Genomic DNA, 228199 nt, shown 5'->3' on the forward strand with positions numbered 1-228199 from the left:
GCTGCCTGCAGCGCCTGACCTATGGCGCCTCGCCCTCGGCGGCGGCGACGATCGAGCAACTGCTTGCAAGGCTCCCCGAGCTCGAGCTCATCCACTCCTATGGCCTGACCGAGGCCTGCCCGATCGTTTCGACCAATCCGCCCGCAAACCATAGCGAAGCGGCGCGCAAGAGCGGCCTGTCGCGCTCGGTCGGGCGGGGCGGATTCGGGGTCAATGTGAAGATCGTCGATCCGGCGGGCCGCGAAGTCCCGCGCGGCACCGTGGGCGAGATCATCGTGCGCGGCCCCAACATCATGCTCGGCTATTGGAACAAGCCCGAGGAAACCGCGCAGACGCTGCGCGACGGCTGGCTCTACACCGGCGACGGCGCGTGGATGGACGATCAAGGCTATATCTTCATCGTCGACCGGTTGAAGGACATGATCGTGAGCGGCGGCGAGAATATCTATTCGGCCGAGGTCGAGAATGTCATCGCACGCCATCCCGACATCGCGATGTGCGCCGTCATCGGGATTCCACATGAACAATGGGGCGAGGCGGTCCACGCCGTGATCGTGAAAACGCCCGGTTCGAACCTCGATGCGGAGGCTGTCCGCAGCCACTGCCGCAGTTCCATTGCGGGCTATAAATGCCCCAAGTCCGTCGAGTTTCGTGACGCGCTGCCGCTGTCGGGCGCTGGCAAGATCCTCAAGCGCGACCTGCGCGAACCCTATTGGGCTGGCTGCGCGCGGGCGGTGAACTGACGCACCACCCGACGCGGGTGGAGATAGCGCACCGCCCGCTTCGCATAAGGTGATCGTCGTCGCCCTGACGTGGGCGACCGTCCAGGAGAAGCCAATGCATATCGACCGCGCGGTCTATCGCGACGACCATGAGATGCTGCGCGAGACCGCGCGGCGCTTTTTCGAGCGCGAATGCGTGCCGCACCAGGCCGAATGGGACGAGGCGGGCCATGTCGATCGCGAGACGTGGCTGAAGGCGGGGCGCGAAGGGCTGCTCTGCCTGACCGTGCCCGTCGAATATGGCGGCGGCGGCGGCGATTTCGGCCACGCGGCGGTTCTCGCCGAGGAATATCAGCGCGCGGGCCTGTCCGGTTGGAGCATGTCGGTCCATTCGGACATCGTTGCCCCCTATATCGTCCGCCTTGGCAGCGAGGAGCAAAAGCGCCGCTGGTTGCCCAAGATATGCTCGGGCGAGACGGTGATGGCGGTAGCGATGACCGAGCCGGGAACAGGCTCCGATCTCAAGGCCATCCGGACGACCGCGGTGCGCGACGGCGACGATTTCGTCATCAACGGCAGCAAAACCTTCATCAGCAATGGCCTGTATGCCGACATGATCGTCGTCGTCTGCAAGACCGATCCGGCGGCGGGCGCCAAGGGTGTCAGCCTGATCATGGTCGAGGCCGATCGCGTCGGCTTCCGTCGTGGCCGAAAGTTGGAGAAGATCGGCCAGCCGGCCGCCGACACCGCCGAACTTTTCTTCGATGATGTCCGGGTGCCCGCAAGCAATCTGATTGGCGTCGAGAACCAGGGTTTCATCCATCTGATGGAGGAATTGCCGCAGGAGCGACTGGTGATCGCGGTTTACAGCGCGGCCAAGCTTGAACGCCTGCTCGAACACACGCTCGACTATGTGAAGGGGCGCAAGGCCTTCAACCAGACCGTGTGGGATTTCCAGAACAGCAAGTTCAAGCTCGCCGACATCAAGGTGCAGGCAACCGCGGTCCGCACGCTGGTCGATTACTATATCGGTGAGCATATGCGCCGCCGGCTGACGGTGCAGGAGGCGGCGATCGCCAAGCTCTTCGCCACCGAAACGATGTGCAAATGCATCGACGAGATGGTCCAGCTCCATGGCGGCTATGGTTATATGCGCGAATATCCGGTCGCCCGCGCCTTTGTCGACATGCGCGTCACCCGGATCTTCGGCGGCACGAGCGAAGTGCTGCGCGAACTGATCGCGCGCAAACTATGATTCCCCGTCCTGTCGCATGGGAGGCACTATGAACGAGAATGTTTTCGTTGCCGGGGTCGGGATGATCCCCTTCAGCAAGCCCGGCCAAAGCCCGAGCTATACCCAGATGGGCGCGGACGCCACGCGACGCGCGCTCGCCGATGCCGGCATCGGCTACGACCTCATTGAAGAGGCCTATGCGGGTTACGTCTATGGCGACTCCACCTCGGGGCAGACCGCGCTCTACGAAGTCGGACTGACCGGCATCCCGATCGTCAACGTCAACAACAACTGCTCGACCGGATCGACCGCGCTCTTTCTGGCGCGCAAGGCAATCGCGTCGGGCGATGCGGACTGCGTGCTTGCGCTGGGCTTCGAGCAGATGCAGGCCGGTGCGCTGAAATCGCACTGGGACGACCGTCCGCCAACGCGCGAACGCTTCCTGCCGATCCTGCGCGAACTGACCGCGGATGCCGGGGATATGCCGCAGGCGCTGCGCACCTTCGGCGGTGCGGGGCGCGAATTGATGGAGCGCTACGGCATCCGCCTCGAGACTTTCGCCGCAGTGCGCGCGAAGGCGAGCCGCCATGCGGCGAACAACCCGCTGGCATTGTTCCGCACCATCCTCACCACCGAAGATGTGATGGCGGACAAGATACTCTGGCCGGGCGTGATGACGCGGCTGATGGCCTGCCCGCCGACCTGCGGCGGCGCGGCGGCGGTGCTGGTCTCCGAGCGCTTCGCGAAAAAGCATGGGCTCAGAACCGATGTCCAGATTCTCGCCCAGTCGCTGACCACCGATACCCCCGAAACCTTCTCGACCGAGGCACCCTCGATGCTCAACTGGGTCGGCACGCACATGACACGCAGCGCCGCCGGCCAGGTCTATGAAAAGGCTGGCATTGGCCCCGACGACATCGATGTGTGCGAGCTCCACGACTGTTTCGCGCAGAACGAGGTGATTTGCTACGAGACGCTCGGCTTTTGCCCTGAGGGAGGCGCCGAGCAGTTCGTGATGGACGGCGCCAACACCTATGGCGGCACGGTCGTCACCAATCCTTCGGGCGGGCTTCTCTCCAAGGGCCACCCGCTGGGCGCGACGGGCCTCGCCCAATGCTACGAGCTGACCCACCAGTTGCGCGGAACCGCCGACCAGCGCCAGGTCGCGGGTGCAAGGCTGGCGCTGCAGCATAATCTGGGACTGGGCGGCGCGTGCGTCGTCACCCTCTATGGACGCAGCTGAACCGATGACCGGAACAATGCCTTGAGCAGCCTTCTCGATTCCTTCCACTGCGCAGCGCTGCCCGATGAGGCCGAGCGCTTCCGCGCCGAGGTGAAGGATTTTCTGGCGATCGATCTGCCGTCTGCATCAGCCGATGTCCGCGCGCGGAGCTGGACCGGCTTCGACGCGGATTTCAGCCGGCGGCTGGCGAAGCGCGGCTGGGTCGGGCTGACCCTGCCTGCGACCTATGGCGGTGCGGGCCTCGATGCCTTTCGGCGGTTTGTGCTGGTCGAGGAACTGCTTGCCGTCGGCGCACCCGTCGCGGCGCACTGGATCGCCGACCGGCAGAGCGGGCCCCTGATCCTGCGATACGGAACCGAGGCTCAGAAGGACTTCTATCTTCCACGCATCTGCGCCGCCGAAGCGTTCTTCTGTATCGGCATGAGCGAGCCCAATTCGGGATCCGACTTAGCCAGCGTCCGCAGTCGCGCGAAACGGGTCGACGGCGGCTGGCGGTTGAACGGTCGCAAGATCTGGACGACCAATGCCCACCGCGCGCACTATATGATCGCGCTGGTGCGCACCTCCGGCGTGCCCGAGGACCGTCAGTGTGGCTTGTCGCAGCTCATCGTCGATCTTTCGCTGCCGGGGGTGGGCATCCGGCCGATCGTCGATCTGACTGGCGACGCGCATTTTTCGGAAGTGACCTTCGACGATGTCCTGCTGCCCGATGATGCCCTGGTGGGTGCGGAAGGAAGCGGATGGGAACAGGTCAATGCCGAACTGGCATTCGAGCGCAGCGGCCCCGAGCGCTTCTATTCGAGCGTCGTGCTGCTGGATCAATGGGTGGCTCAGCTCAGGCGATCGGGTTTCTCCAGCGCCGACGCCAGCCTCGTCGGGAGTTTCGCGAGCCAGCTTGCCGCGCTGCGCAGCCTGTCGCTGGCGGTCACAGCCAAGCTCGCCCGCGGCGAGAGCCCGGTCGTCGAAGCCGCGCTCGTCAAGGATCTCGGGACCGAGTTCGAGCAGAGCATTCCCGCGATGATCGAAGCCGCGCTTGCTTCCGATCCCGGCAAGGCGGTCGATGCGGAGCTTTACCGCGCCGCGGCTTATCTCAGCCAGATTTCACCGACCTTCTCGCTGAGGGGCGGCACGCGCGAGATCCTGCGCGGCATGATCGCGCGCGGACTCGGACTGCGTTGAACCGCAAGAGACAGGAAGCACCGCATGTTCACCGAAGCGATCGAAAAGATACTCAAGGATCACTGCACGCCCGCCGTGGTCCGGTCTATCGAGAATGGCGGCTCCGCGACGACGCTCTGGCGCGCGCTGGAAGAGGCGGGGTTCCTTGCGCTGCTGACCCCGGAAGCAAAGGGCGGCGCGGGCCTCGCGCTCAATGACCTGTTCCCGATCCTCGTCGCCTTCGGGCGCTGCGCGATGCCGCTGCCCGTTGCGCAGAGCATCGCGGCACGGGCGCTGATCGAGGACGCTCCGCAGGGCATGGTGACACTGTCGGGCAACTGTATCCGCGAGGCGGATGGATCGGTCTGCGCACCCCATGCGCCATTCGGTATGCTCGCCGACTTCCTGGTCGGCAATCTCGACGGCGACCTGGTGTTGCTGGACTGCACCAGAGGGCAGTGCACCCCAACCGGGGTGCGGGGTAGTGCCTGCGCAACGCTCCGATGGACTCCGGAGGTCGTCGTGGACCCCGTTTCCCCGGAAGGCGAGAATGTCCGCCTGTTCAGCGCCGCCATCCATGCCGCCGCTATTGCCGGCGCGATGGACCGGGTGTTCGAAAATACGCTCGCATATTGCAATGATCGCACGCAGTTCGGCAAGGCCATCGGCAAATTCCAGGCGGTCCAGCACCAGCTGAGTGTCATGGCCGAGCATGTCGCCGCCGCGAGCGCGGCCGCGCAACTGGCTTTCGCAGGTTCGGGCCATATCCCCGCACGGCTGCCAACCGCGATCGCCAAGGCGCGCACGAGCATGGCGGTTCCGCTCGTCGCCGGCACGGCGCACGCGCTTCACGGCGCGATCGGTGTGACCGAGGAGTATGACCTGCAGCTCTATAGCCGCCGCCTGCACGAATGGCGCAGGGCAGAAGGATCGGAGATCTACTGGAACAGGCAGGTGGGCGAGGCTTTGCTGCGGGACGGAGATTGCACGATGGTCGATTTCGTCCGCGCCGCGACGGGCGCGCCAGGCGCCATGGAGCAGGTCGGATGAGCGCGTTTCTGAAATATGAGCAGGGCGGCGCCATCGTCACGCTGACGATGAACGATCCCGAACGCCGCAACCCGCTGACCGGCAACAGCGCGGTTCCCGAATTTCTTGAAGCGATCGATCGCATCCACCGCGATACCGGCGTGCGCGCGGTGATCCTGACCGGCGCGGGCACCGCTTTTTCGGCGGGCGGCAATATTCGCGACATGGCACGCTATGGCGAAATGTCGGGAATCGAGCTGCGACAGGAATACCGGCTCGGCATCCAGCGGCTCCCGCTCGCGCTGTTCAATCTCGAAGTCCCGGTGATCGCCGCGGTCAACGGCCCGGCGATTGGCGCGGGGCTCGACCTTGCCTGCATGTGCGATATCCGGGTCGCGTCCGACACGGCCCGGTTTGCCGAGAGCTTCGTCAAGCTGGGCATCATACCCGGCGACGGCGGCGCATGGCTGCTGCCGCGCATCATCGGCCTGTCGCGCGCGACCGAGTTGACCCTGACCGGCCAGATGATCGATGCCCGACAGGCGGAGGCTTGGAATCTCGTGTCGCGTGTCGTCCCTGGGGACCGGTTGCTCGATCTGGCCGGTGAGATTGCGCGCGCTATCGCGGCCAATCCGCCACACGCGGTTCGCCTCGCCAAGCGCTTGCTGCGCGAATCGTTGCATACCCGCCTCGACACGCTGCTCGAGATGTCGGCGGCCTATCAGGCGCTGTCGCACCAGACCGCCGACCACAAGGAAGCCGTTCAGGCCTTCATCGAGAAGCGATCGCCGTCCTTTTCCGGCTGAGCCGTCCACGGCGATGACCGCAGCCACCTGATCCGGGTGGCGCGAATAATTTCGCGCGGCTCGATGATGACCGCTTTGCTTCTACCGAAAGGATCATCATGAAAGCCGCCGTCTTCCATCAGGTCGGAACCCCTGTCACGATCGAAGATGTGGAGGTCAGCAAACCTGGCCCGCACGAGGTCCTGATCCGCACGATGGCGGTGGGCGTCTGCCATTCGGACCTGCACGTCGTCGACGGTCATTTCCCCATTCCCGGTCCCATGGTGCTTGGCCATGAGGCGGCAGGGGTCGTCGAACAGGTCGGCTCCGAGGTGCGAACGGTCAAGCCGGGCGACCATGTCGTGACCTGCCTCTCCGTCTATTGCGGGCATTGCGAACATTGCGTGACCGGGCATCTTTCGCTTTGCGCATCGCCCGACACGAAACGCGGCGCCGACGACGAGCCGCGCCTGACGCTGAGGCAGCAGCCGATCCCGCAATTCGTCAATCTCTCGGCCTTCGCCGAACAGATGCTGGTCCACGACCACGCCTGCGTTGCCATCCGCCGCGACATGCCGTTCGACCGTGCCGCGCTGCTCGGTTGTGCGGTCACGACCGGCACGGGTGCGGTGTTCAACACCGCGCAGGTCCGTCCGGGCGAGACCGTCGCCGTTCTCGGCTGCGGCGGGATCGGGCTCTCGGCCATCAACGGCGCCGCACTCGCGGGCGCCGGACGGATCATCGCGATCGACATGCTCGATTCAAAGCTCGCGTTGGCAAGGGAGTTCGGCGCCACCGACGTCGTCAACGCGCGCGATGATGACCCCGTGAAGGCGGTGCTGGAGATTACGCGCGGGGGCGTTCATCATGCGTTCGAATGCATCGGACTCAAAAAGACCGCTGAACAGGCATTCGCCATGGTGTGTCGTGGCGGTTCGGCCACGATCATCGGCCTGATCAAGCCGGGCGTGAAGCTCGAACTCGATGCCTATTCGCTTTTCCATGAGCGGCGAATCCAGGGCTCGATCATGGGGTCCAATCGTTTTCCCGTCGACATGCCGCGGCTCGCGGATTTCTATATGGCGGGCAAGCTCAAGCTCGACGAAATGATTTCCCAGCGAATCCGGCTCGATCAGATCAACGAGGCCTTCGACGAGCTCCGGCGCGGCGAATTGGCCCGTTCGGTGATCCTGTTCGATCAATGACATCCGCGGCCCGGGCGTTTTTGGTTTTGCGTCGAGCCGTGTTACCCTAGACCAGCCCTGAGCCGTGCACCGCAGGGCCGGGGAAGGGTCGTGATCGGCAGCAATCATCAAAAGTCGGGCCAGGCCGAAAGCGCGATAGTGAGTCTCGTCGACAACACCAAGCTGGTTCCTCCCCGCAGCGCCGGCGGCATCGTCGAGCGCGAGCGCCTGCTCGCCTGCATGCTCGACGCGCGCAGGCACCGGTGCATCATTCTCAAGGGCCCCGCGGGAAGCGGAAAGACCACGGCACTCACATCCTGGCGCAAGCAATTGCTGCCGCTGGGCTTCGACATGGCATGGCTTTCGCTCGCGGCCAACGACAATGATTTGATGCGCTTTCTGGACTATCTGCTGTCCAGCCTGGCGCAGGTCGATCCGGCGATCGTCCGCGAAGCAACCTTGATGGAGGGGCGTGGCCTCGACCGCGAGGCCGTCGAACGCACGATCATCGCGCTGGTGCGCGGTATTGCCGAGCATCGGCGCGATCTGGTGCTGGTGCTCGACGATGTTCATCATCTGGGCGACGTCGGCATTCTCGAAGCGGTGCAATGGCTGATCGACTACGCGCCCGCCAATCTTCATCTCGCGCTGCTGACGCGCAGCGAAGTGCCGCTGTCGCTGGCGCGGCTGCGCGCCGCGGGCCAGTTGCTCGAACTGGATTTCAAGGATCTGCGCTTTACGCCCGCGGAGTCGCGTGATTTTTTGACCATGCACCTCGGCACCGTCGATCGTAGTGAGGCGCAACGGATATACGAACTCACCGACGGCTGGGTCGCGGGTCTGCAACTGCTGTCGGTCAGCCAGAAACGCAGGCGGAAACATCCGAGAGACAAGGCTGTCGGGGCTGGCGAAGAATATCTGATCGGGACCGAGGCGTTCGCGCGCTTTTTCGAGGCCGAGGTGCTTTCGCGGCTTTCGGCCGGCGATCTCGAGATGCTGTTCAACATGGCGATGTGCAACCGTTTCTGTGTGACGCTGTGCGCCGCAATGGCCGGGAATGCGGGGGCCGAGCGCGCGGCGGCGTCGCTCGTCAGCCAGCTCGAAAGCGACAACCTGTTTCTGATCCCGATAGAGAGCACCGATCGCGAGATATGGTATCGACTCCATCCCCTGTTGCGCGAGACACTGCTGAAGCAGTTCGACACGCGCGGCGATGCCACACAATCCGCTGCACATGCGCGCGCCTGGACATGGTTCCGCGATCATGACCATCTCGATGAAGCCGTTCGTCACGCGGTATTGGGCGGCGAAGCCTCGGCCGCCGCTCGCCTTGTCGAGCAGCGAGCCGATGCGTTCTACGCTCGCGGTGACATCCGCGTGCTGGTCGATCTCGTCCGCCAGTTGCCCGCTGACGAGGTTCAGGCCAGTTTCGAATTGCGCATCTGGCAGGCGCGGATTCAGCTTTACGCCCGCGACTTCGATGCCTGTGCGGAAACGCTGCAGCGTCTGCTGCAGGAGGTTCCGGAAACCGACGCGCCCAACCAGTCGCGGCTGGCCCTGCTCCGCGCCACGCTGGCCGTGCAACGCGACGATGCCGGCGGTGCCATGGCGGTCTTGCCCCAGTTGCTGGATCCCGCGGAAGATGCCGGCCCGGTCATAATCGGCGGATGCCGCAATGTGCTGTCCTGGCTGTACATGCATCGCGGCGATTATGAAGCGGCGCGACGGGTCCAGCTCGAACGGCCGCCCTTGTTGGTCGATGGCTCGCCATTTCTGGGAACCGCCGCGGGCAGCCTACAGGGGCGTTGCCTGCTCGGACTAAGCCTCGCATTGGAAGGCGACATGATCCAGGCGGAACGTATCTATCAGGACGTTCTCTATACCGCCGAAAAGGGCGGCAAGGCCTGTGCTGATGCCCGATATCTGGCGGCGGCGCTGCTTGGCGACGCCCTATATGAAATGGGCGAGGTCGAGGCGGCTCATGCGCTGTTGTCGGACCTGGTGGATGTGCTGGAACGCGTGTCGATTCCCGACTCGGTCTGCCGCGTGATGGTGGTGCTCGGGAGCGCGCAATGGCTTGCGGGCAATCATCAGGAGGCATTCGCCTATCTCGAACGGCTTGAGGATTATGCGGCGAATCTGGGGCTGGACAGGCTGCTGGCCTATAGCCTGACCTGGCGCATCCACTGGCATCTCCTGCGCCGCGAATGGAGCGCTGCCAAGGTCAAGCTGGCCCGGCTCGATGCGATCGATGCGCGCAATCCGCATCTGGACGACAGCGTCCAGAAGGAAATCCGCATCCTCACGCAGAACGCGCATCTGCGCTGGGCGGTGGCGAGCGGCGATCTGGACGGGGCCGCGGACATATTGGGCCCGCTCGTCCAGCTTTGCGAACTGATCGGTCGGCAGGCGGCGGTCGCGCGGCTTCACATGCTGGGCGCTGTCATCGACGCGCAACGCGGCGGGAAGAAGTCCGCGCGCGATCAGGCCATAATGGCGCTGCGCTGCGGCCAGAGGCTCGGTCTCGTCCGCAGCCTCCTCGACGCGCATCCGCAAGCCCTCGATCTGATCAATAGCGTCATGCGCGAGGCGCCGCTCGATCCCGTGCTCGCATTCTATGTCGAACGCCTCCAGTCCAAGCACCGCGCCGACGCCGTTGATGCCAAAGGCCCTGTCACAACGGCCCGGCCTGCGAATGATTCGACGATTCTGAGCGAGCGGGAAATCGAGGTCGTCCGACTGCTCGGCCAGGCATTGCCGAACAAAAAGATCGCCCGCGCGCTTGGCCTGTCGCCCGAAACCGTGAAGTGGCACCTCAGCCATATCTATGGAAAGCTCGGCGTGAACAGCCGCGACGAGGCTGTGGCGCGGATGCGCGATCTCGGAACGCTTGTATCCGACGCCGCCCAACGGCCTCACTGAACCCTCGCCACCCGCCGCGGGTGGCTCCCTGCCGGATCGCATTGGGTAGGACGGGATTGTGGCGATCACCCGCCCCAACCGTCACCGATCCCGGGGAGCTGCTGTGCATATCGAACGTACCGTCTTTCGCGATGATCATGAGATGTTTCGGAGCACCGTGCGCCGCTTTTTCGAACGCGAATGCGTGCCGCGTCAGGCGGCATGGGACAAGGCGGGCGTGGTCGACCGCGAGACCTGGCTGAAGGCGGGACGCGAAGGGCTGCTGTGCGCCACGCTCCCGACCGAATATGGCGGCGGCGGCGGCGATTTCGGCCACAATGCCATCCTCTGCGAGGAATATGTGCGCAATGGGGTCAGTGGTCCCGGCTTCAACGTCCATTCGAGCGTCATCGCGCCCTATATCGCGCGCCTCGGCACCGAGGAGCAGAAGCGCAAATGGTTGCCCGGCGCGTGCTCGGGCGAGACGATCCTCGCGATCGGCATGACCGAACCGGGAACGGGCAGCGACCTCAAGGCGGTGCGCACGACGGCCGTCCGGGATGGCGACGATTATGTCATCAACGGCAGCAAGACCTTCATCTCCAACGGCCTGCTTGCCGACCTCATCATCGTCGTGTGCAAGACCGATCCGGCCGCGGGTGCCAGGGGCGTCAGCCTGATTGCCGTCGAAGCGGATCGCGCGGGTTTCCGCCGCGGCCGAAAGCTGGAAAAGCTCGGCCAATATGCGCAGGACACCGCCGAGCTGTTTTTTGACGATGTGCGCGTGCCCGTCGGCAATCTGCTGGGCGAGGAAGGCAAGGGCTTCATTCACCTGATGGAGGAATTGCCGCAGGAGCGCTTCGCGATCGCGGTCCAGGCTGCTGCGTGCCTCGAAGCCACGCTCGAGCATACGATCAATTATGTGAAGGACCGGAAGGCCTTCAACCAGACCGTGTGGGACTTCCAGAACACCAAGTTCAAGCTCGCCGACATCAAGACGCAGGCGACCGCCGTCCGGCTTATGGTGGACCATTATCTCACCGAGCATATGCGCCGCGGACTGACGCTCGAGGAGTCGGCAATCGCCAAGCTGTTCGCCACCGAGACGCTCGGCAAGGCGCTCGACGAGATGGTCCAGCTCCACGGCGGCTATGGCTATATGCTCGAATATCCGGTGGCCCGCGCTTACGTCGATATGCGCGTGACCCGCATCTACGGCGGCACGAGCGAAGTGATGCGCGACCTGATCGCGCGCAAGCTCTGACCTTGTTCCGCGACAGCCGAAGGGAAAGCAGATGACACGCAACGTCTATGTCGCCGGGGTCGGGATGATCCCCTTCATGAAACCCGGCACGAGTGCGCCCTATGACGAGATGGGCGCGCAGGCCGTTCATCAGGCGCTGATCGACGCCGGCCTGAGCTATGCCGATGTCCAGCAGGCCTATGCCGGATATGTCTATGGCGATTCCACCAGCGGGCAGAAGGCGGCCTACCGCGTCGGCATGACGGGCATTCCCGTCATCAACGTCAACAACAACTGCGCCACCGGATCCTCGGCGCTGTTCCTGGCCCGCCAGGCGGTGCAGAGCGGCGCGGTCGAATGCGCGCTCGCCTTCGGCTTCGAGCAGATGAATCCGGGGGCGCTCAAGTCGCAGTGGAGCGACCGCGCGCCGGCGCTGGAGCGCGCGCAGAAGCTGGTCGATGAGTTGGTCGGTCAGCCCGACATGCCGAGCGCGATCCGCCAGTTCGGCGGCGCCGGGCTCGCGCACATGCAGAAATATGGCACCGGCCTCGAAACCTTCGCGAAGATCCGCGCCAAGGCGAGCCGGCACGCCGCGCGCAACCCGCTCGCCGTCTTCCGCAATATCGTGTCGGCCGACGAGGTGCTCGCCGCCCCGATGATCTGGGACGGTGTCATGACCCGCCTGATGGCGTGCCCGCCCACTTGCGGCGCGGCCGCGGCGATCGTCGTGTCCGAAGATTTCGCGCGCAAGCATGGCCTCCGCACCGATGTCGTGATCGCCGGTCAGTCGCTGACCACCGACCTGCCGAGCACCTATGACGCGCGCGACATGATCCGCGTCGTCGGCTTCGACATGACGCGGCAAGCCGCCAACCAGGCCTATGAGCAGGCCGGCATCGGCCCCGAGGACATCGACGTCATCGAGCTGCACGACTGCTTCGCGCAGAACGAACTGCTGACCTATGAGGGCCTGGGGCTATGCGGCGAGGGCGAAGGCCCGCGGCTGGTTGACGATGGCGACAACAGCTATGGCGGGCGCTGGGTGACAAACCCATCGGGCGGCCTGCTTTCGAAGGGGCACCCGCTCGGCGCCACGGGCCTCGCCCAATGCTACGAGTTGACGCATCAGTTGCGCGGCACCGCAGAGAAGCGACAGGTCGAAGGCGCGCGCGCCGCGCTCCAGCACAATCTCGGGCTTGGCGGCGCCTGCGTCGTCACCGTCTTCAAGCGGGCGGCGGCATGATCGACAAGAAGTTCATCGCCAAGGTGCTGCCGCCCTTTCACGCGACGGCGGAGGCGGGACAATTGCGCTTCTTCGCCAAGGCGACGGGCGAGACCAATCCGCTCTATTGCGACGAACAGGCCGCACGCGATGCCGGGCACCCCGCGCTGCCGCTGCCGCCGACCTTCCTGTTCTCGCTCGAGTTTCAGCAGCCCGATAATAGCTGGCGCACCGAGCTCGGCATCGATCCCTCGCGCATCCTGCATGGCGAGCAGTCCTTCGCCTATCACCGCATGGCCTATGCGGGCGACGTCCTGCTCTATGAGGGGCGGATCGCCGACATCTACGACAAGAAGGGCGGCGCGCTCGATTTCGTCGTGCGCGACACCCGCGTGACCAACCAGCGCGGCGAGCATGTGGCGGATCTCCGCAGCATCCTCGTGCACCGCAACGGCTGAGGTGGAGGACGATATGAACCTGCCAGACCTGAGCGCCATCAAGCCCGGCGACACGCTGCCGTCGCTGACGCTCCCGCCGATCAACCGCACCACGCTCGCGCTGTTCGCGGGCGCCTCGGGCGATCATAATGCGGTCCACATCGACATCGACTTTGCGCGGCGCGCGGGCATGCCCGACGTGTTCGCGCACGGGATGCTCTCGATGGCCTATCTCGGTCGCCTGCTCACGCAATGGGTCGACCAGCGCCAGCTTCGCACCTTCGGCGTCCGCTTCGTCGGCATCACCCAGCTCGAAGAAGAGATCAGCTGCGCCGGCGAGGTCGTCGAGACCTTTGAGGCCGACGGCGAGAGGCGTGCGCGGATCGAGCTACGCACGCTCAACCAACATGGCGAGATGCGCATCGTCGGCGATGCCGTGGTCGCGCTTTGAACACACTGACTCAGGAGAAGAATATGGGCAAATTGGAAGGCAAAATCGCACTCGTCACGGGCGGCGGTCGCGGCATCGGTCAGGCGATCGCGCTCAAGCTCGCCAGCGAAGGCGCGCGGCTCGTCATCAACGATCTCGACGCCGATCCGGCCAATGAAGTCGTCGAGATAATCCGCCACCGCGGCGGAGAGGCGGTCGCCTGTGCGGGCAATGTCTCCGCGCCCGACTTTGCCGATCGCTTCATCGCGACCGCTGTCGATTCCTTCGGCGGCATCGACATCATCGTCAACAATGCGGGTTATACCTGGGACGACGTCATCCAGAAGATGACCGACGAGCAGTGGCAGGCGATCATCGATTGCCACCTGACCGCGCCCTTCCGCATCCTGCGCGCCGCCTATCCCGTCATCAAGGCCAGCGCCCAGGCCGAGGCGGCCGAGGGTCGCGAAGTCTTCCGCAAGGTCGTCAACATCTCCTCGACCTCGGCGCTCAACGGCAATCCGGGTCAGATGAACTATTCCTCGGCCAAGGCAGGCGTCATCGGCATGACGCGCGCGCTCAGCCGCGAATGGGGCCGCTTCAAGGTCAATGTGAACGCGGTCGCCTTCGGCTATATCCTGACGCGGATGACCGAGGCCGATGCGCACGAGGGGGCAACGGTGAATATCGAGGGCCGCGACATCCGCGTCGGGGTCAGCCCCGAAGCGAAGAAGTCGCACGCGCAGCGTTGCCCGCTGGGCCGCCCCGGCACGCCCGAGGAAGCCGCGGACGCAGTCTACCTCTTCTGCTCCCCCGAATCGAACTACATCACCGGCCAGGTCGTCGCGGCGGCCGGCGGTCCGCAGTAATCCGAGCAGAATGGAGAGTGAAATGAGCGCAACTGCAGCATTCGTCAGGCGGTACCAGACCAGCGCGCTCATTTCACTGGCGCTCCTTGGCACCGCCTTTGGCGCCGGTGCGACGCATGCGGGCGAGCCGGCTGGCCCCGCGCCCAACCCCTTCCTCGCGCAGTCGTACAACAACCAGACGCACTGGAACGACGCCGCCACCGACAGCGTCGACACGCGGGTATCGCGCGGCTTCTTCGCGGTCACGCCGGAGGCGGTCGAGGTCATCCCCAACGAGAGCGCGGGATTGCCCATCGTCACCGATCGGGTCGGGGGCAAGGACATCTATTGGTGGTGGGCGGGCTTTTCGCTGCGCAAGCTGGCGATCGAGCGCGGCAGGCTGGTCGAGCTGGCGCGCGTCGACGTGCCGGTGACCTTGCCGAACTATACCCCAATCACGCCCGAGCAGCGCATTGGCCAGGCGAAGGAAGTGCAGAAATATCTCGACGCAGGCGATGAGAAAGGCCTGCTCGACTATATGTCGGCGCAGCCCAACCGGATGCTGAGCGCCGCCGCCGATCAGGTAGCGGGCGGTTCGGTCTATGCGCTGCTGACGCGCGATGACGCCTTCATCGGTTGCAGCGGGCGGCGGATGTTCCGCATCGATCAGGACAATGCGGCCGATCCCGCCTCCGGCATGAAGGCGCCCCGGACATCGGTGCTGCCGGCGTCGCTCTTCGACGACGAAAAGGCGAAGCGCGTCCTGCATCGCCCCGACATGTTGTTCGGCATGGGCATGACCTATAATGGCTATCTCGTTGTCAACACGCTGGGCGGAAAAGTGGCGACGCTGAACCGCGACACTCTGGAGGTGATCGACACTTTCGACGTCGGGGGCAGCGACGAGCTCTTCCTGAACAGCTTTGCCACCGGCGCCGAGGCCGAAGGGGGTGCGGTCTATGTTGCATCGAACACGACGATGTACCGGCTTGTCGTCGACAAGGATGGACGGATCCGCAGCGACGAGGCCAGCGGTGCCTGGAAGGCCGGATATGACCGCGGCGTCACCATGCCCGCCCCGAAGATCGGCGACGGGACCGGATCGACGCCGACGCTGATGGGCTTCGGTCCGAAAGACGACAAGCTCGTCGTCATTACCGATGGCGCGAAGAAGATGCGGCTGGTAGCCTTCTGGCGCGACAAGCTGCCGGCGCATCTGCGGCCGAAGCCCGGCGCGCTGTCGCCGCGGATCGCCGACCAGATCGAGGTGGATATCGGCCCCGACGTCGAGATCGTGCAATCCGAACAGTCGGTCGCGATCCACGGCGACTATGCCTTTGTCGTCAACAATATCGTGACGAAGGAAACGCCGCTGCCGAGTGCGCAGAGCTTTTATGTGAACCTGATAAATGGCGCCACACGTCCGGGGCCGGTGGGTGCCGCGACCTTCAAATGGGATCACAAGAAGGATGCCTGGACCAGGCAATGGGTGCGAAGCGACGTGTCATCGATCTCGGTGGTGCCGATGATTAGCGGCGCTGGCCACATGGCGATCATCGATGGCTATTATGCGGGCAAGCTCAACGCGCGTCACCATATCGGCATGGATCTCGACACCGGACAGACGGTGATGGATATCGACACCGGCAGCGATCCGCGCTTCAACGGCATGTATGCCCCGGTGAAGATCGATACGAAGGGCAACATCTTCTATGGCGGCGCCTTCGGGCTGATGCGGCTCGACACGACAAGAATGAAGCGGGTCGAACGTTGAGCCCAGTGGCTGACCTCCATGGCTCGTGGTCGCTTGCTCCGGCCCGATCCAGTCTGGTTTAAAACGACGCACGAATTCGCCGGCGCGTGCTGAGGATCGGTGGTCATGGCACAGTGGCCATGGCCCAACAGTCGCCGAGAGAGCTGGAGGAACCAGTGAATGGCGGGCTGCCATTTGGCGCGGCAGCATGATGTGGCTACAGTTTGCGAACTCCCCAACGGACCCGCAGCATGGGCTGTATCATGAAGCCGGACAGGCACACCCGGCTACGTCCAATCTGAATTTACCTGTGCTTCCTTTGGGGCGTCCACGGATGCCGCTATTCACCGCGGGCATGTTATCCGTCGGGGCCATCCGCTCGGACTTGCGCTTTGCCCGAGAGCAAAGCTTTGGCTCGGGAGAGCGATGAGGTCCGGTAATTGAATCTAGGTCGGCAGATCGGGGAACAATGTCGGCGCCATCTGCACGGCAAATTCCTTGAACAGGCGGACCGCACGCGAAATGTGACGGTTGCCGAGATGGACGATCGACATATCCAGCGTTCGGAACCGCCAGTCCGGCATGACTTCGACCAGCCGTCCCTCGGTGAACAGCGATGGCGCGACGATGGCCGGCAGCTCGCCGATTCCGCCACCATTCAGTAGCGCTGCGGCAAGCCCGGTATAATCGTTCATCGCCAGGCTGGGCCGGAAGTCGATCCTTTCTTTCAGCGCGCCCTTTTCGAAGGTCCAGCTGTTCGCCAGCGACCAGGCGGAGAAGGCCAGCAGCCGGTGGCGATGAAGATCGGCAGGTTGCATTGGCGGGCCCCGGCCTCGCAGATACTCCGGGCTAGCTGCGAGGCGATGCCGATATCGCAATACCGGGCGAGCAACGAGGGTGGAGTCGTTCAGCGGCCCGAGCCGCAACGCCAGATCGATCCCTTCGGCAATATGATCGACATATCGGTCGGTCACCATCACATGCACCTCGACCGCGGGATAGGCCGACTGGAACGCGCCGATCAAGGGCGCCAAGAGGCTGTCGGAGATGCTCGGCGGGGCGGACAGGCGCAGCACGCCGCGCACGTCCGATATCCGGTTGGAAGCAATGCTGTCGACCGCCTCGCTGATCTCGGCGCCCCGCTGCGCCTGCTCGAGGATTTCCGTTCCGACATCGGTCAGCCGCAGGTTGCGCGTCGAGCGTTCGAGCAGCCGCACGCCAAGCTGGTCTTCCAGTTCGGCGATCCGGCGGCTGACCGTCGAGATCGGCATTCCCGTCCGCCGTGCGGCCTCCGAAAAGCTCCCGGCTTCGGCGACGCGGGCAAAAATCAGCAGGGCGTTCAGGTCGGACATTCATTTTTCCATATATGGGAAGATTATTGCCAATAATGCCATCTAATCCCGAATGCGGAAATACTCCATATCGTCGGCATGGCAATCACGCCGATCGACAGGGAGACTTCCCATGACAAGCAAATTGACTTCTGTCCTTGCCGCCGCGGCCATGCTGGCCATGCCCGGCGGAGCTCTGGCGGCCGAACGCAATGGTGATACGGCTGCGATCGAACGCGTTCTGCGCAGCTATGAGCAGGCGCTCAACGCAAGCGATACAGACCGCGTGATGACGCTCTATGACGCTGACGGCGTGTTCATGCCGCAGCACAGCCCGTCACAGCTTGGTGCACAGGCCGTGCGCGTCGCCTATGATAATGTGTTCAAGGCGATCAAGCTCAATGTCGTTTTCGACATCGTCGAAATCGTCCAGGTTGCCCCGGAATGGGCGTTCGCCCGCACCAATTCGGCTGGCACGGTCACCGTCCATGCCACAGGCGCCAGCGGCCCCGAGGCCAATCAGGAACTGTTCGTCTTCCACAAGGTTGCAGGCGGCGACTGGAAGATCGCCCGCTACAGCTTTTCCACGACCAATCCGCCGCGTTCATAGGGGGCCGACGACCATGATCGATACCATCACACGCCATGCCGACGCGCCCGCACGGGCGCTGATGGCGGCTATCTTCGTCCTGTCCGGTCTCGGCAAGATCGGTGCCTTTGCCGCGACGCAGGGGTATATGCAGGCCTATGGGCTGCCCGGCTTTCTGCTCGTACCGACCATATTGTTCGAACTCGGCGCTGGCTTTATGCTGTTGCTCGGCCTTGGGACGCGGACGATCGCGTTGGCGCTCGCGGGCTTTTGTGTGGTCTCCGCCATCGTGTTTCACCGTGATTTTGCCGACCAGATGCAGATGATCATGTTCTTGAAAAATCTGGCGATGACAGGCGGCCTGCTGTTGCTTGCCAAGCAGGGCGCACCGGGCTTCAGCCTCGACCGGCTGATCGCCGCACGGCGGGGGGCATAGCCATGGGCAAGACAATGCGCGCAGCCGTCATCCATGCGGCGGGCGGACCAGACGCACTCGTCCTGGAAACCCGGCCCGTGCCGGTGCCGGATGCCGACCAGGTGCTGATCCGGGTCAAGGCGTTCGGCCTCAACCGGTCGGAGCTGTTCACCCGCCAGGGTCATTCGCCCAATGTCGCCTTCCCCCGCATTCTCGGGATCGAGGCAGTCGGCGTGATCGAGCATGCCCCCGGCGGGCAGTTCGCCAAAGGCGAGGTGGTGGCCACCGCAATGGGCGGAATGGGGCGGGTGTTCGATGGTGGTTATGCCGAATTTACCTGTGTTCCCGCGCGCCAGGTGCAGCGACTGGAAACCGGTCTGCCCTGGGACACGCTCGGGGCGTTGCCGGAGATGCTGCAGACGGCCTGGGGATCGCTGTTCAAGGCGCTGCAGCTGAAGTCCGGCGACCGCCTGCTCGTGCGTGGGGGCACAACGTCGGTCGGCCTCGCGGCGGCGGCGATAGCCAAAAAACATGGTGCTTGCGTTGCGGCGACCACCCGCAATCCATCGCGCGAGCGATTGCTGCGTGAGAATGGCGCGGATCAGGTGTTTATCGATACGGGCCAGATCGCGGCGCAAGTGCGCGAGGTCTTCCCGGGCGGCGTTGACAAGGTGCTCGAACTGGTCGGCACGACGACGCTGCGCGACTCACTCCAGACAGCGAGGAGTCAGGGCATTGTCTGCATGACAGGCATGGTCGGCAATCAATGGTCATTCGACGAGTTCAGCCCGATGGACGCAATCCCGACTGCCGTGGCGTTGACGACCTATGCCGGCGACGCCGACGATTTTCTGCGTACCCCTCTGCAGACTCTGGTCGATCAGATCGCGGCGGGCGACTTGCGCGTACAGGTCGGGCGCACCTTTCGGCTGGACGAGATCGTCGAGGCGCACAAGTGTCTGGAGGAGAATGGGGCAGGCGGAAAGATCGTGATATTGGTCTGACCGATTGTCGCGGCACGGTCCGCGGAGTTGCGGTAGATCCGGTCTGCATCGTTCGTTCTGCAGAAGGGCAGAGGGGCCGATATCGCCCCTCGAACGCGGCGGGCCGCACAACGCTGTCGACGCTTATTTCGACCATCGCACTGGAACAACCGCCGGTTGCGCCGCCGAGGTCGACCTACAATATTTTGTCCACTTGATATTCAAGGATGCATAACATGAACGACAAACCTGCCATCATTCTGGTTCACGGTTTCTGGGGCGGGGCCGCCCACTGGAGCAAGGTCATTGTTGAACTAACCAGGCTTGGTTATCCGTCAATCCAGGCCGTCGAGATACCGCTCACATCGCTTGCCGATGACGCCGAGCGAACCCGCAAGATGGTCGCGCAACAGAAAGGCCCGGTATTGCTCGTCGGGCATTCCTATGGCGGCGCTGTCATTACGGAGGCGGGCGATCTGCCAAATGTCGTCGGTCTGGTCTATGTCGCCGCTTTCGCGCCCGACGCGGGAGAGAGCCCGGGTGGCATCAGCCAGGCGAAACCTCCGGCGGCCATCGCCAATCTTGTGCCCGACAGTGACGGCTATCTTTGGATCCAACCGGACAAATTCCACGAAAGCTTCTGCCAGGATCTGACGGCCGACGAGGCGCTGGTGATGAGCGTGACCCAAAAGGCGCCCTTGGCGAGCACCTTTGGCGATACGGTGACCGCGCCCGCGTGGAAGAACAAGCCCTGCTGGTATCAGGTGTCGAGCGCGGATCGTATGATCGACCCCGACAATGAAGCGATGATGGCCGCGCGGATGACGCCGCGCAAGACGATCACGCTCGATGCCAGCCATGCGTCGCTCGCGTCGCATCCGTCGGAGATATCCGCTCTCATCGACGAGGCCGCCAAAGAGAGTGTGAGGGGCTGATCCTTTACCCGCTTTCTCGCCTATTCGATCGATCCAGCAGTTCTGGCGCCGGTCACGCCATCGGACCTTTGTCCAATGGTCCCATCCGCTAACCGCCGCAGCGGCAGCAAGGCGGTGCAGATCCGCCGCGCTGGCCGGGCGGGGACCCGGCGAACTGCCGTTGCCCGCGGCTTCCCGCTTTCGCAGGGACGGCAGCTGGCCACCCCCTGTTCCCCGACGAAATGCGCCCACGCGGCTAGTCGAACCAGGGCCCTGCGAGCGGCTCGGCCAGATATCGCTCCGCTGCTTTTACCAGGCGCTGCACCCGAAGCCGGTAAGAGGCGCTTTCCACCCGCCAGCGCGATGGCGCGATCGCGCCGCCGAAAAATTCCCGCGCGATGGCCTGCTGATTGGCGCCCGCCAGCAATGCGTCGCCGACGCGTAGCTCCATGATCCAATGTGCTGCCTTGCGTTCCTTCGGCATCATCGAGCCGGGAAGCTGGCCCTTCCCGGCAAGAACGACGAATTGCCTCAACGATTCGAGTTTCGGCCTGGCCGACCGGAGGCCCGTTATCCTGTGCTCGACGAGAACCGGCCCGCCCAGCAGCGTGCCGTCGTGAAGGTCGAGACGGATGGCCCAATGACCGTCGCTGAGCAACCAGTGCTCATTTCCTGACGCGTCAATTTCGACGGACACAAATGCAGCGACGTCGCGGATATCGAACAGATCATCGGCCGGGCTGTCATTCGCCGCGGGTCTGCCGCGCAGCACCCGCGGGTCGCGGTGGATGCTCCAGATCGGCCGCGCGGCCGGGGTCGCAACAGCCGGATCGATCCAGCCCAGGAGCCCGATCTCGGCAAGGGTGCCGGTCGAAGCGACGGCGCGCCTCTCCCATAGCCGCCGATAGTGGCTGCTTCGTCGAAGCCATTCCCATGCGAAAGCGCGGCGGTCCGAGATCAGGAGCTCCGCATAGGCTTCGGGCGAGCGCCAGTCGGCGGCGGGCCCGCCCGTCATGTCACAGACTCCGGACAGCGTTGGAATATTTTCATGCGCCTTCGACCGGGCTGGGATTGCCGACTTCAGCGGCCGGCCACAAATGAGGCGGATCGACGCGTCAGAGCGTTGGAAGGCAACCGGATAGCGGCATGGTCTCCATGGAGGCGGATGCCCCTGGCGGGCCGCGATCGCGTGCCGTGCTTGCTATTCCGTTCCTTCGGCAAAATAGGCGCGCAGGCGGTGAGCCACCTCCGGCGTGAGCCTCACGAGGCTGCGCCGTCCGTCAAAGGCGTCAGGCGATCGCTCCAATATGCCGGCGTCGCAGAGGCGCTGGATGAGCTTCATTGCGCTGCTCATGGGGATCGCGGCGGTGACGCAGAGCGCGGACATCGAAAGCGGTTGTCCCCGGGACTGGTGGATGAAGAGGTCGATGAGCATATCCCACGCCGGCTCGCCGAACAGTTCGGCGTTTCCGAGAAGCTGCTTGCGCAACAGTCTGCGCCGCATCGCGGTCTCGGCGTTTTGCAGCGCGGGCCGGTCGGCGGCAGCCGGACCTGCATTGCTCCGCAGGAAGAAGGGGAAGAATTTGCCGCGCGGTCGCACTTCGCCCACGCCCTCGATGAGATTGCAGCTTCCCGTTCCGGTCACGATGATGTGCTCGAGAATGTCGATATCGAGCGCCCGGCCGACGTCTGCCAGACGCCGGGTCGCGCGGATATCCTCCTCGCTCGGCGCCGGGTCGCCGCTCGGGTGATTGTGGACGAGAAGGATCGAGGCGGCGTCATGCTCGAGCGCGCGCCGGAAGATGGTCCGCGGATAGATCGCCAGCTGCGCGAGCGTGCCGCGCTGGACCTCCTCGTCGGCGATGAGGCCGCGCCCCGGATCGAGAAACAGGATGCGCAGCCGCTCTTCGGACAGGCTGCCCATCGATGCGATCAGATATTGATGCAGTTGCGGATCGAGCGGATCGATCCGGACCGACCGGAGCTCGGAGCGCATCCCCTCGAGCATGGCATCGCGAACGGCCGCCAGGAACGGGGCCAGGTCGGGATAGCCATCCAGAAAGCGGGTCAGCCGTTCGGGTGATTGCGACCAGAGCCGGCCGAGGCTCGTGAACTCGTCGAGAAGCTTGTGGGCTATGGAATCGCAATGGTCGGGCGCGATCGCCGCGACCAACCTTGCCAGGACCGATCGTTCACGTTCGCGCGCAGCCGTCGCTGATGCCGCCAGGTTGCGAGGACGAGAAGGGGGGGCAGAAGCCAGGATGCAGCAACCTGCATCGTCTGATAAGCGATCGGATGCACCGATATCTCCATCGCCTTGCCGACATGGGCCATCAGCGGAAAGATCTGGATCACGGCTGCCGGCATCGGCCAGAAGCGGTGGGCCGTCAGGGCCAGCAGCAGCGTCGCGGTCGCCGCGACGAGATCGATCGCCAGATGGCCCGTGTCGATCGAGGTGAAGCGCGGCGGGACGAACAGATGCAGGATCTGGTCCGCGAGCGCCATCGCAATGATGATCATGGCCATTGTCCGCTCGGGACCGCCGCCCTTCTTCAGGGCATAGGCGAGGGCCGCCAGCAAGATCGTCACGAAGATTGCGATCCGAACCATCGCGATCAAAAACCATGCGGGCGGTCCCAGGTCAATATTCAGGATGCGGCCGCGACGTGGCTCTGCCCGGCGGCGGCAATCGCGGGGCACTCGTGAAGATCGAGCCCGGCGCTTTCCCGCGCGATGTCGGCGAGCTCGCCGTGAATGCGCAGAACGTCGCCGCTCGCACCGACGAGCGCGGTCTGGACTTTTGCAAGGCGCTGGATCGTTGCATGGCCCCGCGCGGCGGGAACGCCTTGCGTATCCCGGCGCGCGGTGACGATGCTCGTCATCAGCGACGCGACGGCAATGAGCGCATCGTCGATGCGCGTTTCTGCGGCGGGGACCTGTTGCCGAAGTCTCGCAACGGCGAAATCGATATTCTCGGACATGACGTCTCCTCTGCCGGAAGCCCATGCTCCGGCTGATGCTGTGCAGGTTGAGAAGGCTCAGCCGGAGATGAGGCGCGACAGCGACTCTGCGATGCCCAGACTGCCGAGCAGGAAGACGATCAGCGCCACGAGCAATGTCGCGATGATCGTCAGCCTCGTGCCCGGCGTGTGGTCATGCCTCCAGATCTTCCCGGACGGCGGGCGTGATCCCGAAAGGCGATCCCGTAGCGAGCTCCTGTCATCGAGCTCGAAGAAGCCGGAAACGCCACCGTCTGAATAGTCGGATGGCACCAGGGCGGGCTGTTCGGGAAGCTCCACCGGATCGTATGCGATCCGGTGGTATAATTTCCGCAACCGGGCGTAGCGCATCGCCGCGTCGGCCCGGTCGGTCGCACCGAGCGCGGTCCGTGCATTGGTGATACGCTGATCGACCGTGTATTTCGACACACCGAGCTGGCGCGCGATCTGCTTCGACGTCCTGTGCTCCAGCACAAGATCGAGGCAAGCCCGCTGCTTGTCGGTCAATCGGTTCCAACGCAGTCGATCGGCATCGGGGGAAGGTTGCGACCCGTCCATCGTACCAGTTTCGTCACATCCCTTTCAGCCATCATGTTTCCGTCACGCGCCGAGTTTGACATTGAAGTCATTGTTAAATCAACTTTCCTTACGGCTGCTGCCCGGGTTACCCCCGGACCCGGGCGTTGAGGCGCGGGCTTCGCGCCTCGCGCATGGGGTCGCTCCATGGGGCCCGGCGGCGAAACATCGCGGTGCCACTGCAGCATGCGGCGGTCTTCTGCCCGGAACAACAATTCTCAAATTGAGACTAACTCACGAAAATATTTGAAATATATTTGTCACATTGTAGCTTGGACTCCTCGGCATCGTGTTTGACCAGCGAACGATGCTCCACCGCGGTGACCCAGCCATTTGAGAGGGCGAGGGGATCGGCACCGGACAGGGAGCAATGCCGGAGAGGCTGGTTCGAGAACGGCCCCGGCGTTGCCATGGGTCGTCATGCCAACGCTCGACACCGCGCAGCGACTCGCGGCTGAAGTTTTGAAGGTCGCGAGTGAAGAGGCGCCGATCGATATCCTCGACGAGGCCTGCGCGAGGCCCGGATGCTCGTGGTTCGCGCCCAGCCATCACGTCGACGTTCTCGCCGCTCCCGGCAAGGGATTGCGCATCCACAAACATCCCGAAGATCGGGCGAGATGGTTCGATGAACAGCGGCTCGGCATCTGCGACCCGGTCCATCGTGTCCGCCGGCGCCGCGCAGCGGGCTTTCTCCGGCGCGAAATGCAGGCATTTTCGCGGCCTCGACCCGGAGACGGGGGGATATGGGAGCGCGCGCGCAGGCAGGACATTCATGACGGCCTCACCGTCCCGGCCCATGTTCCCGGCGACGCGCACGGATCGCTATCCTTCGCCTGGCAGAAAGGGGCATATGCCACGCCCGAGGCCCTTTTTCCGGTTCCATTGGTCCGTTTCTTTCCATCAGGGAGACACGCCGATGATCATCGCGGTTAATCGGGACAACAGGGCGCGCGAACATGTCGCGCTCCGCGCGATGTTCGAAGCGCGCAAGCGCGTCTTTGTCGATTTGCTCAAGCAGGATCTGCCGGTGCTGGCCGAGCGGTTCGAAGTCGACCATTTCGACGATCCGCATGCCACCTATCTGATCGTCACCGACCGGCGCGGAGAGCATCTCGCCTCCGTGCGGCTCCTGCCGACCACGCGACCGGCGATTCTCGACGGGATTTTTCCTCATCTTGTCGCCGGTCCCGTTCCGAACGGCGCGGCGATCTACGAGATTACCCGCTTCTGCCTGTCGCCGGGAATTGGCGCGCGTCCGCGCCGCGCCGCGCGCGATACGCTGATCGTCGGGCTCACCGAATATGCGCTGGCAAATGGAATTTCTACCTATACCGGTGTCGCCGCGCTTTCGTGGTTCCGCCAGGTCCGGGAATTCGGATGGGACTGCCGCTTGCTTGGCGAGACGGCCATCCATGATGGCCGCGCGCTCGTAGCCCTGGCGATCTCGATCGACGCCAACACGCTCGCGAAACTCGCGGACGCCGGCATCGCGGCAGCCGCGTCAGACCCGCAAGCCCTGCTTGATGGCCATGTGGCCGCGCAGCGCGGAGCGAAAGACGGAGCGCGCGTGCCATGAACGCCGGATCGACAATGGAGCGCGTCTATCTCGATCTCAAGACGCGGGTGCTCGACGGGCACTATGCGCCGGGGACCCGGCTCGATCCGGTCCATCTGGCAAGGTCGCTGCGCGCGAGCGCCACGCCGGTCCGCGAGGCGCTGCACCGCCTCGCCGGCGAACGGATCATCGACAGCTGGCATCAGGAGGGGTTCCGGCCGCCGATCCTCGCGGAGGCCGATCTCCATGATCTTTACAGCTGGGCCTCCCATTTGCTCGCACTGGCGCTCCGGAGCGAGGTGCCCGAGCCCGACCCGCCCGCGGGCCTCGTCAGGCTGGAACCGCACAAGGACTATGCCGACGCGCTCGACTCGCTCTTTCGGGCCATCGCCATGGGGAGCGCCAACCGCGAGATTCGCCTCGCGATTTTCAACCTGATCGAGCGAAGCCATGTGTTTCGCGAGGCCGAGGCCCGCGTCGATGGCGCGGCGCGCGATATGCTGGCCGCGATGGAAGCCGATTATCGCTTCGCGCGCTGGAGCGCGCTTCGGGCCAAAATCACGCGCTTTCACCGGCGCCGCATGCTGTTCGCGGGCCGCGTCGTCGCCGCGATCAGGCCCCGCGACGAGCGGCTCGGATGATATTCGAAGGATATTCAAACTATATAAATTCTATTCTGTCCGGCCGGCGTAGCTTCCGAGGTGCCGCAATTCCGCGGCATATCGAAGGAGGTTCTCATGAACCGCAATGACAATGACGCGATCGAGGAAATCGGCATTGCGAGCGTGGAAACGCTCGGCGACGAATTCCCGATCCCCGAGCAGGTCGGTCATGATCTGCCGCTCGGCGGCGGCATCAGCGCCGACTGATGGTCGACGGGGCGCGGCCGCCGCGTGCGACCGCGCCCACTGCGCGATATGCCCTATCGGCTCCCATCGACAATCAGCTACGGCTTCATCGACGCCGGCGCGGTCGTGCTCGACCTGGCTTCGGATCGCTATCTGCGCCTGGGACGCCCGCAGGCGGCGGCACTCCGCGCCCTCGGCGAAGCGGGAGGCGACAGCTATCATCAGGCCGCTATTGATACCCTGCTGGCGCGCGGCCTGCTCGTGGAGGGGCAGGGATATGTCGGACCGGTCGCGGCGGCCGCGGTTCGGTCGAGCGCCCTTGAGGGCCGCCGCGAGCCAAAGCTTCCCGCCGCTGCGGTTCGGGGCCCGCCGTCCGCCGAAATTCTGGTCGCGCGATTTGCGGCGGCACGGTCGATGGCGTGGGCGGGACTGGCCTCGACGATCGGGCGTTGGCGCCGGATCCGCGCGCAGTGCGTGGATCGGGACCGCGCGGCCGGCTCACTCGCCGATCTCGCGAAGCGCTATCGCCATGGCCTGCTTTACTATCCGGCCAGGCGTCGCTGCGTTCCGGACTCGCTCGGGCTGATGCGCTGCCTCTGGCGCCGGGGCCATGACGCCGAGCTTTATTTCGGCGTCCGGCTCGATCCGTTCGCCGCGCATTGCTGGGTCCAGGCGGGCGAGCTTCTGCTGACCGATCCGGTCGACAGCGTCGCCGAATTTACCCCGGTGTTCCGGCTATGAATCTCCGGATCGCCCTGCAAACCGGCCGCCCCGGGACCCCGCTGCGCGCAGACCTGATCGACTATGGTCGTCTCGGACCGGCGCGGGTCGTGGGCGTGCGCCGCCAGCCGGTCCGTATCGAGGGCCGCATCCTGCTCGCCGGATATGCGTTCCGGCGCGGCGATTTTGGCGTCTGCGACCGGCTTGGACCCGATCAGGCGGCGGCGGTGGTGGCGAGCCGGGGCAGGTGGGCAATTGACAATCTCTGGGGAAATTATCTGCTCGGATGGGCCGGCGAGGACGGCGATGTCCATCTTCTCCGCTCGCCCGTGACCGGGCCCGCCATCTATCATTTCGTGCCCCCCGATGACGCGGCGGCCAGTGGTGCCTGCCTCTTCTCGGACCTTGGCGTCGCCCGTGCGCTGGGGTTCATGCTCGATCGGGCCGACGCCGCGGCCCTCGACGCCCATCTTCGCTTTCCGCTTCTGCGCGCGCCTTCGACCGGCCTCGAGCATGTCACCGAGATATTGCCGGGCGACGTCGCGACGCTCGGAAAACGCGCATCGTCGGACATTGCCTGGTGCCCCTGGGATCATGTCGGCCGCCGACCGCGGCGGATCGAACCCGGGGACCTTCGCGCGGCGGTGTTTTCGGTGGTCGAGGCATGGTCGGGCCGCTTCGACCGGATCCAGCTCGAACTCTCGGGCGGTCTCGACAGCTCGATCGTCGCAGCCTGCCTCGCGGGACGCGGCGGCTGGCGCGCCGTCAATCTCGCGACGCCCGGCGTGTCGGGCGACGAGCGCCCCTATGCCCGCGCCGCCGCGGCGCGAGCCGGGGCCCCCTTGCTCGAAATCATGCTGCCCGCCGAAGCCGGCGATCCGCTGGCGCCGGTCGCCCAGCTTCGCGCGCGGCCGGCCGGCTTCGGCCTGCTCGCCTCGAGCAATGCCGCCCTGCTCGGCGCGGCGCAGGACTTCGGCGCCGATGCAATCTTCAGCGGCGCGGGCGGGGATAATATCTTCGGCTTCATTCGCCGGATCGGTCCCGTCGTCGATGCCTTTCGCTTTGCGGGGCCGCGTACCGGATTTCGGGCGGCGGGCGATCTTGCCGATCTGACCGGCGACAGCATCTGGCGCGCCCTTCGCCTGACGGCACGGCGCTTTCTCGCGCGCCCTGCCGACTGGCCTTCCGACGCGATGTTCCTCACGCCGCGCTTCGCCGCACCGGCGCCGCCACATCCCTGGCTGGAGGCCGGGCATCGCGTCAGCGCCGGCCAGTTCGGCTATGGCCGCGCGCTGCTGCCGATCCAGCCCTTTCTCGATGGCTACGACCGGGCGATCGCGCTCCCGATGATCTCGCCGCTGCTGTCGCAACCGCTCGTCGAGTTCGGCCTGTCGATCGCGACCTGGCAATGGTGCGAGGGTGGGCAGGACCGGGCGCTTGCCCGCCGCGCCTTCGCGGCAGAGCTTCCGGATATCGTGCGCGAACGGCGGACCAAGGGGCGGGTCGACTCGCTGTTCGCGCCGGCTTTCGATGCGAACCGGGCGCGGCTTCGCGGCTTTCTGCTCGACGGCTGGCTGGCAGGCGCCGGTCTTCTCGACCGGGATGCCGTCGACAAGGCGCTGCGCCGGCCGGCGAACGCGCTCGACGCCGTCTACATCCGCTTGTTGCAGATTGCCGACGTCGAGCGCTGGGTCCGCTCCCTCAGAGCCCGCACGGGGACCGGGCAAGGAGGGGGCGGCGCCGGGGAGCAATCAGGGAGAGGGTTCCGTCGCGGGCATCGCGGTGCGATAGCTGCGCCAGCGCAGATACTGGTCCGCCTTGGCGGGGTCCTTATCCTCTTCGCGCTTGAGCCAGAAGCGGTACCAGTCGAGGTTGCGTTCATAGACCGCCCGCTTGTGGGCCGGCTGCTTCTTGATGTGCGGCTCGTCGGCGAAAGCGAAGAGCTCGGCGGGCTTTCCGGCGAGCTTGAGCCTGGTGTGGAGCTCGAGCACATAGCGTGCCTCGGACTCGGGAAGCTGCATCAGCAAGGGCGTCCGGATCGAGCCGATATCATGGATTGCCGACAATTGCCGCCATCGTTCGGGGTCGCTGTCGGGATCGCCGATCTTCCAATATTCGTCGAGCATCGCCGCGAAACCGCGACCGGGAAGGGCGTTCGCCCAATAATAGGCGGGCGACATCTGGCTCGACGACAAGGTCGCCGCGGCAAAGAGGTCCGATTTTCTCACCGCATGGAGTGCCACCTCCGACCCGAAGCTCAATCCGCCGATGCCGACGCGCGCGCGATCGACCAGCCCTTCCTTCGCGAGGGCCGCGATCGCCCCTTCGATGTCGGAGAGCGCGGCGGCATAGCTTGCATCGGTCCCGGCCGCCTTCGGCGCGCGAACCCGGTCCATGCACAATATGGCGAACCCGTTTTCGACGAGCGGCAACATCGGTATCTCGTCGCCAATGCCGCCCTTGAGAAAGCCCGGGCAGCGATAATATTGGATCACGAGCGGCAAGGGGCCCGCTGTTTTCTCGGGCAGCAGCAGCACGCCGGTCACGCCGCGATCCCATGCCATCGGTCTGGCTTTGGCGGCGATGCGCGCGCGGAGCGCCGCGTTGGGATCGTCGATGACGCGTCTTGCGGCGTCGGCATAGGCGATCGCGACGATGCGGGGCGGACTGACCGGCCCGGCTTCGGCGCAAATGAGCGACGCCGCCGCGGCAACGCATCGGGGCGGATGGCTCGGCGAACGCGTTGCGCCATCGGTCGTCGCGAGACGCCGGGCGCCGGATGCGCCGACGCGCCAGAGCCACACATGCTCGCGGGTGCCGCCGGCGCGCTCGAAGAGCAGCAGCATGTCATGGCCGGGCCGCCAGCTTAGCGCCGCCAGCCGCGCGCTCCGGCATGGCGCCGCGCGGCAGGCGATCTGCTTGCCGCGCGGCCGTGTGACGAGGACCATGCGCGCTTCGGGCGCCGCGACGATCTCGGCGCGGCTGCCGTCGTCGGCCTCGGCCCTTTCGGCTTGCGCGGCGAGGACGGCCTCGGCCCGGTCGGCAACCGGGACGGTGACGCTTCGGTGCGGCGTCTCCGAGAGAATGCGCGCGCGCGTGAACCAGGCCCCCGGGAACCGCATCATGACGCGCTTCCCATCCTCGATCGTTCCGCCCGCGAGCGCTTCCATGGGATCGAGGCGATGGTCGACGAGCGTCCCCTCGGTATAGGCGTTTCGCTCGGCGGCGGCGATCCGGGCGCGGGTGGCTCCGATCGTGTAGCGGATCGCCGTGCCGCCTTCGGCGGGAGCGAAATCGAGAATATCGGCGTCGTCCGCGATGTCCAGCGCCGGACGGGTCCGCTCGCGCCAGTGCCAGATGCCGACCGCCCCCGCGACGCGGGCAAGAAAACGTATCCCTTTCGAATCCGCGTCCCAGAGGGGGAGCGTCTCGATCAGCGCGCCGGATCCGCCATGGCGGGCGGCGCCGCCGCTTCCGATCCGCACCGGCGCGCCGCCCGCGACCGGCGCAACATACCAGTCCAGCGCAACGTCGTTCGCGGCAACCGACGGGCGGCTGACGCGGTAGGCGACGCGCCGCCCGTCGGGCGAAAGACTGACGCCCGACAGGTCGGCGGCTTCGACAAGATCGGTCGCCGTGACCGGCGCGCGGGCGTGGCGGACCCCGGGCATCGGGCTTTGCGCCGTCGCCAGCATCAAGGCGAGGGTCACCATGTAATCACCGCCTGAAGCGCGATCATCCGGCCAATGGCGCTCGCCTGCTCGGGATCATAGCCGAAGGCCGACGTGCTGGTCAGGAAGCGGACATAGGGCGGATCCGTGTCGAAGAGATTGTTGACGCTCAGCGCAAGCCGGAGCGCGCGGCCGTCGTCGCCGGTCGCGATCCTCGTCCCGAGCTGCAGGTCGAACGTCGTCCAGCTCCTGACGGTCTCGGCGGGCGTGACGGTGCGGTTGCGATAACCCGCCACATGCTGGACCGCGATGCCGCCGTCGAAGGCGCCGAAGGTGAATCCCGCGCGTCCGCGCAGGCGCAGCTTGACCGGATTGCCGAGCGTGCCGAGGACCTCCTGCGCGGGCGCCGTGTCGGTGACCTGGCTGTCGATCTTCAGCATGCGCGTGCCGCCAAGCGTCAGGCTGACACGTCCGGCCCCCACCGGCCGGGTCCAGGCGAGATCGAAGTCGATGCCCCGGACCGTCGCGCGCGACAGGTTGAGCGTGCGTCCGTCGATGATCGCGGCGACCTGGCCAGGCGTCACGCCGATCGGGTTCGAGAAATTCGGGCCGGCGAAATAGGCCGCGACAGCTGCGGGGTCGGGCGTGTCGTCGACGATCGACCCGTAGATGTCGCGCCGGACCAGGAAATTCTGGAGGTCGAAATTGGCGCTTGCGATCCGGTCGCGATAGGCGATGTCGAACCAGGTCGCCGAGAGCTTGAACCCGGGCGCGAAACCCGGCTCGAGATCGACGCCCGCGGTCCAGCTCGTCGCCTTTTCCGGCCCGAGATCGGGACGAAAGCCGAACAGTCCGAGCACGACGCTCTGACCCGTCGGCGCGCGCGGATCGGGAAGGCGGAGCGTCTGGTAGGTCGCGTTGGCGGTGCCGACCAGCTCGGTGAAATAGGGCGCGCGGAACGAGCGCCCGTACGACCCGCGGATCGACAGGCCCTTCACCGGCGTCCAGCGGAGCCCGACCTTGGGATTGGCGGTATCGCCGACGTCCGAATAATCCTCATAGCGGCCCGCGGCCGAGAGAAGGAGCGCGCCCGGCAGCGCCTCGCCGGCGTCGAATATCGGCGCGACGATCTCGCCATAGAGGGATTTGACGATGCGCCGGTCGGGCAGCCCGGGAATGCCCACGGCGAGCGGCGCGTCGGCGGTCACGTCGAGCAGCGAGCTGTAGCGAAGCCGGTCGCGCCGATATTCGGCGCCGACCGCCGCCTTGACGTCACCCGCCGGCAGCGAAAACAGCCTGCCGTCCGCGCGGAGCGCCGCCGAGAGCACCGCATAGCGCACGTCGCGCGTCTGGCCGCCGCGCAGGCTGTCGATGAGCGCGCGGTCGTTGACCGCGCCGTCGCCGAAGAGGTTGATCGCGGTGGCGCGGTTGGTCGAGGCGACCGCGCGCTGGAGCCTGAGCCGGTGCACGACATTGACCCCCTCGTCATGCTCGCGCTGGAGCCCGTAGCCGCCCGACAGCTCGACCGACCAGCCGCCGAGCGCGGCGCGCGCGCCGAAGCTGCTGTTGAGCGCACGGACGCGGCCGCGCGTGCCCTCGGGGCCGAAATCGGCGCTCGGGTCGTAATAGACGGTGACCGGCTGCCCGATGCCGATCGGGTCGACATAATAGGGATTGGCGCTGGTGACCCGCTGGGTCTGGATCCCGAACAGCCGCCGGCGCGCTTCGAACCGGCGCTCGGCATAGAGGAGCCGCGCGAACAGTATCATATCGGGGCTCAGCTCCTGCTCGCCGGACACATAGAGGCTCCCGCTTTGCTGGCGTGGCAGGATGTCGATGTTGCGCCGCGTGTCGCCGCGATTGAAGCCGCCGGCGACGAGCTGCGCGCGTGTCAGCTGCGTCCCGTCCTGGCCGCGGGGAACTGCGAAGACCTGACCGTTGGCGGCGACGATCGAGCCTGGATTGTTGAAGTTCGAACGGAGGTCGGGACCGCCAAAGGGGCGGAGATCCTCGCTTGCGAAGCCGCGCTTCGACGAAGGCAGGTTGCCGCGGCGATAGACTTCGGCGGCGATCGTCAGATGCCCGCCGGTCCAGCCCGCGCCCGCGATCTGGCTCGCCTGGACTTCGCCGAAGTCGCCATCGGCGGTGCCGGCGCGCAGGCGCGTCTCATAGCCCTTGAAGCGATTGCGGAGGCGGATGTTGACGACCCCGGCGATCGCATCCGAGCCATAGATGGCCGATGCCCCGTCGGTCAGTATCTCGATGCGTTCGACCGCAACCGACGGGACGAGCGACAGATCGGTAAAGGCCCCGGCGCCGCCGCCGAGCGCGGGCCGGCTGTTGTCGAAGAGGGTGAGCGTCGAGCCGCTGCCGAGCCCGCGCAGGTTGATCCCCGACCCGAAGCCGAGGTTCGTCCCCGCATTGCCGCGCGCGGTCGAGCCCGAGACCGCCTCGGTCGGCCCGCCCGAGAAATTCTGCGGGATCGTCTGGATGAACTCGCTGATCGTCGCGCGGCCGCTGCGATCGAGCGCCTCGCGATCGATGCTCGTGACGGGCGACCCGACGGGGCCGGCGCCCCGGATCCGCGTGCCGGTGACAATGATCGCCTCGCTCGCCGCGCCGGACGATCGCGCGTCCGTCGATTCTGCGCGTGCCGCATCGCCGTTTCCCGGGCGGATCACGAGCGCGCCGTCGACGAGATCGGCGACGAGGCCGGTGCCGGCGAGCAGACGCGCGAGCGCGGCGTCGGCGCTCATCGTGCCCCGTGCGGGGCCGCTGCGCTTGCCTGCGACGATATCCGATGCGGCGACGATGTTGCGGCCCGACACGCGCGAATAGGCCCGGAGCGCCGCCCCGAGATCCTGCGCTGCGATGTCGTAGCGCTGCGGCGCCGGCTGGGCCTGTGCCTGGGCCTGTGCCTGTGCGGCGGGCGCCTGAATCGCGAGCGCTGCGGTGCCCGATGCGAGCATCGCCGCCAGAAATTTCCTTGTCATCTTACCTCCCCAAGCGGCCTCCAATGGCCGTCTGGTGGGGAAGATGCCGGCGGCGGATTATCCCCCCGGTTTTTTTTGACCGAGGAAGATGACGTCGGGCCGCTCCGCGACGGCGGCAAGATCCAGGGCCGCCGCGAGCCGGCGCGCGAGCGCCGCCGGATCGCCGATGTCGAAGCGTCCGCTGACCTCGAGCCTCGCCAGGTCGGGCGAGGCGACGCGGATCTCGACCGGGTTCTCGGCGTTGGCGCGCGCGACGATCTCGCCGAGCGGCATGCGGTCGGCGTCGAGCATGATCACCCTGGTGGGCGCGGGCATCGCCGGGACGAGCCGGACGTCGGTGGTGACGATTTCGGCGGCTTCGCCCGGGCGCAAGCGGATCGCCCGGTCCGAAACGCGCGAGGCCACCTCGACCGATCCCTCGATCAGCGACACGCGCGGGCGGCTGCTGCGCAAATCGACCTCGAAGACGGTGCCGAGCGCGGTCGTCCGCGAGGTGGCTCCGAGGACGATGAACGGGCGCTCTTCATCGTGCGCAACCTCGAAGCGGGCGCGGCCGCCGAACAGGATGACGCGGCGCTGGTCGCCGTCGAACTGCTTTTCGAGCACGGCGCCGTCGGTCAGCGTGACGCGGCTGCCGTCGGCGAGCGCGAAGGTCCCGTTGGTGAGCGCGTCCGAGGCGGGCATGATTTTGTCGGTCGTGAGCGGGGTGGCGGGCTGCGGCGCCGCGCGGTCGCTGCGCATCTGCCAGAAGGCGCCGAGCGACAGGGCGGCGACAAGCGCCGCCGCGATGGCCCAGCGGCCGCCGGTCGCAAAGCTTCCGCGCTTCGCGCCCGCTTCGATCCGCGCGTCGATCCGCGCGCGCGATATGCTGGCGGCGGCGCGCCAGTCGGCTTCGGTGCGTGCATAGGCGGCCGCATTGCCGGGATCGCGATGCCAGGCCTCGAATGCGGCCTGGTCCTTCGCGGCGTCGGGCGCGCGCATCCGCGCGAACCAGTCCGTCGCCTCGCGGTCGCGGCGGCTCACGGACGCGTGTCTCGCGCCCTGCGGATGGCGGTCATCGCCTTGGCGATCTGTTTTTCGACGCCCTTCACGCTCATCCCCTCGAGTCTTGCTATCTCGTCATAGCGAAGGCCGTCGATCCTGTGCATCAGGAATATGGTGCGTGTCCTGGGCTTGAGGCGGGCAATCTGTTCTTCGACGCGCCGGATCATGTCGCGCGCCTCGAGCATCGCGTGCGGGTCGGCACCGGCGATGTCGTCGTCGGCAAAGGCATGATGATCGGCGCTAAGGCGGCGGCTGTCGGTGCGGGCCCGTTCGGCGACAAGATTGCGCGCGGTACGGAAGAGATAGGCGCCCGGCTGCTCGATCATCGCGAGCATCGACCCGCGGTTCGCGACCAGGCGGCGGAAACATTCCTGGACGAGATCGGCGGCGTCCTGCGGGCGCGCGGTGCCGCGAAAGAAGCGGGCAAGCCGCGGGGCGTGCGCGACATAGATTGCCTCGGTGCGCGCGGTCGCGCCATGACCCGCCCAGTCGTCGGGCGGCAGCGGGTCGGCATCGCTCAGCGGCGGCCTTCGGTCCTTCTCGCCATCGTCATAGTCCATCGCGTCGCGCCTACGGGGGACAGCGACGACGCACGAAAGCCGGGTGTTGAGAACAGGGTCGAGACACCCGCGCCGCCGCCTTTGGCCCGGGGGCTTGGACATGCGCAGACGGCCACCCGGCGGGATGGCAAAGGAAGATCGCTCTCGAACGGAGTTCTCACGCTCCGGCATCCGGCGCTTCGCTGCCCGATGCCGGACCAGCATAACCGGCTATTCCGTAAGGGCAAGAGTCTGCCGGGAGACCTGTCCCTTCTGGACGAGATTCGGACGGGGCCGACTGGGCTCCCCTGGTTTCGACTTCGTTCGACCGCGGCGGAAAAGGGACGGAGTTCGCTGAAGTCCTGCTGATGGGCGCGGCCCGAATGGAGCGCACACTGGCGGCGGCAGGCGCCGCCAGAGGTCGCGCGCCACACGGTTGGCCGCGCTGCGCGCTTGGGCTCGCTGGTCTTGGCGCGGCGGCGGCTAGGCCCAAAGCCCGCCCGCACGCCGCCGCGCCTGCGGCTCGCCAAGGGCGCGAGTTTGCAGGCCCTTCGGGCCGGGATCGAGGCCGATCGCATCGAAGAGGCCGGTTGGGGGCGTTGGGGGCGTTCGGGGCGACTGGACGATCGGGCGAAGAAGCGCACGCGTCGGCGGAGCCCGGCTGAGGGCGCCGCGCGGGGCGCGGCGGCGCTTTGGTGGGCCGGCACCCGGACATCGGCGCGGGCGGCGCACGGCCTGTGGGACCGCCCGGCGCCCGCGCAAGCCCGGCTTCGCCGGGCTCCTCCGCTTCGCTTCGGCCCTTTGGGTGCGCGCCCGCCTCGCTGGGCGGTCCCCTGACCGTGGGTTCGCCGCCCGCCCCGCTGTCCGGGGCCGGCTGCGGCGGATTTTGGTCCGGAGGAGACGCACCGTGAACGCTTTCCCGCAAACCTCGGCCAAGGCCGCACCCTCGCCAAGCCCCGCGCGACCGGGCGACAAAGGCGCGAGCGGCGCCGCACCGCGCGGCCGAACGCGCGGCAAGGGCCGCACCGACGACGGGGCGCGCGGTGGCGCGCCGGGCGTGTCGCTCTACGACGAGGTGACCGCGCGTATCGTGCGCGAACTCGAGGAAGGGCACATCCCATGGGTGCGGCCTTGGGACGCCGCCGCCTTTGCGCCGGGTTTGCCGCGCAACGCGGAAACGCGTCGCAGCTATTCGGGCATCAATATCCTCATCCTCTGGACCGAGGCGGTGCAGCGCGGTTTCGCCTCGCAAGACTGGCTCACCTTCCGTCAGGCGCGGCAAGCGGGCGGGCAGGTCCGCAAGGGCGAGAAGGGGACGACGATCTTCTACGCCGCGCGCTTCACGCCCCAGGAAAAGGGTGGGCGCGGCGAAGGCGGCGCAGCGATTGCACCTGCGCCCGTTTTCGACCGGCGCGGCGGCGCGGGTGACGTCAGCGGAGAGAGGGGCGAGCGCTCGATTCCCTTCCTGAAACGCTTCACCATATTCAACGTCGCACAGGTCGATGGCCTTCCCGACCGGTGCACTGCGCCCGACCCCTTGCTCCTGCCGCGCGAGACGATCCCGGTCGCCGAGGCGCTGCTCGCGGCGAGCGGCGCCGATATCCGGATCGGCGGCAACGAAGCCTATTATTCGCCGTCGGGCGATTTCGTCGAGCTGCCGCATCAGCAGGCGTTCCGCGCGCAAATCGATTTCTATCGCACCGCGCTCCACGAACTCGGCCACTGGACCGGCCATCGCTCACGGCTCGACCGCGACCAGACCGGCACCTTCGGCAGCGCCGCCTATGGCCGCGAGGAGCTTTGCGCCGAACTCGCGAGCGCCTTCCTCTGCGCATCGCTCGGTATCGCGCCCACCGTCCGCCACGCCGATTATATCGGCGCGTGGCTCGCGATCATGCGCGCCGATACGCGCGCGATCTTCAAGGCCGCGAGCCTTGCCTCGAAGGCGGCGGACTATCTGCTCGGATTTGTGCCGAATGCCGCGCAGGGCGCGGCGATGGCTCCCGCATCAGCGGGTCGCGACATCGACGGCGCGTCCGCCGCCGCGCGCGGCGCGGATGCGGCGCTCCCCGAGGCGACGGACGGGGAGGCGGGGCAATGATCCTGCTTCCCGCGCATCTGCGCTTCGCGCTCAATGCCAATGGGCTGACCGGACGCGTCCACGCCGCGCAGGATAAGCGGTTCGACCCGCGCCCCGTCGTCAAATTCTTCAATCCCGTCGGCGCGGCGACATGGCTCGCGACCGAAATCGACGAGGACGGCGATACGCTGTTCGGACTGGCCGATCTCGGGTTCGGCTGCCCCGAACTCGGCTGTTTCTCGCTCCGCGAGATCGCGGCGGTGCGCTTGCCCTTCGGCCTCGGCATCGAGCGCGACGAACATTTTGACGGTCTCGCGCCGCTGTCGGTCTGGACCGACATGGCGCGGCGCCTGGGGACGATCATTCAGGCCGAGGCCGCGCTGCGCCGCACGGCACGCGATGCGCGCGACGCATGGCCCGATCCCCGCGCCGAGGGAGGCGCAGCGTCCCCGCCATCGGCCAGCGACGACGACGAACCTTCGCCATCCGGCGACGGGCAGGACAAGCGTCCGACGCCCGAGAGCGATGGGCCGGATGGGCTTCCGCCGTCCGTTTCGGCGCCGGAAGACGAGCTTCCGCCGGGCTAGGCGGCAAGGCGAGGCGGCGCGCCTTCGCCGTCAGGCCGGTTTCCGGGGGCAATCCCCCGCCCAAGGAAGTCCCGGGCGCGGAGACCGGAAACCGGCCACCCCAAAAGGAGTGACGACATGAAACTCGATTTTATCGCTCTCGACAAGCTGACCGTCGCCAAGGTCAATATGCGCGCCAAGGGGCGCGACCCCGAGGTCGGCGACATCCAGCCGAGCATCGCCAAGCGTGGCGTGCTCATTCCGCTGCTCGTGCGCCCGCGCGCCGTGGCGGGACCCGAAGATGTCCCGTTCGAAATTCTCGCGGGACGGCGGCGCTTCACCGCCGTCAATAATATCGTGCGCGAGGGCGGCGCGGCGCGCCCGCTGCCGTGCGCCATCCTCGACGCGGGCGACGATGCCGACGCCATCGAGGCGTCGATGCTCGAAAATCTCGCGCGCGTGGCGCCCGACGAGGTCAGCCAGTGGGAGGCGTTCGTCAGGCTGGTCAAGGCGGGCCGCAAGGTCGAGGAGATCGCCGCCGACTTCGCTTTCGAGGTGCAGACGGTGAAGCGCATCCTCGCGCTCGGCAATCTCCTGCCGCGCATCCGCACCCTCTACCGGGACGGCGAGATCGACCAGACGACGGTCAAGCAGCTGACGCTCGCGAGCAAGAGCCAGCAGACAGCGTGGCTGGCCCTGTTCGACGACAAGGACGCCTATTGCCCGACCGGCTTCCGCTTGAAGGACTGGCTGTTCGGCGGCAATACGATCAAGGCCGATCATGCCTTGTTCGACGTCGAAGAAGCGAAGGTTGCGGTCATCGCCGACCTGTTCGGCGACGAAAGGCTGGTCACCGACGCCGACGCCTTCTGGACGCGCCAGATGGCCGAGGTCGAGGCCCGCCGCGCCGCCTATATCGAGGATGGCTGGAGCGACGTGGTCGTTCTCGATTGCGGCCAGCGTTTCGACCGCTACGACCATCGCCACATGTCGAAACGGCAGGGCGGGCGTATCTATGTCGAGGTCTGTAAATCGGGCGAGGTGACCTTTCACGAAGGTTTTCTGACCGGGAAGGAAGCGGCGAAGCGCGCCAAGAGCGAAGGCGGCGCCGCGCCCGAGACGGTGAAACGGCCCGAGGTCACGAGCGCGATGGGCACCTATATCGACCTGCACCGCCACGCGGCGGTGCGCGCCGAACTCGCGAAACATGGCGGGGTCGCGCTCCGCGCGATGGCCGCGCATGTCATCGCGAGCGCCGACCATTATCGCGTCGAAACCCAGTCCACTGTCTGTGCGAAGGACGAGGTGCAGGAGAGCGTCGAGACGTGCGGCGCCGAGACGATCTTCGACGAACGCCGCCGCGCGGTGCTTGGCGTTCTCGGCTTCGACGGCGAAGACCTCACGGTGACTGCGCGCCGTTCCGGTCAGCGCCAGTTCGCGCCGATCTTCGCGCGATTGCTCGAATTGCCCGATCCGGTCGTCCTCGAAATCCTTGGCATCGTCATGGGCGAAACGCTCGCGGCGGGCAGCGAGGCGATCGAGATGATCGGCCAATATCTGGACGTCGACATGGCGAAGGTCTGGACCCCCGATGCCGCGTTCTGGAACCAGATTCGCGACAAGGAGGTGCTCGGCAAGATCGTCGCCGAGGTCGCGGGCGGCGATGTCGCCGCCGCCAATGCGGGCCAGCAGGCGAAGGTCCTCAAGGCCATCGTCGCCGATCATCTGGACGGCGCGAACGGCCGTCCGAAGGTTGCGGGATGGGTGCCGCGCTGGATGCGCTTCGCGCCGTCCTCCTATACCGCGCGCGGCGGGGTCGGGAGCGTCGCGGCGCACGACCGGCTACTCCACATCATCGCGCGCGCCGCCGAGGCCGACGCCGCGCGCGAAGCCGAAGCGGCGGCGGCGAGCGAGCCCGACATGGATGCCGGGAGCGGCGCGGAGACCGATGGCGAGGCCGATACCGAACAGCCCGGTGACGGCGCGGCGGCGGACGGCGACACCGCGCTCGCGGCCTGACCATGGGAGGAAGGGCGGCGGGCGCCGCCCTTCCTCTCGCTTGGTCCTGTTGCTGCCAGGAGGCCCGGCGCGCCGCCCCTGACGGGGCGGCGCGGGGAGGGTCGAAAAGACACGCGCCGGGGCGCGCCGCGAACGATCGCAGCGCGCCCCGGCGGGTGTCCTTGCGTTGGTTTTACTGCTGCCGCGCGGCAGGCCTGCGGCGCCGCGCGATGCCTTATGTCAGGAGTGGGGCGCCCCGGGCGGCGCGATCAGGCGAGCAGGCGGCGGAGGAAATAGACGCGGAACAGGTCGAGCAGCGCCTCGGCGGCGTCATTGTCGTTCGCGTGCGCGACCACTTCGAGCCCGCCATCGGCGGCGGGTGCATATTCGAACGGGTGGAGCCCCGAAAGACGCAGCGCAGCGGGGTCGAGGCCATCGCGGCGGATCGCGGACAGCGCCTCGTCGTCGAGCGTCAGGGCGATCCAGATGCCCGCGCTGCGCGCGGCGATCATGTCGAGATCGCGCCTGTCGGCCGCGATACTGAGGCTTGCCCGTCCGTCCATTTCGGTCCCCTGTGCGGCCGTTGCCAGCCCCTGTCGATCGTTTGAAAAGCGGTCAGCCGTCCCCACGAATCCGGCGCCCGAAGCCGAAGTCCATGCATCGAAATCACCGCCTTGGCCACCGGGAATCGCATCGGATCGTCACCGCTCGCCGCATCGCAGCCTTGGCGCTCCTGTCTCTTCCGGCACCCGTCCGGGGCTCGGGAAGGCGGTCTGGTACGGGGCGGCGGCGGCGCAACGGGCGCGGCTCGCACTATTTTCCCCGCCGGCTGCGCCGGCTCCTCGCGCCGGTGCCCGGGGGCACCCAAAATAGCGCGCGCGCCCGTCCTCCGCTGCGCTGCGGCCCTCCGGGTGCGCCGCCGCCTGATGCCCCGTCCTCGTCGTCCGCCACGCCCCGGGATGGTCCCGGCGGTGCATTTCAAGGAGACGAACCATGGCAGCAATCGGCTTTGTGAACGGCAACATGTCCGACGGATATCGCGGCCAGCTCAAGACGCTTTCGATCCGCGCCGAGATCGAAATCCGGGTCAACCGGACCAAGAATGGCGACGCCCAGCCCGATTTCCGGGTCTTCTCGGACAATGTCGAGATCGGCGCCGCGTGGGTCCGCACCGGACAGGCATCGGGCGAACCCTATGTCTCGCTGAGCCTCGCCGCGCCCGAATTCGGTCCGCGCCGGCTCTACGCGAACCTCGGGCGCGCCGCCGGGCAGGACGATGAGGACAGCTACGCCCTGATCTGGAATCCCGCCGACTGACCTCCACCCCGCCTCGCCCCCGCGCCGTTTCCGGCGCGGGGGCTCGTTTTTCGCCGGGTCATTCTTCGAGCCTCTCCGGGAAGCGGCGCCGGGCGCATCCCCCGGCATGCCGCCGCATGGCTGGCGGCGCGGCATAGCTCGAAGGAGACATGAGGGTCATGGCAAATGATGATGATGAAATTGCCCGTGCGCGCGCGGCCCGAAAGGGAACGCCTTTCCTCAACACCGAGCAGGCGGCGGCCTATCTCGGCCTGTCCGCGCGCAAGCTCCAATATATGCGCAGCCGCGCCGAGGGCCCGCCCTATCGGCGACACTGCCGTTTCGTTCGCTACCATGTCGACGATCTGATCATCTGGTCGCGGTCGACCGCTTCGGACCCCGACGTGCGGTCCGCGGATGGTGCCCATGAAGCCCTGACCGATGCCGGAGGCCGCCGTGAGAAGGCGTGAAGCGCCTGTGCCGAAGGCGCTGCCGCTGCTCGAATGGGAGGTGGCGCAGCGTATCGGGCAGGGGGATCGCGCGTTCCGCAAAAGGGTCCGCAACTTTGCCGCTACGGGTTTCCTGACCGGTCTGGTCGTCGGCACTTTGATGATGCCGGGACCGATCTTCGTCTGGAATGCGAGCGCGAGCGCCCCGATCGGCCTCTATGTCATCCAGCGCAGCGGCCGGGCGGCGATCGCGGGCGATATGGTCCTCGCGCGCACCCCCGAACCATGGCGTGCACTTGCCGCGCGGCGCCACTATCTGCCGTCCAACGTGCCGCTCGTGAAGCGCGCGGTCGCCGCCGAGGGCGATATCGTCTGCGCCCATGACGAGATGATTTCGATCAACTTCATGCCTGCGGTGACGCGGCGCGCGCGCGACGGGGCGGGGCGCATATTGCCATGGTGGGAGGGATGCCGTGCGCTGCGAAAGGGCGAGCTTTTTCTGCTGATGGCGGGCGCGTCCGATTCCTTCGACGGGCGCTATTTCGGCGTCACGAGGGCGCCGGACGTCATCGGCAAGGCGCGGCTGATATGGACGCGTTAAGGGCCCTTGGCGCGGCGCTCGCATGGCTGACGTTGAGCCTGCCGTCCGGCGTTTCGGCGCAGCAGGTCGAGCGATGGCGTCCGCTCGCCGCCGAGGCGGCGGCACGCTTCGGCCTTCCCGAGGAATGGGTGCTCGCGGTGATCGCGGCGGAAAGCGCGGGGCGTACCGAGATCGGCGGCAGGCCGACCACAAGCCATGCTGGCGCAATGGGACTGATGCAGATCATGCCGGGAACCTGGTCCGATCTTCGCGCCGCCCATGGCCTCGGTGGCAATCCGCACAACCCGCGCGACAATATCTTGGCGGGCACCTCCTATCTTCGCGCGATGTACGACCGCTTCGGTTATCCCGGGCTCTTCGCTGCCTATAATGCGGGTCCCGGTCGCTATGGTGAATATGTCGCGCGCGGGCGGCCGCTGCCGCGCGAAACGCGCGACTATGTCGCCAAAATAGTCGGGCGTGCGAACGGCGCCGATAGTGTGGCGCCCGCGCGCGCGGTGGCCTCGGCGAGCGTGGCGCGCGTGATTTTCTCACCCGCGCCGGTGTCGGCGTCGGTGGGCTTCGGTCGCCCGGTTGTCACAGCCTCCGCCGCTGCCGCCCCGCGGGCCGCCGGGTCGGATGCAGAAGCGGCCATGCCGGTGGCGCCCGTCGATCCGATCTTCCTTCTGCGCCACGATAGCGCGGCGGGGCGCGAGTAAGCGGCGATGCGCGGGGCCGAAAGGGTGCGGGGGCTCGTCTCGGCAAGGCCAAGTATGACGGGCAGCGGCGCGGCTGTGCAAGGCCGGCGGCCCCTCCAATTTGCTTCGCAAATCGGTTCCTCCGCCGCCGCTTCGCGGCGCACGGGCTTCGCCCGCGCGGCCCTGACAGCCGCGCCGCCGCCCGTCCCTGGACCGTCGTTCCCGATATTGGGAACGTTCGTTTCAAGGAGGATGTCATGCTCGATCTTTCGATCAATCGCGCAGCCGAAAGCGTGTTCGAACGGCTGGTTTCCGGACTGGAAATCGCGTTGGGAAGAGACGCGGCGGAGGGGCTGGCGCGCAAGTTTGTCGAAGCCGAAGGCGCGGATTTCTACTGGGAGGCGCGCGCGAATATGCGCTGGCTGGGAAGCTGGGAGAGCCTCGATGAAGAGGCCGGCGACCTGCTCGATCGGGTCGCGGTCAGCGGTATTCTCGACGAGGTGCCCTATGTGGCGGTGGTGGTCGTGGACAGCTTGGGCGCGGTGCAGGCATTGCTCGGGGTGCGGCATTTCGAAAGCCGCAGCGAAGCCGACAGGGCGCTGGCCGCAGCGCATTGACCTTATCGCGGGTATCGATAGGAGCGGCGCCGGTGCGGCGCTGCTCCCTATTTTTTTGCTCGCCGGGGAGAGGGGAGGAACAAGCGAGAAAGGCATGGGAGGGCGCGAATGGGGGGATGGCAAGATAAAGGGACAGCCCCGCAAGGGGGGCTATCTCCTTGTCTGCACATCCTTTTTGTCCGGGGCAGCGTTGCTGTCCCCGGGATTTCCGGGCGATAATCCCCGGATTTCAGCCAATTGTTGCGGGATTTTCGCCGGACGAGGGCGATGAGCGGCGGCGAAGAGGATTTCGAGCCGCGGCTCGGCAAGATGCGCAGCACCCGCGGCAAAAGGGCGGGGAAATATCTGGGCCGCATCCTCGCTGCCGGGACGGTCGCGGTCACCGCGACATCGAAGCGCCGCGCGCGCTTCGACGGGAGCCGCATCGGGCGCGGGGCGGCGATCGGACGTTTGCTGTCGTCGCGCGGCCCCGGCGACCGCTTTTCCGCGCGGCGGGTGATCGTGAAGACGCGGCTCGTGCGGCTTGGCGGCAAAGGCGTCGGCGCGGCGCGGGCGCATCTCAAATATATCCAGCGCGACGGCGTCACGCGCGAGGGCAATCCGGGCGAATTATATAGCGCCGGGCAAGAGGTCGCCGACGGCAAATCCTTCCTCGATCGCGCGGCCGATGACCGTCACCAGTTCCGCCTGATCGTGTCGGCGGAGGAAGGCGATCTCTACCCCGACCTCAAGCCCTTCGTCCGGCGGATCATGGCGCAGATGGAGGAGGATCTCGGCACCAGCCTCGACTGGGTGGCGGTCGATCATTTCAACACTGGCCATCCGCACAGCCATATCATGCTGCGCGGCAAGGATGACCGGGGCGAGAATCTGGTCATCGCCCGCGAATATATCGCGCACGGATTGCGCGCCCGCGCGAGCGAGATTGCCACCCTTGATCTGGGGCCGAAGACGCAGCTTGAAATCGAAACCCGGATGCGGCGCGACATCGACGCCGATCGGCTCACCGAGACCGACCGGCATCTGCTGCGCGAGGCCGAACGCAGCCCGCTCGTGATGGCGAAGGATCGCGATCCGACGCTGCAGTCGCTGCGCGCCGGACGCCTGCAAAGGCTTGGCGCGATGGGGCTCGCCGACGAGATCGCGCCGGGGCAATGGCGGCTTGCGAAGGACCTGCGCGAGACGCTGACGCAAATGGGCGAGCGCGGCGACATCATCCGCACGATGCAGCGCGAATTGACCGCGCGGTCGCGCGCGGCGCCGCCGGTCGATCGCGTCGTCCACGACGGCCGCGCGCCGCTCACCGAAGCGCTCGTCGGGCGCCTCGTCGCGCGCGGCCTCGACGACGAGCTCGCCGACCGGCATTTCCTCATCGTCGACGGCGTCGACGGCCGCAGCCATTATGTCGCGATCGGCAAGGGCGACGGCGTCGAGAGCCTGGCCGAAGGCGCGATCATACGGATCGTGCCGGCGGCGGGAGCGATCCGCGCGGTCGACCGCACGATCGCCGACGTCGCCGCGGCGAACGGCGGGCGCTACGATGCCGCCGCGCACCGGCGGTTCGACAGCCGTGCGAGCCCGGCGTTTATCGAAACGCATATCCGGCGGCTCGAGGCGATGCGTCGCCAGGGCCTGGTGGAGCGGGCGGCGGACGGCAGCTGGCCGATCGCACCCGACCATGCCGACCGCGCCCAAGCCTATGCCGCGATGCTGGCGCGCGATCGGCCCGTCGCGGTCGAGCTTCTGTCGCCGGTGCCGGTCGAGCGTCTCGCGCGCGCCGAAGCGGTAACCTGGCTCGACCGCGAAGCGTCGAGCGGTCGCCCGCTGCCCGCGCGCGACAAGGGGTTCGGGCGCGAGGTCCGGACCGCGATGGCGCTTCGCCAGCAATGGCTGATCGACGAAGAACTCGCCGACGTCGCGGGCGAGGGAATCGCCTATCGCCGCGGCGCGCTTGCGGCGCTGCAGCGTCGCGAGCTGTTGCGGCTCGCGCGGAGCCTCTCGGCCGAGCTTGGCAAGGCGTTCGTAGAGACGGGCGAAGGCGATCGGGTCGAGGGGCGGCTCGCGCGGCGGATCGATACCGCCGGCGGGCGCTATGCGCTCGTCGAGAAAGCGAAGCAATTTTCGCTGGTTCCCTGGAAGCCGGTGCTCGACCGCCATGTCGGCAAGGAGGTCGGCGGTCTCGTCCGCGAGAGCGGGATCAGCTGGACGATCGGACGCGGCCGCGGCGGCCCCACGATCAGCTGATCGCGAGCCTCGGCGATCGGTTGCGGAAAGCCACGAAAGTTCAGCTTGCAAGCCGCGTCAAATCTCTTGTTTCCGTAACGGAAGTGAGGCTCCTATCGGGCCTGCATCGGCGCCGCGTTGCGCCGGTGGGGAGGGGGGCTCTCCAAGAACATATTGCCGGCCGAACATGCGACCCGTTCGGCCGTAACTCGACGGCATTGCGTGCGCGAGACACTCGGCTCGCGACCGCAATGCCGTCACTTGTGTTGTCGTGCTGCAAACAACTTGCCGACTTCCTTGCGCTCGACGAGGAGCTGGAGCGCGGCCAGCATCTCTTTGCCCACAATATGGTTCCTTACGGGGCGCTAGTCCGCCAGCGTGACCGAGACCGGGCAATGGTCCGAATGATGTTTCTCGTCCGGCGCGTAGATGGTCTCTTCGAATGGACCCATCGCCGCAGCGGCGCGGCGGTCGAGGACGATATGGTCGATGAAGCTGTCGTAGCGCGGATCGCAGCGCGGCGGTGTTCCTTCGTCGGCGAGGCGGAGGTCGGCGTTCGCCGGCTCGCTATCGTCGATCTCCTGCCAGACTGCATCGCCGGGCAGCGCGAGGCGGCGATTCCAGTCGCCGAGGACGGCAAAACGGTCGGGGCCGTTCGCGGCCGCATCGATCCAGCTTTCGAGCGCCGGGATCTGCTGCCGTAGCACGGGGCAAGCCTTGGCCTCGGCACCCGAGAAACATCCCGATTTCAGGTGGACGGAGAGGAGCCTTATGGGTGCAAGCCCGCGCGGCCGCAGCGTGATGTCGACGCCCGAGCGGAGTTGCGGGTTGCCGAGCATCAGCGAGGTCACATCGGCATGGCGGTCGAAGGCGATGTCCTTGCGGATCGCGAAGCCGACCGCCTGCCGGATGACCTGCTGCTCGGGATGCTTGCCACCGCAGGTTCCGCTCGGGTTCCCGGGCCGTGCTTCCATCACGATCGTGAAGCGCGCCGGATCGAAGATGCGTGCCGCGGCTTTCGGGTTCTCGGCTTCCTGGAACGCGATGACATCGGCGTCGAGCGCGTCGACGATCCGGCGCATCGCGGCATAATCTTCGGGCGCGCGCGGCGCACAGCCGACGCCGTCCTTCTCGGCCAGAAACTCGAGGTTCCAGCTGGCGAGTTTGAGCGGCGGCGCGGTCGTCGAGGTGGCGGCGAATGGGGCCGGTTGCGGCACGCAGGCGGCAAGCGACAGGAGGAGGGCGAGCGGAGCGGTGAGGCGGTGCGACATGCGCGGCTTGTGCCGCCATTGCATGCCGACATCAATCGCCGCGCGCGCAGCCTGTCGCATTATCGGAGGCTCCGAAATGTGACCGACCAGCGCGGTGCGTCCATCGCCGCAATGCTATGCTCCCAATCGTCGCGAACCTCGCCGCGCATATGGTAGATCGACCGCGGCGCCAGATCGGTGGTCGCGCGGTCGAACCCGCCTTCACGGCGTCGCCGGAAGCGCATCGTCGCTGGTGCCCCCAGCGAGACGCCGATCACATGGCCGAACACCGGGCGGTCCTTGTGCCAGCCGATGCCGGCGCCGGGCCCGTACTGGATGACGAGCGCCTGCGCGATGCTTGCGGGCTCGATGCCGGCGAACGCAGCGGCGCGAGCGCGGAGCGGGACGAGCCAGTCGGGCATCGGCTCCCCCGGCGCGAAGCGGCTGGTCTGGAAATCATAGGTCCAGCCGAACGAGCGCGTCAGCCTTTTTCCTTCCCACTGCTGGAACTGGAACGGGGTCAGGCCCGCGGCCTCGATATGCGCGATCAGCCCGTCCTCCTCGCTGACGTCGATCAGCGCGTCGCGGTAGGCAAGGCCCGGAAGGAGCGGCAAGCCGAACAGATCGGCGAGGGCGGCAGAGTGGCGCATCATGTAACAGGACTCGGCAGGCGGCAGATTGTTCCTTATTTGTTCTTTTCCGGATTGCCGAGTCAAGCGTTATGCCGCAGCCTGGCCCGATCGAAGTCAGATCTGTCCGGAATGAATCGAGTTTGGCTTGCCAGAGTCTTGATTGTCGGCCAGATTCACAGGCTGAAATGAAAACTGAAATCGATCATCTTCCCCAGCGGCAGCAGGGTGAACTCCAGCGCATCAAGGATGTGCTGATGGAGGAATTCGCGCGTTCGATCGAGCGCGCGACCAAGGCTGAAAAGCGCAACGGCAAGATTCTGAAGATCATCCTGTTCGGTAGCTATGCGCGCAGCGACTGGGTCGACGAGCCCGAGAACGGCTATCAGTCCGATTTCGACCTGCTCGTCATCGTCAGCCATGAGGACCTGACCGATATCTCCGACCACTGGTATATCGCCGAGGACAAGATCCTTCGCGATCCCGAGGTCGGCCGGACGCTCAACATCATCGTCCACACGCTGGCCGACGTGAACAAGGCGCTGACCCGCGGCGAATATTTCTGGGTCGATATTCTGCGCGACGGCATATTGCTGTACGATTTGCCCAATCATCCGCTGGCGGTCCCGAAGCCGCTGACGCCGGCTGATGCGTACGAGATGGCGGGGGAATATTTTGATGAGGGTTTCTCTGAGGCGGGACGCCGACTAGAGGCCTTCGCGTTTGAATTCGACAAAGCGAAACAGGACAAAGGGTGGCTTAAAGGAGCGGCATTCGCCCTGCATCAGGCGGTTGAACGCCTCTACGGATGCTACCTGCTAACGAATACCTTCTACTTTCCGCGCTCGCACAACATCAAATTCCTCCGCTCGCTCGCAGAAGACCGCGAACCTCAGCTCATCGAAGCCTGGCCCCGCGACACCAAATTGGATCGGCGCCGCTTCGAGCTGTTGAAGCGAGCCTATGTCGAGGCGCGATATTCGCCGAATTACGAAATCTCCGTAGAGGACCTCGAAGCGCTCGCGACCTCAGCGCGCAACCTGCGCGACATTATCGAGCGGCTTTGCCGGGAACAACTGGACTGGCTGCGCTCGGCTGCCGGACTGTAGCGCTACGCCCCGCGGTCAACGGGGCGTATAGGCTTTCCCGTCACCGATAAACCGCTTGCTCCGCCCCTTCGCCTCGGCTCGCTTCACAGCCATCTCGGCATTGTCGCATTCGCCGCCGCGGGCCGAGCTATCCTGGCATCCGGCATATACCTCTCCCACCTCGTCGAGATGCGCCTAGAAATACTGCTTGCGGCGCGGCTCGTCCTTCCCGCAACTCGCCAGCGCGGTTCCGAGAAGCACGATCCCAATGACTTGCGTCTTCATCAGGCTCTCCTTTGCGAGCCTACAAATTATCGCGGGGCGCCGCGACGGAGCAACAAAAGACCGCAGAAACTCTCAAATCGAGAGCGATTGTTTGCGCGCGCAGTCGCCAGATCGCCGGCCATTTGATAGAGGCATCACCGCCGGGCGGCCGTCGCATATGTGCAAGCCTCGGCTAAAAGCGGCGGCGCAAGTTCTCGAACTTGTTCTCAACGCCCGGCTTTAGAGCGTCTGTTTCGACAGGAAAGCGAAGTTCGACGCGGCCTCCTCACCGGTCAGCCAATTGGCGCCACGCGCCATGAGCAGCATCGGCTCGATTTCATCGAGAAGGGGTGAGCCCGCTAGCTTCGCGCGAACAAGGTCGGGGTCGAGGCGGCCGAGCGTTGCCATCGCCCATTTCCTTGCACGCGGCTGATGGTTTATCGCAACCAGAAGGGCATCGACCACTGCTTCGCTTCCGATCGTGCGCAGCGCTTCCGATGCCGCCGGGGCAAGGCGGGGATCGCCCCGCTCGATCATGCTGACGAGCTGCGCAATGACCGGGGGAGGGCAATCTTCGCCAAATGCGGCAATGGCATGAAAAGCGACATTCTCGTCGTCGTCGGCAAGATAGGGGACAAGCTCGCCATAGGCGCGGGCGCCCGCCTTGCCGAGACCCCATATTGCGGCTTGCCGACGTTCGTCGCCGCTTAGTGCCGGGGCAGCAGCGATCTGGATCAGCTTGGCTTGTGCAGCCTTGTCGCCAATCTCGATGAGGATGAGGACGGCTTCCATGCTGAGCTGAGGTTCGTTGCCGTGGAGGAAAGCATCGACCCTGTCCGCGCCTGCTTTCAGCCTCAACGCCATGGCGGTTCCTGCCATCTCGAGCGCGACGCGCGAATCTTGCTCGCTTGCCAGCGCGACCTCGAGAAGCGGCGTTCCCATTTTGTGAAGGTCGCGGCGGAAACGAAGCGCCTTTGCAGCCGCGTAGCGATCCGCAGCGCGACTGGATTTGAGGGCCGCGAGAGGATCGTAGCGCTGCGCCAGATAGCGCTTGAGGTCGGCCATGCGCTCCGGCGCGCCGGCGAGAAATGTCGTCCCGGCCTCGAAGCGGTCGCCCGCTTTCACATAAGCGTGACGGCCCGCGATCCTGTACGTCTGCCGCCGCTTGCTCCCGTCGATCTCGACGATAAGCTTGTCGTTGGTAACCGAGAGGACGAGGCCCGGTTTTGCCGGAACGGTCGCAGGCCAGGTACGATCGCGCTCGGCCCCTTCAGAAGCCGATTTGGCCGGGCCAAGTTTGGAGAGGTTCGCCGAACGGCGAAGCGATCCGACATCAAAATAAGCCGCGCGGGTTGCTGGCACTGGACCCGCCGAGCCCGGTGGGCACGCGATGAGGGCGACGATGTCGCTGTCGTCGGCGTCCGCGTCCCATATGCGTTCGGGATTGGCGGGTGCATCGCTCATCCGGATGGCGAGCTTCGTTTTCGCGCGCACCTCCACCTTGAGGCCGGTCTTCACACAGAAAAGGTCGGGAAGCCTGAGCCTTTTGACTTTCGTCGCCCAGATCTTGTTCGACGTACAATAGCGTTCGAGTTCGACCGGCTCAAAACCGAGAGCCGTAAGCTCGGCAATGACCTGCCGTGTGCCAAGCGCGCCCATCGTCAAAAAACGCAGGAAGCTCGTGTCGACCTTGAAACCCATCTCAGACCTCTTCGTCTTCGAGCAGTCTTGGGGCCGGAACCTGGAGCGCTTGCGCGATGCGAAAGATATTCTCGAGCGAGACGTTGCGCTCGTGGCGTTCGACCGAACTGATATAGGTACGATGAAGCTGCGCTCGGGCGGCAAGCTCCTCTTGCGAGATTCCGATCTCGTGCCTCAATCGGCGGATATTGCGTGCTAAAATGATTTTTGGATCGATCAATCCCACGCCGAGCCTCTTTGCGAACTTGCGCCAGAGCTAGGGTGATGTAAACGATGGGTCTACAGACTCTGCGTTTCCCATCTGGAGCCTTTATGCAACCCGATTTAAGCTCTCTTTCGTCGGTCGTGACCGCGCCGCGGACCGATCCCGTCTATAATTGTCATGCCTATCTGACGAAGGTCCCGATCGCGGCGATAGTGCCGTTCATCGACTGCTTCACCGAGCCGGGAGAAGTTGTCGCCGACATTTTTGCAGGCTCGGGCATGACCGGATTGGCGGCGCGCTCGCGCGGTCGGCGCGGCGCGATGAGCGATATTTCAGTCCTCGGCAAACATATCTGCGACGGCTACTTGGCACCAGTTCCGGCAGATGCGCTGCGCAAGGCGGGCGACGCCGTCATGGCCGAAGCGCGCGCCCAGATCGGTGATTTCTACCGGACCCGCCGCGCTGCGGACGGCGCCGATATCGAACTCGTCCGCACCGTCTGGTCCTTCACTTATATCTGTCCGAGCTGCGATGCGCCGCTCGTCTATTTCGAGCGGGTCGCCAAGGGCGAGGCCGCACCGACCGAATGCCCCGCATGCAAAGGACCGTTCGAGCGGCGGCGCTGGACGCGGGGCGAGGATGTTCCCGTTGAAGTGGTCGTCGATGGAATGGCGGGCAAGCAAGTCGCCCAGCCGGTTGCGGCCGCCGACGAAGCCCGCATCGCGCTTGCCGGGGCGGATCCGCGGCTCGCAGAGGTGCCCTCGCATTCGATCGAACGCGACCGCGAAATGTTCAGCCGTTCAGGGCTCGGGAAGGCAGGCCTCACGCGAACCGCCGATTTCTTCTCGGCGCGCAACGCCATCGCGCTGCTCGAGCTCTGGCGTGCGATCGAACGCATCGAAGATGCGGCGCTCGGCCAGAAGCTGCGCTTTGCGTTTACGGCCATTCTTCCGCGCGCGTCGCGGCGCTATCAATGGAGCGCGCAGCGGCCGCTCAATGCGCAGAACCAGACCTATTATATCGCGCCCGTCTATTATGAGTGGAACATCTTCGAGCTTTTCGCGCGCAAGGTCGAAGCCGCAGCTCGCGCCGATCTCGAGCTTGCGAGGCTGCGTGGCGAGGCAAAGGCCGAGCCGGTATCCTATAGCCTCGCGTCGGCCGATCGCCTCGCGCATCTCGGCGATGCATCGATCGACTATATTTTTACCGATCCGCCCTTCGGTTCGAACATCTTCTACAGCGACATGAGTCTCTTTCACGAAGCCTGGCTCGGCAGCGCCACCGACAATGCGTCGGAGGCGGTCGTGCACACCAGCGGTGCCAAGAAGGTCGGCGCCACCGAGCGTTATGAGGCATTGCTTCGAGGTGCTTTCAGCGAGGCCCATCGCGTACTGCGACCGGGGCGATTCCTGTCGGTCGTCTTTGGCAACAACAATGGGCGTATCTGGGGTCTCGTGCAGCGGGCGCTCCGCGATGCCGGTTTCGTCGATGCGCCCGTGCATGTCGCGACCCTCGACAAGGGGCAGCGCTCGGTCAAGGGTTTGAGTTCGGGAACCGAGAGCGTCGCGACCGTCGATCTCATCATCACGGTGCAAAAGCCCGACGCAACCGACGTGGCGGAGGCAGCACAACGGGACAAGGCCGACGCGGCGGCCATGATCCGTACCGCGATTGCGCGCATCGAAGACGATGCGCTCCCGACGCCAAGCCACCTCTATGCCGTCATTCTGCACCAGGCGATCGAGGCACATCTTTTGCTCGACGAACTCCATTTGAGCGATGTTCTCATCGCGCTTCGCGACGCGGGCTATGGAGTCGATCGCAAAACAGGACGTCTCGAAGCGCGCAAGATCTAGCCGAACTTATTCGGCAGCGAAGAGATTCGCTTGCGGCAGATACTGGCCGAGGTCGACGCTTTCGCCTGCAGCAACGCGGCCGTGCGCCGCGAGAAGCTCGTCGGCAGGCGTGTCCTTGGGCAGGAAGCGAAAAATGCTCGCCGCGAGATAGTCGGCGCGCTCTTCGAAAGCGAGCCAGCGCCGGCCTTCCGCCTCCGCGACGGCCCCGGTCGTGTTCGAACCTGCAAAGATGTCGAGCACTATGTCGCCGGGATCGGTCAGAAAGCGAATGAAGAATTCGGGCAGCTTCGCGGGAAAGCGGGCCGGATGGCGGTCGGCGCCGACAAGTTTGCAGCCGGCCACATAGTCGCCGTTCGATTCCGTGTTGGGAATTTGCAGGAGGTTCGAAGGGATCGCACCGCCATTATCCTTGCCGAACCCTGCACTGATATCATGGCCCGATGGGCGCATGCCCGGCGTATAGAATTTAGCGGGATCTTCGATGAGCTTCTTCATCCGGTCCGAATAGGGCGCCAGCACCTTGCGTACGTCGGCTTTCGGCCACTCGGTCTTCGAGAACCACCAGAGATTGTTCACCGAATCCTTCGTTCGGATCTTGCGTTTGTTCACCCATTCGATCGGGCTCGGAAGCTTCGCCGGGTTGAACCAGTAGAAGTCTTCAGCCAGAAAAAAGCCGATCTCGTCGCAGAAGCGGATCGGGAGCCGGAGATGATAGAGGCTGCGCGCCGGCACCCCCTTCTGATAGGCGCCGCCGACATCCATCACGAAACTGCCGGTGGGCTTGAGCTTCGCATGGACGAGCCTAGCGAAATCCATCAGCCAGTCGAGATATTCGGCCTGGTCCTTGTTGCCATAAGCCTTCTGCCGCTGGAGGGCGAAGGGCGGCGATGTCATCACGAGGTCGAGGCTCTCGTCGGGCAGCGCTGCCAGAAGCTCACGGGAATCGCCGCAATAAGCCGCACCATGTCCGACATGATAAGCGGGTTTCAAACCGGGCAACGCATCCAGGATCGGCAACAACATTCTCCATCACACCGATAGTGTGTAGACTCATAGTGGTCGCCGTTCAACGCTAACCAGCGTGACGAGCGACGAATCCCTTAGTGCACGACTTCGCCTCGCGCGCAATCTGCGAAAGCTGCGAGCCGACCGCTCATTGAGCCAGGAAGCACTCGCCGATCTTGCGGGTCTGCATCGTAACTATCTCGGCGGTATCGAGCGCGGCGAGCGCAATGTCGGCATCGACAATCTCGAAAAGCTTGCCCACGCGCTCGGCCTGACGCTTGCGGAATTGCTTTCCTGATGGCGCGTCATCCTGACTGGGAAAAGCTCGAGCGGCTGATGCCGGCGGTGCGCGAATTTCAGGCGCTCGCGAGCGAGCATGGCATCGATGATGTCTTTCAGGACAATGGCGGCAAGATTCTCCAGATGCTGCTTGCGCTCAACCTCCAAGGCATTCCGGGGCGCGAGGGCAATGATGCGGTCGATGTCGAGGGCCGCGAATATGAGCTCAAGAGCGTCAACATCTGGCTGACCTCGAGCTTCTCGACCAACCATCACATCAATATTCCGATTATCAACAAATATCGGCAGGTTTGCTGGGTCTTCGCAATCTACGAAGGCATCGAGATGCGGCGCGCCTATTTCATGCCGGCGGATAAACTCGAACCCTATTTTGCCGCATGGGAAGAAAAATGGTCACAGAGTCGAAGGGACATCAACAACCCCAAGATTCCGCTGCCATTTGTGATCCAGCACGGCGAACTCCTCTATAGCGACGAGCTCGATCTCGATCTCGCAGGAGCGTCGAGAATTCGCGCGGCGCGCACCAAGGCATCGGCCGATCGTCGGAAAGCCAAGGCGGCCGCACAGCAGGAACTGGTGGCGGATGGCGGAAAAGCCATGGATACGCCGGTTTCAATGGCACGGCGTGCGCGCGGCGATTCACCGTAGCGTCAACAGTCCGGATCGACGAGCGCTAGACCTGGCATGATCGGCGGCTTATTCCGAGCGCGCTGGTGCGCTGCGGCTTGCGGCCACCCCGGACCAAATTTCTCGCCCTGCATCGCTGAGATCGCATAAGAGCCTTGCAGCGCAAAAACCAATCCGGACCCATTCTATGATCCTTTCACAGGCCGAGGCCGATGACGAATTGAATCAGATCGAAGCTGCGGAGGTCGAAGACGCCGGGCTGCAGGCATACGCGTATCTGCGGCTCGGCGACGAGGATTTCGAGCGGTTGGCCTATGCGCTCGCCAAAAACTCAGCGCCGAGAGGCGTCTCGCGCCGCTGGGACAGTGCTACGCTGATGGTGCGCGGCGCCGATGCGGGACGCGACGTGCTGCTCACCAACGAAGGGCAGGCAGTTGGCGTGGTGCAATGCAAGCGTCTCGAGAGTCCGATGGCGCTGCCGGCGGTGTTCCGGGAAATCGCCAAGCTCATCCTGTTTGCGGCGATCAACGGCGATTTGAGTTTCGATAAGAAGCTCGTCTATTTTCTCGCCCTTGCCCGTGACCCTGCCGCGACCGTCGCGGATTTCTTTGCGCGCTACAAGGAGCTTCAACCTCTTAAGACCGAAGAGATAAAGACGGCCGCGCGTGAGGTCCGGGATAGCTATGTCACCATCGGCGGCTTCAGCGATATCGAGGCCGAGCAGAAGGTCCTCGATGCCATGAAAAGCTTCGAGTTTCATCTCCTTCGACCGAATGATTTCGACGAATGGCTCGGGCGCGAACCGTCCGTGTCGGGTCAATTCTTTCGCCAGCGCATCGTTGTCGACAACACGGAAGCTCGGAATAATCACGCGGATATTATGGCGATGCTCTCGGTTCTGAACGGGCAGGTCTCGGCGCTTGAGCCGGTAACTGACGAGGATCTGGCCATCTTGAAAGGGTGGATCGAAGAGACGCCGGAGACGCACCGGCTCAACGTCGGCGTGGCGATGCTGTTCGGTTTCCCGCGCAAGATGTTCGCTGGCCGACCCAATCTTGAGGCGCGGCTCGGAAGATTCGTCGCCCTGCAGGACGAAATCAACCAGGATTATATCAACTGGGTGTTCGAAGAGGCGCGCGCGAGCGCGCAGGAAATAAACGAGAGCCCTGAGGGGACATCGACCGCATTATTCGCTCGTCAACTGCCTTTACAATTCCTGTCTCTTGTCGCGAAGGAATGTCTTGCCGAGGCGCTTTCGGGCTCGGTAATGAACGATATTATCAACAAGATCTTCAATAGCAGGAAGTTCTCGACCGACGAGGCGCGGCTCGTTCATGTGCGCGGCGAGCTTCGGGCGCAGGGAAAGCGATATCTCGAGGGGGATTTCAGCGAGCTCGCGGGAGATGCGGAACTCGTCAATCAGAAACGCGCTCTTATCGACGATTTGATGGCGGGCCTACGGCACTGCGAAGATGTCGAGGCCGCGCTCGACCATGCGCTTGCTCTTCTCAAGCCGAAAATGCTGGTCGCGGCCAACGCATTGCGCGCGCTGTGCAAGCATAAGACTACGATCGTGCTTACCGGGAGCCGCGGGATCGATACGGACCAGGCGATGAAGCGACTGGTCGATACCGCCCTTGCGCTCGAGGGCGCTAAAGCACCGAACCAAAACGGCCAGTCATCGCCCGATGACGCGTAGCGGACGGGCGAACGAGGCTGTGCTTCAACGATCGCAGGCGCTCTAGTGCGCCGCAGGATTGACGATGTCAGCGGGGGCGCTCTCGTCGCGGATCACGACGAGCGCCACATTGTGGTAGTCGCCGCTCCGCAGCACGAGATGGGGAAGGTTCGAGCCTGCATGCACCCGCCGCACGCCATCCTTGTTCATCCGAAGATAGAAGGTCGCGACATTGGTCAATGTGACGCCAACGATCTGACGCTGCTCGTCGAGCACGAGATTTTCGACCGTGCCTTCATAACCGAGCGTGTCCGAGCCATTCTCGATCTTGGTGACGACATAGGCGTTGATGTAATTTTCCCGCGGGCTTGCCTTTTCAATGATCGGATAGAGCCAACCGAACAGGAAGCGGCCTCGCCAGTCCCACTTTCCCGCAGCGCTCAGCCGGCCGATCAGGGCGCCCACCGCACAGGAGCATAAAAGCCCGGCCATCCCTGCGGAGACCGTCGAAGCCGTGATGCGGGCCCCTGCTACCGTGAACAGCATCGAATAGGGATCGAGCGGCGGAAAGTCGAAGCAGGGCTTGAGCGAGGCGTTGAAGGCAAGCAGTGCCGCCCAGATAGCATGAGCCAGCACCGCGAACAGTCCGACGAGCGCGAGCGAGGTGACCGCGCCGAGTGGTGGGGGCGTCACTTTGACCTCGGACGTGCCGACGCTGCTGTAAAAGAGGCTGAGGCCAATGATTCCGGGAAGCAGCAATGCCGCCGTCAGGACTGCAGCGATTGTGATACCCAAAGCCGCCCCCGTCCTGACTATGGTGGCCCGCTGGCGTTAAGGGCCTCAGCCCTTGCGCTTTGGCGGGGCTGCGCGTTTCTGCTTGGCCTGCGGCGCGCCTTTCGCCTGCGCGCCCGTGCCGGCATGAACCTTGGGCTTTGCCTTGCCGCCCGCATTGGGGCGCGGGGCGTCGGGCTTCGGTTCGGCCGTTGCGCCGCCCGAGCCGCGAATTACGAGAACGCCGTCGGCGTTGACCTGACCGCGCCGGTGAACCTCGGTCCAGTTGCGGTTAAACCGGTCGAAGGTGTTGGCTGCCACACGAAGCGAAGTTTCAGAGTTCACGCGCATGACCCTAATATAGGGAATTGCCGGGGTGACCTCAAGCGACCATTGCGGCCTTCCCGACACTATACGACGTCGATCTCGATCGCATGGAGAAGGGCGGCAAATTCGGGATCGACCCGGGCGACGCGCCGTGCGCCATCAACATCGAGCGTTTCGGCGAGGCGCGGGGCGGGCATGCCTTTGGTATATGTGGGCCAGCGCCGGCGGAGCTGATCGAGCGCGATCGGGGCAGATTGCGGATCGCGGGTCTGGCAGTTTGGAAGATGGCGCAGGAGCAGTCCTTCGTGACAAGGGCGCTGCCAGACCAGATTGAGCCGCTCGCGTTCCGCAAGCTGGCGGCCGCGCTGGTCGCGCTGCCGCACCAGTTCGAGCTTGTCAGAATCGAGCAGAACGAACCGATAGGCGTATGGTTCGCCATGCCGGGCTTCCCGGCGCGCGACTTCAAGCACCGCTTTCTCGATAATCGCCAATGGGTCGCCGCCACCTGGCTGAAGAAGGACTGGGTCAAGATGGACCGACCTTTCTGCCGCATCGGCGAACCGCTGGAGGAGCGCTACATAGCTCTGCTCGCTCTCGCCTTCGCAACCGACGAACAGCCGGGCACGAAGCTGGCGTTCTCGCCGTACGACGCGAGCGCGCGGTGGTCTCATCCAATACTCGGCACCGCGCCATAGGCGCCGGCAAGATACTTCCGGTAATAATTGTCTTGGCGGCCCACGGCCTTGATGTCGCTGAGGGCGAATATCTCGGTTCGCCCATGCACATCCTTTTCGGTTAACAGGATTTCTTCCTTCTCAAGATCTTCGAGAAGTGAGGCATTGTGACACGTCATCCAGAGTTGCGCGTTATTGGGATTGCGCACGGGATCCTGAAACCAGCGGAGAACCTCTGGCAGGATCAGCGGGTGGATCGCCGTGTCGAGCTCGTCGAGAACCGCTATCCCGCCGACGTCGAGCGCTTTCAAGAGAGCCGGGTAAAGGCGCAGAAACATTCGCGTACCTTGGCTTTCGAGCATCAGAGGCATCAGTCCGTCGTGGCCGTGATGTGCGAAGAGCATGAGCGGACCGTTCGGTCCCTGCTCCACTTTGATGCCGCTGATGCCAAGGTCGATGCGCTCGATTTCGCGGTTGAGCGACTGAACGAGCATCGGATCGCTCGCATAGAGGCGGACAACCTGATCTTCGAGCCCGTCGGCGCGCTCGATCAATATGTTCGAATAGACGCGCTGCGCCGATTCCCAAATTGCGGTCGCGAAAGGATGCTTGAGCTGAGCCAGTGTAGAGATCACACTGGCATTGGACCGAAGGATCTTGTCGAGCGCTTGCGCATAACCGCTCAGGGAAAAGGTCGTGCCGCCGACAACTTTGCCTTCGATGTCGCGCTCGAACAGCCGCACCTTGCGATGGTACGGCGGCGGCCAGTAGTAGAGCGCCTCGCGTTCGACGATCGCGCGGATCGGGCCGCCGAGCTCGAGTTCATAATGATAGAGGCACTCAGGCGCATCGGGGCTATCATCCTCGGGGTCGACCAGTCCGCCGAGAGACACGGTTAGCCGCGTCGTCCGCAACCGACCGTCATTGCTGTTGAAGCGTTCGAACGGCAGTCCTCCATCTGGCGCGATTCCGAAACTGTCGCGTAGGAACCACGCGACGAAGGAGAGCGCACGAAGCACCGTGGACTTGCCCGAAGCATTCGCTCCGAAAATTGCGACAACCTTCGGCGCGCGCGTGTCCGCACCTTCCCAAAGCGGAGCGAAACGATGGGGGAGCTCGGGGGCATTTTCGGCCACGCGCAGGTCGACGGTCTGCTCGTCGAGGATCGAATAGAAGTTCTCAATGGTGATTGCGTGCAGCATGAAGGCTTCCAAATGGTAGGTTACAAGCGGATTTCAATGAAATATCCCCAAAATGTCAACTTAAGGTTGAAATATTTTCCTATCAGGGGGCTTTCTCACCCTTTTTGCGCGCTTCGAACAGCGATGCTCCATCGAGAAGCCAATTGGCAGGGGCAGGGTTGAGTCCTATGTCGTCACAGGCGATTGAGCGGTGCTGTGAATGACAGTGCCATCATCTGTTCATGCGCGTTGGATCCGGATCACCTTGGGTTCGCGGCGGCAAATTGCATAAAGCGTTATAGCAATTGCCATCCAAACCTCTCGCGCTCGGAAAATGGGCGGCTCTGCGCCCGATTTCGGTCATCGCGGATCGCCTGATGATCGCCTCAAAGCGGACATTCTTGCCGACAGGCTTCAAAGACAGGGCCTGGGACAAACCCGTCATTCGCGATCATGCGCGGGACCGACAGGTTTTGGGTTGAAGTGGACGTTCGCCGTTTTCACAGCTGTCGTCCCCGGAATGAGCAACCTTTGACGATTTTGGACCTGCCGGTTTCGGCGCAGCCGGTGCGAAAGCTGACCTTCGGCGATGGCTCGGGGAGGTCTTGTCAAAGCAACGGGGAACAGCCGCTTGGAGTTGGTTCGAGCCTTCTGACCTCCGCTTTGAAGGTCAGGCAAGAGCGGATGGACCTCTGGGCGGCCAGGCAACTGCTGACAGGAACCACGGCGCCCTAGGTCGACCCGCAAGGCCGACGCCCCGGTCAGCGGGGGTGGCCCAGCGCGACAAATGTCGTGACTATACTGGGTAATAAAGCTGCGTTACGAGATGGTGACCACCATCGGCGAGGGCGAAGGGCTCCGAAGGTCGTGGATCAGGGGGACGAACTCGCGACAATGGCAATGCAACCGATCCAGCGATGGCAGTGTCGGGTGACTTTCGACCTCAGGGTTCGGAACGCCTACGGCGTCGCGTTCCAAGACTTCTTCTCCACCATCATGGAAGCGCGATACGGCAGCGAGTTCGTTAGGGTCCGGCCCTTTGGCTCGCTCGGAGACAAGGGCTGCGACGGCTACAGAGGCGCCGGTGGCCAGGTTTTCCAGTGCTACGGGAAGCTGGAGGACGCAGCCCCCAAGGCCGCGACGATCGTTAAGAAAATCGGCGACGATTACCAGCTTGCGAGTGGCCATCTCGGGAAGATCATGAAGGAGTGGCACTTCGCCCATAATCTCGTCAGCGGGCTGCCGATCGAAGCGGTCCAGAAGATCGAGGAACTCAAGCAGGCCGGCGCTCACGTAGTCGGCGTCTTCGGGCCGGCGAGCCTCTGGACGATTGTCGATGAACTCAGCGAGACCGAACTCTTCAACCTTCTCGGACCCGCCGCGACGGCCGAGGATAGCCAGAACCTAAAGCTCGAAGAGGTTAGGCTTCTGACGGACTCGCTGATGGCTTCGATATCCTCCGGGGCCGTCCTAAACGCCCCCATCAAGCCGGTGCCGTCGGACAAGCTGGCCTTCAATCAGCTTCCAGGCCACTGGGTCCAGCTGCTCACCTTGGCGTCGACCAACGGGCCATACGTCCAGCAATATTTCGAGCAGAACTCGGACGTCGAGTTGGGAGCCCGGATCGCACAGGCGTTCGCCAGCCGTTATCTGGCGCTCAAACAGGAAGCGCTCACACCTGGACAGATCATGGATACCCTTTACGAGCAGACGACCGGCATGGGCTCAGTGACCACTGTCAGACAGGTCGCCGCGCAGGCACTCCTGGCATACCTGTTCGACGCTTGCGAGATCTTCGAGGATCACGCGGAGAAGGTCGGGGCATGATCCTGCCCTCGAAGCACATACCTGAGAGCCGTTCTCTCGCTGCGATCGGGGGTGAAATACTTGCCCAGCTTGATGAACCGCGCGCGGTATCAGAGATCTGGGAACGGGTTCTGGCTGCTCGACGCGCGACCGGACGAGGCGCCCCGCTGCCATACGACTGGTTCGTCCTGGCGCTGACGTTCCTGAACTCGATCTTCGCGGTCGAGCTGTCTCAGGGGTTAGTCGTGCGGACCGGGGGCAGCCGATGATCGTCTCGATCGAAAGCGACCTGCCCAGCTTCAAGCCAGTCCGGCTCAAGGCCGGGTTGAACGTCCTGCTGGCCGACAAGTCCCCCTCCTCGGGCGAGAAGCAGACGCGAAACAGCGCCGGCAAGTCTAGCCTGGTGGATGTCATCAATTTCCTGCTGGGAGGGAAAGCCTCCAGCGCGGTCGCCTGTCATGACGCGCTCAAGGCCTACACATTCTTCGGTGTCTTCGAGTTCGACAGTGTCCAGATCAGAGTTGGGCGATCCGGGGAGGAGCCGTCGAAGATACTGGTCGATGAGGAGAATGCGGCGTCTTTCGGGTTGACGCCCAGACTGGACAAGAAAACAGGTCGCCATTTCGTGTCGAACGAGGTGTGGAAGGAGTTCCTCGGCAACCGGCTATTCGCGCTTCCCTTTCCGACGAAGGGGACGTCGTTCGAGCAATCCTACACGCCCAGCTACCGATCGATGATCGCCTACTTCGTCCGCCGCCGCGGCGGCTTCATGCGTCCGGACAAGCACGCTGAGAAGCAGGCCACATGGGACAGCCAGGTTAACCTCTCGTATCTCCTCGGCCTAGATTGGACGATCCCATTCGAGATTGAGAAAGTACGGCAGCGCGAAAATCAGCTCAAGGAACTGAAGAAGGCAGCCGAGGGCGGCGTGGTCGGAGACATCATCGGCACCGTTGCGGAACTGCGTCCGAGGGTTGTCCTGGCGGAAGCAAACGTCGAGAAGCTACGCGCGGACCTCGCGGCTTTCCGCGTGGTCGACACCTACCGCGAGATGTCGGACCGTGCGTCGGCGATCCGCGGCGAGATGCTCGCGATCGAGCGCAACGCGGTGATCCTTAAACAGACGTTGGATCACCTCGAAGCCAACTACAGGGATGAGCAGCCGCCGGCGACGACGGATATCGATCGGCTCTACAGGGCCGTTGGCATCGAACTTCCCACCGTCGCGGTGCGGCGCTTCGAGGAGGTAAAGGCGTTCCACGAGTCAGTGGTGGCGAACCGACGGAAGCGTCTCGAGGAGCAGATCGACAGTACAAGGTCGGAACTGTCAGACGGAGAAGCGCGCTCAGCGGTGCTGGACGGTGAGCGAAGTGAGATCCTCCGGTTCCTGGAAGGCAGCGGTGCGTTCGAGGACTTCACTGCACTGCAAGAACAGCTTGCGAGACTGGCGGTCGAGGCGTCGGCGTTGCGCGAACGCTTCAAGGCGGCCGAGGTTCTGGAGGGCGAGAAGACGGAGCTGGAAGGCGATCGCATCGACCTGAAGCGGCGTCTGCAGGACGACCATCAAGCCCGGCAGGCGCAGCTGGACAAGGCGATTCTCTTCATCGGCGGGGCGATCGAGCAGCTCTACAGCGATCGGACTGGCGGTTTCGTCGTTGCGGCGAAAGATGGTGGACCAGAGTTCGAAATCTCGATCCAAGGAGACCGAGGCGGAGGCATCTCCCAAATCGAAATCTTCTGCCTCGACCTCGCGTTGCTGTCGCTCACCGCCGACACGAGGCGGGGTCCGCGCTTCCTGATCCACGACAGCCATCTCTTCGACGGCGTGGACGAGCGTCAGGTATCGAAGGCTTTGCAACTCGGAAAGGTGACCGCTGACCGGATCGGCGGCCAGTATCTGGTTACAATGAACTCGGACATCTTCGACCGACTGCCGCTGCCCGCCGCGTTCAACAAGCAAGCGCATGTGCTGTCCACGCGTCTATCGGACGACGGCGAGGAAGGCGGATTGTTCGGCTTTAGGTTCGACTGAGCCAATTCCGTCATCTTATCGAGCGCCGGTCAGACGGCCGGCGACACCACGCGGCGCATGTAGTGCAGCGCCGGCAACCTGGACTCGCTGTCGATGATCGGTGTCGGCGCGGCGTCGAAGATAGCAGCCGCGACCCGCTGTGACGCTAGGTTGTCCGGCGCGATCACCGCTTCGACATGGATCGCGGGAATCCGCGCGCCCGCGAGTCCTGCCGACAGGTCGGCCAGCGCCGCTGTCAGGGTCGCCTTGGCAACTCCGTGCCCGCGATAGGCTTCGGGCACCGCATAGCCGATGTTGAACACCGGCTCGCCATCCTCCAGCCCGTTCTGGGCGAACATCACCAACACCGTGAGCGTCGACCCGTCGGCGCGCATGTAGTTGAAGCGCGGATGCCCGTTGGGCGTGTCCGGCGCGAACAGGAGGTCCCTGTCCCGCCGTCCCGGCTGGACAGGGATCAAGCCCTGCTCGAACGCCTCTTGGAACTGCACCAGCGCGCTCATCGGATCGGTCATCTGCGCCATCGTTCAGCTTTCCGTAGGCGCTGCTGTCGCCGCGTCGGCGTCCGCAGCTTCCGCCACTGGACCTGATTCGCCGTGCGGGGGTGCGGGCCTGCGCGCATCGACAATCCTGAGCAGGTGACTTGCCAGCATTACCACCTCGATCGCCTCACCCGCATCGTTCATTTCCACCGCCCGGTGTGAATGCGGATTCTTGTAGGAGCCGATCGCGCCGGCGAAGAGATGCATGAGCGCCTCGCGCTCGCCCTCATCCTGGTTCGGATCACGCAACGGCCCGTTGTCCTTGTGGAACGCCCGACGGATCATTGCCACGCCGTGATCGCTCGCCTCGAAGCCTGCAGCCTCGCGCACCGCGATCTCGACCGCGCGCATCGCCTGGAAAACGGCCGCTGCAAAATTACCGCGCACGAATGCCAGCCACACCTCTTCGGCGATCGCCGGATGGAGCAGCTCGCGATTGAGGCGCTTCGCCATCACGAACTGCTGAAAATCTTCGGTCGTTTCGAAGGCGCGGGCGCGGCGGCTGAGCATGCGCCCAGGCGCCGTATGATCAGCGGGGAAGGGGATCAATAAGCCTTGCGCCTGCAACCACATCATCGCTTCGGTGAGCGCGAAGGCGACCGAGACGCGCGCCTCGTGCGGATAGCCCTTGCCGCCTTCCGAGGGCAGCTTCTCGGTCATCACCTCGGTGATGAAATCGCTCGTCTGGAGCTGGTTCTTGTCGCGCTCGAAACGCTCGCGCATGAGGATCAGCAGCTTGCCCGCCAGCTCTTCGGGCGCGAGCGCAAGCAGTGCCTCATGGTCGGGTATCGCATCATGGATTTCGATCATGGGCCGATCCTTATCGGATGGTGCGGGCGGCGAGAAGATGTTTGGCTCATCTGCGATGCGCCAGGGCGCCCGGGCGACTGCTACGGGCACCTCCCAAGGCAAAATCTCCGGTCTTGTGCTCCTGCGGCAGCGACCCGGTTCGGCCTAGGGCGATCTACGGTCTGCTTTTCACGATTTCTCTTCCAGAACCGGACGGGCTCCAAACGGCCACTTCCGGCTATATTGTGCTCCGTACGTCAAGGCTTGGCATCACGAGGCCAGCAGGGCGCTGCGGATCCGGTCCGCTGGCACTAAGGGCCTTCGTCCAGCCCGCTGACGCAGCATTGCCGCGTCCGTCTCCTCCGGCACGGCCCGACACCAACAGGTCTTCGAGATTATCGCACGCTCAAGCCTTGATACATGATGCTGCAGATCTGGTCGGCGAGAGACACCGGGTCGGTCGCGCCCGTGGCGGGCAGCCATTTCGGCAACCAGAAGAAAGCGCCCGCGCTCACCATCGTCACGTCGGCGACCGAGATCGGCCGGCAACTTCCATCCGCAAGACCCTCCGCCACATAATCCTGGCAAATCGACCAGATATGCTGGGCTTGCGCCATGAGGTCGGCGCGGGTTTGGTCGGGGAGGGTGAACAACCCCGGCTGGGGCATCATCGGCGGGGCCGCGCCGGCTTGCGCCTGACAATTCAGATGCATCACGATCAGCGATTTTTCGAAGCCGCTGGTGCCCGTCTCGCCTGCGGTCAAGGCGAAATGCCGGTAGCGATCGAAGGCGCGTTCGTAGCAGCGCGCGATGAAGCCGGTCTTGTCGTCGAAATAATGATAAAAGGCGCCCTTGGTCGCGCCGAGGCTCGCGCCGATGTCATCGAGCGACACGCCATCGCATCCGCGGCGGTTGAACAGCCGCGATGCCGCGTCGATGAGTTGCCGGGTCTTTTCCTCACCGGCCTGTGCCTTGTCGAACGCGTTGATCGAGCGGCGCTCCAGATTCTCGACATGGAGCGGACAGGTGAAGACGGCCTCCGGATCGGCTGCAAAACCATGGAGAAAGATATCGAGGATGGCCTGTGCGATGCGTGCCCGATCCCCCATGGCGTCGTCGAACGCGAGCCAGAGCTGCGCCAGCTGGGCCCAATTCATCATGCCCAGCAGGCATTCGGCCGCGATCCGTGCATCCACCGGTCTGAACTCGCCCGCGTCGGAACCTTCGGCGATGATTTGCGCCAGGGTTTCGACACGGCGGCGCGCGAGATCGGCGATCGTCGTGCGTTGCGGATCGGGGAGAAAGTCGAGGTCGGCGAGAACGGCAAGCGGTGGCTGCCGGTCGAATGTCCGCGCAACGAACGCGCTCAGCCGTGCGGCGGCGGAGCCATGGTCTTCGATCGCGGCGTCGAGATCCTCCTCCATCGTCTCGCAACTGCGCAGATAGCAGCGGAAGATGAGGTCGTTGGTGTCGCTGACATAATAATAGAGCGCGTTGCGCGTGAGGCCCACGGTTTCGGCGATGAGGTTCAGGTTCAGCGCCGCCGCGCCGCGTTCGTTGATCTGGCGCGCCGCTTCGTCGAGCAGCATGGCCCGGCGACCCGCGCGGCGCGGCGTCGGTCGGGGCTTGGAAGGGCCGGGTTTGGCGGAGGGAGTCATGATGTCGGTCATCACCGCCTAACTTAACGCCTTGTGAGCCCCTGTCCAGAAATCATCGATATGACATGACGGCATACCCAAGCGTAAAATTTCGCTTGTCGGGACGGACTTGTTGTGTTGATATGCCAGCATACCCAAGCGTCGAAAACTATATGGGGGAGAGATTATGCAGAATTTTCAGGCGACTTTGCGTCGTGTGGGCTTGGGACTCGTCGGGGTTTCCATGCTGGGGTTGGCGGCCCCGGCTTTGGGGCAGGTGGTTCCGGCCAGCGAGGACAGCGACGATGGGGTGATCATCGTCACCGCCCAGAAAAGGGCTCAGAACAGCCTCGACGTCGGGATCAACGTGTCGGTCATCGGCAGCGAAGCGATCGCCGAGCGTCGCCTGGAAAGCGTATCCGAACTGGCCGGCGCGGCGCCCAATGTGACGGTGAAGGAAAATGTTCCCGGGCTGCTGCCCGTCGTCACGATCCGCGGGATCGGGCTCAACGATTTCAGCGCCACCAACAACCCCAGCGCCGGCGTCTATGTCGACGAGGTGCCGCTCAGCTCGCTGGCGCTGATGAACTTCAACTTCTTTGACGTCGACCGGCTCGAGGTGCTGAAGGGGCCACAGGGTACGCTCTATGGCCGCAATTCGACAGCCGGCGCGCTCAATGTCTTTTCCGCGCGGCCTGACTTTTCGGGCTTCTCGGGCCGTGTCGCGGCATCGCTCGGCAATTATCAGGCAAAGGATTTCGAAGCAGCGCTCAACATCCCGCTCGGCGACATGATCGCGCTGCGGGCCGCCGGCAAGGTCATCGCGCAGGACAAGGGCTATTGGTTCAACCAGCGCACCCATGAGAATTTCGGCGATCGCAATCTCTTGCTCGGCCGACTCCAGCTGCGCGCGAGGCCGTCCGATGCAGTTGACATCAACCTGAAGGTTGAGGCGCAGCGCGGTCGATCCGATCTGGGGCAACCCGCCTTTTTTGGTGCGCTGCCAGCGCCGGGCGCCACTTGTCCTGGGGCGCCCGGCTGTACCGACTTCTTCGGTTACCGCGACACCGACAATAATCCCTTCACCGGTGCCTGGTCGATCGATCCCTATTATGATTATAACCAGCTCAATCTGACCGGGCGGGTCGAGGTCGACCTGGGCTTTGCAACGCTCACCTCGGTGACCTCACACATTGATTTCGATCGGCAGTGGGGGATCGACACCGACGCGACGCCGTTGCCGCAGACCGATTTCTATACCGACGACAAGGTCAAGCAATTCTCGCAGGAACTGCGCCTGTCGGGCGAGAGCGCGATCGTCGACTGGCTTGTCGGGGGCTTTTACACGCGAGACCATGTCGTCACGAGCTACGACGGCCGGCTGCAGGCGCTTTTCAATACGACCAGCCTTACCCGGTCGGACCAGGTGACCAAATCCGCCGCATTTTTCGCCAATGGCGAATGGAAGCTTGCCCCGACGCTCAGCGTCGTGACCGGCCTGCGCTATACATCGGAGAAGCGCCGCAACACCGGTTCCACCGTCGACCTCGTCTCGCTCGTACCCGGAAGTCTGCTCTCGGGCGCGCCCTTCGGGGCGCCGCCGGTGACGGTCGCATCGGTCGACGGGCGGATCAGCGACGAGAATCTGTCGTACAAAGTCGGGCTGAACTGGAAGCCGTCGCCGCTTATGCTCATCTATGCGAGCGCGTCGAAGGGGGTCAAAAGCGGCGGCTTCTTCGCGGGGGTCGCGACCAGCTCGGCGCAGCTTCAGCCCTATGGGTCGGAAACGCTCTATGCCTATGAGGCCGGCATCAAGGGGCGGCTCGCCGACGTCGGGCTGTTCTACAGCCTGAGCGGCTTCTATTATGATTATCGCGATGTCCAGACCTTCATCCGCGATGTCGCCGGTGCCCTGCCGATCCAGCGTCTGGGCAATATCGACAAGGCGAAGGTGAAGGGGATTGATGCCGACCTCATCTTCAATCCGCGTTCGTTGCCGGGGCTGACCGCGACGCTGGGGCTTGGCCTGCTCGACAGCAAGCTCGGCGCCTTCGCCTCTTCGGGCGGCGCGATAGCGGCGGGCAACCGTCTGCCCGATGCGGCCAAGACGAGCATCAACACCAGCCTCGCATACAGCTTCCCGGTCTCGGGCAGCGTCGACGCGCGGCTGGCGATCGACGGCCAATATCAGTCGCGTACCTACCGCGATGCGCTCAACGACCCGATCATCGCCTCGAACGGCTATTGGGTGTGGAATGCGCGCGCGTCGGTTTTGCGCGACAAAGGCTGGGACGTCTCGCTCTTTGCCAAGAATCTCTTCGACAAGCGCTACGTCACGCAGGGGGTGAACCAGCTGGTGCTCGGCTTTGGCTACCGCGTCTACGGCGCCCCGCGCACCTATGGCGTCAGCGCCTCGTTCCAATTCTGATCGAAAGACTTCTCATGACCGATATCTATGGCGAGGTCGCACCGGGTTACGAACCGCTGCGCGATGCTTTCGCAGCCAATTTTGCCGAGCGTTCCGAATTTGGCGCCTCGATCGCGCTGGTCAAGGACGGCGATCTGGTCGTCAGTCTTTGGGGTGGCCGCGCCGATGAGGCCGGGCGCCCGTGGGAGCGAGACACGCTCGTCAACATCTGGTCGACGACCAAAGGCGTCACGGCGATCTGCTTTGCGATGCTCGCGAGCCGCGGTCTCATCGATTACGACCAGCCGGTGGCCGATTATTGGCCGGAGTTTGCGGCGCATGGGAAGTCGAATGTCACGGTCGCGATGCTTTTGTCGCACCAGGCGGGCCTGACCGGCTTCCGCGAGCTGGCGACGCTCGCCGACCTCTACGATGCGCCGCGCGCCGCCGCGAGGCTCGCGGCGGCCGAGCCCTTTTGGACACCCGGCGCCCAGAGCGGCTATCATGCGATCAGTATCGGCCTGCTCGCCAACGAGCTGTTCCGTCGCGTCGAGGGACGTTCGCTCAGGCAATTCATTGCTGAAGAGCTTTCTTCCTTCGATATCAGTATCGGCCTGCCTGCCGGGCGTGCGGCGCGCGCCGCCGTGATGTTCGCACCCGGCGATCTTTCGTCGGCACCGCAGGCGCAGGAGCTGTCGGCTGCGCAAATCGCTGCACTCGCGAACCCGCCGCTCGATCCGGTCGTACCCAACAGTGATGATTGGCGTGCGGCCGAAATCCCCTCCGCCAATGGCTTCGCCGCGGCCGAGGGCTTGGCGCGGCTTTATGGCGCCCTCATCGGGGGCCAGATCGCGGACAAAGCCGCGGTGACGGCGGCGACCACCGTTCGCATCGAGGGCGTCGATGCGGTTCTTGGCATACCGGCGCGTTGGGCGAGTGGCTTTCTGGTCAATGTGATGGGCCTCTATGGTAGCACTCCCGATAGCTTTGGGCACTCGGGCTGGGGCGGCTCCTTCGCCTTTGCCGATCCGCAACGCAAATTTGCCTTTGCCTACACGCCCAACCGGATGGGGGCGGACCTAGCCGGCGACCCAAGGGCACTCGCGTTAATCGAAGGGCTAGAAAACGCCTTGGTTTGAAAAGTGATCTCGCAACCAAAAGCGCTCAAGGACTTTGCGCTGGCCAATCGGCTGTTCCTCATGTCCGCAATTTGCGGTTGCCATCCAAAAGCGGCCCGACCGCTATCAGCCAATTACAACCGGTTGCGCTTCCCCTGATCTCCGTCGTTGTCGGGGATATCGAGCGCGGGCTTTGCGGAACACACACTGGCGCCGCCGGGCTTTTATCGCGCGCCTCGCGCCTAGCCGCCCGAGATGATCGAGGAAGGTCGGCTTTTCGTTTAATTCGAAAGAATGCGGACTGTCCGTAACCGGCCAAAAGAGGCCACATTCAATCCAATCTTTCGGCAATTGATCCGCGGGTGTGACGCAACGTCCAGTCCTGGTTTATGCATTCGCCGCGGCGCGAAGCGTCGTGTCACACGCTTGCCGGATAAGCTGGCGCAGCCAGCGGTGCGCCGCGTCGCCATCCATGCGGGGATGCCAGAGCAGCGATATGGTGAAAGGCTCGGTCTCGACCGGAAGCGCGAACATGGCCATCCCGTCGCGCAGGCCGAAACTATGTCGTTCGGGAACGGTGGAGATAAGGTCGGAGCCTCTGGACAGCGCGAGCGCCGCGGCGAAGCCGTCGACGGTGGTAACGATCGTCCGGACGAGGCCGAGCGTTCCGAGCGTCTCGTCGATCGCGCCGAGGTCGAGGCCCTGCCGTGTTACCAGTACATGTCGGCCTTCAGCATAGCGCGCGGCGGTCATCGCACCTTTGGTCAGAGGATGGCCAGTGCGCACGACGCCGACATAGCGGTCGGCAAACAGCGACTGCGCGCGCACTTCGGGGCCGATCGTCTGCCCCACGACGCCCGTCTCGAGGTCGATGTCGCCATCGCGCAGGCCCGCGCTGTCCTTGTCGAGCTTGCGGATGAAACGGATCCGGACATGCGGTGCTTCCTCCGCGACGCGCTGGATCAAGGCCGGGCCGATCGTCTCGGCGAAGCCATCGCTCGTCCGCAGCACGAAGGTCCGCTCGAGGCGGTAGAGGTCGACCGTATCGGCGGGACGGAGAACCGCGCGCGTGTCCTCGACCAGCCGGTGAACCTCGTCGCGCATCGCTTCGGCGCGCGGCGTCGCGACCAGCCCGCGACCGGCCCGCACGAGGAGCGGGTCGCCCGTCACCGTCCGTAGCCGCGCAAGAGCTCGACTCATCGCCGAGGGGCTGAGGCCGAGCCGGCGTGCCGCGCCGGCGACGCTGCCCTGCTGAAGCAGGGCATCCAGCGTAAACAGCAGGTTGAAATCGGGGCCGCTCATGGACTTTCCGTATCACAGGCTGCGCCTCCGACATAGCGTCAAGCGCAATGATAGAATGCAAATGCTGCGTCTTCCGCCATATCTCTGCCGATCTATCTTCGGTCTCGATCACAACGAGACAGGAGTTTGCAATGACCGGAACAGCCCTCGACCTCTTCGCCGACTCTGTACGCGACAATTGGGGAGAGCTGACCTCCGGGTTGGTTGCCGATTGCAGCACGCGCCTGGCCGAACTGCTGCAGGCGCAGCGGACCGAGGCGTGGCTCGCCGATCTCTGCCACGAACGTCCCGAGAGCCGCGAACTCTACCGCGATCCGGCCCATGGCTTCGTCCTGCTCGCGCACACCGAGGCTGAAGGGCGCTATCGTGCGCCGCATGACCATGGCGAGAGCTGGGTTATCTATGGTGTGCTACAGGGCGCAATGGAGATGGCGACTTACGCGAGCGTCGAGGAGCCAGGGAAAAGACCGCGCCTCGTCAAACGCGGATCGACGCTCGTTCGGCCCGGCGATGTACAGGTCTATCTCCCGCGCGACATTCACGACACGCTTTGTGTCAGCGGACCGGCGATCCAGTTCCGTTTCACAGCGCGCGATCTCCGCCGCGAGACGACTATGATCCGCTACACCGACGCCGACGGTGTCTGGGTCCCTTCAGTCTGAGACCGTCGTCGTGCCGGGAATCTCCTCCTTGTCCGCAGTAATGCGCAGCCGTATCGCTGTTGCGAGCGTACTCTTTGCAATGGCGGCGGCGGTCCTCGATGCGTCGAGCGTTAATATTGCGCTTCCATCGATCGCGAGGGCACTTCGCGTCGACCCATCGGCCGCCGCCTGGCTCGTCATCGCCTATCAAGGGGCGCTTGTCGCCAGTCTGCTTCCGCTAGCCGCCATCGGCGAGCGCTTCGGCTACCGTCCGACCTTTGTCGCGGGCACGGCCGTGTTCGCGCTCTGCGCTGCAGCGTCTTGTTTCACGCCCGGCTTTGCCTCGCTCGTCGCCCTCCGGATTGTTCAGGGCGTCGGCGCCGCAGCAATCATGGCCCTGGGCGTTGCGCTGCTCCGCCAGACAGTCGCGGAGGAGGAGTTCGGCAAGGCGATCGGCTGGAACGCCATGACGGTCGCGCTTCTTTCGGCGGCGGGCCCGACGGTTGGCGCCTTGCTCCTGGGTCTCGGGAGTTGGGGATTCGTCTTTGCGGGCAGCCTTCTGCTGGCGTGCTTGGCGCTGGTGTGGGCCTTCGCGCTTCCGTCCCGGCGCATTAGGGGCAGGGAACTCGATGGCATTGGTCTCTTGGCATATGCTGCCGCCGTGCCGACTTTCGTGATTTCGGCCGGGGTGGCGCGCCAGTCGGCGGTTGCTGCCGCTTTGCTGTTGGTGGCAGGAGTATTTGGGCTCGGGCTCCTCGTCCGGCGCGACCTTCGGCGGGGGACGCCCTTTCTCCCGCTGCCGCTCTTTCGGTCACCCAGCTTTTCACGGTCGGTGATGGCGTCGGTTTTTTGCTTTACCGCACTGGGCCTGGCGTTGCTGATGCTACCGTTCGCCTTGCACGAGCGGCTCGGACTATCGGCCCGGGGCTCCGCCTTGATGATGACGCCCTGGCCGCTCGCCGTGCTTCTGACGACGCCGATTACCTCGCGCCTCCTGAACCGCGTTCGCCCGGCACGGCTCTGCGCCGTGGGGGCTTTCGTTCTGGCGTGCGGCCTCGCGACATTGGCGGCGGTCCCGTCCGGCTCGGGTGTGCCGATGCATGTCGTTGGCGTCATTTTCTGCGGGATCGGATTCGGACTTTTCCAGACTCCGAACAACCGCACCATGTTTCTCGCTGCGTCCGCCGACCGCGCCGCTTCGGCTGGAGGGGTGCAGGGGACCGCACGGCTTGCAGGACAGGTGACGGGCGCTCTGGTGGCCTCGATTTTGCTTTCCGCGGCCGCCGTCGAAATAGCTTCCTCATCCGCTTTTGGAATCGCCGCGATTGCCGCCTTTGCGGCTGCCGGGATTAGCTGGTCGAACAAGAGGGCGAAGGGCAGCTATTTACCTGATTGAGGCCGAAAGCCGACAGTCAGAAAACGGCCAATTTCCGCGGTTAGATCGGGCCGGTGCGGGGCATTCAGTCCGGGGGGCCGGAATGGGGAGGTGTCGAGTCGGCAGGGTCTTGCGCTGGGAGGCTGGCCCAGCTGCCGCTTCAGAAATCCGCTTGCGACCATCAACGATTGTCAGGATCTGCCGTCACATCGAATTCCGTCGCATTGCCTTCAGCATCGCTTACCGCCACCAGGATTCGGCTATTCTCTTTGGGACCGATTTTGTAGGTCGATACCCATTCTTCTCCTTCGGCGCGGCGAGAGATCAGGGAAGGGGCGGCCTTGTTCCAATCCGGCGGCAGCGTGGTTCGCAGATCGGCGATCGTCTCCTGCGTTGGCTGGTACGATCCAGGTATTGCTTGCCCGTTCATTGCGGCCTCGAAATGGCTCCAAAGTGCCTGCGATAAATCCGGTCTGTCGTCAGCGACAGGTCGCGCCGAAGGCGGCATGAGCGACGGATCGACCAGCCCCGCAACCACTTTGCCGATGATGTCCGGACGGCTATGTTCAGCATCCAGATTTGTCAGGACGGTAACGGTTATTCCCGCGCCGACATAGCGGCCAAGATATGATGTGAAGCCCTGCCAGGCACCGTCATGTTCAACGATCCACTCGGACTCTTGCCGCCGCACAAACCAGCCAAAGCCATAACCCTCTGTCGGAACAGCCCCGCCAACCGCGAACGGCGTCCACATCTGCTGCAAGGTGGAGGATTTGAGCAGCGAAGCCCCACACAAGGCGCGATCCCAAAGCTCGAGATCGCGAACGGTAAGATAGAGCGTGCCGTCGGCCGTCGAGTTGAACGTGGGAGAAACCCATTGCTGATTGTAGAGCTTCCCCCCGCGGCGCTCGTAGCCAGCCGCCCGATTTGGCACGATCTCTCGATCCGAAATGACACGAGAAGCCGTCATTCCCAGCCTGTCGAAGATATCCCGTTTCAGCATGTCGCCATAGAAAGCACCGGTGATGTGCCGGATAAGCGCGCCGAGTACGAGATAGTTCGAGTTGCGATAGGACCAGCGCTCCCCAGGCGCGAACTCGAGAGGCATTTCGGCCACTTTTCGGACCAGCTCGGCCTCGGAAAAGTCGCGCCGTATATCGAAAGGTCCGCCCGGTCCGGTTAGTTCGGATCCGTCGTAATCGGCGAGACCGGACGTATGGGAAAGCAGATGCGCTATTGTGATGGACTGCCACTCTTCCGGCAGGGTGGTGAGATGCGAACGGATGCTGTCGTTCAGTCGCACTTTGCCTTGCTCGACGAGCATCAAGACCAACGTCGCCGTGAACGTCTTGCCCACCGAGCCGGACTGCATGATGGTGTCGGGCGTGCTCGGCACAGCATGCTCGACATTGGCCAGACCATAGCCCTTCAGCAGCACAGCGTGACCGCGACGGAAAATCCCCAGCGTCAGGCCGGGGATCTGCTGCCGCGCCATTTCCGCTTCGACATATTGGTCGATGCCGCGCGCTTGCACTGTCGTGAGCGCGACGGGGTCGGTCGCCAATGGACACAAGGCTGCGGCGGCGAGAATATTCGATAACATCTTATAACTCGCTTCGTGTCAGCTTTGCGCGGTGGGTGACCGCTATCGGGATAGTCCAATACGGCTTAGGCGTCCGCGAATGGTCGATTTCGGTCATCGCGTCCAGATCGCTCTGAATTTCCAAAGGGATGGACAAGCGACGGTCCGGTTTCTGACGCGAAACGCTGGAGAGCGGTTAATTCAGCTCCATCCGCCTGACCCAATCCATGCTTGTGGCATCTGCCATTTTGGCCGTCTGAATGCCGAGACTTGCAGCGATCGTTCGATCGCAGCCGAGTGCCCCGAGTGCGTCGGCCAACGTCGCCCGCGGGTCAGCCGCCAATCCTTCATATGTCAGATGCAAGGGCTGGATGCCGCGCTCTTCGAAGAAGGAAATCCATGCTGCGTCATCGGCCCTGAGCATGTTACAGGCTTGCGTGATCTGGCCAGCATCAAATGCGGGCGCTTGTGCGGGCGCGGTTCTTTCACGCTCTGAACCATCCGCGGCGACATGCCAGAGGCCGGTCTGCTGAGCCCGGACCAGCGACACAGCCTGAGCCAGCTTGTCCTGCCTGGACAAGTGGATGAAGAGCGTCGAACCAAATAGCCGCTCGAACTGCTGTACAAAATCGGCTGCGCCGCCAAGGGCCCCGTCAAATCGCGCACCTGCCTCGCCAAGGCTTTGCCACATGAGCCGAAGCCCGAAAATGGCGGTATCGGCCTTTCCCGCGCGTGCCATCGCCGCAAGATAGGCCCGGTTGAACTTTGGATCGGTAGCCGCTGCCGGGCCGCCAACACCCCATTCCTCGGCCCATTCACTGATATCTTGGGGGCGTAGGTAGGAGTGAGGCTCCCCCGCGACGCCGCTCGCCGTCAGCAGATCGCAAAGGAGCGTGCTACCTGATCGTGGGGTGCCACAGATGATATAGGCCGAAAAAGGCATTCTTGTTCCGTCTGCTTTCGGATGTGAGCGGGCCCCGGGCCGGATATCGATCGAATGTCCGCTTCCGCAAATTCTGAACCAAAAGCCACCTCGCGGCAATCGGCCATAACCGCCTAACGGCGGCCACGATTTCTGGACCACGCGGACTTGGCAACCGGGATGGGACTTCGCGTCTTCACGTCCCGGATGATCACCAGCGTCTTGAAGCTCCGCACGCGATCGTCCGCAGCGAACAGCTCCCGAACGAGCGCGTCATAGCCTTCCATGTCTTCAGCCACCATGCGAACCGCGATGTCATGGTCGCCGGTCACGTTCCAGGCTTCAATGACCTCGGGGACTTGCTCGAGGACGGATATCATCTCGTCGACGGTATGCGGGCCTTCACGCTCGAGCGTGACCAATACAATCATGGAAAGCGGCCAGCCAAGCGCGCGGGCGCCCACGACCGCAACTTCGCGCTGGATCGCTCCCGCCGTGCGAAGTTGGCGGATCCGGCGATAACAGGCGGGGACTGAAAGTCCGACGTCCGCCGCGATTTCCGGAACCGGCCGTGCGGAATCCTCCTGAAGCAGCTGCAGCAGCTTGAGATCGAAGTCGTCCATCCGGCAATCCTTATCGCAAAGACGGATTAGGTGATAATATTTATCACATTCCCGTCAAACTCGATCACCCTTGTCAGCGTGAAAAATGTAGTTCTCGCGAAATCTGCTTTCGAGGATGCGATGACTGCTATTCCGGTGATTTCAAGCTCCCGTGCGCGCCCCGATTGGCTGGCGCTCGCCGCGCTGTTTCTGTCGCTATTGTCGGTGACCGTGGGCGCAAGCTTTGCGAAGGGCCTGTTCCCGGCCATCGGGCCTGAGGGAACGACGGCGATGCGCTTGGTGTTCGGCGCGCTACTCCTGTCGGCTGTCCTTCCGCCCTGGCGGCTGCGTCTTCGTTCCGGCGGATGGCGATCGCTTCTCGCTTATGGCGTCGTCCTTGGTGCGATGAACCTCAGCTTCTATCATGCGCTCTCGTACATCCCTCTCGGCATCGCGATCGCGATAGAGTTCATCGGGCCTTTGGGCGTGGCCGTGATCACATCTCGGCGGCGCAGCGATTTCCTCTGGATCGGAATGGCAGTGGTCGGGCTGCTCCTCCTGCTTCCGGTAAGCGGCGGCTCTGCAGCCCTCGACTGGCGAGGCGTCGCGCTCGCGTTGTTCGCGGGGCTGTGTTGGGCGTCTTATATCCTCATCGGTAAGCGGGCAGGGGGGCAACATGGTGCCGCCGCCGCAGCTGGCGGGATGATCGTTGCCGCCGTAATCGCGGCACCTGTGGGCATCGCTCATGCGGGGGCAGCCCTGCTCAAGCCCGAGATTCTGGCGCTCGGCCTTGGTGTCGGCATTCTATCGAGTGCCATACCCTATGGTCTGGAAATGATGGCCCTTCAGCGCTTGCCGGCGAACACATTCGGCACATTGCTCAGTGCCGAGCCCGCGGTCGGGGCGTTGATGGGAATGCTCATACTCGGCGAGTTGCTGTCGCCGATGCAATGGTTTGCGATAGCATTGATCGTCTGTTCATCGGTCGGCGCCGCTTCGAGTGCCAAGAGCGACTCGCCAGCAGAACCGCCCTTCGAGAGCGAGCCTGCGAAATAACCGCCGGACCAACCATCGACAGCGAAGTCAGATTGCTCGCTCCCGGCTTTCGCGCCATCAGCCTCACCGTAGAGGGCGACGGCACGACTGGCGTGCAAGACGCCGCGGTCCTGCGCGACGCTTGTCATCTCGTTCGAGCCGGCGGCCCGGACTGGGCCGATGCCCATCTTGCAAGTTGGGATCGTGTCTACGAACGGTTTGGAGCCAAGCCCGGTCGAACGCCGAATTCCGCGGCGGCCCTCAGAAAACGCGTGCTGAAAGATGGACAGATTCCCTCCATCAATCCCTTGGTCGATCTCTACAATGCGGTCAGCTTGCGGTTCGCGGTTCCGGTCGGTGGCGAAAACCTCGCGGCCTATGTCGGGCCACCACGTCTGACGATTGCCAATGGCAGCGAAGCGTTCGAGACGATGTCCAATGGCGAGCAGGTCACGGACTATCCCGCCGCAGGTGAAATTGTCTGGCGCGACGATCTCGGCGTGACCTGTCGTCGCTGGAACTGGCGCCAAGGATTACGAACTCGACTGGAGCCGGGCTGCACCGGCATGTGGTTCATTCTGGAAGCGCTCGAAACAATGCCGGAAAGCGCTTTGATTGATGCAGGCGACATGCTCACAAGCGGGTTGGAGCGGATCATGCCGGGATGCAGGATCCAGCGGGACTACCTGTCCTGAGGCCTTCCTGTCAGCTTTCGATTTCTCCTTCCGCAAGGCTGCCAGTCTCCAACCGGCCACAAGCGACTGCGCCACTATGATCCACTGGGCGGCGCGTTCGGCTGTCCTTCCATCGCGGCATCGATCATAGCTCGATAAATTCCTCCGATGTCTTCTCTCAGGCCCTTGGCCGCTCGACCAGCGCCTGCGCCGATCATCGCGGAGTCTGGCTCGCGCAGCGCCATGGTTGCGGCCCAAGCCTCGGGGAGACAATCCTGCCAAAGCGGCTTACCGTCCATCGTCGCGTCGGGTGGATTGGCATCCAGCTCGCAAAGCGCACGGGCGACTCGTTCCAAGCCAGTCTTCGTTCCGGGAGAATATCATAAAAGCTCGCTATCGTGCGGCGTGGTTGCCGAGTTGGCTGCTCATGCCCAAATAGCCTTCGGCAGACATGGAAGAGACAGAGTTTTGAAAATTGTGAATGGAGCAAGCTTGCAGCCCCGATCCGGGGGGGCGCCGAAGAAGCTCGTCCTGCTGTTGCACGGCTTCGGGTCGAGCGGGACGGACATGATTTCGCTCGCTCCGCAGTGGCAAGACGCTCTGCCCGACACCTTGTTTCTTGCCCCGCACGCGCCGCAGCGCTGCAGCATGATGGGGGCGGGATATCAATGGTGGGGACTGTCCGGCTTTGCGCCGTCCGCGCTCGCTGCCGGCGCGGCCTCGGCCGCGCCGGCGATCGACGCCTTCATCGACCGCAAGCTCGCGCAATATGGTCTGAGCGAGGCGGATCTGGCCATCGTCGGCTTCAGCCAGGGGACAATGATGGCACTGCATGTCGCGCTGCGGCGACCGCGGGCGGTCGCTGCCGTCGTTGGCTATTCCGGCATGTTGGCGGGGACGCTTGGGCTAAGTCACGGAGAACTCCCAAAACCGCCTGTGCTACTGGTGCACGGCACGGCCGATCCGGTGGTTCCGATCGCCGCGCTGCACATGTCGGAGAGCGAGCTCAAGCGGCTCGGCGTCGACGTCACGACGCACATCTCCTACGGCGTGGCGCACAGCGTCGATCCCGTCGGACTTCGCCTCGGCCGTGATTTCCTGACGGAGGCCTTCGGTCGCTAGTCCGCCCTTCGCCGTCCGGGCCTGAGACCCGATTGCCTCAGTTCGGCCGCTTTCAGTTGAACTGCGAAAGCCGGCCGGCGCTAATTGGTCCGCGCCTTCCTAGCAGTTTCCCTTCACTCCATCAGCACAGTCGCCAACGGATTCTACGTCTTTCCCTGCACCTTCAACCGTGTTGCAAGCAGACAGCGCCAGTATCGAGCTGCCAAGTACGAAAATCGTCAGAAGCCTTTTCATTCTCTTTCTCCCAAGGCGAGGTCGAACTGACCGCACCCCAGAGACTACCGCCCTTCGCAACGATCGTTCCGTTGCACCCGCACATGCTGGCCAAAGCGTTTGAAATGCCCGCTCGGCTGACGAAAATGCTTCGCGAGCCGGCAGAGCGTTCGCAATTGCCTGCCTGGGAAGCCGCGCTCATCGAGACCGTCGACGCGTTGCACGAGGATATCTTATCTCGCTGCAGGTTTCGCCTTACCCTTGGAGGACGGGACTGCAGGGTTCGCCGGCCAGGAGACTTTGGCGTGATCCAGAGTGCGATGTGGCCGTCGGCTTTTGACTGCCGGCATCCCAAGAGCCGACTGCCCCTCATCGGCCAATTTGGTCCGGTAGGTACAGGATACTCCGTTCGTCCGACAATTTTGATGAGCAAAATCAGCTTGGTGTATCGTTACCCGCTATTTCGCAGCGCCTCCAAAACCAGCGCGAAAGCAGTCGAGGGCTGTCGGCGGCTGGGGTAATAGAGATGATAGCCGGGGAAGGGCGGGCACCAGTCCTCCAGCACCCGAACGAGCGAACCATCGGCCAGCATGGGCGCCGCAATATCTTCCATGACCAATGCGATGCCCAGGCCCGCTTGCGCCGCCTTGATGATCAGCGGGGAGGCGTTGAAGGTCAGTTGGCCATCGACCCGAACGCGGACCTCACGTCCGTCCTTCTCAAACTCCCATGAGTAAAGCCCGCCCGCGGTTTGCTGGCGGATGTTGATGCAGCTATGGCGGGCAAGGTCGAATGGGGTCTTCGGCACAGGGTTGCGGTCGAAATAGGCGGGCGCTGCGACCGCCGCCATGCGCAGTTCGGGGCCGACCCGCACCGCGATCATGTCCTTGGCGACCGACTCGCCGAGGCGGACGCCGGCGTCGAAGCGATCGGCGACGATGTCGACAAAACCATTGTTCAGGCTGAGCTCGACATGGATTTCGGGATAGCTTGGAAGGAGCGTTTCGAGCGCGGGCCAGATCAGCGTTGTCGCCGCATGTTCGGAGGTCGTGATGCGGATCATGCCGGCGGGCTGGTCGCGAAGCTCGGTCAGTTCGGCCAGCCCGGCCTCGATCTCGTTCATGGCCGGGGCGAGCCGCGCCAGCAGCCGTTCACCCGCGTCGGTCACCGACACCTTGCGTGTCGTTCGGGTCAGCAACCGGATCCCCAGCCGTTCCTCGATGCGCCGCACCGTATGGCTGAGCGCCGATTGCGAGGTGCCAAGCTGAGCCGCGGCGCGGGTAAAGCTCTGTTCCTGGGCAACCGCGAGAAACGCCGTCAGATCGCCGAGTTCGTCGCGCTTCATTGATGAATCCTCAATATGACTTCATCCCGATTATATCCGCTAATCTTTCAAACGCGCATGCGGTAATTTCGGGACATTCTAGGAAGGCGCATCCGCGCATCGTGGGAAAGGAGCCAATCATGCAAAAGCGCAACCTCGGCACACTCGAAGTTTCTGCCCTCGGCTATGGCTGCATGGGCCTCGACGGCAGCTATAACGCGCCGGTTCCGCGCCCCGATGCCATCGCCCTGATCCGTGCGGCCTTCGAACGCGGGGTGACGCTGTTCGACACCGCCGAAGCCTATGGCCCCTTCACCAACGAGCAACTGCTTGGCGAAGCGGTGAAGCCGTTCCGCGATCAGGTTCAGATCGCGACCAAATTCGGCTTCGGAATCAACCCCGACGGCAGCCGCTATGGCCTCGACAGCCGCCCCGAGCATATCCGCGAGGTTGTCGACGCCAGCCTCCTCCGGCTTCAGGTCGACACAATCGACCTGCTCTATCAGCACCGCGTCGACCCGGCGGTGCCGATCGAGGATGTTGCAGGCACGATCCGGGATCTGATCGATGCCGGGAAGCTCCAGCGTTATGGGCTGTCCGAAGCGAGCGCGACGACGATCCGCCGCGCCCATGCGGTCCATCCCGTCGCCGCGGTGCAGAGCGAATATTCGCTGTGGACGCGCGACGTCGAACAGAATGGCGTGCTGGATGCGTGCGAGGTGTTGGGGATCGGTTTCGTTCCCTGGAGCCCGCTCGGCGCGGGCTTTTTGACCGGCACGATCGATGCCGCAACGCTGATCGACGCGAGCGATTTTCGCGCGATGTCGCCGCGTTTCACCCCCGAAGCCCGTGCCAGCAACTTGGCGCTGGTCGAACTGATCAAGGCCATTGCCGAACGGAAACACGCCACACCGGCCCAGATCGCCCTCGCGTGGCTGATGGCGCAGAAGCCTTGGATCGTTCCCATTCCGGGGACCACCAAGCTTCATCGGCTGGAGGAAAATCTGGGCGCAGCGGACGTCGAATTGACGGCGGCGGATCTTTGCGAAATCGAGGAGGGTATGTCGCGCATCGAGGTGGCGGGCGCGCGCCTTCCCGAAGCTGTGTTGGCGATGACGGACAAGGATTGAGCAGCATGCGCGAAGATCAGAAACTGCCGGTGGGGCGGCGCGCATTTCTGGGCGCCGCCGGATCGCTGGCCGCTGCGCCATTGCTGGGAACTGCAAGCGCCCCGGCATCGGCGCGCGAAGCCAATAGCGTGGGCACCGACCGGCGCAAATTGGGCTCGCTAGAGGTGTCCAGCATCGGACTTGGCGTCCAGAATATGACGCGAACCTACCAGACCACCATTCCCAGCCGGACGGAGATGCTCACGATCATCCGTGCCGCCTTTGACCATGGCGTCACCTTCTTCGACGCCGCCGAAGCCTATGGCGCGCATGAAGTGGAACGGCTGCTCGGCGAGGGCATCGCCTCCTTTCGCGACAAGGTCATCATCACCTCAAAATTCGGATGGAACATCGATCAGGAGACCGGGCAGCGCCGGCCGGGCCTCAACAGCCGGCCCGAGCATGTCCGGATCGTGGTCGACGGTATGCTCAAGCGGCTGCGGACCGACCGGATCGATCTGCTCTATCAGCATCGCGTCGATCCCGAGGTTCCCATCGAGGATGTCGCCGGCCTGATGAAGGATCTGATGGCAGAGGGCAAAATCCTGCACTGGGGCATGTGCGAAATGGGGCAGCAGACGCTGCGCCGGGCGCACGCCGAGCAGCCCCTTTCGGCGGTCCAGAATGAATATTCGCTTTTGTGGCGCGGACCCGAAAAATGGGTGCTGTCGGCATGCGAGGAACTCGGCATCGGGTTCGTGCCGTGGAGCCCGCTGGGCGTCGGCTTTCTGGCGGGTGCCATTGATGCCAGCACGCGTTTCGCACCCGGCGATATCCGCGGCATCGAATCGCGCTTCGCGCCTGAAAACCTGCCCTATAATCTGGCGCTCGTTCAATTGGTGACCCGCTGGGGCCAACGGAAGACCGCGGCGCCGGGACAGATCGCGCTCGCATGGCTGCTCGCCCAAAAGCCCTGGATCGTGCCCATCCCCGGCACCACCCAAATGGCGCATATGCGCGAGAATGTGGGGGCGGCCGCAGTTCGCTTTACGCCGGCCGAGCTTGCCGAATTCACCGCCGAAGCCAATGCCATCGAAATTCGCGGCGCGCGGCTGCCCGACAATGTTCTGGCCTTCTCCGAAGTCGAGGCTCGCCCGAAGAACTGACCTGTGCCACTCCTTGGGAAGGGGAGAGTGATTTGATGCGAATGTTGGTTCTGGCCTGCGCCGCCCTGATGTCGACCGCGGCTCTCGCCGAAACGCCTGCGTCGCCGCCGCCCGCCGGATATGGCGCGCCGATCGGCACGAGCGATGCGCTTGCCCTGGTCCAGCGCGCGATCGAGCGCAGCCGGGCGCTCGGTCTCAAAATGGCAATTGCAGTGGTGGAGCCGTCGGGTGAGCTGGTCGCCTTCGCCCGGATGGATGACGTACCCTATGGCTCGATCGCGCTTGCGCAGCAAAAGGCCCGTACTTCGGCCCGCCTTCGCCTGACGACTGCCAGCGCACAAGAGCGGGTCCAGAGTGGCCGTCTGTGGCTTCTCTCCGCCGAGGATTTCGTCGCGATTGGCGGGGGCGTGCCGATCGTTGTCGACAACCGCGTGGTTGGAGCACTGGGCCTCTCGGGGGCAACAGCCGCCGAAGATGCGGCGCTGGCCGCCGAACTGGTTGCTCCGCGATAGCGCCGGGTTCTGGTGCCAAGGCACTTCCTAGGCAATTATTGGCGAGAACGGGCGTCGCTGACATGCGCCTTGATTATCTCGGCCATTATTCGCCCCGAGCGTCACCACCTCACCGCGACATCATGGCGCCCAATGGATATCGACTGGCAGTTCTGTTCCCGCCAATGCGCGCCCTATTGGATAAGTCGAGGTCCGCCCCTGCTTGATAGCGCTCTCGATCACGGCGCGCTTCTCCTTGCCTGTCACGGCGATCACCAGCGCGCGCGCTGCGGTGATCGCAGCAAGGCTGAGGGTGACGCGGGGAACCGGTGCATCGAGAGGCATCGGATCCGGCATCACGCCAAGAGCCCGGGTCTCTTTCGGGCCATTTACGGCTTCGTCGAAATCGGGACCTGAAAAAATCGAGGCTGTATGCCCGTCACTTCCTACCCCGAGCAGACATAGATCGAGCGGCCAATGCAGATCCCGCATCAGGGCATCGGCAGAACGTCCAGCCGCTTTATAGTCCGCGATCGCGTCCGGAACGATGGGCATGACGCGCGCACCCTTGGGCAAAAAATATCTGGCGAGGGCGGTCACGTTGCTGAGCGGGTCGCCCAGTGGCACGATGCGTTCATCCCCGGGGATAATTGTCACGCGCTTCCACTCCAGTTTCGCGGATGAAAGCTTTTCGTAAATCGGAATGGGCGTCTTTCCACCAGCGAGCGCGATCACCGCGGCACCGCGCGCCTCGATCGCGCTTTCGATGATGAAGGCGATATCGCCCGCTACGGCCGCCGCCATCTCGGCCGCGTCATCATATTCCCACCATTCGACTTCGTCGCTCACATGATCTTCCTTGAACTTCATTGTTTTACGCCGGTGCTGCGCCGGCATTTTTTCCTGGTTTGGCGCAAAGCATAGGCGCGCCGTGCAGCCATTATCGCACACCGTGCAGCCTGTCTGCCTTCGTTCGCGACATTTGAAAGGCGGGAAGCCGGCAATCCGCCCAATGCGGCCTTCGGCCAGTCTTGATGTCCAGGTTTTCATATGCCGTGCGAACGGCGTCGAACATGCGTCTCGGTGCGGCGTGGCGACACTGTGACTTTGGTGCCTTTGCGCGGATTTTAAGGGCTCGGGCCAGGACATGTTCGTCCCGGCGGGAGCTTGATGATGACCCCCACCAAATTGCTCGTCGGTCAGATATTGATCGTCTTCGGGCTCGTGATCCTCGGCGTCTGGGCGGCGACCCAATGGGCGGCCGCGATGCTGGGCTATCAGCCCGAGCTTGGCGCGCCATGGTTCTCGTTCGCGGGCTTTCCCGTCTACCGGCCCTGGGCGCTCTTCCCCTGGTGGTATCATTATGACGCCTATGCGCCGCACGTCTTCGATCGCGCGGGCGCGCTGGCGGGGGCGAGCGGCTTTATCGGCTGTGCTGCCGCCATCGGCGGGTCTTTGTGGCGCGCGCGGCAGAAGGGGCAGGTCACCACCTATGGTTCGGCGCGCTGGGCTCGGGAGCGCGAGATCGATGCGGCGGGCCTGCGCGGCGATGCGGGTGTATTTCTGGGATCGCTTGGCGGGCGCTATCTGCGCCATGCCGGCCCCGAGCATGTCATGGCCTTCGCGCCGACGCGGAGCGGGAAGGGGGTCGGGCTCGTCGTACCAACCTTGCTCAGCTGGACCGGCTCGGTCGTGGTGCACGACATCAAGGGTGAGAATTGGCAGCTGACCGCGGCCTGTCGCGCGCGCTTTTCGCACTGCCTCTATTTCGATCCGACCGACATGCGCTCGGCGCGCTACAATCCCTTGCTCGAGGTGCGCCGCGGCATTCACGAAGTCCGCGACGTCCAGAATATCGCCGACATCCTCGTCGACCCCGAAGGCGCGCTCGAGCGGCGCAACCATTGGGAGAAAACCTCGCATTCGCTGCTCGTCGGGGCGATCCTCCATATTCTCTACGCCGAGGAGGAAAAGACGCTCGCGCGCGTCGCGACATTTCTCTCGGATCCGTCGCGCAGCTTCGCTGCCACTCTCGTCGCGATGATGCGCACCAATCATCTGGGAACCGACGATGATGTGCGGGTGCATCCCGTGGTGGCATCGGCGGCGCGCGAATTGCTCAACAAGAGCGAGAATGAGCGCTCGGGTGTGCTCTCGACCGCCATGTCGTTTTTGGGGCTGTATCGCGATCCGACCGTCGCGGCGGTCACGTCGGGATGCGACTGGCGTATTGCCGATCTTGTTACCGCCGAACGCCCGCTCTCGCTCTATCTGGTCATCCCGCCGTCGGACATCTCGCGCACCAAGCCGCTCGTCCGCCTGATCCTCAACCAGATCGGGCGCCGTCTCACCGAAAAGCTCGACGCGCAGCGTTCGGCGGTACGCCGGCACGATCTGTTGCTGATGCTCGACGAGTTTCCGGCGCTCGGACGGCTCGATTTCTTCGAGACCGCGCTCGCCTTCATGGCGGGATACGGCATTCGCGCATTCCTGATCGCTCAGTCGCTCAATCAGATTTCGAAGGCCTATGGCGAGAATAATGCGATCCTCGATAATTGCCACGTCCGTGTTGCTTTTGCGACGAACGACGAGCGGACCGCGAAGCGCATCTCGGATGCACTCGGCACCGCTACCGAGCAGCGCGCGATGCGCAACTATGCCGGCCACCGCCTCGCACCCTGGCTCGCGCATGTCATGGTCAGCCGCCAGGAGACGGCGCGCGCGCTGCTGACTCCGGGCGAAGTGATGCAGCTGCCGCCGACTGACGAGCTTGTTCTCGTCGCCGGTCTCGCCCCGATCCGCGCCAAGAAGCTGCGCTATTATGAGGACAGCAATTTCGGGACGCGGCTGGCCGCGCCGCCAGTGCTGGCTGAAACGGGCTATTCCGATTGCCCGCCGGTCTGCGGTGACGACTGGGCCGGCCTGACGGCGGCTATCGCGGACGGCGGCGATGCACAGGCGGATGGCGACGGCGCCGAGCCGATCGACGACGGCGGCGCGCAGCAGGCGCGCGAGCCCGAACTTGCCGATGCCGTCATGGAGCCGGAGGCGCCCGAACCCGCGTCCAATCCGCTGAATATCGACGATGATGTCGATCCCGCCATCGACAAGAAATTGATCGATCGCGCCCGCCCGCTTGCGCCGGTGCTGATCGGTCATGCGATGGATGAAGCCGTGTCGCAGGGCGGCGAGCAACTGGGCCTCGGGCTGTGACGGGCGTGACGATCTCGCGCGGCGGGCAGGTCCGGCACCAGCTCTTCATCCGCCGCGACCTGAGCGAGAAGCTGGCCGCGCTGTCGCGCAAGCCCGGGGTGACCAAATCATCGATCCTCGCCGAGGCGCTCGATGCCTGGCTCATGCGCAAGGGCGCGAACGAACTGCAGGCGCATTTCGGGACACGGCTCGACGGCATGGCGCGTGCGCTCGCGCGGATCGAGCGCAACAGCCAGATCGAGATCGAGATCCTCGCTTTGCTCACGCACTATCTGCTCACCTCGGTTCCGCCGGTTGCCGATGGCGACGCCGCGGCGCGGGCGCAGGGCCGCGAGCGCTTTGAATGGTTCACGATGAAGGTCGGCGAGGCTTTTCGTGAGGGCCGCGGCAGCTTCGGCTCGGGAAGCGGCGCATGAGCGCGGCGGTCTCGGCCGAACGGCGGCGCACGATGCTGCGCAGCGCGATGGGCCCGGCGATCGAGGCGGTGCTATCGAACGCGCATGTCGTCGAGGTGATGGTCAACCCCGACGGGGCGCTGCGTGTCGATGTGCTTGGCGAAGGCCGGGTCGACACCGGCGTGCGCATGGCGCCCGAGCAGGTCGAGCGGATCATCCGGCTTGTGGCGTCTTATGCGCGCACCGAAGTGCATGCGGCGGCGCCGATTGTTTCGGCCGAACTGCCGCCGCATGGGGAAGGGGCAGGCGAGCGCTTCGAGGGGCTGCTGCCGCCCGTCAGCCTTGCGCCCTGCTTCTCGATCCGCAAGCCTGCCGCGCGCGTCTACACGCTGATGGATTATGTGAGCGCGGGCATCGCGACACCCGAGACCGCGCGGCTGCTGTCGCTGGCGGTCGTCGAACGGCTCAACATCCTCGTCGCCGGCGGCACCAGCTCGGGCAAGACGACGCTCGCCAATGCGTTGCTCGCCGAAATGGCGAGTCTCGACGAGCGCGTGATCCTGATCGAGGACACGCGCGAGCTCCAGTGCCCGGCGCCCGACCGCGTCGAACTGCGCACCCGCGCCGGTGCGGTGTCGATGGGCGATCTTGTCCGTTCGACGCTGCGCCTCCGCCCCGACCGCATCATCGTCGGGGAGGTGCGCGGCGCCGAGGCGCTCGACATGCTCAAGGCCTGGAACACGGGCCATCCGGGCGGCATCGCCACGGTTCATGCGAACAGCGCGGCATCGGCGCTGACCCGGATCGAGCAGCTCGTCCAGGAGAGCGTCGTCACCGTGCCGCAGCGCCTGATCGCCGAAGCGATCGATCTCATTGTCTTCATTTCCGGACGCGGCGCCGCGCGCCGCATCGCGACGATTGCGCGCGTCGAGGGTGTCACGCCCGGCGGCGACTACGCGCTCACCGACCTTTCCATCCAAACCGAAGGAGACTTCTCATGTCCTTGATATTACAACTATCCGCGCGTTTCGAACGCATCGTCATCCTGACCTTTGCCAGCCTCGGCGTTGCCGCGACCGCAGTGGCCGCCGGATCGGGCATGCCGTGGGAAGAGCCGTTGCAGCAGGTGCTGGAATCGGTGCAGGGGCCGGTCGCAAAGATCATCGCGGTGATCATCATCATCACGACCGGGCTGACGCTCGCCTTCGGCGAAACCTCGGGCGGCTTCCGGCGGCTGATCCAGATCGTGTTCGGCCTCTCGATCGCCTTTGCCGCCTCGAGCTTCTTCCTGTCCTTTTTCAGCTTCGGCGGCGGGGCGCTCGTCGCATGAGCCACACGCAAGGCTATGAGGCGCCGATCCACCGGTCGCTCGCCGAGCCGATCCTGCTCGGCGGCGCGCCGCGCGGGCTCGCGATCGTCAATGGCACCATCGCCGCGGCGATGGGGCTCGGGCTTCAGCAATGGATCGCCGGCCTCATCCTCTGGGCGCTCGGCCACACGCTGATGGTCTTTGCCGCCAAGCGCGACCCCGATTTCGCGTCGGTGCTGGCGCGTCATCTTCGGCAGAAAGGCGAGCTCGCATGCTGAATCTCGCCGAATATCGGTCGCGCGCCGACCGTCTCGCCGATCACCTGCCATGGGCGGCGCTCGTCGCGCCAGGCATCGTCCTCAATAAGGATGGCAGCTTCCAGCGCAGCATCGCCTTTCGCGGTCCCGATCTCGACAGCGCTACCGAGGCCGAACTCGTCGCAGCCTGCGCGCGCGCGAACAATATGCTCAAACGCTTCGGCTCGGGCTGGGCGCTCTTCTTCGAGGCAGAGCGCGTTGCCGCGCCGGGCTATCCCGAGAGCGCGTTTCCCGACGCGGCGTCGTGGCTCGTCGATGCTGAACGGCGTGCCGCGTTCGACGACAGCGAGCGCCAGCATTATGAGAGCCATTTCCATCTGACGCTCGTCTGGATGCCGCCCGCCGACCAGGCCGACAGCGCCGGGCGTGCGCTCATCGAACGTCCCGGTGCGGTTGGGGGCACGCGCGACTGGCGCGAGGCGCTCGCGCGCTTCGAGGCCGAGAGCCTGCGCGCGATCGACCTGATGGCGAATTTCATGCCCGAGGTGCGCGCGCTCGACGACAGCGAGACTTTGACCTATCTCCACCGCGCGATCTCGCCGCACCGCCACCGCGTCCGCGTTCCCGCGACGCCCATGTATCTCGACGCACTGCTTGCCGACACGCCGCTCATCGGCGGGCTCGAGCCGATGCTCGACGACCAATATCTGCGGTCGCTTACGATCCTCGGTTTTCCCTCGATCAGCCGCCCCGGCATTTTCGACGCGCTCAACTCGCAGGATTTCGCCTACCGCTGGACGACGCGTTTCATCGCGCTCGACAAGGCCGACGCGACGGCGGCGCTCACCAGGCTTCGCCGGCAATGGTTCAACAAGCGCAAGTCGCTGTCCGCCCTGCTGCGCGAAGTGATGTACAACCAGCCGGCGCAATTGCTCGACAGCGACGCCGACAACAAGGTCGTCGATGCCGATGCCGCGCTCCAGGCGCTCGGCGGCGATCATGTCTCCTTCGGTTATCTGACGACGACAATCACCGTGTCGGACCGGAACCGCGCGCGCGCCGAGGAAAAGCTGCGCGCCGCCGAGCGCATCGTCCATAGTTTGGGTTTCACCGCGATCCGCGAAAGCGTCAACGCGGTCGAAGCCTGGCTGTCGTCGCTGCCGGGTCATGTCTACGCCAATATCCGCCAGCCGCTCGTCCACAGCCTCAATCTCGCGCATCTGATGCCGCTCTCGTCGGTCTGGGCCGGCCCCGACGGGAACCGCCACCTCGGGGGCCCGCCGCTGCTGATGGCCGAGACCGGCGGATCGACGCCGTTTCGCCTCTCGACGCATGTCGGCGACGTCGGGCATATGATGATCGCGGGGCCGACAGGGGCAGGGAAGTCGGTGCTGCTGGCGCTGATCGCGCTGCAGTTCCGCCGCTATGCGGACGCGCAGCTCTATATCTTCGACAAGGGCAATTCGGCGCGCGCGGCGGTGCTGGCGATGGGCGGGCGGCATCATGCGCTTGGGCTTGGCGAGGATATGCTCGCCTTTCAGCCGCTCCGCACGATCGACCGCGCCGAGGAGCGGAGCTGGGCCGCCGACTGGATCGCCTCGCTTGTCGCGCATGAGGGCGTCGCGGTGACCCCCGACATCAAGGACGCGATCTGGTCGGCGCTGACGAGCCTCGCGAGCGCCCCCGCCCCGGAACGCACGCTCACCGGTCTTTCGCTGTTGATGCAGTCGAATGCGCTGAAGACGGCGCTCCAGCCTTTCACGCTCGAAGGACCGCACGGACGGCTGCTCGATGCCGCCGAAGAAGGGCTCTCGCTCGGCTCGGTCGAATGTTTCGAGACCGAGGCGCTGATGGGGCAGGGACAAGTCGTCGAGCCGGTCCTCTCCTATCTCTTTCATCGCCTCGACGCCCGCTTTGACGGACGGCCGACTTTGCTCATTCTCGACGAGGCCTGGATATTCCTCGACAACCCGCTCTTCGCGGCGCGCATCCGCGAATGGCTCAAGGTTCTCCGCAAGAAGAATGTCGCGGTGATCTTCGCGACGCAGAGCCTCGCCGATATCTCGAACAGCAGCATCGCACCCGCGATCATCGAAAGCTGTCCGCAACGGATATTGCTCCCGAACGACCGCGCGATCGAACCGCAGAGTCGCGCCGCTTATGCCGCTTTCGGGCTCAATGAGGCGCAGATCACCCTCGTCGCGCGCGCGACGCCGAAGCGCCAATATTATCTCCAGTCGGCGCGCGGCAACCGCCTCTTTGAGCTCGGTCTCGGCCCCGTAGCGCTAGCGCTTTGCGGCGCGTCCGATCCGGCCACACAAGCGCGGATCGACGCGATCCTTGCCGAACATGGCGATGCCGATTTCGCGGCGCGCTTCCTGCGCGGCGCCGGCCTCGACTGGGCCGCCGACCTGCTCGCCGGCTTTGCCGGCCTCCCAACGACCGATCGACCCGCCACCCAAGAAGGAGACATGCCATGAAAATATTTACCCCCATACTGCTCGCCGCTGCCGCGCTCCCGGCGCTGCTGCTTGCCGCGCCGCCCGCCGCCGCGATGCCGGTGTTCGACCAGGCCAATTATTCGCAGAATCTGCTAACCGCCGCCCGGACGCTCAAGCAGATCGACCAGCAAATCAGGCAGTTGCAGAACGAAGCCCAGATGCTCTCCAATATGGACAAGCATCTAAAGCGGGTCGATTTCCCCGAGCTCGCGCGGCTCAAGGACAATCTCGCGCGTGTCGATGCGCTGATGGAGAGAGCCGAAGGCGTGGATTTCGGCGTCGACCAGCTCGACGCGCGCATGGCGGCGCTCTTCCCGAAAGATTTCTCCGGACAGACCCGGTCAGCGAGCGTCGCGCAGGCCAAGGCACGGCTAGAGGCGGCGATGGCGTCATACCGCCGTACGCTCTCGGTCCAGTCGCGCATCGCCTCCGACGTGAAGGAGGACGCGGCGGTGCTCGCCGAGGTTGCGGCGCGAAGCTCGGCCGCCGAGGGCAACCTCCAGGCGCAACAGGCAACCAATCAGCTCCTCGCGCTCGCCGCCAAACAGCAGATGCAGCTCCAGCAGATGATGGCGGCGGCCTATGAGGCCGACATGACCGACCGCGCCCGCGCGGCGCAGAGCGCCGCGGAAGCGCGCGAGCGCATGCGCCGCTTCCTCGGGGACGGCAAGGCCTACACGCCGATCCGCTGACCAGCGACACGAACGGCGCGAGGCTGCCCCTCTCCTGGCCCGCCGTTCGCCGCGGGGTCTCGAAAGCTCCCCCCGAGACCCCGCGGACCCTTCACCACTTTCGAAAGCCCGCCCGATGGACGATCTCAATGTCATCGACCGCTTCATGGAAGCCTTCATCCGCTACATCGACAGCGGGTTCGGGCTGCTCGGCGGCGATGTCGCTTTCCTCACCAGCATATTGATCGGCATCGACATCACGCTCGCGGGGCTTTTCTGGGCGATGGGCGGCGAGAATGACGTCATCGCGAAGCTGCTGAAGAAGATCCTCTACGTCGGCGTATTCGCCTTCATCATCGGCAACTTCGGGGCACTTTCCGATATTATCTTCCGCTCCTTCGCGGGGCTCGGCATCACCGCTGGCGGCGGCGCGATCTCGGCCGAAGACCTTCTGAAACCCGGACGGCTTGCCGGTGCGGGGTTCGAGGCGGCGCATCCGCTCATCGACCAGATCAAGGAGCTGCTCGGGCCGATCGGCTTCTTCGACAATTTTCTCGAAATCGTCGTGCTGCTGATCGCCTGGGTGCTCACGATCCTTGCCTTCTTCATCCTCGCGATCCAGCTCTTCATCACGCTGATCGAGTTCAAGCTGACCAGCCTCGCAGGCTTCGCACTGATGCCGTTTGCGCTGTGGAACCGGACCGCGTTCCTCGCCGAACGCGTCCTCGGCAGCATTATATCGTCGGGCGTCAAGGTGATGGTGCTCGGCGTCATCGTCGGGATCGGTTCGGGCTTCTTTCCCGATTTTCTGACGACGATGGCGGGCTCGGAGCCCGACGTCGAGGAAGCCATGTCGCTCGCGCTCGGGGCGCTCGCCTTGCTCGGGCTCGGTATTTTCGGTCCCGGTATCGCATCGGGTCTTGTCGCCGGCGCGCCGCAGCTCGGCGCGGGCGCCGCGGTCGGGACCGTCGCCGCGGCCGCGGGCACGATGATCGTCGCCGGTGGTGCCGGCATGGCCGCCGCGCGCGCAGGCGGCGGCACCGCGCTCGGCGCGGTCCGCGCCGGGACGTCGATGGGGGCTGCGGCATCGACCTCCTACAAGCTCGGGCAGGAAACCTCGGGGTCGCAAACGGTCGGCGCCGGTCTCTCGGGCGTCGCGACCGCGACCAAGGGCGCGGCGGCCAATGCCGCGCGCCGCGCAGGCAGCGCACTCGGGATCGGCGATGCGGCTGCCGCCGGACGCGATGCCGCCTGGAACGCCGGAAACCAGAGCAAGCGCCCGGCATCGTCGGCGTCGAACGAGCCGGCCGCCCCGTCGGCTGCAGCCCCCGCGTGGGCAAGTGATCTCAAGGCCGACCAGCGCCGTCGTTCGGCGCGGCAGACCGCCGCTCATGTGATTTCCGACGGGAGCCGCGGCGGCAGCGGCGCGAGCCCCGACATCGCCGAGAAGGAGGATTGATCCGATGAAATTCAAACGACCCATCCAGCGCTACGGGCGGACGCCCGAGCCCGTCACCCCCTATCAGCGCGCCGGACAGGCGTGGGACGACCGGATCGGCGCCGCGCGCGTCCAGGCCCGCAACTGGCGGATCATGGCGTTCGGCGGCCTGCTCCTCTCGACCGGCCTCGCCACCGGGCTCGTCTGGCAGTCGGTACAGAGCCGCGTGACGCCTTATGTCGTCGAGGTCGACCGGCTCGGCGAAGCGCGCAGCGTCGCGCCCGCGGCCGCCGATTATAATCCGACCGACCCGCAGATCGCCTGGTCGCTTGGCCGATTCATTGCGAATGTGCGCAGAATCTCGCTCGATCCTGTGCTGATGCGCGAGAATTGGCTCGTCGCCTATGATTTCGCCGGCGAGCGCGGCGCGCTCTTCCTCAACGAATATGCGCGGGCCTCCGATCCCTTTGCGAAGGTCGGGACGAGGTCGGTCTCGGTCGAGATCACCAGCGTCGTGCGCGCCTCGCCGCGGTCGTGGCAGGTGAAGTGGAAAGAAAGCGCCTATGAGCGCGGCAGCCTTGCTTCGACGTCGCGCTGGACCGCGATGCTAACCGTTGCGGTGAAGCCGCCGCGCTCGGCCGATGTCCTCCGCAAAAATCCGCTCGGACTCTACGTCGAGGCGATCGACTGGAGCCGCGAATATGAGCGCGAGGAGCGGAGCCCCGCCACCGCTAACGCGCCGCTGCAGCCGGCGGGCGAGCCGCCAGCCGAAACCCCTCTCGTACCCGCAACCCCCGAAGGAGCCTTGCCATGACGTGCCTCCGCCCGATCCTTGCCGCCGCCTGTGCGGTGGTCCTGACCTCTTCCGCAATCGCCGGTTCCGGGCCGGTCGAGCGCGTCCGCGCCGCAGCGGCGGCGGCCGTCAAGGAACCGCGCGCGCAGGACTATCGCGGCGCGATCCAAACCTATGCCTATGTCGAGGGCGGCGTTTATCGGCTCGTGACCGCGCCTGAGCATGTCACCGACATTGCGCTCCAGCCGGGCGAAGCGCTCGTCGCGGTCGCGGCGGGCGACACCGCGCGCTGGACGGTCGGCGACACGACGAGCGGGGCGGGGGAGGCGCGCCGCGTCCATATCATGATCAAGCCCCTGGCGCCCGGCCTCGCCACCAATTTGATCATCACGACCGACCGGCGCGTCTATCACCTCGCGCTCGCGAGCACCGCGCGCACCGCGATGGCGGCCGTATCCTGGACCTATCCGCACGACACTCTTCTCGCGATCGAGCACGCCGCGAGCGCGACGCGTGCGGTGGTCGATGCGCGTCCGGCGATCGATCTGGCCCGTCTCGATTTCGGCTACGCGATCCGCGGCGACAAGCCTGCCTGGCGACCGCTGCGCGCCTTCAACGACGGGCGTCAGACCTTCATCGAATTTCCGTCGAGCCTCGCGCAGGGCGAGGCGCCGCCGCTGTTCGTGAGCGGGGAAGGCGGCGAACCCGAACTCGTCAATTACCGTGTCTCGGGCCGCTTCTACATCGTCGACCGTTTGTTCGCGCGTGCCGAGCTCCGCCACGGTGCAAAACGCCAGATGGTGGTCCGGATTATCCGTACCGGGGAAACGCGGTGATTGCGCCGGAGAGCGTCTCGGCACGCGATGCCGTCGAAGCGGCCCCTGCCGATCGACCGGTCGAGGCGCCGGCCGTCAAGGTCGACCCCGAAACGCTGGTACTGCGTGGAGCGCCGCGCCGCGTTGCGCGTTTCCGCCGCGAAATCATCATCGGCGTCGCTGCCGTCGGCGCGCTGGCGATTGCCGCTATAACATGGTTCGCGCTGGAGCCGGCGTCGTTCAAGCTCGCGGCGAATGGCGAAGAGATGTTCGAGAAGGGGCAGGGCAAGGCGCCCGAAGCGCTCGCCGGGGCTCCGGGCCGCTACGACGAAATCCCGAAGCTCGGTCCGCCGCTGCCCGGCGATCTCGGCAGGCCCATTCTCGAACATCAGCGGAAGATGGAAAGCGAATATCCTTCGGCCGCTTCCATAGACGACCCCGCAGCGGCGGCCAAAGCCGAGCGCGAGCGACGAATTGCCGAAGAGGCAGCCGCTCGCCAGTCGGCGGTGATGATGTCGCTTGGATCGAACCGCCCGACGATGCCCGCGACAGGCGATGCTCTCGCCGCGGCGAAGGCGGCCCCCGAGGACGTTGGAGCAGCTACTCTATCGCGTCCGGTTGCGACCGCGGGCGGCGCCAACGTCAGTCCCCATCGCATCGAGGATGCGGCTTCGCCGTGGCTGGTCACGAGCGGCAGCGTCATTGCCGCCAGTCTGGTCACTGGGCTCAACAGCGAATTGCCGGGGATCGTGATCGCGCAGGTCAGCGAAAATATCTTCGATAGCATCACGGGGCGGACGCTGCTCGTTCCGCAAGGCGCGCGCCTGATCGGGCGCTACGAGAGCAATGCGGGCTATGGCCAGCAGCGCGCGTTTGTCGTCTGGCAACGCATCATATGGCCGGACGGCTCGTCCCTGACGCTCGACGATGCGCCCGCGAGCGATCCTTCGGGCTATGCCGGCGTTCGCGACCGCGTCGATGCGCATGGCTGGCAGCTGATCAAGGGCGTCGTGCTTTCGACGTTGCTCGGCGTCGGCACCGAGCTCGGTACGGGCAATGACGAGAGCGAACTGGTTCGCGCCATGCGTGAAGCCGCGCAGCAGAGCGGGGCGAGGGCGGGCGACCGTCTCGTTGAAAGGAGTCTCGATATCCGGCCGACGCTGATCGTGAGGCCGGGCTGGCCCGTTCGCGTCCTTGTTCACAAGGATATCATACTCAAACCGTGGAGAGGGTGAATGCCAGCAATCAAGCTAGCCCGGCTTCCCGATCGCCAGCCCGTCAAACGCGTCGTGCATCTCTCGCCCGATCTGGACGAGGCCCTGAAGGATTATGCTGCGGCATATGAAGCGACTTACGGGAAAGCCGAATCCGTTTCCGATCTCATTCCAGCGATGCTGTCGGCCTTCCTCGAAAGCGATCGGGAGTTCAGCCGGCGCCCGAAGTCGCGGTAGGGCCGGGGGATGCGAAGTCGATCGCGTTATAAACCGCGCTGGCGAACGCCGATTCCTCTTACCAACCGCGGGCGCATCACGCCGCGGATCGCGCCGCTTCGCCATTCTGCGGAGCTCGTCGCCGCCACGAAAGAATTGTGGCAACCCTATTATTCCGACCCGCTGACCGACGAAGACGCACGCGAAATTATCGAAAACGTCGTTTCATTCATGGGGCTGTTGTCAAACCTTCGCGAACCATCGGCCGAAGAGCCGAGATAAATTCAGACCCGATAAGATTTTTCGGGGGGAATCCTTTGCTGCGGCATTCTCCTAGCTGACCGGATCGGGGCTGCAGCGCGCGTCCCGGCAGTCCCTAAGCAAGCGAGGATAAAATGCGCAGATCCCACACCCCACGGCGAGCTGAAATTCCTTCACCGAAAACAACTCCTCGAGCAGTGCTTTACGCTCGGGTATCGTCGAAAGAGCAGGACCGCGAAGGTTTCTCGATCGACGCGCAGCTGAAGCTATTGCGGACCTATGCCGAGGCCAACGAGACCAGGATTGTCGAAGAGTTTATCGACGTCGAGACGGCGAAGGCGGCTGGCCGAACCAATTTCAATCAGATGGTGGCGTATATCCGCAGGCATCCTGCAGTCGACACGATCCTCGTCGAGAAGACCGACCGCCTCTATCGCAACCTGCGCGATTGGGTGACTCTCGATGAATTCGAGGTCGAAGTTCATCTTGTGAAAGAGGGTGTCGTGCTCTCGCCCGATTCGAAGTCTTCCGAGAAATTCATGCACGGCATCAAGGTTTTGATGGCGAAGAACTATATCGACAATCTTTCGGAAGAAGCGCGCAAGGGAATGCTCGAGAAGGCCGAGCAGGGAATCTGGCCGACGGTTGCTCCCCTCGGTTACCGCAACGTCGTCGGTCCGCATGGTAAAAAGATCATCGAGGTGGATCCCCATACGGCGCTTGGGGTGACTCGCCTGTTCGAGTGGTACGGCACCGGCCGCTATTCGCTCAAGGAAGCCGGAAAGAAAGCCCGGGAAATGGGCATGGCGTATCGAAAAAGCGGAAAGCCGCTTGGCGTGAGCTCGGTGCATCGGCTCTTGCGATCGCGTATTTACACCGGAGAATTCGAATGGCTCGGTCACCGCTACCAGGGCTTGCACCAGCCACTTGTTTCAACGGATCTATGGGAGAAGGTCCAGGAAGTCCTGGACGGCCGAAATCACCCACGCGCTCGCGAGGAGAAGGGCTTCATATTCTCCGGCCTTATCAATTGCGGTCACTGTGGCGGGAAGCTGGTAGGCGACATTAAAAAAGGGCGGTACATCTACTATCGCTGCAGCCGCTATAAAGGGAACTGCAAGGAGCCCTACGTCCGGCAGGAAAAACTGCTGGACCGATTCGCAGACATCATCGCTCAGGTTTCGATGACGCCCGAGATGTTCAAGTGGCTTGGGCAGGCGCTCAAAGAAAACAGCGATCTCGTTGCGAGCGAGCATGCAAGGGTGCTGGATCGGTTACGTCGTGATCAGGACGATGTTCGCGACCGAATGAAGCAAGCCTATGTGGATCACATTGACGGTCGGATCGACGAAGACATCTTTACTCGCATCACGGAGGATTTCCGGCAGGACCAAAAAGGTCTAGCGCGCGAGTTTGATCGGCTTTCTGTCGCTGATGACACGTATATCGACGACGGTATTGCGCTGCTTGGGATCGCGAAAGATGCAAGGCGGATGTTCGCCGACGCCGATTTCGCCGACAAACGAAACATCCTGAATCATCTGCTATCGAACTGCTTGTACAAGGGTGAGGAACTGGAAGTTACCTTCCGTAAACCCTTTGATATAATTGTGGAAAGTCTACCGCGGGCCGCGCTCGCGGCCGTCGCAAAAAGCGCAAGAATGCACGAAAGTAGAAAATGGCTCCCCGGGTAGGATTCGAACCTACGACCGATCGATTAACAGTCGATTGCTCTACCGCTGAGCTACCGAGGAGCGGTCTGCAGAAGCAGACAAGGCGGTCCCTTTGCCGCCGCTTGAAGCATTTTGCAAGGCCTCAAACGATAAATTGTTCCATTGCGATGCGTTCATCAAGGCCTTGGTCGGGATCGAACAGCAAAGTCAGTGGTCGGCTGCGGTCGGTCGTAACCAAAACCGTCTTCACATCGCGGATTTCGCGCTGATCGGCGACCGCGCTGACGGGGCGTTTCGCAGCTTCGCGGACGTTGAAACGGATGCTCGTCGATTCGGGGACTAGCGCGCCGCGCCAGCGTCGCGGGCGAAAGGGGCTGATCGGTGTCAATGCGAGCATTTCGGATGTCAGCGGCAAGATCGGTCCGTTGGCAGACAAATTATATGCGGTCGAACCCGCCGGGGTCGATACGAGTACGCCGTCGCACGCCAGTTCTTCCAGCATCATGCGTTCGTTAATCAGCACCTCAAGCTTTGCCGCCTGACGTGTTTCGCGGAGCAGCGAAATTTCGTTGATTGCGGGTAGAATGTGACGTTCGCCATTGATCGTTGTGATGTCGCCCGACAGCGGATGGATCAGGAACGGGCGCGCTTTCGCGATTCGGTCGATCAGCCCTTCGACCCGAAATTCGTTCATCAAAAAGCCGATGGTGCCGCGGTTCATCCCGAACACGGGTAGCGAGCGCCGCTCGTCGAGCAACTGGTGCAGCATGTGGAGCAGGAAGCCATCGCCGCCGAGTGCGATCAGCAAATCGGCTTCACGCAGATCGACGAAGTCATAGAGCGGACGCAATTCGGCCTCCGCCTCCATGGCCGCGGGCGCGTTCGACGCGACGAGCGCGATCTTGCGATGCATTTTGTTCCCCTTTGGGGCGGCTATCCTAGCCGCCCGTTGCACTCATATGACGCGCGACCGCCGGTCCCGACTTTCGTTCGATATGAAAGTCATGCGCGCGGGGTTTGCCAGCGAGTGCGGCGTCGATCAAGCTATCCGCGGCTGTGGCCCCACCCTCACGGAGCGCCGCGCGCAGGTCGACATGGTCGTCCTGCCCGAGGCACATATAGATGCGGCCCTCGACGGTCAGGCGGATACGGTTGCAGGTCGAACAGAAATTGTCGCTCAAGGGGGTGATAAGGCCCAGTGTTACCGGACTGCCTTCGATTGCGAAATAACGCGCCGGACCGCCGGTTTTCTGCTCGATCGGATAGATGGATCTGTCTGCGCGCAGCGGTGCGATGAAATGATGGAGCGGAATATAATGATCGCTGCGGTCGTCGCTGACTTCGCCCAGGGGCATCGTTTCGATGAGTGTGAGGTCGCAGCCGTTGGCGGCGCAATAGTCGAGCATCGGGAGCAACTGGTCTTCGTTGAGCCCGGCGAGCGCCACCATGTTGATCTTGACCTTTAGCCCGGCCTCCCGCGCCGCGGCGATGCCGCAGAGCGCGATATCGAGGTCGCCGACGCGGGTGATGTGGCGAAAGGTGGCGGGGGCGAGCGTGTCGAGGCTGACATTTATGCGCCGCACCCCAGCGGCTGCGAGCATCGGGGCATGTCCGGTCAGTCGCATTGCGTTGGTGGTCAGCGTCAGCTCGTCGAGGCCATGGCCAATCATCGCACCGAGCCGCATCGCCAGCGTGTCGATCCCGCGCCGCACCAGCGGTTCGCCGCCGGTAAGACGGATACGGCGGATGCCGCGCGCGACGAAACGCTCGGCGAGTTCGGCCATTTCCTCGATACTCAGCACCTGCGATTTGGGGAGGAAGATCATATCCTCGCCCATACAATAGCGGCAGCGCAGGTCGCAGCGATCGGTAACCGACAGCCGCAAATAGTCGATCCGGCGGCCATGGCCGTCGACCAGATTTGCCGCGGCGACGCGCGGAGAGGAGGAAATTTCCGCCATCGCCGATATTGTGATGCAAAAGGCAAGCGCTTGGCAAGCAAAGCCTGTTAGGAAGCGGCGATGAATCGCGTTTCCGAATCTTTTGCCGCCTGCGTCCGCACCCTTGAACTGTTGCAGGTGAAGCATGATGCCGACGTCGGTGTGATACTGGTTCAGGTTGACCAGATGGCGCGTATCAACAACAGCGCCGGAACCGCGGCGGGCGACGCGGTGCTCGACGAGATGGGGCGGCGTCTGGAGAGTTTCGCGGGCGATGAATTCGGCCGGGGCTCGCGCGTGGAGCGGCTCGACGGCCCGCGTTTCCTGATCATTCCGGCTGTGCCGCTGTCGCTCGGCGCATTGCGCGCACAGGAGCGGGCACTGCATGTCGCGCTCGCCGAGCCGATGGTCGGCGACCCCAATGGACGTCTTGCGATCCGCATCGCGGCGGCAATGATCACGCGCGACGAACCGGTCGGCGAGCAATTGCGCAGCGCGAGTGATCAGCTGGGGCGCCCGGCATCGGCGCGCGACGGCGCAATGGTCCATGCCGCTCTGTCGAACGACGAAGTCATCATCTATTATCAGCCGCAATATGACGTCGGCACCGGCGAGATGATAGGGGTCGAAGCGCTGCTGCGCTGGCAGCACCCCGAACTGGGGCTGCTTGGCGCGGGCGCTCTGGTCACCGCGGCACGCGCGGCGCGGCTCGAACGCGAGCTGACCGAGCATGCCCACCGCGTGGCGCTCGCCGAAATTGCGAACTGGCCGAAGTCGCTGGGCGGGCTGCGCGTGTCGCTCAACATCACCGCCGCCGACCTCGGCGATCCCGAATTTGCCGGGCGTTTTGCCGCGATGACAAAGGCTGCGGGAGTCGATCCCGATCGGCTGACGCTCGAACTCACCGAACAGGCGATGCTCAGCGATCCTGCTAGCGCCGCCGATCAACTCGCGCAGATACGTTCCTTCGGCTGTGCGGTGGCGATCGACGATTTCGGCACCGGCTATTCCAGCCTGTCGCTGCTCGCGCGGCTGCCGATCGATTATCTGAAGATCGACAGCGGCTTTACCCGCACGATCGATGGCAGCGATCGCGACCGCATCGTCGTGCGCGCGATCGTTGACCTCGCGCGTGCGTTGGGCCTGATGGTGGTGGCCGAAGGGGTCGAGAATGAGCAACAGCTGGCGCGATTGAAGGATTTGGGGGTCGCGAACTGGCAGGGTTTTTTGCGGTCGGGCCCGGTTCCGGGGGACCAGCTTCCCGATTTGCTTGCCGTCTGAGGATGTCCCGGGGCGGGACGATAAGAGCGTGGAAACAGGGATAATTAACCCGTTTTTCAGCCTTCGCCGATAGCCCGAGTGGTAGAGGGGGAAGGTTTTCCAAAACCGGTTATGACTTTTCTGGCACCATCCAGTTTGGGCAGCTTTGCCAAGGCTTACCCCTTGTCGCCAGCTATATTGCGACACGACCTCGTGCATCATCCGTTGTTGTCGCTGTCCGCGCTGGCCGAGGCTGCACGTGAACTGCCCGAACGGCATGTCGAACGGCGCGTTGCGGATGCGTCCCATGGCGGCGATTTCGCTATGGATGCGCCGGGCGGCGACGATACCGCCGACGTCATCCGGTCGATCGAGACCAGCGGTAACTGGATCATGCTGCGTTTTGTCGAGCAATTGCCGCGCTACCGTGACCTGCTGAAAAGCTTGATGGTCGAACTCGATCCGGCGCTCTCTCCGCTGACGGGGGCTTCGCGGTCGCTGAAGGGGTTCATCTTCATCTCGGCGCCGGGGACGCTGACGCCTTTTCATTTCGACGCCGAATATAATATCTTGTTCCAGATTGCCGGGGGCAAGGATTTCGTCACCTATCCACCCGAACCGCCCTTTTTGTCTCAGGACCGGCGCGAAGCCTATCACCGTGCGGGCGAGAATATGCTGCCGTGGCAGGATGATTTCGAAGCATTGGGCACGGTGCATCCGCTGGCGCCCGGCGATGCGCTTTATGTCCCCCATGCTTCGCCACATTGGGTGCGGGCAGGGGCGGCGCCGTCGGTCTCCTTGTCGATGACATGGCAGAATGACTGGAGTCTCTCCACCGGCGACGCCTTGACGGTCAATCCGCTGCTGCGCCGTTTCGGCCTGCCGACCCGCGTTCCGGTCTGGCCGAAAAAGTCCGTTTGGCGGGCGTTCGGTTGTCGCGTCGCGCGCCGGGTTCGGCTGCTGTGATGCATCAGGTTCTTGTTCGCGATGAAGATGCTCGCAGCCCGGGCAGGCTTGCAGTGCAGATGCGGCGACACGCCGATCTGACCGCCGCGGATCATGCGCGTTGGGCCGAGCTGTCGGCCGCGGCTGGCGCGGCGAACATCTTTGCGCAGCATTGGTTCATGGATGCCGCCTTGCGCCATTCGGCGTCGGCGCGCGACGTCCGGCTGGTGATCGTATCCGGCGAGGACGGGGCGTGGTTGGGGGTGTTGCCGTTGGCGCCGATGCTGCGCTTCGGGCGCTGGCCGGTGTCCAATTGGCAGACATGGTCGGCGACCAATCAGTTCCTCGGTTCGCCGCTGGTACGGCCTGATGCCGCTTCGCGCTTCTGGGATGCGCTGCTTCACTATCTCGATGACCGTCCGGGCAGCGAGATGCTGATCCATTGCCGGAAGTTCGCGCGCGACGATCCGGTCTGCGCGGAGCTGATCACCCATTGTAAAGCCAACGGAAGGGAGTTCCGTCTCTTCGGTCGGTTCGACCGTCCGGCGCAGATTCGGGGCAGCGTGGTCGTACCGGACGGCAAGAAGCTGGCGCGTCTGCGGGGCTTGCGCCGACGGCTGGAGCGCGACCATGGGCCCGTGTCGTCAGACATATTGGATAAGGGCGCCGACCCGGCGGGCTGGATCGACGGGTTTCTCGCACTCGAAAAGTCAGGCTGGAAGGGGCGGGAGGGCAGTGCGCTGGCCTGTGCCCCGGAAACCGAAGGCCTGTTCCGCGAAGTCATCATAAAGGGTCAGCATCAAGGCCAGGCCCGGTTGGCGACGCTGATGGTGGGCGGGCGAGCGGCCGCCATGTCGAGCTGGTTCGTCAACGGGGACCAGGGGGTCGGATTCAAAATGGCGTTTGACGAGGGGCTTCGCAGCTATGCGCCCGGCCTGCTCTTGATGCGCGAGGTTGCCGAACGCGTCGGCCAAAATCCGGCGATGCATTTCGATACGTGCGCGCCGACTGCCGGAGGTTGCGGCCAGCCGCTGTGGAGTGGCAGCCGAACGATCTTCGATTGCGCAGTCGCCATCGGGCCGCCGCGCCGCCGCTTGCTGTTTGAAGGCTTGATGCAGGCGCGCGCCGCCTATGCGGCCATCAGATCGGGGGTGCGGCGTTAGCCGGCCTGCCGGGCCAGCTTTCCCAAGCCCTTCGACAATTGCAGCGCGCCGTTCAAGCGTGCGCCCGTGCTTACCCAATCTCCGCTGACCGACAGCTTGTTGTCGGGGCGCAGGCGCGCGCGGCCCTTTAGTCGTTCGACATAGGCGATCAGGCCGGGGACGTTGGCGAACTGATTGTCGTGGAACGACACCAGCGCGCCCTTGGTCCCGACGTCGAGCTTGGCGATCCCGGCCAGCTTCGCATTGGCCTTGATCTCCATCAGCTGGACAAGGTTGGCGGTTTCTGGCGGCAGCGGGCCGAAGCGGTCGATCATTTCGGCCGCGAAGGCGTCGAGTGCCGGGCGGTCTTCGGCATCGTTGAGGCGGCGATAGAGCGCCATGCGCAGCGGCAGGTCGGGGACATAATCCTCGGGGATCAGGATCGGCGCATCGACGGTGATCGTGGGCGACAGCGCTTCGCGCGGCGGCAGCTTGCCGGCACCTTCGGCCTTGGCGACGAGGATCGCGTCCTCGAGCATCGATTGGTAAAGTTCGAAACCGACCTCGCGGATATGCCCTGACTGTTCGTCGCCGACGAGATTACCCGCACCGCGAATGTCGAGGTCGTGGCTCGCGAGCTGGAAACCCGCGCCCAATGTGTCGAGATCGCCGAGCAGCTTGAGGCGCTTTTCCGCCGTGTCGGTGATCCCGCCGGTTTCAGGGGTCGTAAGGTAAGCATAGGCGCGTGTCTTCGAACGCCCGACGCGGCCGCGCAGCTGATAAAGCTGGGCGAGGCCGAAGCGGTCGGCACGGTGGACGATCAGCGTGTTGGCGCTCGGGATATCGAGTCCGCTTTCGACGATCGTCGTCGAGACGAGGACATCATATTTGCGGTCGTAGAAAGCGCTCATCCGTTCTTCGACTTCGCCCGGCGCCATCTGGCCGTGGGCGACGACATATTTGATCTCGGGGACGCGGTTGCGCAGGAATTCCTCGATATCGGGGAGATCCTTGATGCGCGGGGTGACGAAGAAGCTCTGTCCGCCGCGGTCGTGCTCGCGCAGCAGGGCTTCGCGGATCACGACCGGATCCCATGGCGCCACGTAAGTGCGGACCGCGAGACGATCGACCGGCGGGGTCTGGATGACGCTGAGTTCGCGGAGGCCCGACATCGCCATTTGCAGCGTGCGCGGGATGGGCGTGGCGGTCAGCGTCAGCACATGGACGTCGGTCTTGAGCTGTTTCAGCCGTTCCTTGTGGACGACGCCGAAACGCTGTTCCTCATCGACGATGACGAGGCCGAGATTCTTGAACTCGACTGATTTGGCGATCACCGCATGGGTGCCGACGACGATGTCGATATGGCCGCTTGCGAGGCCGTCGCGCGTCTTTTGCGCTTCGGCGGCGGGGACGAGGCGCGACAGGCGGCCGATCTCGATCGGAAAGCCTTTGAAACGCTCGACGAAATTGGTGAAATGCTGGCGCGCGAGGAGGGTGGTCGGACAGACGAGCGCGACCTGTACGCCGGCCATGGCCGCGACGAAGGCGGCGCGCAGCGCGACCTCGGTTTTGCCGAAGCCGACGTCGCCGCAGACGAGCCGGTCCATCGGGCGGCCCGACGCCATGTCGGCGAGCACATCGCCGATCGCGCGGTCCTGATCGTCGGTTTCCTGATAGGGGAAGCGGTCGGCGAAGGCGGGATAGGCGGCATCGGCGGCGAGGGGTTCGCCCGAGCGCAAGGCGCGCTGGGCCGCGGTCGCGAGCAGTTCGCCCGCAATCTCGCGGATGCGGTCCTTCATCCGCGCCTTGCGGCGCTGCCATGCTTCGCCGCCGAGTTTGTCGAGCCCGACGCCGTCGCTCTCGCCGCCGTAGCGCGAGAGGACGTCGAGGTTTTCGACGGGGACGTAGAGCTTGTCGCCGCCAGCGTAAGTGAGCGCGACGCAATCATGCGGGCTGCTGCCCACAGGGATCGAGGTCAGCCCCTCATAGCGGCCGATGCCATGGTCAAGGTGGACGACGAGGTCGCCTACGCTGAGCGTCGCGAGTTCGGCGAGGAAGGCGTCAGCGCTCTTGCGGCGCTTTTGGCGGCGGACGAGGCGTTCGCCGAGAATATCCTGTTCGGTGAGCAAGCTGATCGCGTCGCTCGCGAAACCATGGTCGAGCGGGAGGACGACCATCGCGGTCGCGCCGCCTGCCTCGGCCGATGCGGTGCCGAGCGCTTCCTGCCAGCTGTCGACCGGCGCGAGCGAGGTGACGCCATGTTCGCGCAACAGGCCCGAGAGGCGTTCGCGTGCGCCGCCCGAATAGCTGGCGATGATCGTGCGGCGGGTCTTGCGGCGCTCGTCGGAGAGATGGTCGGCGACCTTCTCATAAACATTGGCGTCGGCGGCGCGTTCGGGGGTGAAGTCGCGCGCGGCGAAGGTTTCGAGGTCGATCACCTGCGGCGCGGGGGGCACGTCGAAGGGGGTGATGATGTGGATCGGGCGGCTGGCGGCGGCGCCGGACCAGTCGCTCTCGGTCAGATAGAGCGCGTCGGGTGCGAGCGGGCGATAGCTGCCCGCGCTATCCTGCGCGGCGGCGACGCGGTTGGCGTGATAATCGGTGATCGCGGCGAAGCGCGTCTCGGCGGTCGCCTCGGTGCGGTGGCCGCGCAGCACCGGCGTCGCGGCGTCGATATGGTCGAACAGCGTCGACAGCCGTTCTTCGAACAGCGGCAACCAATGGTCCATGCCCGCCTGGCGACGGCCTTCGCTGACCGCCTGATAGAGCGGATCGCCGGTCGCCTGCGCGCCGAACAGGTCGCGATAGGCCGAGCGGAAGCGCTTGATCGTCGCTTCGTCGAGCAGGGTTTCGGCGGCGGGGAGCAGGCTCAGCGCCTTGGCGGGGCCAAGGCTGCGCTGGTCGGCGGGGTCGAAGCGGCGGATGCTTTCGATCTCGTCGCCGAAGAAATCGACGCGCAGGCCGGTTTCCTCGCCTGCCGGGAAAAGATCGACGATGCCGCCGCGGATCGCGAACTCACCCTGATCGGCGACGGTGTCGACGCGGCTGAAGCCGTTGGAGACGAGCAGCTCGGCGAGCGAATCGCGGTCGATCCGCTGTCCGGCGGCGAGCGTCGTCGCGAGCTGACGGATGCGGAACGGGGTGAGAGTGCGCTGGGTAATCGCGGCGACGGTGGTGAGGATCAGCTCGCCGCGCTTCGGCGCGACCTGCAACGCCGACAGCGTCGCGAGCCGGTCGGCGCTGACGCGCATCGACGGGCCGGCGCGGTCATAGGGCAGGCAGTCCCATGCCGGAAAGCGGTGGACGACCAGATCAGGGGCAAAGAAGGGCGCGGCGTCGGCGATCGCCTGCATCGCGCTGTCGTCGGTCGCGACATAGACGAGCCGCTTGTCGCTAGCGCGGGCGAGATCGGCGAGCAGCAGCGGCAGAAAACCGTCGGCGGCGCGCGCCAGCGTCAGCGGCGCCGATGCCGACCCGATGGCGGCGAAAATGTCGGCGGCTGGAATCGTCATGGCAGCGGAATATAGTCCAGTCGGCGCATCGCGGGGATCAGCCGGGGATGCGCGAGATGCTCCGGCGGCTCGCCGGTGCCGAGGGCCCACGCCATGATATCGACGTCATCTTCCTCGACCACGATTTCGTACCAGGCGATCTCTTCCTCGCTCCATGTCGCTGCATAGCGATCGAAAAAGCCGCCGATCATATAATCGGCCTCGCGCGTGCCGCGGTGCCAGGCGCGGAATTTCAGGCGTTTGAGGCGGTCATTCATGGCGGGCCTTTTAATCTTCTTGGGCGATGTATCAACCGGCCATTCCCCCGAGGCAAAGCCGACGCTAGACAGGCCGCAATCATGCGACCCGAAATCCTCAATCCGCTCTTCGCCGCGCTCACCGACCTGAAAGGTGTCGGGCCGCAGCTTGCCAAGCCACTGACGCGGTTGGGGCTGGAGCGCATCATCGACGTGCTGTTCCATCTGCCGACCGGGCTGATCTCGCGATTCCCCGTCGACCGGCTCGATCAGGCGCTGGTGGGGCAGGCGATTATCGTCGACCTGACCGCGCAGGATTATCGTTCGGGCCGGTCCCCCCGCGCGCCCTTTGGCGTCGAGACTTTTGACAGCGCGGGCGATCATGTGCGGCTCGTTTATTTCGGGCGCGCGTCGGGACTGGCGCGCAAACTCTTCCCGCTGGGCGAGACGCGGCGCGTGTCGGGGCGGCTCGATATGTATGGCGACATGCGCCAGATCGTGCACCCGGATCATGTCGCCGAGCCGGGCGACGAGGCGGGGATCGCGATCCACGAACCCGTCTATCCGCTGACCGAGGGGCTGACCAACGCGCGGCTGTCGCAACTCGCGGCGGTGGCGCTCGAGCGGCGGCCCGAGCTCGCCGAATGGATCGACGCGCCCTTGCTCGGGGTCCGCGGCTGGCCCGCGTGGCGCGAGGCGATCGAGCGAGCGCATGCGAGCCCGCACGACGCCCCGGCGCGCGACCGGCTGGCCTATGACGAAATTTTCGCGAGCCAGGTCGCGCTGATGCTGATCCGTCAGGGGCTGCGCAACCGCAAGGGGCGCGCGGTGGTCGGCGACGGACGGCTGATCGATGCGCTGCGCCTGCCGTTCGGGCTGACCGGCGCGCAGGAGCGGGTGGGGCGCGAGATTGCCGCCGACATGGGCGGCGAGACGCCGATGCTGCGGATGCTGCAAGGCGATGTCGGGTCGGGCAAGACGCTGGTGGCGCTGCGCGCGATGCTCGCGGCGGTCGAGGCAGGAACGCAGACGGCGATGCTCGCGCCGACCGAGATACTGGCGCGCCAGCATTTCGCGACCTTGCAGAAGATGCTCGGCGGTCTGCCGGTCAATATCGCGATCCTCACCGGTCGCGACAAAGGCAAGGCACGCGAATCGACGCTGATGGGGCTCGCTGACGGCAGCATCGACATATTGGTCGGGACCCACGCGATTTTCCAGGATGCGGTGACGTATCGCGACCTGTCGCTCGTGGTCGTCGACGAACAGCACCGCTTCGGCGTCGCGCAGCGCTTGATGCTGACGCAAAAGGCGGCGCGGCCGCCGCATCTGCTGGTTATGACCGCGACCCCGATCCCGCGCACCTTGCTGCTCGCCAATCATGGCGAGATGGACGTGTCGCGGCTCGACGAAATGCCGCCGGGGCGCACCCCTGTCGACACGCGCGTCGTTTCGATCGACCGGCTCGACGAGGTGGTGGGCGGACTGGAACGCCATCTGGACGGCGGAGCGCAGGCCTATTGGGTGTGCCCGCTCGTCGCCGAAAGCGAGGCGAGCGAGCTGGCGGCGGCCGAGGAGCGCGCGGCACTGCTGCGTGAGCGACTTGGTGCCGACCGCGTCGGGCTGGTCCACGGCCGGATGAAAGGGCCCGACAAGGATGACGTCATGGCGCGCTTTCAGGCGGGCGAGATCGGCGTGCTCGTCGCGACGACGGTGATCGAGGTCGGGGTCGATGTTCCCGCCGCCAGCCTGATGATCATCGAGCATGCCGAGAATTTCGGGCTGGCGCAGCTCCACCAGCTGCGCGGGCGTGTCGGGCGCGGGACGGCGAAGTCGGTGTGCCTGTTGCTGCGATCGCAGAATCTGTCCGAAACCGCGCGCGAACGGCTGGCGCTGATGCGTGATACCAATGACGGGTTCGTGATCGCCGAGAAGGATCTGGAATTGCGTGGCGGCGGTGAGTTGCTGGGGCTCAAGCAGTCGGGCGATGCCGATTATCGGCTGGCGACGCCTGAACAGCTCGTCCGCTTGCTGCCGGTTGCGCACGACGATGCGCGGCTATTCGTCGAGCGCGACGGCGGGATGGACGGTGCGCGGGCCGAGCCGGTGCGGCTGTGCCTCTATCTGTTTGAACGCGATGCCGCAGTGCCATTGCTGCGGAGTGGGTAGGGCGTGTCCCTCCCGCTCACTGTAGGGGGGGAGATATCCTGCTTTAGTTGACGTCGCCGCGTCCGCCCATGGCGCGGATCATCGGCAGATAATCCTCGGCCGTGATCGACGTTTCGAACTGGACCCCGGTTTTGCCGGCTAGTGACCATACGACTTTCGCAGCAACGCGGCCGATGATCGGCATGCGAAAAACGATGAGGTCGCCAATCTCCAGCCCGCGTTCGAAGCGCATCAGCAGGCCATCGGCGCTGATGTTAACGCAGGTGCACATTTCCTGCCGCCCGTCGGGCATGACGAAAGGCAGACGTGCATAGACATCGCTGCGCGGAGCAATTCGCTGGTCGAGGCCGACATAGTGGGCCTTGCTGGTATCGATCTTACGCATACGTCCCGGACCTTTTATGGTTTGCAGAAAGGATCGGTTTCATTGCTGAAGAATCGGTAAACGCCTTTGGGCGGTTTAGCGAGTCACGAGCCCATGTTTCTTCGCGCCCAGACTGACCGGAATCGCTGTTTCGGCAGGCAGAATCAGGTGGTGCGGGTCGCGGATCACTTCGCCATCGACCTTCACCGCACCTTCGTCCAGCTTGCGGCGGGCCTCCTTGTTTGACGCCGCAAAGCCAAGCTCGCGCAGCGCGTTCAGGATGCCGATGCCGTCGGCCGGGGCCGCGACTTGCGGCAGGTCGCCGCCGATCTGTCCCTTTTCAAAGGTTTGCGCGGCGGTCTCCGAAGCTGTCCGCGCGGCCTCTTCGCCGCGGCACATAGCGGTCGCGGCGTCGGCGAGGATTTTCTTCGCCGTGTTGATCTCGGCGCCCTCGAGCGCTTCGAGCCGCGCAATCTCTTCGAGCGGCAGGTCGGTGAACAATTTCAGGAAGCGGCCGACGTCGCGGTCGTCGCAATTGCGCCAGAATTGCCAATAGTCAAAATGGGACAGTTGTTCGGGATTAAGCCACACCGCACCGGCGGCGGTTTTGCCCATTTTCGTCCCCGCTGCGGTGGTCAGCAGCGGAGTCGTCAGTCCGAACAACCCGGTGCCGTCCATGCGTCGACCGAGCTCCATCCCGTTGACGATATTGCCCCACTGGTCCGACCCGCCCATTTGCAGGCGGACGCCCATCGTCTGCGCCATATGCCGGAAATCATAGCCCTGCAGGATCATGTAGTTGAATTCGAGGAAGGTCATCGGCTGTTCGCGTTCGAGCCGCAGCTTGACCGAATCAAAGGTCATCATGCGGTTGATCGTGAAGTGGGTGCCGACTTCCTGCAGCAGCTGGATGTAGCCAAGCTGGCCGAGCCAGTCGGCATTGTTGACCATGATCGCGTCGGTCGGTCCGTCGCCGAAGGTCAGGAACTGTTTGAAGATGCTGAAGATCGACGCGATATTCTGCTCGATCGTCTCGTCGGTCAGCATCTTGCGGCTTTCGTCGCGCCCCGTGGGGTCGCCGATCCGCGTCGTTCCGCCACCCATCAGGACAACGGGCTTGTGCCCCGCCTGTTGCAGGCGGCGCAGCATCATGATCTGGACGAGGCTGCCGACGTGCAGGCTGGGCGCGGTTGCGTCGAAACCGATATACGCCGGGATGACCTGCTTCGCGGCGAGGTTATCGAGCCCTTCCGCGTCGGTCATCTGGTGGATATAGCCTCGTGTCTCGAGGGTGCGCAGCAGGTCGGATTTGTAACTGGTCATAACGGGCGGGCGCTTAGCATGGGGTTGGCGATTTGAATAGCATCCGAGAACAGCTGATCTGTCACCCCGACACCCCGGCGCGGTCGGTCACGGCGTTGTGGGCCGAGGTCGAATGGTCGTTCGACGATGGTTTTGTGCTGCGTTTCATCGTCGATGGTGCGATCGACCAGCTGGTGTTGCCACCGGGCGACGGGCAACTCGTCATCGCCGACAGTCCGACCGACGGGCTGTGGCAGAGCAGCTGTTTCGAAGCGTTTCTGACCGATGGCGAGGAGCCCGATTATACCGAGTTCAACTATGCCCCCGACGGCCGCTGGGCCTGTTACCAGTTCGACGATTATCGCTCGCTCCTCCACTCCGACGATCTGATGCCGTGGAGCATGACGGTCGAGCGCAGCCCGGCGCAATTTGCCCTGCGCGTCGAGCCGGGCATCTTTCCCGACAGCGGCACGCGAATGGCGCTGTCGGCGGTGATCGAGGAGCTCGACGGCACCAAAAGCTATTGGGCGCTGGCGCACCCGCCCGGGAAGCCCGACTTCCATCATCCCGATTGCTTTACACTCTCGCTTGGGGCACCCGACGCGGCATGACTGTCCAATTCGGCATCGACCGCCTGCTCGCCGACCCCGCGCTTCTGAAATCGCTGGAGGGCCGGCGCGTCGCGCTGCTCGCGCATCCCGCCTCGGTCACCGCCGACCTGACCCACAGCGTCGACGCGCTGGTTGCGGCGGGGATGAATGTCACCGCGATGTTCGGACCGCAGCATGGCGTGCGCGGCGACTTGCAGGACAATATGATGGAGTCGCCCGACTTCACCGACCCGACCTATGGCATGCCGGTGTTCAGCCTCTATGGCGAAGTGCGCCGCCCCACCGGCCAGTCGATGCACACATTCGATGTGATCCTGATCGACCTGCAGGACCTTGGCTGCCGCATCTACACCTATGTCACGACCTTGCTCTATATGCTCGAGGCCGCGGCGCAGCATGGCAAGGCGGTGTGGGTGCTCGACCGGCCGAACCCGGCGGGGCGCCCGGTCGAAGGCACGCTGCTGCGCGCCGGCTGGGAAAGCTTCGTCGGCGCGGGACCGATGGTGATGCGCCACGGGCTGACGATGGGCGAGATGGGCGCGTGGTTCATCCGTCATTTCAACCTCGACGTCGATTATCGCGTGGTCGAGATGAGCGGTTGGCAGCCCCATGCGGCGCCCGGCTACGGCTGGCCCGCGGATCGGGCGTGGGTGAATCCCAGCCCGAACGCCGCCAACATCAATATGGCGCGCGCCTATGCCGGGACGGTGATGGTCGAGGGCGCAACCCTGAGCGAAGGGCGCGGGACGACGCGCCCGCTCGAACTGTTCGGCGCGCCCGACATCGACGCGCGGGCGGTGATCGCCGAAATGCAGCGGCTGGCGCCCGAATGGCTGACGGGGTGTAAGTTGCGCGACATCTGGTTCGAGCCGACCTTCCACAAGCATGCCGGAAAGCTCAACAGCGGCGTGCATATCCACGCCGACGGGCCGTGGTACGACGATGCGGCGTTCCGGCCGTGGCGCGTACAGGCGCTGGGCTTCAAGGCGATCCGCGCGTTGTATCCCGACTATCCGATCTGGCGCGGCACCGACTTCAAATATGAGTACACCGACGACGTGCTCGCGATCGACGTGATAAACGGCGGGCCGATCCTGCGCGAGTGGGTCGACGACGCAGGCGCGGTGGCGGGCGATCTGGATGCGCTGGCGCTGCCCGACGAGGCGGCTTGGCGCGCGGAAATTGCGGATTTGCTCATTTATTGACGAAGGGGATGACGATGCACCGGAGGCAATTTCTCGGAACCGCGGCCTTCGCCGGTTTTGCTGCGACTTTGCCCGCGCCGCTATTCGCGACCGATACCGCCGGTCTCCCCAACCTCGCTGCCAATGCGGTGCAGATCGGCAAGGCCGAACGCGTCGCGCGGATCGCGAAGGCGAAGGAACTGATGCGCGCGAACGATATTGGCGCGCTGCTGATCGAGCCGGGATCGAGCCTCATTTATTTCACCGGGGTTGAATGGTGGCGCAGCGAGCGACTGACCGCAGCGGTGCTGACCCGTGAAGGCGAGGTGGCGATCGTCACGCCCTTTTTCGAAGAGCCATCGGTGCGTGAGAGCCTTGGCGTTCCGGCCGAGGTGCTGACGTGGAACGAGGATGAAAATCCGCTCGCTGCGGTCGCGGGCTGGCTGGGCAAACGCGGGCTGGCGAAGGGCCGGATCGGGGTCGAGGAAACGGTACGCTATTTCGCGGTCGATGGCCTCGAAAAGGCGATGCCGGGCGCGACGGTCGTCAACGGAGCGCCGGTGGTTCGCGGCTGTCGCATGCACAAATCGCCCGCCGAAATCGCGTTGATGCAGATCGCCGCCGACATCACGCTCGCCGCCTATCGTCACACCGCCCCGCGGGTTGAGGGGGGGATGACCCCGGCCGACATCGGCGCGATCATGAAGGGTGCGACGACTGCGCTTGGCGGGCGGAGCGAATTTGAACTCATCCTGCTCGGCGAGGCGAGTGCCTATCCGCATGGGTCGGGCAAGCCGCAGGCCGTGCGCGAAGGCGAGGTCGTGTTGATGGACTGCGGTGCCACCGTTCACGGTTATCAATCCGATATTTCGCGGACCTTTGTTCATGGCAAGGCTACGCTGCGCCAGCGGCAGGTCTGGGACCAGATGCGCAAGGGGCAGGATGTGGCTTTTGCCGCCGCGAAGATCGGGACGCCAGCGGGGCAGGTCGATGATGCGGTGCGCGCCTATTATGAAAGCCTTGGCTGGGGGCCGGGCTATAAACTCCCCGGCACCTCGCACCGTACCGGCCACGGCATCGGCCTCGACGGGCATGAACCGGTCAATCTGGTGCGCGGCGAGACGACAAAGCTCACGTCGGGCATGTGTTTTTCGAACGAGCCGGGTATCTATATCCCCGGCGAATTCGGGATCCGGCTCGAGGATTGTTTCCATATGACCGATAGTGGGCCACAGTGGTTCAGCGAACCGCCGCCGTCGATCGATCGGCCGTTCGCGTGATGGCGATCCGTCTTGTTTTCGTGCTCGCGGCTTGTCTGTTCGCGAGGGCGGCTTTGGCGGCGCCCGAGACGTGTCAGCTTGGCGCCGAGGATCAGGCGTGGATCGGCGGGGCGCTCACAAATTGGGAATATGCCACTGCGAAATTTCTGCGGTTGCCGCCGGTACCGTTGCCGCAAATTGTCGCGGTCGATGCGCGTTGCCAGGCCAATGCGCTGCCTGTCGCCGGCCAGCCGATTGTCTGGAAGGGGCGGCTGCATGGCGGGGAAATGCTGCTTCCCGATGGCGCAAAGGCACCGGTCGGCGTGGTCGCCTTTGCAGGTCCCGATGACAAGGGGCTGCGCGATGGCTTTTTCGTGATGAGCATGCCCTCGATATGGCGCGCCGCCGGGGTGACGAGTGAGCTCGGGCTCGAAACGCTTATGGACGGGGTGCTGCTTCATGAGATGATGCACACGCGGCAATTCGCCTCGCTCAATCCGCACCTTGCAGCGCTGAGCCGCCAATATGGTCTACCCGACGATATCAACGATGATTCATTGCAGCGCGCGTTCGAGGGCGATGCAGATTATGTCCGGGCCTTTCAAGCCGAGACCGGGCTGCTCTACGCCGCCGCCGCCGCGGCCGACGATGCGGAGGCGCGGCGCCTGGCGCGCGAGGCGCTGGCGGCGATGCGTGCGCGGCATGCGCGATGGTTCACCGGCGCGAACGCCAAATGGGCGCCGCTGGATGATGTCTTCCTGCAGATGGAAGGGCTTGGTCAGTGGCTCATCTATAAATGGTATGTCGACGGGCCACACCGTACCTATGCCCCCGACGTGGCGGAGCGCGCGGTGCGGCGGCGCAAGACGCAATGGTCGCAGGATCAGGGGCTGGGGTTAATGCTCGTCGTCGACCGGCTGGTTCCCGACTGGCGTGCGCGGGCGTTCGCACCCGAGCCAGCGCTTGCTGAAGAACTGCTGGCACTCGCCGCGCGGTAATCGTCAATCCACTGAGGGGGCAGACGGCGGGCTGTGCGGCCGCTGGACTAGGCTGACCAGCACGAATGAAATGATCATCAGCAGATACCAGCTGCCGAGCTTTTCCAGCCCGACCATGTGCCAGCCGTCGTTTTGGCTTGGATAGGTCCAGGCGCGGGCGAAGGTGCCGATATTCTCGGCGAACCAGATGAACAGCGCGACGAGGGCCCAGCCGACAAGCAAGGGCATGCGCCGGTGGACGTGGTGCGGACGGAACCACACCTGACAGCGCCAGAAGAGGAGGGCGGTCGCGGCGAACAGCAGCCAGCGAATGTCAGGCAGCCAGTGGTGTGCGAAGAAATTGACATAGATCGCGGCGGCGAGGGCGTAGCTTGTCCAAGCGGGCGGATAGCCCGTGTAGCGGAAGTCAAAGATACGCCAGACGCGGGCGATATAGCTGCCGACTGCAGCATACATGAAGCCCGAGAAGAGTGGGACGGCGCCGATGTGGAGCAGGCTCGCTTCGGGATATTGCCATGATCCGGCAGCGGTCTTGAACAGCTCCATCACTGTGCCGACGATGTGGAAGATCAGAATGACGACGGCTTCGCGCGGCGTTTCGAGCCGGAAGGCAAGCATGGCGAGCTGGATCAGCACCGCGCCGATGGTGATCGCGTCATAGCGGTGGATCGGCGCATCGTCAGGCCAGAAGAGATGGGTGCCGAGCAAGAGCGCGAGCATCAGCCCGCCGAACAGGCACGCCCAGCCCTGTTTGAAGCCGAAGACGAGAAATTCGAGGAACCAGCCGCGCGGCCCCGGCGTGACTGCCATCGCCTCGAGCCGCGCGCGGACGGCATGGAAGCGGCTGTGGCCGCGTTCCGGATCAGACATAGACGGCGACGTAGGCGATCAGCAGTGCGGCCGGGAGCAGCAGCAGTTGGGCGAGGATGGTGCCGGCAAGGCGGCTCAGCGAGATGAGCGTGATTGCGCGGCGGAAGTCGGCCTCGTCGACTTTGCCCTCGACCGCATCGTCGGTCATCACCGATAGCTGCGGGTCGATGAAGGCAAACAGGAGTATCGTGGCGAAGCCGTTGATCAGCGCCGAAAGCTGCGACGCGGTAACGCGGAATTCGGGGGCGAGATAGCCGGCATAGAGCGACGCGACGACCCCGACCGCGAGCAGCGACTGCGCGAGGCAATTGGCGATGAGAACGCCCCAGCCGATCCCCTTCGGCATGCGCCAGCCGCGCAGATGGGCGAGGCTGGGGAAGCGGAGCGACTGGCGGAATGTGCGTAGTCCGCTCGGGCTCGCGGCCTTGAGCGCGAGTTTCGTTGTCGAACGATTGGTCTGATACCAGCCGATGGCGACCGCGAACATGCGCTGCGCCGTGGGTACGAGCAATATGCCGATCAGGGTGGCGACGCTGGCGGCCGCGAGGACGAATTGCATGTCGATGAACAGCGAGGCGCCGCTGCCGTCGTGGATGCGCGTCTCGATCCGCTTGGCGAGGAAGGGGCCAAGGAAACTGTTCGAGGTGCGCGAGAAGAGCACGAGGATGTTGAACAGCGCGAAGGACATCGCGATCCGCCGCGTCCGCACCCCCGCGATCCGCGCGGCATAGGCGAGCGCGCCGATCAGGTTGATGAAGCCGGTGAGCAACAGGATGATGATGAGGGGGAGGTCGATCATGGCGGGCCTGATACAGCCGGATCCGGGATGATCCGTTCGTGTCGAGCGCAGTCGAGATACCCCGGAGGCGTGCACGGCCGATGGGCATCTCGACTGCGCTCGATGCGAACGGAATTAGGGGATCGCGTCGACGTCGTCACGGCCTAAATGGGCCGCCCTGCCGTCAATGTTTCCGCGTCAACTCGCGCATCGCATCGTCGAGGCCCGACAGGCTGAGCGGATACATGCGGTCGTTCATCAGCTGTTTGATCAGCTTCACCGACTGGGTGTAGCCCCAATGTGCCTCGGGCACCGGGTTCAGCCAGACGGCGGCGGGGTAAACATGGGTGATCCGCTGGAGCCAGACCGCGCCCGATTCCTCGTTGAAATGTTCGACGCTGCCGCCCGGATGGGTGATTTCATAGGCGCTCATCGACGCATCGCCGACGAATATCGCTTTATAATCATGGCCATATTTGTGGAGGATATCCCACATCTGGTGGCGTTCGGACCAGCGGCGCTTATTGTCCTTCCACACGCCCTCATAGGGGCAGTTGTGGAAATAGAAGAATTCCAGATTCTTGAATTCGGTCGTCGCGGCGCTGAACAATTCTTCGCACAGCTTGATGAACGGATCCATCGACCCGCCGACATCGAGGAACAGCAGCAGTTTGACCGCATTGCGCCGTTCGGGGCGCATTTTGATGTCGAGCCAGCCCTGCCGCGCGGTGCCGTCGATCGTACCCGGAATGTCGAGTTCGTCGGCGGCGCCCTCGCGCGCAAATTTGCGCAGGCGGCGGAGCGCGATCTTGATGTTGCGGGTGCCAAGTTCCTTGGTGTTGTCGAGATTGGCGAATTCGCGCTTTTCCCAGACCTTGAGCGCGCGCTTATGCTTGCTCTCGCCGCCGATCCGCACGCCCTCGGGGTTGTAGCCCGAATTGCCGAAGGGCGAGGTGCCGCCGGTGCCGATCCATTTGTTGCCGCCCTGATGGCGCTTTTGCTGTTCTTCGAGCCGCTCTTTCAGCGTCTCCATGATCTTGTCCCAGTCGCCCAAGGACTTGATCGCCTCCATCTCCTCGGCCGACAGATATTTTTCGGCGACGGCCTTCAGCCATTCTTCGGGAATGTCGACGGGGTTCTGGCCATAATCGGTTAGCAGGCCCTTGAAAACCTTGTTGAACACCTGATCGAACCGGTCGAGCAGGCCCTCGTCCTTCACGTAAATCGCGCGACTGAGATAATAGAATTGCTCGGGGGTGCGGTCGATCACCTCGCGGTCGAGCGCCTCCAGCAGCATCAGATGCTCTTTCAGACTGGCGGGGATACCCGCGGCACGCAGTTCGTCGAGAAAACCGAGAAGCATGGGGAGGGACTATCCTGTCGCGGCGATGCGCGCAACTGCTTTACGTAAACGGAAAGCGCGGCGCGTCCAATCGAAGCACGTGCTACTGTTTCCGCAGGATTTTTTCCATCGGACGTCCTTTGGCGAGTTCATCGATCAGCTTGTCGAGGTAACGGATTTCGCGCATGACGGGTTCTTCAATGTCTTCCACTCTGACGCCGCAGACCACGCCGGTAATCAGCGATCGTGCGGGATTCATCAGGGGCGCCTCGCCGAAAAAATCCTCGAAGCCGACATTCCTCGCCAATTGATCTTCGAGTGTCGCCTGGCTGTGGCCCGTGAGCCAGCGCAGGATTTCATCGACCTCGGCTTTCGTTCGGCCCTTTTTCTCCGCCTTGGCGATATAAAGGGGATAAACGCTCGCGACGCTCATCGAATAGATGCGATGGTTTGCCATGGTCCCTCCTGATGGGGCTTGTCGATCATGAACCTTTCTCGTCGTCATTGGCGTTGTCCTGCTTTCCCAGCGTCTCAAGGCGTCGAGTTGACCCGGCATTAACCATTGTCCGGCATAGCATCGCGATCAATCTGACGTGGGTGGCGCAATGAAATATGATCCGATCAATCCGGTGGCGCAGATACTCGACCAGTCGGTGGCGAGCGATTGCGGCGAACTGGCCGTCGGTTGTAGCGATGCCGCGGGGCGTATCAAGCGCGCGACCGATCAGATGGACCGCCAGATCGGTGATCTCGTCCGGCTGGAGGGCTATGTCGTCAGCCTCGAAGCTGACCAGCGCCAGATCGCCGATTCGACCGACGAAGCAAAGCTCCTATCGGCGCGGGCTTGCGAGCAGCTTGATGCTGGCGCCGAGCGCGTCAACACTGCGGTCAGCGAATTCCGCTCGGTCATCGACCTCGTCGCGCGGCTGGGGACGCATGTCACCAATTTTGCGTCGGTAATGGAGCAGGTACAGCAGGTCAGCCAGTCGATCGAACAGATTGCCAAGACGACCAATATGCTGGCGCTCAACGCTGCGATCGAGGCCGAGCGCGCCGGCGACGCCGGGCGCACCTTTGCGGTCGTCGCCGCCGAGGTGAAGAAGCTTGCGCAAAATACCCGCGGCGCAACCGATGAAATCCGCCGCAGCATTGGCAGTCTGGCCGCCGAAGCGGGCGGGCTGGTCACCGAAATCCAGTCGGGGGTCGAGCAGTCGAGCCGCGCCGAGGCGCAGTTCGAAACGATCACCGATGCGCTGCACGATGCGACGCATCTCGTCGCATTGCTTGACGACCAGAGCGACCGGATCGCGCAATCGAGCGCGATGGTGCATGCCAATGGCGCGAAAGTGCGGGAAGCACTCGATCGCGTCGTCGGTTCGGTACGCGACAATAGCGCGACTCTCGAGGGGACGCGCGACAGCATCGTGTCGATGGAGCATGTGTCGAGCCGCATGTTCAACGCGGTGATTTCGGCCGGCGTCAGTCCACAGGATTCGGCGGTGGTCGACCTTGCAGCGCGAGTGCGCGACGAGTTCGTCGCGATGGCCGAGCGCGCCATCGACAATGGTCAGCTGACGATGGAACAGCTGTTCGATACGGACTATGTGCGCGTGCCAGGGTCGAACCCCGAGCGTTTCCGTACATCGCTCTGCGACTGGGCCGACGCGAACTGGCGGCCGCTGTTCGACCGCATCGTCGCCGAACATCCCGAGATCAAGATGTCGTCAGCGGGCGATATGAACGGCTTTCTGCCCACGCATATCACCTATTGTTCGCGCGCACCGACCGGCGAGCTTGAGCATGACACCGCGCACTGCCGCAACGGCCGCATTCTGTTCGACGATACCGACGCGGCAGCGAAGCGCAGCACCGCGCCCTTTTTCATGACCGTCTATCGTCAGGAAGGCGACGGCATCCATTATATCACGGTGCGCAACGTCTATATGCCCGCGACGATCAATGGTCGCCGCTGGGGCGATGTCGAGGTGGCGTATCAGCTTTGAGAATTGATCCTCCCCATCGCTTTGCGACAGGGAGGATTCAGGAGATCAGCCCCCCTGACGACGCGCCATGAAGGCGAGCTTTTCGAACAGCATTACATCCTGCTCATTCTTGAGCAATGCGCCGTGGAGCGGGGGGATGGCTTTGCCTACGTCGCGGTTCTGAAGCACTTCCAGCGGCATGTCCTCGTTGAGGAGCAGCTTGAGCCAGTCGATCAACTCGCTGGTGGAGGGCTTTTTCTTGAGGCCCGGGACGTCGCGGACTTCGTAGAAAATGTCCATCGCGCGGCTGACCAGTGTCTTCTGGATGCCGGGGAAATGGACTTCGACGATGTCGGCCATCGTGTCGCGGTCGGGGAATTTGATATAGTGAAAGAAGCAGCGGCGCAGGAAGGCGTCGGGCAGTTCCTTTTCATTGTTCGAGGTGATGACGACGATCGGGCGCTCCCTGGCGCTCACTGTCTCGTCAGTTTCATAGACATGGAAGGCCATGCGATCGAGTTCCTGAAGCAGATCGTTCGGGAATTCGATGTCGGCCTTGTCGATCTCGTCGATCAGCAGGACGGGGAGCTTGGGGGCGGTGAACGCCTCCCACAATTTGCCCTTGCGGATATAGTTGCCGATGTCGTGGACGCGCTCTTCGCCGAGTTGGCCATCGCGCAGACGCGCGACCGCGTCATATTCATAGAGGCCCTGCTGGGCCTTCGTTGTCGACTTGATGTTCCAGGTGATCAGCGGCGCGTCGAATGCCTTGGAAATTTCTTCGGCCAGTACGGTCTTGCCGGTGCCGGGTTCGCCCTTCACGAGCAGCGGGCGCCGCAGCATCGTCGCGGCGTTGACCGCGACCTTCAGATCGTCGGTCGCAATATAGGCGCTGGTTCCCTCGAAACGCATGGCGGCTCGGCCTTCCCTTAACGTGAACGTCAACTGGGAATTGCATAGCGAGGGGAGGGGAAGGGTGCAAGCGAGTCTCCCCTCCCGAGGCGGGAGGGGATTTCAGGAAATCGCCCTGCTTGCCGCCCGCGCTGCCATAAGATCCCACAGGCCGCTGTGCTGGGCGATTAGCTGCTGCGCGCCGAATGTCATCGCGCGTTCGACCGCGGCGCTGTCGGCGATGGTGCCGGCGAGCCGCGCGGTGTCGCGAAGGTCGGGGAGCGTGCAAGTGGGCACGGCCATGTCGAGCCGCTGGGCGCTGATGTCGAGGAGCACGCGGATCGTGCGCCAGTCGAGCGTCAGCGCGATGGCCGCCCCGATCGCGCAGCCGTGGCGATCCGATTCGGCGAGCATGTCGAGCGCGCGGCGCTGCGCCGCGACGGCGGCCTCGCACTGCGCCTGACCCTGGGTGCTCGGCACCGGGCCGACCGCAGCGGCGATCTTCGACAGGAAGGCGCGCTCTTCGGCAAAGGCCTTGGCGGCTTCGTCGAGCCAGGGGCGCGATGCGGGATCGACCGCCTTGCGTGCAGCGCTATCGATCACGCCCGGATGGCGACCGTGTAGCAGGCAGAGGAAATGGACGGCGTCGGCGAGATTGCGCATCGCCTCTCCGCCGCTCGACAGCGCGCCCGAGCGGACATGGGCATGCGCGCCGGTGCCGTTGCTGGCAACCAGCGCATCGAGCATTTCCGCGGCGCTGCGCGTTTGCGGTCTGGGCTGGATAGACTGGCTCAACTCTTCATCCTCGCCTGCGGCGGCGGGACAGGCCCGCGCCGGTGAATTCTGGCGATCAGCGATAGAGCAACGTCGTAAACGACGCGTTTATGCGCGGCGGAAGAATCGATGAACCGTTGTTCCAGCGCGGGACGGAAACCAAAGCGACCGGCAAGCCCGGGGAAGCTTGCCGGTCGTTTCATGGCGCCAGTGGGCACCATGAAGGCGGGAGGGGCGGGCCGGGGGAGAGAGCGGCCCGTTTCCCGTCAGGCCGCGAGTGCGAATTCCTCGGCCGGGTGAGCGGCAGGCGCGGCTTCTGTCGAGGCGGAAGGAGCGGCTGCCGGGACCGGGAAGAGCAGGCGTGATGCGAGCACGATGGCACCGAGGCCGAAATAGGCGGCGAAGGTCTGCACCGGGAAGAAGAAAAGCGGTGCGATCAGCGCGAGGCGCAGCCACAGCGGGTTGAAACCGAAATCCTGGCCCACGGCCTCGCAAATGCCAAAGAAGGTATCGCGGCGGCGGAAGAGGTTGGTGGTATCGTTGTCCATTGTCTCGTCTTTCCCTTTGGCTGCGGACACGGGCCCGTGCTGATGCGGTATGCATCGCAAAGGCCGTGCCAATTTGTGCAGTCCCCAATTTTCCGGGCTTTTTCGGGTTAGTCGATCGCCGCTGCCTGCCCTGGGTCGCGGATCGTTTCCCATCAAGTGGGATTGATTGCCATTTGATGGGTAGCGCCTGAACCGATGATGAAGCGCCGCCTTTCGATGACGAGCCGCTATCTGGTGCGCAAATGTGAAGATTCAACGACCGCCGGGTAAAAAATTGTGCAGTGCAGCATTGGGGCAACACTTTGTTACAAGGCGGAAACAAAACACCCCGCCGGCGAGGGCGGGGTGTTTGATGTCCGAAAGGCCCGGAGAGCTTACTGGTCGAGGAAGCTGCGCATCTTGCGGCTGCGGCTCGGGTGCTTCAGCTTGCGGAGCGCTTTCGCCTCGATCTGGCGAATACGTTCGCGGGTCACGCTGAACTGCTGGCCCACCTCTTCGAGGGTGTGGTCGGTGTTCATCCCGATGCCGAAGCGCATGCGAAGGACGCGTTCCTCGCGCGGAGTCAGCGAGGCAAGGACGCGGGTGACCGTTTCCTTGAGGTTCGACTGCACCGCGGCGTCGACCGGGATGACGGCATTCTTGTCCTCGATGAAATCGCCGAGGTGGCTGTCTTCCTCGTCGCCGATCGGCGTTTCGAGACTGATCGGCTCCTTGGCGATCTTCATCACCTTGCGGACCTTTTCGAGCGGCATCGACAGACGCTCGGCCATTTCTTCCGGGGTCGGCTCGCGGCCGCTTTCGTGGAGGAACTGGCGGCTGCAACGGACCAGCTTGTTGATCGTTTCGATCATATGCACCGGGATGCGGATGGTGCGCGCCTGATCGGCGATCGAGCGGGTGATCGCCTGACGGATCCACCAGGTCGCATAGGTGCTGAACTTGTAGCCGCGGCGGTACTCGAACTTGTCGACCGCCTTCATCAGGCCGATATTGCCTTCCTGAATCAGGTCGAGGAACTGCAGGCCACGGTTCGTATATTTCTTCGCGATCGAGATCACGAGACGCAGGTTCGCTTCGACCATTTCCTTCTTGGCGATGCGCGCTTCGCGCTCGCCCTTCTGGACCATGTTCACGACGCGGCGGAATTCAATCAGGCTCATGCCCGCGGCTTGCGCGATTTCCGAAATTTCGACGCGGATGCGGTCGACTGCACCGGCTTCATTCTCGGCGAAGGCGGCCCATTTCTTGTCGATTGCCTTGACGCTGTCGATCCAGTTTTCCTCAAGCTCACGCCCGACATAATTGTCGAGGAACGACTTGCGCGGAACCTTGTGGCGCTCGGCGAGGCGCAGCATCTGGCCGCCAAGAGCGGTCAGGCGACGATTATAGCTGTAGAGCTGATCGACGAGATATTCGATCTTGGTGCCGTGGAACTGCACGCTTTCGACTTGCGCGGTGAGTTCCTCGCGCAGCTTGTGATATTTCTTTTCCGACGCGGCGGGGAATTCGCCGCCCGACGACAGCGCTTCGAGGCGGGTGTCCTGAAGCTTGGAGAAGGCCTTGAAGCTTTTGGTGATGGCGGCGAATTTCTCCAGCGCGTCGGGCTTGAGCAATTCTTCCATCGCCGCGAGGCTCAGGGTGTTGTCTTCTTCTTCCTCTTCGAAATTCTCGCGCTTCTTTGCGCCTTCGCCGTCCTCGTCGTCGCTGTCGGCTTCGGGCTCGTCCTCGACCTCATCTTCGTCCTTGAACGAGACGCCGGCGGTCTTTTCGCTGATCTCGCCATTGTCATCTTCGGCGGCCTCGAGGCTTTCGGGCGCCGGATCCTTGACGAGCATCGCTTCGAGATCGACGATCTCGCGCAGCTGCATGTCGCCATTGTTGAGCGCGTTCGACCATTCGATGATCGCGTTGAAGGTCAGCGGGCTTTCGCACAGGCCGAGGATCATCGTGTCGCGGCCAGCCTCGATGCGCTTCGCGATTGCGATTTCGCCTTCGCGGCTGAGCAGTTCGACCGCGCCCATTTCGCGCAGATACATGCGCACCGGGTCGTCGGTGCGGTCGACGACTTCCTTCTTCTTTTCGATCGCGGGGTTCGACACCGAACCCGTGCCGGCGCTGACATCGACTTCGTCGTCGGTCTCGGCTTCGGTCTCTTCCTGAACATCCTCGTCGCTTTCGACGATATTGATGCCCATGTCGGAGATCGCCGACATGATGTCCTCGATCTGCTCGGACGACATCTGGTCCTGCGGAAGCGCCTCGTTCAGCTCGTCATAGGTCAGGTAGCCGCGCTTTTTGCCGCGCGCGATCAGCTTTTTGACGTCGGCCTCGTTGAGGTCGATCAGCGGTGCGTCGGCATCGACATCGACGTCGGTATCGGTATCGGCTTCTTGCTTGCTTGCCATGTAATATTCCTGCCTCGGGGCGTAGAGTGGGTCAGCTCTGGCTGCTGTCGGACAGCGCGGCCAGGCGGCGGGTCAAATCCTCGTCCATCGCGCGCAGTTTTTGCTGTCGCGCCAGGCCTTCGTCATCCATCGTGCGCTGAAAATCCGCGGTGGCTTCGGCCAGCCGGGCGCGGATTTCGGGCTGGGTCACCAGCACGCCGATATATTCATCCAGATCGCGAAGCGCCGTTTCCCGCGCCGCTGCGACCTCGTCCTTGCTTTCCAGCCTGCGATTGAACGAGAAGTGCATTCCGTCGGCTCTGAGCAATGTCATCGCCCTATTATACACTTTCATTGGCTCCAATATGGCAAGCAACCCCTCGCAATCAAGCCCTTCCTGACGCATTGCGATGTCAAGCATTATGCCGAGCAGTTCGGCGTCGCCGGAATCGGGCATCGGCAGGCGCGTCAGCACTTCCTCATTGCGCCGTAACGCCTCGGGAAAGCGCAACAATCCGCCGAGCAGGGAGGCTGCATAGGGCGCCCCAATTCCTTCCTGCCCGATCGTACGCGTTTCGTCGCCGGGAGGTTGCAGGCGCGGGTCGGGGGCGAAACGGCGATTGCCGCCGCCGCCGCGCGGCGGGTTCGGCGTCCATGGCTGGCGCTGGGCGCGCTCGGGCTGCTTGCGCGCAAACAGGCCGTCGATTCGTTCGCGGAACGCCTCGCGATAATGGTGGCGGACGTCGGGGTCCTCGACCGCATCGGCGTGGGCGAGCAGCCGGGTCTTGAGCGCGGCGCGTTCCTCGGGCGTGGCGAGCGGACCCGCCGCGACCTCATGCGCCCACAGGCGCTCGACGAGGGGCTGGGCTTCGTCGAGTAGCGCGGTGAAGCCATCGGCGCCGCGCGCGCGGACGATGTCGTCGGGGTCCTGCCCCGGGGGCAGGGTGGCGAAGGCGAGGCTGAAGCCCGGGCGGAGCAGGGGGAGCGCGCGCATCGCGGCGCGCATCGCGGCCTTCTGCCCCGCGGCGTCGCCGTCGAAGCAGAGCACCGGTACCGGTACCATCCGCCAGATCAGCCCGAGCTGCGCCTCGGTCAGCGCGGTGCCGAGCGGGGCGACCGCGTCGGCGATCCCTGCCTCGGCGAGCGCAATGACGTCCATATAGCCTTCGACGACGATAATCCGGTTCGTCTGCCGCGACGCCGGGCTTGCCTTGTCGAGGTTGTAAAGGACGCGGCCCTTGTCGAAGAGCGGCGTGTCGGGCGAGTTCAGATATTTGGGCTCGCCGTCGCCCAAAATACGTCCGCCGAACGCGATCACGCGGCCGCGCGCGTCGCGGATCGGGATCATCAGGCGGCCGCGGAAACGGTCGTACGGCTCTTTGCCCTCGACCGCGATCAGCATGCCCGATTCGACGAGCATCGCGGTCGGGAATTTCTTGAGCGCATCTTTCAGCGCGCTGCGGCTGTCGGGGGCGAGGCCGAAGCCGAAGGCCCGGCGCGTCGGGTCCGAGATGCCGCGTCGGGTGAGATAGTCGCGTGCGGGGGCGCCGTTGCTGCTGTCGAGCTGTTGCGTGAACCAGTCGGCGGCGCCCTGGACGACGTCGCGCAGGCTCGCCGCTTCCTCGGCCTTTTTCGCGGCGCGCGGATCGGCGGCGGGGACTTCCATCCCGGCTTCGGCGGCGAGTTCCTTGACCGCGTCCATGAACGACAGGCCGCGCTGGTCGGTCATCCAGCGGATGGCATCGCCATGCGCCGAGCAGCCGAAACAGTGGTAGAAGCCCTTTTCGTCGTTGATCGTAAAGCTGGGCGTCTTCTCGTTATGGAAGGGGCAGCAGGCCTTGAATTCGCGGCCGGCGCGGGTGACCTTTACCGTGCGCCCGATGAGGGTCGACAGCGTGACGCGCGAGCGCAGTTCGTCCAGCCATTGCGGGGTGAGGGTCATATCTTCGATATGCCTCTGCCAGCACCCGCCCGCAAGCAGGCGGGGAGGGCATGTTTCAGGAGAGCGCCGCCTTCACCCAACCGCTTGCCTTGCTCATATCGAGCTCGGACCCGTGGCGGTCTTTCACCGCGGCCATAACCTTGCCCATATCCTTCAGGCTGGTCGCGCCGAGTTCGGTCGCGATCGCCTTGATCGCGGCTTGCGCTTCGTCGTCGCTGAGCTGTGCGGGCAGGAAGTCTTCGATCACGACGACTTCGGCCGCTTCGATGTCGGCGAGTTCCTGGCGGCCGCCCTGTTCGTACATGGCGATCGACTCGCGGCGCTGCTTGACCATCTTTTGCAAGACGTCGGTGACCATGACATTGTCGTCGGCCGGCGCGGTGCCGGTGCGCAGTTCGATGTCCTTGTCCTTGATCTTGGCCAGCATCAGCCGGATGGTGCCGAGCCGCGCCTTGTCGCCTGCCTTCATGGCGGTAACCTGCGCAGCCTTGATGTCGTCACGAATCATGCGTGTTCCCATATGCTGCAAATTTCGGAAAGGCCCTCTCTAGCGGCAAGATTCCAAATCGGATAGCTTGTGAATCATTTTTTTGAGGCCTACTTGGTCGGCCGTTTAGCCCCCCGACCGGAGCATTTTTAAATGGCACCAGCCAACCCCTCTGCCGCGCCCATTGGAGCGACCGGCGTTCTCGTCCTTGCCGACGGCACTGTCCTGTGGGGGCAGGGCTATGGCGCCGCTGGCGCCGGCGTCGGCGAGATTTGTTTTAACACCGCGATGACCGGTTATCAGGAAATCCTGACCGACCCCAGCTATGCGGGCCAGATCGTCACCTTCACCTTCCCGCACATCGGCAATGTCGGTGCGAACCCGGAAGATATGGAGCGCGACCGGCGCGGGGCGATCGGCGCCATCACGCGCGAACTGCCGACGCTGCCGAGCAATTTTCGCAGCGTCCAGACGCTGCCCGAATGGATGGTCGCCCAGGGCCTGATCGGGCTTGCCGGGATCGACACCCGTGCACTGACCCGCCGCATCCGCGACGCGGGCGCGCCGAACGGGGTGATTGCGCATAGCCCCGGCGGTCAGTTCGACATCGACGAGCTGCTCGCGATGGCACGCGGCTGGGCGGGGCTCGAGGGTATGGACCTCGCGAAAGACGTCAGCCGCACCGACACCGGCGACTGGACCGGCGGCGCATGGACGCTGGGCAAGGGCTATGCCGGCGCGGGCGAGGGCGTGCAGCCGCACGTCGTCGCGATCGATTATGGCGCGAAGGATAATATCTTCCGCAATCTGGTGCAGGCCGGCGCACGCGTCACCGTGGTTCCCGCGACCGCGAGCCTCGACGAAGTGCTGAGCCACAAGCCTGCGGGCGTCTTCCTGTCGAACGGCCCGGGCGATCCCGCCGCGACTGGCGATTATGCGGTGCCGGTGATCGCCGGGCTGCTCGAACGCAATGTGCCGATTTTCGGCATCTGCCTCGGTCACCAGATGCTCGCGCTCGCCGCGGGTGCGAAGACGGTGAAAATGCACCAGGGCCATCGCGGCGCGAACCATCCGGTGCAGCGCGCCGACGATGGCATCGTCGAGATCACCAGCATGAACCACGGCTTCGCAGTCGACGCCGCGACCCTGCCCGCGGGCGTCGTCGAGACGCACAAGAGCCTGTTCGACGGATCGAACTGCGGCATCGCGATCACGGGGAAGCAGGCGTTCAGCGTGCAATATCACCCCGAGGCGAGCCCAGGGCCGCAGGACAGCTTCTATCTGTTTGAGAAGTTTGTCGGCGGGTTGAAGTGAGCATATTTGCTCAATATCTTGCGGTGCTTATGCTCGATCAAGCTGAAAGGCTTGAGGACGAGGCGTTTTCGGGAACTTTTCTCGGCCTCTCCGAGAGGATCACTGAGCTACTTTCCGGCGTAAAAATTGAACGCGATGAAGTCGGGAATGCCTTAATCGCGATGAACGAATTCGGCGGCGCCAATCATTATCCAGACCCGTTGACGGGCGGATATTGGAAGGTGAACTATGACAATTTTCGCTACTACTTTATCCAAGAATCACCTGATTGGGAGGAGAAGGATAAAGAGGGTTATGAGACCATCAAAAACGAGGTTCGCGAAAAATATCCGATACTATTGAACTATGCTGAAAATGGCCGCCAGTATGCGGAAGATATCAAACGTCATCTGATGACGGTCCCAGAAGATCAGTGGGCTCATCTCCGATCCGAGAAAACAGCTTCTGCCGTTCCAGCCGCTGACCGTATTGTAACGCTCCAGCATAACCAGCAAGAAAAGCTTGATACGTCAGCGTCAGAGCTGGTTTCTCTCATCGAGAAGGAAAATAGCATCGATGGCAACGGGCCGCTCCGAGACATAGTTTTGGGGCAGGTTAGGGCTGGCCGCGAGCTCATTAGAGCGCAAACTTTCAGGGCTCAATTGCTCTATGTGACGCTTGTAACGTCCCTTGGAGTTCTGATTGAAAAATACGGACAAACGGCAATTGGGATTGCCGCGTCGAAATTGTTAGAACTTCTGATTGAACAGGTATTCAAATCATAATGCCCAAAAGAACCGACATTAAATCCATCCTCGTCATCGGCGCCGGCCCGATCGTTATCGGTCAGGCGTGCGAGTTCGACTATTCGGGAACGCAGGCGATCAAGGCGCTGAAGGAGGAGGGCTATCGTATCGTCCTCGTCAACTCCAACCCCGCGACGATCATGACCGATCCCGAACTGGCAGACGCCACTTATGTGGAGCCGATCACGCCCGAGATTGTCGCGAAGATCATCGCGAAGGAAACTGCCGCGCATCCGGGCGGCTGGGCGGTGCTGCCGACGATGGGCGGGCAGACCGCGCTCAACACCGCGCTGGCGCTGTTCAACGACGGCACGCTGACCAAATATGACGTCGAGATGATCGGCGCCGATGCCGAGGCGATCGACAAGGCCGAGGACCGGATCAAGTTCCGCGACGCGATGGACAAGATCGGGCTCGAAAGCGCGCGCTCGGGCATTGCCCACACGCTCGACGAAGCGCTGGCGGTGCTCGAACGCACCGGGCTTCCCTCGATCATCCGCCCCAGCTTTACGATGGGCGGCACCGGCGGCGGCATCGCGTATAACCGCGAGGAGTTCGAACATATCGTCCGCGGCGGCCTGATCGCATCGCCGACCACCGAAGTCCTGATCGAGGAATCGCTCCTCGGCTGGAAAGAATATGAGATGGAGGTTGTCCGCGACCGCAAGGACAATTGCATCATCATCTGCTCGATCGAAAATGTCGATGCGATGGGCGTGCATACGGGCGACAGCATCACCGTCGCGCCGGCGCTGACGCTGACCGACAAGGAATATCAGATCATGCGCAACGCGAGCATCGCGGTGCTGCGCGAGATCGGCGTTGAAACCGGCGGGTCGAACGTCCAGTTCGCGGTCAATCCGAAGGACGGCCGTCTGATCGTGATCGAGATGAACCCGCGCGTGTCGCGTTCGTCGGCGCTCGCGTCGAAGGCGACGGGCTTCCCGATCGCCAAGGTCGCGGCAAAGCTGGCGGTCGGTTACACGCTCGACGAGATTATGAACGACATCACCGGGGTCACCCCGGCGTCGTTCGAACCGACGATCGATTATGTCGTCACCAAAATCCCGCGCTTCGCCTTTGAAAAATTCAAGGGCGCCGAGCCGATCCTGTCGACCGCGATGAAGTCGGTCGGCGAGGTGATGGCGATCGGCCGCAACATCCATGAATCGATGCAAAAGGCGCTGCGCGGGCTGGAAACCGGCCTGTCGGGTTTCAACTTCGTCGATCATCTCGTCGGCGCGAGCCACGACCAGATTAAGAGCGAGCTGGCGCGGGCGACCCCCGACCGGCTGCTCAACGCCGCGCAGGCGATCCGCGAGGGCGTGTCGCTGGCCGAGATCAACCGCATCGCGGGTTACGACATGTGGTTCCTCGAGCGGATCGCCGAGATTGTTGCGGCCGAGAACGAGGTCATGGAAAATGGCCTGCCGCGCGATGCGGCCGGGCTGCGCAAGCTCAAGTCGATGGGTTTTTCGGACAAGCGGCTTGCCTATCTGGCGCTCCAGTCGGCGAATTTGCGTCCGGGGTCGAAGATGGCGGCTGCGCGCGGCAGCGGGCTGATCCACGAGGCGGTTAAGGCGATGACCGGCGGCGTGACCGAGGCCGAAGTGCGCGCGCTGCGCCACAAGCTGGGCGTCCGTCCGGTGTTCAAGACGATCGACACCTGCGCCGCCGAATTTGCGGCGAAAACGCCCTATCTTTATTCGACCTATGAGGCCCCGACCTTCGGCGAGCCCGAGTGCGAGGCGAACCCGTCGGAGCGGAAGAAGGTTGTCATCCTTGGCGGCGGTCCGAACCGGATCGGGCAGGGGATCGAGTTCGATTATTGCTGCTGCCACGCGTGCTTCGCGCTTGAGGAAGCAGGCTTCGAAACGATCATGATCAACTGCAACCCCGAAACGGTGTCGACCGACTATGATACGTCGGACCGGCTCTATTTCGAGCCGCTGACCGCCGAGGATGTGCTGGAAATCCTGCACGTCGAACAGTCGAAGGGTACGCTCGTCGGCGTGATCGTCCAGTTCGGCGGGCAGACCCCGCTCAAGCTGGCGCAGGCCTTGTCTGACGCCGGCATTCCGATCCTCGGCACCTCGCCCGACGCGATCGATCTTGCTGAAGACCGCGAGCGTTTCGCGGCGCTGGTCAACAAGCTCGGCCTCAAGCAGCCCGAGAACGGCATTGCGCGCAGCCGCGAGGAAGCGATCGCGGTCGCGACGCGCATCGGTTATCCGGTGCTGACGCGTCCGTCCTATGTGCTCGGCGGTCGCGCGATGGAGATCGTCGACGATCAGGCGCAGCTCGAAAATTATATCGAGACCGCGGTGAAGGTGTCGGGCGATTCCCCGGTGCTGATCGACCGTTATCTGCGTGATGCGATCGAGGTCGATGTCGATGCGCTCTGCGACGGGACCGACGTGGTCGTCGCGGGCGTGCTCCAGCATATCGAGGAAGCCGGGGTCCATTCGGGCGACAGCGCCTGCTCGATCCCGCCGTACAGCCTGCCCGCGGAGACCATCGCCGAAATCGAACGCCAGACCGAAGCGCTTGCGCGCGCTCTGGAAGTCCGCGGCCTGATGAACATCCAGTTCGCGGTCAAAGGCGAAGAGGTGTATCTGATCGAGGTCAACCCGCGCGCCAGCCGCACGGTGCCCTTCGTCGCGAAAGCGGTCGGTTCGCCGATCGCCAAGATCGCGGCGCGGGTGATGGCGGGCGAGAAGCTTGCCGACCTGCCCAAGATCAATCGCGACATCAAGCATGTCGCGGTGAAGGAAGCGGTCTTCCCCTTCGCGCGCTTCCCCGGCACCGACCCGGTGCTCAGCCCCGAGATGAAGTCCACCGGCGAAGTCATGGGAATCGACAGCGATTTCAACCTGGCTTTTGCCAAGGCGCAGCTCGGCGCGGGCGACCGCCTGCCGACCGACGGCCGGGTGTTCGTGTCGGTCAAGGACAGCGACAAGCCGCGCATCGTCGATGCCGTGCGCAAGCTGACCGGCTGGGGCTGGCAGGTCGTCGCGACCGGCGGCACCGCCGATTATCTGACCGAACAGGGCATCGCGATCGAGCGCGTCAACAAGGTCGCCGAAGGCCGGCCGCATATCGTCGACCGGATCAAGGACGGCGATGTCCAGCTGATCTTCAACACCACCGAAGGGTGGCAGAGCCTGCAGGATTCGCAGTCGATCCGCGCCTCGGCGCTGGCGGCGGACATTGCCTATTACACCACGGCAGCGGGAAGCGACGCCGCGACCCACGCGATCGGGGCGCTGCGCGCACGCTCTCTTGAAGTGAAGCCGCTTCAGGACTATTATTGAACATACCGCTCCACCCCCCGACATTGACGGACACAGCGGCATAGCCGCCCGGCGACACTTCGCTGGCGGCTTATTATTGACGAAGGACAACAGGATAATGGCAAGCGTTGAAAAGGTGCCGATGCTGGCGGAAGGCTATGAGAAGATGAGCACCCAGCTCTCTGCGCTCAAGGCCGAGCGGCCGTTGATCGTCGATGCGATCGAGGAAGCGCGTGCGCATGGCGACCTTTCGGAAAATGCCGAATATCACGCCGCGAAGGAACGCCAGGGCCAGGTCGAAGCGACGATCGGCGATCTGGAAGACAAATTGTCGCGCGCGCAGGTGATCGACCCGACGACGCTGTCGGGCGACCGCATCGTGTTCGGTGCGACCGTCACGCTCGCCGACGAAGACGAAAAGCCGGTGAAATACCAGATCGTCGGTCAGGCTGAAGCCGACGCCAAGGTCGGCAAGATCAGCTATAATTCGCCGCTCGGCCGCGCGCTGATCGGCCGCCGCGTCAATGACGAGATCGAAGTCACCGTGCCCTCGGGCGACAAATATTATCTGGTGACGAAAATCGAATTCCTCTGAGCATCGCGGGGTTCGCGCGATGAACCGGCACGGTGCGCCGATTGTCACGGGCTTTGCGCTCGTCTGCGTCGTCGTGTTCGTGCTGCTGTGGATCACCGGTCTGCAGGGCGAGGCATTCGTGCGCGCGGGCTTCATCCCCGCGCGCTTCGGCGCCGAACTGATCGCTCCGCCGGGAACGATGGTGCCGTTCATCCTGACCCCGCTGACGTCGGCCTTTTTGCACGGCGGGGTATTGCACCTCGTCTTCAACCTCGTCGTGCTGCTTTATATTGGTCGCCAGCTGGAAGCGCCCCTGGGGGCGAATGCGATGGCGGCGCTGCTCGTGGGCGGCGCCTATGCCGGTGCGTTTGCGCAATGGGTGGCCGATCCCGGATCGCCGATCGTGATGGTTGGCGCGAGCGGGGCGATTTCGGCGCTGATCGCGGTCTTTGCATTGATCTTCAGCCGCTCGCAGGCGCCCGCGATCGGACCGATCCCCAGCCATTGGGTGCGCGCGCTGTGGCTTGCTGCGGCGTGGATCGGGCTCCAGCTGCTGATCGGTTTTGCCGGCGGCGGCGGTTTTGGCGCCATTGCGATCTGGGCGCATGTCGGCGGGTTTCTCGCCGGGTTACTGCTGGCGCGCCCGCTGCTGCGCTGGCGCTTTGGGGCGCGCTGAGCTCGCTCGCACCGGAATTAGAGAGGCGAGAGCAACCCGCCCGCTAACAGCATCGCCACCCGCACATCGATCCCGCAGCCTTCGGCACGTTTCGCCGCGATGAAATCCGCGATGCCGTTGAGCGGGACGCGGTGGACGATGATATCCTCGCCATCGACCCCGCCGCCTTCGCCGACCCTGGTCAGCCCCTTGGCGACGAGCAGGGTGAAGCTCTCGCTGACCATTCCGGGCGAACTGTAGAATTCGCCCACGGTGCGCCAATGCGCGGCGCGATAGCCGGTTTCTTCCACCAGTTCGCGCTCGGCGGCGATTTCGGATGCTTCGCCTGCCATGTCGTCGCCGACAAGGCCCGCGGGCAGCTCAACGCACCGGACCTTCAACGGCACGCGATATTGTTCGACCAGAATGACATGCCGTCCGTCCGCCGCATCGTCGATCGCGAGGATCACCGCGGCATGGATGCCGCGCGCGCGGGAGACATATTCCCAGCTTCCTTGCTGCTTCACCGTGATGAAGCGGCCTTCCCACCGCGTTTCGATGGGGGTGTCGGGGCCGGGTCGGGTCATCTGCTATCCTAGATTTCGATCAGCCGGTCAGGCAGCTCATTGGGATTTTCGCTGCCACGCGGGAAATGTTCGGCGAGGACGATCCCCATCTGCCGTACCGCTTCGGCCATGCCTTCGCCGGGCTGGCCTGCGCGCACACGCTCAATCAGCGCCGCCATCGCGTCGCCCCAGACTTCGGGAGAGACTTTCGCGGCGATTGCTTCGTCGGCGACGATGTCGGCGCGATGCTCTTTCAGGCTGACGTAGAGCAGGATTCCGGTGCGGCCCATGGTCTTGCCCTCGGTGCCGACCTTGAACAGGTCGATCGCGCGGGCGCGTACGCGCTGGGCGAGGATCGCCCGCGGGGTCAGCGCGAGGCGTAGTGGCCGCCACAACAGGATCAGCCACATGCCGATCCATTTGAGCACGCCGACGGCAATCACCGTCCCGAGCCACTGGTTGGCGGTGAGTTCATGCCCCCAGCCCCCGGTCAGCCTGTCGTAAAGCCCGCGGTAAAATTCGGGGAAGAGTGCGATCACCGACATGGCGACAAAAGCGATGATGCTCGCCCAGACGAGCGCGACATCGTCATAGTCATTCGATTGCGCGGCGATGACGGTGACAATTTCGCCGCTGGTATGCGCTTCTGCCGCGGCGACCGCGTTGGTGACGATATCATGATCGGCGGTGCTGACGTGGCTGACTTTCATCGGTCCGTTCCTCTACCAGCCACCGGAGGCGCCGCCGCCCCCGAAGGAGCCGCCGCCGCCGGAAAAACCGCCGAAGCCGCCACCACCGCCCCCGAAGGAACCGCCGCCGCCCCATGAGGATCCGCCGCCGCTGCCGCCGCCCCAGTCGTCGTCGCCCCAGATGATGATCGGGGCGCCCCACGGACTATGTTTGCGCCGTTTCTTGCCGCGTCGCCCGAGGCTCGACAGCATCGGCAGGACGAAGAAGAAAAAGATGATGAAGCCGACGAAGAACAGCCCGCCGAAATCGCCGTCGTCGGCGCGATCGCGTTCCTGCGACGCCGCCGCAGCGGCCCGCGCGGCAGCTTCCTCGGGCGGCAGCTGAATCTGTTCGGCGATCGCATTGACGCCCGCCTGAATGCCGCCGGGCATGTCGCCGGTCTTGAACAGCGGGGTCACCGTGTCGCGGATGATCCGCCCCGACAGGGCGTCGGTGAGAATGGGTTCGAGGCCGAGGCCGACCGAAATATTCATCCGCCGTTCGTTGGGAGCGATCAGAAAGACGACGCCATCATCCTTCGCCTCGTCGCCAATCCCCCATGCGCGGCCGAGCTTGTAGCCATAGTCGGCGATGTCGTTGCCCGCGAGGTCGCTGACCGTCGCGACGACCAGCTGGTGCCCCGTTGTCGTCTCGAGCTGTTCGAGCTGCGCATTGAGCGCAGCTTCCTCGGCGGGCGGAATGATATCCGCCTGATCGACGACGCGGCCGGTCAGCTTGGGGAAGGTCTGTGCACCCGCGGGCGCGGCCGAAAGCAACAGCAACCCGGTAAGGGTCGCCGTTGCCAGCGGACGGAAAAAGGCGGTGAGGCCCATCTTACTGCCCGAAATCGACCTTCGGCGCGACATTGGCATTGGGGGTGATCGCCTTGTACGGGGTCATCGGCTGCGCGCCATGGACGATCTTGGCCCCGATGATGTCGGGGAAGGTGCGGATCGTCGTGTTATAATCCTGCACCGCGGCGTTATAGTCCTGAACCGACACGTTGATGCGGTTTTCGGTGCCCTCGAGCTGGGTCATCAGGTCGGCGAAACGTCCCTGGCTCTTGAGGTCGGGATAGGCTTCGACGGTCGCAAGCAGGCGACCGAGCGCGCCGGACACCTGGCCCTGCGCCTGCTGGAACGCCTGCACCTTGGCGGGATCGTCGAGGTCGTCGGTCGACAATTTGACCTGCGTTGCCGAGGCGCGCGCCTGGATGACGCCTTCGAGCGTCGATTGTTCGATCTTGGCGGCGCCCTTGGCGGTTTCGACGAGGTTGGGGATCAGGTCGGCGCGGCGCTGGTAGGCGGCTTCGACATTGGCCCATTTGGCTTTTGCGGCCTCTTCCTTGGTCGGAACGCTGTTGATGCCGCAGGCCGACAGGCTCATCGCGGCGACGGGCAGGATCATCCAGCGGGCGGAACGATAGGTCATGGTCGTGGGTCTCCCTCCGGCGGCGTTCTGCCGCAACAATACAGATGATAGGATGCCGCTTGCCTTTGCGCAATCGGCGAGGCATTTTTGGCACATAGATCAACCTTCTGGGGAACAGAAAAATGCTGGGCGAATTCAGGGAATTTATCGCGCGCGGCAATGTCATCGACCTTGCTGTCGGTGTCATTATCGGCGGCGCTTTTGCGACGATCACGGGCTCGCTGACCGAAGATCTGATCATGCCGATCGTCGGCTGGCTGTTCGGCGGGGTCGATTTCTCGAGCATGTTCATCCTGCTCGGCAATGTTCCCGACGGCGTTGCCGCGACCGATTATGTCGCGCTGAAGAAGGCCGGGGTCGCGATGATCGGCTATGGCGCCTTCATCACCGCGGTGATCAATTTCCTGATCCTCGCCTGGATCATCTTCCTGATGGTGAAGATGGTGAACCGGGTGATCCGCAAGGCGCCCGATGCGCCCGCCGGCCCGACCGAAGTCGATCTGCTCGCCGAAATCCGCGACGAATTGCGCAAGAAATAAGGGGATAGACCCCATCGGGGACAAAAAGCCCGTCTGCGCTCTTTCCATGCGCAGGCGGGCTTCCTATATAGGGGGTGCCGGTTTCGACCGGATATGAGGATAAATGGTGTCGTGGAATAGACACAGCGGACCCGGGGGCAGTACCCGGCGGCTCCACCACAAACCCGTATTTCCCTGATGGGTGTGCGGGTTTCTGACGGGGCCGAACCAGGATCGACGTGTGTTCAAAGGCGATATTTTCTTCCGGGCTGAGTAACCCGTTCAAGGCTCAAAACCAATAGGTGCTAACGATAACGAAGCACTCGCTCTGGCTGCGTAACCGTTAGGCCTCACGGCCGAAGGTTATTCAAATAGAACGCGGTTCGGACCGAACCGGGCAACAGAATCGGAAACCAGCGGCTGGGGACGAGCCGGGCAACAGAATCGTCCCACCTTTCCCAAATCACACCGAAGAAGATGCGGGCCGTCAGTGCGCGCTTTCGCACTGCGCATGGTCGCCCAGCGCCTCGATCACCCGGCAGTCGGCAGCGATACCACCGCGGCAGCGGCCGACGATGCGCGACAGCTCTTCGCGCAGGAGGGTCAGCTGCGCGATCTTTTCCTCGACCTGTTCCAGATGGCGGGTCGCGATGCGGTCGGCGTCGGCGCAATCGCGCTCGGGATGGTCGGACAGGTCGAGCAGCGAGCGGATCTCCTCGATCGTGAACCCCAACTCCCGCGAATGGCGCACGAAGGCGAGCCGCGCGCGGTGGGTGTCGCCATAGCTGCGATAATTGGCCGCGGTGCGCGACGGCGCGGGAAGCAGGCCGATCCGCTCATAATAGCGGATGGTTTCGATATTGGTGCCAGTGGCACGCGACAGCTCGCCAATTTTCATCGCTTGACCCTGTAGTTGATACAGGGTGCATATAGGGTGTCGAATCAAGGAACCAAGACGGCTTTCGCCGGAAAGCCGAAGCGAAATGTGAGGAGATACGGGCGATGGCCGATAGTTGTTGCGCGGGGGCCAGTGGCAAGACCGCACTGAACAATCCGCGCTGGAGGCGGATCCTGTGGATCGCGCTGTTGATCAATGCCGCGATGTTCGGCGTCGAGATTGTTGCGGGCGTTGCAGCGGATTCGCGCGCGCTTCAGGCCGATGCGCTCGATTTTCTGGGCGACAGCGCCAATTATGCGATTAGCCTGGGGGTCGCCGGCATGGCGCTCGCCTGGCGCGCGCGGGCGGCTTTGCTGAAGGCTGGAACGATGCTCGTCTTTGGCTTGTGGGTGTTCGGGTCGGCGGCTTGGGGCTTTTTCAGCGGATCGGCCCCGCATGCTGAAACCATGGGGCTGATCGGCGCGCTTGCGCTCGCCGCCAATGTCGTGGTCGCGCTGATGCTCTATCGCTATCGCACCGGCGACGCGAACATGCGCTCGGTGTGGATCTGTTCACGCAACGACGCGATCGGCAATGTTGCGGTTATGGGCGCTGCGCTCGGCGTGTTCGGGACGGGGCAGGGCTGGCCTGACTTGCTGGTCGCGGCGATCATGGCGGGACTCGCGATCTGGGGCAGCGTCGACGTGTTCCGCCAGGCGCGCGGCGAGCTCAGCGGCGGCGCGTCGGAGCAGGCGGCCTAAGCCAGCATTGGCGCGACCGCGAAAACCAATCGGGGAGCGCGGCACCATGCCGCGCTCCCCGATTGGTTTTGCGATTCGATTGGGCGCCGAAGCGTCAGCTGGGGATGATAGCCAGCTCGAGGCGATCGGTGTCGAACCCGTTTTCGCCGGGAATCGCGGCGATGGGGCGTTCCCGCACGCGCGGTCCCGTGGCGCGGCTGAGCACGGCCTGGCCGGAGCCATTCAGAATGATCTCGTCGCCGCCGGCAATGATCCGCGCGCCTTTCAGCGAACCTGGTGTGTAATTCACGACCAGATTATAGCCGCCGGGTGCGTTGCAATATTCGCGAAATGTACCGAGCGACACGGCTTCGCCGCTGATCGCGCCAAAACCCGTGAGCTGGTGGTTGACGATGCAATGCACCGGAACGGACGCGCGAAGATCAAAGACAGAGCTGGTTCCCAGCGCCGCGGTCGGTGCGACTATCAGCATCATGCTCGTAAGACCGAGCGAGAGTTTCCATTTCATTCGTCACCCCTTCCGCCCGACAACTCAGGCTTGAGAGGACGAATAGGATTACGAATCTAATATTCTGTTAAAAGACCGGACTGGATATGGAAACTCTATGGTTAATCACAAGTAACGATAAAACCTTAACGCGCCGTTACTGAAATCGAGATTACGTCGCTGTAAACCCCGGCCCGCCGGTCGGAAATATCGCCAATCATGAACTGGATCGGCAAGGATTCGCGGCGAAGCCCGGTACCTGCCGCGCCCGAGATGGTGCGCGCGCCGGCCAGGTTCACGGCATTGCCGCCAATTGCGACGCTATAGGGCACATACCATTCGCTCGAACCGAGGCGAAGGCGTCCGGCGTTCGCCGAGGTGACGTTGAGGTCATATGTACCGGTGGCGCTCACGCGCAGTTGCAGCGGCACCGGTGCGACACCCGGACGCAGTTCGCCAAGGTCGACGACAGCGTGGCCATCGTCCATCGTATAGGCCCCGGCCAGGCCGATGCGTGCCGAGGGTAGAACATCGATCCCAAGGACCAGCCGCGTGCCGCCGAGCGAACGGAACGCCTTGTCCTGAGCCTCCAGTGTCACGTCCTGCGTGAATGTGCCGGCTTCCCGTACATCATTGGGGTCGGCGACGAGCTTGTAGAGAAGCGTGCGCGATTCACCTGCGGAGAGTGTAATCTCGCGGTGCGAGGGCGTCCGCTGCGATCGCCCGGTACGCGGCGTCACGTCCTGCGTGTCGGTGAGATTGAGGAGCGCATAGCCTATGGACTTGCCCGATCCCTTCGACAGGCCAAACGGCGGCTGGTTCAGTTCGAAAGCGGGCGAGAAACGACATTCGGCCGTGCCGTCATTGACGAAGGTGACGCCGAAAGTTCCTTCGGGAATGGAGCCGTCGAACGGATCAAAACCCTTGATCAACCAACTGCTTGGAGTCGCGTTTGCGCGAATGAGGCATTCGGCGCCCGGAATGGCTGCCGGTGCCGGTGCCTGAGCAAGCACGGGCGGAGCCAGCAAGGCGGCAGTGAGGAAAAGAAATGGGCGCAGCATGAGAGGCCTCCTAATTTTTTGTGCCCGGCCGGACGGTGCCGAGGTTTACGAGGCCGTCGGTGTCGCCGGGGACCATGAACTCGAAGCTTTGGTCGATTGAGCCTTGCGGCCCATAGGTTTCCACCAGATAGCGGCGTCCGGGCAGCATATTGGATATCGCGAAACGTCCGACAGAGTTGGTGAAGAAGGGCATCGGTTTCAGATTTTCGCCTTCCTTGACATCGAGGAGCGTCACACGTCCGCCAATCAGCGCGACGGGTTTTTCGGGCGAAAGGGCGAGTGTGCCCATGACACTGACAAATGCGTCCGTGCCGACCCGCATCGCATAGCCGCTCTTGTACGGCGGATGCACGCGAACAACGCCAGCGCCCGTGTCATAGCCCGTGGGCGCGTCTTCGACATCATATTGAACGGACTGGGTGACATAGGAGCCAAGGAAATTGTTCACCGCCGCGCCGAGCGTGCCGCTCCGGCCGATATAGTCATTTTTGGCGAGCGACTGTCCGGCTACGACGCTGCGATCGCCCAGATTTTTGTGCGGCGCAAGCAACATGAAGCTGTCGTTGATACGGCGCCCCACACCGAACATCCCGTCGGCGAAGGCCAGCGTCGTGCCGACGCGGACCGACGTGGCGTTGATCGCGCCGAAATCGGAGAAGCTCGGCCCGAAGCTTGCGTGGCTGATGGTCGCGTCGAAACGGTTCGCCGAATAGGCGGCATAGCCTTGCGCGCGGACGTTGCCATTCTGCTGCGCGACCACGGCGCCAAAGCCGGCGTTGTTCATCTGGTTCAAGCCGCTTTGATTATAAGACAGCTCGGACAGATTATCGCGGCTTTCGTATCGCGCCTCGGCACGCCGGCGATAATCCGGCTGGAAGACGAGGCCGACATTGACGCTAACGCCGCCGCCGCTCGCAAATGCGGACGGGAACTTCGCATAATCCATGCCGGCACGGACCGACCATCGCCGGTCCAGCCGGTAGTTGCCCGAAACACCCAGCCTGTAGCTGTCGCCAACGGCACCGCGCCCCTTGAGATAGGAGGCGGTCGCCGTCGCGGTCAGGCGAAAATTGAACTGCCGCGTATATTGCGAGGACAACGTATAGGCCGTGCCATTGATGGCGCCGGGGTTTCCAAGCGACGCAAAATTCGGTGACAGATAATCTGCTCTGAGCGAGAAATTGTCGACGAGTTCGTTGCCGCGATCGACAAAATATTCATAGCTGACGCCGCCGGCAAATCCTTGTCCCGCCGTCTTTGAATTGCTCCCCGCCGCATCGAGCAGCAGGCGGCTGCCGTTGCCAAGCACGAATTGGGTTTGACCCGAGAGCGATTGGACGTTCTCGCTCAGTTGGACGCCGACGCCAATGGCCGGGCGATTGAAGAAGGCTTTGCGGAAGAAGCCGGTGAAGGCGACCGGGCCGCTATAATCGGGTGCGCTCCCGATGCGATTGCTCGTGGGCCCCAGAAACGCGCCATATTCATGCTCGCCCGGGTCGAGGTCGATGGGGTCGAGATATTGCTGGTAGGACAGATTCTGGACGCTGCCCGTATTGTCGGTGACCTGAATGTCGATGTCATTGCTGCCCGCGACAAGCGGTAGCGAACTGAAATCGTAGCGGCCGGGCTGGAGCCGCACTTCACGATAGAGCGAGCCGTTGCGCAGAAATCGGACCGTCGATTCACGCTGCAGGACCAGTTGCCGGTTTGATTGCAGAACGGCGGAGCGAAAGCTGTTGAAGCGGCGTTTCTGGCGCAGCACGCCGACGCCGCCCATTTGGGTGTAGGATTGCAAGCCACGGATTTCGGGGTCGAGATCGCCCAATAGCCAACGGCGGTAATCCTCCGGCTCGTCGTAAACCAGCCTGGCATAATTGCGTTCGAACTTGTATTTTTCGTCCGTCGTTCCGAACCGTTGGCTGAACTGCGCATCGCCTTCAAAAACGACGCGGCCGAACCGTATCGCACCGTCGAAATTGACCGTCGGAGGATCGGCGCGACCGCCTTCCCAGATATATGTCTGGCCGACGTTGAGATTCAGAAAGGCGGAAAAAGCGGCAGGTTGCAGCGTCACAATGTTGTTGTCGTCGCGCGGCGGGGAAAAGATATCTTCGATCGCTCGTTGTTCCGGGCCCACTTCCACCACGACGACCGCCAGCGAGGCAGGGTCATAGGTCAACTGCACGCCGGTCCGTTCCAGATCGTCCGGCCCGAAGGTTTCCAGTCCTTGCAGACGCGAAGACAGGCTCGCCTGCGCTTCATCGTTCAGGATGGGTTGCATCAGGCGGACGAATGTTGCGGTGTCGAGCATGAACCGGTCGTCGGCGGTCAGTCGCATCGGGATATCACCCAGACTGCGATTGAGGAACGTCAGCGGCACCGTCATCTCGATGTCGCGATTATAGGGGTTGATATCGGGCCGGCCGTGAGGCCCGACCGGCAGCGGCGGCAAGCCGGGCGTCGGCGTCAGCGTTGGCAATTGATGCCCCGGCAGGGGAATGGTCGTGGGTGCCTCGGGCGCCGGGCTGGTCTGCGGCGGTTTTCCGCCGGGTGGCAGAGGAATCGACACCTGCGCGCCCGCGGTGCCCGCCGCGAGGGCGGACAACGCCACAGAACAAAGGGCGTAGCCGATCTTCACTGGGTAAACGACAGCTTGATCGGGTTCGGCCCGAAACCGGTCACGGGTACGTTAAAGGTCCGCTCGCCCAGCGCCGGGACATAGCCTGTGCCGATCGCACGGCTTAATTCCTCGGGCGAGATATCGACGCGCAACCATTTTCCTTCGCGATCGGTGCCTTCAAGGCGCCAGCCGAAGTGCGCCATCATCGCGTGGCGACGGCCTTCGTTGCGGAGGGTGATGGCGACGCCATCCTGCAACGGCGGGAGCGCGTCCGAACCCGGGGGTGCCGGGGGCTGGTAGTTCACCTGGTGGACGGAGGCTGCGGATACGTCAGGCTTTGCCCCTGGGGGCGCCACGACGACAAGTGCGCGCATATTGTAGAGAATCTGCACCTGAGCGGCGAGTTCTTCGGTCGTGGTCGGTTCCAGCGCTACCGGCAGTTGCTGTATCGAAACATAATAGGCCTGCGATGCCGCCATGTCGGGCTCGCCGACCCATTGGAGGCGGACCACCTGACGTCCGCCGGCGGGCAGTACACCCTGAGGCGGAAAGATCAGGAATTTGTCGTCGGCCGGTGTTTCAACAATCTGGCCCTTTTCGTCGAGCGTCATCAGGAAAACGCGCGTTTCGAAAGCGAGGTTGCCCTGATTGATATTTTGCACTTCGATGCGGGCGACCGCATTGGAGCCGCGCGTCTCCATCTCCACAACCATGGGAGATACGCGCATGGCCAGGGCCGGGCTGATCAGTATGAACAGCGCCGCAATCGCGGCAAACAGCGCGCGCGCGCGCCGCTTTGACGTCGTCAATATTGTCATAATTCCCCGCCCCCAGATGCTGGGCAATGCTACCAAGCCTTGGTGAAAAAAGGGGAAAGATTGCTCTTTCCCCTTTCTTCATATTTCCTGCCGGAACCTTAGTTCGCGCGCAGCGTGACCTTGGTTTCACCGACATAGTTGCCGGCGACCAGTGCCTTGGCGGCGACCGGAGCGGTGAAGGTGATGCGCATGTCCGAACGCCATGCGCCCTGGTTGCGCAGGCCGGCATTGCTCGTGGTTCCAACCGTCAGCGTTTCGTTGGTCGGAGCGCCAGCACCCGTGGGGGCTGCACCGGTCCAGGCAGCGGCCACCGAGTAGGGGATGTTCGCCTGGAATTCGTCGCTGTTGTAGCCACCGGGGTTGTTGTTCACGAGACCACGAACGTCGTTCTTGCTGATTTCAACGGCATTGTTGGTGTTGCAGCCAGCAGTCAGCGTGCGGACGTTGGCGACAGCGGTGCCGACCATGTTGAACGCCGAACCGACATTTTCATTGTCGCCGGTGCGAACGCCGATGACGCCGAAGTCGATGTTCTGGGCGTTGCTGTTGTTGCCGGCATAGAAGGAGCAATCTTCGTTGACGCGGCCGCTCAGCTTGAACGTCACGTCAATGCGGTCTTTCGCAGTCGCGGTGTCGCCAGGCGACGTCGAAAATGCGGTGTAGCGCGTGCCGATGCCGTTGTTGAGGCCGACTTCTGCAAGGCCCGCAGCGATCGCGCCGCCCAAGCCGGTCGGGTTGGTCAGTTCGATACCGAGCGCGTTGTAGTGGACCTGGTTGGTCTGTGCTGCGGCGGGCGCTGCGGCGCCGACGAGAGCGATAGCGGCAACGGCGCCGCAAAGGATCTTCTTCATAATTTTCTTCCCTCTATTATGCCGCCCCGCCACATGGCGGGTTTCGGCCTAATACCTGCACCGACTGGTCGGATACCGGCAGAGCAGCGGTGCCTGCTCTGTCAGCTACGTCCGCGGTTCATCCGCGGACGAACTCTTCAGGTCGGAGAGACCGTGATCGTAATCGTCTCCGAATATTCGCCGGCGAGCAGCCCGGCCTCGCCCGAAGGCAGGCCAAGCTTGACTGCCAGGAGCATGCCGTCGGTTGCGATGCCGCCATTGCTCGAAATCACGCCGCCGCTTTGCAGCTGGCTGCCATCGAACGAACCGCTGATCATTTGCGTCGCCGGGTAACGAACGGGCATTTTGACAGCCAGATTATAGGATAGCTGGCCGCCATAGGGGCCTTGACCGCCCGGCTTCGTCGTATGGGTCAGGGCGCCGTGCGCGCCCTTGATCGACATGGTGAACGGCACGTTGCAATCGAGCGCGACGCGCGCTTCGAAGCCAAGGCCGCGCCGTTCAAGATTGCCGAAGTCGATGTCGGGGATGCTGCCCATCGCGCAATGCTGGCGAATGGCTCCGCTGACCGCGATGTCGAGCGAGCGGACATTTTCGATTTCGCTAGCACTCGCGGGCACAGCAAAAGCCGTGGCGGCAAGCGCAAAGAGAACGAATTTCAAACCACTACCCCCCAAGAAACCGGAAACGGTTTTAGGCTTCGCCTTGCAGCAGCCTTGGGCATCCCCATGCCCGGGGGAGTCGCGACCTCGCTCATCCCCACCCTCCGTTAAGAAAAACTTAATACAGAGATTAAGACCGATTCGCACCCCTAAATTCGGTCCCGGCAAGAAAGCCCGTCGGCGATGTCATTCAACTTCAACGATAATTGGCCGTTTAGTGCACTGCACGAGGGTTAATCGCCCCGATGGACCGGGGTGGAAAGCTGTGTGGCGTTCAGAATTGGGACAGGGCTGTCCCGCTTATTAACTTTAGACAGGCAGCAAGCTTAGCTGTCAGGGCTTCGCTGCCTCGGGCGGCCGCACCGCAAGGCGCCATATTCCGCGCCTTGCGGTGCCGGGCGGCCACTTCGCTCACCGCGCGCGGCACACGGCTCGTCCGGGCAGCGGCATCCTCGCCTTGTGGTCACCGCGGGCGCGCCGCATCGTCGGGGCATGCCGCCGGCGATCTTTACCATTCGACAACCGATGTCGGCGCATAGGCCCTAGCCATGCCCATTCACGCGACGATCGAACATCAGCAAGCCTCGGAAGGCCAGCGTGGAGCCGCGCGCGTGCGCATGCGGATCGAGGCTTTGGGCTCGGTCGACGGCAGCGAAGGCGCGGCGGTCGTGATCCACAATTTGTCGGCCACCGGCATGTTGATCGAAACGACGTCGGAACTGACGATCGGTCAGCGGATCATGGTCTCACTGCCCGAGGCGCCCGACCTGGCCGCCGCTGTCGTCTGGCGTAGCGAGGCACTCGCCGGTTGCCGCTTCGATCAGCCGTTATCGCGCGCGGTGCTCAGCGCCGCACAGCTGCGCAATCCGCTGCCGACCGACGTCGATCCGGCGGGCGAGGCGGACGCCTATGAAATGCTGCCGCAACGACTGCACCGGCTGCGGCAGGAGCGCGGCCTTAGCCGTGCGGCACTTTCGACGCGAACCGGCTTGAGTACCCCCAGCATCTGGGCGTGGGAAACGGGCAAGACGGTTCCGCGGCGCAGCAATCTGCTCGCGCTGGCCGAAGCCTTCGGCATTTCGGAGCGCGAGTTGGTGATCGGCGACACGGCTGGGCAGGCGGGTGAAGATGCCATTTCCGGCGACAAGGTCGAACAAATTCGTGCCCTGGTCGAGGCCAGCCGCGAACAGATTGCGACGCTGGCGGGCGTGATGCCCGTCAATGTGAAGATTGCTATCGAATTTTGATGCGCGCCGCGCGTTAGGGGCCCGCCAGTTCCTTGCGGATCTGGCGGGACACTATCTGCCTGCAGCATGCCTGCGGGACCGCGCTAGAATTTGGCGCGCAGTCCGATCGAATAGCGACGTTCCGACAGGGCATAGCTGTTGACCGCCAGCGGGTTGAAATCGCTGATTTCTACCGTCGCCGAATCCTTCGGGATCAGGTTCTGCGCCTGCACCGACAGTGCGAAATGATCGTTGATGTCGAAGCCGAGCTGGGCGTCGAGTTGTGATCGCGCCGCAATAACCTGCGGGCGGCCCTGAATGAATTCGAACACCGCATCGTCGCGCCAGTTATAGGCGACGCGGGCCGACAGCGGGCCTTTTTCGTAAAGCGCGACAAGATTGTAGCTGTGCTTCGACGTGGCGACGAGCGGGAAGCCATTGCTGTCCTTGCTGTCGGCGAACGTATAGTTGGCGATCACGCCGAAGCCGTCGAGCGGCGAGGGCAGGAAGTCGAGGAACTGGGTAACCCCGACCTCGAACCCCTTCACCTTCGCCGAGGCGACATTGTCGGGGCGCGAGACGCGGACGACGCCGAGGCTTTCGAAGCCCGGGATGATCGCTTCGGTCGTGCTCGTCGCGATGAAGTCCTGGACGCTCTTGTAAAAGACCGCGCCCGAAATCATCGAGCTTTTGCTGGTATAATATTCGATCGACAGATCGAGGTTGCTCGAGATCGGCGGGGTCAGGCTGGCATTGCCGCTGGTCGATGTGCGGTTGGTGGCATCGACGAAGGTCGATGGCGCGAGTTCGGCAAGGCCCGCGCGCTGCAACGTCTGCGACGCCGAAAGCCGGATCAGCAAATCGTCGGTGGCGTTCAGCGTCAGGTTCGCGCTGGGCAGGACGTTGGTATATTTGTTGGTGTCGGTGCGCGGGAGCAGCAGATTGCCCTGCTGGGTAAAGGTGTCGACCGAAAAATCGGTGTGGGTGATGCGGACGCCGGCGTTGAGGCGGATCGGGCGACCGAAGATTTCATCCTCGGCGTCGAACATCAAATAGCCCGAGAGTGTCTTTTCGCGCAGGTCATAATCGCGCGCGGCGTTGCGCCGCAACGTTCCCGCCGGATCGCCCGACTGGTTCGGTTCGACGATCAGTACCCGGTCGATGATGAACTTGGCATCGGGCACCCCGGTCAGGAACTTGCGCGGGAAATTGCCTTTGATATCCTTCAGAAAATCGGGATTTCCTGTATCGAGATAGGGCGCGAGGTCGGCCATGCTGGCGTCGGCGCGACTGCGAAATGCCTCCGATTTGCCGCTGAGGTCGACATAGCGCACCCCGGCCTTCAGCTTGATGCCATCGCCCGCGTCATAGCCGACATCGAAGCGGCCCGCCCATTCCTCGAGCGTTCCGGGCAGAGTGTTGGCGCGCAGGGTCAGAAGGTCGGTGCGCGCCGGAAAGTTGGAGACGAGCGACGGGTCATAGGCTGCGCCGCCCGCCGTTTTCAGGATCAGGTCGGGGATCGGGCCGTTGCGGAAATCGAAGCTGCCGACGACATTGTTCGCGGTCTGCAGCGTGACGACCTCGATCTTCTGCCGCAGCGTGCCGCGGCTGTAATAGCCGTCGGCTTCGATGGTGAAGGTGCCGTCGTCATATTTGCCATTGAGGCCGAAGAGCAGGCTGGTCGCCGGATCGTCGCGGCGCTGGTTACCGGTGCGGATGTTGCCGGTAGCGGTGCCGGCGACGATGTGATTGTCCTCGATCACCGGATTGGTGATGATCGCGGCGGTCGCGCTGGTCGGCATGTTGAACGCGATGAACTGGTTGGTGCGCTTGGCGTTGACCTTGGAATAGAGGCCGTCGGCGGTCAGCACGAAATCGGGCGAGGCCTGCCACTGGATCGAGCCGTTGATCCCGAGGCGCGACCGGTCGATGTCGGTATTTTCATATTGCAGCAGGCGCGGTGCGAATTTCTTGGTCGTTCCGCCGTTGAGGCTGTCGAAGAAATTATTGCGTTCGAACAATTGCAGGCTCGACGAGCGTTTCTGATATTCGCCCGAGATCAATATGCCGATATTGCCGCCGGCAAGTGTAGTCGTGAACAGGCCGGAGAAGCCGGGTTCGAACTTGTCGGCACCTTCCGAATAAGTGCCCTGCACCTGTGCCGACAAAGTGGTCTTCTTGAAATCAAAGGGCTTGGGAGTGACGAGGTTCACCGACCCGCCAAGGCCACCTTCGACCTGGCTGGCGATCGGCGACTTGCGCACTTCGAGGCGGCCGAACAGCGAGGAGGGGACAGCGTCAAGGCCCGAGGAGCGGCCGAGATTGTCATTCTCGGGCGGCGATACGCGGGCGGAGAAGCCGAGCAGGGTACGGCCATCGATTTCGACGCGGACCTGTTGCAGGCCGCGGATGTTCACCGCCTGCCCTTCGCCAAAGACGCGGGTGATCTGGACCCCGGTGACGCGTTGCAGCGCCTCGGCGACATTGGCGTCGGGCAGCTTGCCGACATCTTCGGAGGTGATGACGTCGAGAACCTGGCTGGCGTCGCGCTTGATCTCGGCCGCCTGCTCGAGCGAGCCGCGAATACCGGTGACGACGATATCGCCCTCGGCGACTTCGCTATCCTCTGCTGGTGCGGCGGCGCTCTGCGCCAGCGCCTGTCCGTGGCACATAATGCCGATCACCGACGCGCACAGAAGAAGCCTCTTCTTCATAACATCCCTCTCCCTGATTTCGATACTTATGCGTTCGACATTGCGACTTTGTATCGCTATTTCCCAGCAATGATACCGGTGTCGGTAACCGGTGTCAAGATTGTGCTCCAGATAGGGAACAGGCAGGTTATGGGATTGAAATCCGGTATATTCCCTGTCGTGACGGCCGGATTGCTGGCGGCAATCGCTGTCGCCGCATTCTCTTCGCAGGCGAGCGAGTCTCCGCCCGCTGTCCCGCCGAAGCGCCTGCTGGTGATCGCCGATCATTCGACGGGCAATCAGACTGCGCATGGGGTGTCGAGCCACGCGGTTGCGACGATCGAGCGGCTGGGGCGGCAGTCCGGTGCCTATGTGACGACGATCCGTACCGACATGATGCTGGTGACCAAAGGCGAAGTGTGGGGGAAGGGCGATTATGCGAAGGGCGGCCCGAAGGCATCGCGCGCGGCGACGCTCGATCATTATGATGCCGTGCTCTTCTACACCAATGGCGAGACCGACCTGTCGGACGATCAGAAGCGCGACCTGCTGGCCTTTGTTCATGCCGACGGGAAGGGCTTCATCGGGGTCCATTCGGCGGCGGCGACCGCCTATGGCTGGCCCGAATATGGGCGGATGCTCGGCGGGGTGTTCGACAATCACCCTTGGAAAGTGATCGCGGCGCGGATCATCGTCGAACGGCCCGATTTTCCGGCGATGAAGGGCTGGTCGACCGGAATGACGCTGGCCGACGAACATTATCAGATGCGCGCCGCGCCTTATTCGCGGCGCGATGTCGACGTGCTGGCGCGGCTCGATCCGCAGAGCGTCGATCTGGCCAGCCCCGGGGTGCATCGCGTCGACCGCGACTTTCCGGTCGCTTGGATCAAGCGCTATGGAAAGGGCCGGGTCTTTTACTCGGGTCTGGGCCACACCGATGAAAGCTGGGACGATCCGCGCGTCCAGTCGATGTACCTCGAAGGCATTCGCTGGGCGCTGGGTTCGGGAAGCGTCGCGGTTCGCCCGCATCCCATGCTCGATGCCGATCAGCGCGCGGGCGGAACCGAGAAGCGATAGATGGTCAGCGACCGGAACTCCTGCCCGGGGCGCAGCACGGTCGACGGGAAGCCGGGCTGATTGGGGCTGTCGGGCAGATGCTGGGTCTCGATCGCGAAGCCCGCGTGGCGTGAATAGGCGATGTCCTCGGCGCCGATTTCGGTTCCGTCGAAGCCGTTGCCGCTGTTGAACTGGACCGAGGGTTCGGTGGTGAAAATCTCGAGCCGCCGACCGGACGCTGGCTCATCGATCGAAGCTGCGTGTCTGGTGCCGCTAGCGGAGGTGAGGACAAGGCTGTGGTCGAAGCCGCTCGACGGTGCGAGGAGCGGATCGTGTGCCTCCAGCCATGGCGCGAGCAGGGTCGGCCGCTGCAAGTCGAGTGCAGTGCCGGCGACGGGAAGGAGGCGCCCCGTCGGTATTTTGCGGTCATCAGTTTCGGCGTAGCGGTCGGCGGCGATGGTCACGCGGTGGCCGCCGATCGATCCTGCACCGGCTCCGGCGAGGTTGAAGAAGCCGTGATTGGTCGGATTGATCACCGTCGCGGCATCGCTGCGCGCGCGATATTCGATCTGAAGTTCATTGCGCCGATGCGGGAGGCGATAGGTGACTTCAAGTCGCAAGTGGCCGGGAAAGCCCTGATCGCCGTCGCGGCTGTCGAGCCGGAAGACGATACCCGACGACCGGTCATCGTTGAAAGGCGTCGCCGCCCATATCCGGCGATCATAACCGTCGGAGCCGCCGTGAAGCGTCACACCGTTGCGCCCTGGTTCCAGCCCATAGGTCACACCGTCCAGTGTGAAGCGCGCATCGGCAATGCGCCCGGCATAACGCCCGATCACAGATGCCCAGCGCCGCTGCGTCCGTTCATAGGCGGCTATGTCGGGCAGGCTGAGGACGACATTGGCGCGCTGGCCCGCGCGGCCCGGCACTTCGACGGCGGTGAGCGTTGCGCCATAGGTGATCGCGCTCACGCGCATTCCTGTCGCGTTGGCGAAGCTGTAGCGCTCGACTGGCTGGCCCCTCGCCGTGCGGCCGAAGGCTTCGGTATGGACCCCATCGGACGGCCCGGCGCCGGTCGCGCACCCGCCGAGCGCCAGTGCCGTGACCATACAGGCGGCGCAGCGCGGGATCACAGCCACAGCAAAGGCTGGCGAACGGGATAGTTGCGGATGATCTCGCCAACCTCGGGATCACCATCGAGCCGCTGCCACAGCGCGACATAGCCGGGCTGCGCGAGCGCGAGCCCGCCGAACAGCAGGCTGGAATGACGCACCGGCCAGTCGTTCCAATATTCGACGTCATGCGCGAAGGGCCAGCGGCGCTTGTCGGCGATATAGGGCGCCATGAAGGCGAGCGCGGTGCCGAGCGAGCGCCCGTCGGCTGTAGTGAAGCGCCACAGATCGTCGTCGGCTGTGCTCAGCGAATGAGCGGCGGCGGCGAGGACGTCGAGATTGAACAGGCAATATCCGAACGGCTTGGTGCGCGCGAGTTCGAGCGGCTGGCTGCCGTCGGGGGCGATCTGGTCGGGGATCAGCCGGGTGCGGAAGCGCTCGCGCGCGTCGGCGCGTACGGCCTCGTCCCCGACCAGCCGCGCGAATTCCGCCGCCTGCAGCACCCAGCAACTGCCGTGATTATTCTTTTCGTCGCGTTCGTCTGTGCCGTTCTTCGATGTCGTGAGCCAGTTCAGATAGGCGCGGAACCAGCCCTTCACTCCGGGGTCGAGCGGATAACCCGTCTCGATCAGCCTGCTGACAGCGCGCGCGACCTCGACGATCTGGAGCGTGTCGATCACGCCGATGCCGCGTCCGGTGTTCACTCCGATGATCGCCTGCGCGTGGTCGAGGCTGGGATTCATCCGCGTCGCAGGCGTCACGAACCATGCCTCGAGATGGCGTGCCGCGGCTTTCGCATAGCGCCGGTTTCGGGTGACGATCCACGCCGCCACGAAGGCGGGCACACGCAGTCCCAGGCCGATGAGCGCCTGCCGGTGATCGTCGAAGCGCGCGGGGTTCGAAAAGCCGTCGTGCCGAACATAGGCGCCGCCGGGATTGGCAGGGTCCGGCCACCAATAATCGCCTTCCGAATAATAATCATGCGCCGAGCCCGGGCTGCGCGCGGCGCGAAAGGCCGTGATCGTCACCGGAGCATCATCCAGCCAGCGATCGGCGGCGCGCAGGATGCGGGCGCGGTCGATCGCGGCGATGTCGAGCGGCGCGGCGGCAGGCTGCACCGGCGGCCGTACCGCGCACCCTGCGAGCAGCGCTAGCACCGCGCCACTCCATGTCCGGCGTGTCAGTTGCATAGATCCTCCCGCCTGGGTTCGGTCGCGCTTATTGATATTCCAGGGTCCAGCTGATCCGGAGCGCGCCGCTTGCCGTGCGCACGCCCTGACATGATATCACGCTGTGCATCGGACCCTGCGGCGTTCGATAGGCTTCCTTGCCTTCAGTTGGTCCGGCAGTGCATCGGGATAGCCCGGTGATCGTGAAGCGGCGCACGTCGCCCGCGGCAAATGCTGTGTCGGTACCTTGCACCCGGGCGCCCGTGGAGAAGCTGGCGAATTCGATGCGCGCATCGGCGATCGTTATGCCCATTTGCGGCACGAAGACGTCGGTGCGGGTGATCCGGCCGGGCGCAAAGCTGTAACTGGTCGTCACCGAAACGCGCTTGTCGGGCACGGGCGCGGCGTTGCCCATCCGGTCGAGTTCGCTCTGGTGCCAGCTGACGAGCGTGCGGTTGCCCGCCGCTTCGACCTTCACATCGCGCTGATAAGCGAGCGGCATCACGACGCTGCCGTCGCCGAGCGTCAGTTGCGGGATCAGCAGGGGGGCATCGCCGTCGGCGACGCCCTCGAGCATGCCGGGCGAGAAGGGAATGGGGAAATAGGGGCTGTGATTATGCTGGGTCGCGCCGCCGTTGATTACCGGCAGGCTGATGAGGCGTTTGCCGTCCTGCAAGGTCAGCAGCATCCGGTCATAGGTGCCGCGCGCGAACCAGGTCGTGGTCCGCTTCGGCTTGGCGGCCTGTACCGCCGCCCAGTCGATTTTGGGCGTGCGGTCGCGATAGCCAAGCTTGTTCCATACGGCATTGGTGTAGGAAAATTGATGCGCGAGGCTGAGGTTTTCGCCGAGGATGCGGAACTTGCCGCGATAGGCGTCGGTGCGCCGTCCGTTGTCCCACAGGTTCACCGACCCGGTGCGCGGGTTTACCCAGAAATCGACATAGCGTTCGGCGACGCGCGAAGCATAGGCATAGGCGATCGTCTTTTCCGCTTCGGTCAATACGCCGGTCGCGGCTGCGGCGGTCAGCACCTCGACGATCGAGGTTTCGCCATAGGGGCCAAGGCTGCGGCCATATTCGAAACCCAGCCCGTCGCCGTTAACGCGCAGCAGCATGACGTTGGCGGCCTTGCGCAGCCAGTCGAGGGTCTCTTTGGGCGGCGTGTCGCGGGTCTGGACATAGCGCGCCGCGATTTCGCCCGCGAGCAGGATCGAATAGCGGTCGAAGCGGCCTTCGCCGTCGGTCTCGTCGGCGAAACCAAAGTCCGAATAGGTGCGATAATGTTTGGCTGCGGCGGCGTAGAGGTGCGTCGCCGCGCTATCGTCTTCCCAGCCCATCGCACCGCGCAGCCGCGCGATCGATAAGGCGACGACGATATAATTGTTCGGATGATCAATCAGCACATAGCGGTCGCGATCGACGAAGCTGCGCCAGTCGAGCCGCACACGCAACTTCGCCATGGTGAGCGGATCGACCGCCTGCTCGAGCCAGCCGCGGCGGCGCAATATGTCGAGCGCGGTCAGATAGTAATAGATGCCCCAAGTGTCGTTCGGATCGTCGATGGTCAGCTTCGCGATCTTGCGGAAATGGCCGAGATAATCGGGGAGGCGGGGATCATCGTCGGCCAGGCCATCGAGATATTCGGCGAGGCCAATGGCGATCTTGCCGGGCAAAAATTTGTCGCTGCCGTTGAACACCGCGATGCCGTCAATCTGCAACGCCTTGCCGTCCTTGACCAGCGCGAGCAGCAATTGTTCGGACTGTGGCTGGATATGCTTTTCGACAACCGTGTTGAAGGCGCGCGCCGGGGCGCCGTCAGCCGCGAGCGCGGGCGCAGCAACCATCAGACCCGCGCCGAGGCCGAGGCATCGGCCGAGCATGGAGGGCCTGTTTCTGATCATGCGTTGCGTCTCTCCCGTAGTGCCGCATTTTCCTGCGGTCGTCCGGGTCCATTTCAGACACCGGTGTCATAAGTCTTTTGGGGGGAAAGGCCGTTTCGAGTCAAGGACCGAATTTTCGATCGATCGCGGCGATACGGTGGCGGTCGGCCTCAGAGCGTGGCGGACGCCGACATGACGGCTCGACCATCGGCGGCGAAGGCGCCCAGTTCGACTAATGCGCCATCACCGCGCAGCGCCAGATGCAGCTCTTCGCTGCAGATTGCAGGGGAGAGGCCGCGGAAGGCAAAGGAGGTCAGCGCATTGTCGCCGAACTGCCGCTGGGCAAGATCAAGGAGCAAAGTCGCGGTGAGCGGGCCGTGGACGACGAGCCCGCGATAGCCTTCTTCCTGCGTCGCATAGGGCAGGTCGTAATGGATGCGATGGCTGTTGAAGGTCAGCGCCGCATAGCGGAAGAGCAGCGCTTCGTCGGGCACCAGCAGGCGGTGACTATCCCATTCGCCGGGATCGAAATGGCCCTCGCCGGGCGGCGGTGGGGATGGCGGAGCGCCTGCCGGCGCGGCATCGCGGAACACGATCGATTGCGTCTCGCGCACGGAAAGCTGGCCATCGGCGTGCGTTTCATGCCCGACTTCGACGAAGACGAGCGGTCCCGATCCACCCTGTTTGGCGGTGATGGATCGGATCGCCGAGCGGCGCTCGATTGCTGCGCCGAGGGTGATGGGTTCGAGATACTCGACTTTGCTTTCCGCCCACATGCGGCGCGGCAGCGGGATCGGCGGCATCCAGCTGTCGGGACTGTCCTCGCGCCGGGGATGCCCGTCGGCGCCCAGCGTCGCGGTCGGCGCATCAGGTGTGCAGAGGCACCAGTGGAGACCTTGCGGAACGCTATCGTCCGCTGGTGTGTCGCGGTTGAGTGTCGCGAGCCAGCGAGCTGCAAGCTCCTCGCTCACCCGGTCATGGCGGATGCTTTCGCGGCCGACCCAGTCCTGCCATTCGCCCATCAATTGCGTCCTCCGACCAGACCGCGCGCGATCACCTGTGCCTGAATTTCGGCGGCGCCTTCGAAAATATTGAGGATGCGCGCGTCGCACAGGATGCGGCTGATTTCATATTCGAGCGCATAGCCATTGCCGCCGTGGATTTGCAGACCGGCGTCGGCGTTCGACCAGGCGGCGCGCGCGCCGAGCAGCTTCGCCATCCCGGCTTCGATATCGCAGCGCTTGCCCGAGTCCTTGGCGCGCGCGGCGGCGTAGCTCAATTCGCGCGCGACGACGAAATCGACGAGGCTCATCGCGAGCTTGTCGGCGACGCGCGGGAAATGGATGATCGCCTTGCCGAACTGTTTGCGATTCAGTGCATAGTCGAGTCCGAGTTCGAGCGCGCGCCGTGCGACGCCGACCGCGCGCGCGGCGGTCTGGATGCGGGCGCCTTCGAAGGTGCGCATCAATTGCTTGAAACCTTGCCCCTCTTCGCCGCCGAGCAAGGCGTCGGCGGGTGCGCGCATCGCGTCGAACTGCAGCGCATACTCGCGCATTCCGCGATAGCCGAGCACCTCGATTTCGCTGCCCGTCATGCCGTCGGCGGGAAAGGGTGTGTCCTCGGTCCCGCGCGGCTTGGGGACGAGCAGCATCGACAGCCCGGCATAGCCCTTCGCATTGGGCAGGGTGCGGGTGAGCAAAGTCATCAGGTCGGAGCGCGCGGCGTGGGTGATCCAGTTTTTGGCGCCGTCGATCACCCATTCGCCGTTAGCGTCCGTACGTGCGCGCGTTTGTAGCGACCCGAGGTCCGATCCGACATCGGGTTCAGTGAAAACCGCGGTCGGCAGGACTTCGCCGCTAGCGATCCGGGGCAGCCACTGGCTCTTCTGTTCGTCGGTGCCGCCTAGGACGATCAGCTCGCCCGCGATTTCGGACCGTGTCCCCAGCGAGCCGGTGCCGATCCAGCCGCGCGACAATTCCTCGGTGACGATGCACATCACCAGCTTGCCGAGGCCGAGGCCGCCATATTCCTCGGGGATACAGACGCCGAAGGTGCCGAGGTCGGCCATCGCCGTCACGGTCGCGTCGGGGATCAGATCGTTGGCGAGGTGCCAGCGATGTGCGTTCGGGATGATTTCGGCATCGGTGAAGCGGCGGTACTGATCGCGGATCGTGTCGAGGTCGGCGTCGTGGAGCGTCTCGCTGGGCCAATGTCCCGCCGCCAGCGCGGTGGCGAGGTCGGCGCGGGTGGTGACATGATCGGTGTCGAGAAGATTAGCGCAAGTGTCGGCAAGCGTGCGCGCCGCTGCGCCGATCCCAAGATCGGCCGGACGGAACATCTCATTCTGGCCCATCGGCAGGCCGCCGATGAGCTGGCCGATGCCCTCGGCGAAAGCGAGGGTGGCCACTTGTGCATCGACCGGATTGGCGCCTCTGCCCGCTTCCAGCCAGTCAAGCGTCGCTTCGAGCGCAGCGACCGTCGTCGCCACCCACGCAAAGCCATGCGCTGCGCGTTGCTCGGCGTCGATCGCCCGTGACGCCAGTCGTTCGGCGAGCGCTGCCTGCGCCGCCGCGCGATAAGCCTGCGCGGCGGTCAGGGCAGGGCGCAGATCGGTCATGCTCAGGCCGCGCGCTCGAAGATCGCGGCGATACCCTGACCGCCGCCGATGCACATGGTTTCGAGGCCATAGCGGCCGTCGCGGCGAACGAGTTCGCGGGTGAGGTTGGCGAGGATGCGCCCGCCCGTCGCGCCGATCGGATGGCCGAGCGAAATGCCCGATCCGTTGACGTTCAAAATCTCGTTGCGGCTATCGTCGTCCGACCAGCCCCAGCCCTTGAGCACCGCGAGCACCTGCGGCGCAAAGGCTTCGTTGAGTTCGACAAGGTCAATGTCGTTCCAGCCGAGGCCATTGCGGGCGAACAACCGTTCGACCGCGGGAACGGGGCCGATGCCCATGCGGCTGGGGTCGCAGCCTGCCGCAGCCCAGCTGTGGAACCAGGCGATGGGTTCGAGGCCGAGTTCGTCGAGCTTGTCTTCAGCGACGACAAGACATGCGGCGGCCGCGTCATTCTGCTGGCTTGCATTGCCCGCGGTGACGACGCCGCCTTCGAGCGGGCGCAGCTTGCCGAGCGTTTCGATGGTCGCGTCGGCGCGATAGCCCTCGTCCTGCGCGAAGATGATCGGGTCGCCTTTGCGTTGCGGGACCGACACCGGCACCAGTTCGTCGGCGAAGAGGCCCTTGCCCCACGCCGCGGCGGCGCGCTGGTGGCTGCGCACCGCATAGGCATCGCACGCCTCGCGGCTGATGCCATAATCCTTGGCGAGATTTTCGGCGGTCTCGATCATGCCGGTGATGACGCCGAAGCGTTCGACCGGCTGCGACATCACGCGGCCGCGGGTCAGCCGGTCGTGGAGGGTGAGGTTTCCGGCGCGGACGCCCTTGCGAATGTCGGTGCTGTAATGTTCGACGTTCGACATGGATTCGACGCCGCCCGCGACGACGACGTCGGACATGCCGGTCTGGACCATCATCGCAGCGTTGGCGATCGCCTGCAGCCCCGACCCGCAGCGGCGGTCGAGCTGATAGCCCGGAACCTCGAGCGGCAGGCCCGCGGCGAGCCACGACCAATGCCCGATGCACGGCGCTTCGCCATTCCCATAACCTTGCGAAAAGACGACATCATCGACGCGGCCGGGATCGATCCTGGTGCGCTCGATCAGCGCCTTCAGGATCACGGCACCGAGGTCGCCGGCGGTCAGCGAAGAGAGGCTGCCGCCGAATTTGCCGACGGCGGTGCGGATGGGGGCGACGATCGCGGCGCGGCGCAGGGGCATTATTCTATTCTCCGGTTTTGCTGGTGCCGACGATGCCGGCATCGATCAGGCGGGCGATCTCGCCCGAGGAAAGCGAAAGGCGGGTGGCGAGAATTTCTTCGCTATGCTGGCCGTTGCGCGGGGCTGGGCGGGGCGTCTGCCGCTCCATCTGCGGCACGGTCGCGAAGGACCCGGCCGCAGGGTAAGCGAAACCGCTGGGGTTTTCGGCGACGCCGAAGACCGGATTATCGGCGACCAGCGCGGGGTCGTGCACCGCGTCGAGCATCGTACGATACGCCGAATGGACGATCCCGCCCGCATCGAAGGCGGCGGCGAGATCGGCATGGGTACGCGCCGCGATAGCGTGCTCGAACAGAGGATAGAGCGCGTCGCGGTGGGTGAAGCGGAGGCCATCGTCTTTGGCGAAGGATATGCCGCGTTCGGTCTCGATTGCGGCGATGGCGTCGCCGAGGTTCAGCGCGGCGATGAGGTTTGCCCATTGGCGCGGGGTGACGACGACGATCATTGTGCGCTGTCCGTCGCCGGTCACGAAATCGCGCCCGAACAGGCCGTAAACCGCATTGCCGAGGCGCGGGCGGTTTTCGCCGGAATAGAGGGTTTCGGCGATGCCGCCGAGGTTGGCGACGGTGCCGATCGCGACATCGGATAGCGGGATGCGGACCTCGCCGCCTTCGCCGGTTGTGCTGCGCCGCTGGATCGCTGCGAGCAGGGCAAAGGCTGCGTAAGCGCCGGAGAGCAAATCCCATGCAGGCAAGACATGGTTGACCGGTTCGGGGCCCGCGCCGGTGAGCATCGGGTATCCGACCATATTGTTGACGGTGTAATCGAGCGCGGGCGACCCGTCGGCCCAGCCCATCACGCGGACGGTGATCAGGTCCGCGCGCCCTTCTGCCAGCGTCTCGTGCGACAGGAATCCGCCGACCGGAAAGTTGGTGATGAACTGCCCGGTGGCGCGCACCAGTTCCTGCAACAGCTCGCGGCCTTCGGGGCGGCCGAGGTCGAGCGCGACCGACTTTTTCGCGCGGTTGAGATTTTCCCAATAGAGCGAGTCATTGTTCGCGGTCACCGGCCAGCGGCGGAAATCAGGGCCGCCGCCAATCTGGTCGACGCGGATCACCTCGGCGCCCATTTGCGCGCAATAGAGGCCGGCGGTGGGCGAGGCGACGAAGGACGACGCCTCGATCACCGACAGGCCGGAGAGGAGGTTATACATTCAGGCGCCCGCGTGAAATTCGCGCAGCATATGCTTGGCGATCTGAAGCTGAAGGATCTGCGTCGTGCCCTCGTAAATCCGATAGATGCGCGCGTCGCGGAAGAAGCGCTCGGCGTCATATTCGGCGAGATAGCCCGCGCCGCCATAGACTTGCACGCACGCATCGACGACGCGGCCGCACATTTCGGAGGCGAACACCTTGAACGCCGCCGCCTTGCGCAGGACATTTTCGCCCGCGTCGGCGCGGGCGGTGACATCGGCCATCATGCACTCGGCGGCGTAGATGTCGATTTCGCTCTGCGCGAGCATCTGCTGGATCAGCTGGAAATTGGCGATCGGCTCGCCGAAGGCCTTGCGCTCGGTCGCATAGCGGACCGCGCTGTCGAGCGCGCGGCGGGCGTAGGCGGTCGCCGCGGCGCCGACCGACATGCGGCCATTGTCGAGGCTCATCATTGCAAAGGCGAAGCCCTTGCCGACCTCGCCGCCGAGCAAGGCTTCGCCGCCGACGCGGACATCCTCGAGGATGATGTCGGAGATATGGCTACCCGACTGGCCCATCTTTTTGTCCGACTTGCCGGTCGAGACGCCGGGGGCGTCCATCGGCACGATGAAGGCCGAAACATGTGCGTTCTTGGGTAGATTCTCCTTGCTCGTCCGCGCCATGATCAGCGCGACCTTCGCGAAGGGGGCGTTGGTGATGTAGCGCTTGGTGCCATTGAGCACCCAGCCATTGTCGGTCTGGACCGCGCTGGTCTGCAACCCGGCCGAGTCCGACCCCGAACCGGGTTCGGTGAGGCCAAAGGCCGCGATCTCGCCCGCCGCGACGCGCGGCAGCCATTCGGCCTTCTGCGCTTCGGTGCCGCCATTTTTCAGCGCCGAGCAGAACATGCCGATGTTGATCGAGATGATCGAACGGAAGGCCGGCATCGCATAGCTCAGCGTGTGGATTGTCTGCACATATTGGCTGACATTCATTCCCGCGCCGCCAAATTCCTCGGGCATCGTCAGGCCGAACAGCCCCATGTCGCGCATTTCGGCGAGAATGTCGGCGGGGATTTCGTCGCTTTCGATGATGCCCTTTTCGGCCGGGATCAGCCGGTCGCGCACATAGCGTTCGAGCTGTTCGATGAACTGCTCGAAGACGTCGGTGTCCATGCCGGGGTTCGCATTGCTCATAGCTGGTTCCTCAGATCGGATCATAGGGAAAAACGTGCGCCGAAACCTCGTCAGCGCGCGCGAAGCTGGGGCGGAAGGCGGGGATGAGCTCGTCGGCGATCGCCTGCGCGGTCCAGCCCTCTACCTTGGTCATCGAGCGGATCGGGCGCGGTTTCGAAAACAGCATGATCTCGTTCTTGCGCACGCTGAAAATCTGGTTCGTCACATCTTTCGACAGGTCGGATGCCAAATAGGCCACCAGCGGTGCGATCTTGTCGGCCGACATTTCCTGCATCCGGGCGACGCGCTGCTGTTGCTCGGGGGTGTCGGCGGGGATCGACGAGGTCATGCGGCTCCACGCGAAAGGTGCGATGCAGTTCGAGCGCACCCCGGCGCGCGCCATGTCGAGCGCAATCGATTGCGACAGCGCGACGACGCCGAGCTTCGCCGCCGAATAATTGGCCTGGCCGATGTTGCCGATGAGGCCGCTGGTCGAGGTGAAGTGGACGAAGCTGCCCGATTGCTGCTCGCGAAAATAAGGCGTCGCCGCCTTCGACACGTTGAACACGCCGGTGAGATTGACCTCGATGACGCTCTTCCAGTCCTCGTAGCTCATCTTGTGCCATATGGTGTCGCGCAGGATACCGGCGTTGTTGACCACCGCATCGATGCGGCCGAACTTCGCAACTGCGTCCTCGATGATGCTCGCGGCTTCCCTGGGGTCGGCGACATTGGCGAAGTTGGCGATCGCCTTGCCGCCTGCAGCGACGATATCGTCGGCGGTAGTCTGCGCAGGCGCCGCGTCGCCGCCGTCGCCGGCCTGCGCGACGCCCGGATCATTGACCACAACCGCCGCGCCTTCGCTGGCACAGTGCAGCGCCAGTTCGCGCCCGATCCCGCGCCCGGCGCCGGTGATCGCCACGACTTTGCCGTCCAGGCTTTTGCCCATGCCGTCTTCTCCCGTTCGAGTCCTCTGCATAGCGCGATAGAGGGCGCCTGGCACGATTTCAACATTGAGAATTGAATTTCATCATGATGAAAACTAATGGATGAGCATGTCCGGTCCGGTCCGCTCGGTTTCGCAAGCCTTCGCCATATTGCGGCTGCTCGCAGAATCGCGCCCGCTGTCGTTGTCGGACGTGGGCCGGTCGATCGGGCTCAGCCCCTCGAGCTGCCTCAACCTGCTCAAGACGTTGGTCGATGAAGGCGCCGCCGAGCGCGACGCGCGGACGAAGCTCTATCGGCTGAGCCCGGTGTGGGCGACGTCGGAGGCGCTGCGTGACGGTGGAGCGCAGGCACTCGCTGACCGCGCGCAGCCGTTGATGGAGCAGTTTGCCCGGGCATCGGACGCCGCCGTCGGGCTGTGGAAAGTCGCATCACGCGACCGGCTGCAACTCATTGCACATGCCGAAAGCAATGCGGGGATGCGGCTACGCCTTGCCGATGCGCAGCGTCAGCCGCTGGGCGGCGGCGCGGTGGGGCGCGCGCTCGCCGCGGCGCAGAAGGTTGACGACGCCGAACTCGCGCGTCGTTATGCTGCGGTGCGCTGGCAGGCAGACCTGTCCTTCACCGACTATGCCGATCAAGTGGGCCGCGCCTTGCAGGCGGGCTATGCGATCGATCAGGGCTTCGCTCATCGCGGCATATCGACCGTCGCGGTCGCGCTCCCCGATATTCGGCCGGGTCTCGGCCTTTCGGCTTCGATCTTTACCGAATCGCGTGGCGCGAAAGAGGTCGATGCGCTGGGCGCCGAACTGCTCCGGATCCGGCGCGTGCTGACGTCCTAGCTTGGAAGTATGTGGAGAATCTCCGGCTGCGGGCGGGCGATGCCGCGCGTCAGCTGCGCGAGCGCGCCCTCGTTGATGCGGCTCGCGTCGGCCAGCTCGACGCGGAAGCGCCCGTGCAGCGCGTGGACCGCACGGACATTCTCGCCGCCACCCAATGCGCCCAGAACGTCTGCAGGCAGGGCGGCGCTGTCGACCTCAGCCGTCCGCTCGATCAGCGTCACCGCGGGCGCCGCGGTACCGTCGCTGGCGAGCGCGCCGCGAATTTCCTCCGCCACCAGATCGGCGATTGGACCGAGCACGACCTGCGCCGCATTCGCCGACGGCCGGATGATGCCGCGCGCGCCGAGCGCCGACAGCGCACTGTCATCGACCGCCTGTTGATCGGCGACGATCAGCCGTAGCCGCGTGGTGCAGGCGTCCACGCTGATCAGGTTCGATGCGCCGCCCAGTGCCGCGACAAAGGAGTCGCCGCGCGCGCTGCCCGCCGATGCGGTTGCGGTTTCGGCGACCTCGCCCTTTTCGCGTCCGGGCGTCGCAAGATCGAAGCGGCGGATGAAGAAGCGGAACAGCCCATAATAGAGCCCCGCATAAACCGCCCCGATCGGCAGCAACATCCACGGGCGAGTGGCAAGGCTGAAGTTCAGTACATAGTCGAACAGGCCCGCCGAGAAGCCGAAGCCGAGCTTGATATCGAGCGCGTTCATCAGCGCCATCGAGGCGCCGGTGAGCAGCGCATGGATCGCATAGAGAAGCGGCGCGACGAACATGAAGGTGAACTCGATCGGTTCGGTCACTCCGGTCAGAAAGCTGGTGAAGGCAAGGCTGAAGAACATCCCGCCGACCGCCTTGCGTCGTTCGGGCCGCGCCTCATGATACATGGCGAGGCAGGCGGCGGGCAGGCCGAACATCATCACCGGGAAGAAGCCCGACATGAAGGCGCCGGCATTGGGATCGCCCGCGAAGAAACGGCGCAGGTCGCCCGTCGCTCCTTCGAAATCGCCGACGACGAACCAGGCGGCATTGTTGATGATGTGGTGCAGCCCGGTGACGATGAGCAACCGGTTGAGCGCGCCATAGACGAACAGGCCAACGCTGCCCGATTCGACGACGACGCGGCTGGCGGTGTCGATCGCGCCGCTGATATGCGCATAGCCGTAGCCGATCACCGCTGCGAGCAGCAGCCCGGCGACACCGCTGGCGATTGGCACGAAGCGGCGGCCACCGAAAAAGGCGAGATACTCGGGTAGCGCGATGGTCGCGAAGCGGTTGTAGAAATTGCCGCCGATCAGGCCGGACAAGATGCCGATCGGCACCTCCAGCCGGTCGATCTGGCCGAGCGCCCAATTTTTTGCCGCCAGCGCGGCCACCGCTTCGGGCAGCCCGGCGCCCACATCAGGCGGGGCGGTGAGGAAGGTTTCGGCGCCCGTCGTGGTTATGAGATAGCAGGTCACGCCCGCCAGCGCCGCCGCGCCATTGCCGTCACGGGCAAAACCGACCGCGACGCCGATCGCGAAGAGAATGCCGAGATTGCTGAAAATTGCGGCGCCTGCGGCAGTGATGAACGCAATGTCCAGCAGGTCGGGCTGGCCGATGCGCAGCAACAGGCCCGCGACGGGCAGCACCGCGATCGGCAGCATCAATGCGCGGCCGAGCGGCTGGAGCGTTTCGAGAATCTTTCTCATCGCCGTGTCTCCTCGAATGCGCGGGCGAGCGCGCGAACTTCGGCCGCCGACTTGCATTGCAGCGCGAGCTCGGCATGCGCGCGCGCTTCGATCAGGGTCAGCCCGCGTATGATCTGCTTCGCTTCGGCGACGAAGCTCGGTACGGTCGATAATTCACTGGCGCCGAGCCCTACGAGGATCGGCAGCGCCGCGGGATCGGAAGCGAGCCCGCCGCACACGCCGACCCAGCGGTCGCGCGCATTGGCGAGCCGGCACGTCTCGCCGATCATGCGCAGGACCGCGGGGTGCATTGCATCGACACCGGCGGCGACCGCCGGATTGCCTCGGTCCATCGCGAGCACATATTGGGTGAGGTCGTTGGTGCCAATCGACAGAAAATCGGCCTCGACCGCAAGCAGGTCGGCGGTCATCGCGGCGGCGGGCGTTTCGACCATCACGCCGACTTCGACCGGGGTGACGATCCCCAGCTCGCCGCGCAGCCCGTCGACGATCGCGCGCACTTGCCGCAGCTCGGCGATGCTGGCGATCATCGGGATCATGATCTTGCACTGGCCAGCCGGCTGGACGCGCATGATCGCGCGGATTTGCGTTTCGAGCAGCGCGGGATGCGCGAGCGCGACGCGGATGCCGCGCTGACCGAGAGCGGGATTTTCTTCGGCATCGATCGGGATATAGGCGGCGGGCTTGTCGCCGCCGATGTCGAGCAGGCGGATGATGACGGGTTTGCCGGGGAGCGCGTCGGCGATTCCCTGATAGGCCGCGAGTTGTTCGTCCTCCGACGGTGCCTCGGCGCGATCGAGGAACAGAAATTCGCTGCGGACCAGCCCGGACCCTTCGGCGCCCTGTGCGGCGGCGGCCCTGGCATCGTCGGCGCTGCCCAGATTGGCGAAGATTTCGATGCGGACACCATCGGCGGTGTGGCAGGCGTCGGCGGCTGCAGCGCGCGCCGCCTCGCGCCGCGCATCGCGCCGGGCGATGCGTGCGGAAAAAGCCTCGGTATCGGCGAGCGCGGGCGATGGGGTGAGATGCGCCGCCTCGGCGTCGAGCAGCAGCGGCGTGCCATCGGCGATCGCACCCAGCGCATCGCCCATCGCGACCAGCGCGGGCAGCCCCATGCCGGCGCACAGGATCGCGACATGCGAGGTAGGCCCGCCGCGAACGAGCGCGATGCCCGCGGGTTGGCTGGCGGCGATCGCGACAAGCTGCGATGGCAGCAAGTCATCGGCGACGATGATAGCGCCCGGTGGCACCGTGTCGGTATCGAGCGGGGTATTGGTCAGGATCGACAGCAATTGGCGCTCGATGTCGACCAGATCGTCGACGCGTTCGATCAGATGCGCGTTGCCCGTCGCGCGGATCGCGTCGATCTGATCATGGATCGCGCCGCGCCACGCGAAGCCCGCGCTACGCCCTTCCGCGATACGGATTTCGGAGGCATTGAGCAGTTCGGGATCGTCGATCAGGGCAAGATGCGCCTGCATCACCGCCGCGACGCTGCCGTCGGCCGCGGCTGCGCGCGCCGCGATATGGTCGCGCAGGTCGGCGCGCGCGGCGATCAGCGCGATACGCTCTTCGGCCGCGCCCTTGCCCTCGCGGGCGATGGCGATCGCGGTCTGGCGGAGCCGTGCGGCCGGACCCATGGCGAGCCCGGGCGAGGCGATGACGCCGCCGATCTGGCCAGTTTTCAGCGGCGCTGCGGTGATCGCATCGACGGGGACGGGTTTCGCGGCGGGTGCACCTTCGTCCATGTCTGTCGCGAGCAAGGCGACGATTGCGGCGAGCGCCGCTTCGGCATCGTCGCCGCGCGCCTGAACGATGACTTCGTCGCCAAAGCTGGTGCCCAGCGCGAGCAGCGCGACGGTGCTACGCGCATCGCCGCGCTTTTCGCGTTTCAGCAGATGGATATCGGCCTCGAACCCGCGCGCGGTTTCGCCGATGCGTGCGGCGGGGCGCGCGTGGATGCCGTGCGGTAGTGACAGCGTCACCGCTTGTTCGATCACCGTCCCGTCGTCTGCGCGGCGGCGTGCGCCATTTTGGACGGGGGTCAGCGTCATCAGCGCCTCGCACGCGCCGATTGCACAGTCGGTCGTGCGGCGGCTGATCGTAAAGGCTTCGGCGTTGGTGACGATGACCGGGGTGATCAGGCTGGTCGCCGCGAGCGCAACGGCGTCGAGGTCGAAACGGATCAGCGGGTCGCCGCGCGACACCATCTGTCCAAATGTCACCAGCGGGGTGAAGCCCTCTCCCTTCAGGGCGACGGTGTCGAGCCCGATATGGATCAGCACCTCGGCGCCCTCGGCGCTGCGCAAGGCGATCGCGTGTCCGGCGTCGTGCAGCGTGATGACTTCGCCGTCGAACGGCGCGACCACGGTATCGCCTAGCGGCTGGATCGCGACGCCGTCGCCCATCATCCGGTCGGCGAAGACCGGGTCGGGAACGCTATCCAGTGTCACCACCCAACCTCTGAGCGGAGACGTGACAATCAGGCTCATCGACATACCCCCAAAATATTTTCTGTTTTTGTTATTATCGTTTAATCATTGTGCGGCGTGGGTCAGTGACAATGCGGGGTTCCACACCGGCACACCGCCGATCCATGTCGCACGTGGTTGCAGGTCGGTGTCGAGCCACGCCCAGTCGGCGCGCTGGCCCGGCGCAATGGCCCCATAGCTGGCCGTCAGCGAGAGGAAGCGGGCTGGCGTCGCGCTGGCCATCACTGCGACATCGGCGACGGGAAGGCCGGTGACTTCGACTGTCTTGCGCACCGCTGAGGCCATGTCGAGATGGGTGCCGGCGAGGGTGCCGTCCTCGAAAATGCAGACACCGTCCTTCACTGCGATCCGCTTGCCCTGCAGCGTGAATTCGCTGACGTCGGTGCCGACGCTCGGCATCGCATCGGTGACCAGCATGATCCGCTCGATGCCCTTGGTCTTGACCGCCAGCCGGACGACCGCGGGGTGAAGATGGACATCGTCGACGATCAGCCCGCAATAGCTGTCCGAATCAAAGGCGGCGCCGACCGCGCCCGGATTGCGGTGGTGCAGCGGCGACATTGCGTTGAACAAATGGGTAAAGCCGGAGAGGCCCGCGGCGATCGCGCGCCGTGCCTCGTCATAGGTCGCGTCGCTGTGTCCGGCGCTGACGATCACGCCGTGGCGGACGAGGGTGCGGACATCGTCTTCGTCGCAAAATTCGGGGGCGAGCGTCAGCATCACGCGCCCGCGGCGCGGGGCGGTGAGCAGCGCCAGCATGTCGGCGTCGAGGCGGCGGATGCGGTGCGCCTCGTGGATGCCGCGCTTCACCTCGTTGATGAAAGGCCCTTCGATATGGATGCCGATGACCCCCGGAATGCCCTGATCGATCGCGGCATCGACCGCGGCGAGCGCCGAGGCGATCTGCGCCGGGGTGTCGCTGATCAGCGTCGGCAGGAAGGACGTTGTGCCGAAGCGGGCATGGGCTTGGCCGATCGCGGCGATGGCCGCTACGTCGGTCTGGTCGTTGAACAACACCCCGCCGCCGCCATTCACCTGCGTATCGATGAAACCGGGGAGCAGCCAGCCGCCCGCCAGATCGACGATCGTATCGGCGGGTCCGGTGCCGACCGGCGCGACGTTGGTTACGACGCCCGCTTCCACGGTCAGGTCGGCGCCCTGCATGGTGCCCGACGGCAGGACGACCCCGCCCTTTTGGAATCGAACGATCATAGCGTCTCGGTAACCTTGTTGAGGTGCGGGGGCGAGTCGGGGTTGCATCCGCGCGCGAGCGCCAGCGCATTCGCCATCCGGTAAAAGCTCTGGATCATCAGCAGCGGTTCGATCGCCGGATGCGCAGCGATTGCGGGCAGGTCGGCGACCGCCGGGTCGGGATCGGCGAGCAGGACGGTCGCGCCGCGTTCGCGGAATTCGGTGGTGACGTCGCGCACGCTGGCCCCCGCGCGGTCGGAGCCGCCAAAGGCGAGGATGTGGAATGCTTCGCCCACGATCGCCATCGGGCCGTGGCGCACCTCGGCCGAGCTGAAGCATTCGGCGTGGAGGGCGGAGGTTTCCTTGAACTTGAGTGCAGCTTCCTGCGCGACGGCCAATCCCAGCCCGCGGCCGAGGACGAACAAGTTGGTTGCGCGCGTGTAGGCGGCAACGGCGGGCGACCAATCGAGCGCGAAGGCGCGCTCGAGGTCGCCGGGCAGGGAGGCCAGCGCGTCGGTTAGCGCTTCATCCCCGGCCCAGGCAGCCACGATCGCGGTGATCGCGGCGAGCGAGGCGATGTAGGATTTGGTTGCCGCAACCGAGCGTTCGGTCCCGGCGGACAATGCGATCACGACATCGGCGCGTTCGCCCAGAGGCGCGTTCTCGGCATTGACGAGTGCGACGACATAGGCGCCAGCGGCGCGCTGATGCTCGACCGCGGCGAGCAGGTCGGGGCTCTTGCCCGATTGCGAAATCGCGAGGCACAACCGGTTGCCGGCGACGACAGGCGCATCATAGAGGGACGCGACCGACAGTGCTGCCGATACGGTGGGCGTGCCGATCGTCGTTTCAACAAGATATTTGGCATAGGTTGCGGCATGGTCCGACGATCCGCGCGCGCAGGTGACCACCGTGGCGGGCGGAGCGGCGCGAAGCCGCGCGCCTATCGCGGCGAAGGCCTCGCGATTCGCATTGAGCATCCGGGCGACGGCTGCCCCTGCTTCGCCGGCCTCCGTCTCCATCAGTGTCTGTTTCTCGTCCCATGCGACCTTCGGCGTCATTCAATCTTGTCCCCGGTTCGGGCGGAGGCATCTGCCCATTTGATCTCATTGGTACTATATAGGTTATATATATTGCATCAAGAGGTATGTTTCGCTGATCGGATTGCGATGCGCCAGCCGGCGCCGTGCAGTCGGTGCATCGGGAGGAGGTGCAGGCATCCAAAGCCGTCGCCCCCGCGAAAGCGGGGGCGCGGGCAACCTTGCGCCGGGTCGGTAGCGGCCCCCGCCTTCGCGGGGGGCGACGTTCTGATATAAACCGTCCGCCTCGGGCCTGTCGAAGGACGGGCGGTCAGCCGTTCAGTTCTGCCACGACGTCATAGGCGTCGCCGCGATAATAGCTTTGGGTGAATTCGGCGGTGCGTCCGTCGGACAGGAAGCCGCGGCGCTCGATGAACAGCCCGGGCGTACCCGGTTCGATCCCCAGTATCTCCGCCTGTTCGGGGGTGAAGGCGACGGCGCGCAGCCGCTGGAGCGCGCGTACCGGTAAATGGCCTGCAGCCTCCAGGGCCTCGTAAAGCGAGGCGCCAACGGTTTCGACCGAAGGCAGGCAATAGGCCGGGATTGTCGCATATTCGAGCGCCATCGAGGTGTCGTCGGCGTAACGGATGCGGTGAAACCTGTAGACGAGCGACCCCGGCGACAGGCCGAGCGACAGCGCCTCTTCGGGGGTCACCGTGCCCGCGGTCTTGCTCACCCATTTGCTGTGCGGCTTGCGCCCGCGCGACACCATGTCCTGCGAAAAGGAGGTGAGCTTGGAAAAGCTTTTCTCGACGCGCGGCCGGGTGACGAAAGTGCCGGCGCCGCGACGGCGCACGACGATGCCGTCGGCGACCAGCCCGTCAATCGCCTTGCGAACGGTGATGCGCGACACGTCGAATTCCTCGGCAAGATCGCGTTCGGTCGGGATCGCCTCTTCGGGTCTGACCAGCTGGCCCTCAATCGCGTCGCGCAATATCTTCTGCAATTGCAGATAGAGCGGGGTCGGATCTTCCTTCTGGAGCAGACCCACATGTTCGATCAGCGACAAGGAACGATGCTCCATCAGATTGTGTGCCGATCATAGGACCAGCGTCCTGTCCCCATGTGTTGCATTGGTATCGTCGCGTCAATCATTCTTGCGGGCTCTTTGCCGCGCTGGTGCTGTGCGCGGCGGTCGGGTCGCGATAAGGCCAATGTGCTTTCGCGCGCCTTGCAGACTGGGCGATAGCCGGTCGCAGCGGGATCGAGCTATTGGGCCGCCCCAGATCTCATGGACAATACTAATATGAAACCAATTGGGCTGGAGTTGATGCATCCCTAAACAGGTATTTCTCAATGCATATGCGTGTCTCTTCGTCGATTTGCGATTTGGAAGACCATTGACCGGTGCAAATTGACATGACAAATTAAATACAAATTTCAAAAGGGAGCGCGATATGCGAATGACGGGCTGGGCGGCGATGGCGATGCTGGCGGCACCTGCGGCGCAGGCGAACGACGCGTCGCAGGCGGCGCTCGACGGGCTGGCCGATCGGATCGGCTATCGGCTGACGGTGGTCGACAATCATCCGGCATGTCCCGCCGGCATCGACGCCTGTTTCCTGTCGACGATCACGCTGACCCTGCCCGAAACGCTCCCCAAGGCGCAACCGGCCAAAGGGCTGTCGCTCATCTTCAGTTTCGTCAATCCCTTGCCGCTCGTCGAAAGCGACATCTTCGATCATCGCCACGTCAACGGCGATGTCCAGCAACTGACGCTGAAGCCAGGTGTCACGCTGCGTCCGGGCGCGACGCACCAGATCAAGCTGTGGGGCGTCGGGTCGAATTTCTCAAAGGCGTTCGCGATGCCCAACGCCTATCTGGTCGCCGACGGGGTGAAGCCGCGGACGATCGCGGCCACGCGGCCGGTGATCGATGCCGACACCGGGCTCGACATCGTAACTTTCACCGCGCCGATGACCGACGAAGCGCGGCTCGCGACGAAAGGCGACCCCGACAAGACGCGCTGGTTGACCGCAGAACGTGCTTTCGTACGGCAAGCCGAGCGGCAGGCGCCGAAGGCGACGGGGGTGGTCATCCTGCCCAAGCCGGCCAAAGCGACGCTGGGCAAGGGCAAGCCCATCGATCTCGGTGGCGGGGTGACGTTGGCGCTTTCGGGTGCCGAACGCGATGCGGTGACGCCCGCGCTCGCTGCGCTGGCGCGCGCCGGGGTAGCCGAGGGCGGAAAATTGCCACTGACAATCCGTATCGGCGTGTCGTCGCTGGCACCCGAGGCCTATACGCTCGACGTCACGGCGGCGGGCATTGCTATCACCGCGCACGATGCGGCGGGGGCGAGCCATGCGCTACGCTCGCTCGCCCAGCAGGCGGCGTTCGACAAGGGGCACGTCCGGCCGCTGCGCGTCGAGGATGCGCCGCGCTATGGCTTTCGCGGTCTCCACATCGATATCGGGCGCAACTTTCACGGTCGCGACGAGATATTGAAACTGATCGAGGCGATGGCGAGCTACAAGCTCAATAAACTGCACCTCCACCTCGCCGATGACGAAGGCTGGCGCGCCGAAATACCGGCGCTGCCCGAACTCGCCGAGATCGGGGGGAAACGTTGCCATGATCTGTCCGAGCAAACTTGCCTGCTGCCGCAGCTCGGCGCCGGTCCCGACGGGACGAGCGGGACCAACGGTTATCTGACCGTCGCTGACTATGTTGCGATCGTGAAGGCCGCGGCCGCGCGGCAGATCGAGGTGATTCCCTCGATCGACACGCCGGGCCACTCGCGCGCCGCGGTCAAGGCGATGGAAGTGCGCTATGCGCGGTTGATGGCCCTGGGGAGGAAAGCGGAGGCCGAGCAATATCGGCTGATCGACCCCGCCGACACGACCGCATATCGCAGCGTCCAGCATTACAGCGATAACACGCTGAACATCTGTCTGCCCGCAGCCTATCGCTTCGTCGATACGGTGGTTGATGCCTTCGCTGATATGCACCGCCAGGCGGGCGCGCCGCTCAAGACCTTCCATCTTGGTGCCGACGAGACCGCGGGTGCGTGGGTGAAATCTCCCGCCTGCGCCGCGATGATCGCCGAAAATGGCGGCGATGCGAGCAAGCTGACCCCGCGCTTCATCGAGCGCGTGGTGAAGAATCTGGCCGCCAAGGGACTACGTGCTGGCGGCTGGAGTGACGGCATGGGGCATGCCGAGGCGGCGAATATGCCGAAGCGGGTCCAGACCAATATCTGGAGCGTGCTCCACGGCGGCGCGATCCGCGAGGCGCACGACCAGATGAACCGCGGCTGGGATATCGTATTGTCGATCCCCGACCTTGGCTATTTCGACATGCCTTACGCACCGCATCCCGACGAGGGCGGTTACAATTGGGCTTCGCGTGCGGTCGACGATTATCAGGTCTTTGGTTTCATGCCCGACAATCTGCCCGCCAATGCCGCGACGATCCGCAACATCTACGCCCAGGAAAAGCCGATCGAGGATACGCCGCTGTTACAGCCAGGGCGGCGCATCGCGGGGGTTCAGGCGCAACTGTGGAGCGAGACGATCCGCACCGACATGCGTGTCGAATATATGCTCTTCCCGCGTCTGCTCGCGCTCGCTGAGCGCGCGTGGAGCCCTGCGCCGTGGACCCCCGCCTATCAGGCTGGCGCGACCTATCAATGGAGCGATCCGCGCATCGATCGCGCCAAACTCGGCGCCGGATGGCAGGATTTCGCCGGGCGCGTCGCGGCGCAATTCCCGCAGCTCGAAAGCATCGGCATCGCCTATCGTGTTGCCCCGCCGGGGGCGCGGATCGCGGACGGCAAGCTGGAGGCGAACAGCGTTTTCCCGGACACTGCGATCGAATATCGTGTCGGCGACGGCGGCTGGACGCCCTATGCCGGGCCGGTAGCGGTCGATGGTGTGGTTGAACTGCGCAGCCGATCGGCCGACGGCAAGCGCGCCAGCCGGACGGTTCGGGTCGAACCTGCCCGGTGAAGCTGACGGCGTGACCGGGCGGCGATCGCCTGCCGCAGCGGGGGTTCCTAAGGCCTATGATTAGCCCTCCTAAGGGGTGACTTGCCTCCTTCGCCCGCGCGTGCAAGGGACGCAGCGCGCAGCTGACCGTACGGCAATGCCGGGAATGGAGCGCGGGGCAGGAGGATGAGGACGATGCAGTTCGACGTGGTGATCGTGGGTGCCGGACATGGTGGTGCGCAGGTGGCGGTGATGCTGCGGACGCAGAAGTTCGAAGGCAGCATCGCGATTATCGGCGACGAACCCGAACTCCCCTATGAACGCCCGCCGTTGTCGAAGGAATATTTCGCCGGCGAGAAAGAGTTCGAACGCATCCAGCTGCGCCCGGCCAAATATTGGGAAGAACGCGAAGTGACGATGCTGCTCAACACGCGCGTTGTCGCGGTCGATTCTGTCGCCCACACCGTAACCACCGCGGCGGGCGAGACGATCGGCTATGGCAAGCTTGTCTGGGCGACCGGCGGCGCTCCGCGGATGCTGCCGATCCCCGGCGGTGACCTGCCCGGCGTACAGGGTGTGCGCACCCGCGCCGATGCCGATGCGATGAAAGCGGCGTCCGAAACCGCAGGCCAGATCGTCGTCATCGGCGGCGGTTATATCGGGCTGGAAGCAGCGGCGGTGCTGCGGAAAGCGGGCAAGAAGGTCGTGCTTCTGGAAGCGCTCGACCGGGTGCTCGCCCGCGTAGCGGGCGAGGAATTGTCGCGCTTCTATGAAAAGGAGCATCGCGATCATGGCGTCGACCTGCGGCTCGGCGTGTGCGTTGAGGCGATCGAGGGGACCGAACGCGTCACTGGCGTCCGCCTGACTGACGACGAAGTCATCCCCGCCGATCTCGTTATCGTCGGCATCGGGATCGTGCCCGCAGTCGAACCGCTGATTGCGGCGGGGGCAGAGGGCGGTAACGGCGTGCGCGTCGATCGCCTCTGCAAGACCAGCCTGCCCGACATTTACGCGATCGGCGACTGCGCCGCACACGAAAATGATTATGCCGAGGGCGCGGTGATCCGGCTGGAATCGGTACAAAATGCCAATGATCAGGCGAATGTCGTCGCCAAAGGCATTTGCGGCGCCGAAGCGCCCTATCATGCGATTCCCTGGTTCTGGTCGAACCAGTATGATTTGAAGCTCCAGACTGCGGGCCTGTCGACCGGGCACGATCAGGCGGTGCTGCGCGGTGATCCCGCGACGCGCAGCTTTTCGGTCGTCTATCTGAAAGACGACAAGGTCATCGCAATCGACTGCGTCAACGCGACCAAGGATTATGTTCAGGGCCGCATGGTCGTGACCGCAGGGATTCAGGCAACCGCCGAACAGGTCGCCGACGCCGAAACGCCATTGAAAATGCTGCTTCCCGCTTAAACGCTGCTCCCCGCTGAGGCGGGGAGCGCGCGCCTTTACCAGTTGATCGTCAGGCCGGCCGTTCCGGCGAGCCGCCGGCTGCGCGGTCCGTCGGCGTTCATGCCATAATCGCCCTTCACGTGCAGGCCGATGTTTTTGCCCAGCCAGGCGACCAGCCCCGCGCCAGCCTCGAACTCGGTGCGGCCGAGGTCGGTGCGGATCGGATTGTCGCCAAAGCGCGTCGTCTGCGTGTCGGAGAATCCGTGACGCAAACTGGCGTGAATATAGGGCTGGAACCGGCTGCCCTCGCCCGGATAATCGCCATGCAGCCGGAAGCCGAAGCGGCCGGTGAATGCATCGCCCGAGGCGAAGGACACCGCGGAGAACATATCGGCCTGATCATCGAGCGACACGCGCTGCCACACGATCTGCGCCTGCGGTTCGAGTGTCCAGCGCCCTGATAGCACGATCGGATAGCCCGCCTCGAGCGAGGCCGCGATGCCCTTTCCATCGATGTCGATGGCCAGCCCGCTGTCGGCGACCGCTTCACCGTCGAACCAGCTATACTGGACCACCGTGTCGACATACCAGCCGTTCGCACCGACCAGCGTCGCATAGCCTGCCAGATTGGTGCTTTTGGTGTTGATGCGGCCGACGGTCAGGTCGTTCCAGCCGAGTGAGCGGCCGCGCGTCGTGCCGCTCATTTCGGCGCGGCCGATGAAGATGCCGGCGCGGATGCGGGTGCCATCCTCATCGCCCATCCCGATCAAATCCTGACCGATCTGGAAACCCTGAAGGTCGCCGTCGAACGATGGCGCGACATCGCCGCGCCATTTGAGTTCGGCATCCTCGCCCAGCACCCGGCCCCAGCTTGCGGGCAGGAGGTCGCCGTCTTGACGCAGCAGCGACTGGTCGCCGCGGCGGGCGTGGAAGGTGCTCAGCGTTGCGGCCGCGAGATGATGCGCGACCGGTACCGCGACGACATAGGCCGAAACTTCGGGCCGATAGAGCGGAATGGGCTCGCCGACTTCGCCGATCTGGGGCGTGGCGCCCTCGGTCGGCGGCTCAACGGTCTCCGGGGCCGTCGGTACGGGAACCGGCGCGGGTTCGGTCGGCGGCTCGGGCGGCGGGGCCGGCGGTTCCGGGGCCGGTGCGGGCGGCGGTGCCGGCGGCGTCGGCGGGGCCGGATCGACGACCTCCACCGGCGGTGCGGGGTCGACCGGATCGGGGTTGCCGGGCGTCGGCTCGGGCGGCAGCGGCGCGGGCGGTGGGACCGGCGGCGGCGGCGGAGCCGGGGGTTCGGGCGCTTCGGGTTCGGGTGGCGGCGGCGCGGGGGTTAGCGGCGGCGGCGCCGGGGCGGGCTCGGGCGGCGTCACTGCGGGGGGCGGGGTGACGATCGTCGAGCGCAGATACCAATTGTCGGTCGTCCCTGCGGTCACGCCGCCCTTGAACAGATAATATTCGAACGCGCCGACCGCGACCCGATGGTTGAGCGCAAAGGCGCCGCTGGCGGTCGTCGCGCCGTTCAGCGCTTCGATGACCATGATCCCGTTTTGCAACGACGCAGCGCCGGTGCCGCCAGCGTTGAGGATGGTGATCCCCGTCGTGCCCGATGCCGCGCCGCCGTCGATGACGAGCCGGTCGGACGCTGAGCTGTCATCGCCCAGCACGGTGTCGAGGAGGAGCATGCCGCCGTTTCCTACATAATTGCCCCTGACCATAAAGCGGTCGCCGGTGGCGTTGCCGCCATTGGTCAGGTCGATGCGTCCGGCGTTGATCAGCGTCGCCCGCTGGCCGGCGGTGAAGGCTGCGATCCCGCTTTGCGCGCCGCCGCCAAAGATCGTACTCGATGCGTCCAGCGCAAAGGTTCCGGTGCCCGTCCCGGCATCGCCGAGAATGAGCATGGTGTTGAACAGCAATTCGGTGTCGTCGGTCGCGTCGATCCGTTCCCACCCGTCGAAGCGCGCGACATTGCCGGTCGAGACATTGTCGAAGACCAGCGCGTCGGTGCCGGTGCCGCCGCTGACCTGCGGGGTGGCACCGAGATGCGCGTTGGTGAGGCCGGCAAGCCGGGCGGTGTCATTGTCATCGCCCATGTCGATGATGCCATGGACGACGCCGCCGCGGTCCCAGACGAAATTGTCGGTGCCGACGCTCATCCGGACCTCGCCGCCGACCGAACCGCCGGTGATCGTGACGCTGTCGGTGCCGCCCGAGACGCTGATATTGCCGCCGATCGTGCCGCCCGAGATGATGATTGTATCGTTGCCGAAGCCGGTGACGAGGTTGCGGTCGATCGTCCCGCCCGACATGTCGAACAGATTGTCGGCGAGTTTCATATTGACCCGCCCGATGCGCCCGCCGGTCATCCGCGCGATGTCGCCGTCATCGAACGCGTCGACGATCCGGCCGCCCGACATGAAGAAAGTATCGAGATCGCCGCCCTGGTTGAGCGAGCCGATCTCGCCGCCGGTCATGCGGAAATCGTCGATGCCAAGGCCTTGCTGGAGGGTGCCGGTGACCTTGCCGGCGGAAATATCGAAGAAATCATCGCCATTGCCTTGATCTATCGCGCCGCTGACCTGCCCCGATCCGATCGAAATGCGATCGACTCCGGCGCCGAAGGTCACATTGCCCGCGATCGTGCCGGTGCCGCCGGTGGGCAGGGTAAGCCGATTGTTGCCGCCGGGATCGTTCAGGCCGGCAGGGGCGGTGCCGCTGTCGCACAGATGAATGTCGTCGCCCGCGGTTGGCACAAGATTGCAGTCCGCCAGCGCCGGGGTGGCGTAGCCGAAGGCCAGCAGAATCGCGGCGGTGATCAGCGGCCGGCTGGAGACAGGCCGGGGGAGGCGGGTTCCGATCAATATAGGCATTGGCTTTCCCTCTGTTTTGTGGAGGCGCAGCCTGGTCCCTGTTTTCCGCCAAAATGCCGGAAAAAGTTGCGCGGTTCCTGACCCGTAAAATAGGCTGAGAGGGTTATGCAATTGCTAATGAGACGAGGCGTTTAACCCATTATTCTACCGGTCTAAGCGGGCGGTAACTCGCCCTGCGTCGGCGGCGCATCCCCCAGCGCGGTCTTCAGCGTCGACTTGATGTTGCGGAGCAGGCGGCGCAGCGCGATGATCACCACGACCGCGGCGGCCCCCAACAGGATCGCGATGACGATGGCGATCGAGGGATAGGCGATCGCCAGCGCGAGTAGCCCCGTCGTCGCGACATCCTCGCTGGTCGAAACCGCCGCGTTGCTAAAGGGTTCGGGGCTGATATTGACGACCGCGCGCGTGGTCGCCTTGGCGCCGTGGCTGAGCAATGCGCCGCCGCCGCCGAGCAGGAAGGCGACGACCTGCCATGCCGGATCGGAGGAATCGACGAGCGCGAGCGCGAGCAGCGCGCCGCCGAGCGGGCGGATGAAGCTGTGGACCGCATCCCAGGCTGAATCGACCCACGCGATCTTGTCGGCCAGAAATTCCGCCACCGTGCCGATCGCCGCCACGCCCAGAATCCAGGGATTGGCGAGTATCTGCAGGGCTTGCAGTTGCTCGGGCAGCGGCAGCCAGCCGAAATGCATCGCGATGCCGGTCGCCAATATGGTCAGATAGAGCCGCCATCCGGCTAGCAGGCTGAGGCTGCCGGCGACGCCCAAAATCTCGACGATTCCCATGACCTGCTCCCCCTGCACATCGTTGCGATCCATCTTGCACCCGCACTCTCGTCCCCGCAATGGCCAGATGACAAGGCGCCGAAGCGCGTTTATCGCCTTGTCCATGAACGATATCACGCCGCCTTCCGCGCCGCCCCAGGATGCTATTCCCGCAGCGACATTGGTGATCATGCGATCCGCCGACAGTGGCGGGCCCGACGAGATTTTGATGGTCAAACGGTCTGCCAAAATGGCGTTTGCCGCCGGTGCGGTCGTCTTTCCGGGCGGGCGTATCGATCCCGACGATTATGTCGTCGGGCAGCGGCACGGCTATGGCGAAGGCGATGTCGAGGGTGCGGCGCGGGTCGCCGCGATACGCGAGACGCTGGAGGAGACGGGGCTGGCCGTCGGCTGGCCGGGCCTTGCGGAGCAGGACATTGCCGGAGTGCGGCAGGCGTTGCTCGCCGAAATGTTGCTGTCAGAGATACTGGAAGAGCGCGGCGACCGACTCGCGCTCGAATCGCTGGTGCCCTTTGCCCGCTGGTGCCCCAATTTTAAGGAAGCACGGACCTTCGACACCCGTTTCTATGCCGTCGCCGCGCCGCCGCACAGTCAGGAGTTGACGGTCGAGGAGGCGGAGCATAGCCATATTTTCTGGGCCAGCGCGCAGGACACGCTGGCGATGGCTGATCGCGGCGAAGTGTCTGTGATCTTTCCGACCCGTCGTAACCTTGAGCGTCTCGCCCAGGTCGCCGATTTCCCCGGCTTTTCAGGGCATGCCGAGCAGTTTCCGGTCGATTTGATCACGCCTTGGATCGAGGACCGCGATGGCGGATCGCACCTGTGCATCCCGGGGCATCTTGGCTACCCCGTGACGAGCGAGCCGCTCGACCGCATCCGCAGGGGGTGAAAAATCAATCGCGCGAGGAGTTTTTCCTGCTTTAGCAATTTCATAAGAATTCCGGGCTAGTTCAAATCGTCGTTGCATTTGCCGACGGCCTTGCCTAGACGGGCAGTGCAGAAGCAGACTGGGGACCATTTCTCTGGCCTGATTCGAAGAAACCATACCAGTGGACGGAGAATATGATGAACCTGCTTAAGAAAGCTGCGATCTCTCTCGCAGCAACCTCGATGATCGCAGCTCCCGTTGTCGCATCGGCTGCTCCCGCAGCTCGTGCAGCTTCGACGGTTGACGGTGAAAGCGAACTGGGCGGCTCGAGCTGGATCATCGCTCTCGTCGCGCTGGTCGCCATTGTCGGTGGCATCATCATCGCAACCGACAACAACGACGACGCACCGACCAGCCCGTAATTTCGGCGGTCGATACAGTTTTCGCAGGGGGCTCCAGACTATGTCTGGGGCCCTTTGTTCGTTGGGGCAGGTGCCGAGGATCGCGGGCCGGGGGATCACGGCTGGCCGCCGTACCCAATTCTAGAGCTTGATGTTACGGATCGTGCGGGACCGGGATAGTGGAATAGCCTGGCGTGCGCGACGAACCGCATCGCTGGCAATGGAGACCAGGGTCAGGTTGTAGCCCGCGGGGCTGCCCGATTCGGCTTCACCCAGTATGGCTCCCCAAGGATCGACGGCCAGGCTGTGGCCAAAGGTGGCGCGTCCATCGGCGTGGGTGCCGCCCTGCGCCGCCGCCAGGACGTGGCAACCGGTCTCGATTGCGCGCGCGCGTAGCAGAATGTGCCAATGGGCCTCACCGGTCGATACGGTGAAAGCAGCGGGAACGGCGATGATGTCGGCACCGCGATCGACCAGTGCGCGATAGAGTTCGGGGAAGCGCAGATCATAGCAAATGCTGAGGCCGAGGCGCCCGACGGGGGTATCGACGACGACCGGTTCGCCGCCGCCGGCATAGGCAGCCGACTCGGTCCAATTCTCGCCGCTGGGCAGTGTGACGTCGAACATGTGGATCTTGTCGTAACGGGCGCGGATGCTGCCGTCGGCGGCGATCACATGGCTGCGGTTCACGCGCCGCTCGCCATCGTCGGCGAGCAAGGGCATCGATCCCGAATGGAGCCACAGGCCGTGCCTCCGCGCCATATCCTGCAGCGTTGCAGGCCAGGGGCTTTCACTCTCGCGCGCGATATGCGTCGCCGACCGCTGCCGGTCGCGATCGAGAAGCAGCGACATCTCGGGCAGGAATGCCATCGCGGCACCCTGCGCCGTGGCATCGGCCAGCGCGCGGTCGATCACCGCCAGATTGACGTCGGGGTCTATGCCGCTCGTCATCTGGACGAGCGCGGCGAGCGGGGCAGGGGGCGTTTCCATCGGACCGGGCTAGGACGATGTATGGCGCAGGACAAGTGTCGCGACAGTTCAGTGGCCAGTAAGCTTTGATAGCGATAAGGTGCCCCGATGTTGATCTTTCCTGCGCCGACGCGCCGTTTCCTCCATACCCTCTTGCCAGCCTGCGCGGTCGCCGCCGCGTTACTGCTGTCGCCGGCCAATGCCATCGCGCAGGACTCCGCGACCCCGGTGAGCCCGGGCAAGAAGGACAGCTGGCTTTATGTCGGCAGCGACATTCCCCGCGATACGGCGTGGCAGTTCGGCGAACTGCCCAACGGGGTGCGCTATGCGGTGCGCAACAATGGTGTTCCGCCGGGGCAAGTGTCGATCCGGGTGCGGATGGACGTCGGTTCGATGTTCGAAACCGAGGAAGAGCGCGGCTATGCCCATCTTCTCGAACATTTGACCTTTCGCGGGTCGGAACATATCCCCGACGGCGAGGCGAAGCGTATCTGGCAACGGTTCGGGGTAACCTTCGGCAGCGATTCGAACGCGCAGACGACGCCGACCCAGACAGTATACCAGCTTGACCTGCCCAGCGTGACCGCTGCCAATCTGGACGAAAGCATGAAGCTGCTGTCGGGGATGGTGCGCGAACCGCGGATTTCGGAACTGGCAGTCGCTGCCGAGCGCGGGGTCGTCCAGTCCGAATTGCGCGAATCGGATGGGCCGCAAAAGCGCATCGCCGACGCGAGCAGCGCACACCTGTTCGCCGGCCTGCTACTGGGCGACCGGTCGCCGATCGGTACCGTCGCATCGCTGGGCAAGGCGAGCGCGACCTCGGTCGCGGCCTTTCACCAGCGCTGGTATCGTCCCGAACGCGCGCTGGTGGTGATCGTCGGCGACGGCAGCACCGCCGATTTCGCCCGGCTGGTCGAGAAATATTATGGCGACTGGCGCGGCAATGGCGCCAATCCGCCGCAGCCCGATTTCGGCAAGCCAGATCCCAAAGCGCCCGAGGCGCGGGTGATTGTCGAGCCGAACCAGCCGCCCGCGCTGACGCTGGCGATGGTGCGGCCGTGGAAAAAGCGGATCGATACCGTCGAAAATACGCGACGGCTCTATCTGGAGTTTATTGCGCAGGCCCTGGTCAACCGGCGATTGGAAAATCGTGCGCGCAGCGGCGGCAGCTATCTGGTTGCAGAGGTCGGGCAGGAATATGTCAGTCGCAGTGTCGATGTGACGACCGCGCAGATCGTCCCGCTCAGCGACTGGAAGGTCGCGCTGGCCGACGTCCGCGGCGTGATTGCCGATGCGATCAAGACGCCACCGTCGCAGGCCGACATCGACCGCGAAGCGAACGAGATCGAAGCCTTTTTGCGCAAGGATCTGGAAAATGCGCGCAATGAACCCGGCGCCCGGCTGGCCGACGACATGGTGCGTGCGGTCGATATTCAGGAAGTCGTGACCAGCCCGCAGGGGCAGGTTGATATGTTCGCCGCGATCCGCGCTTCGGCGACGCCGCAAGTGATGCTCGACACCAGTCGCGCAGTGTTCAGCGCTCCGATTACCCGCGTCGTGCTGACCTCGCCGACACCCATCGACGGCGGCGATGCCGCGCTGCTCGCCGCGCTGAAGGCGCCGGCGACGCTTCGCGACGACCGGCTGGCCGCCGGCAGCACCGATTTCAAAAAATTCCCGGTGATCGGCACCCCCGGGACGATCGCATCGACGACGCTGGTTCCGGGCCTGCGTGCCGAGCGGATCGAATTTGCCAATGGCGTGACTGCGCTCGTGTCGAACAACAAGGTCGAACCGGGCAAGGTGCGCGTCAATGTCCGCTTTGGTACCGGCAACCGCAGCGTCACCGCCGATGCGCCCAATTTGCTCTGGACTGGCGATTATGCGCTGGCTGCGAGCGGAGTTGGGCCGTGGGGACAGAATGAGATCGATCAGGTGACCAATGGGCGCCAGATCCAGCTGAATTTCGCGATCGACGACGACGCATTCGAACTGTCGGCCGAAAGCAATCCCGCCGACCTCACCGACCAGTTGCGGCTGATCGCGGGCAAGCTCGCCTTTCCGCGCTGGGATAGCGCACCTGTCGATCGCATCCGCGTCGGCTACCTGACCGGATATGACCTCAACGATGCAACGCCCAATGCTGTGCTCGACCGCAATTTGCGCGGCTGGCTGACCGGCAACGACAGTCGCTGGGCTGCGCCCGACCGCGCTGCGATCGAGGCGCTGACCCCCGCAGCGTTCCGTGCCTTTTGGGAACCGCGCCTCGCGAGCGGGCCGATCGAGGTGCAAATCTTCGGAGATCTTGCGTCGATCGATTATCGCCGCATCCTCGCCGAAACGCTGGGGGCGCTGGCGCCGCGCACGGAAATCGCACCCGCGGGGGGACGTCGCGTCGCCTTTGCCAAGCCCGCGGCGACGCCGCAACTTGCCTATCATCGCGGCGAACGCGGGCAGGCCGCGGCGATGACCGCGTGGCCGACCGGCGGCGGCATCGCCGCACCGCGCGATGCGCGCGGGCTCGAAGTATTGGCGGCTGTTTTTAACGATCGTCTCTTTGACCGTCTCCGTGCCGAACAGGGGGCGAGCTATGGCCCCGTCGTCGACAGCCATTGGCCGACGGGTTTCGACAGCGGCGGCTATCTGCTCGTCGGCAGCCTGCTGGCGCCCAAAGATGTGAACCGTTTCTATGGCATCGCCCGCGATATCGCAGCCGACCTTGTGGCCAATCCGGTTACCGCCGACGAACTGGCGCGCAACGCCGGGCCGATCCGCGAACAGGTCGCGCGCGCATCGACCGGCAATGTCTACTGGATGTTCCTGCTCGAAGGCGCGACGCGCGATCCGCGGGTCGCCGCCAATGCGCTGTCGATCGAGCAGGATATTGCCTCGGTTACCGCCGCTGACCTCCAGCGGCTGGCGAAGCAGTATCTGACACCGCGCCGCCAATGGTCGCTGGCGATCCTGCCCAAGGGGATGACGCTGGCGGAGGCCGCGGCGCTCGACGTCGCAGCGACCCCGGCGGCGGGCGCGCGCTAAGCGCTTTCGCTGCCGGTCGGGGGTGTCCGCAGTTTCTGGATGCGCGGCTCGCGCTCCAGCTGCCCCTTGGTCATGATGTCATGGCGCATCTTGGCGCGGACGTCGTGGATCGACGCGATCACGGGCCCCATGGCGACGCCGAGGTCGATCAGCACCGCCTCGGCGAGTTGCAGCGAGCTTTCGAGCGTTTCGGGCACCGCGTCGCTCGCACCCGCCTGATAGAGGGCGGCGGCATGGTCGGCGCCGCGCGCACGGCTGATGATCGGCAGTTCGGGATATTTCTGCCGCAGCTGACGCGTCATGCGCAATTGCTGGACCGGATCGTCCATCGTCAGCACCACCGCGTCGGCATGTTCGATCCCCAGCTTGTCGAGACTTCCCGGCCGCGCGACGTCGGCGAAGCGAACGAGGAAGCCGTCGCGCCGGGCCGCCGCGACGGTGTCGATATCGGCATCGACAGCAATATAGGGGCGGTTATGCTCGCGGAGCAGTTCGGCGACGACGCGCCCGACGCGGCCGAAGCCGACGATCACGGTGCGGCCCGCCGGGGTTTCGGGAATTTGCGGGCCGTCGCTGCTGCGCATCTCGATCCGCCGTGAAATATCATGGCCGACGCGCGCGAGCAGTGGGGTAATGGTGAGGCCGATGGCGGTCACAAGCTGCCAGAATTCGGCAGTGCTGCGGCCGATGATCTGTGCCTGGAGCGCGGTCGCGAGCACGATCAGCGTCGTTTCCGACGGGCTGGACATGAGCAGGCCGACCTCGGCGGCGGTGCCGCGCCGTGCGGTACCGGAAAAGCGCAGCAGCGCGGCGGTGACGACCGCCTTGATCAATATGACCCCAACGACTGCGGCGATCAGCTGCGGCCATTGCGCGGCTATCGTCTTGAGGTTCAGCCCCATGCCGACGCTGATCAGGAACACTCCGAGCGCAAGGCCCTTGAACGGCGCGGTGATCGCTTCAACCTCGCCATGATATTCGGTTTCGGCGATCATGAGCCCGGCGAGCAGTGCCCCGACGATCGGGGACAGGCCGACCGCAGCAGTCGCCAGCGCCGCGACGATGACGACGAGCAGGCTGGCAGCGAGGAACAGCTCCGGATTTTTGGCGCGCGCCGCCTGCGCGAAGATGCGCGGCAGCAGGAACCAGCCGGCGATCGCGAGCGCGGCGACGACGACGACGCCCTGCCACAACGTGGTCAGCAGCAATTCGCCGCCGTCGGCAGCGGCATTGGGTGCGAAGGCGCCGAGAATGAAGATGATCGGGACGATCGCCAGATCCTCGAACAACAGCATCGAGAAGGAAGCGCGGCCGACTGCCGACTTGGTTCCGGCGATCGGCAATACGAGGGCGGTCGAGGATAGCGCGAGCGCGATGCCGAGCCCGAAGGCGGCGGGGGTCGAATAATCGGTGAGCAGCATCAATGCGCCGCCGAGGATCATCCCGCCGAGCAGCAGTTCGGCCGCGCCGATCCCGAACACCAGTTTGCGAAGCTGCCACAGCCGGCGGAACGACAGCTCGAGCCCGATCGAAAACAGCAGCAGGATGATACCGAATTCGGCAAAAAGCGCGATATCCTCGGTCGAGGCGATGGTGACATGTTTTAGCCACGGATAGTCGCCGGTGAGCGCGCCGAGCCCCGATGGCCCGACGAGCAGGCCGACGAGGATGAAGCCGATGACGGGGGTGATGCGAAAGCGCGCGAACGCCGGAATGACGATGCCCGCGGCACCGAGGACCACCAGCGCGTTGCCGAGGGCCGATGTTTCTGTTTCTGATACCATTGGGGCCGACCTTATGCAGGCCGGCCCCGGTTGGCTAGTCGTCTATGTCAACCTTTTCGGTTGTTTCAGGCCTTCATCGCGGCTTCGAGATTTTCGACGATCGCCTCGAAAAAGCCTTCGGTGGTCAGCCAGTTCTGGTCGGGGCCGATCAGCAGCGCCAGATCCTTGGTCATCTTGCCGCTTTCGACGGTGTCGACGCAGACGCGCTCGAGCGTTTCGGCGAACTTCGTCACCTCGGGAGTGTTGTCGAGCTTGCCGCGATGCTTGAGGCCGCCGGTCCAGGCAAAGATCGACGCGATTGGGTTGGTCGAGGTCGCCTTGCCCTGCTGGTGCATGCGATAGTGGCGCGTGACAGTGCCGTGTGCGGCTTCGGATTCGACGGTCTGACCATCGGGCGTCATCAGCACGCTGGTCATCAGGCCGAGCGAGCCAAAGCCCTGTGCGACGGTGTCCGACTGGACGTCGCCGTCGTAATTCTTGCAGGCCCAGACGAACTTGCCGCTCCACTTGAGCGCCGAGGCGACCATGTCGTCGATCAGGCGGTGCTCGTAGGTGATGCCGGCTTCGGCGAACTTGTCCTTGAATTCGGCGTCGAAGACTTCCTCGAACAGATCCTTGAAGCGGCCGTCATAGGCCTTGAGGATCGTGTTCTTGGTCGACAGATACACCGGCCACTGGCGCGCGAGGCCATAGTTCAGGCTGGCGCGTGCGAAGTCGCGGATCGAATCGTCGAGGTTGTACATCGCCATCGCGACGCCCGACGAAGGGAACAGAAACACCTCTTCGTCGATCAGCGTGCCGTCTTCGCCTTCGAACACCAGGCGCAGCTTGCCGGGGCCGGGGACGCGGAAGTCGGTCGCCTTATACTGGTCGCCAAATGCATGGCGGCCGACGACGATCGGGTCGGTCCAGCCGGGAACGAGGCGGGGGACGTTCTTCATCACGATCGGTTCGCGGAAAACGACGCCGCCCAGAATGTTGCGGATCGTGCCGTTCGGCGATTTCCACATTTTCTTGAGGCCGAATTCCTCGACGCGCTGTTCGTCGGGGGTAATCGTCGCGCACTTGACGCCGACGCCATGCTTCTTGATCGCATTGGCGGCATCGACGGTGATCTTGTCGTCGGTTTCGTCGCGCTTTTCGATGCTGAGATCGTAATAATGGAGGTCGATGTCGAGATAGGGCAGGATCAACCGTTCGCGAATCCATTGCCAGATGATCCGGGTCATTTCGTCGCCGTCGAGTTCGACGACCGGGTTGGCTACCTTGATCTTGCCCATAATAGTGCCTTTTTCCTTGGGGAGTCGGATTTGCACGCGCCTTAGGCAATGCGGCGCGATTGTTCAACTGTCGTCGCGGCCCTGCCGATGCCTGATGCAGGCCGATGTTACCCATATCCCATTGTCAGTGCGGGGCGGCGGCCCTAGAAGACCGGCATGTCCACAACCATCTCCTCCAACCGCCCCGGTGGCGGTATCAAGTGGCGCTGGCCGTCGATCCATCCCGAAGGCCGCAAGTTCCTTCTGATCGCCGCGATCATCACCCTGTGCTTCTGGCTGCTCGGCTGGGAAATCCTCGGCTGGCTGATGGCCGGCGTGACGGCCTGGGTCGGCACCTTTTTTCGCGACCCGGTGCGCATCACCCCGACGGGCAGCGATCTGGTCATTGCCCCCGCCGACGGGCTGGTGACGCAGATCGCCGAAGTCCTGCCGCCGCCCGAAATCGCCGGGCTGGATGGGCTGGGCGACGCGCCAATGCTGCGCGTGTCGATTTTCATGAGCGTTTTCGACGTCCATATCAATCGCACCGCGGTTGCGGGGACGTTGCGCAAGCTCGTCTATATCCCGGGCAAGTTCCTGAACGCCGACCTCGACAAGGCGAGCGAGGAAAACGAGCGTCAACATTTCGTCGTCGAACGCGCCGATGGCGTCCGCATCGGCTTTACCCAGATCGCCGGCCTCGTCGCACGACGCATCATGCCCTTCGTCAGCATGGGCGCCGAGCTTTCGACCGGCCAGCGCGTCGGCCTGATCCGTTTCGGCAGCCGCGTCGACGTCTATCTGCCCGCGGGCACGACGTCGCAGGTCTTGCTCGGCCAGCGCACGCTCGCCGGCGAAACCATCGTCGCGCGGATCGGCAAGGCCGAAACGATCGATGGCGTCGGGCAATAATGTGCCGGATGCCAAGCTGACCGACGAAGGGCAGGGGGTGCCCGATATCGAGCGTCGCCGGATCGGCGGCATTCCGCTTCGCGCCTTTGCCCCCAATGCAATCACGATTCTCGCTCTCTGCTCCGGCCTGACCGGGGTTCGTTTCGCGATTGACGGCGAATGGGCGGCGGCGATCACGATGATCATCGTGGCCGGCGTGCTCGATGGAATGGACGGGCGCATTGCCCGGCTGCTTCGTGCGCAAAGCAAATTCGGCGCCGAACTCGATTCGCTGTCCGACGTGATCGCCTTTGGCGTCGCGCCGGCAATGATCCTTTTCTTCTGGTCGCTCGATGAGGCGCCCAAATTCGGGTGGACCGCCGCGCTGGCGCTGGCGGTCTGCTGCGCGCTCCGCCTCGCGCGGTTCAATTCGCGAATGGATGCCGATTTTCAGCCGCACAAGTCGGCGGGTTTCATGACCGGCATTCCGGCGCCTGCCGGGGCCGGGCTGTCCTTTGTTCCCGTCTATCTGTGGCTGGTGACCGACAACGACCTGTTTCGCCAATGGTATATCGTCATGCCGTGGGCGCTGGGCGTCGCAATGCTGATGATTTCCGCCATCCCGACCTATAGCTGGTCGTCGATCCGCCTGCGCCGTTCGTGGCGCATCTTTGCACTGGCCGGTGTCGGGCTGTTCGGCGCAGCGCTGGTGACGGCGCCCTGGCTGACCCTGCTCGCGGTGTGCGCGCTCTATATGATTGCGCTGCCCTTTGGCCTCGCCAGCTATGCGAAGGTCAGGCGGCGCGGCTGAACTGCGGCCGGGCGCGGGCGACATTGCGAATCGGGCGTGCGCCGGTCCGGCGCAGCGGCAGGACGCGCGGCGCGGGGCCCGATTTCGGTGCGGCCGCGACGGGGAAGGCGCCTTCGCCGAGCAGCGCCGAGAGGATCGCATCTTCATTGGATTTCAGCATTGCGACGATCACGGTGATGCCCAGACCGGCGGCGACGGCGAAAAGGAGAGCGGCTGCGACCTGAACCATGATCTTGTCCTTCCGGTTTTTTCGTGCGAAAACCCTGAATGTCGATGGGACGGCCTCGCTGGGGTTTTGTTCCATGTTCCCTTTTTGTTCTCAAGCGTTTTGCGACGAACCGAGTGCGATTGTCGTCGCGCCGCGATTCCGCGCACCCGAAGAATAGGGCGTTCGCGGGGCCAAAAGGGCAGCTCCCCCCTTGCATTTCCTGACCAGGGCGTTTAACGGCCCGGCCATTCCACATGGAAGGCGCACATAAACCGGTGCCGGGACCATCCCTAGCGGATGCCTCGGTTCTTGCTTTCCAGAGGACCAACCGGAAGGAGAAAGACTATGGCGGCCCCTGTCGTCACGATGCAGAATCTTATCGAAGCTGGCGCCCACTTCGGCCACCAGACCCACCGTTGGAACCCGCGCATGAAGCCGTACATCTTCGGCGCGCGCAACGGCATACACATTCTTGACCTGTCGCAGACCGTTCCGCTTTTCGCGCGCGCTCTCGAATTCGTCGCCTCGTCGGCGGCGTCGGGCGGCAAGGTCCTGTTCGTCGGCACCAAGCGCCAGGCACAGGGCCCGATCGCCGATGCGGCTCGCGCTTCGGGTCAGCACTTCGTCAACCATCGCTGGCTGGGCGGCATGCTCACCAACTGGAAGACGATCTCGGGTTCGATCAAGCGCCTCAAGATGCTCGAAGAGCAGCTGTCGGGTGACACTTCGGGTCTGACCAAGAAGGAAGTCCTCAACAAGACGCGCGAGCGCGACAAGCTCGAAATGTCGCTCGGCGGCATTCGCGACATGGGCGGCATTCCCGACGTGATGTTCGTGATCGACGCGAACAAGGAAGAGCTGGCGATCAAGGAAGCCAACGTCCTTGGTATTCCCGTCGTTGCGATCCTCGATTCGAACGTTTCGCCCGACGGTATCGCATTCCCGGTTCCGGCGAATGATGACGCTGCCCGTGCGATTCGCATGTACTGCGATGCAGTGGCCCAGGCGGCGACCCGTGGCGGCCAGCAGGCTCGCGCCGATCGCGGCGAGGACCTTGGCGCTGCGGTGAACCCGGTTGCCGAAGCTGTGCTGGTTGAAGAAGCTGCACCGGTCGTGACCGAAGACGAACAGGTTCCGGCCGCAGCGGCCGCTGAAACCGAGCGCCAGAGCGACGCCTAAGCGCGCCTGACGTGACCCCGGCGGCGGCTGCTTCATCGCAGTCGCCGCCCCGGTCATCGCATTGACTTATCGCGCCGCCATTTGCGCGGCGCAGCGGCAGGCCGGATTGGACCGCCTGCCCTCCACTTGGAAAGGATCACCCATGGCTGAAATTACGGCCGCTCTCGTCAAGGAACTGCGCGACCGCACCGGCGCCGGCATGATGGATTGCAAGAAAGCGCTCGCCGAAAACAACGGCGACGTCGAAGCATCGATCGATTGGCTGCGCACCAAGGGTCTCGCCGCCGCCGCCAAAAAGGCCGGCCGCGTTGCTGCTGAAGGCCTGGTTGGCGTTGCCACCGACGGCAACCGCGGCGCGATGGTCGAGGTCAACAGCGAAACCGACTTCGTTGCGAAGAACGAACAGTTCCAGGGCTTTGTCCGCGACGTGACCCAGGTCGCGCTCGCCGGCAGCATCACCGATATCGACGCGCTGGGCGCGTCGGCATACCCGGCTGGCGGCACCGTCGCCGAGGCGTTGACGCAGAATGTTGCCACGATCGGTGAGAACCAGTCGCTGCGCCGTTCGGCGATCATGTCGGTGAACTCGGGCGTCGTGACCGCCTATGTCCACAACGCTGCTGCTCCCGGTATGGGCAAGATCGGTGTGCTCATCGCGCTCGAATCAACGGCTGGTGCTGATGTTCTCGAGCCGCTGGGCAAGCAACTGGCGATGCATGTCGCTGCCGCCAACCCGCTGGCGCTGAACGGCGACGACCTCGACGCCGATCTCGTTGCACGCGAACGCGCGATCGCCGAAGAAAAGGCGGCTCAGTCGGGCAAGCCCGCCGAAATCGTCTCGAAGATGGTCGATGGCTCGATCGCGAAGTTCCGCAAGGAAAACGCGCTGCTGTCGCAGCTCTTCGTGATGGACGGCAAGACCCCGGTCGCCGAAGTCGTTGCCGCAGCCGGCAAGGATGTCGGCGCGACGATCACCCTCAAGGGCTTCACGCGCTTCCAGCTCGGCGAAGGCATTGAGAAGGAAGAAAGCGATTTCGCGGCAGAAGTCGCGGCCGTCGCTGGCGTCTGACAAATAGTGTGGGATTGCTGCGCTGCGGCGCGGCAGCCCGCTTGGCAATGGCGCGTACTCTGACTAGGGTGCGCGCCATTCGCATATTTTCCCCCTGCTAAAGGTATTATCGCAATATGGCATTGCCCGGCCTGAAACGTATTTTGCTGAAACTGTCGGGCGAGGCGTTGATGGGCTCGAGCGCCTTTGGCATCGACCCCGATACCGTCGCCAGCATGGCCGCCGAAGTGAAGGCGGCGAAGGAGCGCGGTCTCGAAATCTGCCTCGTCATTGGCGGCGGCAATATCTTTCGCGGGATGGCGGGCGCCGCCAAGGGTATGGACCGCGCGCAGGCCGACTATATGGGCATGCTCGCAACCGTGATGAACGCGCTCGCGATGCAGAATGCGCTCGAGCAGCTTGGCGTCGAAACGCGCGTCCAGTCGGCGATCGAGATGGACAAGGTGTGCGAACCCGTCATCCGCCGCCGCGCCGAGCGTCATATGGAAAAGGGCCGCGTGGTGATCTTTGCCGCTGGCGTTGGTGCCCCCTATTTCACCACCGACAGCGGTGCAGCGCTCCGCGCCGCCGAAATGAAGTGCGACGCGCTGCTCAAGGGCACCAGCGTCGATGGCGTCTATAATGCCGATCCCAAAAAGGATCCGGATGCGGTCCGTTACGACCGGCTCAGCTATGACCGCGTTCTTGCCGACAATCTGAAGGTGATGGACGCCAGTGCGGTCGCGCTGTGCCGCGACAACCATATTCCGATTGTGGTGTTCAACATCCGCGAACCCGGCAACCTGGCGCGCGTTCTGACGGGTGAGGGCGTGTCCACCATCGTCGGCGATGCCGACTGACGACATGATGTCGGCGATGCCGACTGGCGAAATCACGTCCGGCGACACGGCCGGAAACGTTTAGAATAGAGGAAAAGACGATGGCGAAATATGACAAGGCCGATCTCGAACGCCGGATGCACGGCGCGGTCGAATCGCTGAAGAGCGACCTCGCGGGCCTCCGCACCGGCCGCGCGCACACCGCGCTGCTCGATCCGGTGACGGTCGAGGTTTATGGCGCACAAATGCCGCTCAACCAGGTTGCGTCGGTCAGCGCGCCCGAAGCGCGCATGCTGACGGTGCAGGTCTGGGACAAGTCGAACGTCGGTCCGGTCGACAAGGCGATCCGTTCGGCGGGGCTCGGCCTCAACCCGATCGTCGACGGTCAGATGCTGCGTCTGCCGATCCCCGAAATGACGCAGGAGCGCCGCAAGGAGCTGTCGAAGCTCGCCGGCAAATATGCCGAAGCGGCACGCGTCGCGGTGCGCAATGTCCGCCGCGACGGCATGGACAATCTGAAGGCCGACGAGAACAAGAAGGAAATCAGCGAGGACGATCGCAAGCGCCACGAAACCGAGGTGCAAAAGCTGACCGATGCGACGATTGCCGAACTCGACGCCGCGGCGACGGCGAAGGAAAAGGAAATCCTGGGCTAGTGCTTTTTGGCGCTGTTCTTTCAGCCGTTCGGGCTGAGCCTGTCGAAGCCCCGTCCTTCTCTTCGAAAAGAAAGAACGGCCTTTCGACAAGCTCAGGGCGAACGGGGTTTTAGGTTCGAGTTGTGACCACTCCCAATCACGGCGCGCGTCATGTTGCCATCATCATGGATGGCAATGGCCGCTGGGCGAAAAAGCGCTTTCTGCCGCGTGTCGCCGGCCACCGCGCAGGGGTCGAGGCGGTGCGCAACATCGTCCGCGCTGCGGGTGATCTCGGCATCGATGCGTTGACGCTTTACGCATTTTCCTCTGAAAACTGGAAACGGCCCGAGGAAGAGGTCAGCGACCTGATGGGGCTGATGAAGCGCTTCATCCTCAGCGACCTCGACGAATTCGCCGCCAATGATGTGCGGCTGAAGGTGATCGGCGACTGGCGCGGGCTCGCTCCCGATGTCGTCGCGCTCATCGAAAATGCGCTTGAGCGCACCGCGGGAAATACGCGCACCACGCTGGCGGTTGCGCTCAATTACGGGTCGCAGGACGAACTGGTGCGCGCGGCAAAGGCGGCTGCGGCGACGGGCGAGATTACGGCGGAGGCAATCGAGGCGAACCTGGATACTGCCGATCTGCCGCCGCTCGACCTGCTCATCCGGACTTCGGGCGAAGTGCGCCTGTCGAACTTCCTTTTGTGGCAGTCGGCCTATGCCGAGCTGTATTTTACCGACCGGCTGTGGCCGGATTTCAAGCCCGCCGATCTGGCGGCGGCGCTCGACCATTTTGCGCGGCGCGAACGCCGTTACGGGGGATTATAAGCATGGCGACAGCGGCGAAGTCGGATCTGTTGGTGCGGTTCGGGTCGGCGGTCGTCTTGCTGGCGATCGCGGGCACCGCGCTGTGGTTCGGCGGACTCGCTTTCGGCCTGTTGCTGCTGATCGGCGGCGCGCTCGTCATCGTCGAATGGTTCGGACTGGTCCGCGCGATGACGGTCGGCCTTGGTTCAAGGGCCGCGCTGACCGCGCTCGGGCCACTCCTCGTCCTCGGCGCGACGGCGGGGCTGTGGTTCATCCGCGACAATCTGGGCGTGACCGCGGCGCTGTGGGTCTTCGCGATGGTCTGGGCCACCGACATTGGCGCCTATTTTGCCGGTCGCGCCTTTGGCGGTGCGCGGCTCGCGCCGAAAATCAGCCCGTCCAAGACCTGGTCGGGGCTGATCGGCGGGATGATCGCGGCGCTGATCGTCGGCGCGACGCTGGGTGATCGCGGCGAGATTGTCGGGGTTCCGCTGTGGATCGGTCTGATCATGGGGCTGATGGCGCAGCTTGGCGATCTGGCTCAAAGCTGGATGAAGCGCCGCGCCGGGGTCAAGGATTCGGGCAAGCTGATCCCTGGCCATGGCGGCGTCTTCGATCGTGTCGACGGGTTGCTGCCGGTCGCGCTCATCCTCGGCGGACTGGCCGCTGCCGGGCAGATCGCCGTGCAGGCGGGCGGCTGATATGACGCGCCGCCTTTCGCTGTTCGGTGCCACGGGGTCGGTGGGGCAATCGACCCTCGATCTCGTCCGCCGCGATGGCGAGGGCTGGCAGGTCGCGGTGCTGACCGCGAACAGCGATGTCGCCGAACTGGCCCGGCTCGCGCGCGAATTTCGTCCCGATGTCGCGGTGATCGCCGACGAAACGCATCATGGCGCGCTGCGCGAGGCGCTTGCGGGCACCGGTATCGAAACTGCGGCTGGCGCCGGTGCGCTGGTCGAAGCGGCAGAGCGTCCCACCGATCTCGTCATGGCGGCGATCGTCGGCACCGCCGGCCTCGCGCCGACGATGGCGGCGCTTGCGGCGGGGCACGACGTTGCGCTCGCCAACAAGGAATCTCTGGTATCGGCGGGTGCGCTGATGACGGCGGCCGCGCGCGCGTCAGGATCGGCGATATTGCCCGTCGACAGCGAACATAATGCGATTTTCCAATGCCTCGCGGGTGGAAAGATCGACCAGGTGCGGCGGATCATCCTGACCGCGAGCGGGGGGCCGTTCCGCACGATGAGCGCCGCCGACATGGCGCGCGTGACCCCGGCGCAGGCGGTCGCGCATCCGAACTGGTCGATGGGTGCGAAAATCAGCGTCGATTCGGCGACGATGATGAACAAGGGGCTCGAACTCATCGAGGCGCATCACCTGTTTCCGGTCGGGCTCGACCGCATTGAAATCCTCGTGCATCCGCAATCGGTGATCCACAGTCTGGTCGAATATATCGACTGCTCGACACTGGCCCAACTCGGTTCGCCCGATATGCGCATCCCGATCGCTTCGGCGCTTGCCTGGCCGCAGCGGATGGCGACGCCCTGCGCGCCGCTCGACCTCACGACAATCGCGCGGCTCGATTTCGAGGCACCCGACGAGGTGCGTTTTCCGGCAACCGCGCTGTGCCGCGCCGCGATCGCCGAGGGCGGCGCACGTCCTGCGCAGCTCAACGCAGCCAATGAGATCGCGGTCGCCGCTTTTCTCGCTGGCCGCATTTCTTTTCCGGCGATCGTCGATACGGTACGCCGGGTGATCGATGCCGATGCGCCTGCCGTGCCGACATCGCTTCACGACATATTCAGCGTTGATGCCGCATCCCGCGCGGCTGCGCAGCATTTTGTGGATCAGTTTGAACATGTCTAACGTCCCATTCTGGCTCTATTTCGTCGCATTTCTGGCGGTCCTCGGTCCGCTCGTCTTCGTTCATGAATATGGTCATTATATCGTCGGGCGCTGGTGCGGGGTGAAGGCGGACGCCTTTTCGATCGGTTTCGGGCGCAAGATTTTCGGCTGGACCGACAAGCGCGGTACCGAATGGCGGATCTGCTGGTTGCCGCTCGGCGGCTATGTCCAGTTTGCGGGCGATCGCGACGCCGCCAGCCGACCTGATGCCGAATGGCAAGGGCTGCCCGACGCTGAACGTTCGCACAGCTTTCCTGCCCAACCGGTGTGGAAGCGCGCGCTTATCGTCGCGGCGGGTCCGGTGACCAACTTCCTGTTCGCGATCGCAATCTTTGCGGCCTTCTACATGGCCTATGGCGTGCCGCAGACGCCGCCGGTGATCGCCGGGGTTGAGTCGAAAAGTGCAGCAGATCAGGCTGGTTTGCGCGTCGGCGATCGCATCGCGGCTATCGACGGCAAGGTGATGGAGAGCTTCGACGACATCCGGCTCGCGGTGGCCCTCGACCTTGGCACGCCCACAGACTTGCGCATCGAACGCGGCAGCGAGCGGTTGAATGTCACGTTGCGGCCGCGGATCATTTCGGAAACCGACCAGTTTGGGAACAAGACCGAGCGTGCGATCATCGGCATCCTGCCGGTCGCTCCGGTGCCGACGTCTGTCGGCCCGGTCGCTGCCGTGCAGGCGGGCGCAGAGCGGACCTGGGACCTCGCGCGGCTGACCGGGCATGTCCTGAGCCAGTTTCTGACCGGCCAGCGATCGATAAAGGAAATGGGCGGTCCGTTGCGGATCGCGAAACAGTCGGGTGAAGTGGCAACCATGGGGGTGCTGGCGCTGATCTCCTTCGCCGCCTTCATCTCCATCAATCTGGGGTTCATAAACCTGTTGCCATTGCCGATGCTGGATGGTGGCCATTTGCTCTTTTACGGCTATGAAGCGGTGCGGCGGCGCCCGGCACCGCCGCAGGCTCAGGAATGGGCCTTTCGTTTTGGCTTTGCGGCGATCGTCACGCTTATGCTGGTCGTGACTTTCAACGATTTGGGCTCAATCGGGGTCTGGGACGGGATCGCCCGCTTGATTGGCTAGCGAGTCTGGGGCAGGGAGAGCGCGCACTTGGCCGGAGCGGGGCCTTGCGCAGGGATTTTGTTTTTTCGGGATGAACAGCGTGGCATCACACAAATATTCGGCGCGGACGCAGCTGTCGGCAGTTCTTATGGCGGGAACGATGCTGGCATGGCCCGCCGCACCGCTGTTCGCACAGCAGGTCGCACCGCCGACCGTCCCTGCCCCGACAACGGAAGTGGCTCCGTCGGCAACGACGGTTCAGTCGATCACGGTGACCGGTAACCAGCGGCTCGAGGCGCAGACGATCCTGTCGTACCTGCGCCTGCGCGTGGGCCAGCCCTATGATCGCTCGGTTCTCGACCAGGCGCTGAAGGATCTGGCGGCGACCGAGTTGTTCAAGGACTATCAGATCAGTGACGACAAGGGCGCGCTGACGATCCAGGTGGTCGAAAACCCCGTGATCAACCGCGTGATCCTTGAAGGCAACAAGCGCCTCAAGGAAGAAAAGATCCGGCCGGAGATCAAGCTCTCGCCGCGCCAGATCTTCACCCGGTCGAAGGTTCGCGCTGACGTGGCGCGTATCATCGAGCTTTACAAGCGTCAGGGCCGCTTTGCCGCTACCGTTGAGCCGAAGATGGTTTCGCTCGACCAGAATCGCGTCGACGTCGTGTTCGAAATCAACGAAGGTCCGAAGTCCAAAGTCCGTCAGATCAGCATCATCGGGAACGAGAAGTTCAGCGATGGCGAGCTGAAGGGCGAGATGGCGACGAAGCAGTCGAGCCTGATGACGATCCTGTCTTCCAACACCAGCTATGACCCCGATCGCCTTGCCTATGACCAGCAAAAGCTGCGCCTTTTCTACCTGAAGAACGGCTATGCGGATTTCCGCGTCATTTCGGCGGTGGCGGAACTGACAAGCAACAAGCAGGACTTCATCATCACCTACGTCGTCGAAGAAGGCGAACGTTATAAGTTCGGCGACGTCAATGTAGAGAGCGAGCTTCGCGATTTCCGCCCGGAAACGCTGAAGGCGATGCTGCCGATGAAGAAGGACGACTGGTATGATGCCAAGCTGGTCGAGGATACCGTCGAAAGCCTGAGCGAAACTGCCGGCCTGTTCGGCTATGCCTTTGCCGACATCAACCCCGAATTCCGTCGCGATCCCGAAACCCGGACGATGGCGATCACCTTCAACGTCGCCGAAAGCCCGCGCACCTATGTCGAGCGGATCGACGTGAACGGCAACACGCTGACCCACGACAAGGTCGTGCGCCGCGAATTCCGTCTGAACGAAGGCGATGCCTTCAACAGCTTCGGCATCAAGCGCACCGAAAATCGTCTGAACAGCCTGGGGTATTTCCAGGAAAATCTTGCGATCGAGCGCAAAGAGGGCAGTACCCCCGACCGCATCGTCCTCGAAACCAATGTCGAGGAAAAACCGACCGGCGAATTGTCGCTGTCGGCGGGCTTCTCGTCGATCGAGAATTTTCTGCTCCAGGGTTCGATCCGTCAGCGCAACTTCCGCGGGCTTGGCCAGCAACTGCAGGCGTCGGTCAATTATTCGAGCTATTCGAAGTCGATCGAACTCGGCTTTACCGAACCCTATTTGTTCGATCGCAACATCTCGGTCGGCGGCAGCGTTTATCGCCGCGATTTGAACTCGTTCAACTTCATCAACAATGATCGCCGCACGACCTTCCAGCAGGTCACGACGGGCTTCCAGCTCAACGCCGGCGTTCCGCTGACCGAATTCATGTCCTTTTTCGGTCGCTACAGCCTGAACTTCGACGATGTGTCGCTCGACAAGTCGCTTTATTATTTCGGCGACAAGTGCGATCCGCTGATCGCCGGCCGCTATTTGTGCGATGCGATCGGCAAGCGCACGACCTCGCTCGTTGGCTTCACGCTGGCTTATGATGATCGTGACAACCGTGTGCGTCCGACGCGTGGCCAGTCGCTGTCGCTCAGTCAGGATTTCGCAGGCCTCGGCGGCAGCGTGAAATATGTCCGCACCCGTTTGTCGGGCAGCAAGCATTTCAACCTCGGTAGCCGCTTCATCCTCAATGTCTCGGCCGAGGGTGGTTATATATATCCGTTCGGCAACGCGCCCAGCCCGGGCAGTGACAAGGTTCGCCTGACCGACCGCTTCTTCCTTGGCGAACCGCAGATGCGCGGCTTCGACATTCGCGGTGTCGGTCCGCGCGTCATCCGCTATTCGGTCAATGCTCTCAATCCCGCCAACCCCATCGTTATTACGGACGACAAGAACCGCGGACAGATCGACGATGCGCTCGGCGGCCGTGCCTATTATCAGGGCCGGATCGAGATGGACATTCCGCTCGGCACCGGCGCGAAGGAACTGGGGCTGCGCCCGTCGATATTCCTCGACATCGGTTCGGTGTTCAGCGTCCGCAAGCCGGAGTTGACGACGCTGGCAAACTTCATGGACATGTCGGACGGCGGTAAGGTTAAATCGCTGTGCCGCAAGGCTGCCACGGGTGAGAAGACTTTCGCGACGCTGACGACTGGCAGCACAGCCTATTCGACATGTGACCTCGCCAATGGCTTCACGGAACTCTCGCCGTTCGAAGAGCGCTTCTTCGGCGACAGCTGGATGCCCCGCGTCGCCATCGGCGCCGGGGTCAACTGGAACTCTCCCTTCGGCCCATTCCGGATCGATTTCGCATATGCCCTTCGCAAAGAAGAGGGTGATGACGTCAAACGCTTCTCATTCAACGTAGGAACCCAATTCTGATGAAGAAAATTCTTGCCGCTTCGGCGCTCGCCGTCGCCACCCTGTCGGTTTCGCCGATCCTGTCGGCTCCTGCCATCGCGCAGGCGAAAGCCGTCGCAGTCGCCGACGTCCGCATGGCGGCCGCGCGCTCCAACGCCTTCACCGTCGCTTCGCAGCAGATCGAAACCACCTATAAGGCGCAGATCGATCAGCAGCAGTCGCGCGGCCAGACGCTGCAAGCCGAAATCAACGTGCTGATTGCGAAATTTAACGAAGAATCGAAAAAGACTCCGCAGAATCAGACTACGCTGCAGGCAGCCGCCAAGGCGGTGCAGGACAAGCGTCAGTCTGCCCAGACCGAACTTGGCCGCATTGGTGCGCCCGTCGAGCTCGCTGTCGCCTATGTCGAAGACCAGATCAGCGTTCGTATGAACGAAGCGATCAAGTCGGCGATGACTGCCAAGAAGGTCGATCTGCTGATTAATCCTGAAGCGGTGCTGGCGCGCGAAAACAACGTCGACATCACCGATGCGGTGATCGCCGAGCTCAACAAGATCCTGCCCAACGTCTCGATCGCGGTGCCTGCCGGTTATCAGCCGGGCCAGCTGGTCCAGCAGCGCAACCAGCAGTTGATGGACGCCGCCCGTGCGTCGCAGCCGGCCGCAGCTGCAGCACCCGCCGGCACCCCGCCGACGACGCGCTAAGAGCCATGGCCGACGGGGAAAATGCAGCGGGGGCCTTGGGTCCGGTGGATACGCGCCGGATCCTGAGCCTGCTTCCGCATCGTTATCCGATGCTGCTCGTTGACCGGGTGGTTTCGATGGTGAAGGACACCTCGATCCACGCGGTCAAGGCGGTGACGATCAACGAGCCCTTTTTTCAGGGGCATTTCCCCGGCCGGCCGATCATGCCAGGGGTCCTCATTGTCGAGGCGCTGGCGCAGGCTGGCGGTGTGCTTGCGATCGAATCGCTGGGCCTCGCCGGGACTGGCAAGCTCGTCTATTTTATGAGCATCGACGGGATCAAGTTCCGCAAGCCCGTCGAACCGGGGTGCCTGCTCGACCTCCACGTCACCATCCTTCAGACGAAGCGGAACATCTGCAAGTTCGAGGGTCGGGCGATGTTGGACGGCCAGCTGGCTACCGAATGCCAGTTCACCGCGATGATCGCCGATCCGCCGACGGATTGAGCGAAAGCTCTTGAGCTTCGTCACTCCGGACTTGATCCGGGGGCTATGGCTTGGGGGAGAGATGTTGCATTTTCTCCCATTGGCTACTAAAGGCCGCGACTTCGCGTCCCCGGACGCACCGACTCAACGCGGCTGGTCGGTAACCAGCGGCACAGGAGCCCAGATATGAAACAAGACATTCACCCCGCTTATCACATGATCACGGTCAAGATGACCGATGGCACCGAATATCAGACGCGCTCGACTTGGGGCAAAGAGGGCGACACGATGACGCTCGAAATCGACCCGACGGCGCACCCGGCATGGACCGGCGGTAACGGCCGCATGCTCGACGCAGCGGGCCAGGTTGCCAAGTTCAACAAGCGTTTCGGTGGTCTCACCCTCAAGCGCTAAGCGCTTGTTCCCGTGAAAGCGGGGATCAGCCCAATACTTTCGCAAGCGCGCTTTGCCACCCGGCAAGGCGCGTTTTGCGTTTGGGGGCACTCAGCGCCGGTGTGAAGCGCGTAGCGCGACCGCGCATCGCCTTGGCCGCACTCGCGAGATCGGGATAAAGGCCCGCGCCGGTCGCGGCGAGCATCGCTGCGCCGAGCGCCGTGCTTTCGACGAACTCGGGGCGCTCGACGGTCAGGTTCAGCATGTCGGCCAGATCCTGCGCCATCCAGTCGTTTGCCGCCATGCCGCCGTCGATCCGCAGATCGGCCCAATCGACCCCATCGGCGGCGAACGCCGATTTCAGGTCGTGCGCCTGATAGGCTTGCGCCTCGAGTGCGGCGCGCGCGACATGCGCCTTGCCGCTTGCAAAGCTGAGGCCGGAGATTGCGGCAAGCGCATCGGGCCGCCAGTGCGGCGCGCCGAGCCCCGTGAGGGCGGGGACCAGATAGACCCCGCCATTGTCGGCGACCGAGCGCGCGAGCCCTTCGCTCTCGCCCGCATTGGCGAGCAGGCCGAGCCCGTCGCGCAGCCATTTGATCAGGCTCCCCGCGACGAACACCGATCCTTCGAGGGCATAGCTGCGCGTGTGGCCTTCCTGCACCAGGACAGTCGCGAGCAGGCGGTTCGCGGAATGCGGCCGCACCGTGCCGCTCGCCGACAGGATGAACGCGCCGGTCCCGAAGGTCGCCTTGGTCTGCCCCGGCGAGAGGCACGCCTGTCCGATTGTCGCCGCCTGCTGGTCTCCCGCCATGCCGCAAATCGGGATCGCGCCGCCGAACAGCGCCGGGTCGGCGGTGCCGACCTGTTCGGTACAGCCGACAATCTCCGGTAACAGCGGCATCGGCACGCCGAGCAGGTCGCAGAGTTCAGCATCCCAGCCGCCTGAACCGTTGATGTCCATCAACTGCGTGCGCGATGCATTGGTCGCATCGCTGACATGCGCGCCGCCGGTCAGGCGAAAGACGATGTAGGATTCGATCGTCCCGACTACGAGCCGGTCGCCCGCCTCTTTCAATTGCGGCCAGTTTTTCAGCGCCCAGCCGATCTTGCTCCCCGAAAAATAGGGATCGAGCAGCAGCCCGCTTTTTTCCTGCACTATCGCCTCATGCCCCGCATCCTTCAGCGCGGCGCAGTCGGGGGCGGTGCGGCGGTCCTGCCACACGATCGCGCGCGCCAGCGGCTCGCCGCTGATGCGGTCCCAGAACACGACCGTTTCGCGCTGGTTGGTGATGCCGATCGCGGCGATTTCGTCGGCGCCGCCCGCCTTGTCGATCATCGCGCGGGTACAGGCGAGGGTGGCGGTCCAGATCTCTGCCGCGTCATGTTCAACGAGGCCAGCGGCGGGGTAATATTGCCTGAACTCGCGCTGCGCGCTGCCGAGCGGAGTGCCATCGGCGGAAAAGAGCATCGTGCGGGTCGAGGTGGTGCCTTCGTCGATGACGATGATTTTCCTGCTCATGCCCCGTCCTCTTTTCCAGTTTGTGTCGAGCTTGTCGAAGCACTGTTCTTTCTTGCGACGTTGATGAAGAAAATACGGCCCTTCGACAAGCTCAGGGCGAACGGGAACAGAGTGACACGCAATTATCTTGCAAAACCACGCAACCCGTGCCATATATGGTGCAGCGCAGCATGGCGGACCGATCCGCCGCAACCACCGGCAGCGTGATTTTCCCGACCGACTTCAGGCGCGGGCGAGCCGGAAATGCGCTTTGTCCCCAGAGGCACCCTTTCACGCGGGTCGTTTCGAACCCGCGGCCGTGCGCCGTCCGTTCGATGCGAACGGATGCGCCTGCGCGTCGCCCTATGTGAGTATTTTATGACGACTTTTAACGACTTTGGCCTGCACGCCGACATTAATCGCGCGCTTGCCGCCAAGGATTATACCACCCCGACGCCGATCCAGATGCAGGCGATCCCCGAACTGATGAAGGGCCGCGATCTGTGCGGCATCGCGCAGACCGGAACCGGCAAGACCGCGGCCTTCTCGCTGCCCTCGATCCATCACCTTCTCACCTATCCGCATGCGCGCCCGCCGCGCGGTTGCCGCATGCTGGTGCTGTCGCCGACGCGCGAACTCGCGGCGCAGATTGCGCAGAGCTGCCGTGACTATGGCCGCTTCACCAAGCTGACCGTTTCGACTGTGTTCGGCGGCGTACCGATCAACAAGCAGATCCGCGACCTGTCGGGCGGCGTCGATATCCTCGTCGCGACCCCGGGCCGTCTGCTCGACCTCATTGACCAGCGCGCGCTGCGTCTCGACGATGTCGAAATCTTCGTCCTCGATGAAGCTGACCAGATGATGGACATGGGCTTCATCCACTCGCTGCGCCGCGTCGCCAAGCTGCTGCCGTCGCGCCGCCAGAATTTGTTCTTCTCGGCGACGATGCCCAAGGAAATTGCGGGCCTGGCCGACCAGTTCCTGAACGATCCCGTCACCGTGTCGGTCACGCCGCAGGCGACGACCGTTGAAAAGATCCGCCAATATTCGACCTTCGTCGAACAGAAGGAAAAGCAGGCGCTGCTCCATTCGGTCGTCGCCAGCGAGGACATTGACCGCGCGCTGATCTTCACCCGCACCAAGCATGGCGCCGACCGCGTCGTGCGTCACCTCGCGGGCGCCGGGATCAAGGCGATGGCGATCCATGGCAACAAGAGCCAGTCGCAGCGCACCAATGCGTTGCAGCAGTTCCGCGCGGGCGAGATCAAGCTGCTCGTCGCGACCGACATTGCCGCGCGCGGCATCGATGTGTCGGGCGTCAGCCATGTCATCAACTTCGAGATCCCGAACGTGCCCGAACAATATGTTCACCGCATCGGCCGTACCGCGCGTGCGGGTGCAGAGGGTATGGCGATCAGCTTCATCGCGCCCGATGAGCGTCCCTATATGAAGGATATCGAGCGCGTCACCCGGTCCAAGGCCGAACCGCGGCCGTTGCCCGAGAATTTCAACGAGCTGGTGCGCAATCTGCCCAAGCCCGTTGCGGGTCCCAAGGACACCGGCAGCCAGGGGCGCGATCCGAACCGCCAGCGTCAGGATGCGAATCGTGGACGCAACGGCGGCAAGCCGAACGGCGACCGTGGTCCGCGCCGTGAAGGTGCTGGCGCCGCCGGTGCGGCTGGTGAGGGCGCAGAAGGTCAGCGCAAGCGCTTCTTCCGCCCGCGCAACAAGAGCGTCGGCGCGCATAAGGGCGCGGTGACCCGCGTCGGCGGACGCTAAGCACCTGCCTTTCTTTCCGTTCGTGCTGAGCTTGTCGAAGCACCGTTCTTTCCTCTAGCATCACGCTAGAAGAAGAACGGCCCTTCGACGGGCTCAGGGCGAACGGGGAAGAGGATGAGCGAACATATCGCGGTGGCAACCATCGAAAGCCGCCAGAGCGAGCGCAAGGTGATCCTCGCGTCATCGCTCGGCACGGTTTTCGAATGGTATGATTTCTACCTCTACGGCCTGCTCGCGACGATTATCTCGGCGCAATTTTTCTCGGGCGTCAACGAAACCACCGGCTTCATCTTCGCGCTTGCGGCCTTTGCCGCGGGCTTTGCCGTCAGGCCGTTCGGCGCGCTCGTGTTCGGGCGCATCGGCGATCTGGTCGGGCGCAAGAATACTTTTCTCGTCACCATGGGCCTGATGGGCGCCTCGACCTTCCTCGTCGGGGTGTTGCCTAGCTATGGCACGATCGGCGTCGCGGCGCCGGTGCTGCTCGTCGTGCTGCGCCTGCTTCAGGGGCTCGCGCTCGGCGGCGAATATGGCGGCGCCGCCACCTATGTTGCCGAACATGCGCCCGAGGGGAAACGCGGCCTCTTCACCAGCTTCATTCAGACGACCGCGACGCTCGGGCTGTTCGCGGCGTTGCTCGTCGTCATCGCCACCCGCTATCTGATCGGCGAGGATGCGTTCGCGAGTTGGGGCTGGCGCGTGCCGTTCCTGATCTCGGTGATTCTGCTCGGCGTCTCGCTGTGGATACGCCTTCAGCTTGAGGAAAGCCCGGTTTTTCAGAAGATGAAGGATGAAGGCACGACGTCGAAGGCGCCGCTGACCGAGGCTTTTGGCCGCTGGGCCAACCTCAAGCTGGTTCTGATTGTGCTGATGGGCGCGGTCGCGGGGCAGGCGGTGGTCTGGTACACCGGGCAATTCTACGCGCTCTTCTTCCTTGAAAAGACGCTGAAGGTTGATGGCGCGACCGCCAATATATTGATTGCCATTGCGCTCGCGCTCGGCACGCCTTTCTTTATCTTCTTTGGCTGGCTTAGCGACCGGATCGGGCGCAAGCCGATCATCCTTGCTGGCTGCGCGCTCGCGGCGCTGACCTATTTCCCCGCCTTCCACATGCTCACCGCTGCCGCCAATCCCGCAATGGCGAAAGCGCAGGACAGCGCGGCGGTGATCGTCACTGCGAACCCCGGCGCCTGTGCCTTCCAGTTTGACCCCGTGGGCAAGAACAAGTTCGAGGGTACGGGCTGTGACATCGCCAAGGCCGCGCTGGCCAAGGCGGGGGTCAGCTATACCAATGTCACGCGTGGCACCGTCACCATCCTGCCGGCAGAGGTCCGCATCGGCGACCGTGTGCTGACCGCGCCCGAACCCTGGCGAATTGCCGAGAATGAGCGGGCCAGCGCGGCTGAGGCGTTTCGCAAGGACCTCGCCGCAGCGACCGCAGCGGCGGGCTATCCGGCAAAGGCCGACCCGGCCGCGATCAACAAGCCGCTCGTCGTCGCGATCCTCTTCTACCTCGTCCTGCTCGTCACGATGGTCTACGGCCCGATCGCAGCGTTGCTGGTCGAGCTTTTCCCCAGCCGCATCCGCTATTCGGCGATGTCGCTGCCCTATCATATCGGCAACGGCTGGTTTGGCGGTTTCCTGCCGACGACAGCCTTTGCGATGGTCGCCGCGACGGGCAATATTTATTATGGGCTTTGGTATCCTGTGGTTGTCGCGGTGATCACGCTTGTTGTTGGCTTGCTGTTTTTGCCCGAAACTTTTCGTCGCAGGATCGATGAATAGTTTTCCCGCGCATTGACGGCGCGCCCCCAAGCGCTAGGGTCGCGCCGGCTCTGAGGGGGCGTGATGTTCGACGACGATGAATTTGAACCGCAACCGCCAAGGCGGTCCTTGATCCGTCGCAAACGGGTGATGATCCCGCTCGGCCTGATCGTTGCGATCCTCACCATCTTCCTGCTCCTGCGCACGTCGGATACCGATCGCGACGAGATGATCGCCAAATATGGCGGGCCGAAAGCGACCTTCGTCGATGGCCCGGCGGGGCAGCGCATCCATTATCGCGATCAGGGCAAGCCGGATGGTCCGGCGATCGTCCTGCTCCACGGATCGAACGCCAGCCTCCACACCTGGGAACCGCTCGTGAAGCGGCTCGGTGATCGCTATCGCATCGTCACGCTTGATCTGCCCGGTCATGGGCTGACCGGCGGTACCCCTGACAAGGATTATAGCGCCGACGGCATGATCGCCGCGATCGATGTCGTCGCGGCGAAGGTCGGGCTCGAACATTTTATCCTCGGCGGCAATTCGATGGGTGGCTGGGTCGCGTGGCGCTATGCGCTGGCGGAGCCCGCGCGGGTCGATGCGCTGCTGCTGCTCGACGCCGCCGGCATGCCGCTGCGCAAGGGCGAGAAGCGGCCCGAATCGAACATCGGCTTTCGCGTCCTCGAATATCCGTTCGGCCGCTGGCTCGCGACGCAGATCACCCCGCGTATGCTGGTCGAACAATCGGTGCGCGGGACGGTGGCCAAACAGGGGATCGTCGATGAGCCGATGATCGATCGTTATTGGGAGCTGCTGCGCTTCCCCGGCAACCGCGAGGCGACAGTGCTGCGGGCGCGGATGGACCGCGAACCCGCGATGGCGGACCAGATCGGAGCGATCACAGCGCCGACGCTGATCCTGTTCGGCAAAGAGGATCGGCTGATCAACGCAACCGCGGCGCAGACTTTCCATGAACGTATTGCCGGGTCGGAGGTCGTGCTGCTCGACGGGATCGGCCATCTGCCGATGGAGGAGGCGCCCGACGCGACGGCGGCTGCGATCACTGACTTCCTTACGCGGCGGCTTGCCGCTCCGCTGCCGCCGGCTGGTCCAGAAACGCGCTGATCCGTACCGAAATATCGGCGGCATGGGTGAAGGGGAAGAGGTGCGATCCGGGCACCACCTCCAGCACCGATCCATCGATCAGATCGGCGATCATCTGTCCATGGCTGGCGGGTACGACACCGTCATTCCGGCCCATCAGGATCAGCACCGGCATCGTTTTCAGCTGCGGCAGCATTGCGGCGCTCGTCCATCCCGCCATTGCCATGCTCTGCCAGGCGAGGCCGAGCGGGGTCGCGGTCGGCAGCTTCAGCCCGCTCGCCAGCATATCCGCGTCGAGTAACGCCGCCCAGCCGATTCCCGGCGCGCTGACCGCGGGCGTCGTCGCCATGAGGATGAGGTGGCGGATACGCTCCGGAAACTGCACCGCAATCTGTTGCGCCAGCGCACCGCCCCAGCTGAAACCGGCGAGGTCGACCTGTGCGTGGCCCAGACGGTCGGCAATCTCCATCACCACCGATGCCATCGCCGGCGCGGTATAGGGGAGCAGCGTATCGGGCGAACCGCCGACGCCGGGCATGTCGAGTGTCAAGACCTCCCGCCCGTCGATCCGCGCGAGCAAAGGGGCGGCGGCGGCGATGTCGGCGCCGATGCCGTTGAGGAACAGCAGAGGCACACCGCCCGCACCCTCACGCCAGCGCGCAACGCGCAGCGTCAGGCCATAGGCATGTTCGGTGCTGAGAGCGGGATTGCCGCCGATCCGTGTCATGCTGCCACCCTTGGCAGGTTTCGGTGACGGGCGAAAGTCCGGGCGGATCCTAGGCTTGTTGCTCGGCGGCCTTGGCCGCGGCCTCCGCCTGCTCATAGCGCAAGCAATCGAAAATTTTTGCCCCCGCCAGAAAGACCGATCCGCTGCACGCGGCGAGCAACAGCTGGCCGCCGATGCCGGGATATTGATCGAGATAGGCGATACCGCGCGCCATCGCCCCGGCCCCCAGCGCATAAATGATCAGGCACGCTTCGAAGCGCGTCTTGATGATGAACAGCCGTCCGATTTTTTTCAGCATCGCCATCATCCCAGCAAGAGCTGTGCCAGTGGCGCAAATCGGGGATTTTACGCGCCGGGCTTATGGTAAACTGTAAGTTAATCCGACAGGTGAGGGAAGGGAGGACGTCTGGGGGACACGGTCTCTGACCCCCGACATCCCGGACCCTTCGACAGGCTCAGGACAGGCTTGGTCCGGGATCCAGGGTAACGGAAGCCTTCTGGGTGCCGGATCAAGCCCGGGGTGACGAGGAGTGATAGGTCGCCTTTCGGTCGTCAGCGGAAATTCAGATGAGCTCGCTCAACCCCAATGCCTCCAGCAACGCCGTACGCGCGCGTTGCACATCGGCCAGCAGCGCCGCAGAGGCGAGGTCGCCGGGGGTGATTGCTTCGGGCCAATGTGCGACCACCACTTCGGCGATCCGGTCGAGCGTGGCATCGTCCGCCATAAAGCGCGGGTCGACGGTGGCGGGGTCGGCAACGACGCGCAGCCGCAGGCACGCCGGGCCGCCGCCGTTCGCCATCGACTGGCGGACATTGACGGGGAGCAGGCGGCGGATCGGGCCGTTGCCGGCGACATGTGCCTCCAGCCATTGCCACACCGACGGTGTTTCGCAAGCCTCCGACGGCAGCACCAGACCCATGCCGCCGCCATCGGGCAGGCTCACGAGCTGGGCATTGAACAGATAGGATTTGATCGCGTCGGGCAGGCTGACCGCGCTCGCGGGCACTTCGACAATCTCGACCTCGGGGAACGCCGCGCGGATTTGGGTGTGCGCGCCCGCGCGATCCTCGAACGCGGTTTCGTGGGTGAACAGCACATGTTCGTTCGCGACTGCGACGACATCATTGTGGAAAGCGCCGCCCTGGATTGCGGTGTCCGACTGGCGGATGAAGAGTGTGCGGGTCGGATCGAGCCGGTGGTGGCGTGCGATCGCCTTCGACGCGTCGAGATGCTGGCGCGCCGGGAAGCGGCCGCCGCCGACGCCATAGACGAAAATCTCGACACCCGGGCCGTCATGTCCGCTGCACAACCGCATATGGTTCGCAGCGCCCTCGTCGCCGAAGGGCGCAGGGACTGGTGCATGGACAGCAAAGGCTGGGTCGGCAAAAGCGATGCGAAGCTGCGCCAGCGTGCCCGGCCATTCGTGGCTGCGGTGGGGCATGGTGACGAGGTTGGCAATGGTCAGATGGCATTTGCCGTCGGCGCTGTCGGGGGCTGGGGAGACGGTCGCCGCATTGGCCGCCCACATCGATGACGCCGACCAGGCCTGCGCGCGCAAATGCGGCTCGGCAGTTTTGGGCGTTGTTGCCAGCGTTGCGAGCCATCGCGCATCGGGACGATCGAGCGGCATGAAGAAGCCCTGAGGCAGTCCGAGCGCGAGATTGTGGCGCATCTTGTCGATGCCCTGCAACGCTGCGGCGCGCGGCTGCGAAGCGTCGCCTGCGTGGGTGGCCGAGGCGATATTGCCCTGGCTCAGCCCGGCATAATTATGTGTCGGGCCGATAATGCCGTCGAAGTTGATTTCGGTGAGCATGGCTTTGAAAACCTCCTCGAGCGCCAGTTTGTCAAATCGTTCCCCGCCGAAAGCCGGGGCCCGGTTCTACGGTCAAGTCACCGCCAAGCCTTCGAACCCATTGCGATGCAGCATGATCGATCCGGGCTTTCGTGAGGGAGCGGATAGAATAGCCGTCGCACCGGGCTACCGCCCGATCCAGCTGATTTCGTCGCCCGCGGCGACACCCAGCAGCTTCGCCGCATGGTTGTCGAGCGTTCCGCCGTTGCTGACTTGCCCGAAACAGCAGCGGAAATCGGCGAGCTGCCCGGTCGCAACCAGCGCATCCTCGCTCCCGTCGGCAATCGCCGAAACTGCGACATGCCGCGCATCGCGAATGCTCGCCACCTGATCGGTGCGCGCGGTCATCGTCGGGCCGCCGTCGAAAATGTCGACATAATTTTCGTATGCGAAGCCCTCATTCTCCAGCATGCGCATCGCGGCGCGGCCGCTTGGGTGCGGGACGCCGATCACGCTGCGGGCATGCTCGCCCAGCATCGCGATATAGACGGGATGCTTGGGCATCAGGTCGGCGATGAACTGGTTGCCATGGACCGCGTTGAACTGGTCGGCTTCCTGAAAGCTCATTCCGAAGAACTTTCCGGCAACGCCGTCCCAGAAGGGCGATCCGCCCGCTTCGTCGATTACCCCGCGCAGTTCGGCGAGAATCCGGTCGCCAAAGCGCGCGCGGTGGCGCGCGATGAACAAATAGCGCGAGCGCGCGAGCAACAGCCCGAGCCCGCCAGCCCGCGCCGCAGGGTGCAGGAACAATCCGCCGACCTCGCTCGCGCCATTGAGGTCGTTGCTGAGCATCAACACTTGCGCATGGAAAGTCCGGTCGAGCTGTTCGCTATGCTTGCTGTCGGTGCCGATGCGGTATGAATAAAAAGGCCAGCGCTGGCCGACCTGCCCGAAAATCTGGCAGGTACCGCGCACCTCGCCGCTGTCGAGATCCTCGAGCACGAGCAGGTAGAGCTCGTCCGACGGATATTCCTTGTCGCTGGCAAAGCTTGCCTCGGTGCGATCGAGCTTTGCGCGCAGTGCTTTCTTGTCGGGGGGCAGGTTGGTAAAGCCGCCGCCGGTCAGCTTCGCCATTTCGTAAATGCTCTGCAAATCGCCCGGCTTGGCCGCCCGGATCACATAGTTCACACAGTCCCCCGTTCCGCTATTCTCAACATGGTCAGTGCCGACAACTGCGCGCGTTCGGGCAGGCTGTCGGTGATCAGAAATTCGTCCGACGAATGGATGGCGCCGCCGCGCGGGCCCATCGTGTCGACCACCGGAATGCCGCAGGCGGCAATATTATTGCCGTCGCACACGCCCCCGGTGGCGTTCCAGCCGATCGTCAGGCCGAGCGCGGCGCCGCAATCGCGGACCAGCTCGAACAAGCGCGTCGCCGCGGCATCGAGCGGTTTGGGCGGGCGGTTGAAGCCGCCGTGAAGATGGCAATGCAAATCATGATCGCGCGACACCGCAGCGACCGCATCGCGCAGGGCAGCTTCGGCTGCGGCCATGGCATCGGGGGTCGACGGGCGCATGTTCACGCGCAAAATCGCCTGATCGGGAACCACATTGTTCGGCCCGCCGCCGTCGATCTTTGCGGGATTGACCTTGAGCATGGGCGATTTCAGCGCATCGAGCCGCAGCGCAAGGTCGGCGGCGGCGACGAGCGCGTTGCGTCCTTCCTCCGGATTGCGCCCGGCATGTGCGGAACGGCCATGGATCAGCACGGAGAAATTGCCGCTCCCCGGCCGCGCGCCCGCCAGCGTTCCGTCGGGCAAGGCGGGCTCATAGGTGAGCGCGGCGGTCTTGCCCTGTGCCAGCTCGGCGATCAGCGCGGCGGAGGCGTGGCTTCCCGTCTCCTCGTCGCTGTTGATCATCACATCATAGCCGACGCGGCCCGCGAGCGGCGATGCCTCGAGCGCGGTGAGCGCCGCGAGAATCACCGAAATTCCGCCCTTCATGTCGGCGGTGCCGGGACCGTTGAGCACCCCCGGTTCGCGCCATTGCAGTGTCTGGAAGGGGTGATCGGCGGCGAACACCGTGTCCATATGGCCGGTCAGCAACAGTTGCACCGGTGCCTCGGGACGAACGCGGAGGTGGAGATGGTCACCGCGCTGGGTCGTCCGAACCGCGCCGGTGGCATCGACGCTCTCGACCGGATCGGGCGCGACGAGGCGGATCGGGCCGGGCAGCTCTGCAAAAGCATCGGCGAGCAGTCCCGCAACGGTTTTGAGGCCCGCCAGATTGCCCGTCCCGCTGTTCACCGCGGCCCATTGTTCGACCTGGCGCAGCATCGGCGCATCGGCTGCGCGTTCGAGCATTGCGCTTTCGTTTGCGGTGAGGATGGTCATCGGCACCGTATAGCGAGCGAAAAGGGCGTTTGGCACCCCCGCGCAATATTATTGTCGATACATTATCGTCGACGCTGTGCGGCAAATCACTGTAGGGGCCGCCCGCTTGGGCCAAGGCATGATCAAATGCCTTCGAATCGCAACGGATTAACCGAAATTTCGGACACGCCTCTCTAGGAGGGGCGAAACACCTATCGAGTGGATCGATGACAGCAGCTTTCGTCCTTGGCATCAACATGTTCATCGCCGGCATTTTTGCCGTGGCCTTTGGCGTGGTGGCGGCGACGAACCGCACGGAGCGCGGCGCCAAATGGGTCGCGCTGGGCTATGGTCTGGCGATCGGCAACGTTGCGCTGGAGTTTCTTCTCAGTCAGACGTCGGACCCGACCGTCGTCGGGGTCAGCATTTTCCTGATCGTCCTCCTCGCCATGACCTTTTGCCTCGTCGGCGTCGCGCATCATTATCGCGTCGCTCCGCCATGGTTCGCGGTTGCGGCGATCTGGGGCTTCAGCATCCTTGTGACGCCGGTTATCTTTACGCTTCCCTATACGTCGCCGCTGCGCGCATTCCTTTACCAATTTCCCTATTTTGCCGCGCAAGCCTTGTTTGCGTTCGTCATTCTGCGCTCAGGGCGCCGGCAGGCGCTCGATGTGCTGCTGCTCGTGCTGCAAGTCGTCACGGCGCTTATCTATCTCTCCAAGCCGCTCATCGGGGTGCTGGCGGGGACGGCGAGCACGCCACAAGGCTATATAGCGACGACCTATGCCGCCATTTCGCAAAGCCTTGCGGCGGTGACGCTCGTCATGCTTGGGCTCGTGCTGTTGCTCGTGATGATGCGTGACACCGCGGCAGAAATGATGGCGCGGTCGGAAACCGATGCCCTGTCGGGGTTGCTCAATCGCCGCGGCTTCGAAGATCGCGCTGAACGCGCCCTCGCGCAAGTGCTACGATCGGGCGGGCCGAGGGTGATGGTCACGGCTGATCTCGACCATTTCAAGATGATCAATGACAGTTTCGGCCATGCCGCGGGCGACAGCGTGATTGCCGAGTTTTCCCGGCTTCTGCGCGAAGCTGCGTCCGAACAGGCTCTGGTCGGCCGGCTGGGGGGTGAGGAATTCGCTGTGTTCATCGTCGGTGCCAATCTCGCCGACGGGCGCGTCTATGCCGAAGCCGTGCGCGCGGCCTTTGCCGCAACCTCGGTGTCCGGGATCGACCATGCGGTGACGGCGTCGTTCGGAGTGGCGCAGATGATGCCGGGCGACACATTGTTCGAACTGGCGCGCCGCGCCGACACAGCGCTTTATCGCGCCAAGGCGGGGGGGCGTAACCAGGTCCGCGTTGCGCTTAATGAAATGCCGCCGGCCCCGCCGCCCGCGATCGAGATTTCGCGTTAGCGGCCAGTTGCCAAGCCCGATCAATCGCGGCATAGGGCAGCGGCCCTTTCCTCCCCGGGTCCACTGGCGCAGCCGCGCCGACCAAAGGGTGCAACATGACTGATTTCCTCGATCGCCACGGCCTGTCCATCGATTCGCGTCTTGTCGATTTCGTTGAAGCGAAAGCGCTGACCGGGACGGGACTCGAGGGCGACAAATTCTGGGCCGATTTCGCTGCGCTGCTCTGCAAGTTCGCCCCCGAAAATGCTGCGCTGCTGGCCAAGCGTGAGGATTTGCAGGCAAAGATCGACGCTTGGCATCAGGCGCGGGCAGGGCAGGCGCATGACGCCGCTGCTTATCAGGCGTTCCTGCGCGAGATCGGTTATCTGGTTCCCGAACCCACAGGGTTTCAGGTCGGCACGCAAAATGTCGACCCCGAAATCGCGACGATGGCGGGGCCGCAGCTCGTCGTTCCCGCGCTCAACGCGCGCTTTGCGCTCAACGCCGCCAATGCGCGCTGGGGCAGTCTCTACGACGCCTTTTACGGCACCGACGCGCTTGACGCGCCGCCCGCCAAGTCCGGTGGTTATGATGCTGCACGCGGTGCGGCGGTGATTGCGCGGGCCAAGGCGTTTCTCGACGAAGCCGTACCGCTGGCGTCGGGAAGCTGGGCCGACTGGCAAGGCGGCCAGCCGCTACTCGCCAACGCCGCGCAATGGGTCGGCACCAAGCCCGGCGGCATCCTGCTCAAGCACAACGGCCTGCACATCGAACTGGTGATCGATGCCGACAGCGCGATCGGCAAAACCGATCCCGCCGGCATCGCCGACGTGCTGCTCGAAGCCGCGCTGACCACGATCATCGACCTCGAGGACAGCGTCGCCGCGGTCGATGGCGAGGACAAAACCCTCGGCTACACCAACTGGCTCGGCCTGATGCGCGGCGATCTGACCGAAAGCTTTGCCAAGGGCGGTGCGACCGTCACCCGTGCGATGGAGCCCGACCGCGCATGGACTGCGCCCGATGGCACCGCCTTCACCCTGCCGGGGCGCAGCGTGATGTTCGTGCGCAACGTCGGCCATCTGATGACGACGCCGATGGTCAAGCTGGCGGACGGTAGCGAAGCGCCCGAGGGGCTGTGCGACGCGGTGTTTACCAGCCTCTGCTCGCTCCACGACCTGAAAAATCTCGGCACGCTCAACAATAGCCGCGCGGGCAGCATCTATATCGTCAAGCCCAAGCAGCATGGTCCCGAGGAATGCGGCTTCACCGACCGCTTGTTCGACGCAGTCGAGGATCTGCTCGGCCTCGCGCGCCACACGATGAAGGTCGGCGTGATGGACGAGGAACGCCGCACCAGCGCGAACCTCGCTGCGTGCATTCATGCGGTGAAGGACCGCATCGTCTTCATCAACACCGGCTTCCTCGACCGCACCGGCGACGAAATCCACACCTCGATGCGCGCCGGACCGATGATCCCCAAGGGCGAGATGAAGGCGAGCGACTGGATCGCGTCCTACGAGGATCGCAACGTCCGTATCGGGCTCGCTTGCGGGCTCAGCGGCAAGGCGCAGATCGGCAAGGGCATGTGGGCGATGCCCGACCTGATGAAGGGGATGCTCGAAGCCAAGATCGGCCATCCCCGGTCGGGCGCGAACACCGCTTGGGTGCCGTCGCCGACCGCTGCGACCTTGCATGCACTCCATTATCATCAGGTCGACGTGTTCGCGCGGCAGAAGGAGATCGCGGGCGAGGCGGTGCCATCGCTCGACCGCCTGCTCAACATCCCCGTCGCGACCGGCCGCAACTGGAGCGAGGCCGAAATTACCCGCGAACTCGACAATAATTGCCAAGGCATCCTCGGCTATGTCGTGCGCTGGATCGATCAGGGCGTCGGCTGCTCGAAGGTTCCCGACATCGATGATGTCGGCCTGATGGAAGATCGCGCGACGCTGCGCATCGCCAGTCAGGCGCTCGCCAACTGGCTGCTCCACGGCGTCTGCACCGAGGCGCAGGTGGACGCGGCACTGGCGCGCATGGCAGCCAAGGTCGATGCGCAAAATGCGGGTGATGCGCTCTACGAAAAACTGACTCCCGACGGCATCGCTTGGCAGGCCGCGCGCGCATTGATCTTCGAGGGTGTAACGCAGCCGTCGGGCTATACCGAGCCGCTGCTGCATAAATATCGCCAGGCAAAGAAGGCGGCGGCATAAATCTGAGAGCGTCGGCCACAGGAGTCGTTCCCCGGCGAAAGCCGGGGGGCTATCGGTCGAGCTGAGGGTTCCCAGCCGCTCCCGCCCTCGCGGGGGCGGCAGGCTTTTGTCAGGCGCTCAGCGTGCGGGCTAGTGCGACCCATTCGGCGACGGTCACCGTTTCGGCGCGGCGAGTCGGGTCGATGCCCAGCGTTTCCAGCGCGGCGACCGCGCCTTCGACACCCTTCAGGCTTTGGCGCAGCATCTTGCGGCGTTGGCCGAAGCCCTTTTCGGTGAGCTTGGACAAGAGGGACGGCTTGACGCCCTCAGGCTGGTCGGCGGGCGTCACGTGGATGATCGCCGACATCACCTTGGGTGGCGGGGTAAAGGCCGACCGGTGGACGCGCATCGGAATTTTGGCGGTCGTGCGCCACTGCGAGAGGACGCTCAGGCGACCATAAGCAGAGGTGTCGGGCCTGGCGATGATCCGCTCGGCAACCTCGGCCTGGAACATCAAGGTCAGCGATTGCCAGCGCGGCGGCCAGCTTTTGGGCTCGAGCCAGCGGGTGAACAGCGCGGTGCCGACATTATAGGGCAGGTTGGCGACGATATGATAGGGCTCGCCGCCGGTCAGCGCATCGACATCGACCGCCATGGCATCGTCGGCGATGACCGTGAGCTGGCCCGGAAAGACTTCGCCGAGTTCGGCGAGTAGCGGCAGGCAGCGGTCGTCGCGTTCGACGGCGATCACCCGCGCTCCCGCACGCAGCAGCGCGCGGGTCAGCCCGCCGGGGCCGGGGCCGACCTCAAACACCGTGGCGCCGTTGAGGTCGCCGGGTAGCGCGGCGATCCGGTCGAGCAACTGTTCGTCGAACAGGAAATTCTGTCCCAGCGCCTTGCTTGCCGACAGGCCGTGCGCACGTACGGTCTCGCGCAGCGGCGGCAGGCTACGCGTCGGTTCGGTGGTCACGCGGCGGGAATGGCGTTGCGCTCGCGGCTCGCGGCGAGCGTGGCGGCGAGAGCGATGGCGGCGATCGTCGGCCGCGGGTCCGCCGTGCCGGTGCCCGCGATGTTGAACGCGGTGCCATGGTCGGGCGAGGTGCGGATGATCGGCAGGCCGAGGGTCAGATTGACCCCGTCATGAAAATGCAGCGCCTTGAATGGTGCGAGCGCCTGATCGTGATAGCAGCACAGCAGCGCGTCATAGCGGATGCGGACATGCGGTGCGAACAGGCTGTCCGATGCCAGCGGGCCGTCGATCGCAATGCCTTCGCTTTGTAATTGTTCGATCGCCGGCTGGATGATCAGCGCTTCTTCATTGCCCAGATCGCCGCTTTCGCCGGCATGGGGGTTGAGACCTGCGATCGCGAGCTGCGGTTCGGCGATGCCGAAATCGCGGCGCAGCGCGCGGGCGGTGACCCGCGCTTTCGCGACGATGAGGTCGGTGGTCAGCCGTTCGGGCACTTCGGACAGCGGAATATGAACGGTGAGCGGCACGACGCGCAGGCCGGGGCCAGCGAGCATCATCACCGCATTGGTCGCGGTGACGCCGCAGCGTTCGGCGATGAACTCGGTTTGCCCGGGGTGGGTATAGCCAATGCCGTGCAGGGCGAATTTGGACACCGGTCCAGTCACGAGTGCGCAGCTGGCCTGCGTCCGCGTCATGCCGATCCCCGTTTCGAGCGCGTGGAGCGCGCAGGTCGCGCCCGCCGCGGTCGGGGTGCCGGGGGTCAGCGGGCCGCTGTCCTCCAGATGCCAGACGGGCAGCGCATCGTCGAAGGTCCGCAGCGCCTCTTCCATGTCGCTCACGCGCGCGATCGGGCCGTCCCAGACCGCAGCGATCGCGGCGATGTCGCCGATGGCGACGAACGGCGGCAGGTCATGTTCGCGGCGCGCTGTCCACGCGCCGCCGGTCACTTCGGAGCCGACGCCGGCCGGGTCACCGATGGTGACCGCGATCGGACGTCGAGGATTGGTACCGGGCATCAGCTATATTCGATCACGGCGTCCCGGCGCAGGTCGCGCAGATAGCGTTGGGCGCGCTTGTTGACCTTTTCTTCCAACAGGCGGTTTTCGATTTCCTGCAAATTGGGCGCCGTTGCGGTCTGGGGCATGTCGCGGCCGCACAGGACGAGCACGCTGATGCCTTCGTTTGCCGCGCCGAAAGGCTGTGTCGTCTGGCCGATCTGCAGATTGATCAGCGTCTGCTGCAGCGGCGCAGGCAGCGCGCGCATCGCCATATTGTCGCGCGATACCACGCTGGCGCCCAGTTTCTGCGCGACGGCGTCGGCAGCACCGCAACCGGCGATGCTGCGCGTGGCTTCGGCGAACTGGCTTGCCAGCTCGGACGCGCGGGCAGGAGTTGTACCCGCCGGGAATGCCAGCGAAAGCTGTTTCAGGCTGAGTACCGCGTCGCGCGGATCGGCGGTCAACACCTGACGCCGGTCGATGAGCAGCATGATCGACATGCCGCCCGGAACCTCGATCGGGCCGACCATCTGGCCGGGCTGCATTTGCGCCGCGGCTTCGGCCATCGAGGCCGGGAGCTGGCCGGCCTTCACCCAGCCGAGGTCGCCGCCGACAACCGCCGTCGAGGCTTCTGAAAACTGGCGGGCATAGGCAGCAAAGCTGCCACCACCTTGCAGTGCCTCAATGATTTTCTTCGCGTTTTCATTCACCGCCGCGGCATTGTCGGGGGTTGCCGACAAATAGATTTCGCCGAGGTGGAATTCATCCTGTCCCTTGGCGTCGTTCATCCGCTGAACGACTGATTCCACCTCTTCGGTTGATACGTTGGTCGTCGACTGGATGTTGCGCGACAGCAGGCGGTCCCATGCGAATTCGCCGCGAATCTGTTGCTTCACCGCGGCGGCCGACGATCCCTTGGACGTCAGATAGGCCGTGAATTGTTCGGGGGTCTGCTTGAACCGGAGCGCGAGGCGCGCAAATTGTTCGTTGATCAGATTTTCATCGATCGTGATCTCGGCTGCCCGGGCTTCCTGGATCTGAAGCTTCTCGTCGATCAGATTGCTGAACACCTGACTGCGCAGCCTTTGTTCTTCCTCGGGCGGCAATTCGACATTGTTGTTCGCTATGCGGATCAGCGCCATGCGCTGGGCGATGTCGGTCGCCGTGATGATTTCGCCATTCACCGTCGCCGACGGGCGATAGACATTGGCCTTTGCATCGCCATAAAGCTGGACATTGCCGGGAATACCGAGGCTGGTTGTCGGGACTTCGTTATCGGCAACGGTCTGCGCCAGCACTGGGGCCGCGCCGACGCTCGCTACGGCGATCAGGCCGATGATGGTCGAAAATTTGGTCATTGCTACCCTATTCGAGAAATAACGGCTTGCTCCGTATCAGCGGAGACGCCTGATGGTCCAGCGCAATCCGCCTTTCGGACCTTTTACGGGGACCGGGTTAGGCCTGCGACGCTGAACGCAAGCTGAGCGGGGTTGGCAGAGGGGAGGTCTGCGACGGGGCACCGGACTGCTTTTGCTGAACAAAAGCAGCTATCAGAACCCCAGATTGCGAAAAGCGATGCGGAAGGAAAAGCTGTTGCCGCGCCGTGCGTCGCCGGTGTCGATATAGTCACGGCGCCAGGTCAGCGCGATTGACAGGCATTCGTCGTCATAAGCGACGCCCAGCCTGTGACGAATCGGCTCGAACCCGTCTGCCTGGCTCCCCGGGTCATCATGCTGACTGGTCAAATCTACGATCGCCGACCCGAAAATCGACCAGTTGTTCGCGACGGCGACACGGCCGCCAACGCGCGCTTCTTCGCGATCCTGCAAATCTTCGGCCAACATTGTGATATCGCGATTGAGCCGCGAATAGCCGAGCACCGCATAAGTTGACCGACTGCCGATCGTCGCGTCGAACTCGTTGCGGCGAACCGCCAGATTATCCTTGTCGAGCCGGAACCGGTGGGTCAGGCGCAGAAAATCCTGATAGGCGATCGTCGTCCGTCCGACGATGTCGGATGTACGGTCGGTCAGGCCGGTACCATCGGGGAACAGCGATGATTTTTCGGACAAGCGATAGCTCTGGCCGACGACGCTGTTGACGCTGAACCCTGGCCGCGTGAAATTCCATTCGACGCCATAGGTGATGCGCGCGCCATCCTCGAACCGGTCATGACCGTTGAAGCGGTTGATCGCGAACAAATTGCCGTCCTCGAGGTCGAAAGCACGCGAATCCTCGTTCGGGATATCGAGATTCTTGATCTGCGGGGTCGCGACGACCTGGATCCGCGGGGTCAGCGTCTGGGTGCCGCCCATGAACTCCCCGACGAACGGCCAGCGCATGTCGGCGGCGACGGCGGCGATTCCGCGCGCCTGCCAGCCCGATTTGCCGCGATAGCCGGGAACGGCGGTTAGCAGATTTTCGTCGCTGTGATAAACATCGCCACGTACCAGCGCGGTCAGCGTCACTTCCTGGCCCAGCCCGGTCAGCCCGCGCAAATCCCAGCGCGCGCCGGCAAAGGCGCGCTGCGTATCCTGTCCCGCGGTACGCCCGATCGCCAGCGTGTTGAGCTGGAGCTCGACCTGCCCGCCGAGCAACGGGTCGGGCAGCCGCTGGCGATAGTCGATGATCGGCAGCGCGATCGGCTGCTGTCCTTGCGAGTCGCCCGCGCGCAGCGTCTGCGTCGCCCAGCCGGCAATTGACAAATAGCTTTGGCCGCCGATCCGTTCGAGTTCGAAGGTCGAGCGCAGCCGGTCATCGCGGCTGATATCGTACCGGCGCATGAAGGTGCGGTCGGTCGTGATGCGGCCCGAATAGCTGAAGCTCCATCGCGGATCGAATTGGAACTTGCCGGCGCTCTCCAGATAGCCGCGGAATTGCTTGCTCTGAGTGACCCCTGATCCTGTTCCGGTCAGGGGAACGACCGAACTATAAGTCGCGTAGCCGTTCAGGCGGAACGATCCGATGTCGGTCAGGGCGCGAAACTCGCCTTCGATCATCGGCGCCGCCTCGGTGTAGACATGCGGGGTGATCGTGACATCGCGGTCGGGTGCGATGCGCAGATAGTAAGGTACCGCGATCTCGAACCCGTTGGTGCGATCAAACCGCACTTCGGGAACCAGAAGGCCGCTGCCCGCCTCGCTGTTCGCGGGATGGCTAAGTCCCGGCAGCGGGATCAGCGGCAGGCCGAAAATCTCGACGCGCGCCCCCTTGTAGCGAATCTTGTTCTTCGTGCGGTCGTAGATCACACGGACGGCGCGGATCTTCCAGCTCGGGTTCTTGACGCACCCCGCGTTATCTTCGACCGGACAGGGGGTGTAGGCAGCATTTTCCAGTTCGATATTGCCATTGTCGAAGCGGGTGCCGCGCACCGCGGCGAGGCGCGAGCCATTGTCGAGCACGACCAGAAGATTGTCGACGACGCCGTCGCGCAGCGTGTCGGTCAGCTCGATCTTGTCGCCATAGGCGGTGTCGCCTTCGGGGTTGGTGATCGCGACATTGCCCTCGGCGAAGACCTGGCCCGTCTTGCGGTTCCACGTCACCTTGTCGGCACGCATCGCAATCGCCTCGCGGTTCATCGCGACATGGCCCTCGGCAACGACGATTTCGGTATCACTGTCGTAATTCAGATTGTCGGCGGCAAAGCCGATCTGGTCTTCATCCGCGGATTTGGGGGCGTCGGAGACGGTCGATGTGACATCGGGGGTTTGCAGGTCGGGATCGCCCGAGATCGGCTGGGGAAGGGGCGAGTCGCCTCCGGTCTGCGCGTGCACGGGATTGGCGACGATCGCCAGCCCGCTGGCTGTCGCCAGCCACAACAGCCGCCTGTTCGCTGCCCACGGGAGCAAAGCCAATGTCATTGCGTTACTTTGTCCCACACCTTTGTCGCGTCCGCCCGGGCTTGGACCGGCTGCTTTGTTTTTGCAACTCGCAAGCGAAACCCCTATCGGTCCGGCACGTTCCAATCAATCATCGCATAAGAGAGTTACAGGATGGACATTCAGTTTGTCGCACAAATCGATGCGTCTGCCGACGTCATCGCCTTTCCGGTCCGCAAGGGCGAACTGGCCGGGCTCGGCGGAGCGCATGGCGCACTGCTCGCTGCGGCGGCCGGGCAGGCACGCTTCGAGGGTGCGGCGGGCACGATTGCCGAGACCGCAGCGGTCGATGGCGACCGCGCGCTGCGGCTGATTCTCGTCGGGATCGGCGAAGGCACGGGGCATGACCTCGAACGCGGCGGCGCGGCGCTGACCGCGCGGCTCCAGACCAGCGGTGTCACTGCGGTTCAGGTCGATTTCGCGGGCGCCGGAAACAGCGACGAGGATGATGTGCTGGCCTTCGCCATGGGCGCGCGACTCCGCAACTGGCGCATCGACACCTATCGCACCCGCCTGGCGGACAATGCGAAGCCCAGCCTGAAGGCCATCACCATCGCGTCGCCGCATGGTGACCTGTCGGGCCGCTGGGCCGAATCCGAAGCGATTGCCGACGGGGTCGCGCTGACTCAGGCGCTGGTCGCCGAGCCCCCGAATATTCTTTATCCCGAGACCTTCGTCGAGCGCTGCCAGCATCTCGCCGACCTGGGCGTCGAACTCGAAATCCTCGACGAGCGCCAGATGAAGGCGCTTGGCATGGGTGCGCTGCTCGGTGTCGCGCAGGGCTCGACCCGGCCGCCGCGGCTGCTCGCGATGCGCTGGAACGGCGGCAAGGCGGGCGAAGCCCCCGTTGTGTTCATCGGCAAGGGCGTGACCTTCGACACCGGCGGCATCAGCATCAAGCCTGCCGCGGGCATGGACATGATGAAATGGGATATGGGCGGTGCGGGCGCGGTCGCGGGCGCGATCAAGGCGATCGCCGGGCGCAAGGCGAAGGCGAATGTCGTCGGCGTCGTCGGCCTCGTCGAAAATATGCCTGACGGCAATGCGATGCGCCCCGGTGACATCGTCACCACCATGTCGGGCCAGACGGTCGAAGTGCTGAACACGGACGCCGAAGGGCGCCTGGTGCTGTGCGATGCGATCAGCTGGGCCCAGAAGGCCTATAGTCCGAAGGTGATCGTGGATCTGGCGACGCTGACCGGCGCGATGGTGATTTCGCTCGGCCATGAATATGCCGGCATCTTCGCCAATGACGACGGTCTTGCCGCGCAACTGCTCGCGGCTGGCGATGCCAGCAACAACAAATTGTGGCGCTTCCCGCTGTCGCCCGCATACGACAAGCTGATCGACAGCCCGATCGCCGACATGAAGAATATCGGTCCGCGCGAAGGCGGATCGATCACCGCGGCACAGTTCCTGAAGCGCTATGTCGACGAGGGCGTTCAATGGGCCCACCTCGACATCGCGGGGATGGCATGGGCCGACAAGGATGGTCCGGTGTGGGCGAAGGGTGCGACGGGTTATGGCGTACGCCTGCTCGACCGCTTCATCGCCGAAAATCACGAAGGCTGAACGGAACGGGGCAGGGGAGTATGGCGCGCGTCGACTTTTACCGGCTGACCCGCGACCCGGTTGAACGGGTACTCCCCGTCCTCGCGACGCGCATCTTGGGCGCGGGTGATCGCCTGTTGATCGTCGCCGCGCCTGCAATGCAGCGGCAGGCGATCGACGAGGCGCTGTGGACGCTGCAACCCGCAAGCTTCCTGCCGCACGGCGCCGCCGGATCGCCCGATGAGGCGATCGAACCGATATTGATTGCGGGCACGCTCGACCCCGCGCCCATCAACGGCGCGCGGCTGGTCGCGCTCGCCGACGGCGAATGGCGGGGCGAAGCGCTGGGTTTCGACCGCGTCTTCCTGCTGTTCGACAACAGCCGTATCGACGATGCGCGCGCGACATGGCGGGTGCTTGCGGGGCGCGACGATGTCGACAACCGTTTCTGGAAACAGGACGAGAATGGTCGCTGGTCGGAGGGGCCATAGGCCTTGCGCGCGCTGTGACATATATCACCGACAAGGGTGCTGGGCGCATGCCAATGGAACTTCAGATGTTTTAACCCTGACAGGAGCTCCTGCCATGACGACCCGCGTAAAATTCCCCGCTCTTGCCGCCGCCACCGTCGCAGCCGCGCTGCTCGTCGCGGGCTGCGGTTCGAAATCGGAGAAGGAGGTCGCCAGCGGCACCTATACCGACCCCGAAACCGGCAAGACCGCCGACTACAAGATCAGCGGCGACGGCGAAAACGGCAAGGTGACGATCAAGACCGAGGAGGGCGAGGTCCAGTTCGGTGGCGTCGCCAAACTGCCTGCGGGCATCACGCCCTATCCGGGATCGAAGATGACTGGCGGCTTTGCCGGTTCGGGCAAGGACGGGAAGGGCGGTCTCGCGAGCTTTGAGGTCAAGGGCAAGGCCGCCGACGTCGTCGCCCATTATCGCAAGCAGATCGAGGGCGCCGGGATGAAGGTGACGTCCGAAATCGCCGCCGAGGACACGATCATCATCGGCGCCGAAAAGCCGGGCGACGCCAAGGTGACGATCCAGATCAACGCGATGCAGAATGGCGATATGGTGGAAGGCGCGATCACCTACAGCGGCGCCTGATGCGTTCGCGCTCTGTCCTTGCGGTGCGGGCAAAGCGCCGCTAGAGGCGCGCCCATCGCAACAGACAATAAACTAGGAGCTTTCCCATGGCGGTTACCCGCACTTTTTCGATCATCAAGCCCGACGCCACGCGTCGCAACATCACCGGCGCCGTCACCAAGATGCTGGAAGAAGCCGGTCTGCGCGTCGTCGCGTCGAAGCGCATCCACATGAGCCGCGAACAGGCCGAAGGCTTTTACGCGGTCCACAAGGAACGCCCCTTCTTCGGTGAACTCGTCGAATTCATGATCAGCGGCCCCGTCGTCGTCCAGGTCCTCGAAGGCGAAAACGCCATGCAGGCCAACCGCGACATCATGGGCGCCACCAACCCCGAGAATGCCGAGCCGGGCACGATCCGCAAGGAACTCGCCGAAAGCATCGAAGCAAACACGGTTCATGGTTCGGACAGCGACGAAAATGCCGCGATCGAAATCGCGTATTTCTTCAAGCCTGAAGAAATCGTCGGCTAATCCCGACGGGACAATGCAGATAGAAAAGGCCGCCGGAGCGATCCGGCGGCCTTTTTCGTTCACTTCCCGGTTTTGCGCGCCGGGATTCTCGCCGCTTCATAGGCAGATTCATCGACTTCGATGCTGACGCCGCTGTCCGCGCGGTCAGACCATCTATTGAGGCAACTCCACGCATCATCGGTCGATCCCGGCGCTTCAAGCCGCAAGCTGGTCATGGAGGCATTGTCGAACGAGCGTCTTTTTTCGATGCGATAGACGGCGGGATTGGCGCGACATGCCGCCATGGCTTCCTCGACCGTCCATGTTTTGCAGGCTGCCTGTCGTCGTGCATCATCTATGCTGGCCCAAAGGAACAGCGGCCAGATCAGAAGGGGTGGCGCAAGAGCGATCACCAGATGCCGCATCCCGGGGTTGCGGGTGGCGACCGATAGTATCGCGCTGCCGAACAGGAATGACAGCGCAAGGACCAGTTGGATGCCGGTCCGCCAGCCATCGCTGCTACATGGCGGGAGGCCGTATGACAGAAAGATCGGTAGGGCGTATCGCCCTGCGAGGCTGATCATCCCGAGCGCGCTGACGATGTAGGTGAAGCTGAGCAGTGTTGTTCCGCTCGGACTTTCCGGGCGCCATTTCCAGAAACCAAGAAGCCCAGAACGGTTCAAAATTCCTCCGCAATCCCCATCAGTCCCGCGAGCTTCTTCGGTGCCACCGCAAGCCAGCTTTTGCGCAGCCATTCGCCGATGGCGTCCCAGTCATTGTCGCCGGCGTCGAGCCGCACGCCGACCCAGCCGTCGCCGAAATAGGCGGGGCGGTAATAGCGGTCTTCATCGAGTTCGATCAGCATCGCCTGTTCCTCGGCGCCGCTGATCTTGACCAGGATTGCGATCTTGCCGTCGCCATGATGGTCCTGCGTGAAATAGGCAAATTTCTTGCCCTTCACGATCCCGAAGCAGGGCATGCCGTGCGAAGTGACCTCGTCGGCCTCGGGCAGCGCCATCGCCAGATCGCGGACGCGGCTGAGCAGATAGTCGGGGCTGCGCTCGCGCATCACAAAGGCGGCGAGGGTAGGCGGGTAAAGCTGATGCTCGGCGAACTGAACCCGCTTCGCGAGGTTTTCGGCGGTATCACCGGGCGCGATCGCGACCGGGGTTTGCGCAACGACCGGGCCATCGTCGACCCCAAGGGTAACGATATGGACGCTGCACCCGCCGAACGCATCGCCTGCGTCGATCGCGCGCTGGTGGGTATCGAGCCCCTTGTAGAGCGGCAGCAGGCTGGGGTGGATGTTGAGCATCCGGCCGTGCCAGCGCGCGACGAAAGCGTCGCTGAGGATCCGCATATAACCCGCGAGCGCGACAAATTCAGCGCCGGCATCGCGAAGCTGCTCGTCGACCAGCGCGTCGAAGGCGTCGCGCTTCATTCCCTTGTGCGACAGTCCCCAGGTCGCGATGCCCTCAGCCTTCGCGAGCTTCAGTCCGGGGGCTTCGGGATCGTTGCTCGCAACGAGGATGATTTCATAGGGGCAATCGGCGGCCTTCGCAGCGTAGAGCAACGCGGCCATATTGGTGCCGGCGCCCGAGATCAGGACGGCGACGCGCGCCTTAGCCATTGTGCGTCGCGGTCCACGCCTCGCGCGCGCTCCACGTTTCGACGCTGCCCGTGACAGTGCAGCCCTTCGCGCCCTCGGCGATATGGCCGATGCGGTGGACCGTCTCGCCGGCCTCGGTCAGCGCCGCGGTCACCGCATCAACGTCGGCGGCCGCTACGACGACCGCCATGCCGACACCGCAGTTAAAGGTGCGCGCCATTTCCTCGGGCTCGATATTGCCCTGCGCCTGCAGGAAGGCCATCAGCCGGGGCTGTTCCCACGCGTCGGCATCGACATGCGCGTGGAGGTTTGCGGGCAGGATGCGCGGGATGTTTTCGAGCAACCCGCCGCCGGTGATGTGAGCGAGCGCGTGAATCTTGCCGGTCTTCACGAGCGGAAGCAGGCTCTTCACATAGATGCGCGTCGGCGCCATCAGCGCGTCGATCAGCAGGATGTTCTGGTCGAAGAGGGCGGGGCGGTCGAGTTTCCAGCCCTTGTCGGCGGCGAGCCGGCGCACGAGCGAAAAGCCGTTCGAATGCACCCCAGAGGAAGCGAGGCCCAAAATCACGTCGCCCGCGGCCAGCTTGTCGGCGGTCAGCACCTGGTCGCGCTCGACCGCGCCGACGCAGAAGCCCGCGAGGTCATAATCGCCTTCGCTATACATTCCCGGCATTTCGGCGGTTTCGCCGCCGATCAGCGCGCAGCCGGCCTGCTTGCAACCCTCGGCGATGCTCGCGACGACTTCGGTCGCGACGTCATTGTCGAGTTTGCCGGTGGCATAATAGTCGAGGAAAAAGAGCGGCTCGGCGCCCTGCACGATCAGGTCGTTCGCGCACATGGCGACGAGGTCGATGCCGACGCCGTCGTGCTTGCCCGACTCGATCGCGAGCTTGAGCTTCGTTCCGACGCCATCATTCGCCGCGACGAGCAGGGGGTCGTTGAACCCCGCCGCCTTCAGGTCGAAGAAGCCGCCGAATCCGCCGAGGTCGGCATCTGCGCCCGGGCGCCGCGTCGCACGGGCGAGCGGAGCGATGGCACGGACCAGCGCATTGCCAGCGTCGATGGAGACTCCGGCTTGGGCATAAGTATAAGAGGCGGGCGGGTTCTGCTTGGCATCCATGGCTCGCGCGCCTAACGACTCCAGCCGACAATTGCCATGATTTCCTTGCTTGGCACCTTGCGTTTCACCCCGGTTCGGGGGCAAAGCATAGAGAAGATATGATTTCGACCGCTTTCCCCCGCTTCATGTTTCGGCCCGCCTCGGGCTCCCTGCAACGTCGTGACTGGCGCTGGGCTGCGCTTTTTGGTCTGTTTTTCGCGATTCTCCTCGTCGGGGTGGTCGAGGGGCAGATTAGCCGCGGCGATCGCGGCATCACCCCTATCAACAGCAGCGGCGATTTTCTGGCGAGCGGCATCCTTGTCGATGTCACCGGCGATAATGCCGAGGATGCGCGGGAAAAGGGCTGGCGCGAGGCGCAGCGCAAGGGTTGGGCGCAGCTGTATCGCAAATTGAACGGCAGCGACGGTCCCGCGCTCGGCGATTCGGTCCTCGACGGTATCGTTACCGCGATCGTCGTCGAACAGGAACAGATCGGCCCGCGGCGTTATGTCGCCAAGCTCGGTGTGCAGTTCGACCGTGTTCGCGCCGGACAAATTCTTGGCGTCAGCGGCCGGACGCTGCGGTCGCCGCCCTTGCTCGTCATCCCCGTCTATTCGATCGACGGCATCCCGCAGGTGTTCGAACAGCGCAGTGCGTGGCAGCGCGCCTGGGCCGAATATAATACGGGGCAAAGCGCGATCGATTATGTCCGCACCGCGGGCACCGGCGCCGACACGCTGCTGATCAACGCCGGGCAGACCGGCCGCCGTGGCCGTGTGTGGTGGCGCGTGATCCTTGACCAATATGGCGCCGCCGACGTGCTGACCCCGATCGCGCGGGTCGAATATTCCTGGCCTGGCGGGCCGATCAAAGGTTATTTTACCGCGCGCTTCGGTCCCGACAGCAAGCTGATCTCCAGCTTCACCATGACCGGGCCGAGCCCCGCGGCGCTGCCCGACATGATGGAAAAGGCGGTCGCGCGGATGGACCGGATCTATATCGACGCGCTCGCGGCCGGAACGCTCAGGACCGACACCTATCTCGTGCTCGAAAAACCGGTCGAAAAGGCCGACTTGCCCGAGGAAGCGGCGACGACCGATACAGAGGTTATGCCCAGCGAAACCGACTCCAGCGTACCGACCGTGGCGCCGGCCGGGGCGCAGAGCTACACTGTCCAGTACAACTCGCCCGACGTCGAATCGGTCACGGCAACCGAACGTGCCGTCGGCGGCATCGCGGGGGTCCAGTCGGCATCGACGACCAGCCTCGCGCTCGGCGGAACCTCGGTGATGCGCGTGACCTTCCGCGGCGACATCGCGGCGCTCAAGGCGGCACTCACCGCGCGCGGTTACAAGGTGCAGGAAGGCGGTAACACGCTGCGGATCAGCCGCTGATGGCACGTGTGTCCGGCCAGATCGCCCTGCCGCTTGACTGGAGCGCTGGCGGGGTGAACGATGGACCGCTGATCGTCGGCACCAGCAACGCCGACGCGGTTCGTTATTTGCGTCATGTCTCGACCTGGCCCGTTCGCACCGCAGTATTGGTCGGCCCGCGCGGTTCTGGGCGCAGCCTCATCGGCCGGCTGTTCGCACTGGAGACCAGTGGCCGCGTGATCGATGGCCATGACAGTGTTGGCGAAGAAGAGATTTTCCACGCCTGGAACGCAGCGCAGGCGAGCGGCGAGCCGCTGCTGATCATCGCCGATGCGCCGCCTTCCGAATGGGGCATTGCGCTGCCTGATCTCGCCTCGCGACTGCGCGCGGTGCCGGTGTTGACGATCGGCGAGCCCGACGATTGCCTTGCCCGCGACCTGATCGAGGCGCTGTTCGCGCAGCGCGGCATGGCATTGTCGCCCGACGTTGCGTCCTATATCGTGCCGCGGATGGAGCGCAGCTATGCGATGATCCACCGCGTCGTTGCGGCGCTTGATGCGGCCTCGCTCGAACAGGGGCGGCGGCTCGGCATCCGTCTTACGCGTGAAACATTACTGTCACAGGGGCTGATCGATCCCGATCTCCTCGAACGACAGGATGTAGATATATGTCGCTAACCGGACGACCTCTGCGCGCTGACAATGACGCCAACGGGGCGGCGCAAATCCCTTTCGGTCCCGAACGTTTTTTCAATCGTGAACTCAGCTGGCTCGCCTTCAACCGGCGGGTGATGGAGGAGGCGCGCAACCCCGCGCATCCGCTGCTCGAACGGCTGCGCTTCCTGTCGATTTCGGGTAGCAACCTCGACGAATTTTTCATGGTCCGCGTCGCGGGGCTGAAGGGGCAGCAATTGCAGGGGATCGACGATCCCTCCGCCGATGGCCGTTCGCCGGG

At 64.3% G+C, this 228199-nt stretch carries 203 protein-coding genes, 1 tRNA gene, 1 other RNA gene and 1 pseudogene (2 of these 206 only partly in view); 115 read left to right on the plus strand and 91 right to left on the minus strand.

The annotated features are described in order from the left end of the window. The 14 genes from AC1RRJ_RS00440 to AC1RRJ_RS00505 form a co-directional block, all read left to right on the plus strand. Window positions 1-743 carry the 3' portion of an acyl-CoA synthetase gene (locus tag AC1RRJ_RS00440; RefSeq protein ID WP_493119729.1) on the plus strand. The gene continues 814 nt to the left of window position 1, outside the view, so 743 of the gene's 1557 nt are visible here — the last part of the coding sequence; its start codon lies off the left edge, out of view; the stop codon is at window positions 741-743. A 94-nt stretch (window positions 744-837) separates the two neighbouring features. Continuing rightward, entirely contained in the window at window positions 838-1977 is a 1140-nt protein-coding gene (locus tag AC1RRJ_RS00445) for an acyl-CoA dehydrogenase family protein (RefSeq protein ID WP_493119730.1), read from the plus strand. A gap of 28 nt (window positions 1978-2005) precedes the next feature. After that, the gene (locus AC1RRJ_RS00450; protein WP_493119731.1) at window positions 2006-3199 is read left to right on the plus strand and encodes a lipid-transfer protein; all 1194 of its coding nucleotides are present in this window, start codon (window positions 2006-2008) and stop codon (window positions 3197-3199) included. Window positions 3200-3289: 90 nt separating this feature from the next. Then, window positions 3290-4378: an acyl-CoA dehydrogenase family protein gene (locus AC1RRJ_RS00455; protein WP_493120671.1), complete on the plus strand. Its 1089-nt coding sequence runs from the start codon at window positions 3290-3292 to the stop codon at window positions 4376-4378. A 24-nt stretch (window positions 4379-4402) separates the two neighbouring features. Then, the gene (locus AC1RRJ_RS00460) at window positions 4403-5407 is read left to right on the plus strand and encodes an acyl-CoA dehydrogenase family protein (protein ID WP_493119732.1); all 1005 of its coding nucleotides are present in this window, start codon (window positions 4403-4405) and stop codon (window positions 5405-5407) included. Further along, window positions 5404-6192, plus strand: coding sequence for a crotonase/enoyl-CoA hydratase family protein (locus AC1RRJ_RS00465; protein WP_493119733.1), 789 nt, complete (start codon window positions 5404-5406; stop codon window positions 6190-6192). Before AC1RRJ_RS00460 ends, AC1RRJ_RS00465 begins: the two co-directional genes overlap by 4 nt. A 98-nt stretch (window positions 6193-6290) precedes the next feature. Continuing rightward, the gene (locus AC1RRJ_RS00470) at window positions 6291-7376 is read left to right on the plus strand and encodes a Zn-dependent alcohol dehydrogenase (protein WP_493119734.1); all 1086 of its coding nucleotides are present in this window, start codon (window positions 6291-6293) and stop codon (window positions 7374-7376) included. A gap of 90 nt (window positions 7377-7466) precedes the next feature. Further along, the gene (locus AC1RRJ_RS00475; RefSeq protein ID WP_493119735.1) at window positions 7467-10277 is read left to right on the plus strand and encodes a winged helix-turn-helix domain-containing protein; all 2811 of its coding nucleotides are present in this window, start codon (window positions 7467-7469) and stop codon (window positions 10275-10277) included. A gap of 142 nt (window positions 10278-10419) precedes the next feature. Continuing rightward, window positions 10420-11520, plus strand: a complete 1101-nt coding sequence (locus tag AC1RRJ_RS00480; RefSeq protein WP_493120672.1) for an acyl-CoA dehydrogenase family protein — start codon at window positions 10420-10422, stop codon at window positions 11518-11520. Between the two features lie 31 nt (window positions 11521-11551). After that, entirely contained in the window at window positions 11552-12742 is a 1191-nt protein-coding gene (locus AC1RRJ_RS00485; protein ID WP_493119736.1) for a lipid-transfer protein, read from the plus strand. Continuing rightward, window positions 12739-13179 (plus strand): MaoC family dehydratase N-terminal domain-containing protein, encoded by a 441-nt coding sequence (locus tag AC1RRJ_RS00490; protein WP_493119737.1) that lies wholly within the window; start codon window positions 12739-12741, stop codon window positions 13177-13179. Before AC1RRJ_RS00485 ends, AC1RRJ_RS00490 begins: the two co-directional genes overlap by 4 nt. Window positions 13180-13192: 13 nt before the next feature. Then, window positions 13193-13609 carry a MaoC family dehydratase gene (locus AC1RRJ_RS00495; protein ID WP_493119738.1) on the plus strand — a complete coding sequence of 139 codons (417 nt, stop codon included), beginning with the start codon at window positions 13193-13195 and terminating at the stop codon, window positions 13607-13609. A 23-nt stretch (window positions 13610-13632) separates the two neighbouring features. Next, window positions 13633-14457: an SDR family NAD(P)-dependent oxidoreductase gene (locus tag AC1RRJ_RS00500; protein WP_493119739.1), complete on the plus strand. Its 825-nt coding sequence runs from the start codon at window positions 13633-13635 to the stop codon at window positions 14455-14457. Window positions 14458-14479: 22 nt separating this feature from the next. After that, window positions 14480-16210: a hypothetical protein gene (locus AC1RRJ_RS00505; RefSeq protein ID WP_493119740.1), complete on the plus strand. Its 1731-nt coding sequence runs from the start codon at window positions 14480-14482 to the stop codon at window positions 16208-16210. A 425-nt stretch (window positions 16211-16635) separates the two neighbouring features. On the opposite strand, the gene AC1RRJ_RS00510 is transcribed toward AC1RRJ_RS00505, so the two are convergent. After that, window positions 16636-17541, minus strand: coding sequence for a LysR family transcriptional regulator (locus tag AC1RRJ_RS00510; RefSeq protein ID WP_493119741.1), 906 nt, complete (start codon window positions 17539-17541; stop codon window positions 16636-16638). 112 nt (window positions 17542-17653) lie between these two features. On the opposite strand from AC1RRJ_RS00510, the gene AC1RRJ_RS00515 reads away from it, so the two are divergent. From AC1RRJ_RS00515 to AC1RRJ_RS00530, 4 genes are all read left to right on the plus strand, one after another. After that, on the plus strand, window positions 17654-18130 hold the full coding sequence (locus AC1RRJ_RS00515; protein WP_493119742.1) for a YybH family protein: 477 nt from the start codon (window positions 17654-17656) through the stop codon (window positions 18128-18130). A 13-nt stretch (window positions 18131-18143) separates the two neighbouring features. Beyond that, a complete protein-coding gene (locus AC1RRJ_RS00520; RefSeq protein ID WP_493119743.1) occupies window positions 18144-18545 on the plus strand; it encodes a DoxX family protein in 402 nt (133 codons plus the stop codon). A gap of 14 nt (window positions 18546-18559) precedes the next feature. After that, window positions 18560-19528, plus strand: coding sequence for a zinc-binding alcohol dehydrogenase family protein (locus AC1RRJ_RS00525; RefSeq protein ID WP_493119744.1), 969 nt, complete (start codon window positions 18560-18562; stop codon window positions 19526-19528). Window positions 19529-19743: 215 nt separating this feature from the next. Next, on the plus strand, window positions 19744-20442 hold the full coding sequence (locus tag AC1RRJ_RS00530; protein WP_493119745.1) for an alpha/beta hydrolase: 699 nt from the start codon (window positions 19744-19746) through the stop codon (window positions 20440-20442). A 235-nt stretch (window positions 20443-20677) separates the two neighbouring features. Here the strand turns inward: AC1RRJ_RS00530 and AC1RRJ_RS00535 are convergent, their stop codons facing one another. From AC1RRJ_RS00535 to AC1RRJ_RS00555, 5 genes are all read right to left on the minus strand, one after another. Beyond that, on the minus strand, window positions 20678-21436 hold the full coding sequence (locus AC1RRJ_RS00535) for a transcriptional regulator domain-containing protein (RefSeq protein WP_493119746.1): 759 nt from the start codon (window positions 21434-21436) through the stop codon (window positions 20678-20680). 186 nt (window positions 21437-21622) lie between these two features. Then, window positions 21623-22594: a JAB domain-containing protein gene (locus tag AC1RRJ_RS00540; protein ID WP_493119747.1), complete on the minus strand. Its 972-nt coding sequence runs from the start codon at window positions 22592-22594 to the stop codon at window positions 21623-21625. Then, window positions 22555-23010, minus strand: a complete 456-nt coding sequence (locus AC1RRJ_RS00545; RefSeq protein ID WP_493119748.1) for a hypothetical protein — start codon at window positions 23008-23010, stop codon at window positions 22555-22557. Before AC1RRJ_RS00545 ends, AC1RRJ_RS00540 begins: the two co-directional genes overlap by 40 nt. Before the next feature lie 59 nt (window positions 23011-23069). Next, window positions 23070-23402: a hypothetical protein gene (locus AC1RRJ_RS00550; RefSeq protein WP_493119749.1), complete on the minus strand. Its 333-nt coding sequence runs from the start codon at window positions 23400-23402 to the stop codon at window positions 23070-23072. A gap of 57 nt (window positions 23403-23459) precedes the next feature. After that, on the minus strand, window positions 23460-23927 hold the full coding sequence (locus AC1RRJ_RS00555) for a LuxR C-terminal-related transcriptional regulator (protein ID WP_493119750.1): 468 nt from the start codon (window positions 23925-23927) through the stop codon (window positions 23460-23462). A 489-nt stretch (window positions 23928-24416) separates the two neighbouring features. Here AC1RRJ_RS00555 and AC1RRJ_RS00560 point away from each other — a divergent pair, with 489 nt between their 5' ends. The 6 genes and pseudogenes from AC1RRJ_RS00560 to AC1RRJ_RS00585 form a co-directional block, all read left to right on the plus strand. Continuing rightward, complete coding sequence (locus AC1RRJ_RS00560) at window positions 24417-24929, plus strand: autoinducer binding domain-containing protein (RefSeq protein WP_493119751.1); 513 nt, start codon at window positions 24417-24419, stop codon at window positions 24927-24929. Continuing rightward, window positions 24913-25572: an acyl-homoserine-lactone synthase gene (locus AC1RRJ_RS00565; RefSeq protein WP_493119752.1), complete on the plus strand. Its 660-nt coding sequence runs from the start codon at window positions 24913-24915 to the stop codon at window positions 25570-25572. Before AC1RRJ_RS00560 ends, AC1RRJ_RS00565 begins: the two co-directional genes overlap by 17 nt. Further along, entirely contained in the window at window positions 25569-26192 is a 624-nt protein-coding gene (locus AC1RRJ_RS00570) for a GntR family transcriptional regulator (RefSeq protein WP_493119753.1), read from the plus strand. Before AC1RRJ_RS00565 ends, AC1RRJ_RS00570 begins: the two co-directional genes overlap by 4 nt. 96 nt (window positions 26193-26288) lie before the next feature. Then, window positions 26289-26420, plus strand: a complete 132-nt coding sequence (locus tag AC1RRJ_RS00575) for a hypothetical protein (protein ID WP_487791068.1) — start codon at window positions 26289-26291, stop codon at window positions 26418-26420. Window positions 26421-26468: 48 nt separating this feature from the next. After that, window positions 26469-27140, plus strand: a complete 672-nt coding sequence (locus AC1RRJ_RS00580; RefSeq protein WP_493119754.1) for a lasso peptide biosynthesis B2 protein — start codon at window positions 26469-26471, stop codon at window positions 27138-27140. A gap of 410 nt (window positions 27141-27550) precedes the next feature. Continuing rightward, window positions 27551-28750: pseudogene (locus AC1RRJ_RS00585) on the plus strand (asparagine synthase-related protein); the annotation flags it as partial. A gap of 120 nt (window positions 28751-28870) precedes the next feature. On the opposite strand, the gene AC1RRJ_RS00590 reads toward AC1RRJ_RS00585, so the two are convergent. From AC1RRJ_RS00590 to AC1RRJ_RS00605, 4 genes are read right to left on the minus strand one after another with little or no spacing between them, the layout of a single operon-like run. Continuing rightward, window positions 28871-30832 carry an Atxe2 family lasso peptide isopeptidase gene (locus tag AC1RRJ_RS00590; RefSeq protein ID WP_493119755.1) on the minus strand — a complete coding sequence of 654 codons (1962 nt, stop codon included), beginning with the start codon at window positions 30830-30832 and terminating at the stop codon, window positions 28871-28873. Next, complete coding sequence (locus AC1RRJ_RS00595; protein WP_493119756.1) at window positions 30826-33783, minus strand: TonB-dependent receptor plug domain-containing protein; 2958 nt, start codon at window positions 33781-33783, stop codon at window positions 30826-30828. The genes AC1RRJ_RS00590 and AC1RRJ_RS00595 overlap by 7 nt, the downstream gene beginning before the upstream one ends. 57 nt (window positions 33784-33840) lie before the next feature. Then, window positions 33841-34806: a FecR family protein gene (locus tag AC1RRJ_RS00600; protein WP_493119757.1), complete on the minus strand. Its 966-nt coding sequence runs from the start codon at window positions 34804-34806 to the stop codon at window positions 33841-33843. Beyond that, window positions 34803-35387 (minus strand): sigma-70 family RNA polymerase sigma factor, encoded by a 585-nt coding sequence (locus AC1RRJ_RS00605; RefSeq protein ID WP_493119758.1) that lies wholly within the window; start codon window positions 35385-35387, stop codon window positions 34803-34805. Before AC1RRJ_RS00605 ends, AC1RRJ_RS00600 begins: the two co-directional genes overlap by 4 nt. Before the next feature lie 1036 nt (window positions 35388-36423). On the opposite strand from AC1RRJ_RS00605, the gene AC1RRJ_RS00610 reads away from it, so the two are divergent. The 3 genes from AC1RRJ_RS00610 (at window position 36424) to AC1RRJ_RS00620 (ending at window position 40031) form a co-directional block, all read left to right on the plus strand. Continuing rightward, complete coding sequence (locus tag AC1RRJ_RS00610; RefSeq protein WP_493120673.1) at window positions 36424-37467, plus strand: ArdC family protein; 1044 nt, start codon at window positions 36424-36426, stop codon at window positions 37465-37467. Next, entirely contained in the window at window positions 37464-38033 is a 570-nt protein-coding gene (locus AC1RRJ_RS00615; protein ID WP_493119759.1) for a DUF2958 domain-containing protein, read from the plus strand. Before AC1RRJ_RS00610 ends, AC1RRJ_RS00615 begins: the two co-directional genes overlap by 4 nt. Window positions 38034-38150: 117 nt before the next feature. Next, complete coding sequence (locus tag AC1RRJ_RS00620) at window positions 38151-40031, plus strand: ParB/RepB/Spo0J family partition protein (protein ID WP_493119760.1); 1881 nt, start codon at window positions 38151-38153, stop codon at window positions 40029-40031. Between the two features lie 248 nt (window positions 40032-40279). Here the strand turns inward: AC1RRJ_RS00620 and AC1RRJ_RS00625 are convergent, their stop codons facing one another. After that, window positions 40280-40573 (minus strand): hypothetical protein, encoded by a 294-nt coding sequence (locus tag AC1RRJ_RS00625; protein ID WP_493119761.1) that lies wholly within the window; start codon window positions 40571-40573, stop codon window positions 40280-40282. Window positions 40574-41003: 430 nt separating this feature from the next. On the opposite strand from AC1RRJ_RS00625, the gene AC1RRJ_RS00630 reads away from it, so the two are divergent. The 6 genes from AC1RRJ_RS00630 to rlxS all read left to right on the plus strand — a co-directional run bounded on the left by AC1RRJ_RS00630 (window position 41004) and on the right by rlxS (window position 45894). Then, window positions 41004-41327, plus strand: coding sequence for a DUF736 domain-containing protein (locus tag AC1RRJ_RS00630; RefSeq protein WP_493119762.1), 324 nt, complete (start codon window positions 41004-41006; stop codon window positions 41325-41327). A gap of 158 nt (window positions 41328-41485) precedes the next feature. Next, window positions 41486-41776 (plus strand): helix-turn-helix domain-containing protein, encoded by a 291-nt coding sequence (locus AC1RRJ_RS00635; RefSeq protein WP_493119763.1) that lies wholly within the window; start codon window positions 41486-41488, stop codon window positions 41774-41776. Then, window positions 41763-42356, plus strand: a complete 594-nt coding sequence (locus AC1RRJ_RS00640; RefSeq protein WP_493119764.1) for a S26 family signal peptidase — start codon at window positions 41763-41765, stop codon at window positions 42354-42356. The genes AC1RRJ_RS00635 and AC1RRJ_RS00640 overlap by 14 nt, the downstream gene beginning before the upstream one ends. Beyond that, complete coding sequence (locus AC1RRJ_RS00645) at window positions 42344-43054, plus strand: lytic transglycosylase domain-containing protein (protein WP_493119765.1); 711 nt, start codon at window positions 42344-42346, stop codon at window positions 43052-43054. The genes AC1RRJ_RS00640 and AC1RRJ_RS00645 overlap by 13 nt, the downstream gene beginning before the upstream one ends. Window positions 43055-43290: 236 nt before the next feature. Beyond that, a complete protein-coding gene (locus tag AC1RRJ_RS00650) occupies window positions 43291-43650 on the plus strand; it encodes a hypothetical protein (RefSeq protein ID WP_493119766.1) in 360 nt (119 codons plus the stop codon). A 267-nt stretch (window positions 43651-43917) separates the two neighbouring features. Then, window positions 43918-45894 (plus strand): relaxase/mobilization nuclease RlxS, encoded by a 1977-nt coding sequence (gene rlxS, locus AC1RRJ_RS00655; protein ID WP_493119767.1) that lies wholly within the window; start codon window positions 43918-43920, stop codon window positions 45892-45894. 344 nt (window positions 45895-46238) lie between these two features. On the opposite strand, the gene AC1RRJ_RS00660 is transcribed toward rlxS, so the two are convergent. Both AC1RRJ_RS00660 and AC1RRJ_RS00665 read right to left on the minus strand, forming a co-directional pair. Then, window positions 46239-47144 (minus strand): endonuclease/exonuclease/phosphatase family protein, encoded by a 906-nt coding sequence (locus AC1RRJ_RS00660; RefSeq protein ID WP_493119768.1) that lies wholly within the window; start codon window positions 47142-47144, stop codon window positions 46239-46241. Window positions 47145-47203: 59 nt separating this feature from the next. Continuing rightward, window positions 47204-47776 carry an alpha-ketoglutarate-dependent dioxygenase AlkB gene (locus tag AC1RRJ_RS00665; protein WP_493119769.1) on the minus strand — a complete coding sequence of 191 codons (573 nt, stop codon included), beginning with the start codon at window positions 47774-47776 and terminating at the stop codon, window positions 47204-47206. 68 nt (window positions 47777-47844) lie between these two features. Here AC1RRJ_RS00665 and AC1RRJ_RS00670 point away from each other — a divergent pair, with 68 nt between their 5' ends. Further along, window positions 47845-48861: a HEPN domain-containing protein gene (locus AC1RRJ_RS00670; RefSeq protein WP_493119770.1), complete on the plus strand. Its 1017-nt coding sequence runs from the start codon at window positions 47845-47847 to the stop codon at window positions 48859-48861. Between the two features lie 483 nt (window positions 48862-49344). Here the strand turns inward: AC1RRJ_RS00670 and AC1RRJ_RS00675 are convergent, their stop codons facing one another. Then, entirely contained in the window at window positions 49345-50805 is a 1461-nt protein-coding gene (locus AC1RRJ_RS00675; RefSeq protein ID WP_493119771.1) for a HEAT repeat domain-containing protein, read from the minus strand. 1 nt (window position 50806) lies between these two features. Beyond that, complete coding sequence (locus AC1RRJ_RS00680; protein WP_493119772.1) at window positions 50807-51031, minus strand: helix-turn-helix domain-containing protein; 225 nt, start codon at window positions 51029-51031, stop codon at window positions 50807-50809. 119 nt (window positions 51032-51150) lie between these two features. Between AC1RRJ_RS00680 and AC1RRJ_RS00685 the strand changes: the two genes are divergently transcribed. Then, window positions 51151-52866, plus strand: coding sequence for a DNA methyltransferase (locus tag AC1RRJ_RS00685; protein WP_493119773.1), 1716 nt, complete (start codon window positions 51151-51153; stop codon window positions 52864-52866). A gap of 6 nt (window positions 52867-52872) precedes the next feature. On the opposite strand, the gene AC1RRJ_RS00690 is transcribed toward AC1RRJ_RS00685, so the two are convergent. Continuing rightward, complete coding sequence (locus AC1RRJ_RS00690; RefSeq protein WP_493119774.1) at window positions 52873-53883, minus strand: DNA-methyltransferase; 1011 nt, start codon at window positions 53881-53883, stop codon at window positions 52873-52875. Between the two features lie 64 nt (window positions 53884-53947). Between AC1RRJ_RS00690 and AC1RRJ_RS00695 the strand changes: the two genes are divergently transcribed. The 3 genes from AC1RRJ_RS00695 (at window position 53948) to AC1RRJ_RS00705 (ending at window position 56497) form a co-directional block, all read left to right on the plus strand. After that, a complete protein-coding gene (locus tag AC1RRJ_RS00695) occupies window positions 53948-54169 on the plus strand; it encodes a helix-turn-helix domain-containing protein (protein ID WP_493119775.1) in 222 nt (73 codons plus the stop codon). After that, window positions 54169-54819 (plus strand): hypothetical protein, encoded by a 651-nt coding sequence (locus AC1RRJ_RS00700; RefSeq protein WP_493119776.1) that lies wholly within the window; start codon window positions 54169-54171, stop codon window positions 54817-54819. Before AC1RRJ_RS00695 ends, AC1RRJ_RS00700 begins: the two co-directional genes overlap by 1 nt. Window positions 54820-54985: 166 nt before the next feature. Next, a complete protein-coding gene (locus AC1RRJ_RS00705; protein ID WP_493119777.1) occupies window positions 54986-56497 on the plus strand; it encodes a hypothetical protein in 1512 nt (503 codons plus the stop codon). A gap of 42 nt (window positions 56498-56539) precedes the next feature. Here the strand turns inward: AC1RRJ_RS00705 and AC1RRJ_RS00710 are convergent, their stop codons facing one another. Genes AC1RRJ_RS00710 through AC1RRJ_RS00725 form a run of 4 tightly spaced genes read right to left on the minus strand, consistent with a single transcriptional unit; the run spans window position 56540 to window position 59450 of the window. Next, complete coding sequence (locus AC1RRJ_RS00710) at window positions 56540-57271, minus strand: hypothetical protein (RefSeq protein WP_493119778.1); 732 nt, start codon at window positions 57269-57271, stop codon at window positions 56540-56542. A 45-nt stretch (window positions 57272-57316) separates the two neighbouring features. Next, window positions 57317-57598, minus strand: coding sequence for a hypothetical protein (locus AC1RRJ_RS00715; protein WP_493119779.1), 282 nt, complete (start codon window positions 57596-57598; stop codon window positions 57317-57319). 59 nt (window positions 57599-57657) lie between these two features. Beyond that, window positions 57658-58245: an RloB domain-containing protein gene (locus AC1RRJ_RS00720; protein WP_493119780.1), complete on the minus strand. Its 588-nt coding sequence runs from the start codon at window positions 58243-58245 to the stop codon at window positions 57658-57660. Continuing rightward, the gene (locus AC1RRJ_RS00725; protein ID WP_493119781.1) at window positions 58242-59450 is read right to left on the minus strand and encodes an AAA family ATPase; all 1209 of its coding nucleotides are present in this window, start codon (window positions 59448-59450) and stop codon (window positions 58242-58244) included. Before AC1RRJ_RS00725 ends, AC1RRJ_RS00720 begins: the two co-directional genes overlap by 4 nt. A gap of 909 nt (window positions 59451-60359) precedes the next feature. On the opposite strand from AC1RRJ_RS00725, the gene AC1RRJ_RS00730 reads away from it, so the two are divergent. From AC1RRJ_RS00730 to AC1RRJ_RS00740, 3 genes are read left to right on the plus strand one after another with little or no spacing between them, the layout of a single operon-like run. Further along, window positions 60360-61256, plus strand: coding sequence for an ABC-three component system protein (locus AC1RRJ_RS00730; protein WP_493119782.1), 897 nt, complete (start codon window positions 60360-60362; stop codon window positions 61254-61256). Further along, window positions 61253-61504, plus strand: coding sequence for an ABC-three component system middle component 6 (locus AC1RRJ_RS00735; protein WP_493119783.1), 252 nt, complete (start codon window positions 61253-61255; stop codon window positions 61502-61504). Before AC1RRJ_RS00730 ends, AC1RRJ_RS00735 begins: the two co-directional genes overlap by 4 nt. Next, entirely contained in the window at window positions 61501-63267 is a 1767-nt protein-coding gene (locus AC1RRJ_RS00740) for an ABC-three component system protein (RefSeq protein WP_493119785.1), read from the plus strand. Before AC1RRJ_RS00735 ends, AC1RRJ_RS00740 begins: the two co-directional genes overlap by 4 nt. A gap of 29 nt (window positions 63268-63296) precedes the next feature. Here the strand turns inward: AC1RRJ_RS00740 and AC1RRJ_RS00745 are convergent, their stop codons facing one another. The 3 genes from AC1RRJ_RS00745 to AC1RRJ_RS00755 form a co-directional block, all read right to left on the minus strand. Further along, window positions 63297-63788, minus strand: coding sequence for a GNAT family N-acetyltransferase (locus AC1RRJ_RS00745; protein WP_493119786.1), 492 nt, complete (start codon window positions 63786-63788; stop codon window positions 63297-63299). A 3-nt stretch (window positions 63789-63791) separates the two neighbouring features. Further along, the gene (locus AC1RRJ_RS00750) at window positions 63792-64616 is read right to left on the minus strand and encodes a TIGR02391 family protein (protein ID WP_493119787.1); all 825 of its coding nucleotides are present in this window, start codon (window positions 64614-64616) and stop codon (window positions 63792-63794) included. Between the two features lie 374 nt (window positions 64617-64990). Further along, a complete protein-coding gene (locus tag AC1RRJ_RS00755) occupies window positions 64991-66265 on the minus strand; it encodes a TetR-type transcription factor C-terminal domain-containing protein (protein ID WP_493119788.1) in 1275 nt (424 codons plus the stop codon). Between the two features lie 154 nt (window positions 66266-66419). On the opposite strand from AC1RRJ_RS00755, the gene AC1RRJ_RS00760 reads away from it, so the two are divergent. After that, window positions 66420-68660 (plus strand): TonB-dependent receptor, encoded by a 2241-nt coding sequence (locus AC1RRJ_RS00760; protein ID WP_493119789.1) that lies wholly within the window; start codon window positions 66420-66422, stop codon window positions 68658-68660. Window positions 68661-68674: 14 nt separating this feature from the next. Beyond that, complete coding sequence (locus tag AC1RRJ_RS00765) at window positions 68675-69778, plus strand: serine hydrolase domain-containing protein (RefSeq protein WP_493119790.1); 1104 nt, start codon at window positions 68675-68677, stop codon at window positions 69776-69778. Window positions 69779-70144: 366 nt separating this feature from the next. Here AC1RRJ_RS00765 and AC1RRJ_RS00770 read toward each other — a convergent pair whose 3' ends face one another. After that, window positions 70145-71059 carry a LysR family transcriptional regulator gene (locus AC1RRJ_RS00770; protein WP_493119791.1) on the minus strand — a complete coding sequence of 305 codons (915 nt, stop codon included), beginning with the start codon at window positions 71057-71059 and terminating at the stop codon, window positions 70145-70147. A gap of 131 nt (window positions 71060-71190) precedes the next feature. Between AC1RRJ_RS00770 and AC1RRJ_RS00775 the strand changes: the two genes are divergently transcribed. Then, window positions 71191-71721: a hypothetical protein gene (locus AC1RRJ_RS00775; RefSeq protein WP_493119792.1), complete on the plus strand. Its 531-nt coding sequence runs from the start codon at window positions 71191-71193 to the stop codon at window positions 71719-71721. A 28-nt stretch (window positions 71722-71749) separates the two neighbouring features. Then, window positions 71750-73096 carry an MFS transporter gene (locus AC1RRJ_RS00780; protein WP_493119793.1) on the plus strand — a complete coding sequence of 449 codons (1347 nt, stop codon included), beginning with the start codon at window positions 71750-71752 and terminating at the stop codon, window positions 73094-73096. Window positions 73097-73256: 160 nt separating this feature from the next. Here AC1RRJ_RS00780 and AC1RRJ_RS00785 read toward each other — a convergent pair whose 3' ends face one another. The 3 genes from AC1RRJ_RS00785 to AC1RRJ_RS00795 form a co-directional block, all read right to left on the minus strand. Further along, entirely contained in the window at window positions 73257-74678 is a 1422-nt protein-coding gene (locus AC1RRJ_RS00785) for a serine hydrolase domain-containing protein (protein WP_493119794.1), read from the minus strand. A 175-nt stretch (window positions 74679-74853) separates the two neighbouring features. Beyond that, window positions 74854-75600 carry a Stf0 family sulfotransferase gene (locus AC1RRJ_RS00790; RefSeq protein ID WP_493119795.1) on the minus strand — a complete coding sequence of 249 codons (747 nt, stop codon included), beginning with the start codon at window positions 75598-75600 and terminating at the stop codon, window positions 74854-74856. Between the two features lie 113 nt (window positions 75601-75713). Then, complete coding sequence (locus AC1RRJ_RS00795; protein WP_493119796.1) at window positions 75714-76202, minus strand: Lrp/AsnC family transcriptional regulator; 489 nt, start codon at window positions 76200-76202, stop codon at window positions 75714-75716. Window positions 76203-76232: 30 nt separating this feature from the next. On the opposite strand from AC1RRJ_RS00795, the gene AC1RRJ_RS00800 reads away from it, so the two are divergent. The 3 genes from AC1RRJ_RS00800 (at window position 76233) to AC1RRJ_RS00810 (ending at window position 79012) form a co-directional block, all read left to right on the plus strand. Next, the gene (locus AC1RRJ_RS00800; protein WP_493119797.1) at window positions 76233-77237 is read left to right on the plus strand and encodes an EamA family transporter; all 1005 of its coding nucleotides are present in this window, start codon (window positions 76233-76235) and stop codon (window positions 77235-77237) included. 32 nt (window positions 77238-77269) lie between these two features. After that, the gene (locus AC1RRJ_RS00805) at window positions 77270-77911 is read left to right on the plus strand and encodes a B3/B4 domain-containing protein (RefSeq protein WP_493119798.1); all 642 of its coding nucleotides are present in this window, start codon (window positions 77270-77272) and stop codon (window positions 77909-77911) included. Between the two features lie 456 nt (window positions 77912-78367). After that, entirely contained in the window at window positions 78368-79012 is a 645-nt protein-coding gene (locus tag AC1RRJ_RS00810; protein WP_493120674.1) for an alpha/beta hydrolase, read from the plus strand. A gap of 664 nt (window positions 79013-79676) precedes the next feature. On the opposite strand, the gene AC1RRJ_RS00815 is transcribed toward AC1RRJ_RS00810, so the two are convergent. After that, window positions 79677-80570: a LysR family transcriptional regulator gene (locus tag AC1RRJ_RS00815; protein ID WP_493119800.1), complete on the minus strand. Its 894-nt coding sequence runs from the start codon at window positions 80568-80570 to the stop codon at window positions 79677-79679. A 119-nt stretch (window positions 80571-80689) separates the two neighbouring features. Here AC1RRJ_RS00815 and AC1RRJ_RS00820 point away from each other — a divergent pair, with 119 nt between their 5' ends. The 3 genes from AC1RRJ_RS00820 to AC1RRJ_RS00830 all read left to right on the plus strand — a co-directional run bounded on the left by AC1RRJ_RS00820 (window position 80690) and on the right by AC1RRJ_RS00830 (window position 83336). Then, entirely contained in the window at window positions 80690-81679 is a 990-nt protein-coding gene (locus tag AC1RRJ_RS00820) for an aldo/keto reductase (protein ID WP_493119801.1), read from the plus strand. Between the two features lie 5 nt (window positions 81680-81684). Beyond that, a complete protein-coding gene (locus AC1RRJ_RS00825; protein ID WP_493119802.1) occupies window positions 81685-82824 on the plus strand; it encodes an aldo/keto reductase in 1140 nt (379 codons plus the stop codon). Between the two features lie 68 nt (window positions 82825-82892). Next, a complete protein-coding gene (locus AC1RRJ_RS00830; protein ID WP_493119805.1) occupies window positions 82893-83336 on the plus strand; it encodes a GlcG/HbpS family heme-binding protein in 444 nt (147 codons plus the stop codon). 120 nt (window positions 83337-83456) lie between these two features. On the opposite strand, the gene pgl is transcribed toward AC1RRJ_RS00830, so the two are convergent. Beyond that, window positions 83457-84164, minus strand: coding sequence for a 6-phosphogluconolactonase (gene pgl / locus AC1RRJ_RS00835; protein WP_493120675.1), 708 nt, complete (start codon window positions 84162-84164; stop codon window positions 83457-83459). A 324-nt stretch (window positions 84165-84488) separates the two neighbouring features. On the opposite strand from pgl, the gene AC1RRJ_RS00840 reads away from it, so the two are divergent. The 13 genes from AC1RRJ_RS00840 (at window position 84489) to AC1RRJ_RS00900 (ending at window position 98092) form a co-directional block, all read left to right on the plus strand. Beyond that, on the plus strand, window positions 84489-86528 hold the full coding sequence (locus AC1RRJ_RS00840; RefSeq protein ID WP_493120676.1) for a conjugal transfer protein TraG: 2040 nt from the start codon (window positions 84489-84491) through the stop codon (window positions 86526-86528). Further along, on the plus strand, window positions 86525-86944 hold the full coding sequence (locus AC1RRJ_RS00845; RefSeq protein WP_493119806.1) for a CopG family transcriptional regulator: 420 nt from the start codon (window positions 86525-86527) through the stop codon (window positions 86942-86944). The genes AC1RRJ_RS00840 and AC1RRJ_RS00845 overlap by 4 nt, the downstream gene beginning before the upstream one ends. Next, on the plus strand, window positions 86941-87930 hold the full coding sequence (gene trbB, locus AC1RRJ_RS00850) for a P-type conjugative transfer ATPase TrbB (protein WP_493119807.1): 990 nt from the start codon (window positions 86941-86943) through the stop codon (window positions 87928-87930). The genes AC1RRJ_RS00845 and trbB overlap by 4 nt, the downstream gene beginning before the upstream one ends. Then, window positions 87921-88253 carry a TrbC/VirB2 family type IV secretion system protein gene (locus tag AC1RRJ_RS00855; RefSeq protein ID WP_493119808.1) on the plus strand — a complete coding sequence of 111 codons (333 nt, stop codon included), beginning with the start codon at window positions 87921-87923 and terminating at the stop codon, window positions 88251-88253. The genes trbB and AC1RRJ_RS00855 overlap by 10 nt, the downstream gene beginning before the upstream one ends. Next, complete coding sequence (locus tag AC1RRJ_RS00860) at window positions 88250-88510, plus strand: VirB3 family type IV secretion system protein (protein ID WP_493119809.1); 261 nt, start codon at window positions 88250-88252, stop codon at window positions 88508-88510. Before AC1RRJ_RS00855 ends, AC1RRJ_RS00860 begins: the two co-directional genes overlap by 4 nt. Continuing rightward, window positions 88504-90969 carry a conjugal transfer protein TrbE gene (trbE, locus tag AC1RRJ_RS00865; protein ID WP_493119810.1) on the plus strand — a complete coding sequence of 822 codons (2466 nt, stop codon included), beginning with the start codon at window positions 88504-88506 and terminating at the stop codon, window positions 90967-90969. Before AC1RRJ_RS00860 ends, trbE begins: the two co-directional genes overlap by 7 nt. Next, window positions 90966-91682 (plus strand): P-type conjugative transfer protein TrbJ, encoded by a 717-nt coding sequence (gene trbJ / locus AC1RRJ_RS00870; RefSeq protein WP_493119811.1) that lies wholly within the window; start codon window positions 90966-90968, stop codon window positions 91680-91682. Before trbE ends, trbJ begins: the two co-directional genes overlap by 4 nt. A gap of 115 nt (window positions 91683-91797) precedes the next feature. Next, window positions 91798-93120, plus strand: a complete 1323-nt coding sequence (gene trbL / locus AC1RRJ_RS00875; protein WP_493119813.1) for a P-type conjugative transfer protein TrbL — start codon at window positions 91798-91800, stop codon at window positions 93118-93120. A 4-nt stretch (window positions 93121-93124) separates the two neighbouring features. Beyond that, window positions 93125-93913, plus strand: coding sequence for a conjugal transfer protein TrbF (gene trbF / locus AC1RRJ_RS00880; RefSeq protein ID WP_493119814.1), 789 nt, complete (start codon window positions 93125-93127; stop codon window positions 93911-93913). After that, window positions 93910-94728: a P-type conjugative transfer protein TrbG gene (trbG, locus tag AC1RRJ_RS00885; protein WP_493119815.1), complete on the plus strand. Its 819-nt coding sequence runs from the start codon at window positions 93910-93912 to the stop codon at window positions 94726-94728. The genes trbF and trbG overlap by 4 nt, the downstream gene beginning before the upstream one ends. Continuing rightward, a complete protein-coding gene (locus tag AC1RRJ_RS00890; RefSeq protein WP_493119816.1) occupies window positions 94725-95942 on the plus strand; it encodes a TraB/TrbI/VirB10 family type IV secretion system protein in 1218 nt (405 codons plus the stop codon). The genes trbG and AC1RRJ_RS00890 overlap by 4 nt, the downstream gene beginning before the upstream one ends. Next, window positions 95943-96158: a DUF2274 domain-containing protein gene (locus tag AC1RRJ_RS00895; protein ID WP_493119817.1), complete on the plus strand. Its 216-nt coding sequence runs from the start codon at window positions 95943-95945 to the stop codon at window positions 96156-96158. A gap of 437 nt (window positions 96159-96595) precedes the next feature. Beyond that, on the plus strand, window positions 96596-98092 hold the full coding sequence (locus AC1RRJ_RS00900; RefSeq protein ID WP_493119818.1) for a recombinase family protein: 1497 nt from the start codon (window positions 96596-96598) through the stop codon (window positions 98090-98092). Here the strand turns inward: AC1RRJ_RS00900 and AC1RRJ_RS00905 are convergent. The 3 genes from AC1RRJ_RS00905 to moaA all read right to left on the minus strand — a co-directional run bounded on the left by AC1RRJ_RS00905 (window position 98078) and on the right by moaA (window position 100032). Then, window positions 98078-98152 (minus strand) — tRNA-Asn (locus AC1RRJ_RS00905). The genes AC1RRJ_RS00900 and AC1RRJ_RS00905 overlap by 15 nt on opposite strands. A 61-nt stretch (window positions 98153-98213) precedes the next feature. Then, on the minus strand, window positions 98214-98984 hold the full coding sequence (locus AC1RRJ_RS00910) for an NAD kinase (protein WP_493119819.1): 771 nt from the start codon (window positions 98982-98984) through the stop codon (window positions 98214-98216). Between the two features lie 25 nt (window positions 98985-99009). Next, entirely contained in the window at window positions 99010-100032 is a 1023-nt protein-coding gene (gene moaA / locus AC1RRJ_RS00915; protein WP_493119820.1) for a GTP 3',8-cyclase MoaA, read from the minus strand. 60 nt (window positions 100033-100092) lie between these two features. Between moaA and AC1RRJ_RS00920 the strand changes: the two genes are divergently transcribed. The 3 genes from AC1RRJ_RS00920 to AC1RRJ_RS00930 all read left to right on the plus strand — a co-directional run bounded on the left by AC1RRJ_RS00920 (window position 100093) and on the right by AC1RRJ_RS00930 (window position 103379). Then, window positions 100093-101292, plus strand: a complete 1200-nt coding sequence (locus AC1RRJ_RS00920; RefSeq protein ID WP_493119821.1) for a GGDEF domain-containing phosphodiesterase — start codon at window positions 100093-100095, stop codon at window positions 101290-101292. 204 nt (window positions 101293-101496) lie between these two features. Then, a complete protein-coding gene (locus tag AC1RRJ_RS00925) occupies window positions 101497-102237 on the plus strand; it encodes a transcription factor jumonji, JmjC (RefSeq protein ID WP_493119822.1) in 741 nt (246 codons plus the stop codon). Window positions 102238-102497: 260 nt separating this feature from the next. Then, entirely contained in the window at window positions 102498-103379 is an 882-nt protein-coding gene (locus AC1RRJ_RS00930; protein ID WP_493120677.1) for a GNAT family N-acetyltransferase, read from the plus strand. Here the strand turns inward: AC1RRJ_RS00930 and mfd are convergent. After that, window positions 103376-106870: a transcription-repair coupling factor gene (gene mfd, locus AC1RRJ_RS00935; RefSeq protein ID WP_493119823.1), complete on the minus strand. Its 3495-nt coding sequence runs from the start codon at window positions 106868-106870 to the stop codon at window positions 103376-103378. The genes AC1RRJ_RS00930 and mfd overlap by 4 nt on opposite strands. After that, the gene (locus AC1RRJ_RS00940; protein ID WP_493119824.1) at window positions 106867-107127 is read right to left on the minus strand and encodes a succinate dehydrogenase assembly factor 2; all 261 of its coding nucleotides are present in this window, start codon (window positions 107125-107127) and stop codon (window positions 106867-106869) included. Before AC1RRJ_RS00940 ends, mfd begins: the two co-directional genes overlap by 4 nt. Before the next feature lie 81 nt (window positions 107128-107208). On the opposite strand from AC1RRJ_RS00940, the gene recG reads away from it, so the two are divergent. Next, on the plus strand, window positions 107209-109275 hold the full coding sequence (gene recG / locus AC1RRJ_RS00945) for an ATP-dependent DNA helicase RecG (protein ID WP_493119825.1): 2067 nt from the start codon (window positions 107209-107211) through the stop codon (window positions 109273-109275). A 43-nt stretch (window positions 109276-109318) separates the two neighbouring features. Here the strand turns inward: recG and AC1RRJ_RS00950 are convergent, their stop codons facing one another. Both AC1RRJ_RS00950 and tyrS read right to left on the minus strand, forming a co-directional pair. Further along, window positions 109319-109660 (minus strand): PilZ domain-containing protein, encoded by a 342-nt coding sequence (locus tag AC1RRJ_RS00950; RefSeq protein ID WP_493119827.1) that lies wholly within the window; start codon window positions 109658-109660, stop codon window positions 109319-109321. Window positions 109661-109735: 75 nt separating this feature from the next. Continuing rightward, window positions 109736-110962, minus strand: coding sequence for a tyrosine--tRNA ligase (gene tyrS, locus AC1RRJ_RS00955; protein WP_493119828.1), 1227 nt, complete (start codon window positions 110960-110962; stop codon window positions 109736-109738). Window positions 110963-110994: 32 nt separating this feature from the next. Here tyrS and AC1RRJ_RS00960 point away from each other — a divergent pair, with 32 nt between their 5' ends. Genes AC1RRJ_RS00960 through AC1RRJ_RS00975 form a run of 4 tightly spaced genes read left to right on the plus strand, consistent with a single transcriptional unit; the run spans window position 110995 to window position 114993 of the window. After that, entirely contained in the window at window positions 110995-111552 is a 558-nt protein-coding gene (locus AC1RRJ_RS00960) for a DOMON-like domain-containing protein (RefSeq protein WP_493119829.1), read from the plus strand. Continuing rightward, a complete protein-coding gene (locus tag AC1RRJ_RS00965) occupies window positions 111549-112757 on the plus strand; it encodes an exo-beta-N-acetylmuramidase NamZ family protein (protein ID WP_493119830.1) in 1209 nt (402 codons plus the stop codon). Before AC1RRJ_RS00960 ends, AC1RRJ_RS00965 begins: the two co-directional genes overlap by 4 nt. A gap of 14 nt (window positions 112758-112771) precedes the next feature. Next, the gene (locus AC1RRJ_RS00970) at window positions 112772-114016 is read left to right on the plus strand and encodes a M24 family metallopeptidase (RefSeq protein ID WP_493119831.1); all 1245 of its coding nucleotides are present in this window, start codon (window positions 112772-112774) and stop codon (window positions 114014-114016) included. Continuing rightward, window positions 114016-114993, plus strand: a complete 978-nt coding sequence (locus AC1RRJ_RS00975; protein WP_493119832.1) for a hypothetical protein — start codon at window positions 114016-114018, stop codon at window positions 114991-114993. Before AC1RRJ_RS00970 ends, AC1RRJ_RS00975 begins: the two co-directional genes overlap by 1 nt. A gap of 3 nt (window positions 114994-114996) precedes the next feature. On the opposite strand, the gene AC1RRJ_RS00980 is transcribed toward AC1RRJ_RS00975, so the two are convergent. From AC1RRJ_RS00980 to AC1RRJ_RS00995, 4 genes are all read right to left on the minus strand, one after another. Next, complete coding sequence (locus AC1RRJ_RS00980) at window positions 114997-115863, minus strand: DUF817 domain-containing protein (protein WP_493119833.1); 867 nt, start codon at window positions 115861-115863, stop codon at window positions 114997-114999. Continuing rightward, window positions 115856-116662, minus strand: coding sequence for a lipid II flippase Amj family protein (locus tag AC1RRJ_RS00985; protein WP_493119834.1), 807 nt, complete (start codon window positions 116660-116662; stop codon window positions 115856-115858). Before AC1RRJ_RS00985 ends, AC1RRJ_RS00980 begins: the two co-directional genes overlap by 8 nt. 163 nt (window positions 116663-116825) lie before the next feature. Further along, window positions 116826-118004 carry a vWA domain-containing protein gene (locus tag AC1RRJ_RS00990; protein ID WP_493119835.1) on the minus strand — a complete coding sequence of 393 codons (1179 nt, stop codon included), beginning with the start codon at window positions 118002-118004 and terminating at the stop codon, window positions 116826-116828. 82 nt (window positions 118005-118086) lie between these two features. Then, window positions 118087-118440, minus strand: a complete 354-nt coding sequence (locus AC1RRJ_RS00995) for a DUF2200 domain-containing protein (protein WP_493119836.1) — start codon at window positions 118438-118440, stop codon at window positions 118087-118089. Between the two features lie 136 nt (window positions 118441-118576). On the opposite strand from AC1RRJ_RS00995, the gene AC1RRJ_RS01000 reads away from it, so the two are divergent. After that, window positions 118577-119986: a methyl-accepting chemotaxis protein gene (locus tag AC1RRJ_RS01000; protein ID WP_493119837.1), complete on the plus strand. Its 1410-nt coding sequence runs from the start codon at window positions 118577-118579 to the stop codon at window positions 119984-119986. Window positions 119987-120031: 45 nt separating this feature from the next. On the opposite strand, the gene AC1RRJ_RS01005 is transcribed toward AC1RRJ_RS01000, so the two are convergent. The 6 genes from AC1RRJ_RS01005 to AC1RRJ_RS01030 all read right to left on the minus strand — a co-directional run bounded on the left by AC1RRJ_RS01005 (window position 120032) and on the right by AC1RRJ_RS01030 (window position 127012). Beyond that, window positions 120032-120877 (minus strand): AAA family ATPase, encoded by an 846-nt coding sequence (locus AC1RRJ_RS01005; RefSeq protein ID WP_493119838.1) that lies wholly within the window; start codon window positions 120875-120877, stop codon window positions 120032-120034. Between the two features lie 102 nt (window positions 120878-120979). Further along, complete coding sequence (locus AC1RRJ_RS01010; RefSeq protein WP_493119839.1) at window positions 120980-121651, minus strand: DUF6975 family protein; 672 nt, start codon at window positions 121649-121651, stop codon at window positions 120980-120982. 245 nt (window positions 121652-121896) lie between these two features. Beyond that, on the minus strand, window positions 121897-122178 hold the full coding sequence (locus tag AC1RRJ_RS01015) for a PspC domain-containing protein (RefSeq protein ID WP_493119841.1): 282 nt from the start codon (window positions 122176-122178) through the stop codon (window positions 121897-121899). Window positions 122179-122552: 374 nt separating this feature from the next. Beyond that, on the minus strand, window positions 122553-124583 hold the full coding sequence (gene rpoD / locus AC1RRJ_RS01020; RefSeq protein ID WP_493119842.1) for an RNA polymerase sigma factor RpoD: 2031 nt from the start codon (window positions 124581-124583) through the stop codon (window positions 122553-122555). Between the two features lie 31 nt (window positions 124584-124614). Beyond that, complete coding sequence (dnaG, locus tag AC1RRJ_RS01025) at window positions 124615-126504, minus strand: DNA primase (protein WP_493119843.1); 1890 nt, start codon at window positions 126502-126504, stop codon at window positions 124615-124617. 55 nt (window positions 126505-126559) lie between these two features. After that, window positions 126560-127012 carry a GatB/YqeY domain-containing protein gene (locus AC1RRJ_RS01030; protein WP_493119844.1) on the minus strand — a complete coding sequence of 151 codons (453 nt, stop codon included), beginning with the start codon at window positions 127010-127012 and terminating at the stop codon, window positions 126560-126562. Window positions 127013-127144: 132 nt separating this feature from the next. Here AC1RRJ_RS01030 and carA point away from each other — a divergent pair, with 132 nt between their 5' ends. The 5 genes from carA (at window position 127145) to AC1RRJ_RS01055 (ending at window position 133633) form a co-directional block, all read left to right on the plus strand. Further along, window positions 127145-128305, plus strand: a complete 1161-nt coding sequence (carA, locus tag AC1RRJ_RS01035) for a glutamine-hydrolyzing carbamoyl-phosphate synthase small subunit (protein WP_493119845.1) — start codon at window positions 127145-127147, stop codon at window positions 128303-128305. Beyond that, window positions 128302-129069 carry a hypothetical protein gene (locus AC1RRJ_RS01040; RefSeq protein ID WP_493119846.1) on the plus strand — a complete coding sequence of 256 codons (768 nt, stop codon included), beginning with the start codon at window positions 128302-128304 and terminating at the stop codon, window positions 129067-129069. The genes carA and AC1RRJ_RS01040 overlap by 4 nt, the downstream gene beginning before the upstream one ends. Beyond that, a complete protein-coding gene (gene carB, locus AC1RRJ_RS01045; RefSeq protein WP_493119847.1) occupies window positions 129069-132404 on the plus strand; it encodes a carbamoyl-phosphate synthase large subunit in 3336 nt (1111 codons plus the stop codon). The genes AC1RRJ_RS01040 and carB overlap by 1 nt, the downstream gene beginning before the upstream one ends. 97 nt (window positions 132405-132501) lie before the next feature. Further along, window positions 132502-132978, plus strand: coding sequence for a transcription elongation factor GreA (greA, locus tag AC1RRJ_RS01050; protein WP_493119848.1), 477 nt, complete (start codon window positions 132502-132504; stop codon window positions 132976-132978). A gap of 19 nt (window positions 132979-132997) precedes the next feature. Beyond that, entirely contained in the window at window positions 132998-133633 is a 636-nt protein-coding gene (locus AC1RRJ_RS01055; protein WP_088473291.1) for a rhomboid family intramembrane serine protease, read from the plus strand. Between the two features lie 17 nt (window positions 133634-133650). Here the strand turns inward: AC1RRJ_RS01055 and AC1RRJ_RS01060 are convergent, their stop codons facing one another. The 4 genes from AC1RRJ_RS01060 to AC1RRJ_RS01075 are packed head-to-tail and all read right to left on the minus strand — an operon-like array spanning window position 133651 to window position 136338. Further along, complete coding sequence (locus tag AC1RRJ_RS01060; protein ID WP_493119850.1) at window positions 133651-134199, minus strand: NUDIX hydrolase; 549 nt, start codon at window positions 134197-134199, stop codon at window positions 133651-133653. 8 nt (window positions 134200-134207) lie between these two features. Continuing rightward, window positions 134208-134888 (minus strand): TPM domain-containing protein, encoded by a 681-nt coding sequence (locus AC1RRJ_RS01065; RefSeq protein ID WP_493119851.1) that lies wholly within the window; start codon window positions 134886-134888, stop codon window positions 134208-134210. 12 nt (window positions 134889-134900) lie between these two features. After that, window positions 134901-135740, minus strand: a complete 840-nt coding sequence (locus AC1RRJ_RS01070) for a TPM domain-containing protein (protein WP_493119852.1) — start codon at window positions 135738-135740, stop codon at window positions 134901-134903. A 1-nt stretch (window position 135741) separates the two neighbouring features. Next, window positions 135742-136338, minus strand: a complete 597-nt coding sequence (locus AC1RRJ_RS01075) for a LemA family protein (protein ID WP_493119853.1) — start codon at window positions 136336-136338, stop codon at window positions 135742-135744. 122 nt (window positions 136339-136460) lie between these two features. Here AC1RRJ_RS01075 and mscL point away from each other — a divergent pair, with 122 nt between their 5' ends. Together mscL and ssrA are read left to right on the plus strand one after the other, a co-directional pair. After that, entirely contained in the window at window positions 136461-136877 is a 417-nt protein-coding gene (gene mscL, locus AC1RRJ_RS01080) for a large conductance mechanosensitive channel protein MscL (protein WP_493119854.1), read from the plus strand. A 37-nt stretch (window positions 136878-136914) separates the two neighbouring features. Beyond that, window positions 136915-137271, plus strand: a transfer-messenger RNA (tmRNA) gene (ssrA, locus tag AC1RRJ_RS01085). A gap of 72 nt (window positions 137272-137343) precedes the next feature. On the opposite strand, the gene AC1RRJ_RS01090 is transcribed toward ssrA, so the two are convergent. Beyond that, the gene (locus AC1RRJ_RS01090; protein ID WP_493119855.1) at window positions 137344-137754 is read right to left on the minus strand and encodes a MerR family transcriptional regulator; all 411 of its coding nucleotides are present in this window, start codon (window positions 137752-137754) and stop codon (window positions 137344-137346) included. 104 nt (window positions 137755-137858) lie between these two features. Here AC1RRJ_RS01090 and AC1RRJ_RS01095 point away from each other — a divergent pair, with 104 nt between their 5' ends. Beyond that, on the plus strand, window positions 137859-138494 hold the full coding sequence (locus tag AC1RRJ_RS01095; protein WP_493119856.1) for a cation efflux transmembrane domain-containing protein: 636 nt from the start codon (window positions 137859-137861) through the stop codon (window positions 138492-138494). Between the two features lie 94 nt (window positions 138495-138588). Here the strand turns inward: AC1RRJ_RS01095 and AC1RRJ_RS01100 are convergent, their stop codons facing one another. The 6 genes from AC1RRJ_RS01100 to AC1RRJ_RS01125 form a co-directional block, all read right to left on the minus strand. Further along, window positions 138589-139002: a hypothetical protein gene (locus tag AC1RRJ_RS01100; RefSeq protein WP_493119857.1), complete on the minus strand. Its 414-nt coding sequence runs from the start codon at window positions 139000-139002 to the stop codon at window positions 138589-138591. Between the two features lie 125 nt (window positions 139003-139127). Continuing rightward, window positions 139128-139913 (minus strand): hypothetical protein, encoded by a 786-nt coding sequence (locus AC1RRJ_RS01105; protein WP_493119858.1) that lies wholly within the window; start codon window positions 139911-139913, stop codon window positions 139128-139130. 139 nt (window positions 139914-140052) lie between these two features. Continuing rightward, the gene (locus tag AC1RRJ_RS01110) at window positions 140053-142653 is read right to left on the minus strand and encodes a fimbria/pilus outer membrane usher protein (RefSeq protein ID WP_493119859.1); all 2601 of its coding nucleotides are present in this window, start codon (window positions 142651-142653) and stop codon (window positions 140053-140055) included. Between the two features lie 23 nt (window positions 142654-142676). Further along, entirely contained in the window at window positions 142677-143480 is an 804-nt protein-coding gene (locus tag AC1RRJ_RS01115; RefSeq protein ID WP_493119861.1) for a fimbrial biogenesis chaperone, read from the minus strand. Window positions 143481-143578: 98 nt separating this feature from the next. Beyond that, the gene (locus tag AC1RRJ_RS01120; RefSeq protein WP_493119862.1) at window positions 143579-144331 is read right to left on the minus strand and encodes a hypothetical protein; all 753 of its coding nucleotides are present in this window, start codon (window positions 144329-144331) and stop codon (window positions 143579-143581) included. A gap of 137 nt (window positions 144332-144468) precedes the next feature. Next, the gene (locus AC1RRJ_RS01125) at window positions 144469-144993 is read right to left on the minus strand and encodes a hypothetical protein (RefSeq protein ID WP_493119863.1); all 525 of its coding nucleotides are present in this window, start codon (window positions 144991-144993) and stop codon (window positions 144469-144471) included. 548 nt (window positions 144994-145541) lie between these two features. Here AC1RRJ_RS01125 and AC1RRJ_RS01130 point away from each other — a divergent pair. Continuing rightward, window positions 145542-146240, plus strand: a complete 699-nt coding sequence (locus AC1RRJ_RS01130) for a helix-turn-helix domain-containing protein (protein WP_493119864.1) — start codon at window positions 145542-145544, stop codon at window positions 146238-146240. Window positions 146241-146323: 83 nt separating this feature from the next. Here AC1RRJ_RS01130 and AC1RRJ_RS01135 read toward each other — a convergent pair whose 3' ends face one another. Then, window positions 146324-148933 (minus strand): TonB-dependent receptor, encoded by a 2610-nt coding sequence (locus AC1RRJ_RS01135; protein WP_493119866.1) that lies wholly within the window; start codon window positions 148931-148933, stop codon window positions 146324-146326. A gap of 159 nt (window positions 148934-149092) precedes the next feature. On the opposite strand from AC1RRJ_RS01135, the gene AC1RRJ_RS01140 reads away from it, so the two are divergent. Continuing rightward, window positions 149093-149989 (plus strand): ThuA domain-containing protein, encoded by an 897-nt coding sequence (locus AC1RRJ_RS01140; protein WP_493119867.1) that lies wholly within the window; start codon window positions 149093-149095, stop codon window positions 149987-149989. Here the strand turns inward: AC1RRJ_RS01140 and AC1RRJ_RS01145 are convergent. The 9 genes from AC1RRJ_RS01145 to AC1RRJ_RS01185 form a co-directional block, all read right to left on the minus strand. Further along, complete coding sequence (locus AC1RRJ_RS01145) at window positions 149959-151077, minus strand: aldose epimerase family protein (protein WP_493119868.1); 1119 nt, start codon at window positions 151075-151077, stop codon at window positions 149959-149961. The genes AC1RRJ_RS01140 and AC1RRJ_RS01145 overlap by 31 nt on opposite strands. A gap of 20 nt (window positions 151078-151097) precedes the next feature. After that, entirely contained in the window at window positions 151098-152270 is a 1173-nt protein-coding gene (locus AC1RRJ_RS01150) for an alginate lyase family protein (RefSeq protein WP_493119869.1), read from the minus strand. Between the two features lie 28 nt (window positions 152271-152298). Continuing rightward, entirely contained in the window at window positions 152299-154149 is a 1851-nt protein-coding gene (locus AC1RRJ_RS01155; protein WP_493119870.1) for a hypothetical protein, read from the minus strand. Window positions 154150-154298: 149 nt separating this feature from the next. Then, window positions 154299-155150 carry an HTD2 family dehydratase gene (locus tag AC1RRJ_RS01160; protein ID WP_493119871.1) on the minus strand — a complete coding sequence of 284 codons (852 nt, stop codon included), beginning with the start codon at window positions 155148-155150 and terminating at the stop codon, window positions 154299-154301. Further along, entirely contained in the window at window positions 155150-156745 is a 1596-nt protein-coding gene (locus AC1RRJ_RS01165) for an acyl-CoA dehydrogenase family protein (protein WP_493119872.1), read from the minus strand. Before AC1RRJ_RS01165 ends, AC1RRJ_RS01160 begins: the two co-directional genes overlap by 1 nt. A gap of 2 nt (window positions 156746-156747) precedes the next feature. Then, window positions 156748-157962 carry an acetyl-CoA C-acetyltransferase gene (locus AC1RRJ_RS01170; protein WP_493119873.1) on the minus strand — a complete coding sequence of 405 codons (1215 nt, stop codon included), beginning with the start codon at window positions 157960-157962 and terminating at the stop codon, window positions 156748-156750. Window positions 157963-157966: 4 nt separating this feature from the next. After that, window positions 157967-159175, minus strand: coding sequence for a CoA transferase (locus tag AC1RRJ_RS01175; protein ID WP_493119874.1), 1209 nt, complete (start codon window positions 159173-159175; stop codon window positions 157967-157969). Continuing rightward, window positions 159176-160351 (minus strand): acyl-CoA dehydrogenase family protein, encoded by a 1176-nt coding sequence (locus AC1RRJ_RS01180; RefSeq protein WP_493119875.1) that lies wholly within the window; start codon window positions 160349-160351, stop codon window positions 159176-159178. It abuts the gene before it with no gap. Window positions 160352-160361: 10 nt separating this feature from the next. Beyond that, window positions 160362-161279, minus strand: a complete 918-nt coding sequence (locus AC1RRJ_RS01185; RefSeq protein ID WP_493119876.1) for an SDR family NAD(P)-dependent oxidoreductase — start codon at window positions 161277-161279, stop codon at window positions 160362-160364. A 106-nt stretch (window positions 161280-161385) separates the two neighbouring features. Here AC1RRJ_RS01185 and AC1RRJ_RS01190 point away from each other — a divergent pair, with 106 nt between their 5' ends. After that, on the plus strand, window positions 161386-162117 hold the full coding sequence (locus tag AC1RRJ_RS01190) for an IclR family transcriptional regulator (protein ID WP_493119877.1): 732 nt from the start codon (window positions 161386-161388) through the stop codon (window positions 162115-162117). On the opposite strand, the gene nagE is transcribed toward AC1RRJ_RS01190, so the two are convergent. From nagE to AC1RRJ_RS01215, 5 genes are all read right to left on the minus strand, one after another. Beyond that, on the minus strand, window positions 162114-163799 hold the full coding sequence (nagE, locus tag AC1RRJ_RS01195; RefSeq protein WP_493119878.1) for an N-acetylglucosamine-specific PTS transporter subunit IIBC: 1686 nt from the start codon (window positions 163797-163799) through the stop codon (window positions 162114-162116). The two genes, AC1RRJ_RS01190 and nagE, sit on opposite strands and share 4 nt — an antisense overlap. Continuing rightward, window positions 163796-166297, minus strand: coding sequence for a phosphoenolpyruvate--protein phosphotransferase (ptsP, locus tag AC1RRJ_RS01200; protein WP_493119879.1), 2502 nt, complete (start codon window positions 166295-166297; stop codon window positions 163796-163798). The genes nagE and ptsP overlap by 4 nt, the downstream gene beginning before the upstream one ends. Before the next feature lie 39 nt (window positions 166298-166336). Continuing rightward, window positions 166337-167503, minus strand: coding sequence for an N-acetylglucosamine-6-phosphate deacetylase (nagA, locus tag AC1RRJ_RS01205; RefSeq protein ID WP_493119880.1), 1167 nt, complete (start codon window positions 167501-167503; stop codon window positions 166337-166339). Beyond that, window positions 167500-168543: an SIS domain-containing protein gene (locus AC1RRJ_RS01210; RefSeq protein ID WP_493119881.1), complete on the minus strand. Its 1044-nt coding sequence runs from the start codon at window positions 168541-168543 to the stop codon at window positions 167500-167502. The genes nagA and AC1RRJ_RS01210 overlap by 4 nt, the downstream gene beginning before the upstream one ends. A gap of 289 nt (window positions 168544-168832) precedes the next feature. After that, window positions 168833-169585 (minus strand): GntR family transcriptional regulator, encoded by a 753-nt coding sequence (locus AC1RRJ_RS01215; RefSeq protein ID WP_493119882.1) that lies wholly within the window; start codon window positions 169583-169585, stop codon window positions 168833-168835. 373 nt (window positions 169586-169958) lie between these two features. Between AC1RRJ_RS01215 and AC1RRJ_RS01220 the strand changes: the two genes are divergently transcribed. Together AC1RRJ_RS01220 and AC1RRJ_RS01225 are read left to right on the plus strand one after the other, a co-directional pair. After that, entirely contained in the window at window positions 169959-172508 is a 2550-nt protein-coding gene (locus tag AC1RRJ_RS01220) for a beta-N-acetylhexosaminidase (RefSeq protein WP_493119883.1), read from the plus strand. A 174-nt stretch (window positions 172509-172682) separates the two neighbouring features. After that, on the plus strand, window positions 172683-173906 hold the full coding sequence (locus tag AC1RRJ_RS01225; protein WP_493119885.1) for an NAD(P)/FAD-dependent oxidoreductase: 1224 nt from the start codon (window positions 172683-172685) through the stop codon (window positions 173904-173906). A gap of 35 nt (window positions 173907-173941) precedes the next feature. On the opposite strand, the gene AC1RRJ_RS01230 is transcribed toward AC1RRJ_RS01225, so the two are convergent. Next, window positions 173942-176758, minus strand: coding sequence for an autotransporter family protein (locus AC1RRJ_RS01230; RefSeq protein WP_493119886.1), 2817 nt, complete (start codon window positions 176756-176758; stop codon window positions 173942-173944). 152 nt (window positions 176759-176910) lie between these two features. After that, window positions 176911-177546, minus strand: coding sequence for a DUF4126 domain-containing protein (locus AC1RRJ_RS01235; RefSeq protein WP_493120678.1), 636 nt, complete (start codon window positions 177544-177546; stop codon window positions 176911-176913). A 103-nt stretch (window positions 177547-177649) separates the two neighbouring features. On the opposite strand from AC1RRJ_RS01235, the gene AC1RRJ_RS01240 reads away from it, so the two are divergent. Next, window positions 177650-178435 (plus strand): NUDIX hydrolase, encoded by a 786-nt coding sequence (locus AC1RRJ_RS01240; RefSeq protein ID WP_493119887.1) that lies wholly within the window; start codon window positions 177650-177652, stop codon window positions 178433-178435. Between the two features lie 173 nt (window positions 178436-178608). After that, entirely contained in the window at window positions 178609-178836 is a 228-nt protein-coding gene (locus AC1RRJ_RS01245; protein WP_237245983.1) for a hypothetical protein, read from the plus strand. Between the two features lie 120 nt (window positions 178837-178956). Here AC1RRJ_RS01245 and AC1RRJ_RS01250 read toward each other — a convergent pair whose 3' ends face one another. Beyond that, on the minus strand, window positions 178957-179805 hold the full coding sequence (locus tag AC1RRJ_RS01250; protein ID WP_493119888.1) for a carbon-nitrogen hydrolase family protein: 849 nt from the start codon (window positions 179803-179805) through the stop codon (window positions 178957-178959). Window positions 179806-179892: 87 nt separating this feature from the next. Between AC1RRJ_RS01250 and AC1RRJ_RS01255 the strand changes: the two genes are divergently transcribed. Next, a complete protein-coding gene (locus AC1RRJ_RS01255) occupies window positions 179893-182823 on the plus strand; it encodes a M16 family metallopeptidase (protein WP_493119889.1) in 2931 nt (976 codons plus the stop codon). Here the strand turns inward: AC1RRJ_RS01255 and AC1RRJ_RS01260 are convergent. Both AC1RRJ_RS01260 and AC1RRJ_RS01265 read right to left on the minus strand, forming a co-directional pair. Continuing rightward, on the minus strand, window positions 182820-184607 hold the full coding sequence (locus AC1RRJ_RS01260; protein ID WP_493119890.1) for a cation:proton antiporter domain-containing protein: 1788 nt from the start codon (window positions 184605-184607) through the stop codon (window positions 182820-182822). The genes AC1RRJ_RS01255 and AC1RRJ_RS01260 overlap by 4 nt on opposite strands. 65 nt (window positions 184608-184672) lie before the next feature. Further along, window positions 184673-185887: an NADP-dependent isocitrate dehydrogenase gene (locus AC1RRJ_RS01265; RefSeq protein ID WP_493119891.1), complete on the minus strand. Its 1215-nt coding sequence runs from the start codon at window positions 185885-185887 to the stop codon at window positions 184673-184675. Window positions 185888-186043: 156 nt separating this feature from the next. On the opposite strand from AC1RRJ_RS01265, the gene AC1RRJ_RS01270 reads away from it, so the two are divergent. Beyond that, window positions 186044-186778 carry a phosphatidylserine decarboxylase gene (locus tag AC1RRJ_RS01270; RefSeq protein ID WP_493119892.1) on the plus strand — a complete coding sequence of 245 codons (735 nt, stop codon included), beginning with the start codon at window positions 186044-186046 and terminating at the stop codon, window positions 186776-186778. Then, the gene (locus AC1RRJ_RS01275) at window positions 186762-187568 is read left to right on the plus strand and encodes a CDP-alcohol phosphatidyltransferase family protein (protein ID WP_493119893.1); all 807 of its coding nucleotides are present in this window, start codon (window positions 186762-186764) and stop codon (window positions 187566-187568) included. The genes AC1RRJ_RS01270 and AC1RRJ_RS01275 overlap by 17 nt, the downstream gene beginning before the upstream one ends. Here AC1RRJ_RS01275 and AC1RRJ_RS01280 read toward each other — a convergent pair. After that, the gene (locus AC1RRJ_RS01280; protein ID WP_493119894.1) at window positions 187552-187797 is read right to left on the minus strand and encodes a hypothetical protein; all 246 of its coding nucleotides are present in this window, start codon (window positions 187795-187797) and stop codon (window positions 187552-187554) included. The two genes, AC1RRJ_RS01275 and AC1RRJ_RS01280, sit on opposite strands and share 17 nt — an antisense overlap. Before the next feature lie 324 nt (window positions 187798-188121). Between AC1RRJ_RS01280 and rpsB the strand changes: the two genes are divergently transcribed. The 12 genes from rpsB (at window position 188122) to rpmE (ending at window position 199570) form a co-directional block, all read left to right on the plus strand. Then, window positions 188122-188955 carry a 30S ribosomal protein S2 gene (rpsB, locus tag AC1RRJ_RS01285; RefSeq protein WP_493119895.1) on the plus strand — a complete coding sequence of 278 codons (834 nt, stop codon included), beginning with the start codon at window positions 188122-188124 and terminating at the stop codon, window positions 188953-188955. A gap of 142 nt (window positions 188956-189097) precedes the next feature. Continuing rightward, the gene (tsf, locus tag AC1RRJ_RS01290) at window positions 189098-190024 is read left to right on the plus strand and encodes a translation elongation factor Ts (RefSeq protein WP_493119897.1); all 927 of its coding nucleotides are present in this window, start codon (window positions 189098-189100) and stop codon (window positions 190022-190024) included. A 116-nt stretch (window positions 190025-190140) separates the two neighbouring features. Next, complete coding sequence (pyrH, locus tag AC1RRJ_RS01295; RefSeq protein WP_493119898.1) at window positions 190141-190863, plus strand: UMP kinase; 723 nt, start codon at window positions 190141-190143, stop codon at window positions 190861-190863. A gap of 80 nt (window positions 190864-190943) precedes the next feature. Then, window positions 190944-191498, plus strand: a complete 555-nt coding sequence (gene frr, locus AC1RRJ_RS01300) for a ribosome recycling factor (RefSeq protein ID WP_088473373.1) — start codon at window positions 190944-190946, stop codon at window positions 191496-191498. A 164-nt stretch (window positions 191499-191662) separates the two neighbouring features. Beyond that, window positions 191663-192307: a polyprenyl diphosphate synthase gene (gene uppS, locus AC1RRJ_RS01305; protein ID WP_493120679.1), complete on the plus strand. Its 645-nt coding sequence runs from the start codon at window positions 191663-191665 to the stop codon at window positions 192305-192307. A gap of 2 nt (window positions 192308-192309) precedes the next feature. Continuing rightward, entirely contained in the window at window positions 192310-192987 is a 678-nt protein-coding gene (locus tag AC1RRJ_RS01310; protein ID WP_493119899.1) for a phosphatidate cytidylyltransferase, read from the plus strand. Between the two features lies 1 nt (window position 192988). Then, window positions 192989-194152, plus strand: coding sequence for a 1-deoxy-D-xylulose-5-phosphate reductoisomerase (locus AC1RRJ_RS01315; protein WP_493119900.1), 1164 nt, complete (start codon window positions 192989-192991; stop codon window positions 194150-194152). After that, on the plus strand, window positions 194145-195275 hold the full coding sequence (gene rseP, locus AC1RRJ_RS01320; RefSeq protein WP_493119901.1) for an RIP metalloprotease RseP: 1131 nt from the start codon (window positions 194145-194147) through the stop codon (window positions 195273-195275). The genes AC1RRJ_RS01315 and rseP overlap by 8 nt, the downstream gene beginning before the upstream one ends. A gap of 70 nt (window positions 195276-195345) precedes the next feature. Then, window positions 195346-198009 (plus strand): outer membrane protein assembly factor BamA, encoded by a 2664-nt coding sequence (gene bamA / locus AC1RRJ_RS01325; RefSeq protein WP_493119903.1) that lies wholly within the window; start codon window positions 195346-195348, stop codon window positions 198007-198009. After that, window positions 198009-198692 carry an OmpH/Skp family outer membrane protein gene (locus AC1RRJ_RS01330; RefSeq protein ID WP_493119904.1) on the plus strand — a complete coding sequence of 228 codons (684 nt, stop codon included), beginning with the start codon at window positions 198009-198011 and terminating at the stop codon, window positions 198690-198692. Before bamA ends, AC1RRJ_RS01330 begins: the two co-directional genes overlap by 1 nt. A 5-nt stretch (window positions 198693-198697) precedes the next feature. After that, window positions 198698-199177, plus strand: coding sequence for a 3-hydroxyacyl-ACP dehydratase FabZ (fabZ, locus tag AC1RRJ_RS01335; RefSeq protein WP_493119905.1), 480 nt, complete (start codon window positions 198698-198700; stop codon window positions 199175-199177). A 165-nt stretch (window positions 199178-199342) separates the two neighbouring features. Further along, complete coding sequence (rpmE, locus tag AC1RRJ_RS01340) at window positions 199343-199570, plus strand: 50S ribosomal protein L31 (RefSeq protein ID WP_088439403.1); 228 nt, start codon at window positions 199343-199345, stop codon at window positions 199568-199570. A 25-nt stretch (window positions 199571-199595) separates the two neighbouring features. Here the strand turns inward: rpmE and AC1RRJ_RS01345 are convergent, their stop codons facing one another. Continuing rightward, a complete protein-coding gene (locus AC1RRJ_RS01345) occupies window positions 199596-201068 on the minus strand; it encodes a glycerol kinase (protein WP_493119906.1) in 1473 nt (490 codons plus the stop codon). Window positions 201069-201425: 357 nt separating this feature from the next. On the opposite strand from AC1RRJ_RS01345, the gene AC1RRJ_RS01350 reads away from it, so the two are divergent. The 3 genes from AC1RRJ_RS01350 (at window position 201426) to AC1RRJ_RS01360 (ending at window position 205712) form a co-directional block, all read left to right on the plus strand. After that, a complete protein-coding gene (locus AC1RRJ_RS01350; RefSeq protein WP_493119907.1) occupies window positions 201426-202826 on the plus strand; it encodes a DEAD/DEAH box helicase in 1401 nt (466 codons plus the stop codon). Window positions 202827-202940: 114 nt separating this feature from the next. Next, window positions 202941-204608, plus strand: a complete 1668-nt coding sequence (locus AC1RRJ_RS01355; protein WP_493119908.1) for an MFS transporter — start codon at window positions 202941-202943, stop codon at window positions 204606-204608. Window positions 204609-204716: 108 nt separating this feature from the next. Beyond that, on the plus strand, window positions 204717-205712 hold the full coding sequence (locus AC1RRJ_RS01360; RefSeq protein WP_493119909.1) for an alpha/beta fold hydrolase: 996 nt from the start codon (window positions 204717-204719) through the stop codon (window positions 205710-205712). Here AC1RRJ_RS01360 and AC1RRJ_RS01365 read toward each other — a convergent pair. The 5 genes from AC1RRJ_RS01365 to AC1RRJ_RS01385 form a co-directional block, all read right to left on the minus strand. Then, on the minus strand, window positions 205660-206418 hold the full coding sequence (locus AC1RRJ_RS01365; protein ID WP_493119910.1) for an alpha/beta fold hydrolase: 759 nt from the start codon (window positions 206416-206418) through the stop codon (window positions 205660-205662). The two genes, AC1RRJ_RS01360 and AC1RRJ_RS01365, sit on opposite strands and share 53 nt — an antisense overlap. A 49-nt stretch (window positions 206419-206467) precedes the next feature. Next, window positions 206468-206716, minus strand: a complete 249-nt coding sequence (locus AC1RRJ_RS01370) for a hypothetical protein (RefSeq protein WP_493119911.1) — start codon at window positions 206714-206716, stop codon at window positions 206468-206470. A gap of 265 nt (window positions 206717-206981) precedes the next feature. After that, complete coding sequence (locus tag AC1RRJ_RS01375; protein ID WP_493119912.1) at window positions 206982-208232, minus strand: N-succinylarginine dihydrolase; 1251 nt, start codon at window positions 208230-208232, stop codon at window positions 206982-206984. Between the two features lie 165 nt (window positions 208233-208397). Next, complete coding sequence (locus AC1RRJ_RS01380) at window positions 208398-209399, minus strand: arginine N-succinyltransferase (protein WP_493119913.1); 1002 nt, start codon at window positions 209397-209399, stop codon at window positions 208398-208400. Continuing rightward, entirely contained in the window at window positions 209396-210604 is a 1209-nt protein-coding gene (locus AC1RRJ_RS01385) for a hydrolase (RefSeq protein ID WP_493119914.1), read from the minus strand. Before AC1RRJ_RS01385 ends, AC1RRJ_RS01380 begins: the two co-directional genes overlap by 4 nt. 206 nt (window positions 210605-210810) lie before the next feature. On the opposite strand from AC1RRJ_RS01385, the gene AC1RRJ_RS01390 reads away from it, so the two are divergent. Together AC1RRJ_RS01390 and AC1RRJ_RS01395 are read left to right on the plus strand one after the other, a co-directional pair. Beyond that, complete coding sequence (locus AC1RRJ_RS01390) at window positions 210811-211998, plus strand: GGDEF domain-containing protein (protein WP_493119915.1); 1188 nt, start codon at window positions 210811-210813, stop codon at window positions 211996-211998. A gap of 95 nt (window positions 211999-212093) precedes the next feature. Beyond that, a complete protein-coding gene (locus AC1RRJ_RS01395; protein ID WP_493119916.1) occupies window positions 212094-214190 on the plus strand; it encodes a malate synthase G in 2097 nt (698 codons plus the stop codon). Between the two features lie 109 nt (window positions 214191-214299). On the opposite strand, the gene rsmA is transcribed toward AC1RRJ_RS01395, so the two are convergent. From rsmA to AC1RRJ_RS01415, 4 genes are all read right to left on the minus strand, one after another. Then, entirely contained in the window at window positions 214300-215139 is an 840-nt protein-coding gene (rsmA, locus tag AC1RRJ_RS01400) for a 16S rRNA (adenine(1518)-N(6)/adenine(1519)-N(6))-dimethyltransferase RsmA (RefSeq protein WP_493119917.1), read from the minus strand. Continuing rightward, the gene (gene pdxA / locus AC1RRJ_RS01405; protein WP_493119918.1) at window positions 215136-216155 is read right to left on the minus strand and encodes a 4-hydroxythreonine-4-phosphate dehydrogenase PdxA; all 1020 of its coding nucleotides are present in this window, start codon (window positions 216153-216155) and stop codon (window positions 215136-215138) included. The genes rsmA and pdxA overlap by 4 nt, the downstream gene beginning before the upstream one ends. Next, window positions 216155-217495 (minus strand): peptidylprolyl isomerase, encoded by a 1341-nt coding sequence (locus tag AC1RRJ_RS01410; RefSeq protein ID WP_493119919.1) that lies wholly within the window; start codon window positions 217493-217495, stop codon window positions 216155-216157. Before AC1RRJ_RS01410 ends, pdxA begins: the two co-directional genes overlap by 1 nt. A 192-nt stretch (window positions 217496-217687) precedes the next feature. After that, window positions 217688-219997, minus strand: coding sequence for an LPS-assembly protein LptD (locus AC1RRJ_RS01415; RefSeq protein WP_493119920.1), 2310 nt, complete (start codon window positions 219995-219997; stop codon window positions 217688-217690). A gap of 132 nt (window positions 219998-220129) precedes the next feature. On the opposite strand from AC1RRJ_RS01415, the gene AC1RRJ_RS01420 reads away from it, so the two are divergent. The 4 genes from AC1RRJ_RS01420 to ndk all read left to right on the plus strand — a co-directional run bounded on the left by AC1RRJ_RS01420 (window position 220130) and on the right by ndk (window position 223185). After that, the gene (locus tag AC1RRJ_RS01420) at window positions 220130-221587 is read left to right on the plus strand and encodes a leucyl aminopeptidase (RefSeq protein ID WP_493119922.1); all 1458 of its coding nucleotides are present in this window, start codon (window positions 220130-220132) and stop codon (window positions 221585-221587) included. Window positions 221588-221607: 20 nt separating this feature from the next. Next, a complete protein-coding gene (locus tag AC1RRJ_RS01425) occupies window positions 221608-222057 on the plus strand; it encodes a DNA polymerase III subunit chi (protein WP_493119923.1) in 450 nt (149 codons plus the stop codon). Between the two features lie 94 nt (window positions 222058-222151). Then, the gene (locus AC1RRJ_RS01430; protein ID WP_493119924.1) at window positions 222152-222676 is read left to right on the plus strand and encodes a hypothetical protein; all 525 of its coding nucleotides are present in this window, start codon (window positions 222152-222154) and stop codon (window positions 222674-222676) included. An 86-nt stretch (window positions 222677-222762) separates the two neighbouring features. Further along, entirely contained in the window at window positions 222763-223185 is a 423-nt protein-coding gene (gene ndk, locus AC1RRJ_RS01435; protein WP_493119926.1) for a nucleoside-diphosphate kinase, read from the plus strand. Window positions 223186-223244: 59 nt separating this feature from the next. On the opposite strand, the gene AC1RRJ_RS01440 is transcribed toward ndk, so the two are convergent. The 3 genes from AC1RRJ_RS01440 to purM are packed head-to-tail and all read right to left on the minus strand — an operon-like array spanning window position 223245 to window position 225893. Beyond that, entirely contained in the window at window positions 223245-223919 is a 675-nt protein-coding gene (locus AC1RRJ_RS01440) for a hypothetical protein (RefSeq protein ID WP_493119927.1), read from the minus strand. Beyond that, window positions 223844-224794 (minus strand): phosphoribosylglycinamide formyltransferase, encoded by a 951-nt coding sequence (gene purN / locus AC1RRJ_RS01445; protein ID WP_493119928.1) that lies wholly within the window; start codon window positions 224792-224794, stop codon window positions 223844-223846. Before purN ends, AC1RRJ_RS01440 begins: the two co-directional genes overlap by 76 nt. After that, window positions 224787-225893, minus strand: coding sequence for a phosphoribosylformylglycinamidine cyclo-ligase (gene purM / locus AC1RRJ_RS01450; RefSeq protein ID WP_493119929.1), 1107 nt, complete (start codon window positions 225891-225893; stop codon window positions 224787-224789). Before purM ends, purN begins: the two co-directional genes overlap by 8 nt. A gap of 125 nt (window positions 225894-226018) precedes the next feature. On the opposite strand from purM, the gene AC1RRJ_RS01455 reads away from it, so the two are divergent. The 3 genes in view from AC1RRJ_RS01455 to AC1RRJ_RS01465 are tightly spaced (each overlapping or abutting the next) and all read left to right on the plus strand, a layout consistent with a single transcriptional unit that may run on beyond the window. Beyond that, window positions 226019-227266 carry a heavy-metal-associated domain-containing protein gene (locus AC1RRJ_RS01455; protein ID WP_493119930.1) on the plus strand — a complete coding sequence of 416 codons (1248 nt, stop codon included), beginning with the start codon at window positions 226019-226021 and terminating at the stop codon, window positions 227264-227266. Next, window positions 227266-227922 (plus strand): HdaA/DnaA family protein, encoded by a 657-nt coding sequence (locus AC1RRJ_RS01460; RefSeq protein ID WP_493119931.1) that lies wholly within the window; start codon window positions 227266-227268, stop codon window positions 227920-227922. Before AC1RRJ_RS01455 ends, AC1RRJ_RS01460 begins: the two co-directional genes overlap by 1 nt. Further along, window positions 227913-228199, plus strand: the beginning of a protein-coding gene (locus AC1RRJ_RS01465) for an RNA degradosome polyphosphate kinase (RefSeq protein WP_493119932.1). 1891 nt of this gene lie beyond the right edge of the window; the window shows 287 of its 2178 coding nt (coding positions 1-287); the start codon lies at window positions 227913-227915; the stop codon falls past the right edge of the window. Before AC1RRJ_RS01460 ends, AC1RRJ_RS01465 begins: the two co-directional genes overlap by 10 nt.

Source organism: Sphingopyxis sp. GW821-FHT12C06, from assembly GCF_058807415.1.

What these genes read in the sequence shown, in the direction of transcription:
- AC1RRJ_RS00765 (WP_493119790.1), top strand. Translation starts at nt 68,675, where the DNA reads ATGACCGATATCTATGGCGAGGTCGCACCGGGTTACGAACCGCTGCGC.
- AC1RRJ_RS01095 (WP_493119856.1), top strand. Translation starts at nt 137,859, where the DNA reads ATGGCCGATAGTTGTTGCGCGGGGGCCAGTGGCAAGACCGCACTGAAC.
- AC1RRJ_RS01280 (WP_493119894.1), bottom strand. Translation starts at nt 187,797, where the DNA reads ATGGTTCAGGTCGCAGCCGCTCTCCTTTTCGCCGTCGCCGCCGGTCTG.
- AC1RRJ_RS01365 (WP_493119910.1), bottom strand. Translation starts at nt 206,418, where the DNA reads ATGACACGGATCGGCGGCAATCCCGCTCTCAGCACCGAACATGCCTAT.
- AC1RRJ_RS01160 (WP_493119871.1), bottom strand. Translation starts at nt 155,150, where the DNA reads ATGGGCGAATGGCAGGACTGGGTCGGCCGCGAAAGCATCCGCCATGAC.
- AC1RRJ_RS00560 (WP_493119751.1), top strand. Translation starts at nt 24,417, where the DNA reads ATGCCAACGCTCGACACCGCGCAGCGACTCGCGGCTGAAGTTTTGAAG.
- AC1RRJ_RS01390 (WP_493119915.1), top strand. Translation starts at nt 210,811, where the DNA reads ATGACAGCAGCTTTCGTCCTTGGCATCAACATGTTCATCGCCGGCATT.
- AC1RRJ_RS00670 (WP_493119770.1), top strand. Translation starts at nt 47,845, where the DNA reads ATGCCGCAGCCTGGCCCGATCGAAGTCAGATCTGTCCGGAATGAATCG.
- tyrS (WP_493119828.1), bottom strand. Translation starts at nt 110,962, where the DNA reads ATGACCAGTTACAAATCCGACCTGCTGCGCACCCTCGAGACACGAGGC.
- fabZ (WP_493119905.1), top strand. Translation starts at nt 198,698, where the DNA reads ATGGCCGACGGGGAAAATGCAGCGGGGGCCTTGGGTCCGGTGGATACG.
- AC1RRJ_RS01395 (WP_493119916.1), top strand. Translation starts at nt 212,094, where the DNA reads ATGACTGATTTCCTCGATCGCCACGGCCTGTCCATCGATTCGCGTCTT.
- AC1RRJ_RS01070 (WP_493119852.1), bottom strand. Translation starts at nt 135,740, where the DNA reads ATGGGCCTCACCGCCTTTTTCCGTCCGCTGGCAACGGCGACCCTTACC.
- AC1RRJ_RS00995 (WP_493119836.1), bottom strand. Translation starts at nt 118,440, where the DNA reads ATGGCAAACCATCGCATCTATTCGATGAGCGTCGCGAGCGTTTATCCC.
- AC1RRJ_RS00830 (WP_493119805.1), top strand. Translation starts at nt 82,893, where the DNA reads ATGTCGACCGCGGCTCTCGCCGAAACGCCTGCGTCGCCGCCGCCCGCC.
- AC1RRJ_RS00860 (WP_493119809.1), top strand. Translation starts at nt 88,250, where the DNA reads ATGAGCCACACGCAAGGCTATGAGGCGCCGATCCACCGGTCGCTCGCC.
- moaA (WP_493119820.1), bottom strand. Translation starts at nt 100,032, where the DNA reads ATGGCGGAAATTTCCTCCTCTCCGCGCGTCGCCGCGGCAAATCTGGTC.
- trbL (WP_493119813.1), top strand. Translation starts at nt 91,798, where the DNA reads ATGGACGATCTCAATGTCATCGACCGCTTCATGGAAGCCTTCATCCGC.
- AC1RRJ_RS01145 (WP_493119868.1), bottom strand. Translation starts at nt 151,077, where the DNA reads ATGGTCACGGCACTGGCGCTCGGCGGGTGCGCGACCGGCGCCGGGCCG.
- trbG (WP_493119815.1), top strand. Translation starts at nt 93,910, where the DNA reads ATGACGTGCCTCCGCCCGATCCTTGCCGCCGCCTGTGCGGTGGTCCTG.
- AC1RRJ_RS01015 (WP_493119841.1), bottom strand. Translation starts at nt 122,178, where the DNA reads ATGGACAACGATACCACCAACCTCTTCCGCCGCCGCGATACCTTCTTT.
- AC1RRJ_RS00575 (WP_487791068.1), top strand. Translation starts at nt 26,289, where the DNA reads ATGAACCGCAATGACAATGACGCGATCGAGGAAATCGGCATTGCGAGC.
- AC1RRJ_RS00650 (WP_493119766.1), top strand. Translation starts at nt 43,291, where the DNA reads ATGCTCGATCTTTCGATCAATCGCGCAGCCGAAAGCGTGTTCGAACGG.
- AC1RRJ_RS01440 (WP_493119927.1), bottom strand. Translation starts at nt 223,919, where the DNA reads ATGGCTGCGCAAAAGCTGGCTTGCGGTGGCACCGAAGAAGCTCGCGGG.
- AC1RRJ_RS01055 (WP_088473291.1), top strand. Translation starts at nt 132,998, where the DNA reads ATGAACCGGCACGGTGCGCCGATTGTCACGGGCTTTGCGCTCGTCTGC.
- greA (WP_493119848.1), top strand. Translation starts at nt 132,502, where the DNA reads ATGGCAAGCGTTGAAAAGGTGCCGATGCTGGCGGAAGGCTATGAGAAG.
- AC1RRJ_RS01430 (WP_493119924.1), top strand. Translation starts at nt 222,152, where the DNA reads ATGACGACCCGCGTAAAATTCCCCGCTCTTGCCGCCGCCACCGTCGCA.
- AC1RRJ_RS00795 (WP_493119796.1), bottom strand. Translation starts at nt 76,202, where the DNA reads ATGGACGACTTCGATCTCAAGCTGCTGCAGCTGCTTCAGGAGGATTCC.
- AC1RRJ_RS01190 (WP_493119877.1), top strand. Translation starts at nt 161,386, where the DNA reads ATGTCCGGTCCGGTCCGCTCGGTTTCGCAAGCCTTCGCCATATTGCGG.
- AC1RRJ_RS00660 (WP_493119768.1), bottom strand. Translation starts at nt 47,144, where the DNA reads ATGTCGCACCGCCTCACCGCTCCGCTCGCCCTCCTCCTGTCGCTTGCC.
- AC1RRJ_RS01175 (WP_493119874.1), bottom strand. Translation starts at nt 159,175, where the DNA reads ATGTATAACCTCCTCTCCGGCCTGTCGGTGATCGAGGCGTCGTCCTTC.
- AC1RRJ_RS00720 (WP_493119780.1), bottom strand. Translation starts at nt 58,245, where the DNA reads ATGAGACCACCGCGCGCTCGCGTCGTACGGCGAGAACGCCAGCTTCGT.
- AC1RRJ_RS01265 (WP_493119891.1), bottom strand. Translation starts at nt 185,887, where the DNA reads ATGGGCAAGATCAAGGTAGCCAACCCGGTCGTCGAACTCGACGGCGAC.
- AC1RRJ_RS00700 (WP_493119776.1), top strand. Translation starts at nt 54,169, where the DNA reads ATGGCGCGTCATCCTGACTGGGAAAAGCTCGAGCGGCTGATGCCGGCG.
- pdxA (WP_493119918.1), bottom strand. Translation starts at nt 216,155, where the DNA reads ATGCCCGGTACCAATCCTCGACGTCCGATCGCGGTCACCATCGGTGAC.
- AC1RRJ_RS00820 (WP_493119801.1), top strand. Translation starts at nt 80,690, where the DNA reads ATGCAAAAGCGCAACCTCGGCACACTCGAAGTTTCTGCCCTCGGCTAT.
- AC1RRJ_RS01215 (WP_493119882.1), bottom strand. Translation starts at nt 169,585, where the DNA reads ATGGAGCATCGTTCCTTGTCGCTGATCGAACATGTGGGTCTGCTCCAG.
- AC1RRJ_RS00565 (WP_493119752.1), top strand. Translation starts at nt 24,913, where the DNA reads ATGATCATCGCGGTTAATCGGGACAACAGGGCGCGCGAACATGTCGCG.
- AC1RRJ_RS00615 (WP_493119759.1), top strand. Translation starts at nt 37,464, where the DNA reads ATGATCCTGCTTCCCGCGCATCTGCGCTTCGCGCTCAATGCCAATGGG.
- AC1RRJ_RS00495 (WP_493119738.1), top strand. Translation starts at nt 13,193, where the DNA reads ATGAACCTGCCAGACCTGAGCGCCATCAAGCCCGGCGACACGCTGCCG.
- AC1RRJ_RS00770 (WP_493119791.1), bottom strand. Translation starts at nt 71,059, where the DNA reads ATGAGCGGCCCCGATTTCAACCTGCTGTTTACGCTGGATGCCCTGCTT.
- AC1RRJ_RS00920 (WP_493119821.1), top strand. Translation starts at nt 100,093, where the DNA reads ATGAATCGCGTTTCCGAATCTTTTGCCGCCTGCGTCCGCACCCTTGAA.
- AC1RRJ_RS01455 (WP_493119930.1), top strand. Translation starts at nt 226,019, where the DNA reads ATGTTTCGGCCCGCCTCGGGCTCCCTGCAACGTCGTGACTGGCGCTGG.
- AC1RRJ_RS01090 (WP_493119855.1), bottom strand. Translation starts at nt 137,754, where the DNA reads ATGAAAATTGGCGAGCTGTCGCGTGCCACTGGCACCAATATCGAAACC.
- AC1RRJ_RS00895 (WP_493119817.1), top strand. Translation starts at nt 95,943, where the DNA reads ATGCCAGCAATCAAGCTAGCCCGGCTTCCCGATCGCCAGCCCGTCAAA.
- AC1RRJ_RS00480 (WP_493120672.1), top strand. Translation starts at nt 10,420, where the DNA reads ATGTTTCGGAGCACCGTGCGCCGCTTTTTCGAACGCGAATGCGTGCCG.
- AC1RRJ_RS01275 (WP_493119893.1), top strand. Translation starts at nt 186,762, where the DNA reads ATGGCGTCGGGCAATAATGTGCCGGATGCCAAGCTGACCGACGAAGGG.
- trbB (WP_493119807.1), top strand. Translation starts at nt 86,941, where the DNA reads ATGAGCGCGGCGGTCTCGGCCGAACGGCGGCGCACGATGCTGCGCAGC.
- AC1RRJ_RS01180 (WP_493119875.1), bottom strand. Translation starts at nt 160,351, where the DNA reads ATGAGCAATGCGAACCCCGGCATGGACACCGACGTCTTCGAGCAGTTC.
- AC1RRJ_RS00635 (WP_493119763.1), top strand. Translation starts at nt 41,486, where the DNA reads ATGGCAAATGATGATGATGAAATTGCCCGTGCGCGCGCGGCCCGAAAG.
- AC1RRJ_RS01410 (WP_493119919.1), bottom strand. Translation starts at nt 217,495, where the DNA reads ATGACCAAATTTTCGACCATCATCGGCCTGATCGCCGTAGCGAGCGTC.
- nagA (WP_493119880.1), bottom strand. Translation starts at nt 167,503, where the DNA reads ATGATCGTTCGATTCCAAAAGGGCGGGGTCGTCCTGCCGTCGGGCACC.
- carB (WP_493119847.1), top strand. Translation starts at nt 129,069, where the DNA reads ATGCCCAAAAGAACCGACATTAAATCCATCCTCGTCATCGGCGCCGGC.
- AC1RRJ_RS01075 (WP_493119853.1), bottom strand. Translation starts at nt 136,338, where the DNA reads ATGACCTATCGTTCCGCCCGCTGGATGATCCTGCCCGTCGCCGCGATG.
- AC1RRJ_RS01100 (WP_493119857.1), bottom strand. Translation starts at nt 139,002, where the DNA reads ATGAAATGGAAACTCTCGCTCGGTCTTACGAGCATGATGCTGATAGTC.
- AC1RRJ_RS00665 (WP_493119769.1), bottom strand. Translation starts at nt 47,776, where the DNA reads ATGATGCGCCACTCTGCCGCCCTCGCCGATCTGTTCGGCTTGCCGCTC.
- uppS (WP_493120679.1), top strand. Translation starts at nt 191,663, where the DNA reads ATGGATGGCAATGGCCGCTGGGCGAAAAAGCGCTTTCTGCCGCGTGTC.
- AC1RRJ_RS00940 (WP_493119824.1), bottom strand. Translation starts at nt 107,127, where the DNA reads ATGAATGACCGCCTCAAACGCCTGAAATTCCGCGCCTGGCACCGCGGC.
- rpmE (WP_088439403.1), top strand. Translation starts at nt 199,343, where the DNA reads ATGAAACAAGACATTCACCCCGCTTATCACATGATCACGGTCAAGATG.
- rseP (WP_493119901.1), top strand. Translation starts at nt 194,145, where the DNA reads ATGTCTAACGTCCCATTCTGGCTCTATTTCGTCGCATTTCTGGCGGTC.
- AC1RRJ_RS01230 (WP_493119886.1), bottom strand. Translation starts at nt 176,758, where the DNA reads ATGCCTATATTGATCGGAACCCGCCTCCCCCGGCCTGTCTCCAGCCGG.
- ndk (WP_493119926.1), top strand. Translation starts at nt 222,763, where the DNA reads ATGGCGGTTACCCGCACTTTTTCGATCATCAAGCCCGACGCCACGCGT.
- AC1RRJ_RS00775 (WP_493119792.1), top strand. Translation starts at nt 71,191, where the DNA reads ATGACCGGAACAGCCCTCGACCTCTTCGCCGACTCTGTACGCGACAAT.
- AC1RRJ_RS00620 (WP_493119760.1), top strand. Translation starts at nt 38,151, where the DNA reads ATGAAACTCGATTTTATCGCTCTCGACAAGCTGACCGTCGCCAAGGTC.
- AC1RRJ_RS00840 (WP_493120676.1), top strand. Translation starts at nt 84,489, where the DNA reads ATGACCCCCACCAAATTGCTCGTCGGTCAGATATTGATCGTCTTCGGG.
- AC1RRJ_RS00715 (WP_493119779.1), bottom strand. Translation starts at nt 57,598, where the DNA reads ATGCGCGTGAACTCTGAAACTTCGCTTCGTGTGGCAGCCAACACCTTC.
- AC1RRJ_RS00760 (WP_493119789.1), top strand. Translation starts at nt 66,420, where the DNA reads ATGCAGAATTTTCAGGCGACTTTGCGTCGTGTGGGCTTGGGACTCGTC.
- AC1RRJ_RS00570 (WP_493119753.1), top strand. Translation starts at nt 25,569, where the DNA reads ATGAACGCCGGATCGACAATGGAGCGCGTCTATCTCGATCTCAAGACG.
- AC1RRJ_RS01460 (WP_493119931.1), top strand. Translation starts at nt 227,266, where the DNA reads ATGGCACGTGTGTCCGGCCAGATCGCCCTGCCGCTTGACTGGAGCGCT.
- AC1RRJ_RS00910 (WP_493119819.1), bottom strand. Translation starts at nt 98,984, where the DNA reads ATGCATCGCAAGATCGCGCTCGTCGCGTCGAACGCGCCCGCGGCCATG.
- AC1RRJ_RS01420 (WP_493119922.1), top strand. Translation starts at nt 220,130, where the DNA reads ATGGACATTCAGTTTGTCGCACAAATCGATGCGTCTGCCGACGTCATC.
- rlxS (WP_493119767.1), top strand. Translation starts at nt 43,918, where the DNA reads ATGAGCGGCGGCGAAGAGGATTTCGAGCCGCGGCTCGGCAAGATGCGC.
- AC1RRJ_RS00470 (WP_493119734.1), top strand. Translation starts at nt 6,291, where the DNA reads ATGAAAGCCGCCGTCTTCCATCAGGTCGGAACCCCTGTCACGATCGAA.
- AC1RRJ_RS01255 (WP_493119889.1), top strand. Translation starts at nt 179,893, where the DNA reads ATGTTGATCTTTCCTGCGCCGACGCGCCGTTTCCTCCATACCCTCTTG.
- AC1RRJ_RS01350 (WP_493119907.1), top strand. Translation starts at nt 201,426, where the DNA reads ATGACGACTTTTAACGACTTTGGCCTGCACGCCGACATTAATCGCGCG.
- AC1RRJ_RS01060 (WP_493119850.1), bottom strand. Translation starts at nt 134,199, where the DNA reads ATGACCCGACCCGGCCCCGACACCCCCATCGAAACGCGGTGGGAAGGC.
- AC1RRJ_RS00745 (WP_493119786.1), bottom strand. Translation starts at nt 63,788, where the DNA reads ATGGCGCAGATGACCGATCCGATGAGCGCGCTGGTGCAGTTCCAAGAG.
- AC1RRJ_RS00500 (WP_493119739.1), top strand. Translation starts at nt 13,633, where the DNA reads ATGGGCAAATTGGAAGGCAAAATCGCACTCGTCACGGGCGGCGGTCGC.
- trbE (WP_493119810.1), top strand. Translation starts at nt 88,504, where the DNA reads ATGCTGAATCTCGCCGAATATCGGTCGCGCGCCGACCGTCTCGCCGAT.
- AC1RRJ_RS00485 (WP_493119736.1), top strand. Translation starts at nt 11,552, where the DNA reads ATGACACGCAACGTCTATGTCGCCGGGGTCGGGATGATCCCCTTCATG.
- tsf (WP_493119897.1), top strand. Translation starts at nt 189,098, where the DNA reads ATGGCTGAAATTACGGCCGCTCTCGTCAAGGAACTGCGCGACCGCACC.
- AC1RRJ_RS00645 (WP_493119765.1), top strand. Translation starts at nt 42,344, where the DNA reads ATGGACGCGTTAAGGGCCCTTGGCGCGGCGCTCGCATGGCTGACGTTG.
- AC1RRJ_RS01155 (WP_493119870.1), bottom strand. Translation starts at nt 154,149, where the DNA reads ATGATCAGAAACAGGCCCTCCATGCTCGGCCGATGCCTCGGCCTCGGC.
- mscL (WP_493119854.1), top strand. Translation starts at nt 136,461, where the DNA reads ATGCTGGGCGAATTCAGGGAATTTATCGCGCGCGGCAATGTCATCGAC.
- AC1RRJ_RS00590 (WP_493119755.1), bottom strand. Translation starts at nt 30,832, where the DNA reads ATGGTGACCCTCGCCTTGATGCTGGCGACGGCGCAAAGCCCGATGCCC.
- AC1RRJ_RS01220 (WP_493119883.1), top strand. Translation starts at nt 169,959, where the DNA reads ATGCGAATGACGGGCTGGGCGGCGATGGCGATGCTGGCGGCACCTGCG.
- dnaG (WP_493119843.1), bottom strand. Translation starts at nt 126,504, where the DNA reads ATGACCCTCACCCCGCAATGGCTGGACGAACTGCGCTCGCGCGTCACG.
- AC1RRJ_RS01260 (WP_493119890.1), bottom strand. Translation starts at nt 184,607, where the DNA reads ATGGTATCAGAAACAGAAACATCGGCCCTCGGCAACGCGCTGGTGGTC.
- AC1RRJ_RS00855 (WP_493119808.1), top strand. Translation starts at nt 87,921, where the DNA reads ATGTCCTTGATATTACAACTATCCGCGCGTTTCGAACGCATCGTCATC.
- AC1RRJ_RS00985 (WP_493119834.1), bottom strand. Translation starts at nt 116,662, where the DNA reads ATGATCGACCTCCCCCTCATCATCATCCTGTTGCTCACCGGCTTCATC.
- AC1RRJ_RS01355 (WP_493119908.1), top strand. Translation starts at nt 202,941, where the DNA reads ATGAGCGAACATATCGCGGTGGCAACCATCGAAAGCCGCCAGAGCGAG.
- AC1RRJ_RS01385 (WP_493119914.1), bottom strand. Translation starts at nt 210,604, where the DNA reads ATGACCATCCTCACCGCAAACGAAAGCGCAATGCTCGAACGCGCAGCC.
- purN (WP_493119928.1), bottom strand. Translation starts at nt 224,794, where the DNA reads ATGGCTAAGGCGCGCGTCGCCGTCCTGATCTCGGGCGCCGGCACCAAT.
- AC1RRJ_RS01240 (WP_493119887.1), top strand. Translation starts at nt 177,650, where the DNA reads ATGAACGATATCACGCCGCCTTCCGCGCCGCCCCAGGATGCTATTCCC.
- AC1RRJ_RS00445 (WP_493119730.1), top strand. Translation starts at nt 838, where the DNA reads ATGCATATCGACCGCGCGGTCTATCGCGACGACCATGAGATGCTGCGC.
- AC1RRJ_RS01330 (WP_493119904.1), top strand. Translation starts at nt 198,009, where the DNA reads ATGAAGAAAATTCTTGCCGCTTCGGCGCTCGCCGTCGCCACCCTGTCG.
- AC1RRJ_RS01185 (WP_493119876.1), bottom strand. Translation starts at nt 161,279, where the DNA reads ATGGGCAAAAGCCTGGACGGCAAAGTCGTGGCGATCACCGGCGCCGGG.
- AC1RRJ_RS01165 (WP_493119872.1), bottom strand. Translation starts at nt 156,745, where the DNA reads ATGACCGATCTGCGCCCTGCCCTGACCGCCGCGCAGGCTTATCGCGCG.
- AC1RRJ_RS00975 (WP_493119832.1), top strand. Translation starts at nt 114,016, where the DNA reads ATGGCGATCCGTCTTGTTTTCGTGCTCGCGGCTTGTCTGTTCGCGAGG.
- AC1RRJ_RS00735 (WP_493119783.1), top strand. Translation starts at nt 61,253, where the DNA reads ATGATCCTGCCCTCGAAGCACATACCTGAGAGCCGTTCTCTCGCTGCG.
- AC1RRJ_RS00790 (WP_493119795.1), bottom strand. Translation starts at nt 75,600, where the DNA reads ATGCCTTTTTCGGCCTATATCATCTGTGGCACCCCACGATCAGGTAGC.
- AC1RRJ_RS00705 (WP_493119777.1), top strand. Translation starts at nt 54,986, where the DNA reads ATGATCCTTTCACAGGCCGAGGCCGATGACGAATTGAATCAGATCGAA.
- AC1RRJ_RS00530 (WP_493119745.1), top strand. Translation starts at nt 19,744, where the DNA reads ATGAACGACAAACCTGCCATCATTCTGGTTCACGGTTTCTGGGGCGGG.
- AC1RRJ_RS01170 (WP_493119873.1), bottom strand. Translation starts at nt 157,962, where the DNA reads ATGCCCCTGCGCCGCGCCGCGATCGTCGCCCCCATCCGCACCGCCGTC.
- AC1RRJ_RS01345 (WP_493119906.1), bottom strand. Translation starts at nt 201,068, where the DNA reads ATGAGCAGGAAAATCATCGTCATCGACGAAGGCACCACCTCGACCCGC.
- AC1RRJ_RS00525 (WP_493119744.1), top strand. Translation starts at nt 18,560, where the DNA reads ATGCGCGCAGCCGTCATCCATGCGGCGGGCGGACCAGACGCACTCGTC.
- mfd (WP_493119823.1), bottom strand. Translation starts at nt 106,870, where the DNA reads ATGACGATTCCAGCCGCCGACATTTTCGCCGCCATCGGGTCGGCATCG.
- AC1RRJ_RS00725 (WP_493119781.1), bottom strand. Translation starts at nt 59,450, where the DNA reads ATGCTGCACGCAATCACCATTGAGAACTTCTATTCGATCCTCGACGAG.
- AC1RRJ_RS00605 (WP_493119758.1), bottom strand. Translation starts at nt 35,387, where the DNA reads ATGGACTATGACGATGGCGAGAAGGACCGAAGGCCGCCGCTGAGCGAT.
- AC1RRJ_RS00815 (WP_493119800.1), bottom strand. Translation starts at nt 80,570, where the DNA reads ATGAAGCGCGACGAACTCGGCGATCTGACGGCGTTTCTCGCGGTTGCC.
- AC1RRJ_RS00970 (WP_493119831.1), top strand. Translation starts at nt 112,772, where the DNA reads ATGCACCGGAGGCAATTTCTCGGAACCGCGGCCTTCGCCGGTTTTGCT.
- AC1RRJ_RS00675 (WP_493119771.1), bottom strand. Translation starts at nt 50,805, where the DNA reads ATGGGTTTCAAGGTCGACACGAGCTTCCTGCGTTTTTTGACGATGGGC.
- AC1RRJ_RS00930 (WP_493120677.1), top strand. Translation starts at nt 102,498, where the DNA reads ATGCTGCGCTTCGGGCGCTGGCCGGTGTCCAATTGGCAGACATGGTCG.
- AC1RRJ_RS00595 (WP_493119756.1), bottom strand. Translation starts at nt 33,783, where the DNA reads ATGACAAGGAAATTTCTGGCGGCGATGCTCGCATCGGGCACCGCAGCG.
- carA (WP_493119845.1), top strand. Translation starts at nt 127,145, where the DNA reads ATGGCACCAGCCAACCCCTCTGCCGCGCCCATTGGAGCGACCGGCGTT.
- AC1RRJ_RS01115 (WP_493119861.1), bottom strand. Translation starts at nt 143,480, where the DNA reads ATGACAATATTGACGACGTCAAAGCGGCGCGCGCGCGCGCTGTTTGCC.
- AC1RRJ_RS01135 (WP_493119866.1), bottom strand. Translation starts at nt 148,933, where the DNA reads ATGAAGAAGAGGCTTCTTCTGTGCGCGTCGGTGATCGGCATTATGTGC.
- AC1RRJ_RS00505 (WP_493119740.1), top strand. Translation starts at nt 14,480, where the DNA reads ATGAGCGCAACTGCAGCATTCGTCAGGCGGTACCAGACCAGCGCGCTC.
- AC1RRJ_RS00950 (WP_493119827.1), bottom strand. Translation starts at nt 109,660, where the DNA reads ATGCGTAAGATCGATACCAGCAAGGCCCACTATGTCGGCCTCGACCAG.
- AC1RRJ_RS00740 (WP_493119785.1), top strand. Translation starts at nt 61,501, where the DNA reads ATGATCGTCTCGATCGAAAGCGACCTGCCCAGCTTCAAGCCAGTCCGG.
- AC1RRJ_RS00535 (WP_493119746.1), bottom strand. Translation starts at nt 21,436, where the DNA reads ATGACGGGCGGGCCCGCCGCCGACTGGCGCTCGCCCGAAGCCTATGCG.
- rpoD (WP_493119842.1), bottom strand. Translation starts at nt 124,583, where the DNA reads ATGGCAAGCAAGCAAGAAGCCGATACCGATACCGACGTCGATGTCGAT.
- nagE (WP_493119878.1), bottom strand. Translation starts at nt 163,799, where the DNA reads ATGAGAAAGATTCTCGAAACGCTCCAGCCGCTCGGCCGCGCATTGATG.
- AC1RRJ_RS00550 (WP_493119749.1), bottom strand. Translation starts at nt 23,402, where the DNA reads ATGTCCGAGAATATCGATTTCGCCGTTGCGAGACTTCGGCAACAGGTC.
- recG (WP_493119825.1), top strand. Translation starts at nt 107,209, where the DNA reads ATGCGACCCGAAATCCTCAATCCGCTCTTCGCCGCGCTCACCGACCTG.
- AC1RRJ_RS01150 (WP_493119869.1), bottom strand. Translation starts at nt 152,270, where the DNA reads ATGCAACTGACACGCCGGACATGGAGTGGCGCGGTGCTAGCGCTGCTC.
- ptsP (WP_493119879.1), bottom strand. Translation starts at nt 166,297, where the DNA reads ATGTCGATGAGCCTGATTGTCACGTCTCCGCTCAGAGGTTGGGTGGTG.
- trbJ (WP_493119811.1), top strand. Translation starts at nt 90,966, where the DNA reads ATGAAAATATTTACCCCCATACTGCTCGCCGCTGCCGCGCTCCCGGCG.
- AC1RRJ_RS00785 (WP_493119794.1), bottom strand. Translation starts at nt 74,678, where the DNA reads ATGTTATCGAATATTCTCGCCGCCGCAGCCTTGTGTCCATTGGCGACC.
- AC1RRJ_RS01270 (WP_493119892.1), top strand. Translation starts at nt 186,044, where the DNA reads ATGTCCACAACCATCTCCTCCAACCGCCCCGGTGGCGGTATCAAGTGG.
- bamA (WP_493119903.1), top strand. Translation starts at nt 195,346, where the DNA reads ATGAACAGCGTGGCATCACACAAATATTCGGCGCGGACGCAGCTGTCG.
- AC1RRJ_RS00460 (WP_493119732.1), top strand. Translation starts at nt 4,403, where the DNA reads ATGTTCACCGAAGCGATCGAAAAGATACTCAAGGATCACTGCACGCCC.
- AC1RRJ_RS00825 (WP_493119802.1), top strand. Translation starts at nt 81,685, where the DNA reads ATGCGCGAAGATCAGAAACTGCCGGTGGGGCGGCGCGCATTTCTGGGC.
- AC1RRJ_RS00510 (WP_493119741.1), bottom strand. Translation starts at nt 17,541, where the DNA reads ATGTCCGACCTGAACGCCCTGCTGATTTTTGCCCGCGTCGCCGAAGCC.
- AC1RRJ_RS01235 (WP_493120678.1), bottom strand. Translation starts at nt 177,546, where the DNA reads ATGGGAATCGTCGAGATTTTGGGCGTCGCCGGCAGCCTCAGCCTGCTA.
- AC1RRJ_RS01245 (WP_237245983.1), top strand. Translation starts at nt 178,609, where the DNA reads ATGATGAACCTGCTTAAGAAAGCTGCGATCTCTCTCGCAGCAACCTCG.
- frr (WP_088473373.1), top strand. Translation starts at nt 190,944, where the DNA reads ATGGCGAAATATGACAAGGCCGATCTCGAACGCCGGATGCACGGCGCG.
- AC1RRJ_RS01210 (WP_493119881.1), bottom strand. Translation starts at nt 168,543, where the DNA reads ATGACGCCGAAGGTCGCATGGGACGAGAAACAGACACTGATGGAGACG.
- AC1RRJ_RS01250 (WP_493119888.1), bottom strand. Translation starts at nt 179,805, where the DNA reads ATGGAAACGCCCCCTGCCCCGCTCGCCGCGCTCGTCCAGATGACGAGC.
- purM (WP_493119929.1), bottom strand. Translation starts at nt 225,893, where the DNA reads ATGGATGCCAAGCAGAACCCGCCCGCCTCTTATACTTATGCCCAAGCC.
- AC1RRJ_RS01065 (WP_493119851.1), bottom strand. Translation starts at nt 134,888, where the DNA reads ATGAAAGTCAGCCACGTCAGCACCGCCGATCATGATATCGTCACCAAC.
- trbF (WP_493119814.1), top strand. Translation starts at nt 93,125, where the DNA reads ATGAAATTCAAACGACCCATCCAGCGCTACGGGCGGACGCCCGAGCCC.
- AC1RRJ_RS00990 (WP_493119835.1), bottom strand. Translation starts at nt 118,004, where the DNA reads ATGCTTCTCGGTTTTCTCGACGAACTGCGTGCCGCGGGTATCCCCGCC.
- AC1RRJ_RS00465 (WP_493119733.1), top strand. Translation starts at nt 5,404, where the DNA reads ATGAGCGCGTTTCTGAAATATGAGCAGGGCGGCGCCATCGTCACGCTG.
- AC1RRJ_RS00965 (WP_493119830.1), top strand. Translation starts at nt 111,549, where the DNA reads ATGACTGTCCAATTCGGCATCGACCGCCTGCTCGCCGACCCCGCGCTT.
- AC1RRJ_RS01415 (WP_493119920.1), bottom strand. Translation starts at nt 219,997, where the DNA reads ATGACATTGGCTTTGCTCCCGTGGGCAGCGAACAGGCGGCTGTTGTGG.
- AC1RRJ_RS01375 (WP_493119912.1), bottom strand. Translation starts at nt 208,232, where the DNA reads ATGCTCACCGAAATCAACTTCGACGGCATTATCGGCCCGACACATAAT.
- AC1RRJ_RS00515 (WP_493119742.1), top strand. Translation starts at nt 17,654, where the DNA reads ATGACAAGCAAATTGACTTCTGTCCTTGCCGCCGCGGCCATGCTGGCC.
- AC1RRJ_RS01130 (WP_493119864.1), top strand. Translation starts at nt 145,542, where the DNA reads ATGCCCATTCACGCGACGATCGAACATCAGCAAGCCTCGGAAGGCCAG.
- AC1RRJ_RS00490 (WP_493119737.1), top strand. Translation starts at nt 12,739, where the DNA reads ATGATCGACAAGAAGTTCATCGCCAAGGTGCTGCCGCCCTTTCACGCG.
- AC1RRJ_RS00625 (WP_493119761.1), bottom strand. Translation starts at nt 40,573, where the DNA reads ATGGACGGACGGGCAAGCCTCAGTATCGCGGCCGACAGGCGCGATCTC.
- AC1RRJ_RS00450 (WP_493119731.1), top strand. Translation starts at nt 2,006, where the DNA reads ATGAACGAGAATGTTTTCGTTGCCGGGGTCGGGATGATCCCCTTCAGC.
- rpsB (WP_493119895.1), top strand. Translation starts at nt 188,122, where the DNA reads ATGGCGGCCCCTGTCGTCACGATGCAGAATCTTATCGAAGCTGGCGCC.
- AC1RRJ_RS01225 (WP_493119885.1), top strand. Translation starts at nt 172,683, where the DNA reads ATGCAGTTCGACGTGGTGATCGTGGGTGCCGGACATGGTGGTGCGCAG.
- AC1RRJ_RS01425 (WP_493119923.1), top strand. Translation starts at nt 221,608, where the DNA reads ATGGCGCGCGTCGACTTTTACCGGCTGACCCGCGACCCGGTTGAACGG.
- pyrH (WP_493119898.1), top strand. Translation starts at nt 190,141, where the DNA reads ATGGCATTGCCCGGCCTGAAACGTATTTTGCTGAAACTGTCGGGCGAG.
- AC1RRJ_RS01310 (WP_493119899.1), top strand. Translation starts at nt 192,310, where the DNA reads ATGGCGACAGCGGCGAAGTCGGATCTGTTGGTGCGGTTCGGGTCGGCG.
- AC1RRJ_RS00630 (WP_493119762.1), top strand. Translation starts at nt 41,004, where the DNA reads ATGGCAGCAATCGGCTTTGTGAACGGCAACATGTCCGACGGATATCGC.
- AC1RRJ_RS01120 (WP_493119862.1), bottom strand. Translation starts at nt 144,331, where the DNA reads ATGAAGAAGATCCTTTGCGGCGCCGTTGCCGCTATCGCTCTCGTCGGC.
- AC1RRJ_RS00580 (WP_493119754.1), top strand. Translation starts at nt 26,469, where the DNA reads ATGCCCTATCGGCTCCCATCGACAATCAGCTACGGCTTCATCGACGCC.
- AC1RRJ_RS00755 (WP_493119788.1), bottom strand. Translation starts at nt 66,265, where the DNA reads ATGACCGACATCATGACTCCCTCCGCCAAACCCGGCCCTTCCAAGCCC.
- AC1RRJ_RS00980 (WP_493119833.1), bottom strand. Translation starts at nt 115,863, where the DNA reads ATGTCTGATCCGGAACGCGGCCACAGCCGCTTCCATGCCGTCCGCGCG.
- AC1RRJ_RS00750 (WP_493119787.1), bottom strand. Translation starts at nt 64,616, where the DNA reads ATGATCGAAATCCATGATGCGATACCCGACCATGAGGCACTGCTTGCG.
- AC1RRJ_RS01005 (WP_493119838.1), bottom strand. Translation starts at nt 120,877, where the DNA reads ATGCGTTTCGAGGGAACCAGCGCCTATATTGCGACCGACGATCTGAAG.
- AC1RRJ_RS01370 (WP_493119911.1), bottom strand. Translation starts at nt 206,716, where the DNA reads ATGCTGAAAAAAATCGGACGGCTGTTCATCATCAAGACGCGCTTCGAA.
- AC1RRJ_RS01030 (WP_493119844.1), bottom strand. Translation starts at nt 127,012, where the DNA reads ATGATTCGTGACGACATCAAGGCTGCGCAGGTTACCGCCATGAAGGCA.
- AC1RRJ_RS00520 (WP_493119743.1), top strand. Translation starts at nt 18,144, where the DNA reads ATGATCGATACCATCACACGCCATGCCGACGCGCCCGCACGGGCGCTG.
- AC1RRJ_RS01315 (WP_493119900.1), top strand. Translation starts at nt 192,989, where the DNA reads ATGACGCGCCGCCTTTCGCTGTTCGGTGCCACGGGGTCGGTGGGGCAA.